The 163,708-nt window shown below is 66.0% G+C and carries 132 protein-coding genes and 2 tRNA genes (1 of these 134 running past the window's edge); 96 read left to right on the top strand and 38 right to left on the bottom strand.

Going from position 1 to position 163,708, the window contains the following annotated elements:
- Window positions 1–255 precede the first annotated feature (255 nt).
- From C1878_RS09755 to C1878_RS09745, 3 genes are read left to right on the top strand one after another with little or no spacing between them, the layout of a single operon-like run.
- Window positions 256–1,674 carry a LuxR C-terminal-related transcriptional regulator gene (locus tag C1878_RS09755; RefSeq protein WP_114601417.1) on the top strand — a complete coding sequence of 473 codons (1,419 nt, stop codon included), beginning with the start codon at window positions 256–258 and terminating at the stop codon, window positions 1,672–1,674.
- A gap of 37 nt (window positions 1,675–1,711) precedes the next feature.
- Complete coding sequence (locus C1878_RS09750; RefSeq protein WP_114601416.1) at window positions 1,712–2,242, top strand: metallophosphoesterase family protein; 531 nt, start codon at window positions 1,712–1,714, stop codon at window positions 2,240–2,242.
- Window positions 2,243–2,297: 55 nt separating this feature from the next.
- Window positions 2,298–3,608 (top strand): S41 family peptidase, encoded by a 1,311-nt coding sequence (locus C1878_RS09745; RefSeq protein WP_158539783.1) that lies wholly within the window; start codon window positions 2,298–2,300, stop codon window positions 3,606–3,608.
- 161 nt (window positions 3,609–3,769) lie between these two features.
- Here C1878_RS09745 and C1878_RS09740 read toward each other — a convergent pair whose 3' ends face one another.
- The 3 genes from C1878_RS09740 to C1878_RS09730 all read right to left on the bottom strand — a co-directional run bounded on the left by C1878_RS09740 (window position 3,770) and on the right by C1878_RS09730 (window position 6,942).
- On the bottom strand, window positions 3,770–4,414 hold the full coding sequence (locus C1878_RS09740; protein ID WP_241963694.1) for a carbonic anhydrase: 645 nt from the start codon (window positions 4,412–4,414) through the stop codon (window positions 3,770–3,772).
- A gap of 161 nt (window positions 4,415–4,575) precedes the next feature.
- On the bottom strand, window positions 4,576–5,184 hold the full coding sequence (gene ngr / locus C1878_RS09735; RefSeq protein WP_114601414.1) for a nigerythrin: 609 nt from the start codon (window positions 5,182–5,184) through the stop codon (window positions 4,576–4,578).
- Between the two features lie 180 nt (window positions 5,185–5,364).
- Window positions 5,365–6,942: a hypothetical protein gene (locus C1878_RS09730; RefSeq protein ID WP_114601413.1), complete on the bottom strand. Its 1,578-nt coding sequence runs from the start codon at window positions 6,940–6,942 to the stop codon at window positions 5,365–5,367.
- Window positions 6,943–7,094: 152 nt separating this feature from the next.
- Here C1878_RS09730 and C1878_RS09725 point away from each other — a divergent pair, with 152 nt between their 5' ends.
- The 4 genes from C1878_RS09725 to C1878_RS09710 all read left to right on the top strand — a co-directional run bounded on the left by C1878_RS09725 (window position 7,095) and on the right by C1878_RS09710 (window position 14,032).
- Entirely contained in the window at window positions 7,095–8,270 is a 1,176-nt protein-coding gene (locus C1878_RS09725) for a PLAT/LH2 domain-containing protein (RefSeq protein ID WP_114601412.1), read from the top strand.
- Window positions 8,271–8,962: 692 nt separating this feature from the next.
- Entirely contained in the window at window positions 8,963–10,426 is a 1,464-nt protein-coding gene (locus C1878_RS09720; protein ID WP_114601411.1) for an aminopeptidase, read from the top strand.
- Window positions 10,427–10,837: 411 nt separating this feature from the next.
- Window positions 10,838–12,229 carry a sodium-dependent transporter gene (locus C1878_RS09715; protein WP_114601410.1) on the top strand — a complete coding sequence of 464 codons (1,392 nt, stop codon included), beginning with the start codon at window positions 10,838–10,840 and terminating at the stop codon, window positions 12,227–12,229.
- Window positions 12,230–12,511: 282 nt separating this feature from the next.
- A complete protein-coding gene (locus C1878_RS09710; protein ID WP_114601409.1) occupies window positions 12,512–14,032 on the top strand; it encodes an IMP dehydrogenase in 1,521 nt (506 codons plus the stop codon).
- 63 nt (window positions 14,033–14,095) lie between these two features.
- On the opposite strand, the gene C1878_RS09705 is transcribed toward C1878_RS09710, so the two are convergent.
- Window positions 14,096–15,043: a LysR family transcriptional regulator gene (locus tag C1878_RS09705; RefSeq protein WP_114601408.1), complete on the bottom strand. Its 948-nt coding sequence runs from the start codon at window positions 15,041–15,043 to the stop codon at window positions 14,096–14,098.
- A 296-nt stretch (window positions 15,044–15,339) separates the two neighbouring features.
- Between C1878_RS09705 and C1878_RS09700 the strand changes: the two genes are divergently transcribed.
- The 3 genes from C1878_RS09700 (at window position 15,340) to C1878_RS09690 (ending at window position 18,843) form a co-directional block, all read left to right on the top strand.
- Window positions 15,340–16,584, top strand: a complete 1,245-nt coding sequence (locus tag C1878_RS09700) for an MFS transporter (protein WP_158539782.1) — start codon at window positions 15,340–15,342, stop codon at window positions 16,582–16,584.
- Between the two features lie 186 nt (window positions 16,585–16,770).
- Window positions 16,771–18,114 carry a phenylacetate--CoA ligase family protein gene (locus C1878_RS09695; RefSeq protein ID WP_114601406.1) on the top strand — a complete coding sequence of 448 codons (1,344 nt, stop codon included), beginning with the start codon at window positions 16,771–16,773 and terminating at the stop codon, window positions 18,112–18,114.
- Window positions 18,115–18,183: 69 nt separating this feature from the next.
- A complete protein-coding gene (locus C1878_RS09690; RefSeq protein ID WP_114601405.1) occupies window positions 18,184–18,843 on the top strand; it encodes a LysR family transcriptional regulator substrate-binding protein in 660 nt (219 codons plus the stop codon).
- A 183-nt stretch (window positions 18,844–19,026) separates the two neighbouring features.
- Here C1878_RS09690 and C1878_RS09685 read toward each other — a convergent pair whose 3' ends face one another.
- The gene (locus tag C1878_RS09685; RefSeq protein WP_114601404.1) at window positions 19,027–22,098 is read right to left on the bottom strand and encodes a LamG-like jellyroll fold domain-containing protein; all 3,072 of its coding nucleotides are present in this window, start codon (window positions 22,096–22,098) and stop codon (window positions 19,027–19,029) included.
- A 372-nt stretch (window positions 22,099–22,470) separates the two neighbouring features.
- Between C1878_RS09685 and C1878_RS09680 the strand changes: the two genes are divergently transcribed.
- Complete coding sequence (locus C1878_RS09680; RefSeq protein ID WP_114601403.1) at window positions 22,471–23,745, top strand: ATP-binding protein; 1,275 nt, start codon at window positions 22,471–22,473, stop codon at window positions 23,743–23,745.
- Here the strand turns inward: C1878_RS09680 and C1878_RS09675 are convergent.
- On the bottom strand, window positions 23,734–25,446 hold the full coding sequence (locus C1878_RS09675) for a lipopolysaccharide biosynthesis protein (RefSeq protein WP_241963693.1): 1,713 nt from the start codon (window positions 25,444–25,446) through the stop codon (window positions 23,734–23,736). The genes C1878_RS09680 and C1878_RS09675 overlap by 12 nt on opposite strands.
- Before the next feature lie 679 nt (window positions 25,447–26,125).
- Between C1878_RS09675 and C1878_RS09670 the strand changes: the two genes are divergently transcribed.
- From C1878_RS09670 to C1878_RS09620, 11 genes are all read left to right on the top strand, one after another.
- Window positions 26,126–26,671, top strand: a complete 546-nt coding sequence (locus C1878_RS09670; RefSeq protein ID WP_114601402.1) for a 2-oxoacid:acceptor oxidoreductase family protein — start codon at window positions 26,126–26,128, stop codon at window positions 26,669–26,671.
- Complete coding sequence (locus C1878_RS09665) at window positions 26,668–27,222, top strand: 4Fe-4S binding protein (protein WP_114601401.1); 555 nt, start codon at window positions 26,668–26,670, stop codon at window positions 27,220–27,222. The genes C1878_RS09670 and C1878_RS09665 overlap by 4 nt, the downstream gene beginning before the upstream one ends.
- Window positions 27,219–28,427 (top strand): transketolase C-terminal domain-containing protein, encoded by a 1,209-nt coding sequence (locus C1878_RS09660; protein ID WP_114601400.1) that lies wholly within the window; start codon window positions 27,219–27,221, stop codon window positions 28,425–28,427. Before C1878_RS09665 ends, C1878_RS09660 begins: the two co-directional genes overlap by 4 nt.
- Window positions 28,428–28,429: 2 nt before the next feature.
- Window positions 28,430–29,350 (top strand): thiamine pyrophosphate-dependent enzyme, encoded by a 921-nt coding sequence (locus tag C1878_RS09655; RefSeq protein WP_114601399.1) that lies wholly within the window; start codon window positions 28,430–28,432, stop codon window positions 29,348–29,350.
- A gap of 100 nt (window positions 29,351–29,450) precedes the next feature.
- Window positions 29,451–30,242: a peroxide stress protein YaaA gene (yaaA, locus tag C1878_RS09650; protein ID WP_114601398.1), complete on the top strand. Its 792-nt coding sequence runs from the start codon at window positions 29,451–29,453 to the stop codon at window positions 30,240–30,242.
- Window positions 30,243–30,846: 604 nt separating this feature from the next.
- On the top strand, window positions 30,847–31,716 hold the full coding sequence (locus tag C1878_RS09645) for a protein kinase (RefSeq protein WP_158539781.1): 870 nt from the start codon (window positions 30,847–30,849) through the stop codon (window positions 31,714–31,716).
- 85 nt (window positions 31,717–31,801) lie between these two features.
- Window positions 31,802–32,815, top strand: a complete 1,014-nt coding sequence (locus tag C1878_RS09640) for an FHA domain-containing protein (protein ID WP_114601396.1) — start codon at window positions 31,802–31,804, stop codon at window positions 32,813–32,815.
- Window positions 32,816–33,219: 404 nt separating this feature from the next.
- Complete coding sequence (gene leuS, locus C1878_RS09635; protein ID WP_114601439.1) at window positions 33,220–35,793, top strand: leucine--tRNA ligase; 2,574 nt, start codon at window positions 33,220–33,222, stop codon at window positions 35,791–35,793.
- A gap of 406 nt (window positions 35,794–36,199) precedes the next feature.
- Complete coding sequence (locus C1878_RS09630; RefSeq protein WP_241963692.1) at window positions 36,200–37,222, top strand: hypothetical protein; 1,023 nt, start codon at window positions 36,200–36,202, stop codon at window positions 37,220–37,222.
- Window positions 37,223–37,233: 11 nt separating this feature from the next.
- Complete coding sequence (locus tag C1878_RS09625) at window positions 37,234–38,295, top strand: NADH:flavin oxidoreductase (RefSeq protein WP_114601437.1); 1,062 nt, start codon at window positions 37,234–37,236, stop codon at window positions 38,293–38,295.
- Between the two features lie 168 nt (window positions 38,296–38,463).
- Window positions 38,464–39,108 (top strand): vancomycin high temperature exclusion protein, encoded by a 645-nt coding sequence (locus tag C1878_RS09620; protein WP_114601395.1) that lies wholly within the window; start codon window positions 38,464–38,466, stop codon window positions 39,106–39,108.
- Window positions 39,109–39,156: 48 nt separating this feature from the next.
- Here the strand turns inward: C1878_RS09620 and C1878_RS09615 are convergent, their stop codons facing one another.
- The 5 genes from C1878_RS09615 to C1878_RS09595 all read right to left on the bottom strand — a co-directional run bounded on the left by C1878_RS09615 (window position 39,157) and on the right by C1878_RS09595 (window position 44,571).
- Window positions 39,157–39,828, bottom strand: a complete 672-nt coding sequence (locus C1878_RS09615) for a molecular chaperone TorD family protein (RefSeq protein WP_114601394.1) — start codon at window positions 39,826–39,828, stop codon at window positions 39,157–39,159.
- 129 nt (window positions 39,829–39,957) lie between these two features.
- A complete protein-coding gene (nrfD, locus tag C1878_RS09610; RefSeq protein WP_114601393.1) occupies window positions 39,958–40,833 on the bottom strand; it encodes an NrfD/PsrC family molybdoenzyme membrane anchor subunit in 876 nt (291 codons plus the stop codon).
- Window positions 40,834–40,838: 5 nt separating this feature from the next.
- Complete coding sequence (locus tag C1878_RS09605; protein WP_114601392.1) at window positions 40,839–41,459, bottom strand: 4Fe-4S dicluster domain-containing protein; 621 nt, start codon at window positions 41,457–41,459, stop codon at window positions 40,839–40,841.
- A 13-nt stretch (window positions 41,460–41,472) separates the two neighbouring features.
- Window positions 41,473–43,707 carry a molybdopterin dinucleotide binding domain-containing protein gene (locus C1878_RS09600; RefSeq protein WP_147272930.1) on the bottom strand — a complete coding sequence of 745 codons (2,235 nt, stop codon included), beginning with the start codon at window positions 43,705–43,707 and terminating at the stop codon, window positions 41,473–41,475.
- 87 nt (window positions 43,708–43,794) lie between these two features.
- A complete protein-coding gene (locus tag C1878_RS09595) occupies window positions 43,795–44,571 on the bottom strand; it encodes a twin-arginine translocation signal domain-containing protein (RefSeq protein ID WP_158539780.1) in 777 nt (258 codons plus the stop codon).
- A 297-nt stretch (window positions 44,572–44,868) separates the two neighbouring features.
- Here C1878_RS09595 and C1878_RS09590 point away from each other — a divergent pair, with 297 nt between their 5' ends.
- On the top strand, window positions 44,869–46,353 hold the full coding sequence (locus C1878_RS09590) for a helix-turn-helix transcriptional regulator (RefSeq protein WP_158539779.1): 1,485 nt from the start codon (window positions 44,869–44,871) through the stop codon (window positions 46,351–46,353).
- Between the two features lie 6 nt (window positions 46,354–46,359).
- Here the strand turns inward: C1878_RS09590 and C1878_RS09585 are convergent, their stop codons facing one another.
- Window positions 46,360–47,943, bottom strand: coding sequence for a helix-turn-helix transcriptional regulator (locus C1878_RS09585; RefSeq protein WP_114601389.1), 1,584 nt, complete (start codon window positions 47,941–47,943; stop codon window positions 46,360–46,362).
- Window positions 47,944–48,153: 210 nt separating this feature from the next.
- Between C1878_RS09585 and C1878_RS09580 the strand changes: the two genes are divergently transcribed.
- From C1878_RS09580 to C1878_RS09540, 9 genes are all read left to right on the top strand, one after another.
- Complete coding sequence (locus tag C1878_RS09580; protein ID WP_241963690.1) at window positions 48,154–48,822, top strand: molecular chaperone TorD family protein; 669 nt, start codon at window positions 48,154–48,156, stop codon at window positions 48,820–48,822.
- Window positions 48,823–48,890: 68 nt separating this feature from the next.
- Entirely contained in the window at window positions 48,891–51,089 is a 2,199-nt protein-coding gene (locus C1878_RS09575; RefSeq protein ID WP_114601388.1) for a molybdopterin-dependent oxidoreductase, read from the top strand.
- A 1-nt stretch (window position 51,090) separates the two neighbouring features.
- The gene (locus C1878_RS09570) at window positions 51,091–51,627 is read left to right on the top strand and encodes a 4Fe-4S dicluster domain-containing protein (protein WP_114601387.1); all 537 of its coding nucleotides are present in this window, start codon (window positions 51,091–51,093) and stop codon (window positions 51,625–51,627) included.
- Window positions 51,628–51,634: 7 nt separating this feature from the next.
- A complete protein-coding gene (nrfD, locus tag C1878_RS09565; RefSeq protein ID WP_114601386.1) occupies window positions 51,635–52,501 on the top strand; it encodes an NrfD/PsrC family molybdoenzyme membrane anchor subunit in 867 nt (288 codons plus the stop codon).
- A gap of 400 nt (window positions 52,502–52,901) precedes the next feature.
- On the top strand, window positions 52,902–53,549 hold the full coding sequence (locus tag C1878_RS09560) for a 4Fe-4S dicluster domain-containing protein (protein WP_114601385.1): 648 nt from the start codon (window positions 52,902–52,904) through the stop codon (window positions 53,547–53,549).
- Between the two features lie 5 nt (window positions 53,550–53,554).
- Window positions 53,555–54,820 carry an NrfD/PsrC family molybdoenzyme membrane anchor subunit gene (gene nrfD / locus C1878_RS09555; protein ID WP_114601434.1) on the top strand — a complete coding sequence of 422 codons (1,266 nt, stop codon included), beginning with the start codon at window positions 53,555–53,557 and terminating at the stop codon, window positions 54,818–54,820.
- Window positions 54,821–54,842: 22 nt separating this feature from the next.
- Complete coding sequence (locus C1878_RS09550; RefSeq protein WP_114601384.1) at window positions 54,843–58,061, top strand: molybdopterin-dependent oxidoreductase; 3,219 nt, start codon at window positions 54,843–54,845, stop codon at window positions 58,059–58,061.
- 590 nt (window positions 58,062–58,651) lie between these two features.
- Window positions 58,652–60,244, top strand: coding sequence for an MDR family MFS transporter (locus tag C1878_RS09545; protein WP_241963689.1), 1,593 nt, complete (start codon window positions 58,652–58,654; stop codon window positions 60,242–60,244).
- Window positions 60,241–60,714 (top strand): HPP family protein, encoded by a 474-nt coding sequence (locus C1878_RS09540; protein ID WP_114601383.1) that lies wholly within the window; start codon window positions 60,241–60,243, stop codon window positions 60,712–60,714. The genes C1878_RS09545 and C1878_RS09540 overlap by 4 nt, the downstream gene beginning before the upstream one ends.
- A 29-nt stretch (window positions 60,715–60,743) precedes the next feature.
- On the opposite strand, the gene C1878_RS09535 is transcribed toward C1878_RS09540, so the two are convergent.
- Window positions 60,744–62,852: an alkyl/aryl-sulfatase gene (locus C1878_RS09535; protein ID WP_114601382.1), complete on the bottom strand. Its 2,109-nt coding sequence runs from the start codon at window positions 62,850–62,852 to the stop codon at window positions 60,744–60,746.
- A 63-nt stretch (window positions 62,853–62,915) separates the two neighbouring features.
- On the bottom strand, window positions 62,916–66,656 hold the full coding sequence (locus C1878_RS09530) for a hypothetical protein (RefSeq protein ID WP_114601381.1): 3,741 nt from the start codon (window positions 66,654–66,656) through the stop codon (window positions 62,916–62,918).
- A gap of 286 nt (window positions 66,657–66,942) precedes the next feature.
- On the opposite strand from C1878_RS09530, the gene C1878_RS09525 reads away from it, so the two are divergent.
- Window positions 66,943–69,507: a LuxR C-terminal-related transcriptional regulator gene (locus tag C1878_RS09525; protein WP_199519320.1), complete on the top strand. Its 2,565-nt coding sequence runs from the start codon at window positions 66,943–66,945 to the stop codon at window positions 69,505–69,507.
- Window positions 69,508–69,554: 47 nt separating this feature from the next.
- On the opposite strand, the gene C1878_RS09520 is transcribed toward C1878_RS09525, so the two are convergent.
- On the bottom strand, window positions 69,555–72,719 hold the full coding sequence (locus tag C1878_RS09520; RefSeq protein ID WP_114601380.1) for an ABC transporter ATP-binding protein/permease: 3,165 nt from the start codon (window positions 72,717–72,719) through the stop codon (window positions 69,555–69,557).
- Window positions 72,720–72,951: 232 nt separating this feature from the next.
- Between C1878_RS09520 and C1878_RS09515 the strand changes: the two genes are divergently transcribed.
- Window positions 72,952–74,193, top strand: coding sequence for a hypothetical protein (locus C1878_RS09515; protein ID WP_147272929.1), 1,242 nt, complete (start codon window positions 72,952–72,954; stop codon window positions 74,191–74,193).
- Between the two features lie 145 nt (window positions 74,194–74,338).
- Complete coding sequence (locus C1878_RS09510; RefSeq protein ID WP_114601378.1) at window positions 74,339–74,854, top strand: ferritin; 516 nt, start codon at window positions 74,339–74,341, stop codon at window positions 74,852–74,854.
- 90 nt (window positions 74,855–74,944) lie between these two features.
- Here the strand turns inward: C1878_RS09510 and C1878_RS09505 are convergent.
- A tRNA-Val gene (locus C1878_RS09505) sits at window positions 74,945–75,019 on the bottom strand.
- Between the two features lie 340 nt (window positions 75,020–75,359).
- On the opposite strand from C1878_RS09505, the gene cpaB (C1878_RS09500) reads away from it, so the two are divergent.
- The 24 genes from cpaB (C1878_RS09500) to C1878_RS09380 all read left to right on the top strand — a co-directional run bounded on the left by cpaB (C1878_RS09500) (window position 75,360) and on the right by C1878_RS09380 (window position 96,377).
- Window positions 75,360–76,052, top strand: coding sequence for a Flp pilus assembly protein CpaB (gene cpaB / locus C1878_RS09500; RefSeq protein ID WP_114601377.1), 693 nt, complete (start codon window positions 75,360–75,362; stop codon window positions 76,050–76,052).
- Window positions 76,049–77,467: a chromosome partitioning protein ParA gene (locus C1878_RS16890; protein WP_241963688.1), complete on the top strand. Its 1,419-nt coding sequence runs from the start codon at window positions 76,049–76,051 to the stop codon at window positions 77,465–77,467. Before cpaB (C1878_RS09500) ends, C1878_RS16890 begins: the two co-directional genes overlap by 4 nt.
- Window positions 77,464–78,789 carry a CpaF family protein gene (locus C1878_RS09485; protein ID WP_114601376.1) on the top strand — a complete coding sequence of 442 codons (1,326 nt, stop codon included), beginning with the start codon at window positions 77,464–77,466 and terminating at the stop codon, window positions 78,787–78,789. The genes C1878_RS16890 and C1878_RS09485 overlap by 4 nt, the downstream gene beginning before the upstream one ends.
- Window positions 78,759–79,739, top strand: a complete 981-nt coding sequence (locus tag C1878_RS09480) for a type II secretion system F family protein (protein ID WP_114601375.1) — start codon at window positions 78,759–78,761, stop codon at window positions 79,737–79,739. The genes C1878_RS09485 and C1878_RS09480 overlap by 31 nt, the downstream gene beginning before the upstream one ends.
- Entirely contained in the window at window positions 79,736–80,716 is a 981-nt protein-coding gene (locus C1878_RS09475) for a type II secretion system F family protein (protein WP_114601374.1), read from the top strand. Before C1878_RS09480 ends, C1878_RS09475 begins: the two co-directional genes overlap by 4 nt.
- Before the next feature lie 52 nt (window positions 80,717–80,768).
- On the top strand, window positions 80,769–81,044 hold the full coding sequence (locus C1878_RS09470) for a class III signal peptide-containing protein (protein WP_114601373.1): 276 nt from the start codon (window positions 80,769–80,771) through the stop codon (window positions 81,042–81,044).
- 143 nt (window positions 81,045–81,187) lie between these two features.
- The gene (locus tag C1878_RS16740) at window positions 81,188–81,355 is read left to right on the top strand and encodes a hypothetical protein (protein WP_167510327.1); all 168 of its coding nucleotides are present in this window, start codon (window positions 81,188–81,190) and stop codon (window positions 81,353–81,355) included.
- Window positions 81,356–81,377: 22 nt separating this feature from the next.
- Complete coding sequence (locus C1878_RS09465; RefSeq protein WP_241963687.1) at window positions 81,378–81,920, top strand: TadE/TadG family type IV pilus assembly protein; 543 nt, start codon at window positions 81,378–81,380, stop codon at window positions 81,918–81,920.
- Window positions 81,921–82,039: 119 nt separating this feature from the next.
- Window positions 82,040–84,157, top strand: coding sequence for a molybdenum cofactor biosynthesis enzyme (locus C1878_RS09460; protein ID WP_241963686.1), 2,118 nt, complete (start codon window positions 82,040–82,042; stop codon window positions 84,155–84,157).
- Complete coding sequence (locus tag C1878_RS09455; protein WP_241963685.1) at window positions 84,148–84,618, top strand: TadE/TadG family type IV pilus assembly protein; 471 nt, start codon at window positions 84,148–84,150, stop codon at window positions 84,616–84,618. Before C1878_RS09460 ends, C1878_RS09455 begins: the two co-directional genes overlap by 10 nt.
- Window positions 84,615–85,115, top strand: a complete 501-nt coding sequence (locus C1878_RS09450; RefSeq protein WP_114601372.1) for a hypothetical protein — start codon at window positions 84,615–84,617, stop codon at window positions 85,113–85,115. The genes C1878_RS09455 and C1878_RS09450 overlap by 4 nt, the downstream gene beginning before the upstream one ends.
- A gap of 2 nt (window positions 85,116–85,117) precedes the next feature.
- Window positions 85,118–85,582, top strand: coding sequence for a DUF192 domain-containing protein (locus C1878_RS09445; RefSeq protein WP_241963684.1), 465 nt, complete (start codon window positions 85,118–85,120; stop codon window positions 85,580–85,582).
- A 775-nt stretch (window positions 85,583–86,357) separates the two neighbouring features.
- A complete protein-coding gene (locus C1878_RS09435; protein WP_114601370.1) occupies window positions 86,358–87,254 on the top strand; it encodes a prepilin peptidase in 897 nt (298 codons plus the stop codon).
- A gap of 78 nt (window positions 87,255–87,332) precedes the next feature.
- Complete coding sequence (locus C1878_RS09430) at window positions 87,333–87,566, top strand: hypothetical protein (protein WP_241963683.1); 234 nt, start codon at window positions 87,333–87,335, stop codon at window positions 87,564–87,566.
- A complete protein-coding gene (locus tag C1878_RS09425) occupies window positions 87,553–88,056 on the top strand; it encodes a TadE/TadG family type IV pilus assembly protein (protein ID WP_147272928.1) in 504 nt (167 codons plus the stop codon). Before C1878_RS09430 ends, C1878_RS09425 begins: the two co-directional genes overlap by 14 nt.
- The gene (locus tag C1878_RS09420) at window positions 88,053–88,577 is read left to right on the top strand and encodes a pilus assembly protein (RefSeq protein WP_147272927.1); all 525 of its coding nucleotides are present in this window, start codon (window positions 88,053–88,055) and stop codon (window positions 88,575–88,577) included. The genes C1878_RS09425 and C1878_RS09420 overlap by 4 nt, the downstream gene beginning before the upstream one ends.
- Complete coding sequence (locus C1878_RS09415; protein WP_114601366.1) at window positions 88,574–89,248, top strand: hypothetical protein; 675 nt, start codon at window positions 88,574–88,576, stop codon at window positions 89,246–89,248. The genes C1878_RS09420 and C1878_RS09415 overlap by 4 nt, the downstream gene beginning before the upstream one ends.
- Entirely contained in the window at window positions 89,245–90,144 is a 900-nt protein-coding gene (cpaB, locus tag C1878_RS09410; protein ID WP_114601365.1) for a Flp pilus assembly protein CpaB, read from the top strand. Before C1878_RS09415 ends, cpaB (C1878_RS09410) begins: the two co-directional genes overlap by 4 nt.
- A complete protein-coding gene (locus C1878_RS09405; protein WP_114601364.1) occupies window positions 90,137–91,456 on the top strand; it encodes a CpaF family protein in 1,320 nt (439 codons plus the stop codon). The genes cpaB (C1878_RS09410) and C1878_RS09405 overlap by 8 nt, the downstream gene beginning before the upstream one ends.
- Window positions 91,457–91,645: 189 nt before the next feature.
- A complete protein-coding gene (locus C1878_RS09400) occupies window positions 91,646–92,581 on the top strand; it encodes a type II secretion system F family protein (protein WP_114601363.1) in 936 nt (311 codons plus the stop codon).
- A 39-nt stretch (window positions 92,582–92,620) separates the two neighbouring features.
- Window positions 92,621–93,595 carry a type II secretion system F family protein gene (locus C1878_RS09395; protein WP_114601362.1) on the top strand — a complete coding sequence of 325 codons (975 nt, stop codon included), beginning with the start codon at window positions 92,621–92,623 and terminating at the stop codon, window positions 93,593–93,595.
- An 11-nt stretch (window positions 93,596–93,606) separates the two neighbouring features.
- Complete coding sequence (locus C1878_RS09390; protein ID WP_114601361.1) at window positions 93,607–95,661, top strand: RICIN domain-containing protein; 2,055 nt, start codon at window positions 93,607–93,609, stop codon at window positions 95,659–95,661.
- Window positions 95,662–95,726: 65 nt separating this feature from the next.
- Window positions 95,727–95,909, top strand: coding sequence for a type II toxin-antitoxin system HicA family toxin (locus tag C1878_RS09385; protein WP_080144416.1), 183 nt, complete (start codon window positions 95,727–95,729; stop codon window positions 95,907–95,909).
- Between the two features lie 21 nt (window positions 95,910–95,930).
- Window positions 95,931–96,377 (top strand): type II toxin-antitoxin system HicB family antitoxin, encoded by a 447-nt coding sequence (locus C1878_RS09380; protein ID WP_114601360.1) that lies wholly within the window; start codon window positions 95,931–95,933, stop codon window positions 96,375–96,377.
- Between the two features lie 46 nt (window positions 96,378–96,423).
- Here C1878_RS09380 and C1878_RS09375 read toward each other — a convergent pair whose 3' ends face one another.
- Genes C1878_RS09375 through C1878_RS09365 form a run of 3 tightly spaced genes read right to left on the bottom strand, consistent with a single transcriptional unit; the run spans window position 96,424 to window position 99,787 of the window.
- A complete protein-coding gene (locus tag C1878_RS09375) occupies window positions 96,424–97,653 on the bottom strand; it encodes an ABC transporter permease (RefSeq protein WP_114601359.1) in 1,230 nt (409 codons plus the stop codon).
- Window positions 97,640–98,818, bottom strand: coding sequence for an ABC transporter permease (locus C1878_RS09370; RefSeq protein WP_114601358.1), 1,179 nt, complete (start codon window positions 98,816–98,818; stop codon window positions 97,640–97,642). The genes C1878_RS09375 and C1878_RS09370 overlap by 14 nt, the downstream gene beginning before the upstream one ends.
- A gap of 30 nt (window positions 98,819–98,848) precedes the next feature.
- On the bottom strand, window positions 98,849–99,787 hold the full coding sequence (locus tag C1878_RS09365; protein WP_114601357.1) for an ABC transporter ATP-binding protein: 939 nt from the start codon (window positions 99,785–99,787) through the stop codon (window positions 98,849–98,851).
- 355 nt (window positions 99,788–100,142) lie between these two features.
- On the opposite strand from C1878_RS09365, the gene C1878_RS09360 reads away from it, so the two are divergent.
- The 3 genes from C1878_RS09360 to nrdD all read left to right on the top strand — a co-directional run bounded on the left by C1878_RS09360 (window position 100,143) and on the right by nrdD (window position 102,466).
- Window positions 100,143–101,255, top strand: a complete 1,113-nt coding sequence (locus C1878_RS09360) for a sensor histidine kinase (RefSeq protein ID WP_114601427.1) — start codon at window positions 100,143–100,145, stop codon at window positions 101,253–101,255.
- Window positions 101,252–101,944 (top strand): response regulator transcription factor, encoded by a 693-nt coding sequence (locus C1878_RS09355; protein ID WP_114601356.1) that lies wholly within the window; start codon window positions 101,252–101,254, stop codon window positions 101,942–101,944. Before C1878_RS09360 ends, C1878_RS09355 begins: the two co-directional genes overlap by 4 nt.
- A 171-nt stretch (window positions 101,945–102,115) precedes the next feature.
- Window positions 102,116–102,466: an anaerobic ribonucleoside-triphosphate reductase gene (gene nrdD, locus C1878_RS09350; protein WP_114601355.1), complete on the top strand. Its 351-nt coding sequence runs from the start codon at window positions 102,116–102,118 to the stop codon at window positions 102,464–102,466.
- A gap of 55 nt (window positions 102,467–102,521) precedes the next feature.
- Here the strand turns inward: nrdD and C1878_RS09345 are convergent, their stop codons facing one another.
- Together C1878_RS09345 and thrC are read right to left on the bottom strand one after the other, a co-directional pair.
- The gene (locus C1878_RS09345; protein WP_114601354.1) at window positions 102,522–102,866 is read right to left on the bottom strand and encodes a winged helix-turn-helix domain-containing protein; all 345 of its coding nucleotides are present in this window, start codon (window positions 102,864–102,866) and stop codon (window positions 102,522–102,524) included.
- A 50-nt stretch (window positions 102,867–102,916) separates the two neighbouring features.
- Entirely contained in the window at window positions 102,917–104,491 is a 1,575-nt protein-coding gene (gene thrC, locus C1878_RS09340; RefSeq protein WP_199519319.1) for a threonine synthase, read from the bottom strand.
- Window positions 104,492–104,810: 319 nt separating this feature from the next.
- Between thrC and C1878_RS09335 the strand changes: the two genes are divergently transcribed.
- The 10 genes from C1878_RS09335 (at window position 104,811) to C1878_RS09290 (ending at window position 114,256) form a co-directional block, all read left to right on the top strand.
- Window positions 104,811–105,119 (top strand): FeoA family protein, encoded by a 309-nt coding sequence (locus C1878_RS09335; protein ID WP_241963682.1) that lies wholly within the window; start codon window positions 104,811–104,813, stop codon window positions 105,117–105,119.
- 376 nt (window positions 105,120–105,495) lie between these two features.
- Window positions 105,496–105,735, top strand: coding sequence for a FeoA family protein (locus tag C1878_RS09330; RefSeq protein ID WP_114601352.1), 240 nt, complete (start codon window positions 105,496–105,498; stop codon window positions 105,733–105,735).
- A gap of 317 nt (window positions 105,736–106,052) precedes the next feature.
- Window positions 106,053–108,404 carry a ferrous iron transporter B gene (locus C1878_RS09325; protein ID WP_114601351.1) on the top strand — a complete coding sequence of 784 codons (2,352 nt, stop codon included), beginning with the start codon at window positions 106,053–106,055 and terminating at the stop codon, window positions 108,402–108,404.
- A gap of 28 nt (window positions 108,405–108,432) precedes the next feature.
- Window positions 108,433–108,663 (top strand): hypothetical protein, encoded by a 231-nt coding sequence (locus tag C1878_RS09320; RefSeq protein ID WP_114601350.1) that lies wholly within the window; start codon window positions 108,433–108,435, stop codon window positions 108,661–108,663.
- Between the two features lie 433 nt (window positions 108,664–109,096).
- Window positions 109,097–109,477 (top strand): metal-dependent transcriptional regulator, encoded by a 381-nt coding sequence (locus C1878_RS09315; RefSeq protein ID WP_114601349.1) that lies wholly within the window; start codon window positions 109,097–109,099, stop codon window positions 109,475–109,477.
- 338 nt (window positions 109,478–109,815) lie between these two features.
- Window positions 109,816–110,634 (top strand): septum formation initiator family protein, encoded by an 819-nt coding sequence (locus C1878_RS09310; protein ID WP_241963681.1) that lies wholly within the window; start codon window positions 109,816–109,818, stop codon window positions 110,632–110,634.
- Between the two features lie 58 nt (window positions 110,635–110,692).
- The gene (locus C1878_RS09305) at window positions 110,693–111,694 is read left to right on the top strand and encodes a Ppx/GppA family phosphatase (protein WP_114601348.1); all 1,002 of its coding nucleotides are present in this window, start codon (window positions 110,693–110,695) and stop codon (window positions 111,692–111,694) included.
- A gap of 124 nt (window positions 111,695–111,818) precedes the next feature.
- Window positions 111,819–111,903: transfer RNA gene (locus tag C1878_RS09300), tRNA-Leu, on the top strand.
- Window positions 111,904–112,156: 253 nt separating this feature from the next.
- The gene (locus C1878_RS09295; protein ID WP_114601347.1) at window positions 112,157–113,206 is read left to right on the top strand and encodes a polyprenyl synthetase family protein; all 1,050 of its coding nucleotides are present in this window, start codon (window positions 112,157–112,159) and stop codon (window positions 113,204–113,206) included.
- Between the two features lie 153 nt (window positions 113,207–113,359).
- A complete protein-coding gene (locus C1878_RS09290) occupies window positions 113,360–114,256 on the top strand; it encodes a peptidoglycan-binding protein (protein ID WP_114601346.1) in 897 nt (298 codons plus the stop codon).
- A gap of 105 nt (window positions 114,257–114,361) precedes the next feature.
- Here C1878_RS09290 and dinD read toward each other — a convergent pair whose 3' ends face one another.
- Window positions 114,362–115,222 carry a DNA damage-inducible protein D gene (dinD, locus tag C1878_RS09285; protein ID WP_114601345.1) on the bottom strand — a complete coding sequence of 287 codons (861 nt, stop codon included), beginning with the start codon at window positions 115,220–115,222 and terminating at the stop codon, window positions 114,362–114,364.
- 312 nt (window positions 115,223–115,534) lie between these two features.
- On the opposite strand from dinD, the gene C1878_RS09280 reads away from it, so the two are divergent.
- From C1878_RS09280 to leuB, 4 genes are all read left to right on the top strand, one after another.
- Window positions 115,535–116,005: a spore coat protein SP96 gene (locus C1878_RS09280; protein ID WP_114601344.1), complete on the top strand. Its 471-nt coding sequence runs from the start codon at window positions 115,535–115,537 to the stop codon at window positions 116,003–116,005.
- Window positions 116,006–116,131: 126 nt separating this feature from the next.
- Complete coding sequence (gene leuC, locus C1878_RS09275; RefSeq protein ID WP_114601343.1) at window positions 116,132–117,400, top strand: 3-isopropylmalate dehydratase large subunit; 1,269 nt, start codon at window positions 116,132–116,134, stop codon at window positions 117,398–117,400.
- A gap of 15 nt (window positions 117,401–117,415) precedes the next feature.
- Window positions 117,416–117,913: a 3-isopropylmalate dehydratase small subunit gene (locus tag C1878_RS09270; protein WP_114601342.1), complete on the top strand. Its 498-nt coding sequence runs from the start codon at window positions 117,416–117,418 to the stop codon at window positions 117,911–117,913.
- A 4-nt stretch (window positions 117,914–117,917) separates the two neighbouring features.
- Entirely contained in the window at window positions 117,918–119,027 is a 1,110-nt protein-coding gene (leuB, locus tag C1878_RS09265; protein WP_114601341.1) for a 3-isopropylmalate dehydrogenase, read from the top strand.
- A 378-nt stretch (window positions 119,028–119,405) separates the two neighbouring features.
- On the opposite strand, the gene C1878_RS09260 is transcribed toward leuB, so the two are convergent.
- Complete coding sequence (locus C1878_RS09260) at window positions 119,406–120,395, bottom strand: CPBP family intramembrane glutamic endopeptidase (RefSeq protein ID WP_114601340.1); 990 nt, start codon at window positions 120,393–120,395, stop codon at window positions 119,406–119,408.
- A 517-nt stretch (window positions 120,396–120,912) separates the two neighbouring features.
- Between C1878_RS09260 and C1878_RS09255 the strand changes: the two genes are divergently transcribed.
- The 6 genes from C1878_RS09255 to C1878_RS09230 all read left to right on the top strand — a co-directional run bounded on the left by C1878_RS09255 (window position 120,913) and on the right by C1878_RS09230 (window position 126,383).
- Window positions 120,913–121,728: an ABC transporter ATP-binding protein gene (locus C1878_RS09255; protein WP_114601339.1), complete on the top strand. Its 816-nt coding sequence runs from the start codon at window positions 120,913–120,915 to the stop codon at window positions 121,726–121,728.
- Window positions 121,729–121,739: 11 nt separating this feature from the next.
- Complete coding sequence (locus C1878_RS09250) at window positions 121,740–123,335, top strand: hypothetical protein (RefSeq protein WP_114601338.1); 1,596 nt, start codon at window positions 121,740–121,742, stop codon at window positions 123,333–123,335.
- A 61-nt stretch (window positions 123,336–123,396) separates the two neighbouring features.
- A complete protein-coding gene (locus C1878_RS09245) occupies window positions 123,397–123,711 on the top strand; it encodes a DUF1648 domain-containing protein (protein ID WP_114601337.1) in 315 nt (104 codons plus the stop codon).
- A 13-nt stretch (window positions 123,712–123,724) separates the two neighbouring features.
- Complete coding sequence (locus C1878_RS09240; RefSeq protein ID WP_114601336.1) at window positions 123,725–124,231, top strand: GntR family transcriptional regulator; 507 nt, start codon at window positions 123,725–123,727, stop codon at window positions 124,229–124,231.
- A gap of 6 nt (window positions 124,232–124,237) precedes the next feature.
- A complete protein-coding gene (locus tag C1878_RS09235) occupies window positions 124,238–125,365 on the top strand; it encodes a DUF1648 domain-containing protein (RefSeq protein ID WP_241963680.1) in 1,128 nt (375 codons plus the stop codon).
- An 85-nt stretch (window positions 125,366–125,450) separates the two neighbouring features.
- The gene (locus C1878_RS09230) at window positions 125,451–126,383 is read left to right on the top strand and encodes a LysR family transcriptional regulator (protein WP_114601335.1); all 933 of its coding nucleotides are present in this window, start codon (window positions 125,451–125,453) and stop codon (window positions 126,381–126,383) included.
- A 168-nt stretch (window positions 126,384–126,551) separates the two neighbouring features.
- Here C1878_RS09230 and C1878_RS09225 read toward each other — a convergent pair whose 3' ends face one another.
- Window positions 126,552–128,387, bottom strand: coding sequence for an FAD-binding protein (locus C1878_RS09225; protein WP_158539778.1), 1,836 nt, complete (start codon window positions 128,385–128,387; stop codon window positions 126,552–126,554).
- An 840-nt stretch (window positions 128,388–129,227) separates the two neighbouring features.
- Between C1878_RS09225 and C1878_RS09220 the strand changes: the two genes are divergently transcribed.
- Window positions 129,228–131,132: an ABC-F family ATP-binding cassette domain-containing protein gene (locus C1878_RS09220; protein ID WP_114601333.1), complete on the top strand. Its 1,905-nt coding sequence runs from the start codon at window positions 129,228–129,230 to the stop codon at window positions 131,130–131,132.
- Between the two features lie 9 nt (window positions 131,133–131,141).
- Here the strand turns inward: C1878_RS09220 and C1878_RS09215 are convergent, their stop codons facing one another.
- On the bottom strand, window positions 131,142–132,383 hold the full coding sequence (locus C1878_RS09215; protein ID WP_114601332.1) for a helix-turn-helix domain-containing protein: 1,242 nt from the start codon (window positions 132,381–132,383) through the stop codon (window positions 131,142–131,144).
- Window positions 132,384–132,684: 301 nt separating this feature from the next.
- On the opposite strand from C1878_RS09215, the gene C1878_RS09210 reads away from it, so the two are divergent.
- Both C1878_RS09210 and C1878_RS09205 read left to right on the top strand, forming a co-directional pair.
- Window positions 132,685–133,875 (top strand): winged helix DNA-binding domain-containing protein, encoded by a 1,191-nt coding sequence (locus C1878_RS09210; RefSeq protein WP_114601331.1) that lies wholly within the window; start codon window positions 132,685–132,687, stop codon window positions 133,873–133,875.
- 592 nt (window positions 133,876–134,467) lie between these two features.
- Window positions 134,468–135,256, top strand: coding sequence for an HAD family hydrolase (locus C1878_RS09205; RefSeq protein WP_114601330.1), 789 nt, complete (start codon window positions 134,468–134,470; stop codon window positions 135,254–135,256).
- Here the strand turns inward: C1878_RS09205 and C1878_RS09200 are convergent.
- Window positions 135,253–136,494, bottom strand: a complete 1,242-nt coding sequence (locus tag C1878_RS09200) for an ABC transporter permease (protein WP_114601329.1) — start codon at window positions 136,492–136,494, stop codon at window positions 135,253–135,255. The genes C1878_RS09205 and C1878_RS09200 overlap by 4 nt on opposite strands.
- 139 nt (window positions 136,495–136,633) lie before the next feature.
- On the opposite strand from C1878_RS09200, the gene C1878_RS09195 reads away from it, so the two are divergent.
- The 3 genes from C1878_RS09195 to C1878_RS09185 all read left to right on the top strand — a co-directional run bounded on the left by C1878_RS09195 (window position 136,634) and on the right by C1878_RS09185 (window position 138,008).
- Window positions 136,634–137,227: a TetR/AcrR family transcriptional regulator gene (locus C1878_RS09195; RefSeq protein ID WP_158539777.1), complete on the top strand. Its 594-nt coding sequence runs from the start codon at window positions 136,634–136,636 to the stop codon at window positions 137,225–137,227.
- A gap of 69 nt (window positions 137,228–137,296) precedes the next feature.
- On the top strand, window positions 137,297–137,581 hold the full coding sequence (locus C1878_RS09190; protein WP_114601328.1) for a type II toxin-antitoxin system RelB/DinJ family antitoxin: 285 nt from the start codon (window positions 137,297–137,299) through the stop codon (window positions 137,579–137,581).
- Window positions 137,565–138,008: a PIN domain-containing protein gene (locus C1878_RS09185; RefSeq protein ID WP_114601327.1), complete on the top strand. Its 444-nt coding sequence runs from the start codon at window positions 137,565–137,567 to the stop codon at window positions 138,006–138,008. Before C1878_RS09190 ends, C1878_RS09185 begins: the two co-directional genes overlap by 17 nt.
- A 38-nt stretch (window positions 138,009–138,046) precedes the next feature.
- Here the strand turns inward: C1878_RS09185 and C1878_RS09180 are convergent, their stop codons facing one another.
- Window positions 138,047–139,459: an L-cystine transporter gene (locus C1878_RS09180; protein ID WP_114601326.1), complete on the bottom strand. Its 1,413-nt coding sequence runs from the start codon at window positions 139,457–139,459 to the stop codon at window positions 138,047–138,049.
- Window positions 139,460–139,930: 471 nt separating this feature from the next.
- Here C1878_RS09180 and C1878_RS09175 point away from each other — a divergent pair, with 471 nt between their 5' ends.
- Window positions 139,931–141,349, top strand: coding sequence for an MATE family efflux transporter (locus C1878_RS09175; RefSeq protein WP_114601325.1), 1,419 nt, complete (start codon window positions 139,931–139,933; stop codon window positions 141,347–141,349).
- Between the two features lie 96 nt (window positions 141,350–141,445).
- Here C1878_RS09175 and C1878_RS09170 read toward each other — a convergent pair whose 3' ends face one another.
- A complete protein-coding gene (locus C1878_RS09170; RefSeq protein ID WP_114601324.1) occupies window positions 141,446–141,958 on the bottom strand; it encodes a nitroreductase family protein in 513 nt (170 codons plus the stop codon).
- A 296-nt stretch (window positions 141,959–142,254) separates the two neighbouring features.
- Here C1878_RS09170 and C1878_RS09165 point away from each other — a divergent pair, with 296 nt between their 5' ends.
- Window positions 142,255–142,596 (top strand): helix-turn-helix domain-containing protein, encoded by a 342-nt coding sequence (locus C1878_RS09165; protein ID WP_114601323.1) that lies wholly within the window; start codon window positions 142,255–142,257, stop codon window positions 142,594–142,596.
- Window positions 142,597–142,703: 107 nt separating this feature from the next.
- Here the strand turns inward: C1878_RS09165 and C1878_RS09160 are convergent, their stop codons facing one another.
- From C1878_RS09160 to C1878_RS09150, 3 genes are all read right to left on the bottom strand, one after another.
- Entirely contained in the window at window positions 142,704–143,258 is a 555-nt protein-coding gene (locus C1878_RS09160) for a DUF3795 domain-containing protein (RefSeq protein WP_114601422.1), read from the bottom strand.
- Window positions 143,259–143,459: 201 nt separating this feature from the next.
- On the bottom strand, window positions 143,460–143,855 hold the full coding sequence (locus C1878_RS09155) for an MmcQ/YjbR family DNA-binding protein (RefSeq protein ID WP_114601322.1): 396 nt from the start codon (window positions 143,853–143,855) through the stop codon (window positions 143,460–143,462).
- Entirely contained in the window at window positions 143,852–145,081 is a 1,230-nt protein-coding gene (locus C1878_RS09150; RefSeq protein ID WP_114601321.1) for a M50 family metallopeptidase, read from the bottom strand. Before C1878_RS09150 ends, C1878_RS09155 begins: the two co-directional genes overlap by 4 nt.
- Before the next feature lie 234 nt (window positions 145,082–145,315).
- On the opposite strand from C1878_RS09150, the gene C1878_RS09145 reads away from it, so the two are divergent.
- On the top strand, window positions 145,316–145,993 hold the full coding sequence (locus tag C1878_RS09145; RefSeq protein ID WP_114601320.1) for a TetR/AcrR family transcriptional regulator: 678 nt from the start codon (window positions 145,316–145,318) through the stop codon (window positions 145,991–145,993).
- 169 nt (window positions 145,994–146,162) lie between these two features.
- Entirely contained in the window at window positions 146,163–147,443 is a 1,281-nt protein-coding gene (locus C1878_RS09140; protein ID WP_114601319.1) for an MFS transporter, read from the top strand.
- Here the strand turns inward: C1878_RS09140 and C1878_RS09135 are convergent.
- The 3 genes from C1878_RS09135 to C1878_RS09125 form a co-directional block, all read right to left on the bottom strand.
- Entirely contained in the window at window positions 147,440–148,744 is a 1,305-nt protein-coding gene (locus tag C1878_RS09135) for a glycoside hydrolase family 3 protein (protein ID WP_241963679.1), read from the bottom strand. The two genes, C1878_RS09140 and C1878_RS09135, sit on opposite strands and share 4 nt — an antisense overlap.
- Before the next feature lie 430 nt (window positions 148,745–149,174).
- On the bottom strand, window positions 149,175–150,389 hold the full coding sequence (locus C1878_RS09130) for a diphosphate--fructose-6-phosphate 1-phosphotransferase (RefSeq protein WP_114601318.1): 1,215 nt from the start codon (window positions 150,387–150,389) through the stop codon (window positions 149,175–149,177).
- Between the two features lie 157 nt (window positions 150,390–150,546).
- A complete protein-coding gene (locus C1878_RS09125) occupies window positions 150,547–151,296 on the bottom strand; it encodes a hypothetical protein (RefSeq protein WP_114601317.1) in 750 nt (249 codons plus the stop codon).
- Between the two features lie 814 nt (window positions 151,297–152,110).
- Here C1878_RS09125 and C1878_RS09115 point away from each other — a divergent pair.
- Both C1878_RS09115 and C1878_RS17095 read left to right on the top strand, forming a co-directional pair.
- A complete protein-coding gene (locus tag C1878_RS09115) occupies window positions 152,111–154,552 on the top strand; it encodes a ribonucleoside triphosphate reductase (RefSeq protein ID WP_114601315.1) in 2,442 nt (813 codons plus the stop codon).
- A gap of 548 nt (window positions 154,553–155,100) precedes the next feature.
- Window positions 155,101–155,259: a hypothetical protein gene (locus tag C1878_RS17095; RefSeq protein WP_114601314.1), complete on the top strand. Its 159-nt coding sequence runs from the start codon at window positions 155,101–155,103 to the stop codon at window positions 155,257–155,259.
- 230 nt (window positions 155,260–155,489) lie between these two features.
- Here the strand turns inward: C1878_RS17095 and C1878_RS09105 are convergent, their stop codons facing one another.
- The 4 genes from C1878_RS09105 to C1878_RS09090 form a co-directional block, all read right to left on the bottom strand.
- Window positions 155,490–156,191 (bottom strand): anaerobic ribonucleoside-triphosphate reductase activating protein, encoded by a 702-nt coding sequence (locus tag C1878_RS09105; RefSeq protein WP_114601313.1) that lies wholly within the window; start codon window positions 156,189–156,191, stop codon window positions 155,490–155,492.
- Window positions 156,192–156,300: 109 nt separating this feature from the next.
- Window positions 156,301–157,350 carry a hypothetical protein gene (locus tag C1878_RS09100; RefSeq protein WP_114601312.1) on the bottom strand — a complete coding sequence of 350 codons (1,050 nt, stop codon included), beginning with the start codon at window positions 157,348–157,350 and terminating at the stop codon, window positions 156,301–156,303.
- Window positions 157,347–157,997, bottom strand: coding sequence for an RNA polymerase sigma factor (locus C1878_RS09095; RefSeq protein WP_241963678.1), 651 nt, complete (start codon window positions 157,995–157,997; stop codon window positions 157,347–157,349). The genes C1878_RS09100 and C1878_RS09095 overlap by 4 nt, the downstream gene beginning before the upstream one ends.
- Before the next feature lie 316 nt (window positions 157,998–158,313).
- On the bottom strand, window positions 158,314–159,216 hold the full coding sequence (locus C1878_RS09090) for a DMT family transporter (protein WP_114601311.1): 903 nt from the start codon (window positions 159,214–159,216) through the stop codon (window positions 158,314–158,316).
- A 326-nt stretch (window positions 159,217–159,542) separates the two neighbouring features.
- On the opposite strand from C1878_RS09090, the gene C1878_RS09085 reads away from it, so the two are divergent.
- Both C1878_RS09085 and recJ read left to right on the top strand, forming a co-directional pair.
- Window positions 159,543–160,529 (top strand): helix-turn-helix transcriptional regulator, encoded by a 987-nt coding sequence (locus tag C1878_RS09085; protein ID WP_158539775.1) that lies wholly within the window; start codon window positions 159,543–159,545, stop codon window positions 160,527–160,529.
- Window positions 160,530–160,760: 231 nt separating this feature from the next.
- Window positions 160,761–163,708, top strand: the 5' portion of a protein-coding gene (recJ, locus tag C1878_RS09080) for a single-stranded-DNA-specific exonuclease RecJ (RefSeq protein WP_114601309.1). Its footprint extends 421 nt past the window's final position; 2,948 of the gene's 3,369 nt are visible here — the first part of the coding sequence; its start codon is at window positions 160,761–160,763; its stop codon lies off the right edge, out of view.

Genomic DNA, 163,708 nt, shown 5'->3' with positions numbered 1-163,708 from the left:
AAGAGCATTTAGGGTACACGTTTTGACCGAGTGCGCAGTTGATGCGATTCAACTGTAGAGACAAATTATCGAACGCTGGTCAGGCTTTATGACCTCAATTTGGGTACAAGTTTTGGCCTATAACCCGATTCTTGCACCTTCGCCGTGCGAACCTTGCCGATATGTTGCGCGCATACCCAACCGACCTTGCGCAGGGGGGATTTCCCCTGTTGGCGTTGCGGCCAGCACGATGTGCTCCGTGCTACAATGGCGGCAATGGTCGATTCCCCAACACTGTCTTCGTCTTGGCTCGCGCCCGCGTTCTGGCGGGCTTGCGCCGCGCTGGCGTGCGTGCTGCTCATCACGTCGCTTATGAACGCGGTGGTGTTTCCGCGCTTCGATGCGGTGTTCACCTACGCGCGCGACGTTTCCGTGCTTGCCAACGCCGTCACGCTCATCGCCGTCGGTCTCGTGGCCACGTTTCGGCCTTCGCTTTTGCATGTTCGGGCGCTTACGGCGGCATGTCTTGCGCTGCTTGTCGCTGGTGCAGGGCTGCTGCCGGTAGGACTGTACGGCGGCAACGCGGTTGCGCTCACAGCGGCTGCGTGCGCCTTGTCGGTCGGCAGGGGGTGGATCATCGTGATGGTGGGCGTTGCCGCCTCGCACTTGGAGGTGCGCCAGGCGGGCGTGTGCATCGCGCTGGCGTTCGTGGCGGAGTACGCGGCCACGGCACTGGTCTGGGTGATCCCGACGGGTATGGGCACGGTGCTGTTCACGCTGCTACCGTTCGTCACGGTGGCGCTGGTATGGCGAACAGCCCAGCCTGTGCTGCAGGCTACGGAAAGCGGCGAGGCCCCGGCCGACTTCTCCGTCACCCAGCCTTCGACGTTCTTGCCGCTGGCCAGCCAGCTGTTCGTGTGCCTGTTCCTGTTCCGCGTGGCGTTCGGCTACTCACTGCGCTTCGGCGAGGTGGGCGGCGTGCCGGTGTCCGATTTCCTGGGCATCGTGCCCGTGGCAGCGGTGGCTCTGTACGTGCTGCTGTCACGGCGGGCGTTTCCGGCCGATCTGCTGGCGCAGGTGTCGGTGCTGCTGGTGGTGGCGGGCTTTTTGGCGGTGTCGTCGGGCGGCGCGTACGCGGCCGCGGGAAGCGTGACGCTGCTTGCGGCCGGAAACGCGCTGTTCGACATGGTGGCGTGGCTCGTGCTCATCGCCGTGGCGGGGCGCAACCCGCGTGCCGCCGTGGCGACGTTTGCCTGGGGCCGCGGCGTTTCGGGCCTTGGGTCCATAGCGGGCGCGGCGCTCGGCGTGTGGTCGAACGACCTGTTCGGTGCCGAGTCGCCGTCGGTCGCCTTGGTGATGGGCGCTCTTATCCTCGTGTTCGTGGGCTACGCGCTCATCGGGCTCAAACGCTTCAGCTTCGCCGAGACCATCGCGGGCGTCACGCCGGTGGAGGAAGCGGCGACACGGTCTCCCCAGCAGGAGTTCGCCGCGCGCTGCCAGGCGATTGCCGAGCGTTACGGTCTGAGCCCGCGAGAGCGGGAAGTGTTCATGATGCTGGCGCGCGGACGCGACCGCGCCTACATTCAGGAGCAGCTGGTCGTGTCGCGAAACACCGTGAAGGCGCACGTCAAGCACGTGTACGCCAAACTAGATATCCATACGCATCAAGATTTGATCGATCTGGTTGAGCGGTGACGGAGATGCGCCGCTCAAGCGAGAAAGGCACCCCGCCATGACCACTATCGGCATCATCTCGGACACGCACGGACAGCTGTCGGAGGCGGCGTACGCGGCGTTGGCCGACAGCGACCATATCATCCATGCGGGCGACATCGGCAACCCCGCCATTTTGCGCGAGCTGGAAACGCTGGCTCCGGTCACGGCGGTGCTCGGCAACAACGACTTCGACGAGTACGGCGAAGCGGTCGGCCGGTTCGCCCATCCCGTCATCGACGGCGTGCGCTTTCTGGTGGCCCATTACCCGCGCGACGTGAAGATCAGCTTCGCCGGATCGGGTGCGCTCGCGCCGGGCGATCCCATCCCGCAGGTGTGCGTCCACGGCCACACCCATGTGCCCGAGATAATCACCGGCCCCGAAGCCCGGCCCGCCACGTACGTCATATGCCCCGGAGCGGCGTTCCGCCCTCGCGGCGGTTTCCCGCGCTGCGTCGCCAAGCTCGACGTGTCCGACGGTCGCGTGGACAGCGTGCGCGTGGAGGCGCTCACGGGCGAAATCCTCATGGAAGCGGGCGAGGCGCGCTGAGCGCATGCCGACGTGCGGCCCTGCGGGGCGATGCGAACTCGATGAAAGGTTAAGTATGCCTGGGAAATACGAGACGATCTTGCGCACGGTAGCGCAGATCATCGAAGAAGATTACGCGGGTCAGCCCGAATGCGCGCCGCGCAACAGCGCTCAGCAGTGGATTGCGGCGATTGCAGCCGCCGAGGCCTCCGGAGGCGTCGACGATGAATCGTTCGTGAGAAGCGTGAACCAATATCTGGCGGGGTTTCTGGATCCGAGCCTGGTATTCGAGGCTTCGAGCAAGTCAAACGCGCGGCCTACGACGTGCGGTTTTTCGGTGCGCCGCTACGGCGACGACCTGTATGCGACCGAAGTGCGCGAGGACGATCGCCTCGTGGCGGGTGACGCTATCGTCGGGCTCGACGGGCTCAAGCCCGACGAATTCTTGGCCCGGCTGATAAACAACCCCGTCAACGGGGAAGATCCCGAACGCCAGCTATGGGACGACGTGCTGGCCTCGTGCGCGAACGTGGCCGTGCGCCGCGCCGACGGATCCGAGGAGAGCATGCCCGTTGGGCGCTTTCCGATGCCGAGTTTTGCCGAAAGCCTGCGACTTCCGACGATCGAGGTGCTTGAGGGGGCGGGTCCGACCGGCGGCGAGCGCGCGGCGGTCATAACGGCCCACCATTTTGCGGACGCTTCGGTGCTTCAGGCGATGCAGCGGCATTTCGACGACATCCAGCGGGCCGACCGCGTGATAATCGACGTGCGCGACGTGGAGGAGGGCATGATCGGCAACGCGTTCGGATTGATGGCGCTGTTCTTCGATCGGGAGGTCAACCTGAAGGACCTCATGGGGCAGGAGATCGTGTACGCGCGTTACTCCCAGCTCAACGCCCGGATGCGCGCGATGCAGCTCGCGCACCTCATGGATATGAGCGACGCGTCGGGCAAGGGTTGGGTGCAGGCGGAGATCGAGCACGTGGCCGCCTGCGCGGGCAAAGGGTTCGTGATGGAGGCGGAGTTCGAGGAGGACATGCTGTTCCCTCCGGCACCCGAGGGTCAGAAAACGCTGTTGCTCACGGACGTGCGAACAAGCGGTTCCGGCGAGCGTTTGGCGTCCATCGCGCAGCGGGCTGCGGCTGCGGGCTGCGGCAAGGTGCGCACCGTCGGTCGCGCGACGCGGGGAAGCTTGGATTACGCGAACCTGCTTTCCGTGGCGCTTGACGAGCGGTTCTCGCTGGTGTACCCCATGTCCAAGACGGAGGCTGCCCACGAAGGTCGCGGCACGCTCGGCCGAGGCCTCGCTCCGGACGTCCACGTGCCGTTCACCCCGGCAGAATGCACGCGGGATCTTGTGCTGGAAGCCGCCCTGGTCGAGCGGTAGGGGCGAGCTGCGGGTTTGTTCCGGCAGCGCCGGCCGAGAACCGTAAGGGCGGGCAGCAGCCCGCCCCGGTGCAAGCCTATCGCAACCTTGATCAGGACGTGCGGCGAGCGCATCGTGCTCTCGCCGGGCGGCCAGCAGGCCGCCCTTACGAGGGCGTTTGGCTACCGTGCGTCTACTGGCTTCAGCTCGCCGGTGACGGAGTCCATAACGAAACCGGCCACGCGCACGTGGGGCGGCATGACGGGGTGGTTGCGTATCAGGTCGACGCTCTTGCGGACGGACTCCTCGGTGTCGCCGAAGCCGGCGAGCCAGCGGTCGAAGTCGATGCCGCAGTGCCGTGCGAACTCGATGCGTTCCTCCGACACGTCCAAGCGCCGCATGTTGTCGATCATGTCCGATCCGCTCATGTGCTGCGCGCCGCAGTTCGTGTGCGCCACGACCATGACGTCCTCCACGCCCAGCTCGCACACGGCAATGAGCAGCGAACGCATGACGCTGCCGAAGGGATGCGCCACCTCCGCACCGGCCACCTTGATGATCTTCGCATCGCCGTTCTTCAGCCCGAGCGCCGCAGCCAGGAGCTCGGTGAGCCGCGTGTCCATGCACGACACCACGGCCAGCTTCTTGTCGGGGTACTTGTCGGTCGCGTATCGTTCGTACTCGCCGCGCTCCACGAACGCCCTGTTGTGCGCCAAGATGCCGTCGATGGTGGGGGATGCGCCGGATGGCGCGGTGCCTTCTGCCGTCGATGTCTCGCTTGCCTCTTCCATGGTGGTGCCGCCTTCCTCGTTTTCCGCTCGTTCCATGGTAGCGCAAGCCGGCTTCCCTCGAAGGACGAACGGATGTTTCACGTGAAACATCCAAGTAAGTGCGGCGGTACGCGAAACGCGAAAGCGACCGCCTGGTCGGCGGTCGCTTTCGGGGAAAACGCGTTCGGTGGGAAGCGAACGCGGGTGTTCGGCAGATCTTAGAACGCGGTGAACGTGGCCTTCGGGCAGAAGCAGATGGGGCACTTCTCGAAGTCCTCGCCCTTGTGGATGTAACCGCAGATGGGGCACAGGTAGAACTTGTCGTCGTCGGCGGCGTCGATGTCGTTGTACGCGGCCAGGTAGCGCTCGGCGTGCACGGACTCGGCCAGCTTCGCGCGGGTGAACACCTGCACGGCCTTCGTGTTGCCCTCTTCCTGGGCCTTCTTGATGAAGGAGGGGTACATGTCGGACGTCTCGTAGATCTCGCCGCAGGCGCCGGAGATGAGGTTCAGGTTTGTGGCCTCGCCGGAGCAATCCGGGGCAGCGGGCTTCTCGTAGTCGGGCTCCGCCTCGACGACCAGGGCGTACTCGAGTCCGATGTGGATCTGCTCGGCGGCCGAGGTGGCCTCGAACAGGCGGGCGATCTGGTCGTAGCCCTGCTCCTTGGCGGCCTTCGCGAACGCGGCGTACTTGGCGGAGGCGCCGGTCTCGCCACCGATGGCGGCCTTCAGGTTCTCGAGCGTGGTGCCAACGGTGGTGGAGCTGTCGGACACGATATCGAAGTTGGTGGAGTTTTCAGCGGTGGGAATTTGCGCGCGCACTTTCATGTGGGCCGTCTCCTTCTAGTTGGTGATCTCGTCTCTTCTTATTAAGAATAAATCTCAATAAGATCATCTTACGACTTTGCCTGACCTGATGCAAGAGGGTAATCGATTTAGCTTGCGCCTCCTTTGAACATTCACAGTTTGCCGGAGAAAAGGGGTGCGTGGGCTGCGACGGGCCCGCCCTTAGCCGTTCACCGCATACCCGTACTTCTTGGCTTTCTTCAGCCACGTGTTGATCTTCCGGATCGCTAGGGAACGGCCTTTCAGCATGCCGGGGATCCTGTCCCAGACAGATTCGCAGAAGCCGGTGAGCGCGTTGGTGTTCGTGTAGTCCTTGCAGGCGGTGCTCTTGCCTCTGTCAATCCAGCCGATGGCGACCACGTCGCCCCAGCAGACGATCTGCAAGGTAAGCCGTTTGAACTGGTTGTCGGGCAAGAAGCATACCTCGAGGTTTTTGTGCTCCTCCAACGCCCTTTTCATCAGCACCAGTTGGTCCACGAGCGCCTGGGTCGCCATGATCACCCTGCGCCCGCATATGGTGGAAAGCTCGGGACACACATGGCGGCTCTTCAAAAGCGCGTCTTCGATGTCGTTTTCGCAATACAGATGCCGCACGGGAGCCTGCGCCTCGAAGAACGCGACCGGCACGAACAACGGGCCGAAGTCCTCCAGCAACCGTTCGCGCTCCTCTGCGGACAGGCCGAAGTCCTCCTGCGCGCGATCCATTCCCGCGAGCCCGAAATGGGGCAGCCGGGCGAACCGGTAATGCGCCCGGTCGGGCAACGGCACGACGCCGCGCAGATACCCGTCCGGCTGCTCGAACAGGTGGTAGCGGAATCGCTGTTTGGAGCGCTTTCGGTAGTCGGAGCACTCCCCCCACACCTCGGCCACCGTGGGGCCGTCGAAATAGATGGCGGTGTAGATTCCGCTGTCATCGCCCTGCTTGCTGTCCGCCACCTTCATCGCCATGCGCCCCTCGACCACCGCCATCATCTTGTCGTCGTAGGACTTGTGGAACTCGTCGAAGTAGTAGCTTTTCACATAGCCCAGCAGATGGGCCACGAGCCACCGTCCGGAGAACGCCGAGACGTCGGTCATCTTGTAGTCGGTGCGCAGCACGACCGAAAGGGTGTGCCCCGCTGCGAACATCTCCATCATGCGGTCCATCAGCACCGCACCGAACTTCTCGTCGCGCGTGTACATGTCGAGCCCCTCGGGGCACGCGTACAGGATGTCCTGCGGTTCGGTTTGCTGCATGATCAGATCGATGAACTGGAGAGCGCTGCCCTGCACGCCTGCCTTGCCGTATACCACGGCGTTTCTCATGGGCAGCGGCTGGTTCGGTTTCTTTTGCGCCGGTGCAGGATCAAGGCTTTCCTTCGACGCTGCGAACTGCGCCGCCTTCGCCATCATAAGGCCGACAAGCCCGTTCTCGCCCGGTTGGTGCTGGACGGGAAGGTGCCCCACCGTCGTTAGCCATCCCAGCAACGCCTCTTTCCGGAGCGTCGGCGTGTCCAGCACGTCTTCGGGATAGTAGGCCGCCAGCACCTCGGAGAGCACCGGCTCCTTCAGCCGCCCGTCCAGCATCAGCAGGTAGTCGGCCACTTTGTCCACCCAGCCATGACCGGGCATCAGCTTCTGTTTGCCGTTCGTCCATCGGCTCACGAGGCTCTTGTCGGCACCCACCGCTTCGCACACGTCGCGCGGGCGTGCTCCCAGCAAGCGCAACAGCATGGCGAAGTTCGTCTTCGGCTCAGACATGGTCGTCCCTCCGTTTCGATGCGAGGCCAGTATAGCGAGGAAAGCTTAAAAGCAGCAACTTTTTTCTCGAATCGGTCGCTATTCCAGTTCGAGGTTCGCCATATTAGATCAGCGACTTCCTGTATTTCGGGCAAAACACGACTCCCGAAATCGTGCTGCCGGGCGATGTGTCGTCCGCGGAATTGCAGTGGCTCTCGTTCAAATTCGACGGCGATTCGCACAGCTGCAACTGGTTTCTCGGAAGCCTCACGTGCTATTGGCAATCCGGCGGATCGAAGACTGGATTGTCGGAGGGGATTATCGGGGATTTCGGCTCTGCCAAGAACGTGAGCACGTGGGTGAGCGGGGCCGCCTACGCCCGCGTCTATATAGACGGTAAAGACGACGAGCCCCCTCTCTACGAACACGAGGTGAAGACGGCGGACAAGCACAACGGGGACGCCGAGCATACCAACATCCTCTTTGATCTGTGCGGGGACAAGGCCGTATTCGTTCCGCCGATGAACGTTGGCGACGGCAACGTGTGGTCCTACGCCCGCGGCGGCGATAGCTCCGCTTTCGAGAACGGCGTCGTCGACCGTTTCCGCATGACGTACGATAAAAACGTCGGCCAGATCGACGAGATGACCGTCTACCTTGACGGCGACGACTGGTACCCCGAATACATCACCGTCTCGAACGCGAATGGACGCGACGGCACCGAGCCGGTAACCTTCGATATCGGGTTCATGCTCGAAAAGAAGCAGACGTACTACTTCGACGTCACTCGCACGGAGACCGAAGCCTGCTTCGACCAAAACGGCTTCCTGGACGCGCAAAAGGTCATCGACTTGCTTGCGGGCTCGAAACAAGAATACGTGAGCTTCGACGTCAAGAAGACCGACGTCCTCGACAAAAGCGTGCTCGCCTATCTGAAGGAAAGTGGCAAAAACATCATCATGAACATGAAGCTCGACGACGGCGACGCGCGCGCGAACGGCTCGCAGTCGATGCTCCGGTGGATTTTCAAGGGAGCGGACATAACCGATACGACACGCGACGTGCGCCTCGGCTTCTCGCTGCTCACCCCAACAGAGGCGGGGGTTTCCCATCTTGCCGCCGACGGTTCGGCCGCATGCGTGCGGTTCTCCCACGAAGGACCCCTTCCCGGCATGATCGAAGTGCACGCGAACTTGGAACGATTCGGCTCGTTTGCGCCCCGGCAGAAATTCTTCCTGTACCACTACGACGAAAGCAGCGACGCGCTCGAGTCGTGCAATCAAGACGCCGTTCTCGACAACGACCGTACCGTACCCTTTTCCATCGCCACGCCTCGACGTACGTCCTGAGCACCAAGGACCGCAACGATCAAGGCAACGGCCTTTCCCCGATGCCGAAATCCGGCGATACCGTCAATGCGCCAGCGTGGGCCTGCCTGCTGCTCGCATCGTCGGTTGCGCTCGGTGCGGCGATGCGGGCCTTGGCAAGAAAAAGGAAGGTTCGCCGCTGAAGCGCCATGTATGAACAGGGCCGATGCGAATCATGACCACGGCGAGTCTAACGCACGTTAGGGCCGGTGGCTTGACGATCGGCCCTGGAGGGGTTCGGGAACGCCGTCTTGCGGCTTAACGACTTGAAGCTGCGATGGCCATTCGCTCATTGCCTTCCCGTCTTTCATCTGCAATCCAGACCGTTGCAGGCGCATCGTACACGATGAACGAAGAAAGCTCGCGCTCGGGAAAAGCACGTTTTTCATCAGATTGTTGCAGATCCGACTCCGTTCGACGACGGCGGCGCGGGGGATGGGCTGGCGTTGACCACCCTTCGCAAACTCTCACGCCTATGAACTGGTGTTTTTCGCATCGAGAGATCCAGCGACTCTTTCTGGTGCTAACCCGGCTGCAACATTCTTGTGGATAGTGGGCAAATCGGGGGGCTCTGCTTTGCAAAGAAACGATAGCGAACGCCGTGCCGCCGACATATTTGGTGGATAATAGGCGCGATCAAAGAAATTTGCACACCCGATGCGAAAGGAAGCGGCATGGAACACGAAACCGCATGGAAGAAGTACGACGAGGCCGACCTCGAGTCGCTTGAGCAGCTTGCGGCCGAGTACGTCGACTTCATCTCCGACAACAAGACGGAGCGAGAATGCGCCGCGACGGCCATCGCGCTGGCCGAGGAGCGCGGCTACCGCTCGCTCGACGAAGCGGTGCGCGAGGGCCGCGTGCTCAAGGCGGGCGACAAGGTGTGGGCGCAGGCGCACGGCAAGGCGCTCATCCTGGCGCACTTGGGCAAGGCTCCGCTTGTGGAGGGCATGAACATCCTGGGTGCGCACATCGACTCGCCGCGCCTCGATCTCAAGCAGAACCCGTTCTCGGAGAGCAACGGTTTGGCGCACCTGGACACACATTATTACGGCGGCATCAAGAACTACCAGTGGGTCACGCTGCCGCTGGCGCTGCACGGCGTGATCGCCAAAACGGACGGGACCGTGGTGGAGGTCAACATCGGCGAGGACGCGGGCGACCCCGTGTTCTGCGTGACCGATCTCTTGGTGCACCTGGCCAACAAGCAGATGCAGAAGAAGGGCAACGAGGTCGTGGAGGGCGAGGACCTGGACATCCTGTTCGGCAACCGCCCGCTGATCATCGACAAGGACGAGGTCGAAGGCACCGAGAAGGCGGAGGATGCCGACGCCGAAGCCGACAAGCCCGCTTACGAGAAGCTGGCCGAGAAGGAGCCGGTGAAGGCGTTCGCCCTCAAGCTGCTGGCCGACAAGTACGGCATCGAGGAAGAGGACTTCCTGTCGGCCGAGATCGAGGCCGTGCCCGCCGGACGCGCCCGCGATTTGGGCTTCGACCGCAGCATGGTCATCGGTTACGGGCAGGACGACCGCGTGTGCGCCTACACGTCGCTCGCGGCCCAGCTGGCGCTGGCCGACGAGGTGCCCGCCACTACGTTGCTCACCGTGTTGGTGGACAAGGAAGAGATCGGCAGCGTGGGAGCCACGGGCATGGCCTCGCAGTTCTTCGAGAATACCGTCGCCGAGATCATGGAGCTGGCCGGCGAGGGCGGCCCGTTGCCGCTGCGCCGCGCGCTGGCGGCGTCGAGCATGCTGTCCTCCGACGTGTCCGCCGGTTTCGACCCCGCCTACGCGGCCGCCTTCGAGCCGAAAAACTCCGCTTACCTGGGACGGGGCCTGGTGTTCAACAAGTACACGGGCTCGCGCGGCAAGAGCGGCTCCAACGACGCGAGCGCCGAGTACGTGGCGCGCATCCGCCGCGTCATGGACGACGCCGACGTGTCGTTCCAAACGGCCGAGTTGGGCAAGGTCGACGTGGGCGGCGGCGGTACCATCGCCTACATCCCCGCGAAGTACGGCATGGACGTCATCGACTCAGGCGTGCCCGTGCTGTCTATGCACGCCCCCTGGGAAGTCACGAGCAAAGCCGACATCTACGAGGCCTTCAAGGGCTACGAGGCGTTTCTGAAGAACGCGTAGGTCTGCCCAGCGGCCGGTATGCTCATGTGGGGCGCGGCCGTACCGAGCCACCGCGGATGCGCCGTGGAGGGGGAGCCCGTTTTCCGGACTCCCCCTTTGTTTTGGGCAAAGCTGTATGGTTTGAGAGCCGCTGCGAGCGACTGCGCCTTCCCGGCTATTGCAAAAACGCGGCGACAAGGCTAGTTCTGCTAAAAAATCACGTCATTTTTTAGCAGAACCGATCGATTTTTGGAAATTTCTCGTCTTGCGGGAAGGGGACGTCGTTTGCGAAGGTTCCGCTGCCCGTTCGCAGTTACCTTGCCTTCATATGATACGCAGTTGGCCGCTTTTGGGTTTTCCGTTACACTGCTCGCATTGCTCACACGCGCCCTTGGCGGCTACGCAGGGCGCTTTTCCATAAAGCGAGGCGACATGGCTCGAGAAAAATTCGGATCCCGATTCGGGTTCATCCTGATCAGCGCAGGATGCGCCATCGGGTTGGGGAACGTGTGGCGCTTCCCCTACATCACGGGGCAGTACGGCGGCGCGGCGTTCGTGCTCATGTACCTGCTGTTCCTGGTGGTGTTCGCACTGCCCATCCTGGTGATGGAGTTCGCCGTGGGGCGCGCGAGCCAGAAGGGCGTCGCGCGCAGCTTCGACGAGCTGGAGCCGGCGGGCTCGAAGTGGCACCGGTTCAAATGGGCGGCGCTTGCGGGCAACTACCTGTTGATGATGTTCTACACCACGGTGGCGGGGTGGATGCTCGCCTTCATGGTGTTCAGCGGCATGGGCTCGTTCGAAGGGTTGGACGCCGGGGCGGTCGAGGGCGTGTTTAACGGCCTGCTGGCAAACCCGCTTTTGATGGGGGCGTTCATGCTGCTGGTGGTGCTTATCGGCGTGCTGGTTACGCGGGCGGGCCTGCGCAACGGCGTGGAGCGCATCACGAAGGTGATGATGGTGGCGCTGTTCGCCGTCCTGGCCGTGCTGGTGGTGCGCGCGATCACGCTGCCGGGCGCCGAAGAGGGGTTGGCGTTCTACCTGATGCCCGACTTCGGGAAGCTGTTCGAAGGCGGATGGGGCACGTTCGTGGACGCCGTGTTCGCCGCCATGGGGCAGGCGTTCTTCACGGTGTCGGTGGGCGTGGGCTCCATGTCCATCTTCGGCAGCTACATCGACAAACGCTACCGCCTGACGGGCGAGGCGCTGCGCATCGCGGGGTTGGACACGCTCGTGGCGCTTATGGCGGGCCTCATCATCTTCCCCGCTTGCTTCGCCTTCGGCGTGGAGCCGGGCAGCGGCCCGGGACTCGTGTTCATCACGTTGCCGTCGGTGTTCGGCCAGATGCCGTTCGGCCAGCTGTGGGGCACGCTGTTCTTCCTGTTCATGAGCTTTGCCGCCCTGTCCACCATCATCGCGGTGTTCGAGAACATCATGAGCTTCAGCATGGACCAGTGGGGCATGTCGCGCCACAGGGCGTGTCTGGTGAACGGCGTGGCGTTGGCGTTGCTGTCGCTGCCGTGCGTGCTGGGGTTCAACCTGTGGGCCGGCTTCGAGGTTCCCGGAATCGGCAACATCCAGGCTATCGAGGACTTCCTCATGTCGAACAACGTGCTGCCGTTGGGAGCGCTGGTGTTCCTGCTGTTCTGCACCACGCGCCGCGGTTGGGGTTGGAACGGCTTTCTGGCCGAGGCGGACACGGGCGAGGGCGCGCGCTTCCCTCGTTGGGCGCGCGGATACGTGCGCTTTGCGCTGCCCGTGCTCATCGTGGCGGTGTTCGTGGCCGGCTACGTGCCCATCGTGCAGGTGTGGTTGGGGATGGGGTAGGGGTAGGGGTGCTTTTTCGTCAAATCTAACCGATTCTTCCATCTTTATGGATGGGGTCGGTAAGAAGCTCGGTTGGAACCACGCCCCGTCTAGCGTCCGCCTCGCGCGAATATTTCTTCACATTCGGCGCTATTCCTCCCGTTCGCCCCGTGTCCGTGGCTATAATAGCGGATAACACCTGAGCAACGGATGCTTGACGGGGGAGCCTGCGGCTTATGGCCGCGCCGATCGCATCCGCGCACCCACCCGCGCAGACCGCGCCGACCGCAGATGGAGGAGTTCATGGCCTACTATTTCGAAGAGCCGTCCCGCACGTTCAACGAGTACCTGCTTGTTCCCGGTTACTCGTCGTCCGAGTGCATCCCGCAGGACGTGAGCTTGAAAACGCCGCTCGTGAAGTACAAGCGCGGCGAGGAGCCGGCCATTTCGCTGAACATTCCCATGGTGTCCGCCATCATGCAGTCCGTGTCCGACGACGGCATGGCCATCGCATTGGCCACCGAGGGCGGCCTGTCGTTCATCTTCGGCTCCCAGACCATCGAGAACCAGGCGGCCATGGTCGCCCGCGTGAAGGACTACAAGGCCGGCTTCGTCACAAGCGACGCGAACCTTTCGCCCTCCATGACGTTGGCCGACGTGGTGGCTCTCAAAGAAGAGCACGGTCACTCCACCATGCCCGTCACCGAGGACGGCTCGGCGCACGGCAAGCTCGTGGGCGTGGTCACCGACCGCGACTACCGCCTGTCGCGCATGTCCATGGACGAGAAGGTGGAGAACTTCATGACGCCGCGCGAGAGCATGATCGTGGCGCCCATGGACACCAGCCTGAAGGTTGCCAACGACATCATCTGGGACAACAAGCTGAACTCGCTGCCCATCGTGGACGACGCCGACCATCTGATGTACCTGGTGTTCCGCAAGGACTACGACTCTCACAAATCCAACCCCAACGAGATGCTCGATTCCCATAAGCGCTACCAGGTGGGCGCGGGCATCAACACGCGCGACTACGCCGAGCGCGTGCCGGCGCTGGTGGAAGCCGGCGCCGACGTGCTGTGCATCGACAGCTCCGAGGGCTATTCCGCCTGGCAGAAGTTCACCATCGAGTGGATCCGCGAGCATTACGGCGACTCCGTGAAGGTGGGCGCCGGCAACGTGGTGGACGCCGAGGGCTTCCGCTTTCTGGCCGACGCGGGCGCCGACTTCATCAAGATCGGCATCGGCGGCGGCTCCATCTGCATCACGCGCGAGCAGAAGGGCATCGGCCGCGGCCAGGCCACGGCGACCATCGAGGTGGCGAAGGCGCGCGACGAGTACTTCGAGGAGACGGGCGTGTACATCCCCATCTGCTCCGACGGCGGCATCGTGTACGACCATCACCTCACGCTGGCCCTGGCCATGGGCGCCGACTTCGTCATGCTGGGCCGCTACTTCGCCCGCTTCGACGAGAGCCCCACGAACAAGGTGAACATCAACGGCTCTTACATGAAGGAGTACTGGGGCGAGGGCTCGGCCCGCGCGCGCAACTGGCAGCGCTACGATTTGGGCGGCGACAAGAAGAGCATGTCGTTCGAGGAGGGCGTGGACAGCTACGTGCCCTACGCCGGCTCGCTCAAGGACAACCTGGACCTCACGTTGTCCAAGGTGAAGTCCACCATGTGCAACTGCGGCGCCTTGACGATTCCCGAGTTGCAGCAGAAGGCGAAGCTCACCGTGGTGTCGTCCACGTCCATCGTGGAAGGCGGCGCGCACGACGTGGTGCTGAAGGACAAGACCCCCTACGTGAGCAACACCATTCACTAAGCCGAGGTTTGCGTTTTCAAATGGGCAAAGTGCCGTCCTCTCATGGGGCGGCACTTTTTCGTTTCAAGAAGTTTGGACATCCTGCTGCGACGGCAACGCCGATACCCCGGGGTTGGCCTTGATGATGGCGTGCAGCTCGTCGATGTAGCGCAGCAACAGAGGGCTCGGGCGGCGCTCGTTGTGCATGATGTAGCCCACCTGCATGCGCTCGTCCACGTCGAGCGGGATGCTGGCGATGCCCGACTGCATTTCCGCCGACAGCACGCCGGTGGACAAGGTGTAGCCGTTGTGGCTGGTCAGCAGGTTGGTGAGCGTGCCGCGATCCGAGATGCGGATGTTGCGCGCGTGCGGCAGGTAGCTCAGGGGCTCCTCGGAGTAGTAGAACGAGTTCGCCGTGCCCTGCTCGAACGAGTAGCGCGGGTAGGGTTCCAGGTCCTCCGGGGCCAGCAGCCGGGCGCCCGCCAGCGGGTGATGCTCGCCCACGAACACGTGCACGCGCGCGTCGAACAGGGGGGAGTAGGCCACGTCGGCGTCGTCGAACGCCTTCTGCAGCACGCGGCGGTTGAAGCCGTCGGTGTAGAGCACGCCCACCTCGCTGCGGAACGTGCGCACGTCGTCGATGATCTCGCCCGTGGCGCTCTCGCGCAGGATGAACTCGTAGTCGTCCCCTTCGCATTGCTCCACCACGTTCACGAACGCCTGCACGCTGAACGCGTAATGCTGCGTGGAGACAGCGAGCCGCAGGTGCTGGTCGGTGCCGGTGGCGTAACGGTGCTCCAGCATGTCGGCCTGCTCGATGACCTGGCGCGCGTAGCCCAGAAGCTCCGTGCCGTCGTTCGTGAGCGTGACGCCGCGGTTGCTGCGCGTGAACACGGTGATGCCCAGCTCCTGCTCCAGCTCCTTGATGGCCGTGGACAGGTTCGACTGTGAGGCGTACAGGTTCTGCGCCGCCGCGTTGATGGAACCGTATTCGGCTATCGCAATGAGGTAGCGCAGCTGCTGCAAGGTCATGGGGTGCTCCGTTGGGTCGCCGGGCTTGTCGTCGTCATTGTACCCGGTTATCGCCTGTTCCGATAGCCGGATGTCCTCGCCGGGGCGCTCTGCCGTCCGTCCGACGAAGTCGCCCTCACGATGCCGGTATGAAAGCGGGGGATATCACTCGGCCGGCCATACGGGGACGGCGCGGGTTTCGGCGACAATGCATGCGAAGAAGTGCCGCTTCCGCTCGGTGCCGGGGTCTCGGGCGCCGCGGCCGTGGGCTAGGGGGCCCGAAAGGCGGCATCAACTCGCAACGGAGGGGGAGCTCCATGTCCGATTCGACGGTTGCCCGTGTCAAGGGCGAGCGCATGCGCACGCTGGCGTGCTCGACGTTCGCCTTGCTGTTCCTCGGGCTCATCTACGCGTTCTCGATGTTCGCAGCGCCCATGAGCGCGGCGTTCGAGCTTGAAAAGGGCGCGGTGGGCCTTACGTTCAACATCATGATGATAGCGTTCTGCATCGGCGCCATCCTGGGCTCTCAGGTAGAGCGGCGCATCGGCGTGAAGGGCGCCATCGTCATCGCGGCCGCGTTGTTCTTCTGCGGGTTCGCGGGCACGGGGCTGTTCGCGAAGGGGAGCATCGCGATGGTGTACGGGTGCTACGGCGTGCTGGGCGGTTTGGGGGTGGGCATGGGGTACAACACCATCGTGTCCACGACGAACCTGTGGTTCCCCGACAAGGTGGGCTTCTCGTCGGGCGTGCTCATGATGGGCTTCGGTCTGGGGTCGCTCATTCTGGGCACGTTGTCGGTGAATCTGGTGCCCCTGTTCGGCTTGGGCACCGTGTTCGCGGGCATCGGCGTTGCCGGAGGTGTGGTGGCGGTGGCTGCGGCGTTCATGCTGCGCCGTCCGCCGGAGAACATCGTGGCGCTCATGGCGCCCGAGCAGGCGTCGGCGGCCGGCCACGATCCGGGCAGCGGCGACGCGGTTCTCAAGACCCCCATCCTGTATCTGTTCTGGATATGGGCCGTCATCGTGGTGGCCATCGGGCTGGCCACCATCGGCAACTGCGCGGCCAACGCCCAGCTCGTCGGCCTCGACGCAGCCTTCGCCACGCTGCTGGTGGGGTTGGTGTCCACGTGCAACGGGCTGGCGCGCGTGGTGGTGGGCATGATCTACGACCGCACCAACGTGAAGGTGACCATGTTCGTGGACGGCGCCGTGGCCGCCGCAGCCTGCGCCTGCATCATCGGGGCCTTCGCCACCGGCACGCCGGCGCTCTACGTTGCCGGCGCGCTGTGCTGCGGCTTCGCTTACGGCGGCGAGCCGGTGGTGGCGTCGGCCTTCGCGCGCCAGCGCTACGGTTCGAAGAAGTATCCGCTCAACCTGTCCATCATCAACACGTCCATCATCTACGGCTCGCTGCTCAGCATGGCCGCGCAGGCGGCGGCCGGCGGCGTGGACAGCCCGCTGGCCGTGTTCTCCATCCTGGGCGTGCTCTCGGTGGTGGCCTTGATCGACGTGCTGCCGTTCTCGAAGAAGTGGAACGCCGATCTGCGGGCGCTGCGCGGTTAGGCGTCATCCGAATGTCCCGAATGGGGACAGTCCCCATTTGGGACATTCGCCTCCGCGTTCCGCCGAGCTATCTAAACGAGCGATAGCAAAGCATCAAAACATCGAATGACGTGCATGGTTGTATTTGCCGCCCGTTAGTGGTTTCATGCTATACGCTGCAAAAACGGAACCGAGCAAGGAGTAACCATGGCGAAGGACATCCCCGTATCCCAGAAATACTACGATCCGGAGATCGAATGCATGCCGCGGCCCGAACTGGAAGCGCTGCAACTGCAACGCCTGAAGGACATGGTGGCCTACGCGTACGAGAACACGGTGTACTACAAGCGCGCGTTCGACGAGGCCGGCGTGAAGCCGGGCGACATCGAGACGCTGGCCGACATCGCGAAGTTCCCGTTCATCGACAAGAAGACCGAGCGCGAGACCCAGCATGTGGGCTCGTTCTTCGGCGAGATGTGCTCCGTGCCCGAAGAGGACGTCATCTTCATGGCCACCTCGTCCGGCTCCACGGGCGTGCCCACGGTGAGCCCCTTCACGCAGGAGGACTTCGACCTGTGGCAGGACACCGAGGCGCGCCTGTTCTGGCAGGCCGGCATGCGGCCGAACGACCGCTACGTGCACGCGCTCAACTTCGCGCTGTACGTGGGCGGGCCCGACGTCATCGGCGCGCAGCGCCTGGGCGCGCTGGCCATCTGGGTGGGCGCCGTGCCCTCCGACCGCCTGCTGTTCGTGCTGAAGCAGTACCAGCCCACCGTCATCTGGACGTCGCCGTCCTACGCCTGGCACCTGGGCGAGGTGGCGAAGGAGAAGGGCTACGACCCCAAGGCCGACTTCAACATCCACACCATCATCGTGGCCGGCGAGGCGGGCGGGTCCATCCCGTCCACGCGCGAGGCCATCGAGAACCTGTGGGGCGCGAAGGTGGTCGACTTCTACGGCCTATCCGACATCTACGGCGCGTGCGCGGCCGCCTGCGAGGCGCACGACGGCCTGCACATCGTGGAGGACCAGATACTCGTGGAGACGGTGGACGTGCGCACGGGCGAGGTGCTGGCCCCGGGCGAGACGGGCGAGCTGGTGTACACCACGCTGTCGAAGAAGGCCCGCCCCATGATCCGCTTCCGCACGGGCGACATCGGCTACGTGTCCACCGACACCTGCGAATGCGGCCGCACGCTGGCGCGCATCTATGTGACCGGCCGCAAGGACGAGATGTTCATCGTGAGTGCCGTCAACGTGTTCCCCACCGACATCGAGTACGTGGTGCGCGGCTTGGACGGTCTGACCGGCGAGTACTCCATTCGCGTGTACGAGCAGGACTTCACCTGCAAGTACGAGGTGTCCGTCGAGCGCTCGCTGGGCAGCGAGGAACCCTACGACGAGGTGGCCGCCCGCACGATGGCCGCCATCAAGGCCCACGTGGGCGTGCGCCCGCAGAAGGTTATCGTGTATGATGCGGGCAAACTGGGCACGTCGTCCGAGCACAAGGCGTCGCGCTTCATCGACGAGCGCGGCTGCCAGACCCGATAACCCTCCCTGTCATCCTGAGCGGAGCGCCGCAGGCGCGGAGTCGAAGGATCTCGCTGAAAGGAACCATCTATGACCATTGAAACCACGTTCGCCGTTTCCGGCCAGCACTACCTGTTCAACGTGCAGACGTTCGCCCACACTGTGCTGGCGTTGGGCGGTGACTCCTACGCTTACGCGCTGCGCGACCGCACCACCCGCGGCGTCATCGACGACGTTGCGAGCGGGAAGAGCGAGCTGGGCGTGTTGTTCCAGACCTCGGCCACGGCCGACGAGGTGAACGCCGCGCTCGATGCGGCCGGCCTCGAGTTCGTCGAGCTTATCCAGTCCGCCCCGCGCGTCGCCTTGCCGGCGAGCCATCCCATGGTGAACGCCGCGAGCCTGACCTTGGAGGACATGGAAGACTACCCGTACCTGTACTTCGAGCAGGACGAGGACTCGCCGGTCGCCTTCGCCGAGGAGGCCCTGGCCGCCACGCCGCGCGCCAAGAGCATCGCCTGCACCGACCGCGCCTCGCTCTCCGAGCTCATCGTGGCGCTCAACGGCTACACGGTGACGAGCGGCATCCTCGTGGGCATCTCCGACGGCGCCGGCCTGAACACCGTGCCCTTGGACACCGACGTGCAGCTGCATCTGGGCTACGTGGTGCGCAAGGGGGAGCAGCTGGGCGAGACGGGCCAGCGCTTCGTGGACACGCTCAATAAGAACCTGGTGAAGTACGCCCGGTTCTAGGGTTCCGCTGGCCTACGGCCCGCGGAACCTGCCGACGCTGCGGCCGGCCGTTATGCGGCCTCCGGCCGCATGGCAGGCATCGCTTCGCTCGCTTGCCGCTCCGTGGCCGCTCGCGCCTCAACGACGAAGGCCGGCCTCGCAGGGGCCGGCCTTCGCTTTGCCGTCCGCTTGCGCGGGGCTACATCAGAAGAGGTGCCTCTTGCCGATCGTCCACGTCGTGGACACCGGCTTCATGGGCACGATGGCCTCGTCGTCATCTGCGAAGGCGATAGGAGCGGTTTCTCCGTCCTCCCCGCATGCTTCCGCGTCCATCCGTCCCGTCTGCTTGGCGAACGAGCCGAAGGCGACGAGGGCGGCAAGCGCGACGACTCCCGCTAGAGCGCCCAAGGTCCACGGCACTTCGTCGCCGGTCGCGGCGAGGGGCGTGAGCGTGCCGCGCGGCGGAGTTTTGCCGCCCGTGCCGCCGTCTCCCCTCGGCGTGTCGCCGCCGGGATTGTCTCCTCCCGGATTGTCCCCGCCCGGGTTGTCGCCTCCGGGGTTGTCGGTGACCTCGGCGAACGATACGCTCACGGCAACGGGCCCGTCGATCTTCTCGACGACGAGCTTGGTTCCCTCGACCGTGTAGGCCTGGCCCGTCTGCACGTTCACCTTCATGCCGTCGATCTGGTATCCGCTGGCGGGCGCGAGGTCGAACACGGCGTCATCGCCCGCGTCGACGACATCCTTCTCGGGCGTTGCGGTGCCGTTCTCGGCCGTTGCCTTCACCTGGTAGCGCACCGGCTGGTTCTCCACGTTCTCCACCGCGGTTTTCAGCGCGGAGAAGGCGTTTTGCGCGGTGGCGTCGGTGGCGGCCTGGGCCTCGCTCACGGCGGCGTCGAGCGCGGCGGTCAAGGTGTCGTCGAACACGCGGCCGTTCTGGGCGTCCACGTCCATGCGCGCTTTGAGCTCCTGCGCGTAGGCGATGCCGTCGGCCAGGGCTTCGCGCACCTTCGAAAGGTCGGTCGACGCGTACAGCGCGGCGACGTCGTCCTCGGCGAGCGGGCGGGCCCACATCTGCAGGTCGTCCATGTCGAAGCCGATGTTGCCGTACTGCCTGCTCGCATCGATGCCCAGGTACAGGGGCAGGTTGCTGGTCATGTTGCCGACGCCTGCTATGTCGGCTTCCTTCTTCAACTCTCCGTCGAAGTACGTGCGCGCGGTTTGGCTCTCGCGGTCGACGGTGAACGACATCATGTGCCATGCGCCCACGTAGTTGTCCACGTCGCCGGTGCAGTACACGCCTCCGCTGCCGCCGGTTCCGTCTCCCAAGGTGAACTCGAGCTTGGTGGTGTCGCCCGCCTGGGGGGCGACGTTGATGCCGGAGCGCCACCAGTTCGCCCAGTTCTTGTTGCTGAGGATGGACGAGTAGCCGCTATGGGAGTTGACTTTGATCCAGAAGTTGACGGTGAGGTTCTTGTCGGTGCCCAGATCCAGCTGCGCGGGCTTGCCCAAGTCGATGTAGGTGCCGTTGCCGCTTCCCAGTCGAACGGCCTTCCCGTGGTCCGCCCGGTAGCTGTCGGCAAAGCCGACGTTCCCGGTCGGCGTGCCCGTCACGCCGCCGACGGAGTCGCTCAGGTCGCCCTCGAAACCCATGTCGAAGAACAGGTCGTCTTCGATGTCTTCGGGCAGCGTCGCTTCGGGCAGGGTGGGGAACTCCATCGTTCCGGCCGTGCGGAAGGTTCCCTCCAGGGGCACGGCCGAGGCGTTCTGGAAGTCGTCGTACGCGACGACTTTGACGCGGTAGGTGGTGGCCGGCTTCAGCCCCGTCAGGTCGAAACCCATGGTTTGCGGCGTCATGTACCAGCGCGAGTACGCCTTGAACGAGCCGGTGAACGACTTGGGCGCGTTGTTGCCGAAGTCGGGAACCTGGTTCGCCTTGAACGAAGCAGGGTTGCCGGCGCTGTCCGTGATGCCGATCTCGTAGTAGTTCACCAGCTGGTCGTCCACGGCCTGGGTGAACCCGAGCGTGGCCGACGTCTCCGTGAGGTTGGCGGCCGTGGCGGCGGCGCCGTCTTCCCACCACGGGGCCGTGGTGCTGCGCTTGCCGTCGGTGTACTGGAAGCCCGCCTTCCCCTGGGTCGTGTCCACCACCCAGGGCATGCCGATCCAGCGCTCGTGCGTGACGTCGAACCGGCGGATGACCGTCGAGCCGTCTTCAAGGACGGATATGAAATTGCAGGTCTTCTCGGAGATCTCGCCGGTTCCCTGGTTGCCGCCGAAGTAGCCGCCTCCCAGGAAATCGGAGGGCACGTCCTGGTAGATGTAGTTCATGGAGCCGTTCTCGAAGAAGGTGAAGTCCTTCTGGTAGATGCTCGTTTCCGGCTCGACCGAGAAGTGGGTGTGGGCCGACCCCACCAGCGCCTGGGGATAGTCCTTGAGGATGGTCTGCAGGTCCGCCCCGGCGGTGTCGTAGTTGGCGTGGAAGGGCCCGCCCAGCGAGGTGCCCTGGTAGCCGCTGTGCATCTGCACGAAGATGGGCTTCTTCGGGTCGTAGTCGCCGCGGCCCTTGATGTCGGCCAGCGTTTGCTTGAGGAAGTCTTGGTAACCGGTCCTCTGACCGCCGTATCCGAACGTCGTCGGCCCGTTGTAGTCGAGCGTGATGAAGTCGTACCCGTTGACGACCACGTGGTAGTTGCTTATGTTGTTGGTGCTCTGGTTCGGATAGAACCATTTCCCATCGCCCTTGTGCTTCTCGTCCAACGTCGTTCCCATGAGGTCGGCGATATCGTGGTTTCCCTGGCTGAACAGCATGTAGCAGTCGTTTCCGAAGTTTTCCGAGAACACCTGCTCGATGGCCCGGTACCAACCGGCCGGCTTCGCGCTGTTCCCCGCCACATGGGCGTTGTACTCGGCCTCGTTCGCACCGACCACGTCGCCGTTGTCCATGACCGCTTGGACGTCGAAGTTCTTCTTGGCGGCCCACGCCGCAATGCGCTGGTACAGGTAGTTGTTGGCCTGGTAGGCGAGCGCCTGCGCCTCGTCGGCCGTGCTCGCGTTGCCCCCGAACTCGGTGTCCGACATGGACAGGAAGGTGAGCTTGGCGGCCTTGTTGTTGTACGCGTCGTTGGCGGCGTCGATGCGCTCTTGGGTCATCGCCGTCGGCGAGTCGTCCGCGAAGGCCGTCTGCGCAAGGCAGAGGGTCGTCGCGATCGCGACGACGGCGGCTGCGCAGAAAAGCGCAGCCGCGCGGGCGCGATAGGCGGGTCTTGCGTTCATGGACACTCCGTTCGGTTGGTGGCGCGCATGGGCTCGCGCGCCGACGAAAGCTACCCTGCTAAAGATAGGGACGCCTTGTTAGCGAACGGTCAGATAGGCGTCAGGATGCGGCCAAATCTGAGTATGGTTTCGGTAAGCCGCTGAATGGAGAGCGGATGCCCCAGGTTGTTTGCGCTACTGCGGTAGCGTCCCCTCGTCGTCGGCTTTCGCCCGTCCCGAAGGTTCCTCGGCGCGGGCAGGCGACCGCTTCGCTTACAGCGGCAACGCTGCTTCAGGCGGTATTTCGTGGATGACCTATTTGTTCATTGTAATTGACAAAAAGTATATTAAAGCCTATTTTGTCAATTACAATGAACAAATTTGGAGGTCCCTATGATAGACCGCCCGCTTTACCTTGACAGGATTCGCCCGTTTATCGGCAAACCGATTATCAAAGTAGTCACCGGAGTGCGCCGATCGGGAAAGTCGACGCTCCTCAAACTCGTGCGCGCGGAGCTGCAATCGCAAGGCGTGCCCGATACAAATATGCTCGATATCAATTTGGAGGCATACGCGAACCGCCATCTTAAAGATCCTGATCTTCTGTATGAACGGGTGAGGACGTGGGTTGGCGAATTGAACGGCTCGAAGGGGTATCTCTTCCTCGACGAGGTGCAAGAAGTCGAAGCGTGGGAGCGGCTCGTTCCCGGGTTGCAGACGGAATTCGAGATCGACGTCTATCTTACGGGTTCCAATGCGCATTTTCTTTCAAGCGAGTTCGCCACCTACCTCAGCGGACGCTACGTGGAGTTCGAGGTTTTCCCGTTCTCGTTTTCGGAGTTCGTGCGCCTTCGAACGGATGACGGAGTTGATGAAACGGTGGACGACGCGTTCGACGTCTATCGAGTGCTCGGAGGATTTCCGTTTCTTTCGTACCTCGATTATGCGCCTGATCCCAGTCGGGAATATTTGCTGAGCATTTACGATACCGTGGTTTTGAAAGACATGGTGGAACGGGAAAGCATCAAGGACGCGTCGTTGCTGGGGGAGCTGCTCCCGTTCTTGATCGCGAACATCGGCCACACGTTCAGCGGGCGCAGTATCGAGCGCATGCTGGAGGGCGAGAATATCTCCATATCCATCGGGTCGGTGCTGAAGTACGTGCAAGTGGCTTGCAACGCCAATTTGCTGTACCGTGCGCCACGGGTCGACGTGATGAGCAAGAAGGTTTTCAAGAGTCAAGAAAAATACTACCTTGTCGACCAAGGTTTGCGGGAAGCGGTGTATGGGAACAACGACCGCAATATCGATCAGGTGCTGGAGAACATCGTGTTCCTCGAACTGCTCCGTTACGGCTGGGGCGTGACGGTAGGCGACAAGCCCTTCGAGGTTTCCGGCGAAAGTCAAAGCGCTTCTGGGAAGCCGAGCGTCGCTTCGCGCGAGATAGATTTCGTAGCTTCGAAGGGGTCGCGCAAGTTGTATGTGCAGGTGTGCTACCTGCTGGCCGACGAGTCGACGATTGAACGGGAGTTCAAGCCGTTGGAGGAGCTGCGAAGCGACTATCCGAAGTACGTGCTGTCGCTCGACAAGGTCGATCGGAGCCGGAACGGCATCGTGCATCGGGATGTCCGCATGTTTCTTTTGGATTCCGACGACCTACTGCGGTAGCGTCCCCTCGTCGTCGGCTTTCGCCCGTCCCGAAGGCTCCTCGGCGCGGGCGCGGGCCTTGGCGTGGGCGGCGGCGCGTGCCGGCGACATGCCGTTGGTCGCCCCGCCTTCGGCTTCCAGCTCGGCCTCGATCGCGCGCACGCGCGCTTTCTCGTGGGCGGACGCGCGCGCCGTCGTGGGGCGTCCGAGCGCTTTCGGCCCCGGGCCCACCGCGTCCCCGTCGTCCTCCGTTTCCTTGGAGAAGCCCAGGCGGATGCTGATGTACTCGCTCACCAGCAGCACGAGCAGAATGCACATGACGATGAGGTAGCCGATCACCGCGCCCGGAAGCCCGGTGAAGTTCACCAGCAGAAGCGGCACGAACAGTGAGAACCCGAACGTGATGATGTAGAGCTTCGTCACGGCGCGCTGCCGCCGCAGCACGGTGATGACCTGGTACAGAAAATCGATAGCCGCCGTCACGCCGCCCGCGGCGATCATGATGTACAAAAGCCCGCGGAACTGCTCGAAGTCGAGCCCGTACAAGAAGCTCATGATGGGGATGCCGATCCATCCCATGACGAACGCCGTCGCCCCCGTGTACGCCACGATCACCAGCATGATGGCCACGATGATCAGGTCGAACTTCCTGCGCTTGGCGGGGTCGCCCCACGCCTCGGCCATGCGCACGAGCAGCGGCTTGTAGATGAGGCCGATGGTGAGCAAGATGCCCTGCGCGGGGAAGTACAGCGCGTTGAAGTACAGCTGGTTGTCGTAGCTCAGCACGCCTTCCATGACGAACTTCGGCATGTTGTCGATGAGCGCGTACAGGAACAGCGCCAGGAACAGCGGGAAGCACTGCTTGAACAGCCTGCCCACGCTGGCCGGGCTCACGCGGCGCGACTTCGGCGTCTCGAACAGCGCGAGCGGGAACGTGAGCACCACGAACGTGACCGCGGCGGCCACGGCCATCACGATGCAGGACACCGGCAGGTTTCGCGTGACGAGCAGGCACAGCGAGAACGCGACGAGCACGATCACCGAGCGGAACGCCTGCGACACGCCGGCCAGGTAGAGCTTGTCCACCTGCTGCAGGCGCCCCTCGTACACGTCGGCCAGGCCGTCGACCATCTTGTACACGTACACGCCCAGGCTGATGGTGAACATCTCGTCCGAATATCCGCGGATCATGCAGTACGCCGCGCCCGCCGCCACCATGACGGCGCACGTGATCCAACGGTTCGCCTGGTAGTCCGAGAACGAATGGGCCTCGTCCAGGTCCGACACCTGGTAGGTGCGCACGCCGTAGTTGGCCAGGTACATGAGCAGCATGCCGGTGACGAACGCCATGGAGAACATGCCGGCCTGCTCCACGCCCACGAGCTGCGTGACCACGACGGTGAGGATGGGGAACACCATGCCCCACGCGCCGATGCCGATGGAGTTCCACACGTAGTCGCGCGTGGTGCGGTGCGCCGCGTACTCTTCTTCCTGCTGCGCGAGCGAGCGTTCGGACACGGCTCCCAGCAGGCGGTTGCACCAGTGGTTCACCTGGCGTGTGACGAAGTTGGGCTTACGGGGCTTGCGCGCCTTGCCGTCGCGGGAGGAGCGGCCTTGGCTGCGGCGGGAGGCGTCGTCGGCGGATTCGCCATCGCCGCGGCGCGCAGTGCCGCCGGTCGGCGTTTCGCCGTCGTGCATGGCGTGCTCGCGGCCTTCGTCCACGTCGGTTTCCGGTTCAGGGCGTCCGTGCCTGCCTCGGGAGCTTGCGGTTTCGGCTTTCGGCCGCGCGTCTGCGGGCGTCATGCCGGAATCGGTCGGTTTTTGCTGTGCTGACGAGCGTTTTCTGTCAAATATGCTGCGGCTCATGACGTTTTCTCGCCAACTCCTTCGCGTTTCACCTTTACCGTTTCTCTCTTTCGAGCATTATATAGTCAGCGCGAGGCCGGCCCCCTAAGATTCACGACAGCAGCAAACGCCGCGTTGAAGCTGGAAGCTCCAGACTTCCGCATCTTTCGATGCTCATGGTGGGATTTAACGCCGGCCCGGCATCGACCGTTGCCGACGTCCCGAATGCAAAAGAAAAGTGGTTTCCTGAGCAGAAATGACGGTGGGGTACCGCTTCGTCTTCGGTGGCCGACAGGCGAGACCGCGTTTCCCCTGCTCGCGTTTTTCCGCCTTCGGCATTGCGAGCAGGAAAAGGTTCCCAAGCAAGCTCCGACGCCTGAAAAGCGGTACCCAACCGTCATTTCTGCTCAGAAATCAAGATGGTGTTTGCATTCGCGAGGTGCGGGGTTTGCCCATTAACGGAAGATTGGCGGCGGCAGGGCAGCTGCGTTGCTGCGCTGCTCCGGCGGTACCGCTATACTTGCAGGATCGACGCACGTGAGAACGGGAGATTCGCATGATCGAGGTTCTATGGCACGGCCGCGGCGGCCAAGGGGCGTTCACGGCGGCCCGGCTGCTGGGCGCGGCCGCGACGTTCAAGAAGGGCCGGCACGCGCTGGCGTTTCCGTCGTTCGGACCTGAGCGGCGCGGCGCGCCCATGCGGGCGTTCACGAAGATGAGCGATGCGCCCATCGGCGACCGCAGCGCCATCAAGCGCGCCGACTTCGTCGTCTACCTCGACGACACCCTGTTGGGCGACGGCTGGGAGGAAGAGCTGAAGCCGGGTGGAACCGTGCTGGTGAACAGCACGGGCGCGTTCGACGACGAGCGCATCGTCGCCTTGGACGCCGACGGCATTTCGAGCGCCGTCTTGGGCCGGCCCATCCCGAACACCGTGTTCCTGGGCGCGCTCTCGGCGCTGTGCGACCGGCTGGACGCCGACGACGTGCGCGAGGCCGTGCGCCAGTACATGCCTGCGAAGCTGCACGCGAAGAACCTGCAGATCATCGATGCCGTGCGTGCGCAGCTGGGCTGTACCGACGGCGAGGAGGAGGCCCGATGAGCACTCAAGAACCCGCGCGCCGCGCCGCGCATATACCCGTTCTGCGCTCGGGCGCGCTCGACCCGCAGGACTTCGCGCACGCCACGTGTTTCGAGGCCGGCTACCTCACCATGACGAACGCCGGTTGGCGCAACGTGCGCCCCGTGGTGGACCTTGCCGCATGCACCGGTTGCCTGCAATGCTATATGTACTGCCCCGACGGCACGGTCTATAAGGTTCCGGCGGCCTCCCGGCCGCCGGAACCGGCCGACGCTGCGGCTTCCCCCGGCACCCGATCTCGCGGCGATGCCGAAGGCTCGCGTACCGAAGTACGCTTCGCCTCCGCCATCCCCACGATATCGGGCACCGGGGAAACCCTCGCTGACCCACTGCGCCAACCCGCACGTTCGCTCAAGCAGCCTGCTACGCGCGTGGCCATCGACTACGACTTCTGCAAGGGCTGCGGCATTTGCGCGAAGATGTGCGCGTTCGGCGCCATCGCCATGGTTTCGGAGAAGGAAGCGCTCGCCGCCGAGGCCGCGCACGACGGGGAAGGCGGGGACGTGCGATGAAACGGTTCCTTTCCGGCGACGAGGCGTTCGCCGAGGGCGTGCGGCTGGCGCGCCCGCAGGTTGTCAGCGCGTATCCCATCACGCCGCAGACGGTGGTGGTGGAGCGTTTGAGCGAGATGGTGGAGGACGGCTCGCTGGCGGCCGAGTACGTGCACGTGGAGTCCGAGCACTCGGCGCTGTCGTGCGCCATCGGGGCTGCGGCCACGGGCGCGCGCACGTTCACGGCCACGTCGAGCCAGGGCCTGCTGTACATGGCCGAGTGCCTTACCTACGCGTCGGGCGGCCGGTTCCCCATCGTCATGATGAACGCGAACCGCGCCACGGCGCTGCCGTGGAACATCTACGGCGACCAGCGCGACTCGCTCTCGCTGCTCGACCACGGTTGGATCCAGGTGTACGCCCAGGACAACCAGGAGGCGCTCGACTTGGCGCTCATGGCCTACGCGGTGGCCGAGGACCCGGCGGTGCGCACGCCCGTCATGGTGAACCTGGACGGATTCGCGCTCACGCACACCTACGAGACGGTGGACGTGCCCGCGCCCGAAGAGGCTGACGCCTTCCTGCCGCCCTACGACGGGGCGGGCAACCGCTTCGACTTCGAGCATCCGGTGAACATCGGCTTCTCGGCGGGGTCCGAGTACGACCGCTACTTCAAGTACTGGGAGCACCGCGACATGCTGGAAGCCGCTCCGGCGGCCGTCGAACGGGCGGAGGCGCGTTTCGCCGAGGTGTTCGGCCGCCGCTATCCCGGCATGGTGGAGGCGTACCGCACGGACGACGCCGACGTGGTGCTGGTAACGCTGGGATCCATCGCGGGCCTTGCGCGCGCCGTGGTGGACGAGCTGCGCGCGGCGGGCGAGCGCGCGGGGCTTTTGCGCATCCGCTATCTGCGCCCGATGCCGGCCGCCGCCGTCGTGCAGGCGGTGCGCGGCGCGCGTGCGGTGGGCGTGCTGGAGAAGGACGTGTCGTTCGGCGCCGAGGGCACCGTGTTCACGAACGTGAACTCCGCGCTCCAACAGGCAGGGGCGGGCGTTCCCACGTACAACTTCATCGGAGGCCTGGGCGGCGACGACATCTCGGAAGCGCAGATGAAGGGCATGTTTCGGGTGCTGCAAGAAGCGGCGGGCGGCAAAACGGACGTCGCGTGCGTGTCGTTCCTGGGCATCGACTCGCCGGCAGACGCCGTCGCGGAAGGGAGGCGGTAACCATGGCCGTCAACGCCAAGAACATCAGCGACGACGAGTTCTTCTTCGGCCACAAGGCGTGCGCCGGGTGCGGCGGGTCGCTCGCCGTGCGCGCGGCGCTCAAGGTGCTGGGGCCGAATGCCGTGGCCGCGCTGCCGGCCGGCTGCATGAGCGCCGTCGGCTTCAACTTCCCGCAGCTCGCCTTCGCGAACAACGCCATGATCACGCCCTTCGCCGCCACGGCCAGCGTGCTCACCGGCATCGAGGCCGGCCTGCGCGCGCAGGGGAAGAAGCCCGACGACTGCACGGTGGTGGGCTTCGCCGGCGACGGAGGCACGGCCGACATCGGCCTGCAGGCGCTCTCCGGCGCCATCGACCGCAACGACGACGTGCTCTATATCTGCTACGACAACGAGGCGTACATGAACACGGGCATCCAGAAGAGCTCGCTCACCCCGTTCGGCGCCAAGACCACCACCACGCCGGCGGGCTCGAACGCGCGCGGCTGCCTGACGCAGAAGAAGAACCTGTTCGAGATCGTGGCCGCCCACGGCATCCCCTACGCCGCCACGGCGTCCATCGGCTACCTGAACGATTTCGTCCGCAAGGTGGAGCGCGCCCGTGACATACGCGGCACGCGCTACATCCACGTGATCGCCCCGTGCCCCACCGGCTGGGGCTGCGGCGTGGACGAGACGGTGGACATCGCGCAGGACATCGTGGACACGGGTTTGTGGTACCTGGCCGAGTACGAGGGCGAGCAAGTGAGCGGCGTGCCTGGCGGCCGCTTCAAGCTCAACCGCGACCCCAAGGAGTTCGCCGGCGTGGGCGCGTACCTGCGCCGCCAAGGCCGCTTCAGGGCTCTCACCGACGAGGACGCGGCCGCCGTCGAAGCGGGCCGCGACGCGAAATGGGAGGCCATGCGTCGGGATTGGCGCGGCTAGCGCCATGCCGCTCGTGCAGACGGACGGACGCCTCGCTTTCGGACGGCGCGAAGGCTCGCGACGGCCGGCGCCGGCGCGCTGAGGCGGAGAGAGGATAACCGTGCGCTTCATCGTATCGCCCGCCAAGAAGATGAACGTCGTGGACGACGCCTTCGCCTGGCGCGACCTGCCCGCGTTCCTCGATCGAACCGAGCTGTTGCTCGGCACGTTGCGCGCGCTGTCCTACGACGAGGCGAAGGCGCTTTGGCGGTGCAGCGACGCGCTGGCCGAGCTCAACTTCGAACGCGTCCGCACCATGGACCTGCGCGCCAGCGCGCTCACCCCGGCCGTGCTCGCCTACGAGGGCATCCAGTACCAGCATCTCGCGCCGCAGGTCATGGACGAGGCGCAGCTGGCGTACCTGCAGGAGCGCCTGCGCATCCTCTCGGGCTTCTACGGCATGCTCCGTCCCCTCGACGGCGTGGTGCCGTACCGCTTGGAAATGCAGGCGAAGCTGCCCGCAGGCGGCGCGCCCCACCTCTACGCCTTCTGGGGCGACAGCCTCTACCGTGCGCTTGCCGCCGAAACCGACGTGATCGTGAACCTGGCCTCGGTCGAGTACGCCAAGGCCGTCGTTCCGCACGCGCGGGCCGGCAGCCTCGACGACAGGGGAAACCCCGCTTTCGCGCCGCCCCCGCGCATCGTCACCTGCCTGTTCGGAACCGTCGATGCGCAGGGCCGTCTCGTCCAACGCTCCACGGCGGCGAAGGCTGCTCGCGGGTCAATGATGCGCTGGTGCGCCGAGAACGACGTGCGCCGCCCCGAAGACCTGCGGGCGTTCGACGTGGCCGGCTACGCGTACGACGACCGCCTGTCCGGCGACGACCGCCTCGTGTTCGTCCTCGGGCGTTGATCCGCGCGCTGTTCCGTCTCCGTCCCCCGCGCCAGCCGGTTGCGGTGCGAGCCCGTCGCTCTCCGCGCGCCGTTCGCGGATCTTCTGCGCCTGCTTGACGCGTGCGAAAACTCGCCTGCATAGGGGGCCTTCGCGGATGGCGTGCCCGCCCCGCTTCGGACTTTCGGCCGATGGCGGTTCGTGCGTCTTCGAGCTGGTCTAACTTGAAGTTGCGCAACTCGTATAGGCGTTTCAACGGGCTATAGTTGCGATGAGGGAGGCCTCCCGAAAACCGTCGGCGCGCACGTCAGAGCACTGCCCCAAGGCGGTGCGAGCGACCTCCCGCGCACGTTCGCCAGCACTCCTTGCTCAAAACGTTTTTCCACGAGGGCCTCCGAACGGACCATGCGCCTTGACGTCCAGGGCGCTTCGGCGAAGTGGAGGATCGGGCATGCATATCCATTCCGCGCGCCGCGTCGAAGCACGCAGGTGGGCATCACAGCCTTTGTCGATCGAACTCGTGTCGAAAAGCAGCCGTTCGTACGTGTTCGTCTGCCGTTTCGCATCCGATGCGGCTTCCCAGCGCAGGTGCTGTCTGAAAACCGTACGGGCCGAGGGTCCGTACTTGCGGCATCAGACCGAGCTGCTCTCGCGTCTGGCCGAGAGCGCGCGATCTCGCGCTGCGGCGGGGGAGGGCGATTGTCTGCCGCACGTTCTCGCATACGGGATCGTGGGCGAGTCGCCGCCCCGCTCCGATTGCGGAGAGCTGCTCTACTCGATGCTCACGTGGGTCGAGGGGGCGACGCTTTCGCATTTGATCGCGCAGCGGGCGCGAGAACGCCGGCCGGTTCCGTTCTCCGAGTCGCTGTCGCTGCTGCTCGCCGTAGCCGTTTGCCTTCGCGATCTGCTCCGTTTCGACCCGAAGGCGCCACTGGTCCATCAAGACGTCAAGCCCTCGAACATCATCATCTCCCGCTCGCCGTGCAATCGAGCGACCCTTATCGACTTCGACACCGCGTTTTTCCTGGACGGGCCGGCGGGCGCCGTGCCCTGCGGATCGTACGGATACGCCGCACCCGAGGGGATCCTTCGCAACGAGGGCTGGGAGAACGACACGATGGACGTGTTCTCGTTCGGCATCGTGGCGCACGAGGTGCTCACGGGGCTGTGGCCGTATCCGTTCCCGCCCTCCCCGCGCCGCGACCTTTCCTTTTGGTCGGCGCGCTTTCGCCGAGGCGCCGGACCGCGCATCGATGACGGATTGCCGCGCGATGTCCGGCGAACGCTCCAAGCCTGCGTTTCCCTCGATCCGCGAGAGCGCCCGAACGCCTTTGAGCTGGTGGAACGGATGGAACGGCTGAAGGAGCGCTACGCCGACTCGAGTGCGTCCTCTACCTTGGCCAACTTCGCGGAACCCCTTCCCACGCCTGCGTTCGCGCTTCGTCCCCAGCCTGATTTGCCGGCCGGTGATATAACGAATGGTGTTGCGCAATAGGGCGACCTCCCCAAGACGAATAACCTAGTGATCGTTTACTTGCGCAAACGCAGGCTTGAAAAAGCAACAGAGACAAGGGGTCAAGGTGCGGTCGACGACGAACACCGAGAAGACGCGATCATTCGACGTGCCGGGCGAGGATTGCGGATGGCACACGGCGCTGTACTACTTCGCCGAGCATATTCGATCGCTCTCGCACGGCCGGGTCAATCATAAGGTTCTCTATTCCTACATCGGAACGAACGGCCATTACATCAATCACGACAACCCCACCATTCGCAAGCGAACGGCGGCCGTCTTGTCTCGCCTCATCCACTCGCGGCGCTATGTGGAAGATTTCCGCATGAGCTACGAAAAGAACCCCCGGGCTTTCGACGAGGCCGCGCGGCTCCTCTGCGCCGAGCTGTGCGAAGAGGCGGGCTGCGACGCCGGTGAGGCGGCCGGCTATTTCCGCAGCGCCTTGTGGGAAGACGTCGAGCGCGGGCTGGAGAACGAGCGCGAGGACGGGCGCGTGGAGCTCAACCCCGACCGCATCTCCAACGAGATGCGCTCCCTGTTCGCTTGGTGCGAAGAACTCCCTCCTGAACGATGCCGGGAACAGCTGGTCGTGCTCGCGTCCTCGTACTTCCATCTCATGACGTTCGGGTATCTCGACGAGCGCCTCGTGTTCGAGCTGGCCGACGAGACGCCGCTCGTCGTTCCGGATGAAGCCGAGGACCGGCCCTGTTTGCGGGAAAACCGCGCCTGCCTGATCAAGTACGCGAGCGACGAGCAGGGCGCCATGGCCAACTGGTGGACCCTGACGGACGACCGTCCGTTCGCCATCGGACGTTACACCGACTGCGACGTTATAGAGTCGAATCCGTACGTCTCGCGGTCGCACTGTCGCATCGTCAACAAAAACGGCGTTTGGTGCTTGGAGGACCAAGGGTCGAGGCACGGCAGCCGCGTTCTGCGCGACGACTGCGTCGTGTACGACAGCGTGCGCGACGGCCGCCAGCCGTTCGAGCTCGCGTTCGGCGACCGCATCGTCCTGGCCGGCGTCGCACACTACTGGTTCGGCGCCCTGCTCGAGGGAAACCGGGTCGCGCGGCGCTGATCAAGGAATATTCCGCTTTCCAGCTCGATCGTCGGCGGGGTTTAGTCGCCTCTGCGCAGGCCGGATCGTATCGAGCTTGCAAATCCCGGCGGCTTTCGGGTTGATATGAAAGCTGCCGTTTCCGGGGGCGTTTTTTCGACCCAAGCAACGCGACCATGTCGAAGATATTCTCGTTCGTCGAAATCGTCGAGCGTTCCGGCAGCGGCCTGCCGAAGATATTCGACGGATGGAAGGCGTGCGGGTTGCCCGAACCCACCCAAAGGCCTTGTCATGTCAGAGGGGGCGAGCCGGGCGCGCGCATGCCGATTGCCCGACGATACGCGCTAATAACTCCTGCAAGCGCGGTAACACTGCTACAATGTGCAACTACGATTGCCCATACGTTTCGAGGAAGCAACATGACCATGAAACCTTACAACCCGCATGAGATCGAGCCTCGCTGGCAAAAGGAGTGGGCCGACACCGACCTCTATCAGGTGACGGAGGACACCTCGAAGCCGACGAAGTACGTGCTGGAGATGTTCCCGTACCCGTCGGGCGATATCCACATGGGGCACGTGCGCAACTACACCATCGGCGACGTGGTCGCGCGCTACTCCAAGATGCGCGGCTTCGACGTGCTGCATCCCATGGGCTGGGACGCGTTCGGCTTGCCGGCCGAGAACGCCGCCATCAAGCACAACAGCCATCCCGCTACGTGGACCTACGCCAACATCGACACGCAGAAGGCGTCGTTCAAGCGCATGGGATTCTCCTACGACTGGGACCGTACCGTCGTGGCGTGCGATCCGGAGTACTACCGCTGGGGCCAGTGGATATTCCTGCAGTTCTGGAAGCGCGGCCTGGTTGAGCGCCGCAACAGCCCCGTGAACTGGTGTCCGAACTGCGAGACCGTGCTCGCCAACGAGCAGGTCACGGAAGGCACGTGCTGGCGCTGCCACGGCGCGGTGGAGAAGCGCGATCTCACCCAGTGGTACCTCAAGATCACCGACTACGCCCAGGAGTTGCTGGACGACCTGGATCAGCTCACCGGCTGGCCTGAGCGCGTCAAGCAGATGCAGGCGAACTGGATCGGCCGCTCCGAGGGCGCGGAGGTCACGTTCACGCTGTGCGGGCCCGACGGCGAAGCGCCCTCCGAGCCCACCGAGGCCGACCGGATCACCGTGTTCACCACGCGCCCGGACACGCTGTTCGGCTGCTCGTTCTTCCTGTTGGCGCCCGAGTACCAGGGCCTCATGGAACTGGTGGAGGGCACCGAGTACGAGGCCGCCGTGCGCGAGGTGGTGGAGGGCGCCGCCAAGGTGAGCGCCGTGGAGCGCGCGCAGGGCGACCGCGAGAAGCACGGCGCGTTCACCGGCCGTTACATGGTGAACCCGGTGAACGGCGAGAAGGTTCCCGTGTGGGTGGCCGACTACATCGTAAGCGACTACGGCACCGGCGCGGTCATGGCCGTGCCGTGCGGCGACCAGCGCGACTTCGAGTTCGCGCGCAAGTACGACCTGCCCATCATCCCCATCATCTTGGGCGAGGACGACCCGCTGTTCCCCGAGCTGGACGGCGTGCGGGAGCGCCGCGTGACCTCGGTGGACTGGGACCACGCCTACGACGCCGAGGGCGTGCTCGTGCAGTCCGGCAAGTACACCGGCATGACGGGCGGCAAGCACTCGCCGGCCGTGGACGCCATCGTCGCCGATCTGGAGGCCCAGGGCCTCGGCCGCACGAAGGTGGAGTTCCGCCTGCGCGATTGGCTCATCAGCCGCCAGCGCTACTGGGGCAACCCCATCCCGGCCATCCATTGCGAGAAGTGCGGCCTCGTGCCCGTGCCGGAGGAGGACCTTCCGGTGCGCCTGCCCGAGGACATCGACCTGGCCGCCGGCGAGACGCTGGCCACGCACGAGGCGTTCGTGAACACCACGTGCCCCGTGTGCGGCGGCCCGGCCAAGCGCGAGACGGACACTATGGACACGTTCACGTGCTCCAGCTGGTACTACCTGCGCTACACCGACCCGCACAACGAGGAGCTGCCGTTCGCACCCGAGAAGGCGAACCGCTGGTTGCCGGTGGACCAGTACATCGGCGGCATCGAGCACGCCATCCTGCACCTGCTGTACAGCCGCTTCTACACGAAGGTGCTGCGCGACCTGGGGCTGGTGGACTTCGACGAGCCGTTCGCGAACCTGCTCACGCAGGGCATGGTGCTGGATGAGCACGGCGAGGTCATGAGCAAGTCCAAGGGCAACGTCATCTCGCCCGAGGACATGATCGCCGGCTACGGCGCCGACGCCGTGCGCACCTACATCCTGTTCATGGCTCCGCCCGACAAGGAACTGCAGTGGAACGAGGACGGCCTGGCCGGCATTTACAAGTTCATGAACCGCGCATGGCGCATCGTGAACGACTTCCTCTGCCAAGCGGGCGACGAGACGTTCTATCAGGAAGGCTCGTCGCGCGAAGAGGGAGAGAAGGCGGCCGAGACGCTCAACCGCGAGCGGCATCGCGTGGTGGGCAAAGTCGCCGACGACTTCGACCGCAACAACTTCAACACCGCCATCGCCGCCATCATGGAACTGGTGAACGCGGCCAGCGACTACCTGCGCAGGGTGTCGCCCGAGACGCGCGCCGCCGACGAGCGTCTGCGCGCCCTGGACGCCGACGTGGCCGAGGTCATCGTGAAGATGATGGCGCCCCTGGCTCCGCACTGGGCCGAGGAGCTGTGGCACACCGCGCTGGGCCGCCAGGACTCCGTCTACGAGCAGCCGTGGCCGGAGTTCGACCCCGAGCAGGCCAAGGCCGACGAGGTGGAGCTGGCCGTGCAGGTGAACGGCAAGGTGAAGGCCAAGATCACGGTGGCCGCCGACGCGCCCGAGGACGACATGAAAGCCGCCGCCCTGGCCGCGGCCGAGCAGATGCTCGCGGGCAAGGACGTCAAGAAGGTCGTGGTGGTGCCCGGCCGCCTGATGAACATCGTGGCGAAGTAGGGCTTCTCCTTCGCGGCGTGTCGGGGGGGCACCGTCGCGTGACAAGGCTATGAACAGAGGCGGTCTGGACTTCCGGGCCGCCTTTTGGCTTTCAAGGAAAGGTTTTGCTTTTCAGATGGCGGCTGGCTGCCTTATTCCGTTCAAACCGGGTCGGGTGCGTGGTTCGCGCGCGGCAGCTTGTCTCGCGGTGAACGGGGCGGGTGGGCGAGGGCCGCTCGTCGTTTGCAGTCGGCGCGATCCTCGAACTTGGCATAAATCTTGAGTTCAGGGAATGTATGAACCGGCAAACTTAGCAAAAGCGCGACTAAAAATCTGCCGACCTGGGGTTTTCCAGATCGTATGCAGGCTTTTTCGATTTCCGTGCGAAAATCATTCCCTCAACTCGCAATTTCTGCCAGATTTGCCTATGATGACCTTTATGGAAATAATTGTAGGATATACATCGGCGCTCCAGTATTGGAGATTGGTTGGTCCAGGTTACCTCGGCGATTACCGCGAACGCCAAAAGGCGACGCGACGCGCCCGCGAGGTGATGGCCGCCAAGGAAAGGCCGCACCTCGTCGGCGGAAACCGCCGCCCGGCCGGATGCGCGCTTCCCTTATGCGCGCTGGTCGGCTGTGACGGCGCGCGCTCGCGAACGTCCTCCGTGGTCGGTTGCGTCTGGAGCGCGCTTCCCGAGAAATCGGTCGTCGGTGCGAGCGAGGATTTTCTGATGAGCACGCCGGAGTTCTGCTTTTTGCAGATGGCCAGGCGCCTTTCGCTTGTCGGCCTCATCCAGCTGGGGTTCGAGCTTTGCGGCACGTACGCGTTGGTCGAAGGAGGGCCGGCCGTGCGCCGTCCCGCGCCGCTCACCTCGGTTGCCAAGCTGAGGACGTTCGTCGAGGCGACGCCGAGCGTGCAAGGGCGCGCGAAGGCGCTGCGAGCCTTGCAGTACGTTTTGAACGGATCCGCCTCGCCGATGGAAACCGCGCTCGCCATGCTGCTGTGCCTGCCGTATGGTTTGGGCGGCTACGCTTTGCTGAAGCCCGTGCTCAACCATCGCATCGACGTGCCGCCTCGTTTGCGGAAACTGGCGGATAGAGGCTATTGCGAGTGCGATCTGTGCTGGCCCGGGTTGAACCTCTGCCTGGAATACGACAGCAAGTTGTATCATGCGGATCCTGAACGGCAAGAAAGCGACGCGCGTCGCCGCAGCACGCTTTTGTCGTTGGGCGTCACGGCGGTCACGGTGACGAGGGGGCAGGTGATGGATAGCGGCGCGTTCAACCGTTTAGCCCATCAGCTGGCGAAACGGATGGGAAAACGGTTGCGATACCAGGATCCGGGCTTCACGCGGAAGCACTGCGAGATGCGCGCCGAGCTGTTTGACTCGTTCGGGTCGTTGCCGCAAGCATCGCAGGCGGTGGGGTTCGATGACGTTGACGAGTGAGCGAGGTTGAGATGAGCGCATTGTTCGAGGAGCTGGCGATCGGAACGCTGCGGGCGCGGAACCGGTTCGTGCGGGCGGCCACGTACGAGGGGCTGGCAACTGAAGACGGCCACCTCACGCCTGAGTTGACCGCGATTTGCGAAGAGCTGGCCGAAGGCGGCGTGGGCACCGTCGTCATGGGGTACGCCTACGTGACGGCCGACGAGCAGCCGAACCCGCGCATGCTGGGCATCTACGACGATTCGTTCGTGCCCGAGTACCGAGCGCTCGTCGACGCGATGCACGAGCGCGGCGCGCGCGTCGTGTCGCAGATCGTGTACGGCGGTTCGGCGACGAAGCTCGAACCGCCGAGCGCGCGCATCCTGGGGCCCTCGGCGGTGGCCAACCCCAAGACGGGCATCGTGCCCGTCGAGGCGTCTATGCGCGACATCCGCCAGTTGGAAGCGGCGTTCGCCGCCGCGGCCGTGCGCGCCCGCGACGCCGGGTTCGACGGGGTGGAGCTGCATGCCGCCCACGGCTACCTGCTGAGCCAGTTCCTGAACCCGCTGCTCAACCGCCGCGAGGACGAGTACGGCGGCTCCATCGAGAACCGTGCTCGCATCGTCGTTGAAACCGTCGAAGCGGTGCGCCGCGCGGCGGGCGCGGATTTCCCGGTGATGGTGAAGCTGAACAGCTCGGACGGCGTGGAAGGCGGGCTGACCGAGGACGACGGTTTGGAGGCGGCGAAGCTGCTCGCGGAGCACGGCGTTTCGGCCATCGAAGTGAGTGGAGCGTGGCGCGCCTGCCGTGCGCGGGACTTCGGCGGCGAACCGTTCTTCGGCGCATTCGCGCGGCGCTTGGCCCGCGAGGTCGACGTGCCGGTCGTCCTCACGGGCGGCAACCGGCGCTTCGATGTCATGGAACGCCTGGCCGCCGAGGACGGCATCGCCGGGTTCGGCCTGTGCCGTCCGCTCATCTGCGAGCCCGACCTGGTGGACCGTTGGGCGGACGACCCGGAATACGCGCCGCGTTGCGTCTCGTGCAACGGATGCAGCAAGACGCCGGGGCACCGTTGCGTATTGCCGAAGAGGTAGGGCGCAGTGCTTGCCGGCCTCGGGCGGCAGGTGTGCGGCTTCAACCGTTGTTTGTGGACAAGTCCGTGAGATTCGATGACGGGAACGGCGTTGCGGCGCGAGGGCGGCGCTCGTTTGCTATCATCGAAGCCTATGACACGTGAGAAAAAACATGGATGGTTGAGGCGTATGGTGTGGCTCGTGGTCGGGTGCGCGGTCGTGGCGGCGTTGGTCGTTGCGGGAACGAACGTCGCCACGATCGTCACCACCAAGGACGCCATCGTCGGCGTCGACGAGGCGGCGGCCTTCGACGCCGACGCCATCGTGGTGCTGGGCGCCTCCGTGTTCGCCGACGGCACGCCGTCGGGCATCTTGCAGGACCGGCTCGACGACGGCATCGAGCTGTACCGGGCGGGTGCCGCGCCGAAGATCATCATGAGCGGCGACAACAGCACGGTGTCGTACAACGAGGTCAAAGCCATGAAGGACTACGCCATCTCCCAGGGCGTGCCCAGCGAGGACATCTTCAGCGACCACGCCGGCTTCTCCACCTACGAGAGCATGTACCGCGCCAAGCACGTGTTCGGCGCCGAGCGCATCGTGGTGGCCACGCAGACCTACCACCTGTACCGCGCCCTCTACTCCGCGCAAGGCCTCGGTTTGGCGGCCGTGGGCGTGCCGAGCGACTACCACACCTACAGCAAGCAGACCCAATACGACTTGCGCGAGATCCCCGCGCGCACGAAAGACTTCTTCAAAACGCTGTTCAAAGCGCCTTCGACGTTCGTGGGCGACTTCATCAGCCTGAACCAGTCGGGCGACGTGACCGATTAAGCAACGCGGCGCGGGATTGCGCCGTGGGGTCCGTTCGGGCGAGGGGCGCTATGCGTTGGCGGAATCCGTCCGCGCCGCGAGGCCCCTCTGGTCGAAAGACACCCATGCGGCGACGAGCGCGCAGAGGCGCGCGAAGAAATCGTCGTCCGTCTCGGCGACGGCCTCTGCTGCCTGGTCGGCCCATCGGGCAAGATGTCGATTGACGAACCGCCCCCTCCACGTACGGCACCGCTTCGCCTCGTCCTCGCTTCGAGCCTCCGACTCGGCCTGCGCGAGCAGCGCTGCGAACGCCAGCTCGCTCGCCAAGCTGTCGGCCCGCAAGGTTTTCACGGCCAAGGGGTAGCCGGTCAACGAGGACAACTCGAAGCTCCAGCTGCGATAGCATTGCTCCACGTGATCAATGTCGGGCCCGGCGGTGGGCCCGTATCGCCGGCCCCCGTCCACGACGGCCGATCCGCGCAGACAGCTTTCGCTCAGGGGCACGAAGTAGGGGCTCGAGGGGACGAAGAAGCGGTCGAAGTACCGCTGCTCCAAATCGGCGCTCGCCTCGAAGCGATCGAGCCCCTCCGCGCCGAGCACGTCGGCCACGCGGGCGACATCGGACAGTATCCGCTCGTCGGGAACGTTGAGCAGCGCCTCGGCCAGCGTTTCGTACACCAGTCCGGCCGCTCGCGCTTCCATCGCGCTTTCCGCAGCCGTCTCGTCGATCGTCGTTTCCACGGGCTTCCTTTCTTGCGGAGGCGACCAACGGGCGGCCGCCCCCGTCGTGCAACGGCCCGCTCCGCAGCCGCTCGGGGAGGGAGGGAGCGGCTGCGGATGCCAAACGGGTAGGTTCTCAGAAACGTAGCGTTAGAACAGCACCAAGGGCACGGCGGCCATGATGACCAGGTAGCGCAGCAGGAAACCACCCACGAGCACGCACGCCTCGCCGGCGATCGCCATGCCGGACGACGCGGCTTCCGGGTTCTTCTTCGCCTGCGCGGCGCGCACCAGCTCGAGGCAGAAGGGCAGTGCCAAACCCACGACCACGAGCCCCAACCAGAACGCCACGGCGTAGGGCCCGCTCACGAGGTTGGCCACCGAAGCGGCCGCGGCAGGCCCCGCGCTGCCGCCCACGGAGGCCGTCACGGCCAGCAACGCGACCACGAGCACGGCCTCCAGCACGGGGAGCGCCAAGCCGGTCTTTTTGAGAAAACCCAGCCCTTCTGGCTCCCCGGTCTTGCCAGCGTGCGCCGCCAGGAGGACGGCGGCGAAGCCGGACGAAACGGCCGACACCAGGAACAGCAGCGGCAGCACGACGGGGTTCCACAGCGGGAACCCGGGCGCGTCGCCCAGCAAAAGACCGGTGTACATGGCCACGGCCACGGCGCAAACAAGGCCGACGATGTCGAGAGCCTTGGGCGTGCTCTTCTTCCTCAGCATGATCACGAGCGCCGCCACGCTCACGATCATGAACAAGATGAGGATGACCACGCCCCACGCCATGACCGACGAGAAGTTCGCCAGCAGGCCGAAGAAGCGCAACGGGTTCATAAGTCCCGCCTTGGCGTCCACCATGAGCAGCACCGTGCCCACGGCCACCGCGATAGGGGCGATGAGGTAGCCCGCAAGGCGCAGCTTCGTCGCATCGGGCTTGACGAAGCCCGCGAGCGCGGCCAGCGCGAATGCGCCGGCCCCCAACCCTGCCAAGAACAGATAACAGGCGATGATTCCATCCCATACCATGCTGATCACCCCTCCAGCGGCTTGACGACGTTACCGCCACGATGGATGGCGGATGTTACCGGCATGCTCTCCACTTGGGAGAGCCCCACGTAGAGCACCGCCGGGTCAAGCCCGAGGTCGGCGTAGAGCGCCTCGCCTCCGGCCTCGGCCGCCTTCTTCGCGATGTCGCTCTCGGGATCGTTCAGATCGCCGAAGTAACGCGCGCGGGTTACGCACGTCGAAACGCAGGCGGGCAGCAGGCCCTGGGACGAGCGGTGGTAGCAGAACGTGCATTTGCCCACTTCTCCCGTGTCGTCGTCCACCCAACGGGCTTGGAACGGGCAGGCGGCCATGCAATATTTGCAGCCGATGCACTTCTCCTCGTCCACCAGCACCACGCCTTCCTCGGTGCGGTAGCTGGCGCCCGTGGGGCACACCTTCACGCAAGGAGCGTCGGCGCAGTGGTTGCACAGCTTCGGCTCGTTGGCGCGGCGGGTTTGCTCGCCCGTGCCCACGTCCCAGCTTTCCACCCAGGTGTTGAACTTCGTAAGCGGCACGCCGTTCTCCTGCTTGCAGGCCACGGCGCAGGCGTTGCATCCTATGCAGAGGGACAAATCGATCAACATGCCGAGTCGTTTCTCAGTCATCTTTTACCCCTCCTTATGCCTTCTCGATTTTGTACATGCCGCCGCTGCGGCCGGGCGAGCCGGCGTCGCTGTCGACGTGGGGGTAGATAACCCCGTCCTCGAGCGTCGGGTCGAGCATGGTTTGCAGATGGACGCCCGAGCCGATGGCGGGATCGCCCTTTGTCAGCGTGCCGTCGACCTCGGTATCCTGCGCGCCGTACGCATGGTGCCCGTAGCCGTAGGCCACGCCGAACGTGCCGCGCGCAATGCCGGCGCGCACCATGGCCTCGCCCTTCATGACGTCGCCCGTGGGATTCGTGATGCTCACGGTGTCGCCATCCTTGATTCCCAGCGCGGCTGCGTCGTCCAAGCTGATTTCCAGGTAGTTCTTCTCGCACAGGTCTCTCATGATGGGGCTGTTCGCCTGCATGGAAATCGAGCGGAAGCGCGGCTTGTAGTTCGTGGAGCGGAACGGCCATTCCTGCTCGCTGTACACCTCGGCGATGGGCGTGCGGTCGCAGAAGTCCTCGGGCACGTAGCGCAGCGCCGCATCGGGGAAGGCTCCCGAATAAGGGTTCTTGTTCAGCGCCTTCTTTTCGCTGTAATACTGGATCAGGTACTCCTTGGCGTACGCGCTGCGGCCGTTCTTCTGACTCGTTTCGATAGGCCAGAAGCGCCCGCCGCGCGACAGCACGTTCAGGACCTTCGGCCACTCCTCGTCTGTGACGGCGTCCTTCCAAGCGGCGGGAAGCTCGTCGAGCGCCTGCAGCTTCACGTCCTCGGCGCTCACGTCGGCAACCGGTTCTTCGGCGAAGGCCAGGTTCGCCACGGCCTTCAGGAAGAAGTCCGCCGCATCGTTGAGCGGATAGACCGTTCCGTCCGTGGCCTCGATGGCGTTGTCTCCGAATCCGGGCATGTCGCACGCCTTCGCCACGTCGACGCAGAATGCCTCGAAACTGGCGAAACGGCCGTCGGACAGCTCGACGGTGCTGGGCTGCTTGGCCTGCCAGCGCACGGTGTTGCCTTTGCCGCGCCAATAGCCCTCCTGCGTGACCAGGCCGAAGCTTTCGAACGGCGTGGTGTCGGGTACGATGTAGTCGGCCAGCTGCGCGTGCTCGCCGATGAAGGCGTCGCAGGCTATGTGCAGGGGCACGACGGACGTGTCCTTGAGCTTTTCGATCACGCTGTCGCGCAACGCTCCCGAGGTGGCCTGAATGGTGTTCGTCATCCAGGACACGAGGATCTTCGCCTGATAGGGGTACTCGTTCACGATGGACACGAGCGCCTGGTTGTCGGAGGTGGAAGGCACGTTGAGCCAGGGAAGCTTGGGCTTCGGGTCCTTCTCGCCTGCTGCGACGCGCGCCTTGTACTCGTCGGTTTGCGAGAACAGCTTCTGCGTTCGGCAAATGTACGTGGCGTTCTTGGCGGACACGGTCGGCTTGCCCTTGATGGTGGCCAGCTTGTAGCGATCGCCGTCGGTCGTGGTCTTCGAGCCGATGCGGTAGCAATTGCAGCCGCCGGTCATCTGGGCGGAGCCGATAAGGCCGTTGAGGGCCGGGTAGGCCAGCACGCCGGTGGTGCCGTTGGCCGTCGCCGAGCCGCCGAAGCCGAGGCGCGCCGATGCCTTGGTGCCGTGGGAGACGAACTCCTTGGCGATGCGCTCCATGGTGGCAACGGAGGTGCCGGTGATCTCGGCGTATTCGTCCATGGTGTGCTCGTAGGCGTTGTCCTTAAGGAACAAGAAGCTGCTGCGCACTTTCACGCCGTTCACTTCGCCCTCGTACTCGAATTGCGCGGCATCGCTTTGCGTGTGGATGGCGGGCTGCCCGGTGGCCTGGTCGATGACGACGTAATACGGCACCGGCGTGGTTGCCTTCGGATCGGCGGGAGGCTCTTCGAGCCCCGCATCGGATGCGCGCATGAGCTTGCGGTAGTTCGGGTGGCTCTCGTCGACGATGACGAGGTGGCTTGCGTTCGTGTAGGAGGCGAAGCCGCCCGCGAATGCGCTTTGGTAGTTCGGATAGGAGAGAAACGCGGCGTCGTACGTTTTGTCTTCGAGTATCTTCCGAACGATGCCGAGCGCGAATGCGGCGTTCGTCGCCGTTTTGATGGGTATCCAGTTGATCCCCTCGATGGTGGGGGTGACGCATCCGTTGCCAAGAACCGGGTCGACCACGTCGATGGTGCATTCGCCGGTTTTCAGACGTTCGAGGGTGCGTTTGGCTATTCCCTGGAAGCTCTTTCCGTTCGATCCGGGGAACGCGCCCATGAACAAGACGTACTCGCCTTCCTCAAGGTCGGGCTGGGTGTTGTTTGAAGCGGTCTCTGCCAGCGCACGCGCTGTTTGGGAGCCGCCTCAAGTGGAGCCGTGGCCGTACTGGTTCAGGGAGCCGAAGCAGTTGGTGAACCTGGTTCCGATGGTCGTGCGGCCGTCGCCGCGCCCGCCCAGCATGACGAACTGGTTCGACACGGGTCCCAAGTCGGGCTGGTCGGGGTTCATGGACGTTTCGGTGTCGTGCAACGCCTTGAAGCCTTCTACTTCGCGATCCTCTCCCGCGTCGGCGAACAGCTTGCCGCCGTCGACGACTTCCTTGATAAGGTCGTCCCAGCTAATGGGTTTCCACTTGCCCTCGCCGCGTTTTCCGGCGCGTTTGAGCGGTGCGGTGATGCGGTTCGGCTGTGCGTACACGTCTTGCGTCGCTTGGCCTCGCCCGCAAATGGTGCCGCGCGTGAGATTGCCCTTGCCGGATGCGAACCCCATGGATTGGTACGCCTCGCTGAGCGGCTCGTCGAAGTTCAAAAACGGGTACGCGCAGCTGGGATGGTAGGGGTTGCCGCCCACCGAGATAAGCCTGCCCGATGCGCGGTCGAGCTTGAGCCGGTTGCCGCACGAGCTGTAGCAGCCCAGGCACGCGCTGTAGCGCACGATCACGTCGTCGTTGATTTCGAGCTTGCCCGTTGCGGGGTCGACGACAGCCTCGAGCGGTTGCCCGTGTTTCTGCTCGGGAAACGCGGCATCTTCGGCATGCGCCTTGTGCGGTTGGCCGGCGATCCCCACGCCGGCGATCGAAAGGGCTCCCAGGCCGCCTGCGGCCTTTAGGAAGCTCCTGCGATCCAGGTTGATGCTTGCCATACTCCCTCCTTCTTCTCCTCCGGTGAACCGGTCGACCGCGCGAATGCGCCCGACCTTCCCGCCATCATCCCCGGCGCAGGGTGCGGGCGCATCACCACGTTGCCGTAAAACATGTCCAAACGTCTCCAAAGGCATAGTCATGATGTGACTATTTTCCTTTTTCCGCAGATGGGAGAGGCGAGGCTTCAGCCACTTTTCCCGTGGTTTGCGGTACCATGGAACGGGGGGAGGGATCGCTCGGCGATCCCCAGATCTGTCTTGGGGGACAACCGCATGGTTCAGTATCTTGCAGAACATATGAGGGTGTATCGGAGGCAAGCGATAGGGTTCGCCTTCTTCTTGGCTTGGAACTACTACTCGTTCTTCTCGTGCGGGCTCGTTCCTATTATCCATGTGGTTAGAAGCAGCGAACGCGTGTGGGTGTGGGCGGGGTTGTTCATCGCCATCGGCTCCATCGTGGTCATGCTCGCTTCTGCCAGAACGTCGCTCGCTGGCAAGAAGGCCTGCGGATTCGCGGCGGCATTTCTCGCCGCCGGCGGCACCGCGGTTATTTGGACGAGCTTTTTCAGCGTGGAAACCTATCAGACGGTGTCGGCTGTGGGCGGCATGATAGCGGGCATGGGTTTTGCGTTGATGGCGTTGGTGTGGGGCGATCGAATGAGCAGGTACAACGAGGCGGCCATCGAGTTTTCGGCCCCCGCCTCCTTCATCCTGTCGTTTTTCATCTATTTCGCGCTGCTCGCGCTCAAAGGGCCCGCGTCAATGGTGGTGGACGCCCTGCTCCCCGTTCTTTCGATGTACTTCGCGTTCCGCACCGCCGAAGCGGCGCACGGCGGGGACGAGGGGATTGCCGACGTGGACCGGCGAGTGCATGGGCGCGAACTCGTCCATGCGCTGGCGAGTATCGTGACGCTGTGCCTGCTGTTTGCCATGCTGTGGTTCCAGTTCGCCTATTTCAGGCTGCTCTCCACGCCCGACGTGGTGGGCGATCGGTTTATGCATTATCTCGTGCCGTTCTCGTGCTCGTCCGTGCTCTCCATCATCGCCTTGCTGTCGTGCATAAAATTGTCGCGCCATTTGAACTTCACGCTCATGTTCCGATGGGGTCTGCCCTTTCTGCTGCTGAGCTATGCGCTGCTATATTACAACTACGATGACCCGGTGCAGAGGATCGTGGCGTACACGGTGAACTTCATCGGCATGTTCGGCGTGCAGTTCAGCTTCTGGATTGCGGCGCCGAAATACGTGCGGCGCTCTCGTATCCCGGCATACGTCCTGTTCGGGGCCATGTTTGCCGCCGAGGGCGTTGGCATCTTCTTGGGAACGGGTTACGGTCTCATCGTCATCGACGGCGTGACCGCCACGAACGTGATGAACGAATCGCTGCTGTTCTTCGTGGCGGTGCTGCTGGTGGCCATGGTGGTGGGCTTCAATCCGCGCTGGTCGTTTTTCCGCATGAGCCCGCGTTGGAAGGCCCGCGAGGACGAGGTGGACGCGGAAGCCGCGGGCGGCACGTCCACCGCTGACGACATCAACGCCCTGTTCGCGCAGCAAGCCGAGGAGCTGCGCGCGGCCTACGGCCTGTCGAACCGCGAGACGGAGGTGGCGGAGCTGCTTTTGGCGGGACGCAGCCGGCCCTACATCCGCGACGAGCTCGTCATATCGCTCAACACCGTGCACGCTCACGCGCGCAACATCTACGCGAAGTGCGGCGTGCACTCGCAGCAGGAGTTCATGGACCTGCTGCGTCCTGCGGTGAAGCGGGACGAGCCCGAGGCGTGACGGCTGCTAGCCGTACTTCTCGATCAGGTCGATGACCTGCTGCTTGGAATGCAGGTCGGTTTTCTCCAGGATGCGGCGGATGTGGGTGCGCACCGTGCTCTCGGACACGAACAGGGCCTCGGCGATGACCTTGGCCGAGCGGCCGCGCGCCAGGTAGGGCAGCACCTCGGCCTCGCGGCGGGTGAGACCGTAATCCTCGGCTATGGCGGCGAACAGGGCCTGATCGGCGTCGTCCTCCGCCGGGGGAGCGGCGGCTTGCGTCCCGTCCGCCGCATGGGCGGCCGGCTTCGACGCGGCGGCGCTCGCGACAGGTTCGTCGGCTTCGGACGCGAGGTCGGCGGCCGGCTCCTGCTCTATGGCGCGCTCGGCTTCGCCCTCGATCGCCGCAGGCCCCCCGTCCGCCTCCTCGACACCCCCTCCGGTCGACGTCAAACGGCGTTTGCGGCGCAGCGCGTTGAACAGACCCAGCATAACCAGCACGTACAGCGCGCCGATCGACACGCCAACGATGAGCGCCGACGGCTTGCCCGGCACGAGCGTGATGAGGAACCCGATGCCCATGCCAATCAGGCGCAACAGCACGGACAGCGAGCGCACGATGCCGCCCACGATGTAGCCCGACACGGCGAAGTCGTAGGAGCAGGCCACCACGAGCGACCAGATGATGACGTCGAACAGCCCGTAGCTGGCGCTCATGATGATGTTGAGCGCCACCGGGTTCGTCTCCCAGAAAAACGGCAGCACGGCGAACAGCACCACGATCACGGGCACGATCACGCGGTACGCCATATCCAGGTTGATGCGCGTGCGGGCGTACAGCACCAGCCCCACGAGCGCTGCGGCCACCACGAGGTTGGCCACGAGCGGCGCCAGGTGCGCCTCGTTCACCGACCCCACCGAGAACACGGTGAGTTCCCACACGAAACCGAACAGGCACGATAGCACCAGGCTGGCAACTATCAAGCTGACGAGCGAGCCCAGGGCGGCAAGCGAGCGCTTCGATCCTCCCGAAGCCGCGGCGCGCCCGTCCGGCTTCTCGGCACGGCATCGCAGCAGGCATGCGTACGCGGCCAAGGGCAGCGGCACCATGAGCGCGATGGCGGGCACGCCCAGATATTCGGTCGCCAGCGACACGGCCAGGAACAGCGCCGCCGTGAGCAGGAAGGCCACCGGCAGGTAGAACGAGGTGCGCGCGGGGTGCATGCGTCCGTAGCAGTCGGCCCAGCTGCCCCAGAAGAAACCGTATCCCACGCCCGCGAGCACGGCCCCGCCCAGTAGCAGCGGCAGCAGCGCGGCGCCGCCCACGCGGCCCGCGGCGAACACCAGCAGTAATCCCGCGATCACGAGCACCGGCATGGGCCAGGAGGGCATGCGGTCGATGCGCACGGGATCGTTCTCCACCCAAGCGGCCACGGCCAGCATGGCGGTCATGTTGGCCACGAACGACACGATAACCACGAGCGATTCGTATTCCGGCGTGTCGGCGGTGCCCGACAGCAGGATGGAGCTGCGGAACGTGAGCATGCTGCAGGCCCAGAAGAACGCCATGCCCACATGGCGCAGGCGCATCGTTTTCCACACCATGCGCATGCTGCGCCGTTCGTGTGCGACGGACAACGGAACCTCCCACCTCGTGTGACGGCCGCAGGAAGGCGGAGGGCGTTTCCGCTCCGCCCCGCAGCGGCATGGCTTTTAGATAGAACCTCTATCAGGGAAAACGCGCAAATCATCAATTATTGATGACAACCGTTTTCACGTGCGCGCCTACGATGGCGACAGCGAAGAAAGGAACCGACCCTCGTGAACGCGACATCGAACCTGGCATACGCATTATCGCTCATTGCGCCGCTGTTTTCATCCGTGACCGAAGCGGAATACGGCGACGCATGCCGAAACCCCGCGTGGCGGGACGTGCGCGAGACGGCGGCGCCGCTCGCCTGCGGCGCAGCGGAGCGCGCCCTTGCACTGCCTCCATGGCAGGTGCGCTCGACGCTGCAGAACGATGTGCTCCTGCCCGGCATGCCGTTGGCGGCCTTGCCGGTGGAGTCGCTCTACAAGCCGTGGTCCGCCGCTCCCGGCAACGCCTTCGGCGCGCAGCGGGGCCTGTACCTCGGAGACTCCGCGCGGCACATCCAAGCGGTGTGCGCGGCGCTCGAGCTGGACGTGCCCGAGCGCTACGCGGCCATGCCCGACCATCTTTCGCTGTTGCTCGACCTGCTGGCCCTGTTCGCGGAGAACGGCAACGCGCAGGCGGCGGCGGATCTGGCGGCCGACCACTTCGATTGGCTGGACGACTACGACGCGGCGCTGGCCCGCAAGGCCGACGAGGCGGCACGCGCCGACGCGCTCGACCCCGTGCGCCGCGCCGCACTCGCGGAGGGCGTCGCCCATCTGCGGGCCCTCGTCGCGCTGACGGACGCGCTCGTCCGAGCGGTCGTTCCGAACAGGGAGCGGATGGCGTTGAGCTAGAAACAACGGGTGCGGTTTCGCCCGTTTGGGATACGTGGAACGATGAACGAACGAAAGGGAGGAACGGGATGTTCGAAGACGTTTCAAGGCGAACGTTTCTAAAGGGGACCGCCGCCACGGCGGCTCTCGCCGCCGCGGGATCGCTCTCGCTGGGCGCATGGCGCGACCGGGCGCAAGCGGCCGAGGCCGACGGCATGTCCGGCGAGGTGCGGCAGGCGCCGTCGCTGTGCAACGGCTGCTCCAGCAAGTGCGGCCTCGTGGCCACCACGGTGGGCGGCAAGCTGTACACGCTCAAGGGCAGCGAGACGCATCCGTACTCGAAGGGCCGCATCTGCGGGCGCGGCCACGGCCTGGCCCAGATGGCGTACTCCGACGAGCGCGTCACGCAACCGCTGCGCCGCAAGGACAACGGCGAGTTCGAGCCCATCGACTGGGACACGGCCTTCAAGGAGATCGGCGAGAAGGTGAAGGCCATCGTCGCGAAGAACGGGCCCGAGTCGCTGGCCATCATCCAGGATCCGCGCCCGTCGGGCAAGTACTACTCCAAGCGCTTCATGAACGCGCTGGGCTCGCCGAACGTGTACGCGCACTCCTCGTCGTGCAACCTGTCGAAGGAGAGCGCCTACATGCAGACCATGGGCGCGTCGAACTACTCCACCGACTTCGGCAACGCGAAGATGGTCATGTTCATCGGCCGCAGCTACGGCGACGGCATCCGCCCCTCGTCGGTGCAGAGCCTCGCGTCGGCCAAGGAGGCCGGCACGCGCATCGTGAGCGTGGACCCGCGCCTCAACAACTCCGGCATCTTCTCCAGCGACTGGGTGCCCATCAACCCCGGCACCGACCTGGCCTTCATTATGGCCCTGTGCAACGTGCTCATCGAAGAGGACCTCTACGACCACGAGTTCGTCGAGCAGAACACCGCAGGCTTCGACGAGTTCGCCGCGCAGGCGAAGGAGTACACGCCGGAATGGGCCGCCAAGATCACCGACGTGCCCGCCGAGCGCATACAGGAGCTGGCGCGCGCCCTGGCGAAGGCCGCCCCGGCCGCTTCCATCGAAGCCGGCTGGCGCGCCGTCATCGGCTGCTCGTACCAGAACTCGTTCGAGACGGCCCGCGCCGCCTCGGCCGTGAACGCGCTCTTGGGCTCCTACGGGGCCAAGGGGGGCGCGCTGCTCACGTCGTCCCCGGCGGCCGGCAAGCTCACCGACGCCCGCTTCGCCGACCCGGCCAAGCCCGAGGCCAAGCGCGTGGGCAACAAGGAGTACCCGCTCGCCCTCGACAGCGCCGGCACGAACCTGGCCGCGCTCAAGGCGGCGCTCGACGGCTCCATGAAGGGCCTGTTCTTCTACAACAGCAACGCCGCCAAGGGCTACGCGCAGCCGAAGATGTGGACCGAGGCGCTGCAGAAGACCGAGCTCGCCGTGACCATCGACGTGCAGATGTCCGAGACGGCGCTGCAGTCCGACTACGTCCTGCCCGAGGTCACGTACCTGGAGCGCTTGGAGCTGCCCGAGTTCATCGGCGGCAAGAAGCACTACGTGGGCATGCGCACCGCGGCCATCGACAAGGTGCTGCCGGACGCCAAAACGTGCGACGAGGTATTCAACGGCCTGGCCGAAGCGTGCGGCGTGGGCGAGTACTTCCAGTTCACGGCCGAGGATCTGGCAACGGCGCAGCTGGCCACCGTGGGCGTGGACATCGACGTCATGAAGGAGGAGGGCGTGGTGGAGCTGCCCGACCCGGACTTCAAGTACGGCATGCCGAAGTTCAAGACCCCGTCCGGCAAGTTCGAGTTCTCCTCCGAGGCCGTGGGGGCCGCGGGCCTGAACCCGGTCATCGGCTACATCCCGCGCAAGGTCACGCCGAAGGACGGCGAGTTCTACATCGTGGGCGGCAAGCAAGGCATCCACTCCCACACCATGACGCAGAACATCGAGTGCCTGAACGCCATCTCGCGCGAGTACCACATGGAGCGCCTCTGGATTTCCACCCAGGACGCCGAGAAGCTGGGCGTGCAGACGGGCGACATGGTGGAGGTGGCGTCGAGCGAGCACACCGGCCAGGTGGAGGCCCGCGTCACGCAGCGCCTCAAACCCGGCACGGTGTTCCTTCCCACGCATTACGGCGGAGACTCGCCGGCGCAGACGCGCGCGTACCAGTACGGCATCGCGCTCACGGATTTCATCCCGTTCGACATGGAACCGGGCGTGGGCTCCATGATGAGCCAGGAGGTTGCGGTTACGGTGAAGAAGGTGGAGGCATAACATGGCACGCTACGGAATGCTGATCAACACGAAGAAGTGCGTGGGCTGCTTCGCCTGCCGGCTGGCCTGCCAGGCGAAGAACCACCTGGAGCCCACCGAGGCCTTCATCAAGTTCCACGAGATAGAGACGGGCGAGTTCCCCAACGTGTACAACGAGATCGTGCCCACCCAGTGCCAGCACTGCGAGGACGCGCCTTGCGCGGCGGTGTGCCCGACGCACGCCACGTACGTCACGGACTCCGGCGTGGTGCTGGTGGACCCGGAGAAGTGCATCGGCTGCAAGTACTGCATGGCCGCGTGCCCCTACGGCGCCCGCATCGTGCAGGAATCGACCGGCGTGGTGGAGAAGTGCCGCTTCTGCTACGAGAACGGCGAGCCGGGCAACCCGCCCGCCTGCGTGGGGACGTGCATATCCGGCGCGCGCGTGTTCGGCGATCTGGACGACCCCGAAAGCGACGTCTCGCAGGCTATCGCGAAGTACCATGCGCAGCCGCTCGCGAGCAACCTGACCGAGTCCAAGATCTACTACGTGAGGTGATGAAACCATGGTTTGGGGACCTTTGATCGCATGGTATTTGTTTCTGGCCGGCGCTTCGGCCGGGGCGTTCCTGACGGCCGCGTTCGTCGAGGCCAAGTATCCCGACAGCGTGAAGATGCGCGTGGCGGGCCGCATCATCGCGCCTGTATTCGTGGGCATCGGCCTGCTCATGCTCATGATCGACGCCGAGGCCGGCCTGCACAACCCGCTGCGCTTCTTCTGGCTCGTGTCGAACCCGGGCTCGGTCATGACGCTGGGCGTGTACTTCATCTGCATCTACATGCCGGTGACGCTGGCGGCCGCCATCCTCGAGATACTGAAGAAGAGGGTGCCGAAGTGGCTCACGTGGATCGGCATCGTGTTCGCGTTCGCCGTGGCGGCCTACACGGGCTTCCTGCTGGGCGTGGTGAAGGCGTACCCGCTGTGGAACAACGCCGTCCTGCCCATCCTGTTCGTGGTGTCGGCGCTGTCGGCGGGCCTTGCGGCCACGTCGCTCGTGGGCCTCGTCGCCGACCGCGAGCGCTTCGAGCACATGTGGCTCATCAAGAAGTCGCACGTCATCCTCTCGGCCATCGAGATGGTGGTGCTGTTCACCATGCTCGTCATCGTGAGCGCCGGCAGCTTCGAGGGCGCGGCGTCGGTGCACTCCCTGATAGCGGGGCAGTACGCCCCGGCGTTCTGGGGCGGCATCGTGATCTTGGGCCTGGTGGCGCCGTTTCTCATCGAGGGCTATCCGGTGTTCATCGCCAAGCGGGTGGAAACGTCCACCACGTCGCTGGTGGTGAGCCTCATCGGCGAGGCGGGCGTGCTCGTGGGCGGCTTCCTGCTGCGCCTGCTGGTCATATTGTCCGCGCTGCCCGTGCTGTTCCTTTAACGCAACGTTCCCGACGCCCCGCCTGCGATCGCAGGCGGAGGCGCTTCGGGCGGCCCGACCCCCTTCGGCGCCGCCTTTGCTCGACGGGCGCCACGTGTCCCCTCCCCTTACCGTGGCGCCCGGCTCCTTTCCGCACTCCTTGAGGAGTGCTTTTCGATATTGGATCGACCGTATTGTTTTCGCAGGTGAACGGCATGTTTCTTCTCATGCTCCCGCCAAAACCGATACGGAGGATCAACGTTTCGCAAGCGGCTGCGGCCAAGCGCTAGGGTAAGGAGGCGCACGGCTCGCAAACCGGCTGGATTCGCGAACGCGTCGGCTTCTCTCGCGCGTTCGAGCGAGCCGGCGGCCGCAGTCCGCACGATGCCGTGCGGGTCAACTTGAGGAAAGAGGTGCCAACATGGAGGATTCGGCCTCCCTGCACTGGGGCATGGTCATCGACCTGGCGAAATGCGTCGGGTGCGACTCGTGCACGGTGGCGTGCAAGGCGGAGAACCGCACGCCGCCGGGCGTGTCGTACAACGTGGTGCTGGAGCAAGAGGCGGGCGCGTACCCCAACATGCGCATCGAGGTGCTGCCGCGCCCCTGCATGCAGTGCGAGAACCCGCCGTGCGTAGCCGTGTGCCCTGTGCAGGCCACGTATCGCGGCGAGGACGGCATCGTGGTGATCGACGCCGACCGCTGTATCGGCTGCAAGTACTGCATCGCCGCCTGTCCGTACGGGGCCCGCTCGGCCGACGAGGGCGAAAGCTACGCCGGCGAGATGCAGGCGGCCGATCAGGTGGTCGTGCCCGAGTACGGCGTGGACCGGGGCGTGCGCGGCAAGTACCGCGCCACGTACGGCACCGTGCGCAAGTGCACGTTCTGCGTGCATCGCATCGAGCGGGGCGAGGCTCCGGCCTGCTGCGAGACGTGTGTCGGCGACGCGCGCTACTTCGGCGACCTGGCCGATCCGTCATCGAAGGTCGCCCGTATGGCCGCCTCGCCCCGTGCATTCCGCTTGAAGGAAGAGCTGGGTACCCAACCGTCCGTTTACTATTTGAGGTGATCGCCATGGCACGCACGCAAGCGAAAAGGCGTCCGTTCGGCGTCGAGCCGTTTTCCCGCCGGGCAACCGCCGTTTGGGCGGTTATCGTGGTCGCCCTCTTGGCGGCCGGCGGCTTCTTCATGTTCGACCGGTTGGCGAACGGCCTGTCGATGGCCGGCGCGACCAACGCCGTGCCCTGGGGTTTGTGGGTTGCGGTCTATGTCTGGTTCTCGGGCTTGGCTGGCGGTTTGTACCTCGTGTCGGCGCTCGTCTACCTGCTGCGCCTCCCTCGCTTCGCGCCCATTGCGCGGCTTGCGCTGGGCGGCAGCATCGTGTCGCTTATCGTGTCGATGATCTTCATCGGCATCGACCTGGGCGCCATCAGGCATTCGCTGGGAACGCTGCTGTTCTTCCATTGGTCCTCGCCCCTGGCCTGGGAGATCAAGGCGTACATCTTCTTCATGGTGGTGGCCGTCGTGCAGTTCGCGCTCGTGCTGTACAACGATCGCGGGGCCCGCGCGGCAGCCGGCGAAACCGCCGCCGGGCGAAGGGCCGACACGCATCGCGGCAACGTGAACCTGGTCGTTCGCGTGCTGGCGGGCGTGGGCGTGGCAACGTCGTTCGTGGGGCCTCCGGGTGGCACGGGCATGTTCTTCGCCGCGGTGAAGGCGCGGGGGCTGTGGGAAGGCGGCATCACCTCGGTGCTGTTCTACGTCATGGCCGTCGTGACGGCGGCGGCGTTCCTCATCGTGGTCTACCGGCTGCTTTGCCGCCTGCGCGGCGTCCGTCCCGACGAGGCGGCGTGCACGGGGCTTGCGCGCGTGTTCGCGGCCTCGCTGTTCGCGCTCGCCCTCTGCGTGTTCTTCCAGCTGGCGCCCGCGTTGCTTTCCAGCGATCCCCGAACCGCCGACGCGGTGGCGGTCATGACGGGCGGGTACCTGGCGCCGCTGTTCTGGGTCGGGGAGATCGGCCTCGGGTTCGTCGTTCCGGCCTTGCTGCTGGCCCTGGGCGCCGCCCGGCGCTCGCCGGGTCTGGCGGTGGCCGCGTCCCTGTCGGCCATGGCGGGCATTCTCGCGCTGCGCTACGTGCTGGTGGTGGCCGGTTTCTCCGTGCCGTTGCTGGCGGGCATGGCGCCCCCGGTGTACGTGCCGAGCTTGGGCGAGATCATGGTGGCGGTGTTCGTGCTCGGGCTGTCCATCGGCCTGTACGGGCTGGCCGCGCGCCTTCTGCCGCTTGAGGCGATGGGCGCGGGCGAAGGTGCGGTCGGCAATGGCGTTGAAGGTGCCGCGTGAGCGGCAAGACGGGAGGGCAACGATGGATCAATGGCATAACGAGGATTCGCGCGGGGCGTTCGGCACGCCGTCGCGCAGGGCGGTCGTGGGCGCGAGCGCCGCCGTGGCCCTGGGCGCGCTGGCGGGCGGTGCGGGCTTGGGCGCCTACATGGCTTCGAACGACCCGCTGACCGACAGCCCGCACGGCCGGGGCCGGGCGTCCGATGCCTACGGTGCCGACGACGTGGTGCTGTCCATGTGCAACAACTGCAACACCTACTGCACCATCAAGGTGCGCGTGGCCGACGCCGCGGAGGGCGCGGCCGCGGCGGAGGGCGCCACGGCGCTCGTGCGCAAGATATCCGGCAACCCCTACTCGCCGCTCAACTCGCAGCCCTACGCGCCCGTGTCCTACGGCACCGCGCCGGTCGACGCGCTCGCGCCCGACGGCTCCATGGCCGTGGAGGGTCGCGCGACCAACGGCGGCATGATCTGCCTGAAGGGCCAGGCGGGCATCCAGCTCGCTCACGACGCGCTGCGCGTCACCCAGCCGCTGCGCCGCGTGGGCGGGCGCGGCTCCGACGAGTGGGAGACGGTGTCGTGGGACGAGGCTGTCGACGAGATCGTGAACGGCTCGCCGTCGCTCGGCACGCCGGGCGTGGCCGAATGGTGGGCCTACGCTCCCAAGAAGGACGTGGAGGCCGACGTCGCCTTGGTGGAGGCCGGAGAGATGGCGAAGGACGCGTTCGCTCAGAAATGGGCCGACAAGCTCATCGACGTGGAGCATCCCGACCTGGGGCCGAAGTCCAACCTGTTCTGCAGCTGCGGCGGCGACCGCATGTTCCTCATAGGCGACCGCTTCACGCAGAAGTGCTTCGGTTCGGTGAACAACTTCAACCACGGCGGCGTGTGCGGCATGACCGGCGTGATGGGCAACGCGCGCACGCACCCCACCACGGGGCACAAGCGCATGTACGCCGACATCGACCACTGCGAGTGCCTCATCATCTGGGGCACCGAGCCCATGACCGCGAACAAGGGGCCGACCTGGCTTGCGCCGCGCCTGTCGGTGGCGCGCGAGCGGGGCATGAAGCTTGTCGTGGTGGACCCGCGCCAGGGCCGCAGCGCCTCGAAGGCCGACGTGTGGCTGCCGGTCGTTCCCGGCCACGACGCGGACCTCGCGTTCGCCATGGCCTCGTGGATCGTGCAGAACGAACGCTACGACGAAGCCTATCTGCGCGCGCCCGGCAAGAAGGCGGCGGCCGCCTTGGGCGAGCCCACCTGGTCGGACGCCACGCACCTCGTGGCCGTCGACCTGCCGAACAGGCCCGTGGTCACGGCGAAGCTGCTCGGGCGCTCGGGCGAGGGCGGCCTTGCCGACGACGCGCGGTTCGTGTTCGCGGGCGGCGAGCTCGTGGCGGCCGACGAGCTCGGCGGCCCCGCCGACCTCGAGGTGGACGGCGTGGTGGACGTGAAGGGCAAGCCCACGCGGGTTGCGAGCGTGTTCGCGCTTCTCAAGGAGCGCCTGGCCGAGCGCACGATCGAGGAGTACGCCGCCGCGGCCGGCATCGACGTGGCCGACGTGGTTGACGTGGCGCGCGAGTTCACCTCGCACGGCAAGCGCGCCTGCGTCATGAGCTACCGCGGCCCCGCCATGCACGCGAACGGTTACGACGCCGTGCGCGCCGTCTCGTACCTCAACTTCCTCATCGGCAACCACGACTGGAAGGGCGGGCACATCGCCGCAGCCGCGAAGTTCGCCCCCTACACGGGGCGCTACGACCTGCAATCCGTGCCGAACGCGCACGAAGGCTGGGGCATTCCCATCACGCGCCAGAAGACGGAGTACGAGAAGACGAGCTACTTCAAACAGGACGGCTACCCGGCACCGCGCCCGTGGTACCCGCTGCCGGGCAACCTCTCGCACGAGATCGTGCCCACGCTGCGCGCGGGGTACGTGTACGACCACCTGGGCGCGCTGTTCATCCACCGCCATTCGCTCGTCGACTCCACGCCCGGCGGCGACCGTATGGCCGACGTGCTGTGCGACACGGACAAGATCAACCTCTTGGTGTCGTTCGACGTGGAGGTGGGCGACACGTCCCGCTACGCCGACTTCGTGCTGCCCGACCGCACCTATCTGGAGCGGTTCAGCCAGGAGCCCATCTACCCGAACCAGCAGTACCAGCTCATCCAGTTCGGCCAGCCCGCCATCCGCGCCTACGAGGGCCCGCGATCGGTTGAGGACGTCTACCTGGAGATCATGGAACGACTCGGCCTGCCGGGCGTGGGCGAGGGAGCCGTGCCGAAAGGCAAGAAGGACAGCGGCCAGACGGCGCCGCTTTCAAACGAGCAGGACTATTGGCTGAAGATGGCCGCGAACATCGCCTACGCCGGCGAGCCGGTGCCCGACGCCGACGCCGAGGAGCTGGCCCTGTTCGAGCGCGTGCGCGCCCGCGCGCTGGGCGACGCGTTCGACCTCGACGCATGGAAGGCGGCCGTGGACGAGGACGAGTGGCCGAAGGTGGTCTACGTGCTCAATCGCGGCGGCCGGTTCGGATCGGCCGACCCCGCGAAGGACGACGGCTACGAGGGCGACCTCATCAAGACGCGCTACGCCGGCTTGTGCACGTTCTACGACCCGAAGACGGCGTCCACGAAAAACGCCCTCACCGGGAAGAACTTCGACGGCCTGGCCGCCGCGACTCCGGTTGCCTACGCCGACGGCTCGGCGTTCGAGGCCCCGGCCGAGCGTCCGCTCGCCTTCGTCAACTGGAAGGCGCGCACGAACGGCACGCACCGCACCATCGCCTCGCCCTGGCTGCGCGAGACGGGCACCGAGAACTTCGTGTGGATGTGCCCGGCCGACGCCGCGGTGCGCGGCCTGGCAAACGGCGACGCCGTGAAGGTGGCGGGCCCGATGGGCTCGGAATCGGGCCACGTGCGCGTGACCGAGGGCATCCGCCCCGGCGTGGTGGGCTGCAACTTCTCGTTCGGGCAGACGGGGTACCGGGCCCGCCCCCTCGTCGTCGACGGCGAGGTGCTGGCGCCGGCGCCCGACTACCTGGAGGAATCCGGCGTGCTCGACGGCGACGTGCCGGGCAAGCAGAAGAGCGGCTACGCCGGAGGCCGCGGACGCGGCCTCATCATGAACGAGCTGCTGCCCGACGACCCCACCGTCCAAGGAGGCGGCGGCGTGTGCGACCCGGTGGGCGGCGGCTCCGCGCAGCTCGACCTGTTCGTGGAGGTGCGCAAGGCCTGATCGTCCGCGTGTGGCTTCCCGCCTTCCATGCCGCGCGCTTCGGCGGCCGGTTCCCGCGACACGTCGCCGGGACCGGCCGCCTTTTTCTTTGGCGGGGGCGTTCCGTCGACCGGGCTGGCAAGGCTCCGCGGTCATGTGGAGTTCGTTTGAACGGCGAACTTTCTCGAAGGTACGGGGTATTTTCACTTCGCTATACTTGAGGGGAACGAGACGAGAAAGCGCGCTCCCAGCGCGCGCAACCACAGGGGTGAGACGGCATGACGGCGCTTCACGGCGAGGCTTTGATGCGACACGATGCCGCGGAACCCGTGCAGGCGGGCGTGTGGAAGGGATTCCTCTGATGACCGCCTTCCCGACACGTCGCGCCGAGGCGACGACGTCCCGTTCGAACATGCTGTGGTAAGCGGCAGCTTTCTTCGAACCCCACCAATCTTTCCAACCGCATAGGGCCCGCAAGGCCGTTGGCGCACGACGCGATCGAGCATCCGCGCAGGCGAACCGCCGCGCTTTCCGTTCGACCGCCGCTCAAACGTCGCGTCCGCACGCCTCGTCGGCGCCTGCTCTTTCCGAAGAAAGGCAGTGACCAAGTTTTGAAAGCAGAACAACCGGTGGCCGCGCAGCAGCACAAGGCCACGCGCAAGGAGCTCACCATCATCGGGGTCGTGCTGGCCGGCGCGTTCCTCGCCATCCTGAACCAGACCGTCCTCTCCCCGGCCTTGCCGAAGCTCATGGAGACGTTCGACATCACGGCCGGCACGGCGCAGTGGGTGACGTCCATCTACCTGCTGGTGAACGGGATCATGGTTCCCATCAGCGGGTTTCTGATCGACCGGTTCCCCACGCGCAAGCTCTTCTTCGCGTCCATGATCGCGTTCATCGCGGGCACGGCGCTCTGCGCGGTGGCGCCGTCGTTCCCCGTGCTCATCGTGGGCCGCGTTCTGCAGGCGGCCGGCGCGGGCGTGCAGCTGCCGCTCGTGGCCGTGGTGCCCATGCTCATCTTCCCGCCCGAGAAGCGCGGCACGGCCATGGGCATGTCGGGCATCGTCATGAGCTGCGCGCCGGCCGCCGGCCCCGTGGTGGCGGGCGGCATCATCGACGCCATGGGCTGGCGCGCCATGTTCGGCGCCATGCTGCCGTTGGCCGTGATCGTGCTGGCAGTGAGCTTCTTTTTGCTGGCGAACGTGGGCGAGCTCAAGCGGCCGCACCTCGACGTGCCCTCCATCCTGCTGTCCACGGTGGCGTTCGGCGGCCTGTTGTACGGGTTCTCCAGCGCGAGCACGCTGGGGTGGGGAAGCCCTCTGGTCGTGCTGCCCATCATCGTGGGCGTGGCGGCGCTCGTGTGGTTCGTGCGGCGCCAGCTGCACATCGACGAGCCGCTGCTGCAGCTGCGCGTGCTGAAGCGCCCGACGTTCGCCTACTCGGCCGTCATCGTCACGGTCATCAACTCGGCGCTGTCCGTGGGCAGCGTCATCCTGCCCATCTACCTGCAGAACGTGCTGGGTCTGACGGCGTTCGAGACCGGCATCCTCATGACGCCGGGAGCGGTGTGCACCATCTTCTTAAGCCCCGTGAGCGGCATGCTGTTCGACAGGTTCGGGCCGCGCGTCATCGCGGTCGTGGGCCTGACCGGGCTGTTCGGTTCCATGCTGGCGCTCGCGTTCGTGGGGTCGACCACGGCCATCTGGTACTTGGTGTGCGCCTACGTCGTACAGTCGTCGGGCTTGACGCTGGCCAACATGCCCATCACCACCTGGGGCATCAACTCGCTTGAGAACGACCAGATAGCGCACGGCAACGCCATCTCCAACACCGGCCGCCAGGTGGGCGGCGCCATATCGACGGCGCTCATCGTCACCATCATGACGATGGTGACGGCGGCCAACGCCGACGCCGGCCCCGTGCAGTCCACCGCCGCCGGCATCGACGTGGCCTACGGCGTTTCGGCCGCCATCGCCGCCGTGGCGCTCGTGCTGGCCGTTCTGAAGGTGCGCAACCGCCGCAAGCCGGAACAGCGCGGCGCGGCGAGCATCGAGCTGGTTCCGGATTCGACGGTGGCCGACGACGAGGTCGCGGCGCGTCTTGCCGAATCGACGCCGGTGCCGAAAACCGCACGTGCCGGCGAAACCGCGCGAGGCGCCCAGCCGCCCGTCGCGCACGAGACCCCCGAGGGAGCAGCCTTATGAAACACCCGGTGAAGGACATCATGGAGCAGGAGGCCTACACCTGCCGCTACGACCAGACGCTCGGCGAGGTCGTGCAGATATTCAGCGAGAAGGGCACGAGCGGCATCACGGTGGTGGACGAGGACGACCGGGTGGTGGGCTTCATCAGCGACGGCGACATCATGAAGGCCGTGGCCGAGCAGAAGACGCGCTCCATATTCAGCGGCTACTCCACCATGCTGCTGTACGACAACGAGTCGTTCGAGGACAAGGCGCGCGCTCTCAAAGACCGCAACGTCATGGAGCTGGCCACGAAGAAGGTGCTGTGCGTGCTGCCCGACCAGTCCGTCGGCAGCGTGGCCGACATCCTGGGCAAGCGCAAGTACAAGAAGATCCCCGTGGTGGACGACAAGGGCGTGCTGGTGGGCGTGGTGCGCCGCGCCACCATCACGCGCTACATCTTCCGGCTGCTGTTCGGCGAGGAGGTCTAGGTACCGGCCCTGCTTCCGCTTTTCCTCCCTTACGGCTCCACGATGTTGAAGAAGAAGTCGAACTCCGTCAGGTGCTCGGTGAGCTTGGCGATGACGTTTTGGTCCCCTTCGACGGCTATCGAGGCGGCCTGCGCGTCGGCGTCGCGGTTGAGGATGGCGAACATGCCCAGGCGCGGCATCGAGAGCGTGGCGTCGGCATCTTCCGCCTGCGTGCCGCGTTCGTACAGCACGACGCCCGAGCGCACGGTCAGCAGGTAGGGGTCCTCGTCGGTGAACGCCAGGTTCACGGTGAGGTTCAGGTTCTCGGCCGCGTTCGCGTCCAGCAGGATGCCCAGGTAGTCCAGCATCATGGCGGGCGTCATGGCGCGCAGGATGTCGGAACTGCCGGTGGCCTGGTATTTCGGGTCGGCGTCCACGCCGTCGCGCAGCTCCTTCGCGCCGGTGAGGTAGGCGTTGCGCCAGGGGCCCGATTCGGCTTGGAAGCCCAGCTGCTCGAGCGCGTCGGCGCACAGCAGGCGCGCGGCACGGTTGCCGGGGTCGGCGAACACCACGAGGTTCGTCACCTCGGCAACCCACTGGTACGCACCCGCTTCGAAATCCTTCGCGGCCTTCGCCAGCACGGCGTCCGCGTCGCCGAAGTATTCCACGAACTTCTTGGCCGACTCCGCCGGGGGCAGGGCGGCCAGGTGCACGGGGTTCGCGTCGTACCAGCCCATGTACTTCTGGTACACGGCCTTCGCGTTGTGCGACACCGTGCCGTAGTACTGGCGCGTGTACCAGTTCTTCTCCAGGTCGGCAGGCAGCTTGATGGCGTGGGCGATCTCGTTGGACGTAAGGCCCTGGTTCACGTACATGAGCGTTTGGTCGGCGATGAACTTGTACAGGGCGGCGGTGTTCGTGAGGTAGTCGCGGATGAAGTCGGCGCCCCAGTGCGGCCAGTTGTGCGCCTGGAACGTCACCTGGGCCTCGTTGCCGTAACGTGCGAGCGTTTCCATGAGGTAGTTCGCCCAGGCGTTGCCGTCGCGCACCTCCGCGCCGCGCAGGGTGTACAGGTTGTGCAGCGTCGCCGTGCAGTTCTCGGCCACCCACAGCGCCCGGTAGCCGGGGAACCACGTGTTCATCTCGGCCGGAGCCTCGGTGCCGGGCGTCATCTGGAACTCCATGTCCACGCCGTCGACGGTGCGCGTCTCGCCCGTCGTCGTGACGACGTCGTTCGGCGCCAGGTAGGATACGGTGCCCGTGGATTGCCCCATGCCGATGCCGATGGACAGCTTGCCGGTGGGCGAGGCCTTCAGGAACGTGCCGTACTGGTAGCCGGCGCGCCGGCCCATGGCGTTGCCGGCGTACACGTTCTCGGCCACGGCGTGCTCGGCGAAGCCCTGCGGCACGATGATGGGGATGTTGCGCGCGGCGACCTCCTCCTCGGACACGATGCCCTTGATGCCGCCGTAGTGGTCGATGTGGGGATGGCTCATCACGATGCCCGTCACCGGGCGCTCGCCCAGGTTGTCGGTTACCAGCTGGAACGCGGCGCGCGAGCACTCGCAGCTCATAAGCGGGTCGAACACGATCCAGCCCGTGTCGCCGCGGACGAAGGTGATGTTCGTCATATCGTAGCCGCGCACCTGGTAGATGCCGTCCATGACCTCGAACAGGCCGTAGAGGTGGTTGATCTGGGCGTTGCGCCAGAGGCTGGGGTTGGCGGTGTCGGGCGCGTCGGCAGGGCCGGTTCCGTCCGCGTCGGCCGCCGCGCTCGTTTCGTCCACGTCGCCGGCGTTGCCCGAGCCGTCGAGGAACGCGTAGGCTTTCTGGCTCCACACCACCTTGCCGTTGTCGTCGGCGATCTCCAGCGTGTCGGGCGCGGCTATGAGCCCGCGCGTGGCGAACTCCCGCTCGGTTTCGTCGGAGAAGTCGAGCAGGGCGTACACGCCCTCGTTGGCTTCGGCGGTGGCGTCGGTCGCGGGTTTCACGTCGGCGTTCAAGTTGTCGAGCGCGGCTTTCCCGGCAGATGCGCCGTCGGCTTCGGCGCCCCCAGCCGCGCAGCCGCACAGGGCGCTTCCCGCTGCCACGAGAGCGCCGGTGGCGAACGCCCCGGTCACGAACGTGCGGCGGTCGAGCGCGTGATGATGTCGGGTCATGTCGGGTCCTTTTCTCGCTTATGTCTTCAATGGTGCAAAAAAGCGTTGAGCGTAATTATGTCCTTATTCGTCCGTCGTGTCAGCCTGTCGCCTTGCGCGCGCGGATGCGCGCGAAACGAACGTCATTGCGCATCCCAGCGCGGCGATTGCGGCTACGGCGGCCACCATCGGGGTGTACGGGTCGATCGCGTCGCCTGTGGGGGCGAGCGACGCCGGGTTGCCGGCCGGAACGGACGGCGCCGCGTCGTTCGTCGACGTCACGACGGCGAACGGCGTGAGCGCGTCGATCTCCACGTACGCCCTGCCGTCTTTCACAAGGGCGTCGAGCGTCGTAACGCCGTCCACGTGCTGCTGCAGGACTTTGACGGTGCCGCCGCGCTGCCCCTCGGCGAGAGGGAAGCTGAGCGTGACGGTTCCTTCAAGGGGCGATTGCCCCGACTTCTTCGCCACCACCGGCAGGAAGGCGTTGTAGCTTGCCGTCATCGCGCCGAGCAGCCCGTTGTCAAGCGCATGCCGGTACAGCGTTTGGCGTTCGACGTCGCTTTCGCTAAGAGGGGCGATGGCGAGCTGGGCGGCGGCGTGCATGGTTCCCGTGAGGGTGACGCCGGTCGCCTCGTCGGTGACGGTTCGCTGGATCATCGGATCCTTCAGCTGATAGGGGTAGCCGTTGTTTTCTTCCGCGTTCCACGTCCAGAAGTTCATGTTGCCGACGACTTCCTTGTTGAGGGCTTGCTCGAGTAGGAACGAGGCCATGGCTTCGTTTTCCATCACGGTTAGGCTCGCGTCGGGGCTGTCCCCCTGGTAGCCGGTTCCGAACGGTTTCGATACCACGTCTTTGCGCACGAAGCTCGAGAACACGTCGTGATGGTTCTCGCCGATGAAGCTTCCTCGGATGCTCCCCGTCACCTCGCTGCCGCAGTAGTAGGTGTTGTGCACGTCGGCGTAACTGCGCGCGATGAGGCCGCCCACGCTGTGACCGCTGCGTACGCGTCCCATTGCGTAGCTGTTCCACACCGTCGAGCCGCTGTCCGAATAACCGACCAGGCCGCCTCCGTGGCCGCCGTTCGCCGAAGCCGAAACATCGGCGCCCGACCAGGAGTTGATCACCTGTCCGCGGTTGTAGGCGACGAGCCCGCCCGCGTCGTATCCCGTGATTGTCACGTTGATGAGCGGAAGGTAGCTGGGATCGAGGAAAGTCAGATCGGTGAGGCTGGGGTCCACCGTGATGCCGGTTTGCGCCGAGCCGGTCGAGCAGTTGTCGATAATGCCGTAGTTGGCTCCCGCCAACCCGCCGATGGTGTGGTTCGCGTCGTTGCCCCGGTAGTCCATCGCATAGACCGCGACGTCGTGCACGACGGCGCTCGCGTCGATGACGCCGAAGATGCCCCCGAATTTCTGCGTTGCAAGCGGGCCGGTTTCCATGTTCATGGTGAAGCCGCCGATGGCATGGCCTGCTCCGTCGAAGGTGCCGGCGAACGGATGGTCTTCGGTGCCGATAGGGGTCGACCATACGGGGAAGGGAAAGCGCACATTGACGATGTCGTCGGCGAGGCGGAAGGTGGCTCCCCGGTACATGCCCGCGTGCTGATCGTAGGCGGCGGACACCTTCACCAGGTCGTCGAGCGTGCTCACCAGATAGGCGCCGTCGGCGTCCTGTGCGAAGTGCAGCGGGTTCGGCTCGGCCTTGCCAGGGGTCCCCACGAGCGAGGCCTCCTGATAGGGCATGGTGAACGTGAACACGGCGTTGTTCGTGCCGCCGGTCACGAGGTTCGCCGTGTCGGCGCTGGCGAACGTTTCCAACACGTCGCCGTCGGCGCTTTTGAGCACGAGCGCGTCGAGCGCGGCGGTATCCGCCGCCGTGACGGTCAGCTTGACGCGCGTGCCGGCCGGCACGTTGGCGGGCAGGGCGTTCCCCGACAGGTCGGTCGCCGCAAGGGCGAGGCCGCTACCCTCGGTCACCAGGTGGAGCGGATGCGCTTCGCGCTTGTTCGGTTCCTGCGCAAGCACGGCGAGCAGGCGTGAGTCCGGCGCCGTGTCCTCGGCGGTGAGGGAGGCCTTCGAATTCGAATAATCGCCGCTTGTGGGGATGAGGGTGCTGTACCAGTAGAACGTGGTGTAGTGGTTCTGCCTGATTGCGCCCGTGGGGTACATCGGCTCGACATACGAGTTCATGACCACGTACGCCTCGGATCCAAGCGAGCTCATGCCGTTTTTCGCAAGGTGGCCGACCAGCGACCCGCCCGAGCTCTTGTAGCTGTTGCCCTGCACGATGGGCGCGAGCGGGGAGAAGTCCTTCGGCATCTTGTACACTCCGTCGGCGGTCGATTGGAGGTTGTAGAAGTCCTGATCGGGGAATCCGACGTACTCGTTCGAGATCGGCAGGAACCCTTCCGATATCTTCTCCCAATAGCGCATGCCGTGAATGACGTCGCCGGTTCTCGAGCCGTACGTGAGTCCGACGTCGCCGTCCACCACGAGGTACACCTGACCGCCCACGCTTGCGCGATAGGCCTTCATCGTCTGGGTGGTTTTTTTCGCTTCGGCGGTGTAGTGCCAGGTACGGGTCTGGTAGCCGTAATGGTCGTCCCAGTGGTAATAGTCGAAGCTTCTGCTCGAAGACGGCTGGTAGCTGAACGAGTAGCTCGTCTCGAAGTCGTAGGGACGCATGAGGGTGAGCAGGTCGGTGCGGGGCCAATCGGCCGCGTTGTCTTTGTTGGCGTATTCCGAGGAGACGTAGTTGATGTCGCGGACGACGCGGTCGAGGTTGGTGGTCAGCTCGTTTTCGAGGTCGAGCACCTTTTGCTGGAGCGCGACGTCGTTCGGGTCGCTGGCGGCCTTCGCCGCCCAGTAGTCGTATTCGAGGCGTTCCACGTACGTGATGACGCCAAGGTTCGTGGCTACGTCGTTGATGCCCGCTGTGAGCAGGGCAAAGCGTTGGTGGTCGAACGCGAGCGTCTCATCGGCGTACTGGTTGAGGTAGTACAGGTAGCGGTGGTTCGTGTAGCTGCCCATGTTCACGCCGTAGTTTTCCACGGTGGTGAGGTCGTTTCGGTAATTAAGATCGTCGAAGGCCTTCACCAGCGCGCGCTCTTTGGTTTGCGCATCCTGCAGGCGATGCGCTTCGTTCGTGGTTCCGATGGCGTCCGAATAGTCTTTCGATGCCTGGATGTACGCGGTGTAGGCGGTGAGCGCCGGCGCGTAAACCGAGATGCTCATTTGAATGATCTGCTTGCGCTGTTCTTCGATCTGGTTGAGGGTGATGGTTCGCTCTAACTCGAGGAACTGCGCGTCGATGTGGTTTTCGAGATCGGTGATCTGCAGACTCAGCTCGTTGACCGCGCCGAGTATCTTGTCGCACTCGTGCTCGATGCTCGCGCTGCCGCCGAGAATCCCGTCGACGAAGTCCACGACTTTGACGAGGTCCTCGTTGCCCGAAGCGTCCGCCGCATTGCCAAGGGAGTCGAGCGCGGCCGTGGCCACGAGGTCGAAGCCGATGTCCAACAGCTTGTCGATAGCCCACTCGGCGGGTCCGCGGACGGCGGGCCCGCTGCTCAGGTCGTCGTCAGAGGTTGCGACGATGGCGGGCTTTGATGGTTCGTTCGGCTCGATGTCGCCGTCGGGGGCGGCTGGGAGGTTGTTTTCGCCGTCGGGCTCGGTATTTTCGTCGGTCTCGCCCGCCTTGGCGAGCGCCTGCGAAGGCTCCGAAGTGCTGGGCGCGCTGGTTGCGTCGTTGGGATCGGCGTGTGCTTGCGACGCACGTCCCAAGGATGTGATGGGGGCGGCCGAAAGGCCGAACACGAGCACACAGGCTAGCGCGATGCGACCGAAGCAGGCGAAGGCGCCTCGACATCGGTTTCGATTTGCTGAACGGTGTCGAGGGGCGTTGCGAAGGCGGTTCGGTGCGGAAAAGCGGTTCGTGCCGTCTGCCATGATCAATCCTCCTGATTTTAGGATTATCCGACACCACGATACGCGTTGCGGGAAAAAGAAAACATCGGCCGGTACGAGGGTTTTACAGAAGTTCTGCCGGATGCTTTGCTATCCTGAGGAAAGACTGCCACGCCGAATGCGAAGAGAGCGAGTCGGATTCATGGATCAGGAAGCCCCCATCGACAGCGCACTCCTGCTGAGCGATAAGTTCACGCCTGCGGCGCTGCCGGAGGTGTGCGCGCCACGCCGTAGCCTCATCGGTTGCTTCGACGCCGCCAGTGCCCTGCGATTCGGTTACGTGGGGGCGCCGGCGGGCAGCGGCAAAACCGTCTCGACGCTGCTGTGGCTGAAAGCTCGCAAGCGCAAGGTGGTGTGGATCGGCCTCGACCGCTACGACAACGCGCCTACGGTGTTCTTCAAGCTGCTGGCCACGGGCCTGTTCTCGGTGCAGCCTGACAACGAGGGCATGCGCCGCATCCTTGCAAGCCCGTCGTTTTCCGCATCTCCCGTCGAGCACGTCATCATGATGCTGGCCGAGATGCTGCCGCCTGCCGAACAGCATGCGCTCGTGTTGGACGACGTGCACCTTGTCACGAACCGCGAGATCATGAAGGCGCTGCCGGCCGTGCTCAAGCGCCTGCCCGGCGCATTCTCGGTGTTCCTGCTGTCGCGCAACGAGCTGCCCGACGAGCTGCGCAGCGTCGTGAGGGAGCCGGCGCAGCTTATCGGAGTCGACGACCTGCGCTTCACCGAAGACGAGATACGGCGCTACTTCAAAAGCCTGGGGCGCACGCTCACGTCCGAGGAGTCGCGCGTCGCGTTCGTCGCCACGGAGGGTTGGGCCATCGGCGTTGCCGCCGTGGCCAAAACGGGGCGGATCGATTCGGGCAGCAGCCTCTACCTGTTCGCCAGCTACTTCGAGTCGCAGGTATGGAACGCGTGGGATCCGGCTCTGCGCGATTTCTGTTTGCGCACGTCGGTGGTGGACGAGTTCGACCCGGAGCTGGCCCAGCTGCTGACGGGACGGGAGGACGCTCGCGCCGTCATGGACGAGCTCAACCGCACGAACACGTTCCTCAGCCGCCTGCACGGCGACACGTACCGCTACCATCACCTGTTCCAGGACTTCCTGCGCGAGAAGGCCGGGACGGACGGCGTCGACCGGTCGACGCTGTGCAAGGCCGCCGCCGCGTACTATCGCGAGCATCGCGACTATTCGCGCGCGCTGCGCTTCTGGATGGAAAGCGGCGACTACCGCGGTATCGACGCTTACCTGCTGCTGTTCCTGTTCGAAAACAACCGTGGCAACGTCGCCGAGTACGCCGACTTCCTCAACACGTTCTTCGTGACCGGCATTCCCGAGCGCGCCTTCAAGGAATGCCCGCCGCTGCACGTCTTGGGGGCGTGGCACGCTTACCTCACCAGTCGCCGCGAGCTGTTCGAACGCCATATGGACGCGGTGTACCGCAACCTTCCGCGCATCGCCCGCGCCGACTCGCGGTTCATGGAATACGCCCTTTTGGCTTACAGCGTGGACCATCGAACGGGCATTTTGGAGAAGGTGAGGCACTTCCGCACGTTCGGACGGTTCATCAAGCGGTTCACGCCCGAGGGGCTGGCCACGAACATCGCGTCGTTCACGCACAACCTGCCCTACATGCATCGCAGCAACCTGGACTACTCCGACCTGGCGCTGGAAAAGGATAGTATGCGGAAGCTGGAGGGCAACTTCTCGCTTCTGCTGGGCCAGGAGTGGCGCTACATCGAGCCAGGTCTTCCGGCGTGCTTCGCCTACGAGCGCAATCGGCTGGACGAGGCGCTAAAGGGTATCGAGCGCGTGCGGACCGCCATGGTTCCCGACAACAAGGTGGAGGGCCGCATCTGCGTGGCCGTCATGCATCAGCAAATTCTCTGGCAGTTGGGCCGCGCGGACGAGGCCGATGCCGTGCTGGAGGAGCTCGACGGCTTGGTGGAGCGCGAGGCGCCGTTCTTCCTGCCGAACCTCAAGGCGCACCGGGCGAAGTTGGCGCTGTTCGACGCCGACAAGCGCGTCGCGCGCGCCTGGCTCGACGAGTTCTTCGTCACCGAGGTCGACCGGGTGGAGCTGTACCGCGTGTCCCAGCACTTCACAACGGCGCGGGCGCACCTGGCGCTGGGGCATCGGGCGGAAGCCCTGGGCGTCATCGATTTGTTGGATCGGTTCGGGCGGGAGTTCAACCGCCCGCTCGACGTGGGCGAGGCCGGTGCGCTCAAAGCGTCGCTTCTGTGGGCGTACGGCAAGAAGGCCGAAGCTGCGGACGCGCTTTCGGACGCGCTCGCGGCGCTTGCTCCTTTCGGGTTCGTGCGCGTGGTGGCCGACGAGGGCGCTTCGGTGGAGCCGGTGCTCAAACGCCTGCTCAAACAAGTATCCATGCCGGAGTACGACGGCCCTTTGACGCGCGCCTACGTGCACGATCTGCTGCTGGCCGCCCATGCCGCCGCCCAGCGCCATGCGGGCGTGACGGCGAACGTCGTGCCGAAGAAGAAGCCCGTCAAGCTGTCCCGCCAGCAGGCGCTCATGCTCACGCTGCTTGCCCGGGGCCGTTGCAACGGCGACATCGTCGAGGAAACGGGCCTGTCGCTGTCCACGGTGAAGAGCCACACGGAGGCCGCCTACCGCAAACTGGACGTGCACAACGCCATGGACGCCGTGCTGAAGGCGCGCGAGCTGGGATTGATAGAGTAAGCAAGGGGCGACACCGGGCCGCCCCTTGCTTCAGGACGGAGTGGATGCTACTCGCTTCTCAGCGCTTCCACGGGGTCTTTCCTGCTGGCGGCGCTCGAGGGGATGAGGCCGGCCAGGAACGTGAGCAGCATGCTGATGCCCACGAGGACGATGGCGGCCTGCCAGGGCAGCTGGGCCACGTTCGCCACGTCGAAGTTCGCGTAGACGATGGCGTTGGCGGGGATGCAGGCCAGCGCCGTCACGCCGATGCCGATGGTGCCGGCCACGAAGCCCACGATGAGCGTCTCGGCGTTGAACACGCGGCTGATGTCGCCCTTGCTGGCGCCGATGGAGCGCAGGATGCCGATCTCCTTCTTGCGCTCGAGCACCGAGATGTACGTGATAACGCCGATCATGATGGACGACACCACCAGAGAGATGGCCACGAACGCCACCAGCACGTAGCTGATCATGTTCACGATGTCGGTGACCGACGACATGAGCGTGCCCACGAAGTCGGTGTACGTGATGACCTTGTCCTCCTGGCCGTCGGCCGTCATGCGGTCGTTGTAGGCGTCGAGGATGTCGATGACCTTCTCTTTGCTCTCGAAGTCGATGGGGTAGATGTCGATGCCGCCCGGCTTGTTGAAGTCGGCGTAGCCCAGCTTCTTCAGGTTGTTGTCGTACGAGGCGTCCTCTTTGCCCATGAGCGACATCATAAGCTCGCCGAGCTCGTCCTCGCTCATGTTCATCTTGAAGGCTTCTTGGAACTTGTCGGGGTCGATGGACATGGCGGAGGCCATGTTGTTGGCCATCTGGTTCATGGATTGCTGCAGAGCCGAGGTGACCTGCGTTTGCAGCTCGTTGGACATGGCGGTCATATAGGTGGTCATGGTGGTTTGGACGTAGCCTTGCAGGGCGGTGGCGAGCTGGGCTTGCAGGGCGTCCTGGTCGACCATGCCCTGAACGGCTGCAGCGATTTGACCCTGCACCGCAGGCTGGCTCATCCACTCTTGGGCGGTCATGGGCTTGGCATCGGGATTGTAGTCGGGATTGGCGATGATGTTGCCGTTCGCGTCCTTGATGTAAGGCGGGTTGCCGGCGTTGAAGTCCTGCAAATACTTCGCATAGCCTTCCATGAGGGTGGTCATGAGACCTGAAACCTTGTCGACGGGCAGGTCGATGTTGAGCGATCCGCCGATCTCCTCCATGTTCGGCGCGGGGGCGGCGGGCATGTTCTGCAGGCTGCCCTGCAGGTTCAGCGCGCTGGACATGTCCACGGCAAGCTTGCTCTGGTCGATGGTGAAGGCCGCTTGGATGGCGTCGCCGTCGATGGTGAACAGGGACTCCATGTTGAAGCCGCTTTCGCCGTCGTCTTCCTCGCCGAAGGGCTTGCCAGTGAACACGTTCGTGTCGGGGTGGGCCAGCTGGTCTTTCACGATGGTGCTGTCGGCCGCCTGGTCGATCACATAGTCGGTGAGCGAGGACGGGTAGTTTATCCCCGAGCTGAGCATGGTGGCCGACGCGCCCTCGGCCGGCTGCACCACGCCCACGATCTTGATGTCCTCGCCGTTCGCCACCAGGTCGCGCATGTAGTTGGTGTCGTCCGTCTTGTCTTTCCACACGCCGAACTCGTCGTCATGCACGTAGTAGTCGGTCGCCTTCACCAGCTTGAACGTCACGCCCATGATGTCCTCGTACGAGGGGTACTCGATACCGGTGGGCGTGGTCACCTCCTCTTCGGCGGCGAACTGCTTGACCATGGTGTCGAGCTCGTCGGAGTTGCGCAGGCCCAGCGTGTACAGCATGAGGTCGCTCATGCTGCCGTTGCCGGTCAGCACCACCACGCATTCGTTGTAGCTTTCGGGCCATCTGCCGGCTTTGATGTCGTACTGGTACTCGTACAGGCCGGGGTCGCTGGGCATCTCGGAGAACATGTCGGTCGACATGGACATGGACATGAGGCTGTTCGAGCTGCTCGTGGAGCCGAGGCCCAGTGCGGAGAACGACTTGTCGGGGTTGACTTGACGCAGCTTCTCGGTGTTGGAGCTGTATATCTGCGGCGCCACGTTGTAGGAGTACTCGATGGCGTTCGTGTACTGGTCGATGCCGCTCTCGCCGCTGTCGAAGTACTCCTTGAGCGAGGCCAGGTCGTTCGAACCGATGCTCGAGAACATGTTCGTGACCATCTCCACGACGCGCACGGAGTCCTCGCTGCCGCTCTTCTCCTCGTCCGAACCCTCGGAGCCCCCTCCTGCGCCGCCGGTGGCCGCGCCCAGCATCATGGAGGTCATGTCGAAGCCGGTGCTCTGTATTTGCAGCGGGTATTCCGACAGCGTGTCCTCCTCCACGGACTTGATGTAGTTGTTCACGCCGTTGGCCAGGGCCAAAATGGCGGCGATGCCTATGATGCCGATGGAGCCCGCGAACGCCGTCATGAGCGTGCGGCCCTTCTTCGTCATGAGGTTGTTGAACGAAAGCGCGAGTGCGGTGAGAAACGACATGCCCGTCTTGCGCACGGGCTTCTCGCTCTCGTGCATCTCCTGCGCCGTGGGCTCGTAGGGGTTGGAGTCCGAGCGGATGACGCCGTCGGACAGGTTCACGATGCGGTTGGCGTACTGCTCGGCCAGCTCCGGGTTGTGCGTGACCATGATGACCAGGCGGTCTTTGGCGATTTCCGTGAGAAGGTCCATAACTTGGACGCTTGTTTTGGAGTCGAGCGCGCCGGTGGGCTCGTCGGCCAGCAGGATCTCGGGGTCGTTGATGAGGGCGCGGGCGATGGCCACGCGCTGCATCTGGCCGCCGGACAGCTGGCTGGGCTTCTTGTCCACATGGTCGCCCAAGCCCACTTCCTCGAGCGCCTTGACGGCCCGCTCGCGGCGCTCGGCGCGCGACACGCCCGACAGCGTGAGCGCCAGCTCCACGTTGGCCAGCACCGTTTGGTGGGGGATGAGGTTGTAGCTCTGGAACACGAAGCCGATGCGGTTGTTTCGGTAGGCGTCCCAGTCGCGGTCCTTGTACTGCTCGGTCGATATGCCGTCGATGACGAGGTTGCCCGAGTCGTAATGGTCGAGGCCTCCCACGATGTTCAGCAGCGTGGTCTTGCCCGAGCCGGAGGGGCCGAGTATGGCCACGAACTCGTTGTCGCGGAACGAGATGGACACGTCGTCGAGCGCGACTTGGGTGAACGTGCCGGTGGTGTACGATTTCCTTATATTGAGCAGCTGGAGCATGGAACTGCCTTTCGCTTCCGGCAGTCCGAGGGGCGGGCGATCGGGCGCCGATGCTAACGTGTGATGAACCCGTAAGGTGCTTGAGGTTAACATTTTAGGCGTATGCGCTTTCGAACGCCCGAGCTGCATCCAAAACCACACACTTCACAGGTACGATTGGGAAATGCCCTCGGAAGAGCCTCTCGCTTGCCCTATAATGTGAGGTTCGAATGAAGAAGGGACGACGTTTACGATGAAGGCATTTGCACGCGCATGGTCACCGGTGAGCCTGGCGCTGTCCTGCGTGCTCGCGTGCATCGCGCTGTGCCTGCATGCCGACAACATCTTGTTGTTCGCGTTCGAGAAGTCCTCTGCCGCAGGGCCGTTCGCATGCGCGTTCTTGGGAGGGGCGGTGACGTTGTGCCTGGCCGTGGCCGTGTCGGCGCATGACGACGAGCAACGCCGCTGGTCCATTGGCGTGGGGCTGGCGAGCGCCGGCGCGGGCGTCGGCTTCGCGCTGTTCCTCGACGCGCTGCCCGCGCTGATGACGGCGGTGTGCTCGGGCGCGCTTCTGGGCTTCGGGCTGACGTGCCTGCTGCGCCAGTGGGGGCGCTACTACCGATCGTTCACGTTCCAAGGGTCGCTGTTCAGCACGGGGCTGTCGTTCCTGCTGGGTTCGTGCTGGTGGTTCGCGATGATGCACGCCGGGTCGCCGTTTCTGTTCTGCCTGGGGCTGCTCGTGCTGGTGTTGAGCGGCGGCCTGCCGCTGCTGGCCAGCGACATCGTGCGCGCCGACGAGATCCGGGCGGGCCTGCGCGACGTCGACGAGAACTGGGTGCCCAGCGTTACCATATGGCAGGTCATGCGGCAGGGATGGGCCGCCGTGGCCGGCCTCATGTTCAACTTCTTCGTCATCGGACTCACGTTCTGGCCCCTCGCCTCGGGCTTGGGTGCGGGGATCGTGCCCAAGCCGTTGCCGTACCTGCTGGTGGCGATCGTGGCGTGGCAGGTGGCGTCGCGCGTGCGCGATCCTGCGGGAGGCATGCTCGAGACGTTCTACCGCGTGGGGTTGCCGGTTGCGGCCGCCGTCATGCTAACGGCTCCGGCGCTAGCCGTCCTGTTCCCGGAGGCCAACAGCCTGGCGCTCTCGGCGCTGTCGTACCTGGGCATCGCCGTGCTCAACGTGCTGGGGCTCGTGGTGCTGTTCTGGTCGGCGAAGAGCTCCGAGGTGGGCTTCTCGAAGATGTTCGCGGCTTTCTGCGCAAGCTGCGCGGCCAGCATGGCCTTGGGGATGCTGACGTTCCAGCTGCTGGGATCGAACGTCTCGCGCGGCGTTGCCCTGGTGCTGCTGGTGGCGTATCTGGCGGCCGTGCTCGTAGGCGAGGCGTGGCGCTTGTCCAAGCGGCGGCGGGAGGCGAATGCGGCAGCGTGCGCACCGACGGCCGAGGCGGCGTGCGACGACGAGCTGGCCGAGGCGTTTGGGAGCGGGGACTGATCCGAGCGCCCGAGGCTGCTCTGTGCTGTTTTTGGAGGGCCGTTCGCGCACCGTTTCCCCTTGTCGCGGAGTGGGAGTATCATTGATTTCGACAGTGATGGTTGCCGTGTCGCCAACGCGCGCGGCCGACTCCCCAGGAGGAATCATGGACAAGCATGTGTACGAGCTGCTCAACGATCAGATCAACAAGGAACTGTATTCCGCCTACCTGTATATGTCGTTCGCCGACTACTACGAGGACGAGGGTCTTTCGGGCTTCGCCAACTGGTACATGATCCAGGCGGCCGAGGAGCGCGACCATGCCCTGATCTTCCGCAAGTACCTGCTGGACAACGGTTGTTCCGTGAAGCTGAAGGCCATCGACCAGCCCGACAAGACGTTCTCGACCTACCTTGAGCCGCTGGAGGCCGCGCTCGAGCACGAGCAGTACGTCACGGCCCTCATCAACGACATCTACGGCGCCGCCCACGACGTCAAAGACTACCGCACCATGAAATTCCTGGACTGGTTCATCGAGGAGCAGCTGGAGGAGGAGACGAACGCCGAGGACATGATCACGAAGATGAAGCTGTTCGGCACCGACGCCAAGGCGCTCTACGACCTGGACAAGGAATACCAGGCGCGCGCGTACTCCGTGCCCACGCCGCTCGCAGGCGAGTAGCTTCGGGGTTTTCTCGAAAGAAGGTCGGCCGCGTTTTTCGGCTGACGAACAAAGGCCGCAAGCCGTTCTGGCTTGCGGCCTTTTTGCGCGTGGTGGGCGATAACGGATTCGAACCGCTGACCTTGTGCGTGTAAAGCACCTGCGCTCCCGCTGCGCCAATCGCCCGTGGTCTGCGCCTTGCGGCGGCAGAACAGTCATTCTCCCACAGAACGCGGGTTCGCGCAACGCGTCTCGTGCGCGCATCCTCCGTTTCGCCGGGTTTTCCACCGCGTCTTTTTTGCAGGCTGATTCGCTTTTGATTTAAACGCCATCAGGGTTTTAAATCCCTTCGTTTGATTTCCGTTGGAAGCGCGCTGGATTCGCGTTGGACGCATGCAAGGTCGGGACGGTCGATGCGTTGGAACCGTGCAAGATCGGGGCGGTTTCGCGTGGGGTGCCGTGACGGTTCCCCGGCAAGGTTGCGGATGCATACTGGAGGCACGGAACCCCAGATGCGGAGGCAGCGATGAAACGAAGGAAGACGACAACGGCGGTGGGCATCGCCTGCGGCGTGCTGTGCGCGGCGTGCGTGTTCGCCTACCTGCAAAGCGTGCGAGGCGATGCGGAGGCCGCCCGTGCTGAGGCGCTCTCCCGGTACGGAGGCGAGCAGATCGAGGTGTGCGTGGCGCGGCGCGACGTGGCCGCGGGCGAGAAGGTGGACGCGGCGGCGGTCGAGACGAAGCTGTGGGTGGCCGACCTGCTGCCCGCAGACGCGGCGCGCTCCTCGTCCGAGGTGGTGGGGCGCACGGCGACGTCCTCCATTCTGGCCGGCGAAGTGGTGTCGCTCAAGCGCTTCGGCGAGGCCTCGGCGTCCATCGACGTGCCTGCGGGGTACGCGGCGCTGAGCGTGCCGGCTAAAACGGTGCAGGCCGTGGGCGGGGCGCTGGCTCCGGGCGCGCGGGCCGACCTGTACGCCTCGGGAGACGTGTCCACGGCGGCCGTCGCTCGCGACGTGCTGGTGCTCGCCACGAGTTCGAGCGGGGCCGACGGCGCGGCCTCGGCCGACGTGACGTGGGTGACGGTGGCCGTGGAGCCGGAATCGGTGCAGGAGATCATCGCCGCGTCGCGCAAGGCGGAGCTGTACTTCGCGCTGCCCGCGTCCGACGGCGCAGGGGAGGCGGACGGTCGGTCGTCCGCCGGAACGGGAGGTTCGCTATGACGTCGACCGTGGCGCTGTGCGCCGATGCGGAGAGCATCCGGCGACCCGACCTTATCGGGCTGGCGGGCGAGAACCTGGCCCGGCAGGACTGGCTGCGCCTGTTCACGTCGGGCGAGGACGCCCGACGGTTTCTGCGCGGCGACCGCAGCGTGGACGAGGCGTGGGTGGCGGGAAGCGACGACGTGGAGCCCATCAACCTGGCCGCCGCCCTCAAGCGCGACCGCTCCGACCTGCGCGTGTGCCTGCTGGCGTTCGAGGGAACGGGCTCGCTGATGAGCCGCGCGACGGCTGCGGGAATCGACGCATCGCTCACGCGCCAGGCGTTCGTCGAGCGCTACGCGCAGGCGAAGCGGCGGCATGCGGACCGCAACGAGGCCGGGGGAGGGCGCGCCGCCGATCCGAAGAGCGTGCCCGGCGCGCAGCCGTCGCGTCCGGGCGCAGGGCCCGAACGAGGAGCGACCGCGCCCTCTTGCTTCGGAAGGGGCATGGAAGCGGTCGAGCTTCGGCGTGGAGAGGGGGCGGATGCGCGCGTCGATCTTAGCGAGCCGCGCTCGGCGGTCCGCGTCGCGTCGTCGCCGGCCGCGAGCCGGCCGACGGTCGCCGCGAGCCATCAGGCGTTCGTGCTGCCCGTGGTGAGCGGCAGCGGCGGAGCGGGAAAGAGCACGGTGGCAACGCTGTCCGCCCTGTTCGCGCAGGGCTTGGGGTACCGCACGCTGCTCCTCGACTTCGACTTGCGCTTCGGCGACGCGCGCGAGCTGGCGGGCGTGCCGAACGCGCTTGCCGTGGACGAGGTGCTGGCCGCGCCCGCCCGCGCTTCGTCGCTCGCGCCCGAAGGCCTCGTGCCCGCCGTGCTGGCCGCCCCGAAGCGGCTCGAGGACGCGGAATCGGTGGTTCGCGAGGCGCCGCGTCTGCTCGACGACCTGCAAGCCCGATTCGACGTCATCGTGGCGAACACGGGGGCGTCGTGGGCCGAGGAGCATGCGCTGCTGTTGGAGCGTTGCTCGAAGGCGCTGTTCCTGGTGGATCAAAGGCCGTCGTCGCTGCGCGCGTGCCGCCATGCGCTCGAGCTGTGCGCGCGGTGCGGCATCGCCACGGGGCCGTTCCTGTTCGCGGCGAACCGCTGCGCCAAGGGGGCTCCGCTCACGTCCATCGACGTGTCGTGCGCCCTGCGTGGCGCCGCGGCCGTGGAGCTGCGCGAAGGGGGAGGCGAGGTCGAGGAGCTCATGGGCGCCGGACAGCCGCTCGACCTCATCGCGGTGAAGAACGATTTGTGCACGAGCTTGGAGCATGTGCTGGTGGACGTGCTGCCCGGTTGCGAGGGCCGCACGCTGAGCGTGGCGGAACCGAGCGACGGGAGGGCGGAGCGGCGGTTCGGCCTGAACCGTCGACGCGGGGGAAGGAGGGGCAGGCCATGACTTTGTTGGAGCGGGTGCAGCGAGCGGGAAACGGAAAAGAGCCGCGCGACGGCTTGCGGGAGATCCCCGGCCTGGACGCGTTGAAGGAGCAGGTGCAGACGCTCGTGTCGGCCGACGAGGTGGCGGCCTTGCAGATGGAGAACCCCGGGCGCGCCCGCAACGAGGTGCGCAGCGCCTGCCGCCGCGTGTTCGAGGGCTCGGAATGGTCCGTCGTCTCTGCGGATCGTCGCGCGCGGCTCGAGGGCGAGCTCGTCGACGCGGTGTTCGGCTTCGGTCCTCTGGAGGGTTTGCTGGCTGACGACACCGTCACGGAGGTCATGGTGAACGGCCCGCGGAACGTATTCTTCGAACGGGACGGGCGCTTGTTCCGCAGCGACCGGGCGTTCTCCGACGAGGGGCAGCTCCGTGCGCTCGTCGATCGCGTGCTGGGGCCGCTGGGCCGTCGCATCGACGAATCGTCGCCCATGGTGAACGCCCGTTTACCGCAGGGGCATCGCGTGCACGTCGTGATCCCTCCCTTGGCTTTGGACGGCCCGGTGCTCACCATCAGAAAGTTCGCGCGGCGCGTGATGACGCTGGAGGACATGGAGGCCGGCGGATCGTTCGACGAGGCCATGCGGACGTTTTTGACGTGGGCGGTACGGGCGCGCAGGAGCGTGGCCGTGTCGGGCGGCACGGGGTCGGGCAAGACCACGCTCTTGAACGCGCTGTCGTGCGTCATCCCGCACCAAGAGCGCATCATCACGATAGAGGACTCGGCCGAACTGCGGTTTCTGGAGCATCCGCACGTGGTTCGCTTGGAGGCCCGCCCGCGCAATGCGGAAGGAAGCGGCGAGGTGACCATTCGCGACTTGGTTACGAACGCGCTGCGCATGCGGCCCGACCGCATCGTGGTGGGCGAGTGCCGCGGGGCTGAGGCGCTCGACATGCTGCAGGCCATGAACACCGGACACGACGGCTCGCTCACCACGCTGCACGCGAACACTCCCGAGGAATCGGTGGCCCGCCTGACCACGATGGTGCGCTACGGAGCCGACCTCCCCGTGGACGTCATAGAGGCGAACATCGCCAGCGCCGTCGATTTGGTGGTGCAGACGGCGCGTGCGCTGGACGGTTCGCGGCGCGTAGCGGAGGTCGCGGCGCTCTCCTATGATCGCGAACGCCGTCGCTGCGTGGTGAATTCCTTGTTCAAACGAGGCGAAGCGGAAGACCGCGGGCGTTGGACGGCTGCCCCGGCGTGGACGGCCGACCTCCCGGCGCGCGGTTGCGCCGATGCCGAGGAGGTGGCCGCATGGAAACGCGCCTGCTGCTTGGCTGCTTGAGCCTGGCGCTCTCGTTCGCCGCCGCGACGTTGCTGGCATCCGGCTTGCTGGCGTCCGCTCCGCACCGTCGTGACGCGGCGTCTGTCGCGCACGGTTCCGACGCGCCGCGTGCCGGGCGTCTAGCGTGGAGGGTGCGCAACGGCTTCGCGCCGGCGATCCCGCTTGCCGACGCGCTGCTGGGAAGCGCGCGCGTGAGGCGGTTCGCGGACGAGGCGGTGCGTCTGCTGAAGGAGCGTCGCTTCGCCACCACCGAGCGGGCGCTGCTTTCCTGCGTCGTCGTGGCGAGCACGGCTTTGTGGTTGGCGGCCCTGGTTGCGACGCGGAGCGTCGCGGGAGCCCTCGCCGTCGTGACGTGCGCCCTGGCGGCGGTCGGGTGGCGCGTGCGGTCGTCGTGCGATCGCCGACGCGACGGCGTGCGGGACGCGGTGCCCGACGTGCTTCGGTCGATGGGGACGTGCTTCGAGGCGGGCCTCTCGCTGCAGCAGACGCTTTCCCAGGTGGCGGACGAGTCGAGCGAGCCTTTGCGCACCGTGTTCGCGCATGCGGCCCACGTGCTGGAAACCGGCGGGAGCGCCGCGCGGGCGCTCGAGGACGTCAGGCGGGCTTCCGGCGCCTCGGAGCTCGCGTTCGTCGCCGTGGCGCTGGACGTGCAGCACCAGACGGGCGGCAGCATGAAGCAGGTGCTCGACGCCGCGCGCGAGTCGGTGGAAGGGGAGCTCGCCCTCAAGAGGTCGCTCAAGGTGCAGACGGCCCAGGCGCGGTTGTCGGCCCAGGTGGTGAGCGTTATGCCGTTCGCGTTGGTGGCGGTGTTCTCCTTGGTGAGCGAGGACTTCCTGGCGCCGTTCTTCGCCAGCCCGGCCGGCTACGCGTTGCTGGCGCTGGCTTTGGGCATGCAGGCGGCGGGCGTGGGCATCGTGCGGCGCGTGCTGGCGGCGGGAGCCGCGTCGTGAACGGCCTCGGCGTTCTGACGGCTTTTGCCTGCGCGTTCGCCGGAACGTCCGGAGCGCTTCTCGGGCGGGCTGCGGCGCGGAGGCGCCAGGCGGCCGCACGTAGGCGCGCGGCGTTCGGCCGCCTGGCCGGGGGCGAGGCCGCCGCTGCCGCGACGGACGGGTGCGCCGGATTGGTGGTGCGCTACATGGCGGACCTGAGCCGGCGCATCGCGTTCGGGGCGACGCGGCCCCTCGCTCCGAACGCGACGGCGGATGCGCGCGTCCGACGCGAGAAGGCGCCGGGCGGCTCCATGGGCCGCTCCGAGGCCTGGCTCTCCGAGCACGCTCGAAAGGCGGGGATCGCTTCCGAGGTGAGCTTGGAGGGCTACCGGGAGAGCCGGGCGCGGTTGGCGCTCGCCCTCGCCCTTGCCGGAGCGCTCGTGGGGGCGGTGCTGTCGAACGAGTTCGCGCTGCTGCTCGGCGCGGGCGGGCTGTTGGCGGGCGCGGCCGCGCCGCGTTGGGCCGTGCGCGACGCCGAACGGCGCCGTGCACGGGAGGTGGAGCGCCACCTGTCGGAGATGCTGGAGGTGACGGCCCTGGGGTTGCGCAGCGGGCTGTCGTTCGACCGCAGCTTCGAGCTGTACGGCGGTCATTTCGCCACGCCCCTCGCGCAGGCTTGCCTGTCGGCTCGAAGGCGCTGGTCGTTGGGGCTGTCGACGCGCGACGAGGCGCTGCGCGACCTGGCGGCCTCCTACGACTCGGAGGCGCTCGCGCGCGTCGTGGAGAACGCGGTGCGGTCGCTGAGGTTCGGGTCGTCGTTGGCCGAGAGCCTGGAAGCGGCGGCGTCCGAGGCGCGCGCCGAGCATCGGGCGCGCATGGAGGAGCGGGCGGCCAAGGCCCCGGTGAAGATGATGATGCCCACGGGCGCCCTCATCCTGCCGGCCATGCTGCTGTTGGTGCTGGGGCCGGTGCTGCTGGAGCTGGCGAACGGGTTTTAGACGGCGGTCGCGCCCTCGCGACGAGGGACGCGCGGAAGAAGAGGAGCTTGCGATGGAGGTTCGGAGAGAGGGTCTCGCCCGCGTGCGGAATGCGGGGCGGTTGCACGGCGGGGTGTCGGGGCGCTGGCTCGACGGGTGGCGGGCGGCGTTGCCGCGCTGGTCGGCCGCGTGCCGCATGAGGCTTGCGCGGGCCAAGGGCCAGGGCACGACGGAGTACGCCATCCTGGCGGGCGTGCTGGTGGTCATAGCCATTTTGGCCATCACGGTGTTCCGGCCGAAGCTGCAGGAGCTGTGGGACGCCATTGCGAGCGGGATAAACGGGCTGTGACGCGCATGGCCGGCTTGCATGGGGGGCCGCCGCCCGAGTTGGCCGCGCGCGTCCCTCGGAGAGGATCGCGTGCGCTTCGCCGCCCGGTTCCCGCGCGCAGGACGCTTCGCGCGGCCTGCGGCGGGGAGCGTGGCCAGGGAACGGTGGAATTCGCCTTGGTCACGGCGGGGTTGCTCGCGGTGATCGTGGCATGCGGGGCGCTGTGGCGCTCCTTCGAGGGCGGCCTGTTCGTGGAGCACGCGCTGACGGCGGCGTCGCATCACGTGCAGGGCGTCGCGCCGGGCGCGGTGGCGGACGTGTTTCTGTATTGACGGGGAAGGGAAGGAGGCGGACATGGTCGGGCGGATGCCGAAGGGGTTCCGGGCGCTTAGCGTCGGGGGAGGAGAGCGGGGGCAGGCCACCGTCGAGGCGGCGGTGCTCATCCCCGTGCTGTTCGTGGCTCTGCTGCTGCTTCTGCAGCCGGGCATCCTGCTGTACGACCGCATGGTCATGCAGGGCGCGGCGGCGGAAGGTTGCCGGCTGCTCGCCACCAAGACCGAGGCGCTGGGCGACATGGACGGCAGCTGCGAGGCGTTCGTCCGCCATCGGTTGGGCGCGGTGCCCCCGCTCGACTGCTTCCATGTGCATCGCGGAGGGTGCAGCTGGGATATCGAGCTGGTTGGCGACGAAGGCTCGCAGACGGTGAGCGTGACCGTGGGCACCGACGTGCGGCCGCTGCCGTTGCTGGACGCGGGCGCCGCGCTGCTCGGCATGACCGACGCGGCGGGCAACCTGCACGTGGAGGCGACGACGTCGACGCCGACGCAGCCGGCATGGGTCGACGGCACGGAGACCGGGCGCGACCCGGCGAGGTGGATCGGGGCGTGGTTGCGATGAAAACGAGAACCTCGACGCCTGCCGTCCCCGCTCGGGACTTTCCGCCCAACGGGAGGCCTGGTCGTCTTCGATCGCTTTTGCGGGGTTCCCGCCTCAGAGGCGCCCGTCGATCGATCGGGTTGTTCCGCGACGAGGACGGGTTCACCACGGTGGGCGTGGCCTTGGCGCTGCTTATCACGCTGTCGCTCGTGTTCACGTCGGCGCAGGTGTATCGCGTGAGCTCGGCGTCGGCCGACGTGCAGGACGTCGCGGATGCGGTGGCGCTCGCCGCGGAGAACGAGGTGGCCGAGTTCATGATCGTCGTGCGCGTGTGCGACGCCGTGGTGCTGTCGCTCTCGCTCACGAGCGCGGTGGCAACCGGTTTGGGCGTGGCGGCGTTGTGCACGCCGGCGACGGCGGCCGCCTCCGAGGTCTTGCTCGATGCGGCGCGCAAGGTGGTTCAGGCGCGCGACTCGTTCGCCGACAAGGCCGTTGCGGGGTTGAACCGCCTGCAGAAGGCGCTGCCCTTCCTGGCGACCGCCAACGCGGCGTCGGTGGCGTCGGCGAACGACGGCGGCGCGATGGGGGCGTCGTATCTAGGGTTGGCCGTGCTCGTGCCGGCCGACGGCGAGGAGCTGTCGCTGGGGACGGTGGAAGGCGCCGAGGACCTGGTGGGCGAGGCGGAGCGCGAAGCCGGCGACATCAAGCGGGCCGCCGCCGAGGCCGAGGAGGCCGCGCAGGAGGCGAACGCCTGCAAGGAGCGCGCGTTCCGGCGCGACTGCGGCGACGCTCCAGGGTACTGCATGTACGAGCGGGCGTCGACGCTCGCCGGCCTGGCGGGCGCGGACAACCCCCGTTACGCGAGCGTCGACGCCTGGTCGTTCTCCGTGGCGCTCGACCGCGCCCGCGCCTACTACGCGCGCCGGTTGGCCTCGGAGGAGCCCGAGGGGGCTTCCGTGGAGGACCGTGCCCGCTCGGCGCTGCGCCAGCGATTCTACGCGTACGCGTCCGACGAGGTGGGTCGCGGCTACGTGCACGAGAGCGCCGAGTCGTTCGACGCGCTTTTCCCGCATTTGCCGAAGAACACGGCCGAGATGCGCGAGACGACGCTCTACACGGAGGCGGTCTATCCGACGACGTCGGACGGTGCGGGGCAGACGGTCGCGCACGCCTGGCCGGGGTGCCCCGAGGCGGCGGGCGCGGCGGGGGCGATGTCCATCGCCCAGATGGAGGCGGAAGGGTGCCCTGCATGCCCCGCCTGCGGGTTCACGGCCGCCAGCATGGGAAAGGTGGCCGCCGCCTCCACGTCCATAGAGAACGGCTTCGAATACCACTACGAAGCCGTGGCGCAGGCGGCCGACGACTACCGGAAGGCGCGTGCCGAGCTCGACCCGCTCGCTGCCGAGGTGAAGGGCAGGGCCGGCGGGCTGCTGGACGGCTGCCTGGACGTGCTGCGTCGGGCCGCCGACATGCGCATAGACGCCGCGCCTCCCGGCCGGTTCGGCGCGGTGGCCTTCGCGGCGAACGCGAACGCGGCCGCCGCCTCCACCGGTTTCGCCAGCGGGTTCGTACGCGAGGCGGGGGAGCTGGGCGCGCGGGCCGCCGTGTCGGCGGCGACGCTGCTGGCCGAGCCTTCCGACGAGGGGAAGAACGTCGTCTCGTCGCTGCTCGACGGGTTGCGGGAGAGAGGGGGTGCGGCGACCGGCGCGCTTGGCGTCGTGCTCGATTGCTGGTCGGGGCTGCTGGGCGCCTATCTCGAGGGACAGGAGGCCGTTCAGGGCGCCGTCGAGCGTGCGGTGGATGCGCTGCCGTTCGCGAGCGCGAGCGGGCTCGGGTCGTGGGCGGCGGGCGCGTTCGAGAAGGTCGCGGGGGCGCTGGGCTTGGAGCCGGCGAAGCTCGACGCGCTGAAACCGGTTCTGGTGAACTCGGCGCATGCGGCCGCAGCCGACGACGCGTCGTTCACGGCGCGCTTCCTCGCCGTGAAGGCCCAGGCGGTGGCGCACCCGCTTGCGTCGACCGATCTGTTCTCCTCGGTGGTCACGGCCGCGGAGGCCGCCGCCGTGGAGGGCATCGCCGGGCTCGACGGCACTATAGAGATCGCGTCGGTGCGGCTGTTCGGCGACGGCGGGCCGGCCATTCCCATCACCATCGCGCTGCCGCAGGCGGCGAGGGACGCCGCAGCCGATTTCGCGAGCGGGGTGGCGGACGGAGTGCGATCGGTGTACGCGCAGGTGACGGGGGTGAGGGCATGGGAGTGACGACGGCGAAGCCGACGGGCGCGCACGTTGCGGTGCCGACGATCCGGGAGCGCGGGCAGATGACGGTGGAGCTGGCCGTGGTGTTTCCGGTGCTTATCGCCGTGGCGGTGATCGCGGTGAACGCGCTGCTGTTCTTCTCCGAGTGCGCGGCGTTCGACCGCGTGGCGCGCGAGGCGGTGCGCGTGCATGCGGCGTCGCCCGCCTACGGGCAGGGGCTCGAGCAGAGTTGCGCGCAGATCGCCCAAACGGTGGAGCAGGCGTGCGACCGGCCGTACACGGCCACGCGCGTGGCGGTGGAGGAGGTGAACGGCGGCCATGCGAAGTTCACGGCGACCATCGAGTTCTCGCCGACGTTGTTCGGGATGGGTTTGAAATCGTCGGTGCTCGGCGTGGCGCTGCCGCACCTGCAGCACGCCGTGTCGCTCGTGGTCGATCCGTACAAGCCGGGGGTGCTGCTATGAGCGCGGCCTTCCGTCGCGGGCGCTGCGCGATCGCCGTCCTAGCCGCGCTGCTCGCGTTGGCTCTCGCAGCGGACGCCGTGTTGAAGATCGTGCGGCCGAGCGTGGCGCGCGAGGCGCTGTCCTTGGCTGCGGAGGAGCTGGACGTGCGCGATCTGGCGTTCGGCACGGCGGAGAGGGGGGCCGCCGCTGCGCCCGATTCGCTGCCGGACGGCTTTTCCGAAGAGGTGCTGCCGATGGAAGGACGCGCCGACGTGCGGGTGGGAGCCGGGGGGTCGGTGGTGGGGTTCGCGGTGCCCGAGGAGCCGGCACGCGCGTTCGAGGCCGCGCGGCGCGCGCTATGCGAGCGCGGTTGGACGGCGGTGCCTTCGGGAAGCGATGCGGGTGGGTCGTTCGTGAAGGAGTCAGGGCCGCGCACGTGGGCCTACGTCTCGTGCGTGCGAACGGGGGATACGACGAGCGTCGTCGTGCAATGCGCGGCGACCGATGGGAAAGGATGAGCATGGTGGAGAAAGCGAAGGAGGGAGCGCAGCGCCTTGCGCAGGAGAAGGGCTCCGCTTCGGGCGAAAGCCGAAGCGCCGGGGGGATGCCGGACAAGCGGGGCAGGATCACGGTTTCCGCTCGAGCCGACCGAACCGAGCGCCTTGAGAAGCGGACGGCGCTCATGCTGGCCACGCGTGCGCGCCGCAAGGCCGCCGGCTTGCTGTTCGACGGACCTCACGACAAAGCGCTCCTGCTCGTGTCGTGCAACGACGTGCACACGGTGGGCATGCGCCATGCCATCGACGTCGCGTTCGTCGACCGCGCGGGGCTCGTGGTGGAGGCCCATCGCGCCGTGGGCCCTCTGCGCCGGCTGCGCAACGACAAAGCCGTGGCCGTGGTCGAGCGGTTCGCCTCGTGCGACGCGCCGTGGTTCGCCGTGGGCGACCAAGTCATGATCAGCGGAGGGAAGGAGACGGTCCGATGAAGACGTGCCCTATATGCCGTGCGCGCACCTTCGACGATGCGGAGGTGTGCTACGGATGCATGCATCGCTTCGGCGGCGAGGAGGAACGGAGGCTCGTTGCGGCCGAGGACGCCGGCTGGGAACCCGACGACGCGGTGGCGCGGCCCTCGGCGTCATGGTCCCCTGAACGGGAGAAAGCCGCTGCATGGAGAGAACCGCCCGCCCGCGCCCCTGTGGCGACGCGGTTGGAAACGGCGGATAACGCTTGCGGAACGGGCGAACGCCCGGTTGGCGAGAGGCCCGTTTCGCACGAAGGGAAGCACGCCGGCCCGCACGCCGGGCAATCGCCCGCGGGCGCGCCCTCCGAGGCGATGACGACGGGTCGCCGCGTCGAGCCGCGGCCCTCGATGGACTCGAAGCGCTTCGGCGGAAGCGCGGGGCGGACGGCTTCGGCGCGCCATGCGGCGAGGGCCGCGCCGTTCGACCGGACCGGCTGGATCGTGCGCTTCGAGTTGCCGGGATCGGCTTCCCCCGGTGCTTCTTCCGCAGACGGCGGGTACGAGGTTCGAAGGCCGGTCGAAGGGGGCTCCGCCGAGGCGCCGTGCTCTTTGGTCGTGAGCATCTGCCCGATGTTGGCGGAAACGGCGTCGGAAGAAGGGGCGACCGCGTCGAACGAAGCGGCGACTACGCTTGCCGGAGCCCAGGGCTCGCAAGCCGTTTTGCCGGGTTCGGCTTTCGGGCACCGCGCCAGGCCGGACGGCTTGCCTGGTTCCGCCGCGGTCGAGGGCGGCAGGTTGTGAGCGCCGCGCTCGTCGCCGTGCTCGCGGTTGCCGGGGGCTTGCTCGGATGGCTCGCCGTCCCTTGGGCGGCCGACGCGCTGCTGCGCCGTGCGCGAGCCCGCGCGGATGCATGGTGGGACGACTCGTTGGAGGTCTACCGATCCTTCAAGCGCGACCACCCCAACGACGAGCCGGTTAGCACGGCGCCGGGAACCGAGGGGGCGGTGGGGATATGGCGCGACGAGGCATGCGCCGCGGGCTTGGCGGGAACGCTCACGGAGGAGCGGATTCGCGCGCTTGCGAGCGTCGGCTTCAAGGTCGACGGCCTGGTTGCGGCGGGCACCGACGACGAGCGTTGCCGACGCTACTCGTTTCGGGCCCGTGTGCGCGACCGCGCGTTTTGCGCGCTGACCGTGGGCGCGGCGTTCGCCGCAGCTGCGGCGCTTGTCCCGGACGTTCTCGCCGCCACGTTGCTCGGCGCGTGCGTCTTCGCCATGGTCGCCGCGGTCGTGTGCGACGTGCGGGCCCGCACCATACCGCTTGAGGCGTGCGCCGCCGTCGCGCTCGCAGGCGCGGCGTTCCAAGCGACGGCGCACGGGCTCGAGGGCGTGGCCGCCGGTCTGTTGCTCGCCCTCGCCGTTGTCGGGGGGTGCTCGCTGGCGAACCGCCTGCTACGCGTGCGCTGCCCCGGCGGCGCCGTCGGCCGGGGCGACGTGCGGTGCATGGGGGCGCTGTCCCTGGCCACCGGCGCGGGGGCAGCGTGCGGTTTCGCCGCGTGCTATGCGTTGGCGGGCCTTGCGGCCCTGGCCGGCTGTGCGACGCGGAGGTTGAAGCTGGGCGACGGCATGCCCATGGCGCCGTTCCTCTCGGTCTGGTTGGCCTGCGGGACGGCGGCGAGCGTGTTGCTGGCGTGAGCGCGCGATGCGTTTTGCGCGCAGGTAAAGGCAGGTGCCGAAGGGGCGTCTGCGAACAAACGAGAAAGGGTGTCGATCATGAAACAGGAAAAGAATTCGATGGGTGCGTGCGGCAAGCTGAGGGCGCTTATCGTGCGCGGCGAGGAGGGCGGCGGGTCCGAGATCGTGCAGACGGTCATCGTGCTCGGTTTCGCCGTCGGGCTGGGGGCGGCGCTCATGCTGCTGCAGGGCAACATACAAACGGCCCTCACGACGGCGGGCACGAACATCACCGACATGTTCTCGAAGGTGACATCCGGTGCGGCCAAGTAGGCGGTCGGAACAGGGCGGGAGCGCCGTCGTGGCCGTGGTGGCCATGCCCATCCTGCTCACGTTCCTGTTCGCCGCAATCGACTTGGGACGCGTCGTGTTCTTGGGCGCCGAGGCGGGCACGGCGGCCCATGCCGTCTGCCGCCGTGTGGCGGCGCGCCCCGCATCGGCGTCCTCTCCGGACGAGCTGCGGGAGGCTGCGGTGGAGGCGGCTCCGTCGCTTGCCGGCGAGGGGCTCGACCTTTCCATCGACGTGGACGTGGGAGACGTCGAGGAATGCTCGTTCGCGTACCGGCTGTACGACGACGAGGCCGACTCGTTCCTCTCCCGCACCATCCGCACGCGGACGCGCCCGGTGGAGGCGTCGGTTGCCGTGCGCGGCCGGTACCTGACGCCGCTCGGCACGCTGCTTTCCAAAGGCGCGGACGGCGCGGCGTTCTCCTGCTCGGCGCAGGCACGCGGGGTGGTCGACGAGACGGCGGAGGAGACGTGAGCGCGACGAGAGGGCCGAACGCGCCGTGTCCCTTGGAGCGGGGGAGCGAGGTCGTGCAGTCGGTGGCTGCCGTGTCGCTCGTGCTGCTGGCGGTGTTCGCGGTGGTGCAGGCAGGCAGCATGATGCTGTCCATCAGCCGGCTCACGGCCGACCTCTCCCGCGCCTGCCGGCAGATGGACACGACGGGCCTCGCGTTCGCCGCCGATAGAGAGCGGTTCGTGGCCGACGAGGTGCTGGGCTCGGCGACGCTGCTGAAGCCCGAGCTGCTGCGGGTCGAGAACGTGACGATGTCGGTCGCCGAAGAGGGCCCGGCGAGGGCGTTCGGGGCAGGGGTCGTTTCGAGTGCGGACGAGGACGCGGCGGTCTCGCAGCGCACGGACGCCACCCGCGTGTCGTTCGACGTGGCGTACGAGCTGCCTTCCCTGGCGGCGATCCCCGGGCTCGCGCATCGGACGATCGCGCGGCACGTGGTGTGCGAGCACGTGGAGGGAAGGGTCGTGGAAGTGACGGTGGGTTCGTGAGCGGCGGGTTGGCCGGCGTTTCCGAGGCGCGCACCGCGCGATGGAACGGTCGTGCGTTCGAACCCGGCGAGCGCGGCTCCATCGCGCCGCTCGCGGTGATGGCGGCTCTGCTCCTGTTTGCCGTGCTCGCGTTCTCGGTGGACCAGGGCATCACCTGCGCGGTGAAGGTTGGCCAGGAGAACGCGCTCGACGAGGCGCGCGACGCCTGCTTCGGCGCCTCGTTCGCGCTGGCGGCGAAGAACGACGGCGACCCGGGGCTCGCCGTCGCGCGCCGAATTGCCGAAACGCTGCGCACGGAGGGCTTCTCGGGGGATGTCACCGTGTGGTTTTACGAGGTGCCGAAAGAGGATCTGCCGGCCTCGCGGCGCGTCTGGGGAATCGCAGTGCAGATGCGCGAACAGGTGCCCACGGTGTTCGCGCGCGGGCTCGGTATCTCGTCGCTGCCGGTAGCGTCGAAGCGGGTGGTGGTGGCCGAGCCGTTCGCCGGGTCGGCGGTGTGGCGCCCTGACGGCGCGGGGGGCGAGGCGTTCGAGCTGGGAGCCGGAGCCGAGGCGTCGGCCCTTGCGCGAATGCGGTTTGCGCGCCTTGACGAATGCCCTGCCGAGCTGGTGCGCGAGGTTCGCGCCGCCGTAGCGGCGGCGAGCGAGGCGCCTGATAAGGAGGAACCATGATCATGCAACGAACGAGGGAGCGGGCGGGCGGTCCGTCCGGTTACGCCAGCCGCGAGAACGCCGGCTCGTCCGCAGGAGGCGACGTGGGCGCTGCGGTTGAGCGACGAGCGCGGTCCCGTCGTCCGCCAGGCGCGCCCGATGTGCGCGAGGGGCGCGATCCTCAACGGGTTAAGGGTCTAGCCGCCGTAGCGGCGGCATCGGTGGCGGTGGCCTTGGTGGCCGCGGCGTACGGAACGTGGGCGGCCCTGTCTGCGCAGGCGACGGTGGCCGCCGCAGGCGCGGACGCCCAGCCCACGTTGGTGGCGGCCGCCGACATAAGCGCGGGAGACGTGCTTGCGGCGTCGTCGTTCGAGGTGCGTTCGGTGCCGCGCAGCCTGCGCGTGCGGACGGCGCTCGAGGGCGAAGCCCTCGAAGGCGACGCGTCGCTGCTCGGCCAGCGCGCGCTCGTCGACATGCCGGCAGGCACGCAGGTCACGCCTGCAGCCGTGTCGGGTCGTGCGGACGGTGCGCGCCTGTCGGCAGCGCTCTCGTCCGATCGGCAGGCCGTGACCGTGGCCGTCGATGCCGAGTCGGGGCTCGCCGGCCAGCTGCGCCCGTCCGACCGCGTGCGGGTGGTGGCCTTGGAGGGGGCGGCATCGGGGGAGGTCCTGCTGGCCACGATCTGTGACGACGTGCGCGTCCTGTCGCTCGACGGCGATCGAGTGGGCGGCGACGGGGCGTACGCGTCGGTGACGCTGGAGGTGACGCCGGAGCAGGCCGACGCCGTTCGGGCCGCTCAATGGACGGGGAAGGTGAGCCTTGTGCTCATGCCCGTGCTTTCGGAGCCGACGCAGGGCGGTCCCGTGCCGGATGCGGCGGCCGAGGCGATCGGCAGAGAGGAGCCCGTCGATGGATAGGACGCTCGAACGTGCCCTCAAGGCGGCCGTTCGCGAGGAGGTGGCCGCGAAGCTGGGCGGCGGCGCGACGGGTCCGGACCAGGTGAAAGAACTCGTGGCCGAGGCGGTGGAAGCCCTGCGGTTCAGCTACGGCGCCCGTTTGGAGCGCGCCGAGGCGGAGGTGCTTTGCCGGGCGCTCGTGGACGACTTCCTGTACTACGGTCCGCTCCAACCGCTGCTCGACGACGGATCCATCACCGAGGTGATGGTGAACGGCGGCGGCGTCGACCTGAACGATCCGGCGCTGTCCTACTTGCCACCCATCGTGTACGTGGAACGGGCGGGCAAGTTGGAGCGCCGGCCCGACGTGACGTTCGACGACGCGAGCCACGTGCGTCGGATCATCGACAAGATAGCGGAGCAAGCAGGCGTTCGCTGCGACGAGGCGCATGCCATGGGGTGCGCCATGCTGCCGGGCGGGCGGGCGCGCGCCACGTACGTTATCCCGCCGCTTGCCCCCGACGGTCCGGCCTTGAACCTGCGTATGTTCAAGGCGGACCTGATGAGCATGGGGGATCTGGAACGTGCCGGCGCGCTCACGGCCGCCATGGCGGATTTCCTTCGCTCGGCCGTGGCCGCGCGCTGCCCCATCGTCATTTCGGGCGGCACCGGGTCGGGCAAGACCACGCTTCTGAACGCGCTCTCCGAGTTCATCTCGCCCGACGAGCGCGTGGTCACCCTCGAGGACACGCCCGAGCTGCGCCTGCGCACGCCGCACACGGAGCGCATGCAGACGCGCGAGGCGAACGTGGAGGGCGAGGGTGCGGTGGGCATGCGCGAGCTGGTGGCCATCGCGCTCAGGCGCCGCCCCGACCGCATCATCGTGGGCGAGTGCCGCGGCGCGGAGGCGTACGACATGCTGCAGGCCATGCAGACCGACCACCCCGGATCCATGACCACCGTGCATGCGAACGACCCCGGCAACGCCATCAGCCGTCTGCGCACCATGGTCGGCTATGCGGACGGGGACCTAAATCGCGAGGTGATCATGCAGCAGATAGCCGAGTCGCTGCGCGGCGGGCTCGTCGTGCACGTCGAGCGCCTGCAGGATGGGAGCCGCAGGGTAACGAGCATCGTGGCCGTCGACCCCTTGCCAGAAGGCGGCACGGTCATTCCGCGCGCCGAGCTGTTCGCCTTCGACGTGGAGGGGGTGGACGACGGCGGCTGGGTGGTGGGCTCGTGGCGGGCGCGCGGCATCCAGCCGCAGCACATCAAGGAGCGCATGAGGGCGGCAGGCGTCTGGTACGACCCGGAATGGTTCTTCTCGGCGTGAGGCGCCGCTTCCGACCCAAAAGGGGAAGGTCCCCAATTTGTCCTAAAAGGGGACAGTCCCCAATTAGGACATTTTCCCAAGGCGAATGCGGGTGGAAGTTCTGAGCGAAGGGTGGGGCGCAACGGCAACGGGGGGCACGGCCGGTTTGCGGCAGCGCTTGAGCAGGTGGTTGTGATCGGAGGAGGAACGATGGTGTACATAGCGACGTCGACCGCCATCGCGGCGGCATGCGTCTTTCTGGCGGCGAAGGTGCTGGCTTGCGTCAGGGAGGACCGGTTGGAGCAGCGAAGGCGCGAGGCGCTCGTCGGTTCGAGGGAGCCGTCGAAGCGGGCGGAGGCGGGCAGGCGGTCGAAGGGCACGGGTCCGGCTGGCGTCGAGCGCGACACGCCGCTTGCCAAGAGCCTGCGTGCCGCCGGCATCGGGATGGCCCCCCGCCGGTGGGCCGCGCTCGTAGCAGGCGCAAGCGCGACGGCGGGGATCTGCGCTGCCGCGGCAAGCGGCGCCGCGGCGCTCGGACCCGTTGCGGCGGGGGCTGTTCTCGCGGCGGCGCAGCTTCTGGTGCGCCGCCGCTCCCGTGCGCGGAGCGACCTGTTCGACGTTCAGCTCGCCCATGCGCTTCCGCAGATAGCGGCCGGTTTGCGCGGTTCGCTCACGCTTGAGCGCGCGCTGCGCGTGGCCCTCGTGCATATGGACGACCCTTTGCGCGGCGAGGTGGCGCACGTGCTTGCCGATGCGGCGTACGGCATGCCCCTGCACGAGGCGCTCGACGCGATGGCGCGTCGAACCCAGAGCCAGGACGTGAGGACGCTCGCCTCGGCAACCAGGATGCGCCAGGGCAGCGGCGGCAGCGTGGCGGCGGCCTTGGCCATGATCTCGTCGCGTGTGAACGCCCGCCTGAAGGCGGCGCGCGAGCTCAAGGTGGAAGTGGCCGGAACGCGCTTGGCCAAGTGGTTCGTAGCGGGCGCCATGCCCGCTATCTTCCTCATCATGTACGCGACGAACGGCGATTTCGCCCGGTTCTACGCGACGGAGCCGCTGGGGTGGGCCGTGCTCGGCATCGCGGCGGCCATGGAGGCGGCCGGTCTTGCGATGTCCCATGCGGTCACGTCGCTCGAGCGTCGGTGACGGCGGCATGCGGGGCAAACGGAAAGAGAGGGTTCCCTGATGGAAGGCTCATGGCTTGCGATCATCGCGTTTCTGGCGATTGGCGGCGCGACGGGATGCGCTGCCTACGAGGTCCTGGTGAGGCGGTATGCGACGCCGCGCGCCGAGCGTCCGGCGGCCGACGGGGCGACGGCACGGGCTCGGACGGAGCGTGCGGGCGCGCGCGGTTCGACAGCGAACCCCGTCGAACCCGGCTTTGCCGGGCGGCGCGGCGCGCTTGCGCGCTTCCTTGCTGCAGCTGCGCGCCGCATCGAGCGGGTGCTTCCCATGACGCGCGCCGACGGCGACGCCTACCGCACCATGATCGCGCAGGCGGGATGGCGCCTCGAGCCCGAGACGTGGCGCGCCGCGCGCATCGTCTCGGCTTCGGCGTGCGGCGCGCTCGCATGCGTTTCGTTCCTGGCGGCGTGCGGGGCGACGCCCTTAGCGGCGTGCTCGGCCGCGGCGGCCGCGGCCGTGGCCGGCTGGTCGGCGCCGCGCCTCGCGCTCGCGCGCGCCGTCGCGCGCCGGCGACGGTCGATCGAGGCGCAGCTTCCCGACGCCATGGAGCTTCTGGGCATCGCGATTGCGGCCGGGTCTCCCGTGGAGCAGTGCTTCCGCGAAGTCGCGCAGAACCTGGAGCAGCCTCTCGCGGGGGAGTTCGAGGCGGTGGACCGCGAGGTGAACCTGCTCGGGCACTCCCGCGAACAGGCGCTCGACCATCTGGCCGCACGGTGCAAGAGCCGGGACGTCTCGGCGTTCGTGGCGCAGCTCGCGCAGGCGGTGAGCCAGGGGTCGTCCATCGCCGAGGGCCTGTCCTCCCAGGCCGCTCTCGCACGCGAGACGGCTCAGGCGGCGGCGCTCGAGCGCATCCGCAAGATGCCCACGAAGCTGGACGTGGTGCTGTCGTTCTGCTTCCTGCCGCCGACGATCGCGCTCGTGGTGGTGCCGACGGTGGTGGACTTGCTGAAGTTCTTGAACGACACGCTGCAATAAGGGGGTTCGTTATGGAGAAGAGAAGGAACGCGCAGGCGTCTTGGGGCGCCGAGGCGGCTGCCGGTGCGCCGGCGCCGGGCGATTCTCGCGGTGCCGAGCCCAAGCCCGTTGCGGGCGGGAGCGCTCCTTCGCCTCGCGGGCGAAGCATCGCGCGGCGCACCTTTCTGGGGTTGGGCGGGGCGGCGGCGCTGTCGTTGCTGTTGGCGCCCCGCTTGGCATGGGGCGGCGTGGGAAGCGGAAGCTGGGGCGACGCCGGCGGCGCGGCGCGCCCCGGCGCGCATTTCGGCTACGACGGCGGCTGGGGCTACTCCAGCAACGGGTGCGTGTGGCTCGCCGTGAGCTGCAACGCCACGGTCGGCCGCATGACCGAGCTGTTCCTTGAGGTGAGCGTGACGTCCTACTACGCCAACGGCGGCATCTGGTCGCCCACGTGGTTCACCGACTACCCCGACACGCACGTCGACTCGTTCGTGCGCAATGAATCCGGGGCGTGGATGTCCTCCACGAGCGGCTTCTACGACACCGTCTACGATTGCGCTTGGTTCCAAGGCCCCTACGCCACCCATGCGCTGCGCGTGCGCCGCGAGGCGTGGGACTGGTGGGCCTGGGCGGGCGTGAGGGCCTGGTGCGATTCCCCCGACAGCGCCTACGGCATCGACACGACCGCCGAGGCTTCGCAGCTCATCCCCCATCATCCGCTGGCAGACGACCGCTCGTGGCAGGGGAAGATCGCGACCCTGCGCCCCGAGGCCGCTCCGCACCTGCGCCTCGACGCCTTCGGGGGCGGCACGTCCAACGGCACCAACGTGCTGGCATGGAGCGCGTCGGACTACACGAACCAGCATTGGCTCGTGCTCACGAGCGCGCAGGGCCGCACGTGCCTCGTGTCCGTGCACACCGGCAGCGCGCCCCTGTTCGCCGACGTGTCCAGCAACGATTGGAACGACGGCGACAACGTGCACCTGTGGCAGGGCACCGGTGGGTGGAACCAGTCGTTCTGGCTCCATGCTCTGGGAACGGGCTACCATCTGATCGTGCCCGAGTGCTCGGGCTGCGCGCTCGACCTCGAAGGCGGCGGGCAGGCGGACGGCACGAACGTCGCCCAGTGGAATTGCTACGGGAACTGGAACAACCCAAACCAGCATTGGATGTTGGAAGAGCCGTTGTTCCGCGAACGGGAGCCGGGCGCGATGGCGCTTTCCGGCGTCGACGAGGCGGGGGAAGTCGAGCCGGGCACCGTGCTCGCGCCCGCCGATCCCGATCGGGCGTGTCTGCCTCGCAACCGCCCGGGAACCGCCGGGATGTTCTACCGCTACGCCTGGTACCGTGGCGAAGCGCCGGGGGATCGCGCTGAATCCGTGCGGGGGGCGAGTGAGGACCCCGCCTACGAAGTGGCCGAGGCCGACGAGGACGCGTACCTCGTCTGCGTCGTCAAAGCCTATGCGCGCTACGGGGACGTGCCGTACCGGGGCGAAGTCGAAACCGCGTCGGCTCGCGTTCGCTCGTCCCGCGCCCGCGTCCGTTGCTTCGCGGACGGCGACGCGGAGCCGTGCTTCGTCGACGAGCCCGATCGCGGGAGCGCCTACACCCTGCCGCAAGCCGCTTGGGAGGCCGCCGCGAAACCCGAGTGCGCCGGCGTCGACGGCTGGTACCGCGACGCGGCCTGCACCGAGGCCTACGTCGACGGCTCCTTGGTCGAAGGCGATTTCGACCTGTTCGCACGCAACCGCGTGGAGCTGTCGTACGCCATGGCCGATCCGTCGTGCCTGCTTGGCTCCCCGCGTGCCTACTTTCTCGACGAAGCGCTCGAGCGTCCGTTACTCGACCCGTCGACCCTGCTCCCACCGTCCGCGTCGCTTCACTACGGCGACCGCGCGGCGTTCGCCCGCGGGGCGAGCGCGTGGTACGAGGACATGGGGCGCGTGCGCGAAGCGTCCTGCGCTCAGGGCGCCTACGCCGAAGCCGACGCTTCGGGCCCGCCCATGCGCACGGCCCGTCTCGTTCGCAACACTGCGGCGTACCTTTTGTGGCGCACCCCCGCCTACGACGGCATCGCGCTTTCATGAAAGAAGGCATTAAATCTAACTCTTGAGTAATACTAACTTTAGCGTTATAGTGAAAGGAAAGGGCAATGCCTCCGAAACCGTTCGAGATATATCGTCGGCTTTTGCGAGAGGGCTGGCATGACGATGGCTGCACGGGCTCGCACCGAAAGCTGTCGAAGGGTGATGCAAGGATCGTATTGCCGATGCATCGCGGGGAGATGGCCAAGGGGATGTGGGAGAGCATCAAGAAAGAAGCAGGTTGGCGGTAAGTCTCATCGGAAGGAGCAGACGTGAGGTACACTTACCCAGCACTTATTGTCAAAGACGAGTGGGTTGGCTACTGCGCCTACCTGAACGACTTCGGCATCGTCACGCAGGGCGATGATATTCAAGATGCGGTGGAGATGGGCGCCGACGCCCTTTGGATCATGATCGACGACTACCTCCAACTAGACAAGCCCTTGCCGAAGCCGATCTACCCCGAAGAGCACGAGGGCCTGCTCGTTGCCATTTCGGTGGACGTCACCACCGAGCGAGGGCTGCTCACCACGAAGATGGCGGCGGGTTTGCTCGGCGTGAGCGATGCGCGCGTGCGGCAGATGGTGTGCTCGGGCCAGTTGGCCTCCAAGAAGATCGGCCGCGACAACTACGTCTACCTCTGGAGCATTCGCGAGCGCCAAGCGAACCCGCCGAAACCGGGCCGTCCCAAGAAGAAGGCCCTTGCCGAGCAGTCGTAACGCTCGGCAAGGGCCGGTTTGCAGCTGGGTGTTGGGACCAAACTCGCTACGCTGCAGTCATGCTCGCGGCGGCGTTGCCGCCGGCCTCCGACGAGCGCATGCGCACGCGGCCGGCCACGAGGGCCACGGCGAACAGGGCGGCGGCGAACAGGAGCACGATGCCCATATCGCCCAGCACCGGGGCGACGGACGCGAACGTCATGTCCGTCAGATGCACGCTCTTGCTCACGGCGTCGGTGTACCAAGACGTGGGGATGAACCGGGAAAGCGCTTGGATCTCGGGGCCCATAAGCTCGATGCTGATCCACGCGCCGCCCAGAAACGACATCACCATGCCCAGGATGTTGCCCACGGCGTTCGCCATCATCTCGCTCGCGCCCAGCTGCCCGAGCAGGAATCCGATGGTCAACGGCACGAGCGCGAACACGAACGCGCAGGCCAACGTCAGCGCGACGGCCGCCAGGGGGACGTCCGCAAGCGACGAGCCGAACGCGGCCAGGCCGATGCCGCTCGAAATCGCCCATACAAGCGCCGTGACCAGCAGGCTGGCCGCCGCTTTCTGCATGCCCAGCCGCAGGCTGCTCATCGGCGAGATGAGGTTGCGGCGGTACAGGTCGGTGCGGTTGAAGGCGCTCATGAGCAGTCCCACGCACACGACCACGGCGGCCGTCATGGTGTAAGTGCCCCACTGCAGGTAGAAGGCGAACTGGTCGGCCGGAGCGGCCCCGTTCGCCGCGTGCACGGTCTCCACCTCGGCCGACGCGGCGGCGGCCTCGTCGGCGCGCGCCAGCACGGAAGCCGCGGGCGCGTCGGGCTCGAGCGCAGCCGCGGCGCGCACGAGGCCCAGGTACTGGTTCACCTGCTCGTCCACCAGCGTGCCGGCCATGGTGCCGTAGCTGAACGCCGACTCCAGCACCGGTTCCGCGTCCTCGGCGCGTGCGGCCTCCACGAAGTCGTCGCCGTAGCCCTCCGGAACGACCAGCAGGTAGCGCACCTGGCCGGTGGCCACCGCATCCTGCATGGCGAAGGGATCGTCGATCACCTCGACCTTCTCTCCCTGCCGGCTCAAGAAAGCCGTCAGACTCTCGGAGAGCGGGCTGCCGTCGCGGTCTATGACGGCGAAGGGCGCCTTCGACGCGGTGTACTCGGTGCCGTCGCCGCCCACGTTGACGCTGCTGGTGATGAACACGCCCATGAGGCTGAGGAACCCGACGTACACCAGCAGGTACACGGGGTGGTTCATGACGATACGCAGGGCGGCTTTAAAGGCTTGCATAGCGCTGCCTCCTAACGAACAGGGCGGATACGGCGAACAGCACGGCGGACATCGCCAAGAGGATGCCGGCTTTCTGGGCGAAGGGCCCGAGCGAGTCATAGTAGTACAGGCTGTAGAACAGGTCCGTGACCACCTTCGCGGGGTTCAGGGAAGCGAGCAGGGGGTAGTTCCTCGTGATGCTGTCGGCCAGCTCCATGCACGGCTCGCCGTACAGGCCCGCGAACAGCGAGAGGAAGCAGGTGAGCGCGGTGAGCAGGCCGGTCTTCACGCCCATGCTGACCTTCGGCAGCGAGCCCAGCAGGGTGCCGAGCGCGGTGGACAGCAGCGCCGCCGCGGCGAGGGCCGCCACGCAGAGGCCTTCGCGCCCGGAGAAGTCGATGCCCACGCCGAAGCGCATGTACAAAAACGCCGCCATGAGGCACACGAACGAGATCAACCAGCTGGCCGCCAACGTGGCCGCGAGCGTCTTGCCGCGGCTCGTGGCGCCCAGGGTGCGTCGCGCGCCCAGCGGCGAGAGGTTCGGCTGCGCCTCACAGATGGCCAGCATGCCCACTTGTCCGCAGAACAGCGCGGCCATGCCCAGCAGCGCGTAGTAGTAGCGCACCGACTGCGCGGGCTCGGCATGCGTGAGCGAAACCTGCACGGTGGCGGCGCCGTGCGCGAGCGCGTCCTCGATACGGTCGGGGTCGACGAGCGCCATCGGGTTGTCCTCGGCGATGCCGGCGACAAGGTCGGCGTCGCGCACGTAGGTGTTCACGACGGTGTTCAGGATGGTGCGCCCTATCTGCTCCACTCCCAGCCCGCCGGAGTCGGGGGTCACGGATAACAGGGGATTCCCGTCCGCATCGACCGAGAGAACGCCTTGCACCTCGCCGGCGGAAAGCGCTTCGCGCGCCTCGCCGGCGGTCGCGAACGCGCGCACGTCGAGCAGCTGGTCGTCGCCGGGTTCGCCCAGTTTGTCCACGACATCGGCGAAAGCCGATCCCTCGTAGGCGGCATCGGTCACCACGGCCGTGGGCACCGGGTCGAACGCCGTGGCGTTGTCGAGGTTCGAGAACATGAACATGAACATGGTGGACAGGATGATGGGGAAGGCGAGCGACCACACGAACAGCTCCCGCTTGCGCGTGAGCACCATGAGCGCCCCCTTGAACACGTTCCACATAAAAAGCTCCTTAATCGGTGCACGTACCTCTTAGTCGCGCAGCGCTTTGCCGGTGATCTCGAGGAACACGTCGTTCAGCGTGGGCGGCTCCGCGTAGATGCGCCCCGTGGCCACGCCGCGCGCGGCCAGCACCGCCAGCACGTCGGCCACGTTGTGCTGCCCGTTGCCGCAGGCCGCCTCCAGCATGGCGCCGTCGAACGTCGCCCCCGCCACGCACGGCAGCGCGCGCAGCGCCTCCAGCACGGCGTCGTCGGCGGCGTCCACCTCGATGCGGATGCGCTCGCCCGTGCCGATCATGGCCTTCAGTTCGTCGTTCGTGCCGGTGGCCAGCGCGCGGCCCTGGTCCATGATCATGATGCGCGTGCAGATCTCCTCCACCTCCTCCATGTAATGGCTCGTGTACACGATGGTGGAGCCCTGCGCGTTCAGGCGCAGGATGCCCTCGAGGATGGCGTTGCGGCTCTGCGGGTCCACGGCCACGGTGGGCTCGTCGAAGAAGACGAGCTCGGGCTTGTGCGCGATGCCGCACGCGATGTTCAGGCGGCGCAGCAGGCCGCCCGACAGCTTCCGGGGGCGATACTTCACGTAGTCCTCCAAGCCCACGAAGGCCACGGCCTCCTCGACGAGCGCGGCGCGGCGGCTTCTGTCCTGCACGTACAGCGCGCAGAAGTAGTCGATGTTCTGCTGAACCGTCAACTCCTCGAACACGGCCACGTTCTGGGGCACGATGCCGATGCGCCGCTTCAGGTCGTAGCGCGCGGGGGCCATGGGCTCGCCGAACAGGCTGATGGAGCCCTTGTCGTACGTGAGCAGCTGCAGCATGCAGTTGATGGCGGTGGTCTTGCCCGAGCCGTTCGGCCCCAGAAGCCCGAACACCTCGCCCGGTGCGATATGCAGGTTGAAGTGGTCGAGCGCTATCACGTCGCCGTAGCGCTTCACCAGGTTGTCGACGGCGATGATGTCTTCCATGGTCTTATCCTCTCTCGAAACCGGCCGCACGCAGGGGCGGGCGGAGCTGGCAGCGCGGCCGTGGGCCGGTGCCGTATGCTGAACCCATCATCGCGCGTCGCCGGGCTCGCCGCCAGTGAGCGGCGTCATCGATCGGCCCGCGCGGGGTGACAAATGTCACGAATTCACCTGCCAGAGATGCCGCAAGCTGTCATCCTGAGCGGAGGCGCGAAGCGCCGAAGTCGAAGGATCTTCGGCAAAGGAAGCCTCCCGTTCTCGAAGATCCTTCGACTCCGCGTCTTCGACGCTCCGCTCAGGATGACAAAGAGGGACATTCTTGCTCCTGCGGCGGCGCGCGACCTGCTACCATGGCCCCATGGAAAGAGTCGTCGACAAAGCCATCGTGCTCGTCTGCTGTCTGGCGGGCCTCGCCCTCGTGCCGTGGGAGCCCCTGCTGCTCGTGGCCCTGCTCGTGTCCGTGGTGGCCGCCGCAGCTGCCGAGGTGCTGCCGGGGCGTTGGGCGGCGCTGCCTCCTCTGGCGTTCTCCCTCGCCGCGCTCGCGCTGCCGACCTTCGCGTTGTTTCTGCCCCTCGCGGTGTACGACCTGGCGCGCGACAACCACCCCGCCGTGCGCGCGTGCTGGGCGCTGCCGGCGCTTGCCGCAGCTGTGCGCCTGCCGCTTCCCGCCACGTTCGTGCTGCTGCTGGGCTGCTCGCTGGCGTTTTTGCTGTCGTACCGCACGTATCGCTCCCAAACCGAGCAGGCCGCCTACCGTCTCCTGCGCGACAGCGTGCAAGAGACGTCGCTCGCGCTCGAAGAGAAGAACCGCGGACTGCGCGAGAAGCAGGATCTCGAGGTGAAACTGGCCACGCTGGCCGAACGCGGCCGCATCGCGCGCGAGATCCACGACAACGTAGGGCACCTGCTCACGCGCTCCATCATGCAAGTTGAGGCGCTGCAGGTGGTCCACCGCGACGACGAGCAGGTGCGCGGCGAGCTGACGCAGGTGGGATCCACGCTGCACGAGGCCATGAGCACGGTGCGCGCCAGCGTGCACGACCTGCACGACGACGCGTTCGACCTGGAAACGCAGCTTCGGGAGGCGGCGGCAGCTTGCGCGACGCTCGCCGTGGACATCGACTATCGCGCCTCCGACGTGCCGCCCGACGTGGGCTACTGCTTCATCGCCATCGTGCGCGAGGCGCTGTCGAACGCCGCCAAGCACTCGGACGCCAGCCGCGTGTCCGTGTCGGTGGCCGCCTATCCGGCGTTCTATCGCCTGATCGTGCACGACAACGGCTCCACGCCGCCACCGGCGGTCCTGCTCGACCGGCAGGGAGCAGAGGCGACGCCGGCCGCCACTGCCGGCCGCGGCATCGGCCTTGCCACGATGGCCGACCGCACCCGTGCGTTGGGCGGCATGCTCCGCGTCGACTACGACCAGGGATTCAAGGTGTTCGTCACCGTACCGAAGGAGGACCTCGCATGAGCGATACGCCAGCCGACCCCGTCCGCGTGTGCATCGTGGACGACGATCCGTTCGTCACCACGTCGCTCGCCACCATCCTGGCCGCCGAGCCCGACGTGACCGTGGCGGGCGAGGGGCACGACGGCGGCGAGGCCGCGGTGCTGTTCGAGCGCGAGCGCCCCGACGTGCTGCTCATGGACATCCAGATGCCGGGCACGGACGGTCTGGCGGCGGCCGAGCGCATCCTGGCCGCGCATCCGGACGCGCGCATCGTGTTCCTCACCACGTTCTCCGACGACGAGTACATCGTGCGCGCCCTGCGGCTGGGCGCGAAGGGCTACCTCATCAAGCAGGAGGTGGCCACCATCGCGCCGGCGCTGCGCACGGTCATGTCCGGCCAAAGCGTGTTGGGCGGCGAGGTGCTCGACCGCGTGGACGCCCTCGTGCGCGGCACGGCGGCGAGCGGAGCGGCTGCGCTCGTTCCGGCTCCCGAAACGGAGAGGGCCAAGACGGCGTCCATGCTCGACGGCCTGTCCGAGCGCGAGCGCGCCATCGTGGAGCAGGTGGCCGAGGGCCTAGACAACAAGGAGATAGCCGCGAAGCTCTACATCAGCGAGGGCACGGTCCGCAACCACATCAGCGCCATTTTGCAGAAGCTGTCTTTGAGGAACCGCACCCAACTGGCCATAACGTACTATCGAACTCGATAACCTCCAACCCTACGGGGCTACCATCGATGGGCGATTGTTGTTGCCAACCACTGCATGTAGTGTAGTTCCGTTTCCCGACCGTTGCCGAAAAATCTCGCCAAGGCGATCTCCCGTATGCTATGATAGTTTTCGTAAATGATACTTTAATCATACCAATTAGAGGAGAGCACCATGGCCCAGCACAGCGAACTGAAGGTTTCCGGCGTCGACGTGACCGTCGTCTACGCCAACGAGGACGACCAGCCGGTGACGACCGGCGAGGTGGAAGCGTACGTGGCCCGTGCCCACGAGCAGCACCCCCATCAGGTGCTGAGCTTTCTGAAGCTGGACGTGGACGGCGAGGACGTGGGTATCAGCTACGGTTTCGAGCCGGAGCCGTTCGATCGCATACGCCGCATCACGGGCTACCTCGTGGGTACGATGGATCGCTGGAACGACGCGAAGACCGCCGAGGAGTCCGATCGCGTCAAGCACGGCATCTCCCGCGACGAGCGCTCCTTCACCTGCGCCAGCGGCTGCTAGTTAGCAGTACGAACCCATGCGGGAAGCGGTGCCTCCCGCATGGGGCGCCCTTCCGTTAGCCCAGGATGCGGGCGAATTCCTTCTCGGCGTCTTCCTGCAGCTTCGCGTCGATGGCCACGTAGGCGTCGAGCAGCTTGTTGCCGGCCTCGGTCAGGGTGCTGCCGTGGGCGCCGTCGCGGTCGAGCAGCTGGATACCCAGCGCCGCCTCGGTGTCCTTCACGATGCGCCATGCCTTGCTGTAGGCCATGCCCATGCCCTTGGCCGAGGCGTTGAGCGAGCCCGTCTCGCGCACGCCCAGGCACAGGTTCGCTATACCGCGGCCGAACAACGATCCGCTTTCGGAATCGGGGTTCATGATGGACAGCCTGATGGTGGGCTTCAGGTTCGAAAGTTCGCTCATAATCTATCCTCGTCCTTCTCTTGTCGTGTCCACCGCCGTTGCGGGAACCGTCAATCGTTTTGTCCAGAAGCCGCTGCGTCGAGCCTCTCCAGGAAGCGCAGCGCCGCCGCTTCGATGTCGTCCGTGCCGTTGTCTATGACGTCGGCGAATCGGATGGGCAGGCCGTCGAGCTCGGCCAAACCGCGGGGCACGTCGCGCTTGCCCGTTTCCCGTGCGATGAGCTCGTTCAGCGCGCAGCCCGTGAGCGCGGCCACGTCGGCGGGCAGCGCCGCACCCGGTTCCAGGCCGTGCAGCGCGCGATACACGTTGTCGCCGAACTTCGCCCAGTGGGCCGTACTCACCACGAGCACGGGGTTCTCGCCCCGCAGGTTCTCGGCCGTGCGGTAGGCCACGGCCGTGTGCGGGTCCAGCAGGTAGTCGTGCTCGTCGAACACGCGCTTGATGGTGTCCAGGCACGTGGCGTTGTCGATGGAGTCCGACGCGAACGTGGCGCGCACCTGCGCGAACGTGTCCGCATCCACGCGGAACGCGCGTTTCTCGCGCAGGTCGGCCATCCAGCCGGCGATGGCTTCCGCATTGCGGCCCGTGAGCTCGAACAGCTGGCGCTCCAGGTTCGACGACACGAGGATGTCCATGGACGGCGACGGCGTGAGCACGAAATCGCGGTCGGCTATGTCGTAGGTGCCCGTGTTGATGAAGTCGGTGAGCACGCGGTTCTCGTTGCTGGCGCAGAAGAGCATGCCCAGCGGAACGCCCATGCGCTTGGCGTAGTAGGCGGCCAGGATGTTGCCGAAGTTGCCGGTGGGCACGCACACGTCCAGCTCGTCGCCCAGCCCCAGCTTGCCGTCGGCAACGAGTTGCGCGTAGGCCGACACGTAGTACACGATCTGGGGCATGAGGCGCCCCCAGTTGATGGAGTTCGCGCTGGACAGCGCGATGCGGTGGTCGGCTTGCAGCTTTTCGGCGAACGCGGCGTCGCCGAACACGTTCTTCGCGCCGGTCTGGCAGTCGTCGAAGTTGCCGTGCACGCCCCACACCTGCACGTTGCCGCCGCGCTGCGTGGCCATCTGCTTGTGCTGGATGTCGCTCACGCCGCCGTCGGGGTACATGACGCCGATGCACACGCCGTCCACGTCGCGGAAGCCCTCGAGCGCCGCCTTGCCCGTGTCGCCCGACGTGGCCACCAAGATGAGGAAGTCGTGGTCGAGCTTCCCCTGCTCGCGCAGCTGGGCGGCGCTGGCGGAGAAGAACCGCGGCAGGCACTGCAGCGCCATGTCCTTGAACGCGCTCGTGGGGCCGTGCCACAGTTCCAGCACGTGGGTGTTCGCGGTGAGCGAGGTGATGGGGCAGATGCGCTCGTCGTCGAAGTTGTCGCCGTAGGCCTGCTCCATGAGCGCATCGACGGTTTCGTCGGGCAGGTCGACGTCGAACGCGCGGTAGATGCGTGCCGCACGTTGCGCATAGGGCAGCTGGGCCAGCGCCGCGATCTCCTCCAAGGAAAGCTCCGGGACGCGTTCGGGCACGTACAGCCCGCCGCCCGCCGCCAACCCGTCGACGACGGCTTCTGTGAACGTGACCGGGCGCGCGCTGGCCCCCCGCGTGTCGATGTAATGGTTTGCAGCCATGTCCTGCGCTTTCTGCTCGAATCCCCTCGGCCTATTATCCATTCACAGTATACTATGTTCCGAAAACAACGAACGCGGCGCAAACGCACGTTTTTCATCCAATACCCAATTCCCGCAAACCCGTAAACAATTCGAAATCGCGCATGGACTCCCTGCGGAGAGCCGCTGTCCTGGTGCTCGGTCGGTTGACGGTCTGGGCGACGCCTCTCTTCGATGGCTCGCCGGGCTCTTCCAAGAAAAAGTTTGCCAAGGCTTTCATTTTTCGAAAGTTTGCTATAGAATACTTTTTGTTATACGAAGCTAACTGATGGGAGCCGACATGAGCAACGCAACGGTAGCGAGTGCGAACGGACGGGCGGCCGGGTACGCCGGCGCGAGCGTCATGGCCGGTGCCTCGCGCCACCAGATGCCGCTGTCGTTCATGAAGAACGGCGAGACGGCGACGATCGCGAAGGTGCGCGGCAAGGGCGACTTGCACCATCATCTGGAGAACCTGGGATTCGTCGAGGGCGCGCGGGTGACGATCATGTCCGAGGCTGCGGGCGACCTCATCGTGGAGGTCAAGGGCACGCAGGTCGCGCTCAACAAGCAGATCGCGTCCCGCATCATCACGAACGCCGCCGCGTAGCGCGCCGTTCCGGAGGCTCGATTTCCGCGCTTTCGTTTTTTTCGTCCTCGTTTTTCGGCACTCGATTCTTGGCCTTTTTTACGTACAAATGTTTCACGTGAAACAGCGTGCGAGTCGACAGGCTATTGCGTGTGCCGGCGTGCGGGCCGACGCGTTTTCCGCTGTCATCCTGAGCGAGGCGACCGCAGAAAGCGCAGCCGAAGGATTCCACGCGGCGGCAGCCAAAAGGGTTGCGGCTGGCGTTGTGCAGAGCCTTTCGGCGTGCTTCGCTCGTTGCGAGACGGCGAAAGCGCCGGGCGCTTGCCCGAATGCGAGCGCATCCCATCGATCTAAGTTAGCAATGCACGGGCAATGGGCGAAAAGGAAGGGAAGGAACATGGGAGAAGGTCAAAAAACGCTGCGCGACATCGCTATCGGCGAGTCGGCAACGGTACGTCGCCTGACGGGCGAAGGCGCCATCAAGCGCCACATCATGGACATGGGCATCACCAAGGGCACGGACGTGTTCGTTCGCAAGGTCGCGCCGTTGGGAGACCCCATCGAGGTCACGGTGCGCGGCTACGAGCTGTCGCTGCGCAAGAGCGAAGCCGAGAGCATTCTGGTTTCGCTGGCCTGACGGCCAGCGAAACGTGCCGACTGCTGCGCCGCGCAGCAAGTCCCTTCAGGGGTGGCTTTCCGTGGCACTCCATCTTGTCGCGCTGGCTTGGGCTCACGTGCGGAAGCACGCTTCGCCCAGCCCATCACGCCAATCTGGAGCACCACGAAAACCCTCGCTGACCTCGGCGGACCAGCGGCTTTGCTTTCGCGCTTCGCGCGAATAGCGCCTCGGCGCTTATTTTTTGGGAGTGAGTTAGTTACAGTTAACTTCGAGTACAGGCACGGCGCGACGCTGGGAAACGCCGGACCGTGCAAGGAACGTGGGAAAGGCAGAACATGGGAATTCGCATAGCGCTTGCCGGCAACCCGAACTGCGGCAAGACGACGATGTTCAACGACCTGACCGGAGCCTCGCAGTACGTGGGCAACTGGCCGGGCGTGACCGTCGAGAAGAAGGAGGGCGCCTACACGCACGCCTTGGACGTGACCATCACGGATCTGCCGGGCGTCTACTCGCTTTCGCCGTACTCACCCGAGGAGATCGTGACGCGCGACTACCTGCTGGACGGTGGCCCCGACGCGGTCATCAACCTGGTGGACGCCACGAACATGGAGCGCAACCTCTACCTGACGACGCAGATCCTCGATCTGGGCCTTCCGGTGGTCGTGGCCCTGAACATGATGGACCTGGTGGAGAAGAACGGCGACAAGATCGACGCGGCGTTGCTCTCCAAGAAGCTGGGATGCCCCGTGGTGGAGACGTCGGCCCTCAAAGGCCGCGGCATGGACGACCTGCTGGAAACCGCCATCGACGCGGCGAAGAAGGGAGCGCCCGCCGCGCCCGACATGCGGTTCGCCCCCGAAGTCGAGGAGGCGCTGGCGAAGGTCATCGACGTGCTGGGCGCGCGCGTGACGCCGAACGTGGCCCGTTGGTTCGCCATCAAGCTGCTTGAAGGCGAACAGAAGACCATCGACCAGCTCAACCTGCCCGCCGGCGACCTCTCCGCCATCGCCGCCGTTCGCGAGGCGCTGGAGGATCGTATGGACGACGACGCCGAGAGCGTCGTCACCGGCGAGCGTTACGACGCCATCGGCGACGTGGTGTCCGACACCGTGAAGAAGTCGCTCAAGGGCACCACCACCACGCAGAAGATCGACCGCGTGGTGACGAACCGCTGGTTGGGCATCCCCATCTTCGTGGTCATCATGTTCCTGGTGTACTACATCTCCGTGTCCACGGTGGGCACGCTGTTCACCGACTGGGCCAACGACGGCGTGTTCGGCGACGGCTGGCTCTACACCGGCACCGAGCAGTACGACGAGGCCGTCGGTGCTTGGGAAGAGAACGTGGCGGCTGCCGAAGAGGCGGGCGCGACCGAAGGCGAGCTGGCGCTTCTGGCCGAGGAGGAGCCCGATCCCGCCGAGTTCGGCGTGTACGTTCCGGGCCTCACGCCCGTGGCGACCGACGCGCTCGAATCCAACGGAGTGGCCCCTTGGCTCGTGAGCCTCGTCGTCGACGGCATCATCGCCGGCGTGGGCGCGGTGCTCGGCTTCGTTCCCCAGATGATCGTGCTGTTCTTGCTGCTGTCCCTGTTGGAGGCCTGCGGCTACATGGCGCGCGTCGCGTTCATCATGGACCGCATCTTCCGCAAATTCGGCCTGTCGGGCAAGAGTTTCATCCCCATGCTCATCGCGTCGGGTTGCGGCGTGCCCGCGGTCATGGCCACCAAGACCATCGAGAACGAGAAGGACCGTCGCATGACCATCATGACGACGACCATGATCCCCTGCGGCGCGAAGCTGCCCATCATCGCGCTCGTGTTCGGCGCGATCGCCGGTGCGGACGCCGCTTCCACCTGGTGGATCGCCCCGGTGTTCTACTTCCTGGGCGTCATTGCCATCATCATCTCGGGCATCATGCTGCGCAAGACGAAGATGTTCGCCGGCGAGGCCACGCCGTTCATCATGGAGCTGCCCCAGTACCACATTCCGGCTGCGAAGAACGTTCTTCTGGCCACGTGGGAGCGCGTGAGGAGCTTCATCGTGAAGGCCGGAACCATCATCTTCCTGTCGTCCATCGTCATTTGGTTCCTCATGAACTTCGGGTTCTACGAGGGCGCGTTCGGCCTGCTGGACACCGAGATGGACGGCTACATCCAGTACAGCCTCATGGCCGGTCTGGGCAACGCCGTCGCGTGGGTGTTCGCGCCGCTCGGCTTCGGCAACTGGGAGTCCACGGTCACGTCCATCACCGGCCTCGTGGCCAAGGAGAACGTCGTGGCGACCGTCGGCATCCTCACGAGCCTCGGCGATGCGGGCGAGGCCGATCCGTCCATGTGGATGGCGTTCGGCGCCCTCATGGGCGGCAGCGTGCCGGCCATCCTGGCCTTCTGCGCTTTCAACCTGCTGTGCGCCCCGTGCTTCGCCGCCATCGGCACCATCCGCCGCCAGATGGCCTCGGCCAAGTGGACGTGGTTCGCCATCGGCTACATGACGGTGTTCGCGTGGGTCGTGGCGCTGATGATCTACCAGTTCGGCATGCTGCTGGGCGGCGGCGGGTTCACCGTGTGGACCGGCGCGGCGTTCGCGGCGTTGGTCGCCATGTTGTTCCAGCTGTTCCGCCCCATGCCGAAGTACGACGGCTTGGGCGGTGCCGCGCGGCTCGAGGCCGAGAAGAACGCTGCGTAGGCGCGTCCGTTTAGAAAGGTAGAAGCCCATGTTGTCTTTGGATATGAACCCGGCCACCGTCGTTATCGGAATGATCGTCGCAGCGCTGGCCGTGTTGGCGGTGCGCCGACTGATGAGGCGCGGAACCTGCGACTGCCACGACCACTGCGGCGACAAGCCGGCGGGAGGGGGCTGCGCAGGTTGCTCCGGATGCGGGGCCGTGGACGTCATGGTCGCCGACATGGAGCGCGCCGCGAAGCAGGCGAGCGTTCGACCGTAGCGCATCCTCGTCGCATCCATCAGGCGGCAGGGCCGGGCTTTTGCCCGGCCCTGCCGGTTTTGAGGCACGACGCCGCAGGCTCTTGCCGATATGTGAAGGAATTGTAAACCAAGGGAAACTTCTATTGACCGCAACAGTAAGTTAGCATAGACTAACAAATGTCAGAAAGCGACAGCGGGATTCGAAAAGCGCTCGACAGGCGCCGACGACGGGCATCGCTCTCTGCCTCCTCTTCTTGCTGACACGGCGGCGAAGGCTCCTCTCTCGTCTGGCCTGATCGCCGCACAGCATCGCCGGCGGGGATTCCCCCCTCTTTTCCCCGCCGGCACTCCTCCTCTTCTCTCCTGACGGCGCTTGCCGGCAACCCGAAGGCGACCTTTCGGGCCGGGGGCGCGGTGTGGTACCATGGGCGAGGCGCGAAGGAGGGTTTCCCTTGGAAAAAATGTCTATGTCGCACGAGGACTATCTTGAAGCCATCGTCATGCTGGGCGGCACGACGGAGGTGCCGGTACGCTCGGTTGACATCGCAACGAAACTCGGCGTTTCCAAAGCCTCGGTGAACAAGGCTGTGACCTCGCTGAAAGAGAAGGGCCTTGCCGATCAGCCGTATTACGGCGACATCACGCTCACGGAAGAAGGCTACGCCTACGGCTCGTCGGTGCTCGACCGCCACCACATGCTGTTCACGTTCCTTACGAAGGCGCTCGGCATTCCCGAAGAGCAGGCCGAGAAGGAGGCTTGCCTCATGGAGCACGCCATCAGCGACGAGTCGTTCAAAAAATGGAGTTCTTATATTAAGAAGCTCAGTCTTTAGCCACCTGGAAACGCCGCCTCAAGCGGCGTTTTTCGTGCTGGCGCTCGCGTTTCAACGGTTTCCCAACATACCGGCGAGCCCCTCGCGCGCGGTGGCGGGTGCCGTGCTTCTGTGGTATCCTTGACGAAGCTTCTGGCATTACACCCACCATCAACGAACCACGATGCTAAGAGGAGCGCACTCCATTGGGCAACCAAGCGAATATCCTTTCGTTTGACGAGGCGAAACGTGAAACGGGCGCAGCGCGTCCGTCCTCTGTTGCGCCGGGAAAGTCCACGCGCAGGCATCCTGCCGCCGGCAGGGTGCAGAGTGCTTCCTCTCGTCGTTCCAGCGCCCGCGTGGCCTCTTCGGCCGCCCGCGTATCCGGCACGGCGGGCAGCGCGTCGCCGCGTTCCGCCGTCACCGCATACTCCGAGCGCAGCTCCCGCGCCGCGCGAGGCGATTCCTCGCCACGTCGCGGAGCCCACGCCAAGCAGAGCGTCGTCGACGAGGTCGACGAGGCGCAAGAAGCTCCCGAGAAGCGCTCGCGCTTGCAGGAGCTTCGTCGCAAGCGCCAGAAGGGCCGTGCCGACAAGAAGTTCGACAAGCAGTTCGGCGGCGGCAGCCGCACGAGCGATGCGGCGGCCACGGGTTCGCGCGCAGCCGTGTACAAGGGTGAGATGGGCACCAACCACAAGCGCGCCGCGCGCATGCAGAACGATGCGGCGGGGAAGACCCGGACGTTCTCGCTGGCCGCGCTCAACCCGCTTGCCGTGCTCTCGGCATGGAAGCGCTCGCCCAAGTTCATAGCCGGAACCGGCGTGCTGGTGTGCCTGCTGCTTTCGTGCTGGTTTTTGTACGCTCCCGCCCAGCAGCTGTACCACTCCGTGCGCGAGCACGATCGGCTCGAGGCGGAGTACGCGGCCATCGAGCAGCGCAACGCCTCGTTGGAATCCGAGGTGGGCGCCCTGCAGACGGACGCCGGCATCGAAGACCGGGCGCACGAGCAGTTCGGCTGGGTGCCGGAGGGCTACCAGACCGCCAACGTGCACGGCCTTTCCGATGACGGAGGCGAAGGGTCGGGCTCCGGCTTCACGGCCAACATCGTGCCCGGCAGCATCGAGGCGCCCGAGACGTGGTACTCGCCGGCGCTCGACGTTCTCTTCGGCGTGAAATAGGCTGCCGGCGCTCTCTATTACCAGGTCCATCTGCGCACGAGGAGGAACCGACAACCCCATGGCTTCCCATTTGATTGATCCCACGCCCTCCTGCTCGGCGGCCGGCGCGCTGCGCCCCGGCCGCTACGCCGCCATCGACATCGGCACGGTGACGTGCCGCATGCTCGTGGCCGACATCGACGACGCGGGCGCGCTGCACGAACTGCGGCGCGAATACGCCATCACGAACCTCGGCGAGGACGTGGACGCCACGGGTATGCTGAAGCCCGAGGCCATGCGCCGCGTGGCCGAGGTCGTCGCGCGCTATCGAGGAATACTCGAAGAATGCGCTCCGACGGACGGAAGCCCCGTGACCGTGACGGCCGTGGCCACGTCAGCCTCGCGCGATGCGGGGAACGCCGACGAATTCGTGTCCATGCTGGCCGACTTGGGCGTGACGCTTGCCGTCGTGCCGGGCGAGCGCGAGGCGGCGCTGTCGTTCGCAGGTGCGTCGTGCGATTTTGCGGGCGAGCGCCTTCTCGTGGTGGATGTGGGCGGCGGATCGACGGAGCTCGTTGCGGGCCAGGCAGGAGGCCAGCCCGTGCAGGCGCACTCGTTCAACATCGGATGCCGACGCGTGACCGAGAAGTTCCTTGCTGCCGACCCGCCCGCCGCAGGCGAGCTCGATCGTGCCCGTGCTTGGATCGCGGACGGCATGCGGCCCTACTTCGAAGACCTGCGCGCCAGCGGGTTCGCGCTCGAGCGCGTGGTGGCCGTGGCCGGCACGGCCACGAGCGTGGTGGCCGTGCACGAGCACATGGCGGAGTACGACTCGTCCCGCGTGCATCGTTCCGTGGTCGAGCGGCCCGTGCTCGACGAGGTGTACGCGCAGCTCGCCGGCGCGACGCTGGACGAACGCCGCCGCACGGTGGGGCTCGACCCCGGCCGGGCACCCGTGATCGTGGCGGGCCTGGTTATTCTGCAGGTGGTTCTGGATTTGGCGGGCATGCCCTCGTTCACGGTGAGCGAATCGGACATCCTGCACGGCATCGTCTTGGACGCGGCAAGGGTGGCCGAATAGGGCGGGCGCGCGTTTGGTCGGGGCGGCTCGTCCCGATCGCGTCGAAAATTTGCTACCATATACAAGCTGCCTTCGGCAAGCCCCGCGCAATGCGGACGCTTCGCCGGGGCGAGCGCGGTCGCGTGGGAGCGTGGCGGAATTGGCAGACGCAGCGGACTTAAAATCCGCCATCTTCGGATATGTGGGTTCGAGTCCCACCGCTCCTACCAGGTTGGACAACGCGCAGGCGGGCACTCGCCCGGGATATCCCGGCGGGGCTCGAACCGATGAGGTGGTTTCGCGCTGCTTATGCAAACCCTCGTATACATCCGGCAGAGCATGCAGTTTTCACGTAGATGACGGTGCCGGTCGCCTTGCCGGTTCATGGCGCGCGAGGCGATTGTGGTACGATTGCTCAAGCGTCTGCGCCGAGCGTGGTCGGCGCGTTAGGGCAATGTCTATCCGTCTATCGAAGAAAGCGTTATGGACAACATCAACGACATCATCGCGGCTGTCGAAGAGCCGCCCGAAACCTTCGAAGAATACCTCACCTGCTACGCCGATCGGGTCGGCGCGCTGGTGAACTCGTACATCCCCCAGGGCTCGCACCCTGACATGAACCGGTACCTGTACGATCCGTTGACCGCGTACAGCCAAAACGGCGGCAAGCGCCACCGCCCGCTCATCTGTTTCGCTGCCTGCCGCGCGGTGGGCGGCGACATGGTGCGCGCCACGAGCGCCGCTGCCGCCATCGAGCATTTCCACTCGGCCGCCCTCATCCACGACGACATCGCGGACGAGGCGGAGCTGCGCCGCGGCGAGCCGTGCCTGCATCTCACGGAAGGGCTGGGCCTGGCCATCAACATGGGAGACTTGGCGCTGTCGTTGGTGAACGGTACGGTAATCAACGACCCGCTGCTCGACGACGCGTGCAAGGTGCGCGTGGTGAACGAGCTCATCGAGATGACGCGCCGCACCATCGAGGGGCAGGCGCTCGACATCGGCTGGGCGCGCGACGGCCGCTACGACATCACGCCCGAGGACTACCTCGTCATGGCCACGCACAAGACGGCGCATTATTCGGGTGCCGTGCCGCTGGCCATCGGTGCCATCATCGGCGAAGGCACCGAGACCGAGGTGGAAGCGCTGCGCAACTACGGCCTGGACACGGGCCTCGCGTTCCAGATCCAGGACGATCTGCTGAACCTCGTAGGCTCCGAGGAAAGCACCAAGAAGGACTTCCGCAACGACATCACCGAGGGCAAGCGCACGCTCATGGTGGTGCACGCGCTGCAGCATTCCGTCGATCGGGATCGCCTTATCGACATCCTTTCGTCGAAGGAGAAGGACCCCGAGGTGCTCGCCGAGGCCGTGGACATCATGGAGGCGTCCGGCAGCATAGAGTACGCGCGCAACTACGCCGAGAACCTCACGAGCATCGCGAAGAACCGCCTGGTGGACATGGTGCGGCCTTCCACGTCGCGCGATTTGCTCACCTCCATGGCCGATTGGTTCGTCAACAGGTTGAAGTAGGTTGCTCCGGCGGCCTGCCGGCCGCCGGAACCCCTCGACGCTGCGGCCCGCCCTCGCTGACTTACTACGCCAACCTGCGCCTTGCCTCTGTTGCTTTGGTGAAACCCCCTTTGCGCATGTCGGAGGGTGTTCGCCCTGCGGTACCATGACCTCATGGAAACCATCAAACGACACGACACGGGCGCTGCGGTCGAGGACGTGCAGCAGCGCCTCGCCACCATCGGGCTGCTCGACCAGGCCGCCGTCGACGGCGTGTTCGACGAGCGGACCGCAGCCGCCGTGCGGGCCTTCTGCATCCAGGCGGGCTTGCCTGCCGGCGAAGACGTGACCGACAAGGTTTGGTCGACGCTCGTGGACGCCTCGTACTTCCTGGGCGACCGCACGCTGTACCTGCGCATGCCGCACTTCCACGGCCACGACGTCGAGGAGCTGCAGCAGGCGCTGGGCGCGCTCGGATTCGCCTGCGGGGCGAACGACGGCATCTTCGGCGCGTACACCGAGCTGGCCCTGCGCAAGTTCCAGCTCAACTTGGGTCTGCCGTCCGACGGCATCGCGGGCGCGTACACCTATTCGGCCATCCGCAACCTGCATCATTCCTGGGAAGGCAAGGAAGCCGTGCACGAGGCCGTTCATCTGGGATTCGCCCGCGCGGCCGACGTGCTGGAGCACAATGCCCTGTGCCTGTTCGGAACGCGCGACTTCACGCGCAGCGTGGCCTCGCGCATGTCGAACCTCGCCTTGGCCACGAGCCCTGCTTCGAAGATCGTGAGCGCGGATTCTCTTCTGGTGGCTCCCGACCGGGACATGCTGCTTGTGCACATCGTGCTGGCCGAGGAGGACACGGCCGAGGCCGTGCCGCGCGTGAGCTTCGACGACGAGGCCACGTTGCCCCTGCGTTTGGAGACGGCCATCGGCGTGGCCGACTCCGCTGCGCCGTCGCGCATAGCCGTGGAGCTGCCGGGCACCGTGTGGGAAGACGCCGGCGAGGGCCGCTCGGCGCAGCACTTCGCCATCACCCTGCTCGACGCCCTGTGCTCCGCGCTGTCGTAGTCCCGGCGGTTTGACGACCGCCGGGACTGCTCGACACTGCGAGGGCGCCTCTCGCTGACTTACTGCGCCAACCTGCGTGTCCGGTATATTCTGCTGCGGCGTTTTCTACTGTCCGAGAGCGGGGTCGTCATCATCTTCTTCGCCGATGCGGTCCAGTTGCTCGCGCTCTATCTGTCCAATGCTTTTTTCGGGCGTGGGGAGGTCCTCTGGCATGGTTCCTCCAAGTGAGACTATGGTACTGCGCACGGCGCTGCCGACCGTGCGATGAATTCCGCTTGCAGGCTCGAGACCTTGGGGCTCTTCGCGTCGCATTTTGGCTTCGGTCTGCGTGATGCGAAACAGGTTCGCCGCCAATTCTTCGCTGCCCATATGGTCGAGTATCTTCTGAGTTTTCTTTAGGCGCTTTCGCTTGTGAATATCTTTCGCGGTTAGTCCTCCGTATAGGCCCTGGTATCCCGCATTTTGGAAAGCTGCATAGTCGATGCTCGTCTTGACGCCGGCCTTTTCGGCTGCATCTGCCAGCATCAGATTCCAATGCCGCACGTCGCCGCGCACGACGAGGCGCTTGCTGTCCTCGTCGAGCGCGTTGAAGGCGTCGGCTATCTCCTGGCGCCGCGTTTGTATGGCGAAGTAGGTCTGCCCGAGCGCGATGACTTCCTTGCGCGGATCGCCGTTCTGGACAACGAGATAACAGGCGTAACGGGAGAGGCGGTAGTCCTTGACGGTTCGCCTGCCGCCCTTTCCGATCTCGATCATTTTTCCGACCTTGGAAAAATGATCTTGAACAGGTATTTTGCTGTGACTGCATGCAAGCATCGCACGATCTAGCGCATCCTGGAACCGGTGCCACGTGCTGTACTCCAACACTGGCGCCAACTCGCGGGCAAGCCAATATTCGTTACCGAATTCGTCTCGATGCTTGAGTTTCTCGAATGGAGCGTATTCGGGTGCGTTCAGCTGCGCCATGGCGTCCTCCTTGATTCGCTTCTCTTGGAATCGGAACGGGCGAGGCCGCGTGGCGAATAATCGCCTTCCCTTTTGAATGTTATAAATAGTAACAAATGTTCGCTAATTGTGCAAGAATGCAGAGTTCGATCTTAAGAATCTATCCCGCTTAACTTGATTATCTATCTGCGTGCGGAAAGACCCCCCCTGCGCGACCTACACCAATCGGTGTATTTGCGTGTCGGTTCGATGACGTTTTTGCTGGGTATGTCGGAGTGGCGCGACGTGCCTTTTATACTTGCTGCCAAGCAACTTCGACGAAAGCAGGTCATCATGGCTGAAGACACGAACAACACCGATCAGGGTGCCCCCGTTCCTCCTGTGCCCGAGCCCTCCGAGCCCGCGCAGTCCGTTCCCCCCGTGCAGCCGCAGCAGCCTCCCATGGGTCAGCAGATGCCGCCGCAGCAGCCCTATCAGGCTCCGCAGCCGGCGTATCAGCCCCAACCGCAGCCCATGTACATGCCCGCGCCGCTCATGCAGCTCACCGGCGGCATGAAGTTCGGCTGGTTCGTCGTGGGCGCGCTCATGGGCATACCCGGCATCGTCATCTCGTGGCTCGTGAACGTGGACAAGCTGCCGCAGGTGAAGAGCGAGGCTCTGAAGTGGACCATCATCGGCTTCGTCGTGTGGATCGTGCTGGGCATTCTCATCGGCCTGGCCATCGGCGGTATGGTGACGGCAATGGTGGCCGGAGCCATGGGTTCGGCCGGCTACTACGGCTACGACTACCACGGCACGTGGTAAACCGTAGCGCATTTCTGGAAAATAGCTTCACAATGAAGAGCCCCTCGGGGCTCTTCTTCATGCTGGAGTGGTGGAGTGGTACAATCGATGACGTTTTCACGAGACCCACCGCACAAAGGAGCGCACATGCCACGTCCCATGACCATGGCGGAGAAGATACTCGCCGCCCATGCGGGACTCGACGAAGTGGAGCCGGGTCAGCTGATCGAATGCGATCTCGACCTTGTGCTGTCCAACGACGTCACGTCCCCCATCGCCATCAAGGAGTTCCGCAAGATCGGCGTCGAGAAGGTGTTCGATCCCACGAAGATCGCCCTCGTTCCCGACCACTACGTCCCCAACAAGGACATCAAGAGCGCCGAGCAGGCCAAGATCGTGCGCGACTTCGCGCGCGAGCAGGGCATCATCCACTACTACGAGGTGGGCTGCATGGGCGTCGAGCACGCGCTGCTTCCCGAGCAGGGCGTCGTGGGTGCGGGCGACCTCATCATCGGCGCGGACAGCCACACTTGCACGTACGGCGCGCTGGGCGCGTTCGCCACGGGCGTGGGCTCCACCGACGCCGGCGTGGGCTACGCCACCGGCAAGGCGTGGTTCAAGGTGCCCGAGTCGCTGCTGTTCAAGATCGAGGGCGAACTGGCCCCCGGCGTCACCGGCAAGGACGTCATCCTGCACATCATCGGCATGATCGGCGTGGACGGCGCGCTCTACCAGGCCATGGAGTTCACCGGCAGCGCCATCCGTTCCATGGGCATGGACGAGCGCATGAGCATCTCGAACATGGCCATCGAGGCGGGCGGCAAGGCCGGCCTCATCGAGGTCGACGACGTGACGCGCGCTTATTTGGACGGCCGCACCGAGCGTCCCTACACCGAGTACCACTCCGATGCAGACGCCGCGTACGCGAAGGTGTACGAGATCGACGCCGCCTCCATCGTGCCCACCGTGTCGTTCCCTCACCTGCCTTCGAACACGCGCCCGGCCGCCGAGGCGCGCGACGTCAAGATCGACCAGGCCGTCATCGGCAGCTGCACGAACGGCCGCATCGTCGATATGCGCCAGGCCGCCGACGTGCTGCGCGGCCGCACCGTGCATCCCGACGTGCGCTGCATCGTGATCCCCGCCACGCAGGCGGTGTATCGCCAGTGCATGGAGGAGGGCCTTATGGACGTGTTCCTCGACGCGAACTGCGCCGTGTCCACGCCCACGTGCGGCCCGTGTCTGGGCGGCTACATGGGCATCCTCGCCGCGGGCGAGCGCGCCATCGCCACGACGAACCGCAACTTCGTCGGCCGCATGGGCGACCCCACCAGCGAGGTGTACCTGTCCTCGCCGGCCGTCGCTGCGGCAAGCGCCGTGCTCGGCCACATCGGCCTGCCGGAAGACCTGGACTAGGGAAGGGGAGCGACCATGCAATTCAAAGGAACCGCGCACCGTTACGGGCGCGACGTCGACACCGACGTCATCATCCCGGCCCGCTATTTGAACACGTCCGATCCGGCGGAGCTCGCGAAGCACTGCCTGGAGGACCTGGACACGTCGTTCGTCGAGCGCGTGAAGCCGGGCGACATCATCGTGGCCGATGAGAACTTCGGCTGCGGGTCGTCGCGCGAGCACGCCCCCATCGCCATCAAGGCGGCAGGTGTCGACGTGGTCGTGGCCAAGAGCTTCGCGCGCATCTTCTACCGCAACTCCATCAACACGGGTCTCGCCATCATGGAGTGCCCCGAAGCCGTGGACGCCATCAAGCAGGGCGACGTGGTGAGCGTGGACGCCGACAGCGGCGTGATCGTGGACGAGACGACGGGCGCCACGTTCCAGGCGCAGCCGTTCCCGCCGTTTATCCGCGAGATCATCGAGGCGGGCGGGCTCATCAACCGCACGCGTCAGAAGTTGGGCAAGGAGTAGCGTCATGACCAAGAACTACGACATCTGCCTACTGCCCGGCGACGGGATCGGGCCGGAGATCATCGCCGAGGGCGTGAAAGTGCTCGACGCCGTGGGCGCGAAGTACGACACGGCGTTCTCCTACACCGAGGCGCTGCTGGGCGGGTGCGCCATCGACGAGGCGGGCACGGCGCTGCCGGACGAGACGCTGCGCGTGGCCGAAGCGTCCGACGCGGTGCTGCTGGCCGCCGTCGGCGGCCCGAAGTGGGACACCACCGATCCGTCGAAGCCGCGTCCCGAACAGGGCCTTCTGGGCATCCGCAAGGCGCTCGGCCTGTACACGAACCTGCGTCCCGTGCAGATATTCAACGCGCTCGCCGACGCGTCCACCTTGAAGCCGGAAATCGTGGACGGCGTGGACATGATGATCGTGCGCGAGCTGACGGGCGGTTTGTATTTCGGCCGTCGTGAGCGCTTCTACGACGAAGCGGGCTGCGGAACGGACGGCGCGGCGGGTCAGCGCGCCTACGACACGCTCGAGTACCGCGAGTACGAGGTGGAGCGTATCGCGCGCCAAGCGTTCGAAGCCGCGCGCAAGCGCCGCAACAAGGTGACCAGCGTCGACAAGGCGAACGTGCTGGAGACCAGCCGCATGTGGCGCGAGATCGTGCACCGCGTGGGCGCCCAGGAGTACCCCGACGTGGAGCTTGAGGACCTGCTCGTGGACAACACGGCCATGCAGCTCATCAGCCGTCCCGTCGACTTCGACGTGGTGGTGACGGAAAACATGTTCGGCGACATCCTGTCCGACGAGGCGGCGCAGATCACGGGCTCGCTCGGCATGCTGGCCAGCGCATCGCTCGGCGACGGAACGGCGCTCTACGAGCCCAGCCACGGCAGCGCGCCCGACATCGCGGGGCGCGGCATCGCGAACCCGCTCGCGCAGATCCTGTCCGTGGAGATGATGCTGCGCTACAGCTTCGACATGAACGAGGCCGCCGACGACATCCGCCGCGCCGTGACCGCCGTGCTCGACGAGGGTTGGAGCACGGGCGACATCAGGCAAGCCGACACTTCCGCCGACAAGATCGTCGGCACCGTGGCGATGGGCGACCTCGTGGTGTCGCACTTGTAAAGGTGTTCGTCCGGCCGCGATGGGAGGTCGGCTCGCACGTCGTTTAGTGCGGTAGAAGGCACCATGAAAGTTTTACCGCATCTCGCTGCGACGGAAGGGTCGCATGAGAATTGCCCGCCAAGTTGAGAAGACTCCGCCGGGCGGGCAGCTGCCCGCCCGGCGGAGCACGATACGAAGATGTATGACATGCGGCGAGCGCGCGATGCGCTCGCCGCATGATTTTTCTGCAGGGAACAGGTTTGCGCAGGGCGGCCGGCAGGCCGCCCCTACGGGGATTGCCGCGTTGGCGGCTCTCCGGTTCTCGCGGCGCGTGGTCTTGCGCGCGGCGTCGGGCGCCTGCCTTCGGTTGCGGCCTTCCGGGTTCGTTGTCTTCTGGCGCTAGCGAGCGGCCTCTGCTCTCGCTTTCTCGGTCAGCACGTCGCCCTTCCGCACGTCGTCGGGTAGGCCGGCCTTCGGCATGTCGAGCGTGCCCGCTTTCTCGCGGCGGCGCAGATCCCACAGCATGAACGCCGCGACTGCGATGAAGGCGCTGCCGCCCAGGATGCCCACGGGCATGGGGCCGACGAACGGGTTGCCGCCCGTGACCGAGAATATAATGCCCGCGGCTGCGAGCGCGTTGACGGCCCCGTGGCCGAAGGCGGCGGCCAGGCAGCTGCCCGTGCGCACGGTGACGTAGGTGAAGAAGATGCCCAAAACGATGCAGAACACGCACATGGCCGCGATGCCCGCGAACGGCCATCCGGGATAGCCCACGCCGTAGTTGTGCCCGATGATGGTGAGCGGTGCGTGCCACAGCCCCCAGATAACGCCCGTGACCAGCAGCGTGGGAACGATGCGCAGGTGGGTGGCCATCTTCGGCACCAGGTAGCCGCGCCAGCCCCATTCCTCGCCGAACGTCGTGACGATGTTGAGCACGGGACCGAGAAACACGGCGAAGGGAAGCTGCGCGAGCAGCATCATCTTGATGGCTTCGGCGGGCATTTCGGCTCCTCCGGACGCGGCGGCCTGTTGCGTCGCGGCCACCATCGTCGACATGTTGGGATCGAAATCCTGCGGAAACGCGAGGAAGTACACGGCCGCGCCGATGAAGGCGAGCAGGGCCGGTCCGAACCATGCGATCAAAAACCACGGCAGCGTCTTTTTGAATCCGCGCGGTTTGATGACGCAGTTCTTGAAGCCTTCGCGCGTGACCAGGCGCGTGATAAGCACGCCTAGGGCGGGGAAGAACATGGCCGCGCCGGTGACGAACTGGGCGGCCACGTCGGGCACGCCTGCGAGGCCCCCTGTGGCGATGGGGTAGACCACCCCGAATTCGTAGGCCCACGTGAGCCCGAACGTGACGGCCAGGAAAATGACGATTCGCTTCATTGTCGCATCCTCTCTCGCTTTCGCACGCTATCGCGCGATAGCGCTCCGGCGCGCTATCGCGCTGGCGCATTCGTTTTTTGATGAACGAAAATGCGAATGCAGTGCACCTGCTCCGTCTTCGCTTTCTCTTCCGCTCCTATCTTGGCGCTTCGTCGCACGGTACATCCTTCGCTGTAAAAACGTACAAATGTTTCACGTGAAACATTTGGAAGCTGCGTTGTTCTGCGTCTAGCCTTCGGCTTCGCCTTGTGCTTGCGCTTGAAAGTCGATTTGCCCCCGTGTTTCGAAGGCCCCGCAGCTCCGTGTTCCCGAAAACCCCGCAGTTCCATAGCCCCTCGGTTTTTCGAGGCTCGCTTTCTATCGCTTCTCTAGCCGTTCTCTATCCGTTGGTTCTCTATCCTTATCGCCCTCGATTAAATCGTGGAATTTCCAGTAGTGAAAAACCAATTGCATCTTTGTTCCATCTGTTATAGCATAAATATAACAAAAAGAAAAGCATCGGATCGGAAGGCGGACCATGAACGATAAAGGCAAGGCGCCCGTACTGGCGGTGAAGGACGTGGTGAAGGCGTTCGGGTCGAAGCGCGCGGTCGACGGGGTGTCGCTCGAAGTCATGTCCGGCGACATCTTCGGCTTCGTGGGGCATAACGGCGCGGGCAAGACCACGCTCATCCGCGCCATCGTGGGCGTGACCGACTTCGACGAGGGCGACATCCGCATCGCCGGGCGCTCCGTGCGCACCGACGCGCTGGCTTGCAAGCAGGTCACGGCCTACGTGCCGGACAACCCCGACGTGTACGAGTTTCTCACCGGAATCCAGTACCTCGATTACATCGCGGACATCTTCGGGGTGGCCGCCGACGCGCGTCGCGCGAGCATACAGGCGCACGCCGACCGGCTGGGGCTGACATCGGCGCTCGGCGACCTGATCTCGTCGTACTCGCACGGCATGCGGCAGAAGCTCGTTCTCATCGGCGCGCTCGTGCACGAGCCTACGCTGCTCGTGCTGGACGAGCCGTTCGTGGGCCTGGATCCCGAGGCCGCGTTCCATGTGAAGGAGATGCTGCGCGAGCTGGCCGACCGCGGTTCGGCCGTGTTCTTCTCCAGCCACGTCCTGGAAGTGGTGGAGAAGCTGTGCGACAAGGTGGCCATCATCAAGCAAGGTCGGCTGCGCGCATGCGGCCCCACGGTCGACGTCGTGGGCGACGAAAGCCTGGAGGACGTGTTCCTGGACATGATCGACCGCGAGGCCGAAGCGGGCAAAGAGCCGGTGGCCGAGCGCGTTGCGGCCGGACGTGAGGGCGAAAGCCGCCGCGGCGGCCGGAAGACATAAAGGAGACCGTCATGCGTTCGTTCATCCTGCTGTTGAAGATACAGCTGCTCGGATTGTTCGGCATCAACAAGGCGCTGCACGCCGACGCCGCCAAGGCGAAGCGCACGCTGGCGCTGGCGGCTTTGGTCGTGGCGGCCATCGTGGCGGTGGCGGCCCTGTACAGCGTCGGCGTGGCCGAGGGAATGGCGCAGCTGGGCATGGTCGAGGCCATCCCGCTGGTGGCCGTGCTCGTGGGCGCCGTTGCCGGCGCGGTGGCGGCGTTTCTCAAAACGAACGGCGTGCTGTTCGCCTTCAAGGACTACGACCTGGTCATGTCGCTGCCGGTGCCCACGTTGTCCGTGGTGCTGTCGCGCATCGCGTCGCTGTACGCCATGAGCGTGGTGTTCGGGCTGCTGGTCATGGTGCCGGCGTTCGCGGTGTACGCGGCCCATGCGGGCGCGGGTGCGCTGTCCGTCGTGCTCATGGCGCTGTCCATCGTGCTGGCGCCGCTCGCCCCTTTGGCGGCGGCCATCGTGCTGGCGGCGCTCATCGCGGCGTTCTCCTCGCGCTTCCGGCACGCGAACATCGTCATGGTGGTGCTGTCGCTGGTTGCGGTGCTGGCCATCGTGGCAGGCTCGTTCGCGCTGTCGGGGCAGTCGGGCGACGAGGCTGCGCTCGCCGCCCTGGGTACGGAGGCGGTGGCGCAGATGGCCGGCTTTTTCCCGCCTGCCGCCTGGGCCGCCGAGGGTATCGCGTCCGGCGATATGCTGTCGTTCGCGCTGTTCGCGGGCGTGTCGTTGGTGGCGGGGGCCGTGCTGCTGGCGGTGCTGGTGCGCGTGTTCGTGCCGGTGAACTCGCTGCTCATGTCCTCGCGGCCGCACGGCTCGTTCTCGTTTGACGGTGCGGCGCGCGGCGCGCGCGGCCTACGGGCGCGAACGCCGTTCCGGGCGCTGGTGAGCAAGGAGCTGCGCCTGTTGGTGGCCACGCCCATCTACCTGCTGAACGGGTGCATGGGCTACGTGCTGGTTGTCGTGGCGTGCATCGCGGCCGTGGCGGCCCGCGTCATGGGGGTGTTGTCGCTCGACGCGCTGCCGGCCGAGTTCGCGCCTCTCGTCGGAGGCTTTCTGCCCTGGGTCGTCGCGTTCTGCGTGGGCATCTCGTCCACCACGGCGCCGTCGGTGTCGCTCGAGGGCTCCAGCCGCTGGGTCATGCTCACGGCGCCGGTCTCCGCTCGCACCATCCTGGGGGCGAAGGCTGCGGTCAACCTGTTGTTCGCGCTGCCCACGGTGGCGATCGGCGGCGTGGCGCTGTCGCTGGCGTTCTCGCTCGACGCCGTGTCGGTGGCGGCGATGTTCGTGGTGCCGCTGGGGTTGTCCCTGTTCGCCGCGTTCGTGGGTTTGGCGGTGGACGCGCGCCATCCGCGCTACGACTGGACGACGGTGTACGAGCCGGTGAAGCGCGGCATGCCGGTGATGGTGGCCATCATGGGAGGCATGGCGTGCACGGGCGCGGGCATCGCGGTCACGGCGCTGCTGGGCACGGCGGCCTCTCTCGTGGTGGCCGTGTCGATAGGGGCGGCGTCGGTGGCGCTGTTCCGGGTGACGACGAACGGGCGGCTGGTCGCGTAATGGTGGCGAGGCGGCGTGAGAGCGGGTGGCGGTTGAGATAGGATACGGAAAGGGTGGTATCATGAGCAGATACGAAGGAGCGATTTTGGAAGGCCCCAAGGGCGCGGCCGTGGCCGCGATCTTGGCGGCAGTTGTGGTGGCGTTGGCCATTGCGCAGTGGATCGTCCTTCCCGACCAGGTGGTCATGCATGTGGGCCTCACCGGGCAGGCGAACGGATACGCGCCTAAGTGGTTCCCCCTTGCGGCGTCGATCGGCATCGGACTGTTCGGAACGTGCTGGTTCGCGGTCACGCGTGCGAAGGTGGGGCTGCTGCTGGGCGCCATCGGCGCCGCGGTGGGCGCGCTGGCGCTCGTTATGACGGGATTGTTCTCGTAGGGAAGAGAAGCTTATGATAATCCGCATCGAACAAAAGGCCGACGAGCCGCTGTACCTGCAGATGCGCAATCAGATTATCGCGGCCATCGCGCGGGGCGAGCTGGTGCCGGGGCAGGCGCTGCCCAGCGTGCGCTCGCTGGCGAGCGACCTCGGCATCAACCTGCACACCGTGAACAAGGCCTACGCCGTGCTGCGCGACGAGGGCTACGTGCTCATGCGCGGCCGCTCGGGCGCCTACATCGCCGACCCCTGCGAAGAGGATCGCGCCGATCGCGCGCGCATCGAGCTGGGCAAGATGGAGAACGAGCTGTTCGAGTTGGCCTTGGCGCACCGTGCGCGCGGCGGCAGCTGGGGGCAGTTTCTGGAATGCGCCCAGGCCCAAGCCGCGCGCGCCTACGGTGCGGGCGAGCGGACCGACGCCGACGCGGCTTCGCCGGCATCACAGGCCAATCGATCCATTGGCACGACAATGCTCCCCGCCGCAGCCGATTTCGCCCCCGCCTGCGGAAAGGACGCGTGACGCGCCGTGGAGGGAAACGCAACGGAGTTCGCCACGGCGATGCTCGCCCTGACCGTCCTGCTGGTGCCGATCGTGGGCATCATGACCGTCGTGACGCCGTTCCTCATGCGACGCGGCGAGGTGTTCGCCGTCACCGTGCCCGACGCCGCCGCGCACGATCCCTACCTGCGCGTGCTCAAGCTGCGCTATGCGCTGATCATGGGCGCGCTCACGGCGGCGCTCACGGCTGCAGGCACCTTCGGCGCGTTCACGGGGAACGCCGGCGTGGCTTTGGCCGTGCTCTGCGTGGGCACGCTGCTGATCTGCGGCATGAGCTACGGGCTCATGTTGTACTTCCGCTCGAAAGTGCGGACGTACAAGAAAGAGAGGGGTTGGCAGGCCGCGGCGCAGGAGACCGTTGCCGTGGTGGGCGACGCGCCCGTGCCGCGCGCCGTGCCGCTCAAGTGGAACCTGCTGTACCTGCCCGTCGTCGCTTTGACGTTGGCCATCGGCATCGTGGGGTACGCCCAGATGCCCGATCTTATCCCGCAGCACATGAACTTCCAGGGCGAGGTGACGGAGTACATGGAGAAAACCCCGCTCACCGTGCTGGCTCCCGTGCTCATCGTGGCGTTCATGGCGGCGTGCATGGTGTTCTCGCACTGGACCATCCTGCGGTCGAAGAAGCCGTCGAACCCGAACGCGCCGGCCACGTCGGCGCTGGCCTACGGCATGTTCGCGCGCGCCCAGAGCATACTGCTGGTGGCGGGCGGCCTGGCCCTCAGCCTGCTGGGGCCGGTGATGGAGCTGGCGTTCATCGGCGTGATAGGCTTGGGGCAGGCGGGCGTGTTCGTGGTGGCGTTGGCGCTGGTGATGGTGGTGGGCTCGCTGGCCATCAGCCTGGTGTACGGCCAGGGCGGCGCCCGCGTGTTCGCGCGCATGAGCGCCTCCGACAAACTGCTGGCCGACGACGACGAGCATTGGAAGCTGGGCGTGTTCTACTTCAATCCCGACGACCCCAGCCTGTTCTTGCCCGAGCGCTTCGGCATCGGCTGGACCATGAACTGGGCCCGCCCCGCCGTGTGGGCCATCATGGCGGGCGGCTTCGCGCTGACGGTGGCGTTCATGGTGGCCGTGATGACGATCATGCAATAGGGGGGCGTTCGGGGCCGGCTCGTCGGGCGCACGCTGCGCGCGATTCGTGTATAGTGGGGGACAATGGTAGAGGGGAGGGATACCATTGGAAACCGCTTACTTGAAAGAGTACCTGGCGTTCTCGCGCACGCTCAACTACGCCCAGGCGTCTGCGGAGCTGTTCGTTTCGCAGCCCACGTTGCGCGCTCATATCCACGCGCTCGAAGACGAGGTGGGCGCGCCGCTCACCGTGAAGCGCGGCGGGGCGCTGGAGCTGTCGCCCACGGGCAAGCTGTTCCTGAAGAAGGCGCGCGCCATCGTGAAGGTGGTGGACGAGAGCGTGGAGGAGTGCCGCGCGTTCGCCGCCGAGTCTTCGTCGCTCGTGGTGGGCACGTTGGACTACCCGCCGTTCGAGGATCTGCTGCTGGGCTCCATAGCCGCCTTCAAGGAAGAATGTCCCGACAAGCATATCGAGATACTGTTCGCTTCGGGCACGTACGCGAACGTCGAGTCGGTGCAGGCAGGCAAAGTGGATCTGTCCCTGTTCGCCCATCTGCGCAACCGAGGGTGCACGGACGCCGTCGAGCCGCTTTCGCTGCCCGAGGGGGTGTCGAGTTTCTATCTTGAAACGGGCGAGTGCCTGTTTTGGATGAACCGCACGTGCCCCCTGTTCGAGAAGGAGCGCATTTCCGCAGCCGACCTCGAGGGATACACGCTGCTGCTGGGGAATTCGCGGAACATGGTATGCGCGGGCGAGACGGTGTCGGATTACTTCGCCGCCGTCGGCGTGGCGGTGGAGCCGGACAATCAGCCGTGCGCGAACTACCTGGACCTGTACCTGTCCGGACTGGGCGAGACGTTCGGCGTGGCGTTGGCGGGATCGCGCTCGGGGTTGAGATCGAGCCCGGACATCAGGATATTCGGGGTCGAGGACTTCTCCATTCCCTGCGAGCTGCACGTGCTGTGCGATCCCGAGCGCCTCGACGCGTGCGGCTCCGCGTTCTTGGAGCGTTTGAAGGCGGCGGCGCTCGCGCGGTAGTTTCGGTTCCAGGCGCGCCGCACGGCCTGCGCGCCGTTCTGCCGCTCACGTGCCGATCTCGCGCGCCACGCGCGTTCAAGACCCTTCGAACAACGCGGCGCCCCGCGAGGGGAATCTCGCGGGGCGCCGTCCGCGCCGAAGGGAGGGAGGGCGCGGTTTGCGGAAGGTCTAGGCTTCGTCGATGATGCTGCCGGCCGCCATGTAGCCGCCCACGAACGACAGGCCCACGTCGCCGTAGATGCCGTTGAACGGCTTGCCGGCGATGTTGTTCTCGCCGTTGGAGCCGCCCGCGGTGTGCCAACCGGCGTACAGGCCGGGTATGACCGCGCCTTCCGTGTCCACCACCTGCATCTTCGGATTGATGCGCAGGCCGCACTTCGTGGCGAACAGGTTGCCGCCGATCTTCGCGCCGTAGTACGGCGGGTCGCCGATGGGGATGAGCCACTCGGGATCGTACTTGTACGTGGGCACGGTGTCCTCGCCGGCTTCGCAGGCTTTGTTCCAATCCTCCACGGCCTTCACCAGCACGCCCTCGCGCAGGCCGAGTTCCTTTTCCAGCTCCTCGATGGTGTCGCACTCCTTCACGGCGCCCGCGTCCACCATGATCTGGAACGCGTTGCGCCAGTCGCGCTGCCACTCGGGCACGCGGTCGATGAGCGGGTCGTCGTCGGGGATGACCTTGCCCACGCGGCAGACGGACTGCTTGAAGTAGTTGTCGCCCACCAGCTGCTCGAACTTCGAGTCGAAGCACACGTAGGCGCGCCCGCCCGGTTGGCTCATCTCCACGGCGCCTTGGTCGGTGAGCGCCGTGACCATGGAGTCGGGGTCGGTGTTCTGGAAGGGGTAGGACGATCCGCCGGTGCTCAGGTACGGCACGCGCTGCCCCATGCGGTTGATGAGCAGCCAAGGCTGGCGCACCGCCTGGTTGCCGTCCTTGTTGACGTGGGCGTTCATGGTGGTGGCGAACTCGTCGTAAGGCTCCCACTCCACGCTGCCGTCGAAGCAGGCGACCGAGTTGTAGCCGGAAAGGTCGGCGCCCGCTCCCAGGCCCATGCGGATGCACGCGCCGTCGTTGTACGGCGGGGTGGCAACGTTCACGATGCCGCGCAGGCAGGTAGGCGTGTACTTGCTCAGCATGGCGCGGTTCATCTCGAAGCCGCCGGCCGTGAGGAGCACGCCCTTCTTCCCGTGGTAGAACTTCTCGCCGTCGGGTGTTTTCGCCTTGATGCCCACCACGGCGCCGTTGTCCATGACAAGGGCGAGCGCCTCGGTGCTCGTGTGGATGTCCACGCCGTGCTTCTTGGCCGTTTCGGTCATCATCTCGAAGGGGAAGTGGTTGATCTCGATGGAGTTCTTCGCCGTAATCTGGCCGTCCCAGTACAGGCTCTTCATGCCGGCGGGGCCTTTGCTCGACGGCGCCCAGGGGACTTCGAGGGCGTCGGCCATCCAATCGATGCACAGCGGGCCCTCCACCGCCATGGCGTACAGCAGCTCCGGGTCAACCGTCATCTGCTGCAGGTCGTTCACGTACGCGACCACTTTGTTCGGGTCGTAGGGGTAGCTGGGGTAGGCCCATTCCACCTCGTTGGCCATGCGGTGCCCGCCGAAGTTGACGAACATGCCGCCGTACGACGAGGTGCCGCCGGTCTTCTCGTTCTTCTCCAGCATGACGACCTTGTTGCCCGCGTCCGCCAGGCGCACCGAGCCGGTGATGCCGCCGCCGCCCGATCCCACGACGACGACGTCGGCTTCGAAGTCCCACGATGCCGGCGGCTCGACGGGCTCGATGGGCGCCGCAGCCGCTTCGAACGCCGCCATGGCCTTGTCGCCCGAGCCCTTCTCCGAGGCTGCTTGCGACGGCGCGCATGCGGCGAGCGCGCCGCCCGCCGCCGTGGCGATGCCCGCTGTGGCGGCTGCCTTGAAGAAGCTGCGCCGGCTGAGCGCGTGCCTTCCCGTGGCCTTGGCGTCTTCGCCTGGGAGCCCTCGCTTTGCTTCGTCTTTCATGATTCCCTCCTTGTTCGAACGATCCCCTCCTCGGGACGCCTTCATTGTAGGTGCGCCGCGCCGGTGGTTTGAGGAGGGAAAACGGCACGTCGGAACGATGTCGCGCAAGGCGGGAGGAAGTTCGACGGCGTACGAAGGGAAAACCGCGGCGGACGCGGAAAACCTTTCGCGCGTGTCGGGCACGCATCTGGCGCGTGGCGGGCGCTCGCCAGCAGCGTGTTCGGCCGCACCGCTCACCGCGCCCGCTTTTTCGGCATTTGTGGGCGAGGCGCTTTGCTCGGCATGCCGCAATACGGCACAAAAACCGAGTTCAGGGAATATTCGAGACCCATTCCGGTGCCCTTCGTCGGGCATTCGAAAGAAAACCGCAGGTCGCAATTCCCGAGCTTGACGCGGAAGCGTTACGCACCCTATCGAGGATTCCCTGAACTCGGTTTTTGTGCCGAATCGGGGGCTTCCCGCCGTTGAACCGCCATTGACATTCCCTCGTTCGAGGCTGCGCAGCGCCAGATCGCCGTCAGGCGCTGCGCACGGGCGTGTCAATTATGGATTAACAGCGGAAGCTGCCCCGCGCCGGCAAATCGAAGCGCTACCGGCGTTCGGACCTGCTGCACCATGGCGATGCTAGGCGACCACGTTGCGGCATGTCGATCCCGGCTTGCGGCGGAAAAGCGCCGTTTCGTCGAAGCCGTGCGAGATCGAGCGGTGAACGCCCGATCCGGTAGCGCGACGTTCGGCGTCGATGGCTTCATTGCGTAAAGGGCGTGGTACTCTGGTGGGGGCGAATCGGGTGAGGTATGCTTCGACAAGGTTTTTGCTCAAGAGAAAGAAAGGCTCTTCATGGCGTTTCTGCTGGGATGCGAGAAGGTGCGGGTGGAATTCCCCACGAAGACGGTGTTCGACGGGATTTCTTTAGGCGTGGACGAGGGCGACCGCATCGGCATTGTGGGCCGCAACGGCGACGGCAAGTCCACGCTGCTGAACCTGCTGGCGGGCCAGCTGGAGCCCGACGAAGGGCGTGTGCTGAAGAACGGCTCGGTGCACGTGGGCGTGCTGGGGCAGGCCGACGCGCTTTCCGACGACGACACCGTGGAGCGCGCCGTGGTGGGCGACCTGCCGGAGTACGAGTGGGCGAGCGACGCCCGCATCCGCGACGTCATCGCGGGGCTGGCCTCCGACATCCCTTGGAACGCGCGGGTGGGCACGCTGTCGGGCGGGCAGCGACGGCGGGTTGACCTCGTGCGGCTGCTCATCGGCGACTGGGACGTGCTCGCGCTCGACGAGCCCACGAACCACTTGGACGTGCGCGCCATCACGTGGCTGGCCGGGCACCTGAAGACGCGCTGGAAGCAGGGAGCGGGCGCGCTTTTGGTGGTCACGCATGACCGTTGGTTCCTCGACGAGGTTTGCACGCGCATGTGGGAGGTGCACGACCGTGAGGTCGACCCGTTCGAAGGCGGCTTCTCGGCCTACATCATGCAGCGCGTGGAGCGCGACCGCCTGGCCGCGCTGGCCGAGCAGAAACGCCAGAACGAGCTGCGTCGCGAGCTGGCGTGGCTCTCGCGCGGAGCGCGGGCTCGCGCGACGAAGCCGAAGTTCCACGTGGCCGCCGCCCAAGAGCTCATCGCCGACGTGCCGCCCCTGCGCGACGAGCTGGAGCTCAAGCGCATGGCCATGGCGCGACTGGGCAAGCAGGTGGTGGACTTGGAGCGCGTAACCGTGCGCTTCGACAACGCGGACGGTTCCAGCCGCACGGTGTTGGACGACGTGGACTGGATCATCGGCCCTGGCGACCGCTACGGCATCGTCGGCGAGAACGGCGCGGGCAAAACCACGCTCTTGCGCGTGATCCAGGGCTTGCAGAAGCCCACGTCGGGCCTGGTGAAGATAGGGAAAACGGTGCGTTTCGCCGTGCTGTCGCAGCATTTGGACGACCTTGCGCGCTTCGGCGACGACCGCGTGCGGCAGGTGGTGGGCCGCTACAGCCGCCGCACCATGCTCGACGGCAAGGAGATGACGCCGGGGCAGCTGCTGGAGAAGCTGGGCTTCACGCGCGCCGATCTGAACGAGCCGGTATGCGACCTGTCGGGCGGCCAGAAGCGCAGATTGGCGCTCATGCTGATTTTGCTGGACGAGCCGAACGTGCTGGTCCTCGACGAGCCGGGCAACGACTTGGACACCGACATGCTGGCCTCGGTGGAGGACCTGCTTGACGGCTGGCCCGGCACGCTGCTTTTGGTGACGCACGATCGCTACCTCATGGAGCGCGTGACCGACCATCAGTTCGCCCTGCTGGATGGGCGGATTCGCCACCTCCCCGGTGGCGTCGACGAGTATCTGAGGCTGACGGAGGCGCGGGATTCGACCCGTCCCGGCGAAGGGGCGGGCGCCGCCCAGTCGCTCAAACAGTCCTCGCAGGGCTGCGGAACTCGCTTTGTGGACGCCGCCCGCCCCTTCGCCTCTTCGGGCGCGACCGAAGCTGGATCGCACGATGCCGCGAGCGGGGCCGGGGAGCGGCTTTCCGGCGGTGAGATACGCACGCTGCGCAAGCTCATGCAGTCGAACGAGCGCAAAACGGAAACGCTCAACGCCAAGATCGACGACGTGCGTGCGCAGATGGCCGCCGCCGACCCGAGCGACTTCACCGCTCTCGGCGACTTCCAAACGCAGATCGACGACCTGCAGGCTCAGGTGGACGCCCTCGAGGAAGAGTGGCTCGAAGCCGCCGAGAAGCTGGGGGAGTAGCGCGTTCCCCTATTTCCAGGTCGACCTGTTCTGCGTTGCGCTTGGCGGGCGAGGGGTTTCCGTTGCGGAAGGCCGAGGCTCTTTTGACGCGGCGGCCTGAGTTGGCGTCTGGTCCGGCTGCCCGTCGGCTTGCTGCTCGGGGCCGCGCGCCCCAGGATCGTCCTTTGCGCAATTCTGCGCGTACTTCATCCACGCGTCTTCTTGGCGCGCCTCGGCGATCCAATCGTCTTGCGACTTGAACAGCACGCTGCCCGCTAGGCACACGATGCCGCACAGGATGCCGCCCACCACGAACGCTATCCAGCTGACGGCGAAGCCGCCCTGGCCGCTGCGAACGGCCTCCTTGAGCGCAGATTTGTCCATGCCGTCCCAGCCGTCGACCTGGTCGAACAGCGGAACGAAGCCCCATACCAGGAACACGATCACCGCCAACAGCATGATGATGCCGCACGCCACGCCCATGATGGACTCGGCCCGCACCTGCTCGGGCGACTTCACGTTCGCGGTGGACGGCAAGTCGGCGCCCAGCTCGCGGCGATGGCCGATGTAGGTGAGCTCGGACAGGTCGTATTTCGACTTCTGCAGGCACGCCCACATGATGGTGCCGACGCCCAGGGCGATGATGAGCATGAAGGAAAGCAACAGGAAATCTTCCAAGCGCACACCGCCCACCACGGCGTTTCCGTCATCCGGGGACATGCCCACCAGAAAGATCACCGCTAACAGGATAAGGCCCACGCCGCCCGCCACCAAAAGGGGGAAGCGACGGCTGAAACGGTCGAGCACGTCATCGCGGTAGCGCGGCTCGATGGAAGGGTTGCGGCGTTTGAATTCGCCGTGGCTGAGCGCGCCCATGATGAGGATCATCGCGCCCACCACCACGAACGCCAGGAACACGGCCGCTTCGAAGTTCTCACCGAACACCCCGACGGCGTCGAGGGCCCCTTGCACGCCCACACCAACGAGGATGAAGGCCACGCCCGCCACCATGGACAGGTCGAAGCGGTTCATATGGCGGTCGTAGCGCTCGGTATCGTTGTCGTTCGTCACCTGCACGCTGCCGCGCATGAGGTCGTCCAGGTTCGTGCGGAACAGGTCGCACAGCGTCAGCAGCTTGTCCATCTCGGGGTAGTTGGTGCCGGCCTCCCACTTGGACACGGTTTGGCGCGAAACGCCCAGCTGCTCGGCAAGGCTCTCCTGCGTGACGCCGTAGTGCTGGCGCAGGTAAACGAGGTTGTCGGCGAAGCTCATCGGAAATCCTTTCGTTTCGTGAATGCATCATACCCGAAAGTCGCGCGGCGCCTCGTGGAAGCTGTCGGCCCGCGGTGCCGGACGCGACGCGTCTTTCGCGGCTCCTATCATGCGATTGCGGGCCCGCACGCTCCACCAAGCTGGTGTTGCGTTTTGCATTTTTCCGCGCACGCTCAGGTTGCGGAAGCTGTGACCGGGGGTTTTGCAAAGGCGATCAGCCGAGAACCCGTGCGATCTCCATGGTGTTCGCATGCGCCTTTTGATAAGGTGTGCGATGTCGGGCACCGAAAGGAGCCGCTTTATGGAAGAGCCGGGCATCGAGCGCATTCGCAATTTCAGGCTGCAAGCGCATCACCTGGACGCGTGGTACGGCGAAGCCGACGCGCTCGCCGTCGCAGGCGCGTGCGGCATGCAGAACACCCCGCCGGGCGCATGGGAGGCCGCGCTGCGCAACCGCGTTCCCGCATTCGATGCAAAGGACATGGAGCGCTTGCTGTACAAGGAGCGCTCGCTCGTGCAGGCGTGGAGCTTCCGCGGCGCGCCGGTGGTGTTCCCTGCGGCGGATGCCGCCGCGTTCCTGTCCGCGTTGGTTCCGCAGGGCGACGAACCGTGGATCTACACGAAGGGCATCGGCCTGGCGCTCGATTTTCTGGACATGGGGTTCGACGAGGTGCTCGCCCTGCTCGAGCGCGTCATGCCGAAGCTGGACGGCGAGGTGATCGTCGGCAAGACCGCGCTCGACCAAACGCTGGCCGACTGGATCGAGCCGCTGCTTCCCGCGAGCAAGCGGGGGCCTTGGCGCGCGCCGTCGATGTACGGGAGCCCCGACAAGCAGACGGTGGGCGGCGCGGCCGTGTCCTTCCTGCTGCGCCCCTGTTCGTTCGAGGGCTTGGTGGCGTTCGGCGAGCGCGACGGCGCGAGCCCTACGTTCACGTCGCTGCGCGCGTGGCTCGGCCGCCCGCCGGAGTTCGACGCGGACGCGCCGAAGAAGCTCGTGCGGAAGTTCCTGCACTGCTACGGCCCTTCGACGCCCGACCGGCTCGTCAGCTGGCTGGGGTGCTCCGGCAAGCAGGCGCGCCGCCTGTGGAGCGCCGCCGCCGACGAGATGGAGCCGGTGACGCACGAAGGCAAGCGGGCGTACGTGCTGGCCGCCGACAAGGAGCGCCTGCTCTCTCCGGAGCCCCTCGAGCGCGAGCTGCTGCTGTTGTCGGCGCACGACCCCTACCTCGACCAGCGCGACCGCACCGTCCTCCAAGCGGACAAGGCGTTGCAGCGCCGGATATGGCGCACCGTGGCCAATCCGGGCGCCGTCGTGCGTCGCGGCGAAGTGGTGGGCACGTGGACCGGCAAGAAGAAGGGCGGCGGCTTGGAGGTTGCGGCGAGCCTGTGGACCGATGCCGTCGACGCGCGGGAGCTGCGCGATCTCACCGAAGCGCACGCCGCCTTCCGCGGGCAAAAACTGGCGGGCTTCGAGGTGTCGAAAGAAGCTTGAAGCTGCGCGGTGCGAAAGAAGCAAGATTGTATGTCCATCATCCTGCGGCTTAGCCTGCGGAATCGTTCGACATCGCGGATGCCCGTTGTAAACCAAACGTGATATAAGCCCGTTTGGAACAGCATAGTGCCCGATCGCATCAGGCGCTATGCGGAGGCATGCCAACCTTGGTTTGACGGCGCCTGCGGATGCGCGTGCAAAAAAAATCGAAGCTGTGATGGCTCGTAAGGGTTTTTTAGAGACTTGCCAAAAAGCCGAACTGGGCAAATACCCGCAAACTTTTCGCAAAAGGCGAATTCGGAGCTTCCCGAGCCATCACAGATTCGAAAAAGTTGCACGAAGCAGGTCGAAAAACTATTCGGCTTGTCTCGGAAGTGTTGAGCCTTCGGCCCTGCCACGCCGTTAGATATCGGCATCGACCGAAACGCCTCATGCACCCTGATCGCGCGCCTGGCGAAGTTGTCGGCTTGTTCAAATTCCTGCAAAGTCTGGGTGAAGAAACGGTGCCGCGTCGCAGCGGGCCGTACAATGGCTTGAAAAGCGGAAACGACGCGGTGTTTTCCGGCTGCGTCCCAACACGGGAGGTTCCTGCATGATCAAGCTCATCGCCAGCGATATGGACGGCACGTTCCTCGATGGAAGCGAGTGCGTGCCCGACGGCGCCTTCGACCTTATCCTGCGCCTGCGCGAAGGAGGCGTGAGGTTCGCGGCCACGTCGGGGCGGCGTTTCGACACGCTGTGCGACCTGTTCGAGCCCGTGGTCGACTGCATGGACTTCGTGGCGTCGAACGGCGCGCAGGTCGTCGTGGAGGGCGAGCTGGTGGACTTGGAGGTGTTCTCGCACGCGGCCGTGAAGCGGCTGGCCCGCGTCGTGGACCTGTTCGACACCATGCACCTGGCGCTGTTCGACGAAACGCGCAGCTACCTGTTGGACGACGAGGCGCGTTTCGAGCGCGAGGTGGACAAGAACCTGCCGAATCCCGTGCGCGTGTTCGACGTTCCCTCGCCGCGGACGAGCATCCTGAAAGCATCCGTGTACTGCGACGAGGCCGTCATGGACATGGCCTACATCCTCACGCGCGAGCTGGACGACGACTTCGTGTTCGCGCCTTCGGGCCGCAAGTGGATCGACGTCATGCAGCGCGGCGTGAGCAAGGCCACCGGCGTGGGCCAGGTGCTGGACGCCCACGGCATCCGGCCTGAAGAGATGATGGCGTTCGGCGACTCCATGAACGACTACGAGATACTCCGTATGGCGGGAACGAGCGTGGCCATGGGCAACGCCCGCTCCGCCATCAAACAGATAGCCACGAAGGTCATCGGCACGAACGTCGAGAACAGCGTGCAGAACGAGCTGCGCAAGGTGTTGGAAACGCTCTAAGACAGAGTCCCGCCCAATGCCGGTTCTGCGGAGGCTCGAGCTTCGCCTCGCTTGCCCTCGTTTCGACGAGGGGCAAGCGAGGCGGCCGCGAGGGCGGCAAAGCCTACGATACCGTAGACGACGAGCGTCGGGCACGAAGCGTTCCACGCGCCGCCGTTCAGGTAGTACAGGCTGCGCACGCCGTCGGCCATCCAACGTTGGGGCACCCACGGGTAGAGCCAGTCCTGCCAGAATGTGGGCAAGAACTCGTAGGGAAGGTTGCCGGTGGCCAGGCCGCAGGCGAAGCAAGCGAGTATGGCCAACGCTCCCAGCGGAACGGCGACGTCGAGGCACCCCACGAAGAAGGCCATGAGACAGAAGCTGGCAAGCCAGAGGAACAGCCCCGTTCTCGCCACAGGGATATCGAGCCCCGCAATGCCTCCCACGAGGCCGGCGACGGCGAATCCCACACAGCACGACAGCAGCGCGGCCAGCGCGAGTTGCACCCCGGCCGTTTGCAGCCGGCGCGAGCGGGCCGTCCCGCGCTTCGCGCGCGTCGCGACGAACAGCGAGACCGAGCAGGCGACGGACAGGATGAATGTCGGAAGCACGGTGAACTGCACGAACATGGCCAGCGATCCGCCTCCGAGGCTGGGGGCGTTCAGCCGCTCGATGCGCGCGTCCAATCCCGCTTGCTCCGCCATGGCCTGGATAGCCGACTCGACGGAGGCGGCGGTCATGGGGTTCTTGCCCTCGTCGACGACGACGCGGATGGGCTCGGCTTGGTCTGCGGCGAGCTGCGGTGCTTGCGTCGTTTGAGCAACCCCGACCTGGGCGGCGTCGAGTTGCGCCACCTGGGACGAGCTTGCCTGCGCGGCGGCCAGCTGCGCCTGTGCCTGCGCGGCGGTATAGCCTTGCGGGATGATGACGGCGGCGTACAGTTCGTGGTCGGCGAGCGCGGCGTCCAATTCAGCTTGGCTGCCGTAGCGCGTCCACGATGCGGCGTCGCCGTCGAGGGACGTCCCCTCCGGCGCGCCCATCGCCGCATCGCCGTCGACGATGCGCTCGGCTATCAGGTTGCCCGCGTTCATCGTCCCCTGCGGCGTTTCGACGCCCTCGTCGAGCGACAGCACTCCCAGCGGCAGATCCTTCGGCTTCGCGTTCATCATGGGATAGACCACCAGCGTCATGGCCAGTCCCGCCGCCAGCAGCGCAGCGAACGGCATCAGCAGCCGCTTCCTTCCCAATTTCTCCATCATGGCAGCTCTCCAATCTCTTCAAAGAATGCAACGTACTGTTCAATTCGTATCTTATTGGACGTTATGTTGTATTAAAATGAGCAACGAAGGGTCTTTGTCCAATTACGCGGAAGGCACCCGTCCGGCAAGGGAGAAGTCGATGGCACGGCCGAAGTACCAAGAGGGGGAGCGCACGGCGCGCGAGCGCTTGGAGGACGCTTTCTGGGAATTGCTGGCTCAACATCCGGTGGGCGAGATCACCGTGGGCATGCTATGCGCGCAGGCCGGATGCAACCGGGGCACGTTCTACTACCATTTCGAGGGCATCGAGGACATGGCCGCGCGCGTGGCCGCCGAGAGCCTGCCAGACCAGATATCCGCGCTCGTCCGCGGCTACCTTGCGGACGGTTCGTCTCCAATCGGCTTCGACGATGCGGCGAGGTGCGACATCGAGCGGCTGTGCCTGTTGGTGGGCAGCCACGGCTCTTCCGAGCTCGCCCGCGCGGTGAAGGCCGCACTGGTGAAGTCGCGTCTCGATGACCTAGGGGTGGAATGGGACGAGTTGGATGCGCGGGCGCGCATCATTGTCGCGTTCATGGCGGACGGCATCCTCGGCGCGCTCGCGGGGCACGTCGAGGATGCTCGGGCGGGGGAGGAGCCGTACCTCGACACGGTGTTCGCCGTCGTGTTCGACACCTTCTCCAAACCGGCCCTCGACTATCTGAGGAAGAGTCTGCCCGAGAACGGGCGATGAGAACGGCTTGCGTTTTTAAGAGCTTTCTCCTATACTGTAGTACATGTAATACAGTATAGGAGGTGCATAGTGGAGTCGGTTTTGACCGTTCGCTTGGACGGCGCCGTCAAGGAACAAGCTACGGCGGTCATGCGAAAGCACGGCTATACGCCTTCTTCGGCCGTGCGCCGCTTGTTCGATTATACGGTGAAGCACGACAAACTTCCGTTCGACGAACGGGAAAAGCCCAGCAAAGAAGAAATCAAGCGGCGCATCGCCGCATTCGACGAATGCCACACCAAACGGCCTTCCGGCATGAGCGATGGCGAGATTCGCGAGGCTCGATTGAGGGATCGCTATGGACTTGATGCTTGACACCAACATTGTGATCGACCATATCGACCGCCGCGAGCCGTTCTATGAAATGTCGCGCAAAGTTTGCCTGCTGGGAGTGGCGGAAGAGGCTGGCGCGTACATCAGCGTCAACATGCTGGCGGACATCTACTACCTGCTGCGCAAAGACTACGGAAGCCAAGCCGCGCAAGACATGATCGAACACAACCTGTCCTTTCTACAGCTTGTCGGCATCACGCCCGAGGACGCTCAGCAAGCGCTCAAGGCGCGATGGAACGATTTCGAGGATTGCCTGGTGGCGCGGTGTGCCGAGAAGATTAAGGCCGACTATATCGTCACCAGAAACGTCAAGGACTTTCACGCATCGGCCGTCGAGGCCGTCACGCCCGAAGAGTTGTTCAGGAAGCTTGAGCGGCAAGGTATCGTGTACGAGGAAATCGACTGGTAGGTTCGTGCGGCAGGTGCTCGGTTGGACGGTTGCGGTTTCTATACCCCCGCGTGCCCCTCGCCGCTCACGCGGGCGGCCGGGTCGCCCAGCACGGCACGGTCGAGGTCTCCCACGGCGTTCGACGCGGTGACGCCGGCAACCATGGAGTCGCTCACGTTGAGGGCGGTGCGGCCCATGTCGATGAGCGGCTCGACGGAGGCCAAAAGCCCCACGATCTCTATGGGCAGCCCCATGGTGCCCAGCACGATGAGCGAGGCGAACGTCGCGCCGCCGCCCACGCCCGCCACGCCGAACGAGCTGATCACCACCACGGCCACGAGGCCGGCGACGAAGGCGGGCGAGAGCACGTCGATGCCCACCGTGGGCGCGATGATGGTGGCCAGCATGGCGGGGTAGATGCCCGCGCACCCGTTCTGCCCGATGGACATGCCGAAGCTGGCCGAGAAGTTCGCCGTGGCCTCGTCCACGCCCAGCGCGCGCGTTTGCGTCTCGATGTTCAGCGGCATGGCGCCTGCGCTCGTGCGCGCCACGAACGCGAAGCTGAGCACGGGGAACGCCTTCTTCAGGTACGTGAGCGGGTTCACGCGGTTTCCCAGCAGGATAAGGCAATGCACCGCGAACATGAACACGATGGCGCCGTAGGACACGGCGACGAACTTGCCCAGGTCGAGGATGGCGGCGTAGTCGCTCGTGGCCATGACGTGGGCGATGAGCGCCAGCACGCCGTAGGGCGTGAGCGCGAGCACCATGGACACGATGCGCATGACGATGCCGTACAGGCTGTCGATGAGCTGCTTGAAGAACGCGGCCTGCTCGGTTTCCTTATCGCGCAGCTTGAGGTAGGCCAGCCCCACGATGGCGGAGAAGATGACGACGGCGATGGTGGAGGTGGCGCGCGTGCCGGCCAGGTCGGCGAAGACGTTCGTGGGGATGAAGGAAAGCACTTCCTGCGGGAGCGTGAGGTCGGCCACTTGCTGCTGGCTGGTTTGCAGCGCGTCCAGCTTGGTGGCGTCCACGCTGCCGTCGGTGAAGCTGGCGCCCGCGAGCCCCGAGAACGCGACCGCCGCCCAGCCGGTGAGCGCGGCCACCGCCACGGTGCCCAGCAGCACGGCCAGCACGACGGCGCTGATGCGTCCCAGGTTCTCCGTGACCTTCGTGCGGGTGAACGCTCCCACGATGGCCACGAACACGAGCGGCATCACCAGCATCTTCAGAAGCGCGATGTAACCTTGGCCCACGATCGACATCCAATCGAGCGCTGTCGTGGCGGCGTCGCTTCCGCGCCCGAGCGCCAGCTGGATGCCGATCCCCAACACGATGCCCAGCCCCAGCGCCGTGAACACGCGCGGCGTGAAGCCCGCGCCCTTGGCCTTCATGAAGCGCAAGCCCGCGAGCAGGGCGGCGAACACGGCCAAGACGGCGAGGACGGGCAGGATGGATTCGAGGGACATGGCGGTTCTGGCTTTCTCGCGCACGGGGGCTTTCGGCTGATGCTGTCAGAACAGTATGCGGCCGCACCCGATGGATGCGGCCGTTGCCGAGGGATTTGTCTCTTGTCCGTTGACCGATGCCAACAGGGCTGCCACGCCTTTTGCGGTTCTCGTTCGGTTCTGTCGCCCGGTTGACGGCGGCGAGGCGGCGCGGTATGCTGGGCGCGTTTTCGTACACCCCTTTGGAGGACTCGTGATACTTTGCAGGGCTGCCGCTCCGCGCGTGATCGCCGATGAAGCATCGCACGGAGCAGGGACGAGCATAGTCGTCGGCATCGGGAGGCGCGCCGCCTAGGGCTTCGTCGTCGATGCCGGGATGCCGGAACCTCGAGCGCCGCGGATGGCTTCATCCGCGGCGCTTTTTCATGCGCGTCGGGACGGCCGTCCCGCGCGCTTTTCCGTTTCCGCATCCCGATCTTCCGAGGTGGACCTATGGCTTCTTCTTCATCGACCGTTTCGTTTTCCGAGGGGCCGCTGTTCCGGCAGCTGCTCTCGTTCGCGTTGCCGCTCATGGCGGTGAACCTTCTGCAGTACGTGTACCAAGCCGTCGACATGGTGGTGATCGGCCAGGTGGTAGGCGACGTGGGGCTCGTGTCCATGAGCAACGCGGTGAACGCCGTCTTCCTGGTGAACGCGTTCGTCATCGGGCTCACGGCCGGCGGCGGCGTGGTGGTGGCGCGGGCGGTGGGCGCGCGCGACCTGCCGGCGCAGCGGCGCGCCTTCGCGGCCACGCTCGCGGTGGCGTTGCTGGCGTCGGTGGGCATCGCGGCGGCTGGCGTGCTGCTGGCGCGGCCTGCGTTCGTGGCGAACGCGGTGCCCGCCGCCGCGCTCGAAGGCGCGGTGGCTTACACGACGGTGCTGTGCTGCGGCGCCGTCGGGCCGTTCCTGATGAATGCCGCCGCGGCGTTTCTGAAGGCGCAGGGCGACGCTTGGACGCCGCTTGTGTTGGTGGGGGCGGCGGCCTTCGTGAACGTGGCGCTCGATCTGGTGCTCGTGGGCCCGGCGGGCCTCGGCGTGCCGGGCGCCGCCGTGGCCACCGTGGCGGCGCAGGGGCTCTCCGCCGTGCTGGCGCTCGCGTTCGTGTGGCGGCGCTATCCCGAGGTGCGGCCTTTCGGGGGCAGCCCGCTTCGCGGCCGTGCGTTCGACTGGGTCGCCGATGTGGGCGCGGTCCTGCGCGTGGGCCTGCTCTCCGCCGTGCAGATGGCGGTGGTGAACCTGTCGTACGCGCTGGTCACCGGCTTGCTCAACCGCTACGGCACCGACGTGGCCGCAGCTGCCGGGGTGGGGCTGCAAATAAGCACCATCGCGGGGCTTCCGTGCTGGGCCATCGGGCAGGCCATCACCACGGCCGCCGCGCAGAACGTCGGGGCTGCCGAGCTTGCCCGCGCTCGCGACGTCGCGCGGCTGGGCGCACGGTTCAACATCGGCGTCACGTTGAGCATCCAGGTGCTCATCCAGCTGCTGGCGCCGGCCATCGTGACGCTGTACGGCCTTGGGCAGGGCGCGCCGTTCGACATCGCGGTGCTCTACCTGCGCATCACGTGCAGCGTGAACGGGCTGTTCTACGCCGCCATGTACAGCTTCGACTCGTTCGCGCTCGGCGCCGGCTCGCCGCGGCTCGTGCTGGCGAACTCGCTCATAGACGCGTTCGCCGTGCGCTTCGGCCTGGCGTTTCTGCTGAGCGGCGTGCTGGGCGTGGGCTACGTGGGCATCTTCGTCGCGCAGGCGGCCTCGCCCATCATTCCGGCGATCATCGGCGGCGCGTACGTGCGCCACTGGTCGCACTCGCGCGGGGTGGGGCGGGCGCGACGGGCTCGATCGAGCGTCGCTGGAGAGAGCATTGCTCGATAGCGAATCCCGGCCGTCCTTGCCGGCGAAGCCGAAAAGGACGGCCGGGGCGCGCCTTCGCACGAACGAGTCTCGCTCCTTGCCGCCGCTGCGACCCTGCTATGCCGTCGTCACCAGCTCGCTTGCGGGGATCCGCTCGACGGCGTGGCGGTCGGGGCTCTTCGGCTCGCAGGCGGCATGGCCCACGGCCAGGATGTTCACCGGCACGAGCGATTCCGGCAGATCGAATTCCGCGCGCACGACGGCTGGGTCGAAGTGGCATATCCACACGCTTCCCAAACCCAGGTCGGTGGCGGCCAGCATCATGTGGTCGGTGAGGATGGAGGCGTCGATGTCGACGGTGCGCATGCCGTCGATCGGGCGCTTCCATGTCCGCTCGCGGTCGGCGCACACGACGAACGCGAGCGGCGCGCCGTGCAGGTTGGCCGCCCGGCCCAGCTTCGCGAGCCCCTCCTCGCTGGACACTTGCACGATGCGGACCGGTTGGCGGTTCGCGGCGGTCGGCGCGACGCGGGCGGCTTCGACGATGGCGTCGATGCTTTCCCGCTCGACGGGTTCGGGTTGGTAGGCGCGGATCGAGCAGCGCTTTTTGGCAAGGTCGAGAAACGTCATGAGGTGCTCCTGTTCTCTTCGGTGGATAGGGCCGGCTTCGTTCGCAGCCTATGCTACTCGTCGGTATCTTTCAGGCAAGTAGGCACTTTTTTGGAATATACTATCTAAAAGGAAAGCAAGGGGGTCGGTTGCGCCCCGATCAACCGTGCCGCGTGCGGCTCCTGCATTGCGAACTGCCCGGCTGGCGTCCTCGCATGCGGAGGAAGGCGCTGACACGCGCGTTTGGAAGGCGGCCGAAAAGCCTCGTATTCGGAAGAAGGCGCGAATGCCTCGCGCATAGGGGAAGGAAGCCGTGCATGAAAACCTGTCCGAGCGCCTACCATTGCCCCGTCGAAGCCACCATCGACATCGTGGGCGGCAAGCACAAGGTGCTCATCCTGTGGCATCTGAGCAAGCACGGCGTGCTGCGGTTCGGCGAGCTGCAGCGCCTTATGACGCAGGCCACGCCCAAGATGCTCACCCAGCAGCTGCGCGAGCTCGAGGCCGACGGCATGGTACATCGCGAGCTGTACCACCAGGTGCCGCCCAAAACGGAGTACTCGCTCACCCAGCGCGGGAGCAGTTTCGTGCCCATCCTCAACGAGATGTGCGCGTGGGGGAAGGACGTGCTCGCCGAGGCGGGTGCGTCGGAGCCCTAGCGTGCGGCGCTTGCTCGGCGGCTGGCGGTTGCCGCCGATGGGCGCGGCAACGGCAGCGAGCAGCGTGCGTCGATGGCGAGCGACGTTGGCGGGCTCGCCGCCGTCCGCTACGCTTTCGGCTTCTTGCGCAGCTTGAGGTCGATGCCGCGTTCGGCGGCCAGGTCCTTGAGCGTGTCGGCTGCGAAGGCGGCGCGTTCCCTGAGCGGCACGGCGTCGTCGACGGCCACGGGCTCGATGCGCTCCATGGCGCGGCGCACGTCGTCGAGATCGAGCAGGTTCGCAGCTTGGCAGAACAGTGTCTTGCGTCGGCCGTCGTTGCAGCGGTCCAGCAGCAGCGCGAGGGCGGCGGCCTTCTCCCGCTGCTCGGCCCGATAGGCGTCCGGGCCGATGCGCTTCGCGCGCTCCAGGTTCTCAAGCTGGTTGAGATGGGTGACGAACAGGTCGTACGCGTCGATGCCGTCGTAGTGGCGGCAGGGGAACTCGGCGCACTGGTAGCAGTACTCGATACCCGTCCGCTCCCGCGCGCATCGCGCGATGGCGCAGCCCTGGTTGCCGGCGCCGCCCCCGCATCCGGGGCAGTAGCCTCCCACGCGCATCGAGCACAGCCCGCAGTTCAGCCCGCAGAGGGAGAGCAGGAGGTCGTCGCGCTCGAAGCCTTTCATGGAGCCGCCTTCCGTCGTCGCATGCGCGTTCAAAGGGGTGTCGGCTTGATTATGGCAGGGCGGTCTTCTGCGCACAGGCGGGCGATGGCGCGCGTGCGGCGTTTTCGGCGCACGGCCGCACTCGTTCGCGGTTGGAATCGAGCGGTTTGGCGGCGCAGGGCCCGTGCGTCTTCCATCGGACGCGCTGTTTGACGGGCGGTGCTATTCGCCGGCTATCTCGCGTTGCAGCTTCTTCGTCAGCTTGGCGAAGACGAGGGCGTACGAGTGGTCGCACAGATCGCGCAGCAGGTCCTCGGGCACGGCGCCGTCGAGGTCGACGGATATCCAGCATCGTTTGTCGGCGTAGAAGCCGGGCAGAATGTCGCCGCCCCAATCGGCGCGCAGCCGTTCGCTCCACACGGGATCGCACTTCAACGACACCAGGTTGAGGCCCGCGTACTCGTGGTATTGCTCGCCGGGTTGCATGGTTGCCGCGAACATCTTGCCGCCCACCTGATAGCGCCACCACTCCCATTCGACCTTGTAGTCTTTGGTTGCGCCGGGTTTGTCCAGCAGGTATTCGTCGAGCCATTCGTCGAGCCATTCGTGGGCGGTCATGCGGGTGCTCCTTCCTCGGTTGCGTGCGTGCCGATTCCCTGCGCTTTGGCCATGCGGGCGGCGGTCTCGCACTCAACGCGCTCGCTAAAACGGGCGGCAGCGGCGTCCATCAGCTCCCGCTCGCCTTCTATCTCGCTTGGGTAGGGGTGGCGCGTCGCCATGCGGCCGAACTCCTCGCGGACGCGCCGGGCCTTCTCCTCATCGCCTTCGGCCAGAAGCGCCAGGGCGTGGCGCGTGCGCAGCACGGACGGGTAATTCTTCATGGCCTTCATGAGCTTGCGGGCGTCGGCGTCCAAGATGCGCTCCACCTCCTGCGCCCCTTTCCCGGCCATGAGCTCGCAGTACGCGAGGTCGATTTTCAGCAGCGAGCGATGCAGGCCGAGCATACTGGTCTCGCCTTCCAACAGGTTGCGGATGGCCTCGGCAGCCTCGGCGATGCGCCCTTCGTCCAGAAACCGGCTGCAGGCGACGACGGCCACGGAGGCCACGAGGAGGTTGCGCAGCTGCTCGGGCTCGGCGGGTGCGGCGAACCACGCGGCGGGCATGTCCTTCGTCCGCACGTCGTCCGCCTGAGCCTCGCTGATCTTCAATATGGTCCAGAATGCCTGCAGCGCCTCGGGACCCTCGCCTGCCGCTCGCAGGTTCTTGCCGTCGTTGTTCACGCCGCCCACGGTGAGCGGTAGGCCGTTCGTCAACGCGAACGCGAGCCCGATGATGGCGACGAACGCGAAGAAGGCGGTGCTGAGCCCCTTCGGCAGCAGGAAGGCTGGCACAGCGGCGGCCAGGCCGACGAGCACGTTCGCCAGCGCGCCGCCCAGGTTGTAGAGCCGGTAGGGGATGCGTCCGTCCACGAGGTCGGGCGGCGCCATGAGACACTGGCCGCCCGTCCCCTGCACGGAGAACCGCCTGAAGTGCAGGCGACCGTCCTGCTGGACCAGCATGAGACTGCCCACGCGAAACGAGCGGAACCGGTAGCCGGTGGCCAGCCCGAACGCAAGGTGCCCCGCCTCGTGCACGACCACCTGCAGGAAGTAGGCCGCCGCCAAGAGCAGTACGAGCGCCACGATCCATGCGGCGGTGCCCAGGGGATCGGCATCGGGACTCTCCGTGCCGCGAGTCAAGTGGCCCGCAAGGTAGCCGACTGCCGCGCCGAACACCGTGAACAGCGCGACGATCAGTGCTTTCGTCGCCAGGCCCCGCTTTTGCACGCTTTTCTTGCCGGACACGCCCCTGCCTTTCTCGATCGCTCTCACCGAAGTACCGTCACAGTATCTCATATCGCTCACGAAATCGTCCCTTGCCCCGCGACGCTGCATAGCGTATGATACATACCATTGGTATGTATAGAGCGTATTCGTCGCGCGCTGGGAGCGGGCGGCAGGTCGTCGGCCTGTACTGCGTACCGGCTGAGGTGCTTCATCTGGATCATCTGTTTGTTCGTCTACCTGAGAGGAGGGCCCGTGGCGCGCAACAAGCATCCCGAGGAGACGGTGGGCCGCATCCTCGACGTGGCCATGCGCCTGTTCGTGGAGAAGGGGTTCGAGCACACCACCATTCAGGACATCGTCGACAACTTGAACGTGACGAAAGGCGCGGTGTACCATCACTTCAAATCGAAGGAGGACATCCTCGACGCGGCCATCGAACGCGAAAGCGCGCCGCTCATGAAGGAGCTGGTGGCCATTCGCGACGATCCGCGCATGACCGGCCTCGAGAAAATGCAGGCCTTGTTCGAGGCGTCGATGGATGGTCCGCAGCTGCCCTTGAGCGCCGAGGTGGCCGTCGAGCCCGACCCGGTGAAGAACAGCCGTTTTCTGGGTATGCAGTACCGGTCTATCGTCGAGGAAGTGGCTCCGCGGTTCGTGGAGCCCATCATCCGGCAGGGGATGGAGGACGGCACCATCCGCACCGAGCATCCGCGCGAGATGGCCGAGGTCGTGCTCATGCTGGCGAACCTGTGGGTGAGCCCGATGTTCCGCATGACCGATGCCGACCAGCTGCGTCGCCGCATGGACTACTACGTGGAGCTGCTGCACCTCATGGGGCTGAACGTCAAGCCCGGACGCATCACCGGCATGCTCGAGGACTTCCGCAGCGGTTACGAGCAGAAGCTGCAGGAGAGGGGAGGGCGAGCATGATCCGATGATCGCAGGTTCGCCGCCCGCCGCGCCACACGCCGCCGCGCACCGCGTCGTCGGCTGCACCTGCCGCACTCCTCGTAAGGCTGCGGCGCTACGCTGCTTCGAGCAGCATCTTTTTTAGCCAAGATACATACCAACCGAAGGTATGAAAGAAAGGAATCGAACCATGGCAACCTTGTTCAACCGATCGTTCGTGTCGGTCGTCATCGTGCAGATCGCATCGCTGTTCGGCGACGCGGTGCTGCGCTTCGCCCTGCCGCTCTACGTGCTGAACGTGACGGGGTCGGCCGCGCTCATGGGGGCGGTGTCGGCGGCAGCGTGGCTGCCGTACCTGCTGCTCACGCCCATCGGCGGCGTGGCGGCCGACCGCGTGAACAAGCGGCGCATCATGGCGTCGCTCGACGTGCTGCTGGCGCTGACGTGCGCGGCGTTTCTGGCGCTCGACGGCACGGTCGACCTCATCGGCATGTCCATCTGCGCGCTCATCGTGCTGTACGCGGTGCAGAGCGTGTACCAGCCCACGGTGCAGGCGGCCGTGCCGTTCATGGTGCCGCGCGAGAACGTGGTGCGGGCCACCGCCATCGTGAGCCAGATTAGCGCCCTGTCGGGCCTGGTGGGCCCCGTGATCGGCGGTTTGGTGTTCGGTCTGTTCGGCATCGAGCCCGTGGTGATGGTGGCAGGCGCGGCGTTCGCCCTTTCGGCCGTGCTCATCGTGGCGTTCGTCCGCATCCCCTTCCAGCGCGTCGAGCGCGGGCAGGGCGTCGTGCGCACGGTGGTGGGCGATCTGGCTGAGAGCCTCGCCTTCCTTCGCCATGAGCGGCCGGTCATCTTGAAGACCATCTTCCTGGTCGCGGGCATCAACGTCACGGTGTCGGCCTTCATCATCATCGGCACGCCCGTCACCGTGACGCAGATTTTGGGGTTGCCGAACCAGTTCATGGGCTTCGCGGAAGGCGCGCTCGCGCTGGGCGGCCTGGCGGGCGGCGTGGCGGTGGGCGCGCTGGGCAATCGCCTGAGCCTGCGCAAGGCGCCGGTGTTCCTGCTGGTGGCCGCGCTTTCACTTATGCCGGTGGCCGTGGTGCTGGGCGTGCCGATGGATGCGATGGCAGCCTACGGGGTGCTGTTGGCCAGCCTGTTCGCCAGTATGGCGTGCGCGACGATGTTCAGCATCCAAGCCATCTCGTTCATCCAGATGGAAACGCCCGCCCATCTGGTGGGGAAGGTGATCGCGCTGGCCATGTCCCTGGCGAACTGCGCGCAGCCGGTGGGGCAGCTGGTGTACGGCGGCCTGTTCGACGCGCTGCGCGGCAACCTGGTTCCCGTGGCGGTGGGCACCATGCTGGTGGCGTTCGCCATCGCGGGACTCACGTACCGCGTGCTCAAGCGCGGCCTGCCGGCGGGGGAGGGCGAAACCTCGCCCGAGGCGCCGGCGGCAGCTCTCCGTTAGCTCTCGGTCAGCGCCAGCTTCGCTTTCACGATGCGGGTGACGGACCGGTCGATGCGCTCCTCGGAAAGCGCTCCCGAGCTCACGGCATCGAGGACGCCCTGGTAGGCGGCGGCGAAATCTTCGGGCATGAGTACGAGGTCCACCCCGGCTTGCAGGGCCGCGACGCCCGCTTGGTCGGGTGTGCAGAAGCCGCCCACGGCGCCCATGCCCATGGAGTCGGTGATGACGAGGCCCTCGTAGTCCAGTTCGCCACGCAGCAGGTCGGTGACGATGACGGAGTTGATGGAGGCGGGCACGTCGTTGCCAGTGGCGTTCGGCGCGGTGAGGTGCCCAACCATCACCAGGGGCACGCCGGCTTCGATGGCCGCCTCGAAGGGCACGAGCTCCCACGCGCGCAGCTCGTCGAGCGTCTTGTTCGACACGATGGTGCTTTCGTGGCTGTCGCCCAGCACGCCGCCGATGCCGGGGAAGTGCTTGGCGGCGCAGAGCACGCCCGCCTCGGAGAAGCCCCTCACCTGCGCGGCCACCATGCTGCCCACGAGCGTGGGGTCGCCGCCGAACGAGCGCAGCGCCATGACGTCGACGGCCGGATCGCCGCAGATGTCGGCGTCGGGCGCGAAGTCGAGGTTGAAGCCCAGCTCGCGCAGGTAGCCGCCGATGGCGGCGGCCACGGCCTGCGCCTGCGCCGGGTCGCCGGCGGCACCCACGTCGGCCATGTTGCCCGCGTTCGGCACGGCGAAGCCGGGGTTACCGCCGATGCGGCTCACGGTGCCGCCTTCCTCGTCCACGCCCACGAGCAGCGGCAGCCCGCACGCATCCTGCGCGTACGCCTGGGAGTTCACGATCATCTCCTTGGTTTGGTCGGCGGAGAGCAGGTTCTTCTGAAAGTACACGATGCCGCCCACCGGATAGGCGTGCAGTGCCTCCTGCGTGACGGCGCCGGCCTGGGTGGCGGTGTCGACGCCGGTGATGGCCTCGGGCCGCACGACGAACAGTTGCGCTACCTTCTGCTCGAGCGTAAGCGCGGCTGTCTTCTCGGCGGCGCGCTCGTCGAACGTCGGCGTCGGAGCGGGCTTGGCGGTCGCGGCGCTTGGGGCGGTGGCGTCCGGGTTGGCACTGCCTTCCGCATCGCTTACCGTGCCGAATTCGGTTCGCGGTGCCTCTTCCGCAGCTGTTTCCGAAGGGGCTGCCGAGCATCCTGCTGCAAGGGTCAGCGCGAGCAACGTTGCCGTAAGCGCCGCGGCAGCGCCGATGGCGCGGCGGTCCGACATCGTCTTTCGGCCTTGCTGGTTTCCGAGCATGCTTCCTCCTCACGCGCCTTTTGAGCGCGAACAAGTATAGAAGCGTTGAGACTTTCATCTGTGCAGATACTGCGCTTGGAGCAAAAGTTTAGGGAGCTCGAACGTGGCAGCGGCTGTTTCCTCGTGGACGACGGCACGAAGCTGCCCGTGCACCAATCGTAGCGCACCGAGGCGCAGCCGCTGCTTCGACTGCCTGCTCTCGCGCGCCCCGGTAAGGCGACCGGGACGACTGGGCGACTGGGCTGACATTGTCGCCCCGAAAGAGCTGGCCCGTTGTCGACCTGTCCCGCAGCGCCTTGCGGCCCGGGGCCGACAACGGTGGCGGCGGGGGGGGGGTCGGCGCTCGCGGGGGGCGGCTACCTGGGTCGCGACGTGCGCACGCTGCGTAGGCGGGCGGTGGCGGCGGCAGTCTGCGCCGCCGCCACCGCTGCTAGCGTCGGTTGAACGGCACGATGGTCGCGGGGATGCCGCCCTCCATGATGACGCGCGGCTCGCCCTTGATGAGCGGGCGGAAGTACTCGAGCGCCTCCGGCGCGATGCCCTGGTAGTTCGGCAGGATCCACTCGGCGGGGAAGTGCTTCACGAAGTTCGCGAACTCGCTGGCGGGCGCGGAGAAGAACTTCGCGTTGTAGGAGCCCTGCGCGGCGGCGGCCTCGTCGCGGCGCACGCCCACCACCTGGCCGGTGAACGCGGGGTCGGCGCTGCGCATGTGGGCGCTCATGCCCAGCTCCCAGGCTTCGGTGCGGTCGACGATGCTCTGGGCGAAGTTGCTGGAGCGAGCCGCGCGCGACAGGTCCTGCACCACGCCGCGCGGCACGATGCCGGCGTCCACGACCATCTGCTTGATGGCGGCCGCGGCGCCCCCCAGCACGGCGTGCGCGAACCCGTCGTCGGCGGCGTTGCCGGCCGACAGGTACGTTCCGTCCGCGAAGTGCGCCCCTTCGGACGTCACGATGTAGCACTTGCCCTTCTCGTCGAACTTCTTGCGCACCTCGGCCAAGAACGCGTCCTGGTCGAAGTCGACCTCCGGCAGCACGAGCAGGTCCACGTCGCCGGTGACGCAGCAGCTGGCGGCGAGCCATCCCGCGTCGCGGCCCATGACCTCGAGCACGAACACCTCGGGGCGCGTGTACGCGTCGTAATCGAGGTGCGTGGCGTGGGTGATCTCGCAAGCCACCTTCGCGGCGCTCGGGAAGCCGGGGCAGTGGTCCACGGGCACGAGGTCGTTGTCCACGGTCTTCGGGATGCCGATGAACCGCTTGCCCGGCGCGTTGTCGCGCGCCCACTCGGCCAACGCGTCCACCGTGTCCATGGAGTCGTTGCCGCCGATATAGAACATGGTGGTTATGTCGTGCGCGTCCATCACCTCAACCAGGCGGCGGTAGTCGGCGTCGTTGCCGCGCTTCAGCTTGTAGCGGCACGTGCCCAAGGCGGACGACGGCGTTTGCTGCAGCAGCTCGATGTCGTGCCCCGTGAGGTCGGTGAGGTCGTACAGCAGGCCGTCCAGCGTGCCCTCGATGCCGTACAGGCCGCCGAACACGCGGTCGTACACGGGGTTCAGCTGATTGGCGCGCACGACGCCGGCCAGGCTGGAGTTGATGACGGCGGTGGGGCCGCCGGACTGCGCGACGAGGCAGTTTCCCATGGAGGGTTCTCCTGTTCTCGAAAGGTGTTTCGGTCTGTTCTCGTATTTTCGTTGTCACAGTATGACGGTGCTGGGTGCGCTCAGCGAGAATTCCTCGCGTTCATCACGCTATTTCCCGTGCACGTGCATTTTCAAGGGGCGCACGGCGGCTGACGTGTTATCGCGGATCCTGCCTCTGGTCGGGCGGAAGCGGGGCGGGAGTCCCCTGCGAATACGGCGGCGGAGCGGTCGGCGGGTACGTCGGCTGATACGCCTGCGCAGGAGGGACGGTTCCCGGCGGGTACGGCGGCGCGAATCCGCCGGGCTGGCTCGGGAACGCCGCGCCGTAAGGCGTTGCCGCTGCAGCGGGGCCTTTCTCGCGTTTGCGACCGCGCACGAACAGGACGATCGCGTCGACGACGTCCGCGAAGAAGAACAGCTGCAGAACGATGTGGGCGACGCACTCGCCGGTGGATATGCGCTTTTCGGCGCGCAGACCGCCCGCATAGGCGATGGCCCACAGGGAGCCTCCCATCATGGTGATCCAGCCGATCGCGGCTGCGAACGGCAGCGACACCCATCCGAGCATGGCCATAACCGGATGCAGCGACAGCAGCATCAGCATCGCCATGATGAGGCCGCCAAGGCAGAAGAAAGGAATGAGTCCCAACTTGACGAGCAGCGTCGCTCGTCGCGCGAAGGCGAGTCGGCCCTCGGCTTCGCGGGCGAAAAGCACGATGCACTCCACGATCCCGCCGACGTACGCGATGGCTGTGCACAGTCCGAGCGCGGCGAAACCCGCATCGAACATGCCGGTCGACTCCGGATCGAGCTCTATGGAGAGCCCGACCAGCACGAGGATCCCGTTGATCGACGCTACGTAGGCGATGGGCGCGATCCAGCGCAGCGGATGTCGAGTGCTTTCCATAGCGGCTCCTGTCAGAAAACGTTTGGACGATGCGCGGCCCTCGGCTCAGACGGTCGTCGCGTTCCATCATAGCCCGCCGCGAGCGCTGGGGCAAACTCTGCCGCGAGCGATGAACGAGCGCTTGCGCAAGGCCCCTTCGCCATCCGGGATCCAAGGAGATCCTGCTCCTTTCTCCGCAGAGCAGACGCGCTCTTGGCCTGAGAGCACGAAAACGCCCGCAATGTTGCGTTTCGAAAGCCCAAATTTGCGTTCGTGCCCAAGGGCTTCTTGAATCGCCTGTTCAGAGCCTTTGCCTGTTTAAGAGGCGGACGGGATGGGCGCCTTCATCGATTTTGATCGCAACATTGCGGGCGTTTTCGTGCTTTTTGGGCGGCCCGGAGTTGCTCCAAACGTTTCGCGGCCGCTCGTTCGGCAGTCCGCGCAGCGCCCTCCCGCCACCAGGCCTGCGGCCGCCAGCATGGCCGCCTTGGGATTCCAGCGCCCTCTCCCGCCTGCCGAAATCCACGGGATCGACGAAAGCGCATTTTGCGAGTTGGGGACGGGGTGAATGGTTGGTTTGTTCTATTCTCGCAGGTCGTCTTTCGTAGCGGTTCTTCACCTGTCGCCACAAAACCCCAGATCGTGAAATCTACCATATGTTGTTGTTCGTTGTGTTTTCATCTTCAACATATGGGTGACATCCATTGACGAGGGCCCATAGCGCTGTTAGGGTGGAACTCATCGTTCGACGGCGGACTCAGTGCGGCCGTCGAGTCTTATGCCGCCTTTCGGGCGCGCAGGTTGAAGAGGGCAAGCACAGCACAAAGGAGACCGCATGTATCAGGTTCAGAAGCGCGACGGCAAGATCGCGGAATTCGACATCGCCAAGATATCGTCCGCCATAGCCAAAGCATTCGATGCGTTGGAGAAGCAGTACCATCCTTCCACGATCGACCTTCTGGCCCTGAACGTGACCGCCCACTTCGAGCCCCGCATCGAAGACGGCATCATCAGCGTCGAGGACGTTCAGGACAGCGTCGAGGAAGTGCTCTCCACGGCCGGTTACGCCGACGTGGCGAAGTCCTACATCCTTTACCGTCGCCAGCGCGAGAAGGTGCGCAACGCAAAAGCCACGCTGCTCGACTACAAGGATCTCGTCGACCAGTACGTCAAGGTGGAGGACTGGCGCGTGAAGGAGAACTCCACGGTCACGTACTCCGTGGGCGGCCTCATCCTGTCGAACTCCGGCGCCATCACGGCGAACTACTGGCTGTCCGAAATCTACGACGACGAGGTGGCCAACGCCCACCGCAACGCTGACATCCACCTGCACGACCTGTCCATGCTCACGGGCTACTGCGCGGGCTGGTCGCTCAAGCAGCTCATCCAGGAAGGCTTGGGCGGCGTTCCCGGCAAGATCACGTCGAAGCCGGCCAGCCACCTGTCCAGCCTGTGCAACCAGATGGTCAACTTCCTGGGCATCATGCAGAACGAATGGGCCGGCGCCCAGGCGTTCAGCAGCTTCGACACGTACCTCGCGCCGTTCGTGAAGAAGGACGGCCTCAGCTACGAGGAGACGAAGCAGTGCATCGAGTCGTTCGTGTTCGGCGTGAACACCCCGTCGCGCTGGGGCACGCAGGCACCGTTTTCCAACATCACGCTCGACTGGGTGTGCCCGGCCGACCTGCGCGACCAGCCGGCCATCGTGGGCGGCAAGGAGATGGACTTCACCTACGGCGACTGCGCGCGCGAGATGGACATGGTGAACAAGGCGTTCATCGAGATCATGATCGAGGGCGACGCGAACGGCCGCGGCTTCCAGTACCCCATTCCCACGTACTCCATCACGAACGACTTCGACTGGAGCGAAACCGAGAACAACCAGCTGCTGTTCGAGATGACCAGCAAGTACGGCACGCCCTATTTCAGCAACTACATCAACTCCGACATGGAGCCGTCCGACGTGCGCTCCATGTGCTGCCGCCTGCGGCTCGACCTGCGCGAGCTGCGCAAGAAGTCGGGCGGGTTCTTCGGCAGCGGCGAGTCCACGGGCTCCATCGGCGTCGTGACCATCAACATGCCGCGCATCGCGTACCAGGCGGTTGACGAGGCCGACTTCTACCGTCGCCTCAACTACCTCATGGACGTGTCCGCGCGCTCGCTGCACACGAAGCGCGAGGTCATCACGCGCCTGTTGGACGCGGGCCTCTACCCGTACACGAAGCGCTATCTGGGCACGTTCGAGAACCATTTCAGCACTATCGGCCTGGTGGGCATGAACGAGGCGTGCTTGAACGCCAGCTGGCTGCGCGCCGACATGACGCAGGAGGCGGCGCAGGCGTTCACGAAGGACGTGCTGAACCACATGCGCGAGCGCTTGGCCGACTACCAGGAGGAATACGGCGACCTGTACAACCTGGAGGCCACGCCGGCCGAGAGCACCACGTACCGCTTCGCCAAGCACGATAAAGAGCAGTTCCCCAACATCGTCACGGCCAACGACCAGGGCAAGCCCTACTACACGAACTCGTCCCACCTGCCGGTGGGATACACCGACGACGTGTTCAGCGCGCTCGACGTGCAGGACGAGCTGCAGACGCTGTACACGTCCGGCACCGTGTTCCATGCGTTTTTGGGCGAGAAGCTGCCCGATTGGCAGAGCACGGCCACGCTCGTGCACAAGATCGCCCAGAACTACAAGCTGCCGTATTACACCATCTCGCCCACGTACTCCGTGTGCAAGAACCACGGCTACATCGCCGGCGAGGTGTACGAATGCCCGTGCTGCCACGAGGAGACGGAAGTGTACTCGCGCATCACCGGCTACTACCGCCCGGTGAAGAACTGGAACGACGGCAAGAGCCAGGAGTTCGCCGACCGCGTGGAGTACGACCTGGGGCACTCGCACCTCACACGCGAGGGCGTGCAGGTGACGGCCGCGGCCGAGCAGGCCGGGCAGGCGGGCACGCACGTGACGGTGCCCATGGAGGCCGCGGGCGAGCCGGCGCCCGATCACAGTACGCTGCCGGCGGGCCTGTACCTGGTGGCCACGCGCACCTGTCCGAACTGCAAGCATGCCGCCGCCCAGATGGACGAGGCCGGCATCGCCTACGAAGAGCTGCTGGCCGAGGAGAACGTGGAGCTGGCCCAGCGCTACCGCATCATGCAGGCCCCCACGATGCTCGAGGTGGGAGCCGACGGCTCCGTGGCCATCACCGGCGGCGCGGCCCCGGTTTTCCAGCGCATCAACGAGATGAAGATGCAGGTGGTTGCTTAGTTCCCGACGCTTGCGTCGGATTAACGAGAGGGCGCGCGGCGAATACAATCGCACCCCATTGCCAGCATACTGACAGCTAGCGCCCTATAGAGAGCGGGATCGGATTCGAAAGAGTCCGGTCCCGTTTACGTTGGAAGGGATTCGGAACACGGTGTGTTCCGAATTGCATGATTCGAGGCATGCGGTGTCTCGAATTCGGCCCTCGATGCGTGCCGAATTCGCACATCCGTAAGGGCGGCCTGCTGGCCGTCCGGCGCGATGCCTTCCGAGAAAGAAGGAGCAAGCGGCGAGCGCATCGGGGGGGGGCTCGCCGGCGAGGCAGAAGGACGGGGGTAACACCTCATTTCGGCGTCGCTGAATTCGCTACACGCTGTGTAGCGAATTGCGCACACGCTGCGTGCGCAATTCAAAAATCATTTAGTCGAAAAGATTAACGAGAGAGTTTGGGAAAGGTTTCAACGAATGTAATCTTTGGCATATGACGCAGTTGCATTTAACGTTTCCAATTCTGAGCACAATGTGCTCAGAATTGCTGATCTCACTATCGCCTGCTCATTCGTGTGGAGGACGAAAAGAAGCGCACCTTCTACATGCAAGAAGCCATCAAACAACAATGGACGGTTCGCCAGTGTCCAAAGGCAAAAGGCTTCCTTGGCGGGCGTTTCTGCTTCAAAAAGACGTTTGTGCATGATCGTATGCGAGGATAATATAAGCAGCGAACCTTTCAATTGGGGTTTTATAAAATGATAATATTACTTATATATAATTACTTCAAAATAATCGTTCACAAACGTCTTTTTTTAGCAGCATTGCCAGATCTCACTGCAAAACCGGGGACTACGCGGTCCGCTTCGGATCGTGCTGTGCCAAGCCGCCGTCAGATGCCGCGCCGTGGGATGCCGATTTTGGTTTAATACTTGGTTGGGGACTCGGCTGATCAAACGCCGCGCAAGCGGGTGTTGGGGACGGCCTGTTGCAGCTCGGGCAGCAGTGCTTCCAGCTCGGCGGGGGCGTAGGCGTGCAGGGTGCCCGCTCCGGCGAGCACGGTGTCGGCGTCGACGAAGCTTTGCAGGTGCCACGCGCTCGCGCCGGCTATCCAGCGGGAGAGGGCCACAAGGTCGGCGGGCTCGTGCAGCTCGCGCACGACGGTGGTGCGGAACTCGTAGGGCACGGCGCCCGACAACAGGTAGTCGATCGATTCTCTGATGGGGGCCGCGTCGAAGCCGGGCACGCCTACGGTTTCCGCATAGCGCTCGGGCGCGTTCTTCACGTCCATGGCCACGTAGTCCACGAGTTCCGTCTCTACGAGCGCCCGCAGCGCCTCGGGAAAGCTGCCGTTCGTGTCCAGTTTGACGGCGAAGCCCTCGCGCTTGATGCGCGTGCAGAAGTCGACCAGATCGGGCTGGAGCAGCGGTTCGCCTCCGGTGATGCACACGCCGTCGAGCAGCCCGTGCCGTTTGTCCAGAAGCGCGAAGAACTCATCGATGGGCGTATCGCCGACCGTGTCGTTCGGATCCAGCACGAGCGCGGCGTTGTGGCAGAACGGGCAGCGGAAGTTGCAGCCCGGAAGGAACACGGTGGCCGCCGTATGCTCGGGATAGTCGAGCAACGTCAGTTTCTGCAATCCGGCAATTCTCATGAGGCGGCTCCTTGGGCAAAAGAACGGGAGCCCGAACATCGTTCGGGCTCCCGACATCATAGAGCGCGGCCGCTGTTTCCGCAAATACGGCTTTGCCAAGCGCGGGCGTCTAGCCGGTCACCTCGTCGAGCGTGTAGAGGATGGAGCGGTTTGGCGCAGTGGCGCCGTCGGGGGAGGATCGAACTGCGAGATACTCGGAGTACGCTTGCTCGAAGTTGTCCACGGGGGTGAGGCGGTAGGTTTTGGTTGCGGTCGTGCCGTCCTTGAACGTGGCGGTGATTGCGATCCTGGCCTGCGCTATGATCTTGGCATCATGCTGGCCGAGCACAAGCTCGAACTTGTTGAACGCTTCGTTCCAAGCTGCGATTTCCTCATCGGTCGCGCTGTCGCGCGGCACCCTTGGGCGAGCGGTGCTCGCCTGGAATTCATCCCACACCGCCATCTCGTCCTCATCGAGCGTGTAGTTGAAGAACAGCTCGTGGTGCACGCTGTCGGGCGCTTTCGTGTCCTGGTCGTCGTAATCGACGGTGAACGTGCTGTCCTGATCTGCGGTCGCCACGGTGGTTCCTACTTCAACTTCGCCGTTCGACTCAAGGTACTCGGGCGTAAGCTGCCAGTTGTTGAAGGATACGCCCTCGCCTTGCAGCTCGTAGGTGATGGAGGCGATGTTGTCGCCCGAGCACGTGAGGTCGAGATTGTAGGCGCGCGAGGCCACGATGGGGCCCGGGTAGGAATCCGTCTCTCTGTCGTAGAAGGGCCCGGCCGATGTGCGCGAGGGTGCGAAGTCTTCGGAGCTCAGCGTTACGGGGCCGTTCGACGGCTCGGCTCCCTCGTCGGCGAAGGCAGCCAGCTGGAAGGAGTTGGCAGCCACCGGGGCGTCGCCGTTTCCGGCCAGGCCGGGCAGCCCCAGCGCGAGAGCCGTGCCGCCCAAGCCCAGCGCTAACACCGTGCATGCGGCGATGGCGAAGCCTTTGACGCGGGTGCGTTTCACGGAGAATGCGGTGACGGCTGCTTGCGTATGGGGGCTGTCCACCTTGGCGGGCTGAAGCGTTTCGGACGTTTGCGCGCGCGCCTGTTCGAGCACTTGTTCGGACAAGTGGGCGGGCGCGTGGGTGTCGCTCATCATGGATTGGTAGCGGTTCAGGGGATCTTCGTTCATGAAAGGCCTCCTTTCGAAGGGAGGATGGAGGGAATCGGTTGGGGTTGGTCCGCGCAGCGCAAGCCGCTGATGTTGGGCGGACGGGGCTTGGTCGGCGAGTCGGGTTGCCCGGTCGCTTCAGGCTCGGCTGGCGACCCTTCTTCGGATATGTCGCCTTCTAGCAGCTCCTTGATGCGCGCTCGAGCGCGGAACAGCCAGGTGCGGGCCGTCGCGGGCCGGCAGTCGAGCGCGCGTGCGATCTCGTCGGTGGAATACCCCTCCACGTAGTGCAGGTGCACGGCCGTGCGCTGCTGCTCGGGTAGTTGGCCCACGGCGTCCCACACAGCGGCATCCTCGTCGTCGCGCGCGGGAGTGTCGGGTGCGTCCCATTCGGGGTCGAGGGCGACGGTGCGGCGCTTCCAGCCCGATCGTGCCAGATCGCGGCAGCGGTTCACGGTCACGCGCAGCAGCCATGCCTTCACGTGCTCGGAGCTCTCGAACTGCGTGGCGTCGTTGTGCAGGCGCAAGAACACGTCCTGGTACACGTCCTCCGCATCGGCGCGCGATCGCGTCTGGCTGAGCGCCAGCCGGTACACCGCGTCGCCCCAATCGGCCATGGCCTGCCTGAGAAACGCCTCCGCGTCCGTTCGATCATCGTGGTTCGGCATGTTTTCACCTCCTTGAAGAAGCATACGATTCAGAAAGCCCGCATGTTTCGGAGGATGGAAAAGAGTGCGAAAAAGAACGCCGCGCCTCCCGCGAAGGGTACGCGGCACTTGTGGGCATGTAACTGATAATTTGCCAGCAGCTCGTCAATGTTTACAAGAGCGGCCCGAAACGAAGTGTTTTGGCGTTTTCAGTTTCCGACTCGATTAAAGTCAGCCTGATTTTTTGTTAGGAAGCAGCATGATCCGCCGATGATCGTTATTGATGACCGCATAGCTTTCTTCAGCTCGCTCGTCGATCCTCTTCGTTGCGACAGTTTTACTTCTCCGCGATCCCGCCCCGCCGTTCGTGCCCCTTTCGCCCCGGCAGCGTCACCACGAAGATCGACGCGACGACGAGCACGCAGCCGAGCCCTTGCAGAGCCGTGAGCGTCTCGCCCAGCACGAGGTAGGCGAAAAGCAGCGAGAACGGCGTTTCGGACGTGCCCACGAGCGACGCCTTGGTCGCGCCGATGATCTTGATGGACACGAGCAGGATCGCGACGGGGATGATGGTGTTGAACAGCGCCATGGCCGCGCCCAGCCCCAGCTGTTCGGGCGTCAGGTCGAGCATGGTGGGAAACGTAGCGGGAAACGACACGGCCAGCACCGCCAGGCTTACGGCCGTGAGCGAGAACGTGATGGTGAAGGTGCCGTCTTTCTTCACGGCCTTCTGTCCCAGCACGGAGTAGACGGCGAACGTCAGGCAGGCTCCCACGCCGTACAGCACCCCGAGCGGGGACAGCCGCAGGTCGGATCCCGGCAGCACGCCCGATATGAGCACGACGCCGGCCATGGCCAGCACGAGCGCGGCCACGATCCTCTTCGTGAGGCGCTCGCGAAAAACGAGCGTCCCCATGAGCGCCACGACGGCGGGGTACGCGTAGAGGATGACGGTGGCCAGGCCGGCGGTGATCTCGTTCACCGCCATGAAGTACAGAAGCGCGCTGCCCACGAAGAACACACCCTGCACGTACACGAGCGGCTGGCGGCTGAAAAGCGGCTGCCTGCGCCACACGATAAGGAAGGCGCCCAGCATGACGAACGTCAGGCTGAAGCGCAGCACCATGACCTGCGGCGGTTCCAGCCCCGTGCCGAACAGGTACTTGCCGATGACCCCCATCGTCGAGTAGAGGACCGCCTGGATCACGGCAAGCGCGTATCCGACCGCCTGCGAGCGCACCGAGCCTCCTTCCAACGCCGATAGAGATTTCCCGTAGTATGCACCCTCCGCCAAATCCCATCAAGCGCGCGCCGCCCGAGCCGAAGGCCGAGGCCGAAGGATCTCCAACGAAGGGGGTCCCGCGTAGTCGAAGATTCTTCGACTACGCGCTCCGCGCTCTGCTCAGGATGGCAGAGAGAAGGGGGCCGCGCTTCGCTTCGCTTCGCCTCATTTCGCGTGCGGATAAGGCGTAATCGCACGTGAAGCGCTTGCGCGGCGGCGTCGCGTCCTCTATATTATCCTTGTTAGAATCTATTTTTATATGGATATATTCGAAGGGAAGGCCCGTGTCCAGCAGCGACGCTCTGACAGCCGACGAGGTTGCCGGCATTCTCCAAGTGAGCAAGAACACCGTTTACAACCTGGTCAAGCGGGACGAGATAGCGTCGTACCACATCGGGCGCAAGATGCGCTTCACCATGGGCGACGTCGAGAACTACATCGCGCGCTCGAAGCGGCTGCGTCCCCAAGCGGAGGCTCAGCCTGCCGCCAGGCCGCGCCGCACGGGATCTCCGCGCACCGCGTCGAAACCGGTGGAGGTCGCCGGCTCCCTGCGTCCCGCATCGCCGCCGCCGGGCGAGTACGTCATCGCGGGCAACGACGTCATCGGCGACGTCGTTGCGAACTACCTGGGAGCTGCGGACGCGTCGATCAGCCGCGTGTACGAAGGCAGCTACGCGGCGCTGGTGGACGCCTACCTCGGCCGCGCTCACGCGGCGCTCGTCCATCTATACGACGGCGCCACGCGCTCGTACAACGTGGAGGCAGTCGCCCGGCTCATGCCCGGCCTTCCGGTGAAGATGGTCCGCCTCGTAAAACGCCGCCAGGGCCTCATCGTCGCGCGCGGCAACCCCAAGAACCTGCGCACCTGGGAAGATCTGCTGCGACCCGGCGTGCGCCTGGTGAACCGCGAGCGCGGGTGCGGATCGCGCATCCTGCTGGACGAGGCGCTTTCTGCGTTGGACGCCGACCGCTCGAAGCTCGCGGGCTACGATCGCGAGGCGAACTCCGCGCTGTCCATGGCCTCGTTCGTCGCGCGCGGTGCCGCCGACGTGGGCATCGGGGCGGAGCGGGTCTTTCACCAGGTGGAAGGCGTCGACTTCTTGCCGCTGCAAGACGAATGGCTCGATATCGCGCTCGTGAAGCGCCCCGGCGTCGAACGCATCGTGGACACGGTGGCGAAGCTTGCGCGCTCGCGTCCGTTTCGCGAGGAGATAGCCACCATCGTGGGCTACGACGTGTCCCGCATGGGGGAGATCGTATACGAACGCTGAAAAAGACCGCGGCAAGCTCTTTTCAAATACTAGACTATGTCATATAATAGCCGTGGTCTGAGGCACCGGGACCATCATGACCCCTCCAACCATGATGGTCCCGCCTCTTCAGGAACGTGTCCTCTCATCTTCTTCTCATGCGCGCTCGACTCCCTCCGGTGACACGGCGGGCGGATTGTGGGACAATGAGGCGTGAAATATCGACTCTTCGCATGTGAGGTATGAGCGCCCATGTCTGCCCAGTTCAACATCAAAGCGGCCGACCCTGCCGCCGTCGCGCGCATCGAGCGCGGCCTGGGGTTGCCGCGCTTCGTGGCCGCCACGCTCGTGGCGCGCGGCATCGTCGAACCCGAACAGGTTCGCACGTTCCTAGAGCCCTCGCTCGATCGCGACTGGCTCGACCCCTACGGCATCCCGGGCCTGTCCGAGGTGGCCGACGCGCTCGAGGCGGTCATGCGGAAGGACGGCCGCATCGTCGTGTTCGGCGATTTCGACCTCGACGGCATCTCGGCCACGTCCGTGCTCACGCGCGGCTTGCGGGCGCTCGGCGCCCATGCCGACCCGTTCATCCCGCGCCGCTTCGACGAGGGCTACGGCCTGACCGAGGCCGCCTTCCAACGCGTGCTCACGCTCGAGCCCGACTTCATCGTCACGGTTGACTGCGGCATCGCCTGCAAGGTGGAGGCCGCCGCCATCGTGGAGGCCGGCGTGGGTCTGGCCGTGACCGACCACCACGAGCCGGTCGACTTGGTGCCGGAGGGCGTGCCGGTGGCCGACCCGAAGTGCGACGAGGCGTGCGAAAGCGCCATCCTGGCCGGCGTGGGCGTGGCCCTGAAGCTCGTGCAGGTGCTGGGCGGCCGCTTCGGCTACCCGCATCTGTGGCGCAGCTACACCGACCTGGCCACACTGGGCACGGTGGCCGACCTCATGCCCATGCGCGGCGAGAACCGCGCGCTCGTGGCCGACGGCATCCGCCGCATGAACGACGCGCCGCGCCCCTGCATCGCCGCGCTTCTGGGTACGAGCGGCGCCGCCGACAAGCCCGTTTCCGCCACGAACCTCAGCTTCTCGCTCATCCCGCGCCTGAACGCCGCCGGCCGCATGGGCGACGCGCAATTGGCGCTCGACCTGCTCATGACCGACGACTTCGACACGGCGTGCCGCCTGGCCCAAAAGCTGGAGGCCGTGAACGACCAGCGCCGCACCATCGAGGCCGAGCTCTCCGAGATCGCGAAGGCGCAGGCGGCCGACCTCTACCACGGCCAGCGCGCGCTCGTGGTGTCGGGCGACGGCTGGCACGAGGGCGTGAAGGGCATCGTGGCAAGCCGCCTGGTGAACGCCTACGGCGTGCCCAGCCTGCTGTTCACCATCGACGGCGACGAGGCGCGCGGGTCGGGACGCAGCGTGGGCCAGGTGAACCTGTTCAAGGCCGTGGAGAGCGCGTCGGATCTGCTCACGCGCTTCGGCGGGCACGACGCGGCCGTGGGCGTGACGTTGCCGGCCGACAAGCTGCCCGCGTTCTCCGAGCGCCTGTGCGCCTACATGGACGAGCTGCCCGAAGGCGCGTTCCATCCGCTCATCGAGATCGACACGTGCGTGGCGCTCGACGAGCTCACGCTCGAGAACGTGGAGAAGCTGGACGCGCTGGCGCCCTTCGGCCAGGAGAACCCCGTGCCGTGCTTCCTCGCGCGCGACGTGACGCTGGTGAACTGCCGCGCCGTGGGCGCGGAGAAGAACCATTTCTCGTGCTCGCTGTCCGACGGGCGCAACACGGTGGCCGGCATCATGTTCCACTGCACGGACATCGAGGCGCTCATGCACACCGACAGCGTGGTGAACGCCGCGTTTGAGGTGCAGATAGACGAATGGCGCGGACGGCGCACGGTGAAGGCCATGCTGCAGTCGCTCGCGCCCGCACGCACCTGCGGTGCGCTCGAGGCGTGCCTGAATCCCGAGAACCTCAGCTTCGTGGCCGACCTGTACGCCACGAGCGACGCCGAGTTGTGCGCCGACGTGGCGCACAACCCCGAGGACGTCGAGGCGTACGAGGCCGCCCGCACGGCGAACCGCGAGCAGTGGGAGCGCAAGGCCGCGAGCGACCCCGCGGGCCTCGAGGCCGATATCGTGCGCGCCATCATCGGCGACGGCGCGCTCCACGCGTCGCAGCGCACCGTGCTCGACCACCTGGACGCGGGCCGCTCCGTGCTGGCCGTCATGGCCACGGGCCGCGGCAAGTCGCTCGTGTTCCAAGTGCACGCCGCCTGCCGCGCCCTGCGCGACCGCACGGCCAGCCTGTTCGTGTACCCGCTGCGGGCGCTCATCGCCGACCAGGCGTTCCACTTGAACGAGGCGCTGGAACCGTTCGGCATCGCCGTATCGGTGCTCACGGGCGAGAGCACGCCCGAGGAGCGCCGCCAGACGTTCGCGGGGCTGGCCGACGGCTCGGTGGACATCGTGCTGACCACGCCCGAGTTCTTGGGGTACCACGCCGACGAGTTCGCGCAATCGAGGCGCATCGGCTTCGTGGTGGTGGACGAGGCGCACCACATCGGCCTGGCCCGCGCGGGCCAGCGTCCCGCCTACGCCGCCATCGGGCAGGCCGTGGCGCAGCTGGGCGGTCCCGTCGTGCTGGCGCTCACCGCCACGGCCGACGACGGCATCGCCGACGCCATCCGCAGCGCATTGCCGCTGGACGAGCTCGTGCTGGACGAGGCGGATCGCCCCAACCTGGGCGTGGACGACCGACGCAACCTGAAGAACCGCGAGGACTACCTGGCCAACCTCGTGGCCGGCGGCGAGAAGACGGTGGTGTACGTGAACTCGCGCGAGCAGTCCGTGGCCGTCGCCCGCATGCTGCGCAAGCGCGTGCCGCAGATGGCGCCGCTCGTCGGCTTCTACAACGCGGGCCTCACCCGCGTGGAGCGCGCGCGGGTGGAGGAGCTGTTCCGCACCGACGCGCTCAAGGTGCTCGTGGCCACGTCGGCGTTCGGCGAGGGCGTGAACATCCCGAACATCAAGCACGTGGTGCTGTACCATCTGCCGTACAACGAGGTGGAGTTCAACCAGATGAGCGGCCGCGCCGGGCGCGACGGCACGCCGGCCCAGGTGCACTTACTGTTCGGACGCAACGACGCGGGCATCAACGAGCAGGTGCTGCGCGACATGACGCCCGACCACGA

The sequence above is a fragment of the Gordonibacter sp. 28C genome (genome assembly GCF_003339845.1).
Classification (GTDB): Bacteria; Actinomycetota; Coriobacteriia; order Coriobacteriales; family Eggerthellaceae; genus Gordonibacter.
Note: the sequence above shows the minus strand (reverse complement) of the source record. Positions and strands in the feature narration are given on the sequence as shown.

What these genes read in the sequence shown, in the direction of transcription:
- C1878_RS09755 (WP_114601417.1), top strand. Translation starts at nt 256, where the DNA reads ATGGTCGATTCCCCAACACTGTCTTCGTCTTGGCTCGCGCCCGCGTTC.
- C1878_RS09750 (WP_114601416.1), top strand. Translation starts at nt 1,712, where the DNA reads ATGACCACTATCGGCATCATCTCGGACACGCACGGACAGCTGTCGGAG.
- C1878_RS09745 (WP_158539783.1), top strand. Translation starts at nt 2,298, where the DNA reads ATGCCTGGGAAATACGAGACGATCTTGCGCACGGTAGCGCAGATCATC.
- C1878_RS09740 (WP_241963694.1), bottom strand. Translation starts at nt 4,414, where the DNA reads ATGGAACGAGCGGAAAACGAGGAAGGCGGCACCACCATGGAAGAGGCA.
- ngr (WP_114601414.1), bottom strand. Translation starts at nt 5,184, where the DNA reads ATGAAAGTGCGCGCGCAAATTCCCACCGCTGAAAACTCCACCAACTTC.
- C1878_RS09730 (WP_114601413.1), bottom strand. Translation starts at nt 6,942, where the DNA reads ATGTCTGAGCCGAAGACGAACTTCGCCATGCTGTTGCGCTTGCTGGGA.
- C1878_RS09720 (WP_114601411.1), top strand. Translation starts at nt 8,963, where the DNA reads ATGGAACACGAAACCGCATGGAAGAAGTACGACGAGGCCGACCTCGAG.
- C1878_RS09715 (WP_114601410.1), top strand. Translation starts at nt 10,838, where the DNA reads ATGGCTCGAGAAAAATTCGGATCCCGATTCGGGTTCATCCTGATCAGC.
- C1878_RS09710 (WP_114601409.1), top strand. Translation starts at nt 12,512, where the DNA reads ATGGCCTACTATTTCGAAGAGCCGTCCCGCACGTTCAACGAGTACCTG.
- C1878_RS09705 (WP_114601408.1), bottom strand. Translation starts at nt 15,043, where the DNA reads ATGACCTTGCAGCAGCTGCGCTACCTCATTGCGATAGCCGAATACGGT.
- C1878_RS09700 (WP_158539782.1), top strand. Translation starts at nt 15,340, where the DNA reads ATGTCCGATTCGACGGTTGCCCGTGTCAAGGGCGAGCGCATGCGCACG.
- C1878_RS09695 (WP_114601406.1), top strand. Translation starts at nt 16,771, where the DNA reads ATGGCGAAGGACATCCCCGTATCCCAGAAATACTACGATCCGGAGATC.
- C1878_RS09690 (WP_114601405.1), top strand. Translation starts at nt 18,184, where the DNA reads ATGACCATTGAAACCACGTTCGCCGTTTCCGGCCAGCACTACCTGTTC.
- C1878_RS09685 (WP_114601404.1), bottom strand. Translation starts at nt 22,098, where the DNA reads ATGAACGCAAGACCCGCCTATCGCGCCCGCGCGGCTGCGCTTTTCTGC.
- C1878_RS09680 (WP_114601403.1), top strand. Translation starts at nt 22,471, where the DNA reads ATGATAGACCGCCCGCTTTACCTTGACAGGATTCGCCCGTTTATCGGC.
- C1878_RS09670 (WP_114601402.1), top strand. Translation starts at nt 26,126, where the DNA reads ATGATCGAGGTTCTATGGCACGGCCGCGGCGGCCAAGGGGCGTTCACG.
- C1878_RS09665 (WP_114601401.1), top strand. Translation starts at nt 26,668, where the DNA reads ATGAGCACTCAAGAACCCGCGCGCCGCGCCGCGCATATACCCGTTCTG.
- C1878_RS09660 (WP_114601400.1), top strand. Translation starts at nt 27,219, where the DNA reads ATGAAACGGTTCCTTTCCGGCGACGAGGCGTTCGCCGAGGGCGTGCGG.
- C1878_RS09655 (WP_114601399.1), top strand. Translation starts at nt 28,430, where the DNA reads ATGGCCGTCAACGCCAAGAACATCAGCGACGACGAGTTCTTCTTCGGC.
- leuS (WP_114601439.1), top strand. Translation starts at nt 33,220, where the DNA reads ATGAAACCTTACAACCCGCATGAGATCGAGCCTCGCTGGCAAAAGGAG.
- C1878_RS09630 (WP_241963692.1), top strand. Translation starts at nt 36,200, where the DNA reads ATGATGACCTTTATGGAAATAATTGTAGGATATACATCGGCGCTCCAG.
- C1878_RS09625 (WP_114601437.1), top strand. Translation starts at nt 37,234, where the DNA reads ATGAGCGCATTGTTCGAGGAGCTGGCGATCGGAACGCTGCGGGCGCGG.
- C1878_RS09620 (WP_114601395.1), top strand. Translation starts at nt 38,464, where the DNA reads ATGGTGTGGCTCGTGGTCGGGTGCGCGGTCGTGGCGGCGTTGGTCGTT.
- nrfD (WP_114601393.1), bottom strand. Translation starts at nt 40,833, where the DNA reads ATGGTATGGGATGGAATCATCGCCTGTTATCTGTTCTTGGCAGGGTTG.
- C1878_RS09605 (WP_114601392.1), bottom strand. Translation starts at nt 41,459, where the DNA reads ATGACTGAGAAACGACTCGGCATGTTGATCGATTTGTCCCTCTGCATA.
- C1878_RS09600 (WP_147272930.1), bottom strand. Translation starts at nt 43,707, where the DNA reads ATGGGCGCGTTCCCCGGATCGAACGGAAAGAGCTTCCAGGGAATAGCC.
- C1878_RS09595 (WP_158539780.1), bottom strand. Translation starts at nt 44,571, where the DNA reads ATGGCAAGCATCAACCTGGATCGCAGGAGCTTCCTAAAGGCCGCAGGC.
- C1878_RS09590 (WP_158539779.1), top strand. Translation starts at nt 44,869, where the DNA reads ATGAGGGTGTATCGGAGGCAAGCGATAGGGTTCGCCTTCTTCTTGGCT.
- C1878_RS09585 (WP_114601389.1), bottom strand. Translation starts at nt 47,943, where the DNA reads ATGCGCATGGTGTGGAAAACGATGCGCCTGCGCCATGTGGGCATGGCG.
- C1878_RS09575 (WP_114601388.1), top strand. Translation starts at nt 48,891, where the DNA reads ATGTTCGAAGACGTTTCAAGGCGAACGTTTCTAAAGGGGACCGCCGCC.
- C1878_RS09570 (WP_114601387.1), top strand. Translation starts at nt 51,091, where the DNA reads ATGGCACGCTACGGAATGCTGATCAACACGAAGAAGTGCGTGGGCTGC.
- nrfD (WP_114601386.1), top strand. Translation starts at nt 51,635, where the DNA reads ATGGTTTGGGGACCTTTGATCGCATGGTATTTGTTTCTGGCCGGCGCT.
- C1878_RS09560 (WP_114601385.1), top strand. Translation starts at nt 52,902, where the DNA reads ATGGAGGATTCGGCCTCCCTGCACTGGGGCATGGTCATCGACCTGGCG.
- nrfD (WP_114601434.1), top strand. Translation starts at nt 53,555, where the DNA reads ATGGCACGCACGCAAGCGAAAAGGCGTCCGTTCGGCGTCGAGCCGTTT.
- C1878_RS09550 (WP_114601384.1), top strand. Translation starts at nt 54,843, where the DNA reads ATGGATCAATGGCATAACGAGGATTCGCGCGGGGCGTTCGGCACGCCG.
- C1878_RS09540 (WP_114601383.1), top strand. Translation starts at nt 60,241, where the DNA reads ATGAAACACCCGGTGAAGGACATCATGGAGCAGGAGGCCTACACCTGC.
- C1878_RS09535 (WP_114601382.1), bottom strand. Translation starts at nt 62,852, where the DNA reads ATGACCCGACATCATCACGCGCTCGACCGCCGCACGTTCGTGACCGGG.
- C1878_RS09525 (WP_199519320.1), top strand. Translation starts at nt 66,943, where the DNA reads ATGGATCAGGAAGCCCCCATCGACAGCGCACTCCTGCTGAGCGATAAG.
- C1878_RS09520 (WP_114601380.1), bottom strand. Translation starts at nt 72,719, where the DNA reads ATGCTCCAGCTGCTCAATATAAGGAAATCGTACACCACCGGCACGTTC.
- C1878_RS09515 (WP_147272929.1), top strand. Translation starts at nt 72,952, where the DNA reads ATGAAGGCATTTGCACGCGCATGGTCACCGGTGAGCCTGGCGCTGTCC.
- C1878_RS09510 (WP_114601378.1), top strand. Translation starts at nt 74,339, where the DNA reads ATGGACAAGCATGTGTACGAGCTGCTCAACGATCAGATCAACAAGGAA.
- cpaB (WP_114601377.1), top strand. Translation starts at nt 75,360, where the DNA reads ATGAAACGAAGGAAGACGACAACGGCGGTGGGCATCGCCTGCGGCGTG.
- C1878_RS16890 (WP_241963688.1), top strand. Translation starts at nt 76,049, where the DNA reads ATGACGTCGACCGTGGCGCTGTGCGCCGATGCGGAGAGCATCCGGCGA.
- C1878_RS09485 (WP_114601376.1), top strand. Translation starts at nt 77,464, where the DNA reads ATGACTTTGTTGGAGCGGGTGCAGCGAGCGGGAAACGGAAAAGAGCCG.
- C1878_RS09480 (WP_114601375.1), top strand. Translation starts at nt 78,759, where the DNA reads ATGGAAACGCGCCTGCTGCTTGGCTGCTTGAGCCTGGCGCTCTCGTTC.
- C1878_RS09470 (WP_114601373.1), top strand. Translation starts at nt 80,769, where the DNA reads ATGGAGGTTCGGAGAGAGGGTCTCGCCCGCGTGCGGAATGCGGGGCGG.
- C1878_RS09465 (WP_241963687.1), top strand. Translation starts at nt 81,378, where the DNA reads ATGGTCGGGCGGATGCCGAAGGGGTTCCGGGCGCTTAGCGTCGGGGGA.
- C1878_RS09455 (WP_241963685.1), top strand. Translation starts at nt 84,148, where the DNA reads ATGGGAGTGACGACGGCGAAGCCGACGGGCGCGCACGTTGCGGTGCCG.
- C1878_RS09450 (WP_114601372.1), top strand. Translation starts at nt 84,615, where the DNA reads ATGAGCGCGGCCTTCCGTCGCGGGCGCTGCGCGATCGCCGTCCTAGCC.
- C1878_RS09445 (WP_241963684.1), top strand. Translation starts at nt 85,118, where the DNA reads ATGGTGGAGAAAGCGAAGGAGGGAGCGCAGCGCCTTGCGCAGGAGAAG.
- C1878_RS09430 (WP_241963683.1), top strand. Translation starts at nt 87,333, where the DNA reads ATGAAACAGGAAAAGAATTCGATGGGTGCGTGCGGCAAGCTGAGGGCG.
- cpaB (WP_114601365.1), top strand. Translation starts at nt 89,245, where the DNA reads ATGATCATGCAACGAACGAGGGAGCGGGCGGGCGGTCCGTCCGGTTAC.
- C1878_RS09405 (WP_114601364.1), top strand. Translation starts at nt 90,137, where the DNA reads ATGGATAGGACGCTCGAACGTGCCCTCAAGGCGGCCGTTCGCGAGGAG.
- C1878_RS09400 (WP_114601363.1), top strand. Translation starts at nt 91,646, where the DNA reads ATGGTGTACATAGCGACGTCGACCGCCATCGCGGCGGCATGCGTCTTT.
- C1878_RS09395 (WP_114601362.1), top strand. Translation starts at nt 92,621, where the DNA reads ATGGAAGGCTCATGGCTTGCGATCATCGCGTTTCTGGCGATTGGCGGC.
- C1878_RS09390 (WP_114601361.1), top strand. Translation starts at nt 93,607, where the DNA reads ATGGAGAAGAGAAGGAACGCGCAGGCGTCTTGGGGCGCCGAGGCGGCT.
- C1878_RS09385 (WP_080144416.1), top strand. Translation starts at nt 95,727, where the DNA reads ATGCCTCCGAAACCGTTCGAGATATATCGTCGGCTTTTGCGAGAGGGC.
- C1878_RS09375 (WP_114601359.1), bottom strand. Translation starts at nt 97,653, where the DNA reads ATGCAAGCCTTTAAAGCCGCCCTGCGTATCGTCATGAACCACCCCGTG.
- C1878_RS09370 (WP_114601358.1), bottom strand. Translation starts at nt 98,818, where the DNA reads ATGTGGAACGTGTTCAAGGGGGCGCTCATGGTGCTCACGCGCAAGCGG.
- C1878_RS09365 (WP_114601357.1), bottom strand. Translation starts at nt 99,787, where the DNA reads ATGGAAGACATCATCGCCGTCGACAACCTGGTGAAGCGCTACGGCGAC.
- C1878_RS09360 (WP_114601427.1), top strand. Translation starts at nt 100,143, where the DNA reads ATGGAAAGAGTCGTCGACAAAGCCATCGTGCTCGTCTGCTGTCTGGCG.
- C1878_RS09355 (WP_114601356.1), top strand. Translation starts at nt 101,252, where the DNA reads ATGAGCGATACGCCAGCCGACCCCGTCCGCGTGTGCATCGTGGACGAC.
- nrdD (WP_114601355.1), top strand. Translation starts at nt 102,116, where the DNA reads ATGGCCCAGCACAGCGAACTGAAGGTTTCCGGCGTCGACGTGACCGTC.
- C1878_RS09345 (WP_114601354.1), bottom strand. Translation starts at nt 102,866, where the DNA reads ATGAGCGAACTTTCGAACCTGAAGCCCACCATCAGGCTGTCCATCATG.
- thrC (WP_199519319.1), bottom strand. Translation starts at nt 104,491, where the DNA reads ATGGCTGCAAACCATTACATCGACACGCGGGGGGCCAGCGCGCGCCCG.
- C1878_RS09335 (WP_241963682.1), top strand. Translation starts at nt 104,811, where the DNA reads ATGAGCAACGCAACGGTAGCGAGTGCGAACGGACGGGCGGCCGGGTAC.
- C1878_RS09330 (WP_114601352.1), top strand. Translation starts at nt 105,496, where the DNA reads ATGGGAGAAGGTCAAAAAACGCTGCGCGACATCGCTATCGGCGAGTCG.
- C1878_RS09325 (WP_114601351.1), top strand. Translation starts at nt 106,053, where the DNA reads ATGGGAATTCGCATAGCGCTTGCCGGCAACCCGAACTGCGGCAAGACG.
- C1878_RS09320 (WP_114601350.1), top strand. Translation starts at nt 108,433, where the DNA reads ATGTTGTCTTTGGATATGAACCCGGCCACCGTCGTTATCGGAATGATC.
- C1878_RS09305 (WP_114601348.1), top strand. Translation starts at nt 110,693, where the DNA reads ATGGCTTCCCATTTGATTGATCCCACGCCCTCCTGCTCGGCGGCCGGC.
- C1878_RS09295 (WP_114601347.1), top strand. Translation starts at nt 112,157, where the DNA reads ATGGACAACATCAACGACATCATCGCGGCTGTCGAAGAGCCGCCCGAA.
- C1878_RS09290 (WP_114601346.1), top strand. Translation starts at nt 113,360, where the DNA reads ATGGAAACCATCAAACGACACGACACGGGCGCTGCGGTCGAGGACGTG.
- dinD (WP_114601345.1), bottom strand. Translation starts at nt 115,222, where the DNA reads ATGGCGCAGCTGAACGCACCCGAATACGCTCCATTCGAGAAACTCAAG.
- C1878_RS09280 (WP_114601344.1), top strand. Translation starts at nt 115,535, where the DNA reads ATGGCTGAAGACACGAACAACACCGATCAGGGTGCCCCCGTTCCTCCT.
- leuC (WP_114601343.1), top strand. Translation starts at nt 116,132, where the DNA reads ATGCCACGTCCCATGACCATGGCGGAGAAGATACTCGCCGCCCATGCG.
- C1878_RS09270 (WP_114601342.1), top strand. Translation starts at nt 117,416, where the DNA reads ATGCAATTCAAAGGAACCGCGCACCGTTACGGGCGCGACGTCGACACC.
- leuB (WP_114601341.1), top strand. Translation starts at nt 117,918, where the DNA reads ATGACCAAGAACTACGACATCTGCCTACTGCCCGGCGACGGGATCGGG.
- C1878_RS09260 (WP_114601340.1), bottom strand. Translation starts at nt 120,395, where the DNA reads ATGAAGCGAATCGTCATTTTCCTGGCCGTCACGTTCGGGCTCACGTGG.
- C1878_RS09255 (WP_114601339.1), top strand. Translation starts at nt 120,913, where the DNA reads ATGAACGATAAAGGCAAGGCGCCCGTACTGGCGGTGAAGGACGTGGTG.
- C1878_RS09250 (WP_114601338.1), top strand. Translation starts at nt 121,740, where the DNA reads ATGCGTTCGTTCATCCTGCTGTTGAAGATACAGCTGCTCGGATTGTTC.
- C1878_RS09245 (WP_114601337.1), top strand. Translation starts at nt 123,397, where the DNA reads ATGAGCAGATACGAAGGAGCGATTTTGGAAGGCCCCAAGGGCGCGGCC.
- C1878_RS09240 (WP_114601336.1), top strand. Translation starts at nt 123,725, where the DNA reads ATGATAATCCGCATCGAACAAAAGGCCGACGAGCCGCTGTACCTGCAG.
- C1878_RS09225 (WP_158539778.1), bottom strand. Translation starts at nt 128,387, where the DNA reads ATGAAAGACGAAGCAAAGCGAGGGCTCCCAGGCGAAGACGCCAAGGCC.
- C1878_RS09220 (WP_114601333.1), top strand. Translation starts at nt 129,228, where the DNA reads ATGGCGTTTCTGCTGGGATGCGAGAAGGTGCGGGTGGAATTCCCCACG.
- C1878_RS09215 (WP_114601332.1), bottom strand. Translation starts at nt 132,383, where the DNA reads ATGAGCTTCGCCGACAACCTCGTTTACCTGCGCCAGCACTACGGCGTC.
- C1878_RS09210 (WP_114601331.1), top strand. Translation starts at nt 132,685, where the DNA reads ATGGAAGAGCCGGGCATCGAGCGCATTCGCAATTTCAGGCTGCAAGCG.
- C1878_RS09205 (WP_114601330.1), top strand. Translation starts at nt 134,468, where the DNA reads ATGATCAAGCTCATCGCCAGCGATATGGACGGCACGTTCCTCGATGGA.
- C1878_RS09200 (WP_114601329.1), bottom strand. Translation starts at nt 136,494, where the DNA reads ATGATGGAGAAATTGGGAAGGAAGCGGCTGCTGATGCCGTTCGCTGCG.
- C1878_RS09195 (WP_158539777.1), top strand. Translation starts at nt 136,634, where the DNA reads ATGGCACGGCCGAAGTACCAAGAGGGGGAGCGCACGGCGCGCGAGCGC.
- C1878_RS09185 (WP_114601327.1), top strand. Translation starts at nt 137,565, where the DNA reads ATGGACTTGATGCTTGACACCAACATTGTGATCGACCATATCGACCGC.
- C1878_RS09180 (WP_114601326.1), bottom strand. Translation starts at nt 139,459, where the DNA reads ATGTCCCTCGAATCCATCCTGCCCGTCCTCGCCGTCTTGGCCGTGTTC.
- C1878_RS09175 (WP_114601325.1), top strand. Translation starts at nt 139,931, where the DNA reads ATGGCTTCTTCTTCATCGACCGTTTCGTTTTCCGAGGGGCCGCTGTTC.
- C1878_RS09170 (WP_114601324.1), bottom strand. Translation starts at nt 141,958, where the DNA reads ATGACGTTTCTCGACCTTGCCAAAAAGCGCTGCTCGATCCGCGCCTAC.
- C1878_RS09165 (WP_114601323.1), top strand. Translation starts at nt 142,255, where the DNA reads ATGAAAACCTGTCCGAGCGCCTACCATTGCCCCGTCGAAGCCACCATC.
- C1878_RS09160 (WP_114601422.1), bottom strand. Translation starts at nt 143,258, where the DNA reads ATGAAAGGCTTCGAGCGCGACGACCTCCTGCTCTCCCTCTGCGGGCTG.
- C1878_RS09155 (WP_114601322.1), bottom strand. Translation starts at nt 143,855, where the DNA reads ATGACCGCCCACGAATGGCTCGACGAATGGCTCGACGAATACCTGCTG.
- C1878_RS09140 (WP_114601319.1), top strand. Translation starts at nt 146,163, where the DNA reads ATGGCAACCTTGTTCAACCGATCGTTCGTGTCGGTCGTCATCGTGCAG.
- C1878_RS09135 (WP_241963679.1), bottom strand. Translation starts at nt 148,744, where the DNA reads ATGCTCGGAAACCAGCAAGGCCGAAAGACGATGTCGGACCGCCGCGCC.
- C1878_RS09130 (WP_114601318.1), bottom strand. Translation starts at nt 150,389, where the DNA reads ATGGGAAACTGCCTCGTCGCGCAGTCCGGCGGCCCCACCGCCGTCATC.
- C1878_RS09125 (WP_114601317.1), bottom strand. Translation starts at nt 151,296, where the DNA reads ATGGAAAGCACTCGACATCCGCTGCGCTGGATCGCGCCCATCGCCTAC.
- C1878_RS09115 (WP_114601315.1), top strand. Translation starts at nt 152,111, where the DNA reads ATGTATCAGGTTCAGAAGCGCGACGGCAAGATCGCGGAATTCGACATC.
- C1878_RS09105 (WP_114601313.1), bottom strand. Translation starts at nt 156,191, where the DNA reads ATGAGAATTGCCGGATTGCAGAAACTGACGTTGCTCGACTATCCCGAG.
- C1878_RS09100 (WP_114601312.1), bottom strand. Translation starts at nt 157,350, where the DNA reads ATGAACGAAGATCCCCTGAACCGCTACCAATCCATGATGAGCGACACC.
- C1878_RS09095 (WP_241963678.1), bottom strand. Translation starts at nt 157,997, where the DNA reads ATGCCGAACCACGATGATCGAACGGACGCGGAGGCGTTTCTCAGGCAG.